We start from the raw sequence: 230,686 nt of genomic DNA, 5'->3' as shown, positions 1-230,686 counted from the left end.
GTGATATGCCGGAGGACACGAATGAAACTTTTTATGATTTGTGGGGGAGCGAGCAGAGTCCGGAAGGGTTTGTGAACAACATCGACTTTTTTATCAACGGCGAGCTGGTAAATACCAGCTGGGGATTCTCCTCCGGCGGAGAGCAGGCCCCTGACTCCCTCATTGTCACCACCTTTGAATCGGTAGAGGTACCCGACGAGTTCGATTTTTCCATGGTGGTCAGACTAGCACAGCTTAATCAGGATTATGAATTCAATATTCCGGTGAAAAAGAATACTGCGAACAGTATCGTGCTGACCCCGGCAGAGATGAAGACACACGATCAGATCCACATGAAAATCAAGCGAATTGAGCTTAGCCAAACGACGACGCGTTTGATTGTCGAGATTAAGGGTGAGCCCGGTGAAGACATTCGGGAGCTTCAGCAAAAGATTCAGGAAAAATATAAAATTTCAGGGTTCCTTAATATTGCTTTTGATCTTACCGATGAGCAGGGGCGAACCCCGGCATTTATTGGAGGCAGCAGTTCGGGTGAAGGGGATTATTTATCCTATACAACCATGTTTGAGCCGATGGAGGCCACGCCGGAAACGGTCACCGTAAAGCCGTATATCCGCTCCAGAGAAAATAAAGTATATATTCCCGAGCTTGAATTCACAGTGCCTGTACAATAGCAAATAGTCAAAAAATCTGTCGATAAAGAGCTTTTAGTATATAAAATAATAGAATAAATAGCCTGCAGGATCGAGACATTTAACTTCTCATTCCTGCAGGCTATTTATTAGCTACCACTTCGCCTTATAAAACTCATGATAAAGCTTCATCAGCGCCCTCTCCTCTATCCGCGAAACATAACTCCGGGAAGTCTCTTAAACCTTGGCAATATCCCGCTGGGTCCTCTCTCCCCTGCCGGTTCTTGGTGTCATCCAAAAAGATTCCCCCCTCAAAAATATCATTATATGTTAGGTAACCTACATTCAAAAATGCTATTTAATATGAAAAATGATAATCAAACCCTTTTTCTCCAGACCAAAAGCCTGAAATATATTAAAATTTATATTAATTATTGACTGAAAAGATTAACAGTGTTATATTCCCTAACATGAATTAATAATATACATAGAGGAAAAGGAGATTGCTAAAATGAATAAGTTAAAACGTCTGCGTAAAACTGAAAGAAATCGTTCTGGTTCCTCCCGATCTGAATATTCACCATCAAAAAATAAGCGGAGAAAAAAGCAAGTTATAGCTACTTCCATTGCGTTATCCGTAATGGCTTCGGGAGTCATTCCGTTTCAAACAGCGGATGCTTTAACTAGAGTCACTTCAGAGAGTGGCACAGTATGGGAGATTCACGATGCTTTTGCTCCCAGCTTAGACACAGGAAGCTTACGTACAGTGGGTACTACGCAAGTACAAGGCTTTGGTAATATTTTTGTAAAGGTGTCCTCCCCTTCGGCCTCACTGATGAATGGCCAAATGATGCGCGGGTTTGACTTGAAATTCGATGGCGTTAATACTTTCACTTCAACTCAGTCTGTAAATCTGGGAAATGTAACGGTTACTCGAGCGGTGTATGTAGATACAAAAACTAATAGAACGAGATTCTTTGATACATTTACTAATGTTAATACGGAAGCTGTAAAGGTCGATGTATCTTTCGGCGGCTCTTTAGGCTATGGTACAGCGGCAAATGCATCAGTAGTAAAGGCAACCTACTCAAATGACCTGGAGGTAACTACTGATGATTCATGGATTGTTGTAGACAGCAGCGCCAGAAACAATAAACCGCTTGGTATTGCGGTCGGCTCTCCTTCTCCGTTTAATAATGGCTTAACCGGTCTGGGTAATCAGCAAAAGGATCCATTCACAACACCATTAGCTAAGTCAGGAAATGATGCGAATTTCTATGGGTTCATTAATACATTAAATATTAGGCCAGGCGAGTCGAAATCCCTTGTACATTATGTACAAGTTGGAGAAGCCGGTGAAGAAGGATTGAACAACCTGGTTACTATGCTAAATGGACTTAATAGTCAGCTGGATGTAACCGGATTAACCAACGCACAAATTCGTTCCATCAGTAACTGGGATATATCTGGTATTGAGGGACTTGATACTGGTGATAGCCTGGTTACTCCAAATGCGCCTGCAGCCAAAGCATTAGTAACTTCATCCCCTTACGATGTGACGAATAAGTCCATTGCACAAATGCAGCAGGATATGATAAATGGTAAAACGACTTCTGTTCAGATTACTCAAGCGTATTTAGATAGAATCACGGCTTACGATGAAGGTCAAATGGGATTACACGCCTTCCTGCATGTATCTGAAACGGCGCTTACCCAGGCCAAAGCTGCTGACGATGCCCGGGCACAAGGCGCAAAAGGTGATCTACTGGGGATTCCAATTGCCATTAAAGATATATATGATACCAAAGATATGCCGACTACAGGCGGTACTAAGGCTCTCGAAGGCTGGCAGCCTGATTCTGACGCCTTCCAGGTTGCTAAACTAAGAGAAGCCGGAGCTGTTATTATTGGCAAGACCAATACCTCCGAGTTTGCTAATAGCGGAAGCTTTAGTGAAAGCGGCTGGATGCAGACATGGAATGCGCTATATCCCTCCAAAACCTCTTTTGGCTCCAGTGGAGGATCGGCCGTGTCTGTTGCCGCTGATTTCGCAGCAGCGGCAATGGGATCACAAACAGGGGTATCTCTTTATGCACCAGCTACCGGCGGAAGCTTAACTAACTTCCGTGGCACAGACGGTATAGCAAGTGTTACTGGTGTAATGCCGCTCACCTGGGGACAGGATTATGCAGGCCCTATTGCCAAAACAGTAACGGACCTGGCTATTCTTTTAAATGCTACAACGGGTACAGATCCAAAGGATATCTTTACAGTGACTGCCGATGCTGATAATAAGCGTCCGGCTGACTGGAAGGAATCTCTGGATTCAGCTGCATTGCAGGGCAAGAAAATCGGGTATATCCCTGCCTCCTTTGTCTCTACCTTTGCCGATGATGACACCGGACAAGCCGTAATGGATAAGTTCTCAGAGCTTGAAGCAGCCGGTGCGACAATGGTTGAAATGTCCGCACTACCATCAGCTCCTAGTCGTCCATCAGGAATTAATGGATCTACTGAAGGCTGGGCACGGTATATTGAGCTTCATGAAGACTTCCCTTACATTGATGGAGCAAGTGTACTGGCTTCAGATAAGGTGCTTATTTATAATCAAAGAGCGTACAATACTCCAACCCGTATGACTGAACAGGCTGTTCAAGACTATATCAAGTATAGAACGGACTATAAGGAAGTTATCAAACAGTGGATGGACGATAATAAAGTGGATGCTGTTGTTTACGCAGGATTTATTAGTGACGTATATAACAATGACGCAGCGGCTTCCCAATTAAGCTCTGACCGTGGAACAGGCGTACTAACGTCTACTGTCGGATTGCCTACAGTAGTAGTTCCTGTAGGGACGAATGACAGCGGATATTCTATCTCTATGCAGCTTGTTGGCAGAGCATGGGATGATGCGGAAATTCTCGGGATGGGCTATGCACTTGAGCAGCAGAGTAAAGCCAGAATCCTTACAACATTCGCTCCGGCACTTCAATACGTTTCTAACTCTACTAATCCTCCAATAGATAACGGAACAACCAACCCGGCTCCAGGTACTGGAGTAGGCACAACGACTCCGCCAGCAACAACAACGCCTACAGAAACACCAGCACCTCAGCCGGAAGTTGTCAGTTTCGCAGATACACTGAATCATTGGGCAAAGGCAAGCATTGACACGCTTATTGCCAAGGGATTACTGACGGGTTATGCCGATGGTACCTTCCGTCCGAATGCAGGTCTGACCCGTGCCGAAGCTATCAAGGTCATTGCAACTCACATGGGACTTGAAGGACAAGCAAGTAACTTTACGGATGTATCTTCAACGCATTGGGCCAATACCTTTATTGGTGCAGCTGCCGGATCTGGCTTGATGAACGGATATAGTGATGGAAGCTTCCGACCGGATGATAAGATCAGCCGCAGTGAATTAGCGGTGCTGATAACTAGAGCCTTTAAGCTAACAGGTACTGGAAATGTATCCTTCACAGATGTTCAAAAAAATGCCTGGTATTATGCTTCCATTGACGCACTAGCAGCCAATAATATTATTACAGGCTACGCAGACAATACATTCAAGCCTGAAAAAGATATTACTAGAGCAGAGTTTGCGACAATTGTTTCTAGGTTACTGGAGACTGCAAATTAATATAGGTATATTACAAATGACAGGGTACTTGATCTAGATGCAACCCTATAAACAAGAAAGGCCATTCCAAAAAGGATGGCCTTTCTTGCCGTTGCAGATTCAACAACCATTAATTACCCCACCCGTGCTGATGAGATTCTGAGTTTCTAAACTAAACTAACCAGCAGGATCGGGACATTAAGGTTTCTGTTCCAATCAGATAATTTACTTCATTATAATTTCATTAATAATTTCAGCATTTAGTCTTGCAATATCACCATCAACCATCTCCCCATGTTCCCCGTAACCTTGATACATCTTGAAACTTGACTTAGTTAACTCCCCCCATTTATTCACCTTCTTCAATTTTGTTTTGAATGCCTCTTCGTTAAGATGCTCACTGGCATTTAAAATAAAATGAATATTTGCATTTACTTCTCCACTATTAATAAGTTCATTCCAATAAGGGACAAAGGCTTCTACTTTATTTTGAACATTTTCACTAATTTGATTTACCATATAGGGTATATTTATATTTAAGCGCACAGCTTCAACTACTTCCTCAAATACGTTAAAGTCCTTTGGAGTTACACTAAGCTTTTCATCCCTCAGTTCACTGTCTAATAATATTAGATCACTCACTTCAAATCCTTGCTTTTCTAATTCCTTCGCCACCTCGAAGGCTAGATTGCCTCCTGCTGAATGTCCCATCAATATATATTTCCCTTCACTTTGAATCTTAGTGATTTGTTCAACATATTTTCTCATTCTATTTTCATCTTCAATAAAATCAAAACTATAAATAGTCAGACCCTCAGCATGTTTAGCAAAGTCGCTGTACACATATCCATATCCAAGTGTAGGAGGGAAGAGGAACATTTTTCGGGTAATTGTGCTTGACTCATTAAAGCTCGTTACCATCCGACTTTCTGAATAGTTTTTATATTTCCCAAAAATCTCTTTATTCCGTATGCATCCGGATATCTCTTTAATAGTCGGTATCGCAAAAATAATATTAAATGGTAATTCCACATTGAATTCCTTGTATAATATTCCGGCTAACATTGCGACCTTTAATGAGTTTCCTCCTAGTTCAAAGAAGTTATCGTTTATACCTACGGTTTCGAGCATTAATATATTTCCCCAAATTTCTATAAGCTTCTCTTCCACTTCATTTCTCGGTCCTTCGAATTCCGTTTCTAGCACTAGGTTGCGTTTTGGTTTTGGCAACAACTTCCTATCAATTTTCCCGTTTGATGTTAGCGGCATCTTATCCAATCTGATAAAATACGACGGTATCATATAATCCGGGAGATTTTTCAATAAATGTGCCCTCAATTCCCCTGCTGTGAATTCATTTTCTGAGACTATAAAGGAACTAAGGTACTTGACACCATGTGCATCCTCTTGGTCCAGGACTACGGCTTCTCTTATTCCTTCATAGTGCAATAAATTATTTTCGATCTCTCCAGGCTCTATTCTATATCCCCGTATTTTGACTTGATGGTCTATTCTTCCTAAACATTCAACTTTACCATCGGGTAGCCATCTTGCTAGGTCACCTGTTTTGTACATTCTAGAGCCCTCTTCAAAAGGATTCTCTACAAATTTCTCATTTGTTAGTTCTTCTCTGTTTAAGTAGCCTTCAGCCAAACCGTCACCTGATATGCACAACTCGCCTGCAACACCTATTGGCTGCATAGCTTTATGCTTATCTATTATATACATCCGTGTATTTGCTATTGGCTTGCCAATATTTATTGTTTTACTGCAGGTGAGTTCTCCTACTGATGACCATACTGTAGTTTCTGTAGGACCGTACATGTTATAGATTTTTAGATTCGGGTAATTATTGAGTTCTTTAAACAGATATGTTGGAAGGCTCTCTCCTCCCACCAATATTGCTTTTAGATAATTCAGACCTACCTTAAAGCTTTCATCTAACATTAACAATGTTAACCTTGAAGGAGTGATTTGCAATACTTCAATTCTATTCTTAATAATAATATTATTTAATTTTAAGGCATCAGTTTGATCTTCTTCACTGCCTAAAACAATCACCATTCCTTTCATCAAAGGAACTAATGTTTCAAGAGCAAAAATATCGAATGTAATTGTGGTTAAGCAAAGAATGTTTCGATATAACGATAATTCTATTTTATCACCTACACCTGCTCCAAAATTGTTTAACGCCCTATGACCTACCATAACCCCCTTCGGATTTCCGGTACTGCCTGAAGTATAAACAACATAGGCCAAATTCTCCGAAGTGCTCATAATGGGTAGATTATCCGATATATCCGAGAACATTCCTTCATCTTGAATATTTAATAACTCACCCTGAAATTTCATTTTTTTTAATAACCGTGGTTGTGTCAACAGAAATTCGGTATGACTATCCTTCAGCATGTATTCAATTCTTTCCTGCGGGTAGGCCGGGTCGATCGGCAGGTAGGCTCCTCCTGCTTTCAAAATTCCCATGATGCCTACGATCATTTCTATTGTTCTCTCCACCATAATGCCTACAATCGTATCGGTCCCTACCCCTTTGGTTCTTAACGTCCGGGCCAGCCGGTTCGCCTGCTCATTTAATTCCCGGTAGGTGAGTTGCTCCTCTTCGAAGACCACCGCGACCTGCTCCGGTGTCCGCTCTACCTGCTCCTCAAACAGCTGCTGCACGGTCTTGTCTCTCGGGTAATCCGCACAGGTATCGTTGAATTCGTAGAGCAGCTTCTGCTTTTCGGCTTCTGTCAGCATCCCGATGTCTTGCAGCCGGGTTTTCCGGTCCCCCGTGATGGCTTTCAGTATATTTACATAATGCTGTACCATTCGTTCAATCGTTTCTCTCGTGTACAGCTCCGTGCTGTACTCAAAGTCGATTTCAATCGTTTCACCCGCCTCTGCTGCCGACAGGTTTAGATCGAATTTGGCTACTTTCTGTTTCTGCCCGTAGTCCTTACATACCAGCTCTTTGAGCTCAATCTCCGCCCTATCGAAATTTTGCATCGTAAACATAACATCAAACAACGGATTTCTACTGATATCCCTTGGTATATCCAGCTGCTCTACCAATTCGTCGAACGGGTAATCCTGATTCTCATACGCTTGTAATGCACTTTCCTTGACTGACTTAAGGAATTCTTCAACGCTCAGATCTCCCAGCGGATAGTTTCTTAGCGCAAGGGTATTCACGAACATTCCGATCAGGTTCTCCAGATCGCTATGCGGTCTTCCCGCGATGGGGCTGCCCACGATAATATCTTCTTGTCCGCAGTATTTGGACAATAAGATGTTGGCTGCTGATAACAGCACCATATACATCGTGCTTCCTGTTTCTTGGGTTACACGCTTTAATCCCTGCGTGAGTTCCCGGTCCAGCTCAAACCGGACACTATCTCCCTCAAAGCTCTGCATCAGCGGTCTTGCATAGTCGGTCGGCAGGTTCAGCACAGGCACTTCACCGCTGTACCGCCCGATCCAGTATTCCTTCTGCTTCTCCATCTCTTCCGATTGTAAGAGCTTGTTCTGCCAGGCCGCATACTCTTTATATTGGATCCGCAGCGGCTCCAGCTCATCGCCTTCATAGAGCTTTGCGAATTCTTCGATTAATACGCCCATCGATACCCCATCGGAGATGATGTGGTGCATATCGAACAGCAGAAGATGTCTGTTCTCTTCCCGCTGAATTAGCCCCACCCGCAGCAACGGTGCCCGGCTCACATCAAAGGCCCTCACAAATTCTCCGATGATCTCATCTGCTTCTTGTTCTGTATCCGCCTCGTAACGCTCCAGAAGCAAGTCAACCGGATCATTTACAATTTGGACAATCTTGTCTTCTCTCATTTCAAAGGAGGTTCTCAGGGTTTCATGTCTCCGGATCAAGCTGTTGAAGGTGGCCTCTAGACGTTCTACCTCCAGCAGGCCTTCTATCGACAGCGCTCCAGACATATTGTATCCCGTGTTCTTCAGGTCAAATTGCTGCAGCAAATACATTCTCTTTTGTGCCGAAGACGCTTCATAGCTTTCCTGTTTCTCCACAGCCTCAATCGAGGCATACAGGCTCATTGTTTCCTTATTTGTAATATACTCACTGATCCCTTGGATCGTCGGTGACTTGAACAGTTCTCTAAGCGGCACTTCCACGTTGCATGTTTTATGTATTTTTGAAATGAGTACAGTCGCCTTTAAGGAATGTCCCCCGAGCTCAAAAAAGTTATCCCGGATGCCAATGCGTTCTGCCCCCAGCACTTCACTCCATATCCCGGCCAGCTTCACTTCCATTTCATTTCTCGGCGCTTCATACGCTGTTCCTGTAATCACACCGCCATCCGGCTCTGGCAGTGCCTTCCGGTCTATTTTTCCATTGGGGGTGACCGGCATTGCTTCCAGCTGGACAAAGTGGGACGGGATCATATAGTCCGGTATTCTTGTGGAGAGGTACTCATACAGGTAACCTGAAGTTATTTTTTCATCTGAAACTATATAAGCACAAAGAGAATCATAGCCTTCTGCATCCTTTTTACCAACGACAACTGCTTCTTTAACCATTTCATTTTGCAATAAATTATTTTCGATTTCTTCAACTTCAATTCTGTAACCTCTTATTTTAATTTGTGAGCCCTTACGTCCTATAAATTCAATACTTCCATCTGCTAATAATTTCCCCAAATCTCCAGTCCAATATGTTTTCCCTACATAGGGGCTATATTGAAAAGCTTCCAGGGTCCGTTCCTCATCCTTCCAATATCCAAGAGCTACATAATCGCTCACAATAACAATTTCTCCAATATTCAACGGGGATACTTCTTCTCGATTCTCATCTACCACTAAGATTTCCGTTTCCTGTACTGCTTTCCCTAAAGTTACTTTTCTAATATCCGAATCACCCGCATACATTTGCGCCGAGTTAAACGAAGATTCTGTTTGCCCGTATAAGTTCACTAACCTAGTACTTGTAAATATTTCTTGGAATGTCTCAATATCATTTAACAGAACGTTTTCCCCACCCAAAACAATGAAACGTAACGTACTGAACTTTTCTTTCTTCGTCAGTGAATTAATAAAATATCGATACACCGTTGGCACCGAGTGCCAGATTGTGATTTGTTCCAGTTCGAGCCACCTTGCAAGATCACCAATTCCTATATCATGCTTAATATTCAATGGATACAACGTTGCCCCGTTTAATAATGCTCCGAAAATGTCCATAATTGCGGCATCGTGGCTAAAAGCAGAAAATAATGTCATTCTATCATCATTAGTTATAGATAAAGTGCTTTTGTAGCATTCTATAAAATGCAGTACATTTCTATGCGTTTGAAAAATCCCTTTCGGTTTTCCGGTTGAACCAGATGTATATAAAATATATGCAATATCATCACTGCAAATTTTTCGATTAATAATTTCTGCAGAATACTCCAAATCCATTTCACACAGATTAATTATCTGTATGTCTGCCCTTGCTTCTTGGATTAGACATCTGGCCAACTCAACATTCTGATTGTTTGTGACAATGCAAGTTGTTTCAGAGTTCTCAAGCATATAAGCTAAGCGTTGTATTGGATAGCTTGGATCTAGTGGTACATATATTGATTGTGCCTTTAGAGCAGCAATGGTTCCTATAATCATATCCTTACCATGCTCAAACAAAAGAGCAACAATTTTCTTTTCTTCCAAAGCAAATGTATAGTGAATAATTTCATTTGCTACTGCATCAGCACTTTGCTTTAACACTTTATATGTAATCTCATGTTCCGAAGTTTTAATAGCTATTTGATCTGGGTTTTTCTCCACTTCCTGCTCAAATTTCGAAATTAACACACTCTCACATCCTTTTCCTTTTTTCCAAAAAGTATAAATAGTAACCACCCCATGAAAATGCTACAGTTCACGGGATGGTTACATGTTACTTAGATTTTTCTTTTAGCCTTATCTACAACATATTCTTCCAGTAACTTATTAGGATCTGCTAGCACCTTATCCAACAGCAATATATATTTTTGCATCATATATTCAATTGTTAAAGGTTCAAACAAACCCGCGAGGTAATTACACATAACTTCTATTCCATTTGCGTATTCAGTAACATACCAGACTAACTCAAATTTAGTATCTTGTACTCTTTCAATATGACTGAAACTAAAATCATTAATGTACTCCTTAGTACTCCCCCCCATATTCAACATGTTGAAAAAGGCGGATATCTTTGGATATTTAATTTTCATTTCATCTGCAATTAATTCCAAGGGATAGCTTTGATATTCTAACGCGCACAATGTGTTTTCATTTATTTTTTTCATTAATTCAATGAAGCTTTCTTTCATATCCATTTCATTCCTAAGAATGGTGGTATTTATAAAATACCCTATTACATTCTGTAAATCCGCATGTTCTCTACCAAATGTCGCAGTTCCGATTAATATATCTCTTTGTTTTGTCAGAGAAGATAAAAAGAAATTAAATGTGGTTAGCATTACCACAAAAAGACTAATACCATTTTCTTGGGCCAGTTCTTTTAATTTATCTTTTGTTGCTTCCGTAAGAATAATTCTATATCCGCTGCTCTCTTTTTTATTTTGATTATTCGCTCGATAATCTACTGGTAATTTTAGAATCGGAACTTCTCCACTTAGCTGCTTAAACCAAAATGTCTTAGCCGGCTGTGTCATTTCCTTACTTCCAATTAACTGATTCTGCCATGCCGCAAAGTCCTTATATTGTACTTTCAAAGGTTCTAGCTTATAATGTTTTCCTTGCTTATTAGCTTCATACAATAAGAAAAATTCCTTCTTTAATACTTCTAATGACCAACCGTCAGAAATTATATGATGCATGCAATAAATCAAGTCATACTCATTCTCGGTAATTTTAACTGCCTTTACATAAATGAGCGGTCCTTCATTTAGATTAAATAATCTGGTAGACATTTCTTCATATGCTCTTCTTCTTCCCTTAAATCTTTCTTCTTGGTCTAAAGTAGACAGATCTTCCGTTTCAATATTGAAATTAACCTGTTCATCAATGATCTGAACAACTTCATCAGCATCGATAAAGCGAGTTCTAAATACTTCATGTCTTTGTAGAAGAGTGTTGAATACATTTTGTATAGCGGAGAGATTCACCTCTTCAAATAATGTGAAATATTCTGACATATTATAGGCCGGACTGTTTGGTTCCAGCTGATTTAGAATCCATAACCTCTTTTGAGCGTAGGACAGTTCATAGAATCCATGCTTTGGCAAAGGTACGATCTCGTTATAAATGGAGTCTTGACTTCCACTGCTCTTAATTCTCCCAGCCAAAGATGAGATATTAGGAAGGCTATATATTTCTTTCAAAGAGAGCTTCATACCAAAGTTCTTTTGTATTAAACTAACTACTTGTACTGCTTTTAAGGAGTGGCCTCCCAGTTCAAAGAAATTATCATTAATCCCTATAATCTCGACCTCTAATACTTCTCTCCAAATATCTACAAGCTTCTCTTCTATTTCATTTCTTGGTGCTTCATACGCTGTACCTGTTGCTATACTTCCATCCGGCTCCGGTAATGTTTTTCTGTCTATTTTCCCATTAGTCGTCACTGGCATTCTTTCCAGTTGTACAAAGAAGGATGGGATCATATATTCCGGAAGTCTCTTCAATAAATACGCCCTTAGCTCTCCTATTGTTAATTCCTTCTCCGATACGATATAGGCGCAAAGATACTTATCCCCTTGCACATCCCTTCGATCCAGTACGACCGTCTCTTTAATTCCTTCATAAGTTAGGATGCTGCTTTCGATTTCGCCAAGTTCAATTCTAAATCCGCGAATTTTAACTTGATGGTCTAATCTTCCTAAATATTCTATATCTCCGTTTGAAAGAATTCTGCCCAAATCACCCGATCTGTACATTGTCTCATTTAATTTATACGGATTTTTCAGAAACTTTTCTTCGGTTAGCTCTTTTCTGTTCAAATAGCCTCTGGAAACTCCTTCTCCACCCACGCAAATTTCTCCGGCTACCCCGATTGGCTGGAGTTTTAAATGGTTATCCATTATATATGCAGCTAATGTCGGAATAGGATTGCCAATATTACTAATCCCTCGTTCCATCTCCCTAATCGTTATCTCTTTATAAGTAACATGTACAGTGGTCTCTGTTATCCCATACATATTTACTATTTTTATTTCAGGATACTTCTCAATCCATCCTTTTAAAGCCTCCGGCTTTAGCATTTCTCCACCGAATATTACATATCTCAATTTTAACTGCTTATCACTACACTTTAATTCCTGATTCATTAGTCCATAAAATGGAGTTGGTATTTGATTTAGTATGGTTACAGCCTCTTTTTTTAGTATCTTTAAAAACTCCTCTGAATCAGCCGCAGTTTCTTTAGATACTAATACAAGTTTCCCTCCATACAGCAGCGCTCCATACATTTCCCATACTGAAAAATCAAAACAAAATGAATGAAACATTGTCCAAACATCATTCGAATTAAAGTCATAGGGATTGTTATCATTAAACATTAGTCTGATAACGTTCCTATGTTCAACCATTACTCCCTTAGAATTGCCTGTTGTTCCTGAAGTATAAATAATATAGGCCAAGTCGCTCGGGGCATTTATGGGCTCCGGATTATTCGGATTTTCATTGAATGAGCTCTCATCGGCCAGATCAATCAATTCTCCCGCATACTCTATAGCTTCCGCTATAGCAGTATTGCTCAGCAGCACTTTGCTTCCACTATCCTTCAGCATGTATTCAATTCTTTCCTGCGGGTAGGACGGGTCGACCGGCAGGTAGGCTCCTCCTGCTTTCAGGATTCCCATGATGCCTACGATCATTTCTATTGATCTCTCCACCATGATGCCTACAATCGTATCTGGACCTGCACCTTTGGCTCTTAACGTTCTCGCCAGCCGGTTCGCCTGCTCATTTAATTCCCGGTAGGTGAGCTGCTCCTCTTCGAAGACCACCGCGACCTGCTCCGGTGTCCGCTCTACCTGCTCCTCAAACAGCTGCTGCACAGTCTTGTCTCTCGGGTAATCCGCACAGGTATCGTTGAATTCGTAGAGCAGCTTCTGCTTTTCGGCTTCTGTCAGTATTCCGATGTCTTGCAGCCGGGTTTTCCGGTCCCCCGTAATGGCCTTCAGTATATTTACATAATGCTGTACCATTCGTTCAATCGTTTCTCTCGTGTACAGCTCCGTGCTGTACTCAAAGTCGATTTCAATCGTTTCACCCGCCTCTGCTGCCGACAGGGTTAGATCGAATTTGGCTACTTTCTGTTTCTGCCCGTAGTCCTTACATACCAGCTCTTTGAGCTCAATCTCCGCCGTATCGAAATTTTGCATCGTAAACATAACATCAAACAACGGATTTCTACTGATATCCCTTGGTATATCCAGCTGCTCTACCAATTCGTCGAACGGGTAGTCCTGATTCTCATACGCTTGTAATGCACTTTCCTTGACTGTCTTAAGGAATTCTTCAACGCTCAGATCTCCCAGCGGATAGTTTCTTAGCGCAAGGGTATTCACAAACATTCCGATCAGGTTCTCCAGATCGCTATGCGGTCTTCCCGCGATGGGGCTGCCCACGATAATATCTTCTTGTCCGCTATATTTGGACAATAAGATGTTGGCTGCCGATAACAGCACCATATACATCGTGCTCCCTGTTTCCCGGGTTACGCGCTTTAGTCCCTGCGTGAGTTCCCGGTCCAGCTCAAACCGGATACTTTCTCCCTCAAAGCTCTGCATCAGCGGTCTTGCATAGTCGGTCGGCAGGTTCAGCACAGGCACTTCACCGCTGTACCGCCCGATCCAGTATTCCTTCTGCTTCTCCATCTCTTCCGATTGTAAGAGCTTGTTCTGCCAGGCCGCATACTCTTTATATTGAATCCGCAGCGGCTCCAGCTCATCGCCTTCATAGAGCTTTGCGAATTCTTCAATTAATACGCCCATCGATACCCCATCGGAGATGATGTGGTGTATATCGAACAGCAGAAGATGTCTGTTCTCTTCCCGCTGGATTAGCCCCACCCGCAGCAACGGTGCCCGGCTTACATCAAAGGCCCTCACAAATTCTCCGATGATCTCATCTGCTTCTTGTTCTGTATCCGCCTCGTAACGCTCCAGAAGCAAGTCAACCGGATCATTTACAATTTGGACAATCTTGTCTTCTCTCATTTCAAAGGAGGTTCTCAGGGTTTCATGTCTCCGGATCAAGCTGTTGAAGGTGGCCTCTAGGCGTTCTACCTCCAGCCGGCCTTCTATCGACAGCGCTCCGGGCAAATTGTATCCCGTGTTCTCCAGGTCAAACTGCTGCAGCACATACATTCTCTTTTGTGCCGAAGACGCTGCATAGCTTTCCTGTTTCTCCACAGCCTCAATCGAGGCATACAGGCTCACTGTTTCCTTACCTGTGACATACTCACTGATTCCTTGAATCGTCGGAGACTTGAACAGCTCTCTAAGCGGTATTTCCACATCGCATGCTTTGTGCATTCTGGAGAGAAGGACCATCGCTTTTAAGGAATGTCCTCCCAGCTCAAAGAAGTTATCCTGGATCCCCACGCGGTCTACCTCTAATACTTCGCTCCAGATCCCGGCCAGCTTCTCTTCCCTTTCATTTCTCGGCGCTTCATACGCTGTTCCTGTCGTTACTCCGCCGTCCGGTTCTGGCAAGGCTTTCCGGTCTATCTTTCCATTCGGGGTGACCGGCATTGCTTCCAGCTGGACAAAGTAGGACGGGATCATATAGTCCGGAAGTTTCTCAGATAGATAAGACCTGATTTCTCCGACGCTTACTTCATGCTCGGAGACCATATAGGCGCATAGATACTTATTCCCCTGCGCATCCTCCCGGTCCATTACGACCGTTTCATTGACGCCTTCGTAATGCAGGAGGCTGCTTTCGATCTCTCCCAGCTCGATTCGGAATCCGCGGATCTTCACCTGATAATCGGATCTGCCTAAGAATGCGATATTGCCGTCCGGCAGCCATCGTGCCAGATCCCCGGTCCGGTACATTTTTGCACCGGCTTCGAATGGATTCTCCACAAACTTTTCTGCCGTTAATTCCGGTTTATTCAGATAGCCTCTGCCTACGCCAATCCCTGAAACACATAGTTCACCCGTTACTCCAACAGGACATAATTGTCCCTGATTCAGGATATAGATTTTCATGTTCTGCACGGGCTTACCGATAGGCACGATATCCTTCTCAGAGTCGGAATCGATCACGAAATGCGTGATATCATCTGAAGCCTCTGTTGGACCATAGGCATTGACCAGTTTGATATGGTCATACAAGCTAAACCATTCTTTCGTGGCTTTTCCCTGCAGGACTTCTCCGGTCACCAGCATATATTTCAAGGAGGGCAGCTCCACGCTGGACTGCTTCATTTCATTCAGCATCGCCGACAAGTAGGTCGGAACAACCTCTAAAATGCTGATTTGATCTTCAATCACCCGCCGGATGAACGCTTGTGGGTGTAAAATCAATTCGTCCGGATAAATGACAACGTTGCCTCCCACTACAATCGAAGACAGCAATTGCCATACGGAGATATCAAAGCAATGGGAGGCGTTTTGTGCAATCACACTTGTCTCGTCAATTCCGAGATCGTGGATCTTCGCAAATAAATGATTCACCATGCCGGCCTGCTCGATCATGACACCTTTGGGTCTGCCCGTACTGCCTGATGTATAAATGACATACGCTAAATCGCTTAATTGCCCTGCCTGCTCCAAATTATCTGCCTGCTGGTCTTTTCCTACGAGGCTCGTGAACACTACGGCTTCAAGGCCAGCACCCGCGCTCAATTGCTCCCGGTACTGCTCTTTTATGATTACGATAGGGGTGGAACTATCTTCCAAAATATAATGTATTCTGTCCGCTGAATATTTCACGTCGATAGGCAGATAGGCGCCCCCGGCTTTTAGAATGCCCAGCATCGAGATTAGCATCTCCAGGGAACGCTCCATCATGATGCCTACGATCGTATCGGTCCCTACCCCTTTGGCTCTTAACGTTCTTGCCAGCCGGTTCGCCTGCTCATTTAATTCCCGGTAGGTGAGCTGTTCCTCTTCGAAGACCACCGCGATCTGCTCCGGTGTCCGCTCTACCTGCTCCTCAAACAGCTGCTGCACAGTCTTGTCTCTCGGGTAATCTGCACAGGTATCGTTGAATTCGTAGAGCAGCTTCTGCTTTTCGGCTTCTGTCAGCATCCCGATGTCTTGCAGCCGGGTTTTCCGGTCCCCCGTGATGGCTTTCAGTATATTTACATAATGCTCTATCATTCGTTCAATCGTTTCTCTCGTGTACAGCTCCGTGCTGTACTCAAAGTCGATTTCAATCGTTTCACCCGCCTCTGCTGCCGACAGGTTTAGATCGAATTTGGCTACTTTCTGTTTCTGCCCGTAGTCCTTACATACCAGCTCTTTGAGCTCAATCTCCGCCGTATCGAAATTTTGCATCGTAAACATAACATCAAACAACGGATTTCTACTGATATCCCTTGGTATATCCAGCTGCTCTACCAATTCGTCGAACGGGTAATCCTGATTCTCATACGCTTGTAATGCACTTTCCTTGACTGCCTTAAGGAATTCTTCAACGCTCAGATCTCCCAGCGGGTAGTTTCTTAGCGCAAGGGTATTCACAAACATTCCGATCAGGTTCTCCAGGTCGCTATGCGGTCTTCCCGCGATGGGGCTGCCCACGATAATATCTTCTTGTCCGCTATATTTGGACAATAAGATGTTGGCTGCCGATAACAGCACCATATACATCGTGCTTCCTGTTTCTTGGGTTACACGCTTTAGTCCCTGCGTGAGTTCCCGGTCCAGCTCAAACCGGATACTTTCTCCCTCAAAGCTCTGCATCAGCGGTCTTGCATAGTCGGTCGGCAGGTTCAGCACAGGCACTTCACCGCTGTACCGCCCGATCCAGTATTCCTTCTGCTTCTCCATCTCTTCCGATTGTAAGAGCTTGTTCTGCCAGGCCGCATACTCTTTATATTGAATCCGCAGCGGCCCCAGCTCATCGCCTTCATAGAGCTTCGCGAATTCTTCGATTAATACGCCCATCGATACCCCATCGGAGATGATGTGGTGCATATCAAACAGCAGAAGATGTCTGTTCTCTTCCCGCTGGATTAGCCCCACCCGCAGCAACGGTGCCCGGCTTACATCAAAGGCCCTCACAAATTCTCCGATGATCTCATCTGCTTCTTGTTCTGTATCCGCCTCGTAACGCTCCAGAAGCAAGTCAACCGGATCATTTACAATTTGGACAATCTTGTCTTCTCTCATTTCAAAGGAGGTTCTCAGGGTTTCATGTCTCCGGATCAAGCTGTTGAAGGTGGCCTCTAGACGTTCTACATCCAGCAGGCCTTCTACCGTCAGCGCTCCAGGCAAATTGTATCCCGTGTTCTCCAGGTCAAACTGCTGCAGCACATACATTCTCTTTTGTGCCGAAGATGCTTCATAGCTTTCCTGTTTCTCCACAGCCTCAATCGAGGCATACAGGCTCACTGTTTCCTTACCTGTGACATACTCACTGATTCCTTGAATCGTCGGAGACTTGAACAGCTCTCTAAGCGGTATTTCCACATCGCATGCTTTGTGCATTCTGGAGAGAAGGACCATCGCTTTTAAGGAATGTCCTCCCAGCTCAAAGAAGTTATCCTGGATCCCCACGCGGTCTACCTCTAATACTTCGCTCCAGATCCCGGCCAGCTTCTCTTCCCTTTCATTTCTCGGCGCTTCATATGCTGTTCCTGTCGTTACTCCGCCGTCCGGTTCTGGCAAGGCTTTCCGGTCAATTTTCCCATTCGGGGTGATCGGCATTGCTTCCAGCTGGACAAAGTAGGACGGGATCATATAGTCCGGAAGTTTCCCTGATAAATAGGTTCTAATCCCTCTGACGGTTACTTCCTTCGCAGAGACCATATAAGCGCATAGATATTTATTCCCCTGCGCATCCTCCCGATCTAGAACCACAGCCTCTTTGACTCCATCATAAGCTAATACATTTCTTTCAATCTCACCCAGCTCGATTCGGAATCCGCGGATCTTCACCTGATAATCGGCTCTGCCTAAGAATTCGATATTGCCGTCCGGCAGCCATCGTGCCAGATCCCCGGTCCGGTACATTTTTGCACCGGCTTCGAATGGATTCTCTACAAACTTTTCTGCTGTTAATTCCGGTTTATTCAGATAGCCTCTTGAAAGCCCATCTCCACTAACGCATAATTCTCCATAAAACCCTATAGGCATAAGCATATAGTTTTTATCTACTACATAAGCTTGTGAATTTGATATAGGCTTGCCAATCGGTATATTAGTCTCAGCTGTTTCCTCTATTAAATAAGTGGTTGAAAAAGTTGTATTTTCAGTTGGCCCATATCCATTTATAATTTCAAGTTCACTACATTCTCTTCTTACAAGGTTAATATACTTAGTTGACAAAACATCCCCGCCAACCAATAAACATCTCAGCTTTTTGAAGATCGTTATACTCTGTTCAGCTATTTGATTAAACAACTGAGAGGTTAACCATAAAATTGTAATATTTTCCCCGGTTACAAGCTCCTCTAAAAGTTGCGGATAAATAATAGTTTCTTTCCGACATATATGTAATTCTAATCCATTCAATAAAGCTCCCCAAACTTCAAAAGTTGAAGCATCAAATACCATGGACCCGGTTTGAAGAATTTTATCATTTTCTTTAAAAGCTATATAATTCGTATTTTTAACCAATCTAACAATATTCCGGTGTTCACACATTACCCCTTTAGGACGACCAGTCGTTCCGGATGTATAGATAACATATGCCAAATCGTTTGAATGATTAATGATATTCAGATTGTTTGATTCTGTATAAGCTATGCCCATTCCAGACAGTTCTATAGTCTCACCATCAAATACTATATTTTTATCTATCTCTTTTTCACTCAATAGCAATATACTGGAACTATCTTTCAGAATATATTCTATTCTTTCTTTCGGATAGCTTGGATCTAGCGCGAGATACGCGCCACCCGCCTTAAGAATCGCTATTATTCCCAATATCAAATCCAGAGAAGGTTGTGCCATGATTCCAACTATCGTATCTGAGACTACACCCTTGGTTCTTAATACTCTTGCAAGTGTATTTGCCTTATCGTTTAATTCCTTATAAGTTAAGTTCTCATTTTCAAATGCCACAGCTATATGATCGGGCGTTTTTTCTACTTGTTCTTCAAATAATTCATGTATCGTTTTCTCTCTTGGATACTCTTCTTTAGTGTCATTAAACTGAAGCAAAATCTTGTTTTTTTCCTCTTCTCCAATGATCTCAATATGTTCGATTAATACTGAATCATTTTCCACCACGCACTTTGCTATATTTTCAAAATGCCGGCCTATAGCTTCAATCGTTTTCAGATCATATACAGCCTCATTAAACAAGAATTCTAAATTGAGCGTACCTTCCATAAAGACGGTAATATTAAAATCATAATTTGTGCGTTCACTGGATGTTATATTTTCCACCGTAAATCCCAAAGAACCATCCTGGCTGTTACTTTTCACTTCTTTTCCCACTGGAAAGTTTTCAAAAGCAATTATATTATTAATTAATTCATTCCTCAGATTTGAAGAAGCTTGTATTTCATGTAGCGGATAATAGCTGTATTTTGTCGCCAAAATAGACTCAGTATTCAATTTCTTAAGTATATCCTTGAATTTCATAGACTCGTCACATTTCACCCTGACAGGGACAGTATTAATAAATAGCCCCACCATTGTTTCAATTCCTTCAACTTCAGGATTTCGACCTGAAACTACAGACCCATATACGACATCGCTCGTATTGTTGTATTTCTGAAGAAGTATTCCCCATATAGCCTGAACTACGGTGTATTCAGTAACCCTATTCGCCTTCGCCACTTCTTTTATTTTGGTTGTTAACTCTTCCTCTAAACTGAAGCATAGTTTGTTTAATAAGTAGCCGGAACCGTTCTTCTTACGCTTGCTACAAGGAACAATTGCATTACTATCGTAATTTTCAAGGTATTCTTTCCAATATTCCCTGGCCTCTTCTTTGTCTTGATTATTCAGCCATTTAATATAATTCAAATATGGATATACTGGCTTCAGGTTTGGTTTACTTCCTTTTTTAAGAGCATTGTAAATTGTGAAAAACTCACCGATGATGATGCCCATGCACCATCCGTCCATAAGTATATGATGATGACTTAGCATCATCATATACTCCTCTTCTTCTGTTTTTAGTACGGATATTCTCATTAAAATATCTTTGGAAAGATTAAAGCCCTTTTTCTTATCATTTTCAATTAGCGTTTCAATATACTTTTTCTTCTTCTCATTCCCCAGTTCCGTTGCATCTTCAAAATATATCTTGGCATTCCTATTCTTAAAAACGATTTGCCTTGGCTTACTTAGATTTTCATACACAAACACTGTTCTTAATATGTCATATCGCTCAATCAGTATATTGAAGCTTTTCTCAAAAACATCCACATCCAGTTGTCCATTTATGGTGAGTACATCGCTTGTAAAATATGAATCATGCTCATCATATAGCGAATGGAACAACATCCCCTCTTGCATAGATGTTAACGGGTAGATATTTTTAATATTCGGATTCATCCCCATTATTCTTCGCCTCCAAAACTACTCAAATACTCAAGTTCTTCTAGCGTTAATTCATCATCCCCAAGATCAGAGGGTGTTAGTTCTACTCCTTCCTTCAAGGCGCAGTGGTCAATTATTGTATTTAAGCTCTCTCTGTAGCCCTCTAAGATATTCTGCATTGTATGCTCAGAGTAATTACCGGTGTTAAATTCGACTGATATATTTAATTGATTCTCTATAACAATTCCCTTAAAACTCAGGCCCGGTAATATTTTATGCCCGCTAATCACTGAGTTCCCATTATTTATACTGGATATTGTAAATAGATCTGTTGGTATACTCTGATCAAATTCCCCTAAATAGTTGAAACTAATTTCAGGCCTTTGTCTAAAAATCAATCCATCTAACTGATTTTTATCTGTTAGATATTTCAGTATCCCATAGCCTAGTCCCTGATTAGGAACATGCCTTAGGTTCTCCTTAACACTTTTAATTACATAAGCTATATCCTCGGATTTTGTCATATCTAGTACTATTGGATATTGTGATGTGAACCATCCAACAGTCCTGGATATATCGACATTTTTCAAAACAGCTTCCCTTCTATCCCCTTCAAAATCTATAATTATTTTGTTTTGCTTCATATAATCTTTAATAGTTAACCCTAAAGCTGCGATCAGCAGATCGTTTGTTTCAGTATTGTACGCTGAGTTAACTTTCCGTAATAACGCATCTGTTTGTTCTGTTGAGAATACAATCTCCAATTTCCTTGTACCGGTTATTGTACTCACGCTAAATTCATATTCCTTTTGCAGTGGCTTAATTTCATCAGCCTCTATCTGCTTCCAATACACAATTTCTTTTAGGAGTCCTCGGCTTAAAGAATATTCCTTCAGCCTCTGTGCCCATTCTTGGTATGAACTAGTCTTATCGGCGAACCTGATTTCTTCACCATTAATATACTGACGATAGCCTAATGAAAAATCTTCAAGTATTATTCTCCATGACATATCATCTGCTACCAGATGGTGAATTATTACTACCATATGATCTCCATCATCTGCTTTAAACAGTCCAACCTTTAAAAGAGGACCAACATTAAGATTCATATTCGCTTGTAGCGCATTGCACTTCCTCACCATTTCTTCTTTACAGTTTTCTTTTTTTCTATAGTCAAAGATTTCAAAATCATATACTTCACCATCATTGCCCCGATTGAATTGGATTACATTTTTATGTGTCGTCTCGTAAACCATTCTTAAAGCATCATGGTGTTGAACAATCTTCTCAAAAACTGCCTTGACTATTTCTTCAGTAAACCGTTCCTTTCTGTAAAGCATTACTGATTGGTTCCAATGGTGTGCATCTACATCACTTTCTTCAAAAAACTGTGCTTGAACAGGAGTAAGGAGAACATTCCCTTCCACAGTCCCTTGATTACATACTATTTCTAAGGGTTCAACATGTTGTGCAATTTCTTTTATTATTTGATTTTTGAATATATCAATAATTTCCAATTTTAATCCATAATTATATAATCTCGATGCTATTTGTATAGCTTTTATCGAATCGCCGCCAAGCTCAAAGAAGCTATCATTTATACTTATTTGTGCTCTCTCAAGTACCTCTTCAAAAACTGAACACAGCTTCTCTTCTATCTCATTTCCCGGTGCTTCGTACTCTTTTCCTGTCATCATACTGCCATCAGGTTCTGGTAGCGCCCTTCTGTCTACTTTCCCGTTTGATGTGACCGGCATTTCGTCTAAGCTTATGAAGTAGGCTGGAATCATATACTCCGGAAGCGTCTTTAATAGATATGTTCTTAGCTCTCCTATTGATAAAGCCTGTTCCGATACTACATACGCACAAAGGTATTTATTCCCCTCTTTATCCTTACGGTCCAGAACAAGGGCTTCCCTCACGTCACCATGCGTTAATATTCTGCTTTCTATCTCTCCAAGCTCTATTCTGAATCCGCGGATCTTAACCTGATGATCTACTCGGCCCAAAAATTCTATATTCCCATCTGACAACCATCTTGCAAGGTCACCTGTACGGTACATCATTACTCCAGGCTCAACGGAGCTTTCACCAAATTTCTCTTTAACTAATTGAGGGTGATTCAAATATCCCCTGGCTACCCCATGTCCGGCTATATATAACTCTCCGGCAACACCTATCGGAAGCAGATTTCTCTCCTGATCCAAAATGTATGCTCTATAGTTTGAAATAGGTTTTCCTATAGGTATATTATTCTTATTATTAATTTCACATTTATAATAGGTTGCGCATACGGTAGTCTCGGTTGGGCCATATGTGTTATATACTTTGGCGCCACCTATTAAGTTATTAAAATACTCTGTTTTTAAAATATCCCCTCCACTTATAAAGGTGTGTATAGAGCTTAGATTGTTACTCTTATTTAACTCATTTAAAAATAAAGGAGAGCAGCTTACCATGCTAATATTATGTTTAGTAACTATATGCTCCAATTTCTGAATATCTAGGGCATCGTATTTATTGCATATAACAAATTTACCGCCAGTAAAAAGTACCGGATATACCTCGTCTACAAAACCATCAAAACAATAGGTTGCCTGCTGGAGGAAGGTATCTTCATCACTTAGATCAAATTCATCTAAAAATGCAGATATATATGCATTCAGATTCCTATGTTCAACCATTACTCCCTTAGAATTGCCTGTTGTTCCTGAAGTATAAATAATATAGGCCAAGTCGCTCGGGGCATTTATGGGCTCCGGATTATTCGGATTTTCATTGAATGAGCTCTCATCGGCCAGATCAATCAATTCTCCCGCATACTCTATAGCTTCCGCTATAGCAGTATTGCTCAGCAGCACTTTGCTTCCACTATCCTTCAGCATGTATTCAATTCTTTCCTGCGGGTAGGACGGGTCGACCGGCAGGTAGGCTCCCCCTGCTTTCAGGATTCCCATGATGCCTACGATCATTTCTATTGATCTCTCCACCATGATGCCTACAATCGTATCGGTCCCTACCCCTTTGGCTCTTAACGTTCTCGCCAGCCGGTTCGCCTTCTCATTTAATTCCCGGTAGGTGAGCTGCTCCTCTTCGAAGACCACCGCGACCTGCTCCGGTGTCCGCTCTACCTGCTCCTCAAACAGCTGCTGCACAGTCTTGTCTCTCGGGTAATCCGCACAGGTATCGTTGAATTCGTAGAGCAGCTTCTGCTTTTCGGCTTCTGTCAGTATCTCGATGTCTTGCAGCCGGGTTTTCCGGTCCCCCGTAATGGCCTTCAGTATATTTACATAATGCTGTACCATTCGTTCAATCGTTTCTCTCGTGTACAGCTCCGTGCTGTACTCAACGTCGATTTCAATCGTTTCACCCGCCTCTGCTGCCGACAGGGTTAGATCGAATTTGGCTACTTTCTGTTTCTGCCCGTAGTCCTTACATACCAGCTCTTTGAGCTCAATCTCCGCCGTATCGAAATTTTGCATCGTAAACATAACATCAAACAACGGATTTCTACTGATATCCCTTGGTATATCCAGCTGATCTACCAATTCGTCGAACGGGTAATCCTGATTCTCATACGCTTGTAATGCACTTTCCTTGACTGCCTTAAGGAATTCTTCAACGCTCAGATCTCCCAGCGGATAGTTTCTTAGCGCAAGGGTATTCACAAACATTCCGATCAGGTTCTCCAGATCGCTATGCGGTCTTCCCGCGATGGGGCTGCCCACGATAATATCTTCTTGTCCGCTATATTTGGACAATAAGATGTTGGCTGCCGATAACAGCACCATATACATCGTGCTTCCTGTTTCTTGGGTTACACGCTTTAGTCCCTGCGTGAGTTCCCGGTCCAGCTCAAACCGGATACTTTCTCCCTCAAAGCTCTGCATCAGCGGTCTTGCATAGTCGGTCGGCAGGTTCAGCACAGGCACTTCACCGCTGTACCGCCCGATCCAGTATTCCTTCTGCTTCTCCATCTCTTCCGATTGTAAGAGCTTGTTCTGCCAGGCCGCATACTCTTTATATTGGATCCGCAGCGGCTCCAGCTCATCGCCTTCATAGAGCTTTGCGAATTCTTCGATTAATACGCCCATCGATACCCCATCGGAGATGATGTGGTGCATATCGAACAGCAGAAGATGTCTGTTCTCTTCCCGCTGGATTAGCCCCACCCGCAGCAACGGTGCCCGGCTTACATCAAAGGCCCTCACAAATTCTCCGATGATCTCATCTGCTTCTTGTTCTGTATCCGCCTCATAACGCTCCAGGCTGAAGTCAACCGGGTCATTAATTATTTGGACAATCTTGTCTTCTCTCATTTCAAAGGAGGTTCTCAGGGTTTCATGTCTCCGGATCAAGCTGTTGAAGGTGGCCTCTAGGCGTTCTACCTCCAGCAGGCCTTCTATCAACAGCGCTCCAGGCATATTGTATCCTGTGTTCTCCAGGTCAAATTGCTGCAGCACATACATTCTCTTTTGTGCCGAAGACGCTTCATAGCTTTCCTGTTTCTCCACAGCCTCAATCGAGGCATACAGGCTCACTGTTTCCTTACCTGTGACATACTCACTGATTCCTTGAATCGTCGGAGACTTGAACAGCTCTCTAAGCGGTATTTCCACATCGCATGCTTTGTGCATTCTGGAGAGAAGGACCATCGCTTTTAAGGAATGTCCTCCCAGCTCAAAGAAGTTATCCTGAATCCCCACGCGGTCTACCTCTAATACTTCGCTCCAGATCTCTGTCAGCTTCTCTTCCCTTTCATTTCTCGGCGCTTCATACGCTGTTCCTGTCGTTACTCCGCCGTCCGGTTCTGGCAAGGCTTTCCGGTCTATCTTTCCATTCGGGGTGACCGGCATTGCTTCCAGCTGGACAAAGTAGGACGGGATCATATAGTCCGGAAGTTTCTCAGATAGATAAGACCTGATCTCGCCGACGCTTACTTCCTTCGCAGAGACCATATAGGCACATAGATATTTATTCCCCTGCGCATCCTCCCGGTCCAGAACGACCGTTTCGTTGACGCCTTCGTAATGCAGGAGGCTGCTTTCAATCTCTCCCAGCTCGATTCGGAATCCGCGGATCTTCACCTGATAATCGGATCTGCCTAAGAATGCGATATTGCCGTCCGGCAGCCATCGTGCCAGATCCCCGGTCCGGTACATTTTTGCACCGGCTTCGAATGGATTCTCTACAAACTTTTCTGCCGTTAATTCCGGTTTATTCAGATAGCCTCTGCCTACGCCAATCCCTGAAACACATAGTTCACCCGTTACTCCAACAGGACATAATTGTCCCTGATTCAGGATATAGATTTTCATGTTCTGCACGGGCTTACCGATAGGCACGATATCCTTCTCAGAGTCGGAATCGATCACGAAATGCGTGATATCATCTGAAGCCTCTGTTGGACCATAGGCATTGACCAGTTTGATATGGTCATACAAGCTAAACCATTCTTTTGTGGCTTTCCCCTGCAGGACCTCTCCGGTCACCAGCATATATTTCAAGGAGGGCAGCTCCACGCTGGACTGCTTCATTTCATTCAGCATCGCCGACAAGTAGGTCGGAACAACCTCTAAAATGCTGATTTGATCTTCAATCACCCGCCGGATGAACGCTTGTGGGTGTAAAATCAATTCATCCGGATAAATGACAACGTTACCTCCCACTACAATCGAAGACAGCAATTGCCATACGGAGATATCAAAGCAATGGGAGGCGTTTTGTGCAATCACACTTGTCTCGTCAATTCCGAGATCGTGGATCTTCGCAAATAAATGATTCACCATGCCGGCCTGCTCAATCATGACACCTTTGGGTCTGCCCGTACTGCCTGATGTGTAAATGACATACGCTAAATCGCTTAATTGCCCTGCCTGCTCCAAATTATCTGCCTGCTGGTCTTTTCCTACGAGGCTCGTGAACACTACGGCTTCAAGGCCAGCACCCGCGCTCAATTGCTCCCGGTACTGCTCTTTTATGATTACGATAGGGGTGGCACTATCTTCCAAAATATAATGTATTCTGTCCGCTGAATATTTCACATCGATAGGCAGATAGGCGCCCCCGGCTTTTAGAATGCCCAGCATCGAGATTAGCATCTCCAGGGAACGCTCCATCATGATGCCTACGATCGTATCGGTCCCTACCCCTTTGGCTCTTAACGTTCTCGCCAGCCGGTTCGCCTGCTCATTTAATTCCCGGTAGGTGAGCTGCTCCTCTTCGAAGACCACCGCGATCTGCTCCGGTGTCCGCTCTACCTGCTCCTCAAACAGCTGCTGCACGGTCTTGTCTCTCGGGTAATCTGCATAGGTATCGTTGAATTCGTAGAGCAGCTTCTGCTTTTCGGCTTCTGTCAGCATCCCGATCTCTTGCAGCCGGGTTTTCCGGTCCCCCGTGATGGCCTTCAGTATATTTACATAATGCTGTACCATTCGTCCAATCGTTTCTCGTGTGTATAACCTTGCGTTATATTCCAGTTGAACGATAATATTTTCTTTCATTTCACTTGTTATAAATTCCAGATCAAACTTGGCTATTTTCTGTTTCTGCCCGTAGTCCTTACATACCAGCTCTTTGAGCTCAATCTCCGCCGTATCGAAATTTTGCATCGTAAACATAACATCAAACAACGGATTTCTACTGATATCCCTTGGTATATCCAGCTGCTCTACCAATTCGTCGAACGGGTAGTCCTGATTCTCATACGCTTGTAATGCACTTTCCTTGACTGTCTTAAGGAATTCTTCAACGCTCAGATCTCCCAGCGGATAGTTTCTTAGCGCAAGGGTATTCACAAACATTCCGATTAGGTTCTCCAGATCGCTATGCGGTCTTCCCGCGATGGGGCTGCCCACGATAATATCTTCTTGTCCGCTATATTTGGACAATAAGATGTTGGCTGCCGATAACAGCACCATATACATCGTGCTCCCTGTTTCCCGGGTTACGCGCTTTAGTCCCTGCGTGAGTTCCCGGTCCAGCTCAAACCGGATACTTTCTCCCTCAAAGCTCTGCATCAGCGGTCTTGCATAGTCGGTCGGCAGGTTCAGCACAGGCACTTCACCGCTGTACCGCCCGATCCAGTATTCCTTCTGCTTCTCCATCTCTTCCGATTGTAAGAGCTTGTTCTGCCAGGCCGCATACTCTTTATATTGAATCCGCAGCGGCTCCAGCTCATCGCCTTCATAGAGCTTTGCGAATTCTTCAATTAATACGCCCATCGATACCCCATCGGAGATGATGTGGTGCATATCGAACAGCAGAAGATGTCTGTTCTCTTCCCGCTGGATTAGCCCCACCCGCAGCAACGGTGCCCGGCTTACATCAAAGGCCCTCACAAATTCTCCGATGATCTCATCTGCTTCTTGTTCTGTATCCGCCTCGTAACGCTCCAGAAGCAAGTCAACATGATCATTTATAATTTGGACAATCTTGTCTTCTCTCATTTCAAAGGAGGTTCTCAGGGTTTCATGTCTCCGGATCAAGCTGTTGAAGGTGGCCTCTAGGCGTTCTACCTCCAGCCGGCCTTCTATCGACAGCGCTCCGGGCAAATTGTATCCCGTGTTCTCCAGGTCAAACTGCTGCAGCACATACATTCTCTTTTGTGCCGAAGACGCTTCATAGCTTTCCTGTTTCTCCACAGCCTCAATCGAGGCATACAGGCTCACTGTTTCCTTACCTGTGACATACTCACTGATTCCTTGAATCGTCGGAGACTTGAACAGCTCTCTAAGCGGTATTTCCACATCGCATGCTTTGTGCATTCTGGAGAGAAGGACCATCGCTTTTAAGGAATGTCCTCCCAGCTCAAAGAAGTTATCCTGGATCCCCACGCGGTCTACCTCTAATACTTCGCTCCAGATCCCGGCCAGCTTCTCTTCCCTTTCATTTCTCGGCGCTTCATACGCTGTTCCTGTCGTTACTCCGCCGTCCGGTTCTGGCAAGGCTTTCCGGTCTATCTTTCCATTCGGGGTGACCGGCATTGCTTCCAGCTGGACAAAGTAGGACGGGATCATATAGTCCGGAAGTTTCTCAGATAGATAAGACCTGATTTCTCCGACGCTTACTTCATGCTCGGAGACCATATAGGCGCATAGATACTTATTCCCCTGCGCATCCTCCCGGTCCATTACGACCGTTTCATTGACGCCTTCGTAATGCAGGAGGCTGCTTTCGATCTCTCCCAGCTCGATTCGGAATCCGCGGATCTTCACCTGATAATCGGATCTGCCTAAGAATGCGATATTGCCGTCCGGCAGCCATCGTGCCAGATCCCCGGTCCGGTACATTTTTGCACCGGCTTCGAATGGATTCTCCACAAACTTTTCTGCCGTTAATTCCGGTTTATTCAGATAGCCTCTGCCTACGCCAATCCCTGAAACACATAGTTCACCCGTTACTCCAACAGGACATAATTGTCCCTGATTCAGGATATAGATTTTCATGTTCTGCACGGGCTTACCGATAGGCACGATATCCTTCTCAGAGTCGGAATCGATCACGAAATGCGTGATATCATCTGAAGCCTCTGTTGGACCATAGGCATTGACCAGTTTGATATGGTCATACAAGCTAAACCATTCTTTCGTGGCTTTTCCCTGCAGGACTTCTCCGGTCACCAGCATATATTTCAAGGAGGGCAGCTCCACGCTGGACTGCTTCATTTCATTCAGCATCGCCGACAAGTAGGTCGGAACAACCTCTAAAATGCTGATTTGATCTTCAATCACCCGCCGGATGAACGCTTGTGGGTGTAAAATCAATTCGTCCGGATAAATGACAACGTTGCCTCCCACTACAATCGAAGACAGCAATTGCCATACGGAGATATCAAAGCAATGGGAGGCGTTTTGTGCAATCACACTTGTCTCGTCAATTCCGAGATCGTGGATCTTCGCAAATAAATGATTCACCATGCCGGCCTGCTCGATCATGACACCTTTGGGTCTGCCCGTACTGCCTGATGTATAAATGACATACGCTAAATCGCTTAATTGCCCTGCCTGCTCCAAATTATCTGCCTGCTGGTCTTTTCCTACGAGGCTCGTGAACACTACGGCTTCAAGGCCAGCACCCGCGCTCAATTGCTCCCGGTACTGCTCTTTTATGATTACGATAGGGGTGGAACTATCTTCCAAAATATAATGTATTCTGTCCGCTGAATATTTCACGTCGATAGGCAGATAGGCGCCCCCGGCTTTTAGAATGCCCAGCATCGAGATTAGCATCTCCAGGGAACGCTCCATCATGATGCCTACGATCGTATCGGTCCCTACCCCTTTGGCTCTTAACGTTCTTGCCAGCCGGTTCGCCTGCTCATTTAATTCCCGGTAGGTGAGCTGTTTCTCTTCGAAGACCACCGCGATCTGCTCCGGTGTCCGCTCTACCTGCTCCTCAAACAGCTGCTTTACGGTCTTGTCTCTCGGGTAATCCGTGCAGGTATCGTTGAATTCGTAGAGCAGCTTCTGCTTTTCGGCTTCTGTCAGCATCCCGATCTCTTGCAGCCGGGTTTTCCGGTCCCCCGTGATGGCCTTCAGTATATTTACATAATGCTGTACCATTCGTTCAATCGTTTCTCTCGTGAATAATCTTGCGTTATATTCCAGTTGAAAGATAATGTTATCTTTCATTTCACTTGCTGAAAATTCCAGATCAAATCTAGCTACAGTATTATCCAGTTTATAATTTCCAAATTTCAAGTTTTCAAGTTCAATCTCTTTTGAATTAAAGTTTTGCATTTTAAACATAACATCGAATAATAAATTTCTGCTCATATCTCTAGTCAAATTTATATTATCCACCAATTCCTCGAATTGGTAATCTTGGTTCTCGTAGGCCTGCAATGCACTTTCCTTGACTGCTCTAAGGAATTCTTCAACGCTCAGATTTCCCCCCGGATAGTTTCTCATGGCAAGCGTATTCACAAACATTCCGATGAGATTCTCCAGGTCGCTATGCGGTCTTCCTGCTATTAGACTTCCTACTATAATATCTTCTTGTCCGCTATATTTGGACAGCAAGATGTTTACTGCCGACAACAGCACCATATACATCGTGCTTCCTGTTTCCCGGGTTACTCGCTTTAGTCCCTGCGTGAGTTCCCGGTCCAGCTCAAACCGGATACTATCTCCCTCAAAGCTCTGCATCAGCGGTCTTGCATAGTCGGTCGGCAGGTTCAGCACAGGCACTTCACCGCTGTACCGCCCAATCCAGTATTCCTTCTGCTTCTCCATCTCTTCCGATTGTAAGAGCTTGTTCTGCCAGACCGCATAATCTTTATATTGAATCCGCAGCGGCTCCAGCTCATCGCCTTCATAGAGCTTCGCGAATTCTTCAATTAATACTCCTATCGATACCCCATCGGAGATGATGTGGTGCATATCGAACAGCAGAAGATGTCTGTTCTCTTCCCGCTGGATTAGCCCCACCCGCAGTAACGGCGCCTGGCTTAAATCAAAAGCCCTGACAAATTCTCCGATGATCTCATCTGCTTCTTGTTCTGTATCCGCCTCATAACGCTCCAGGCTGAAGTCAACCGGGTCATTAATTATTTGGACAATCTTGTCTTCTCTCATTTCAAAGGAGGTTCTCAAGGTTTCATGTCTCTGGATCAAGGTGTTGAAGGTTACCTCTAAGCGCTGTACATCCAGTTGCCCTTCTACCGTCAGGGCTCCAGACATATTGTATCCCGTGTTCCTCAGGTCAAATTGTTGCAGCAAATACATTCTCTTTTGTGCCGAAGACGCTTCATAGCTTTCCTGTTTCTCCACAGCCTCAATCGAGGCATACCGGCTCACTGTTACCATATTTGTGATATACTCACTGATCCCTTTGATCGTCGGCACCATAAACATTTCTCTAAGCGATATATCCACATTGAATACTTTATGTATTTTGGAGAGAAGCACAGTTGCTTTTAAGGAATGTCCTCCCAGTTCAAAGAAGTTATCCTCGATCCCTACGCGGTCTACTCCTAATACTTCACTCCAAATCACGGCCAGCTTCTCTTCCATTTCATTTCTCGGCGCTTCATACGCTGTTCCTGTAGCTACACTTCCATCCGGCTCTGGTAAGGCCTTTCTGTCAGCCTTACCATTAGGTGTAATCGGCATTGCTTCCAGCTGTACAAAGTAGGACGGAATCATATATTCCGGGAGTTTTCCCGATAAATAGGTTCTAATTCCTCCGACAGTTACTTCATTCGCGGAGACCATATAGGCGCATAGATACTTATTCCCATATGCATCCTCCCGATCCAGAACCACAGCCTCTTTAACTCCATCATAGGTTAATATATATCTTTCAATCTCACCCAGTTCTATTCTAAATCCGCGAATTTTAACTTGATGATCCAATCTTCCAAGGTATTCAATATTTCCGTCAGGCAGCCATCTTGCTAAATCTCCAGTCCGATACATCTTTGTGCCGGCTTCAAATGGATTATCGACAAACTTTTCTGCTGTCAATTCCGGTTTATTAAGATAGCCTCTAGCTATCCCGTCCCCTGAAATACATAATTCACCGTTAACTCCTATCGGCTGGACATGAAAATTTTCATCTACGATATATAGTTTTATATTATCTATTGGTTTTCCAATGGGGATCATCTGAAGATCAGCTAAAGGGGAGCAGTCAAAATATGTAACATCTATAGTTGCCTCTGTCGGTCCATACAAATTACAAAGTTGCATTTCATAGTCATTAAATAGAATATCATTAAACCTTTTGACAAGATTTAAAGTAAGCGCTTCTCCGCTTGAGAAAACTTGTTTAATCCCTTGGACTTTTTCTTGCTTTTTTTCCTTTTCAACATAATCTAAAAATAGATTCAGCATAGAGGGTACAAAATGAAGAACTGTAATATTGTTGGATTGAATGGTCTCCGTAATTAATTTCAAATCCTTCTCCCCACCCTGAGGGAGTAAGCACACACTAGCCCCAACCAGTGACCACCAAATTAACTCCCATACGGAGACGTCAAAAATATACGTTGTTTTTTGTAAAATAACATCTTCGGGGGTTATCGGATATTTTTTTTGCATCCACAGCAACCTATTAACAAGTGAATAATGTTCAATCATTACCCCTTTAGGATTTCCGGTACTTCCCGATGTATAGATTGTGTATGCCAGATTTTTTGAAGTATTGATGTTCTCCAGGTTATTTTTACGATATGAATACGTTTTTTCATCATTCAAATTTAGTTTCAGGCCCTTGAAATCCACCTTATTCAATAGATGCTCTTGAGTAATCAAAATTCCCGTTCCGCTGTCTGCAAGCATATATTTTATTCGATCATTTGGATATCCCGGATCTATCGGCAGATAAGCTCCGCCTGCCTTTAATATCGCCATTATCCCTACTATCATTTCAAAGGATCTTTCTGTCATTATTCCCACGATCGAATCAGCTTTAACCCCGTTACCTCTTAGTACCCATGCAAGACTGTTTGCTCTTTCATTTAACTCTCTATATGTCAAATTTTCATTTTCAAATATTACTGCGATGTTGTCGGGTTTCTTCTCCACTTGAGCTTCAAATAATTCCTGAATTGTCTTAGTAAATGGATAATCCGATACAGTATCATTGAATTCGTATAAGACTTGATTTTTTTCTTCTTCAGATAATATATTTACCTTTTCTAATCTAACATTAGGTTCAGTTATTAAAGCATCTATAATTCTTTCTAAGGCCCCTCCCAATTTCCCGGCTAGACTGTCATCTAATGAAAAACTGTTATAGTTAAACTTAAATTCAATCCCGTTAAATGTAACTATCTCCAGGGACAGGTTGTAGTTTGTTTTTTCTTTAATCGAGAAATTGTCTATTGATAAAATATTTCCCTTTTTCAAGTGAACATCCAAGGGATAATTTTCAATAGTAACTATTGAGTTGAAAATTTCCTCATTAAATTTCAATCCAGTGTAATCCTTTATATCAATTAAAGGTGTGTTCTCGAATGCTTTTCGATCATTAAGAGTCGAATTCACATTTCTTATCAAGTCAATAAGCTGAGTGTCACAGTCATATTTTACTCTTAACGGTATGATGTTGATAAATAATCCAATCATATTGTCTACTGATTTAAGGCTTTCCGGTCTACCTGATACCGTTGTACCAAATAGACCTTCTTGAGAGTTACTTAATTTATTCAGTAATACTCCCCATGCCCCATATAATATCGCTGATAATAAAATCTTATTTACCTTTGCAAATTCCTTAATTGCGTTTACTTTGTTTTCACTCAATGTATATATTACTTCTTTATTAGTCCCTGCCTTTTTACAACTAAAAAAGTCCGATTTCTCATCCATATTATTCAGATAATTGGTCCAATATTGTTTTTCTTTTTCTTTATCAAGACTGTTTAAATGTTTAATAAATTCACTGAAACTTATTTTATTTTCATTTTTTACATCGCTTGACTCATATAGAGAAGTATATGTATCCATTAATTCTTTTAATATTATCCCGGTACTCCAGCCATCATACAAAATGTGATGATTGCTAATGATCATTTCATGAGTGTTCTCAGTTAACTTACACAGGTAAACCCTCAAAGTTTCATACATTATATCTATTCTATTATTTAAGTCTTCAGCTTTAATCTTTTCCAATTGCTTGTTTAGATCGAGCTCCATTGTAAGATCGGAGTAGTTAATTTTCATTTCATGCTCTTTAAGCACGATTTGAACCGGTTTTTCTATGCCTTTCCATCTAAAAATAGTCCTTAACATTTCATTCGATTTAATGACTAAGTCCCATGCTTTTTGCAGTAAATCTAAATTCAAATCACCTGAAATCTTTATACTTAACTGTTCGTGATATTGTTCACTGTTTGTATCACTAATATAATGAAACAACATTCCTTCCTGGGTGCTTGTCAGATTCATTATATTTACAATGCTATCTTTTTTAATTTTCCTGTTCATTTCATTCACTTCCTTTTAATACAAGTATTTTCATTCCAGAACTTCTCCGGCATTCAATTCGTAAGCTTTTTTAACATAATAATCTCCTATAGAAATATCAAAAATAGCCATCCCCATAGGATTAAACATAATAACATCATCTACTGCGTAATTTTCGAGGCAGTCACTACAAATCACATCTACTATAGATTTAGTCTCGTCTTTTTGTAGATTTTTTTCCAAATGCATCATTTCTATATCAGTCTTCTCTCTACATACCTCATCCCAATCGTCCACTATAATGTTGCCTTTTACATATTCATAAACATCCGTTTTAAAATCTCTTAGTGAAACATTTAATTGTAAGGAGCCTTTCTTCGGCTGGGCATCAATATAAGGTTCTTTCGACACGGTGCATGTAATAAAAATATCAGCATCCTCATAGGCTTCTTGCCAACTATTTACTACTTCAACTTTCCCGCTATAGTAAGATGGAATACTATCCACAGCAATTGGGTTTAAATCAAACAAAAATATTTTGGAAATCTTACTCCCTAATAACTCTGTTACCATCTTAAAATGATTTTGACCGATTGGCCCCCAACCTATTATCCCTACATTTATGTCTTTCAAATCTCTTACTTTGTCAAAAGCTTTAATAATAGATCCTGTTACACCTGCTGTACGAATAACACTTAGAGAGGCCGTATTAATGATTGCCTCTGGCTTTCCGGTATCTGCGTCATTTAAAATAACTACACTGTGAGCGCGAGGGACATTTTTATTTATATTATCCGGGAAACTGGCTATCCACTTTATTCCGGACTTATTGATATCCCCTCCAATAAAGGCCGGCATTGCAATAATTCTATTCTTCAAATCTCTATATCTTAAATAAGGCTTGATTGGTTGGGCAAAATCATTATTAGCTAAGGTTCTCGTTGCATATTCAATAACAGTTATAACTTCATTCCAATTCACTCCGATAGTTTTAACTGCTTTTTCGTTAATGTATATCATTTATTTTTTCCTCCAAAATCATTATTTATCACCACATTACATTACATGGATATATATCAACTATAATGAATGAATGAGTTTTTTTTCCATATATAGATATGTGAAAGCACAGCAAATTAAATAGGCACGCACTTAGCCTAGTTTACCTGCATCTAAACAATATAAAATCCCTTATTAAGAACGTCCCTAAGGATTATAACTTCAACACGTATACTTCTTCGCCTTCGTTTACTTCCCCTGTATTCTTAAACCCCAGACATTCATATACATGTTTACCTTTTGTATTCTCAGCTTCTGTAGATAAATAAATTTCCTTACAACCAAATTGAGCCTTCATCTCTTCAATAATCAGGGATAGAGCCTGCTTACCATAACCTTTCCCCTGAAACTTTCTATCAATCATAAATCTGCGAAGCTCATAAGAATTACTTTCTTCCGGAAATCCATACATTGCGAATCCTATTAATTCACTGTTAAGATCAATCGCTTTTACTATCCAGTTCGATTCGAAAAAGGATTCTACAATAGAATATGCATTAGAAGCAACAAACTCCTCATCGATCGTATGCTGATTATCCGCATTTGTCGTCAAGAGTATAACTTTTTCCCAATTGGCTTTTGTGATCTCAATAAGCTTCATCCCTTTTCCCTACCTTTACCTTATTTTTATATTTTCATTTTTTCTTTTTGTATGAATTCTGCACACCAATTGCTATCATATATCGAACTAGCATATCTATCTCCTCTATCTGCAAATAGAGTAACCACATTAGGTTTTATTTTATAGGATTTATCTTTAAAGTATTTTTTCACTGCTGCAAAAACAGCACCCGAAGAGCCGCCAGCAAAAATTTTATGTTCTAATAATAGGTTGTTACATTCCTTTACCACATCACTCTCATCAATTTCCATCACTTCGTCTATTTTGGCCAATCTCAGAATTTCAGGAACTCTACTCGAGCCGATTCCGGGTATGTATCTCTTTTGGGGCTGCCCTCCAAATATTACTGAGCCTACTATGTCTACAGCTATCACCTTTGCATTAGGATAAACATCTTTTACCTTTCTCGAAATACCAGTTATTGTCCCGCCTGAGCTAACTCCCACAAAAACATAATCAATGTTATCAACTTCATTACATATTTCCAGACCCAATGTATTATAGTATGCTGCCGCATTATATTCATTGGCATACTGATTTACCCAATACGAATTATGATTACTTTCAATTAATTCCTTTACTTTTTTTATTCTTGTTAAAAGATAAGCTCCATTCTCATCTCTTTCTGTTACCTTTATGACCTTAGTACTGAATTTTTGAATTAACATTTCATTCGTGTCAGTGATAAGGGGATCAATAACACAATAAAACTTCAGTCCCTTACTTTTACAATAAGCAGACAATGCTATCCCAAAATTCCCGGAAGATGATTCAATTATTATCGTGTTTTTATCAATAATTCCTTCCTTTTCAATTCTATTGATTATATATTGGGCCGCCCGGTCTTTAACACTTCCAGTTGGATTACTCCCTTCTAATTTACTATACAGATTTACTTTCTCTAATCCTTCTCCTTTGAGATTAATAAGTGGTGTATTTCCTACCAAACTAAAGATATTTTCGTAGATCATACCAGCATCTCCTAAGCGATTATTTTTAAATTTCCCATCTCAATTTTTATAATCTTATCCGCCAAGCTGAAGTAATGCTCATCGTGAGTTATCGCAATAATACATTTTCCAGCTTGTTTTAAATCTGGTAAAAGAATGTTATAAAAAAACATTCTGAACTCTGGATCCTGATCTGCAGCCCATTCGTCAAACAAATATATTGGCCGATCCTCTAAGTATGTAACTAATAATGCCAGCCGCTTCCTTTGCCCAGTGGATAATTTTTTCGTACTGAATTGCCCGCCTTCTATCTGAACCTTCTTATCAAGATGCAGTAAACTTAAATATCTTTTTATTTCACTGGCCTTATTCCTGTAATCAATCCCGTAAAGTTTATCGAATAAATAATAATCACCAAAAATAGCAGAAATGTTCTCACTCATCATCTTTTCTGAAACTGAACAATTATTTAAAATTATCTTTCCGTTATATGGCTTATAAAGCCCTGTAATTATTTTAGCTAGGGTTGATTTTCCACTCCCATTTCCGCCGGTAATGAAAACGATCTCCCCCGAATTAAACTCATAGCTGATCGGGCCCAGTTTGAAACTTCTTTCATCATTTCTATCATAGACATACTCTATTCCATCTAATTTCAAATTTATATTTCCATCAACATTAACCGTAGCATCATTTATTGGTTCATATTGTGAATCAGTTACTTCACCTACCTCATCTACTAAACCTCTGATTCTTTTCAGGCTTATTCGTAATTCAATAAAACTCGGAATACTATCCAGTATTCCATGTATGGGACCCGTCATGTAAAGTAATATAAAAACATAACTCGTTATGTTTACTGTCTCCAAATTTCTTAACAGCAACGGAAAAACAATAGCTATAGCACCAATGGCAACAGTAAATAACAATTCTCCTACTATAAACATATTTGCAAAGGCTAATGCGGACTGTCCTTTTTTTATTCTGTATTTATAACAACTTTTCTCCATGTCTTCTTCAAATTCATTTTTCTTTTTTTCACTTAAACTTAATTCCTTTATACCGCCTATTAAATCCTTGATGAATTTAAAAAAGATATTTTGGAGATCTCTTGACTCCTCTCCAATTCTGTTAGCATACCTCCCAACTAAATAATAAATGCTCGCAATCAGCAAAATGACTGATCCAGAGAGTAATAAAGCATATATATTAATGAAGCCTAAATAAACAAAGCAGCATACCAGTGTTACAGCACCAGTTATGCCTCCAACTAAAATATTGGCAAATCTGCTAATTGTTTCGGTATCATTATTTAGCGTTGCCTCTATCTTTCCCTCTTGTATCTCTTCAAACTTTTTATAAGGAGCCCTTAACAGACCTTTAATTACTTCCATTCGTTTTGAATAGACGATCTCATTTGTAATGTCTATCAGCTTTTTCCTGACTATTTTTTGACCATAGACATAGAGTATTATTCCGAGAATAAAGTAAACCAATAATTTCAGTTTCACATCATTTCCGCTGTCTATTGCCATATTAATAGTGAAAATCACAAGTGCATTACCAAATCCACTAGCAATACTAACTAGTACGATGATAAATAAGGACTTATCGTTATTCTTTTTAAACAAGCTTGTAAATATAGAGTATATGTAAACTAACCAAATGCTTCCATATATAAGATAAAGCGAAAGCTTCAGATTATTAGGAAGCCAGACAAAAACGAACTTCCATGAAACACCCTCATATAGAATATAAGGAAGCAGGTATATTGAATAACTTAAGCCAATCATAAAAATTAAAGAAAGACCGAATGTAATGATACTTTTTACTCTTTTTGTCTGAAGTCCCCTTTGTCTTTTAATAACTTCGATTAATCCCTTAATCAAAAAGTAGAGTGTAGATAGAATAATTAAACCTGCAGTGGCTAAAATCATAAAAGAAATTTTATCTGCGCTTCTATTCAAATCTTTTATCTCTTTGTTATAGGATTCACCTTGAATTATATGATTAATGCCTTCGCCGATCTCTCTTGTGTAATCTGAATTCATATTACTAAGCACAGCTATACCGACCTTATCCTCCGGCTTAAATAGTATGAAGGAAGAGAAGTTAGGATTATTCCCTCCGTGAGAAAGCTCTCCACCTTGTTTCTGATATACATACCAACCACCGGCATAGGATGAACCGTCTTCAAAAGGGGCAACTTCACGATTCGCTTCTTGTGATCGTTCGATTATTTCCTGGTCAAAATTAGAATCACTTTGGCTTCCCATTTGAATTTTCAGCCACTTCGCCAGATCCTCGCCGCTAGAGATAATATATCCGGCTGGTTTATTCCCTCTATATTCTGGCGCTTCATAAACTTGTGGTTTTAAAAAATTCACTTTATAACCTTTTGCCATATATTCATTAATAGCCTCATTCTTAAAAAGATGAGTATTACTTAATCCCATTGGCTCTAATACATTTTCCTCCATGTAGGACTCGTAACTGGTTCCTGTTACTTTCTCAATAATCAGTCCTAACACATCATAATTAATGGTTGCATATTGAAATTCTTCGCCGGGTTTACTATCCAGCTCAATATTCATTAAAGTTTTAATCGTTTCCTCAAGTGCATTATCCCCATCAGAAATTGGGATTCTATCAATTGTATTGAAGGGGATGCCACTCGTTTGATACAATAATTGTTCTATTGTTATTGCTGCTTCCTTACCCTTGTAAGTAACCTTCAGCCATGGTAAGTATTTTGACACTTTATCATCCAGTTTAATTTGATTGTTCTTTTGCAAATTCAGAATTCCTAATGCTGTAAAGGCTTTACTATTAGAGCCGATCTCAAATAATGTATTTGAATTGATTTCTTTTTGAAGCTCTACATCTGAGTAACCAAAGCCATTAGAATATACTGTATTTTCACCTTGGACTATCGTTATATAAACCCCAGGGATCTTACCTTTTTCCATATTTTTCTGAATTAATTTTTCTATTTTGAGTTTTTTATCGTTAGTTAAAGAGCCGACATTTTGTGTAGTAGTATCAAAAGCATAACTCTTCAAAGATGGTGCAAATAACAAAATTAAAATAGTAAGTAATACAATCAATTTCTTCACAGGCTGCATGGAATAGACTCCTCACATTTTCTAATCGAACAAAGACTCCAAATCCTCCAGTGAAAGTTCTAAAGCGTTAAAATCAGATGTTGTAAATTCTGCTTCTTGTTTACTTATGCATGTATCCAAAATCAGGTTTAATATTTTTATATAACCTTCCACAAATTCTTCAATGGTTTCATCCTTGAATCTATTCCTGCTATATTCAATAGCAATATACAAACTTTTATTTACTATCGAAGAGTTTATATCCATCAATGCTGTCAAAGAGTTATTCTTGTCACTGTCCAGTCCCATTGTAATATTCGTAAGATTAATCATTTCATTATCGATTACGTTGTCGAAATCCCCCAAAAAATTAAATCGTATACGATTATTACCTTCTTCCTCAAACCCCTTATTCTTTAATTTAATTATGCTATAGTCGAATCCTTTATTAGGTATATCCCTGAGCTGCTCCTTTAATGATTTGATGTTATCCTCTACCACGTCACTATCCACCTTAAAATAAGCGGGATACATACTTGTAAACCAGCCAATGGTTCTACTCACATCAATATAATCGTTAATCTCTTCCCTGCCATGCCTTTCAAGTTCAATTAGAACCTCTTCTTGGCTATACATTTTGTTGATAGTAAGCACTAATCCAATAATTAGAACCTCATTAAGTTCAAGCTTATAAATTTCATGAGTTTTTCTAATCAATTGATTTAAGGTTAGCTCATCTATGCATCTGCTTATCATATTAGAAGTTACTACCGTAGCTTTTGCTTCAATGTAATCTGTTTGATAATTGATTTGTTTATTTAATATTTCTTCCCAGTATTTTTCCTCTTTATTGAAATCTTTATTACTGTATTCTTTCAAAACCTTTGACCATTCTTGGAATGAATTTGTCTTCGCTGGTAGTTTAATTTCTATTTCTTCATCAAGTTGTCTCAAAATAATCACAAAATCATTAAGCAGTACTCTCCAAGACATTCCATCTACTATTAAATGATGGGCCACGAATAGTAAGCTCTCTCTGCCATCGCTTAGTTTTAAAGTAGCTATTTTAAATAACAGGCTGTTTTCAATGTCAAAATGGTTACCTAGTTCATTTATTATTTTTTCTACACTCTCATCCTGTTCCTCAAATGACATTTTTGATAAATCAAAGGACTCAACCACAGAATCATTTTTCAAGTGTTCATTATTGTAATACAGGTTATTTCTGTCATAGTTAATTCTTAAGCCATCATGATGCTCAATTAGTTTAACTGCAGCAAATCTGATTTTATTAATATCTAGTTCACCTTTGTATTCAAGCAATATATATTGATTATAATGATTTGGATTTGTGAAATTCCGGTTGAAAAACCAATCGCTAATAGGTGTATTTTCAATTGTTCCTTGACGCAGTTCCTGATTAATCACATTGTACGCCTTACTTTTTGTCATAGCTGCAGCTATCTCTTCGATCGAATCATATCTCAGTATGTCATTCACACTGATATCCAACCCAATATTCTTCAAACTTGAAGAAATCTGAATAGCTTTTATAGAGTCTCCACCAAGTTGATAATAATTATCACTCATGCTTATGACTTCTACCTTTAAAAACCTCTTTATGGCTTTCACTAGTTCTTTTTCTGCTGAAGATTCGGGCTGTATAATAAGCTGCTTTTCAGCTTTTGTTGGTTCTGGGAGCGCATTATGGTCTACTTTTCCATTAGCATTTAAGGGGATTGCATCCAAGAATATAAAATGACTTGGGAGCATATATTTAGGCAGGAATTTTTGAAGCCATTGTATTAATTCTGTAACTGGTATTTCTGTTTTCATCACTAAATAAGCATTTAATAATTTATTTCCTATTGAATCTTCTTTTAAAGCGACGACTGCATCGATCACAGACTCATTTTCAAGTAAGGTCTTTTCTATTTCACCAATCTCAATTCTATAACCTCTTATTTTTAATTGATTATCGGCTCTCCCCATATACTCAATGAATCCATTTTCAGAATATTTGGCCAAATCACCGGTTTTGTACATTTTATATCCATTAATAAATATATTCTCAATAAATTTCTCCCGAGTTAACGCTTCTCTATTTAAGTAGCCTCTTGCTACTCCATCGCCCGAAATAAATAGCTCGCCTACAAAACCTGTTGGTACTGGATTCAATTGCTGATCTAAGATATAAACCTGCACATTATCTGCTGGATAACCTATTGGGACAGCTATTCCCTCATCCTCTATCTCTTCATATTTATAGATCATACAGCCAACTACAGTTTCAGTCGGCCCATACTCGTTATATAACTCAATATCATTAGAAAACTGCTTTATTACTTCTTTCACTAAATTTATTTTCAGTTCTTCTCCGCCTACAATAAATCTCTTCAATTTTGATTTAGCATAATTCGTATCTTTTAATAGAGATAGATGTGCTGGAGTAAGTTTAATTACTGTTGTTTTATCTTCTCTTAATATTTTAAATAGAGTAAACTCTTTTTCATCATTCTCATAAATGATAATTTTATTTCCTGATACTATTGGAGCAAATATAGACGTAACTGTTAAGTCAAATGAAATTGAAGAATAGAGTGCCATAGCTTCATCTTCATCTTTTAAATACATTTTATTCGCCCACCAAATATAATTAGTTAGGCCTTGATGCTCAATCATTACTCCCTTTGGAGTGCCTGTGGAGCCTGAGGTATAAATGATATACACTAAGTCATTTAAGCTGCCAGTCATTAATAAATTTTTTTTGCAGTAACTATCTATATGTATTTCGTTTACATTCATTATTTTAGTTTCAACGTTTAGGTTATCGAGTCTAAAATTACTTAACAGCATTGTGCTCTTCGAATCCTCAAGCATGTACTTTATTCTTTCAAGGGGGTAACCAGGATCAATAGGTACATACGCAGCTCCGGCTTTTAAAACCGCCAAAATGCTAATAATAAGTTCAGTTGAATGTGTTTGCAATATTGTTACAATTGACTGCTTATTTACTCCATTATCTCTCAGGCAGTTTGCCAATTGGTTAGATTTCTCGTTGAGCTCCTTATAGGTGAGTACTTCGTCTTTAAATTCTAAAGCAACTGTATCAGGTGTTCTCAATACCTGTTCTTCAAACAATTCACATACTGTTTTCATTGGATATTGTGTATGAGTGGAATTAAAATCATATAATTTATAAGTGGTTTCTTCCTTATCAAGAAGCTTAATGGAATCAACCGTAAGGTCATTTTCACCCATCATTTGTTTAATTATGTTAGTTAAAGAGCTATACATTCTTCCGATTTGTTTATCTGAATATTCCAGTACTTTATAGTCAAAGTTAAGCGTTATACTTCCTTCATTCCATTCCTTAATGGTCAGCTGTAGTGAATAATTCTGATATCCGGAATAATACTCAATGACTTCCAAATCGTTTCCGTCCATAGACTTAACATTTTTGGAATTATAATAATTCACACACATTTTATATAAGCTGTCGTATCCTCGCTTACTCAACTGTAAATCTTGGATTAGAAGATCATATGGATACCTTTGGTGCATCAGGCAAAGCTTTAACTCCCTGTTTAGAGATTTAATTAGATCATTAATCTTCATCTCAGCATCTAAAATAAATCTAACAGGAACCGTACTTGTAAACATTCCTACTATATTTTTCTGCGTGTTTCCATTTCTATTAAAAACAGGTGTTCCTAACACCACGTCTTTTTCGTTTGTAATTTTATTCACATATATAAATAATGCTGCAATAAAAAAAGTATTCAAGGAGATCTTTTTATTATTGGCGAAGGTCATTATTCTATCTGATAAATCTTTATCTATATGAAAACATTGCCGGTTCCCTTCTGAACTATCAGAGGTTTTGTATAAAAATTCTTCCGGCAGCTCCGAAAATTTTTTTTTCCAAAAATCTTTGTTTTTTACAAATCTCTCTGAGTTCAAATAGCCTTCTTCTTCTTTAAGAACATCCAGATAAGAGGGCACATCGTCCTTAACCAAATCATCCCCACATACTATTGTCTCATATATGTGACATAACTGTTTTTCTATAAGCGATATAGACCAGCCATCTGAAATAATGTGATGTATTTTTAGTAACACACCGAATTCTTCTTCGCTAATCTTGTATATGGCAAAAAAATATAATTGTTCATCTAAGGCAAATGATTCTTTAAATATTTTTTGAGACCAATGCTCAAATCTTTCTTCAGGCTGTTCATCAATGCTAAAATCTAAAAAAGCTATATTTTCTCTTTTAAATTCTTCAACGTACTGAAAAGGCTCTGCTCCTACTTCCTTAATTCTTAATCTTAAGCTATCATTGCGCTCTATTAAGACATTAATGGTTTCTTTCATCACCTCAACATCTATAGCTTGATTAATTTTCATGCTCCCGCCGATATTATGTATCGGTAAGTTACTATTCACTTTATCTATGTACCATATTCTTTTTTGGGGATGTGTTAGCTTATAATAGATCCTCTCATCCTTATTCACGTATTATTCTCCTTCGATTAATATTTACTCTGCGCCAAGGTTGTATTAATGACTTCAATTACGCTTTCAACATCAGTATTCATGAAGAAGTGTCCTCCTTCAAAAGTAAGGATATCAAATCCTTTGAGAGCATGAATTTTCCAGGCCAATATTTCTTCAGGAGTTATGTCATCTTCTTTTCCGTTTAAAACGGATATATCACATCTTATTTGATCTTCTCTATTCACGAATGAATAATTTTCAATCATCTTATAATCGCTTCGGAGAATAGGAATAAAAAATCGAAACAACTCTTTATTATCTGCAATTTCTTTTGGGGTCCCGCCCAATCCAATAATTTCTTCCATAAATTCATCTTCATGAAGGGAGTGGATCTGTCGTTCACGCCGTTTAATATCCGGAGAATGATATCCTGAAAAAAAAATATGTTTAGGTAATCTAAGCTTTTCGCTAATGATTTTGTAATACAATTCATACGCTATAAGACTTCCCATACTATGTCCAAAAATCGCGTACTCATTGTCTGCGATCTTATCTTTAATGTGCTGAAAAATATCTTCAACGGCTTCATCTAAAGTTTCATAAGTATCCTCATTAAACCGCTTTCCCCTTGCTTTAAGTTCAATGGCTTCCATATGTATAGCCGGGCTTAAATACTTCTTCCAATTATGAAAAATAGCTTCTGAGCCACCCGCATAAGGCAAACAAAATAACAGCATTCTTCAGATCACCATCACCCAATTAAATATTGATATCTATTATTTTGAGAAACAAACTTCCTTCACACACCTTACTCACATACATATACGGATTCGGGGTAATATCTTAACTTCTGCTGTATTGATTTCAATAAAGTTCCCCAGTTATCCCCATAGGTATCGCTTTCCATAAATTCTACCGGGATTCTTATATTCAGCAGTCTTTGATTGATAGAAAATCGTGTTATTCCGGTTGGTAGTTTAATCCCTTTTGAAATCAAGTCAACTATATCTTCAAATTTAAACTTATAGAATTCTATAAGCACATTATCTCTATAGATAACACAATTATTAATCTCGCTAACTCTAGAAATATTCTCATGCTTATAATTTTTAACAACTTCATGCAATAAATTCACATATTCTATTGTACTTTTGTCGTTAGGATAATAATAAAATAAAGATTCTAACTCTGTATTTGTTATTTTGAATGCGAAATTCATATCATCTATAGCTTGGGTTGATACAAATAATTGTTCATTATTTATTTCATTGATCCATTTCTCCGCTTGGACTAGATGTGCCCACATTTGAAGATTAAGATCTTCAAACTCTATTACTTGACAAGCTATATATTTACAATCAAGTTCTTTTAAAGATAGAAAACGGTGAACTCCATCTATTAATAAATAGTTATCATTGTTTATTTTCTTTACAATAACAGGGTTAATAAGAACCTTTTCCTTTTTAATTGCTTGAAAAGTTTTTTCAAATCTGGTTATTTGAAATTCTTCGTGCATTAGAATACTTTCGACTGGAAGTAGCTTCAAACTTGTATCTAAATCAATCATATCAGTCTCCTCTTTATTACAAATTTCGCCTTTAATTCATGGTACTTCACCACAAATTTTTATCTTGCTGTTTAAATGTAATACTGGTAGAGCTAAGAGCTTACTGTTTAACAATATTGTTTAGAAATACAAATAATTAAGAATTATTAATCAATGTTGAAACGGCATTTCTAACAATACACTTGCTGCAATCAAAAAAACGGAGAAATGTACAATAAAATACTTTCCTTTATTCATAGTTCTACACTCCTTAGAAATTGTTATTTGTGAAGTATACACAATTTATCTGAATTATGATTTCTTCATAATATGGTATACTAAGGATAAATTCCAAAATAATCATTAATATTTCTTTTTTTTCTTAATAATATATAAGAATACTTATTAAGGATGGATAATATGCAGCAGACTCTGGGCAAAGTGCTATCTTATTTACGGCACAAAAGTGGACTATCTCAAAATAAGTTGGCCGAAGGTATTTGTACTCAAGCTCTTATTAGCCAAATCGAAAAAGGCTTACACATCCCCTCCATTACTATTTGTCATCAGTTGAGTCAAAAACTTAATGTTTCAATAGATTATTTAATGAATTGTGCAAGGTATCCTAATTTCGATTATATTCAAGAGCTTAATACGCAGATTAAAAAGTTTCTTCGTGAGAGAGACTATAAAGAGCTTTATTCAATTGTTTTAATTGAAAAAAACAGCCCTAATTATAAAGAACTAAACTTTAAGCAATTAATATTATGGCAAGAAGGTATATGTACTTATTATCTTTTAAAAGATTACTCTAAAAGTATAGTTATTTTAAACGAAGCACTTCATTTAATACACTCTACTGAGCACTATTCAGAACGAGAAGTTGAAATTTTAAATAGTATAGGTATTATACACGGAGAAGAAGAGGATAATAAAAGTGCCTTACAACACTTCGAAAAGGCCAATACTTACCTAAGCGCCATTTCCTATTTACAGAACCCAACTATATTTTTAAAGATTAAATATAACATTTCAAAGATACTAACAAGATTAGAAATGTTTTCAGAATCAATTACTCATTGTGATGAAGCAATAAAAGTTTGCTCAGAGCTAGAGATCTCATTTTTATTAGGTGAGCTTTATTATCAAAAGGCTTACAATTTGGAATCCATGAATGAACAAAATGAAGCATTAATTTGTTATGAAACCTCATTACAGCTATTCAAAATTCATAATAATGATGTATTAGCTCCCTTTCCTAAAGAAAAAATACAACAAATAATGCAAAATAGGGAGTTAACCTATTGAAACTTCTTGGCCTTACGAGTTATTTATCAAATGTAATTTTGAATCACAGCAAGATCTCACTGAGCTAATCGGGATGCGGATACTTTCTTCCGATACGCCACGTAACTCAATTATGCCATTCCAAGCTATTCAATATGGAATCCGATCATAAATAATTGGCACCTTGTACATGTTCCTAAAGTATGCAGCAACTGAATATGTAATCTTAAACATTTTTTTGTATGTCAGTTCAATGTTCCCTATTAGTTTTCAAGTTTTTCAGAAGTAAAAGTAATATATATCAAAAGCGACTTACCTAAGATAAGTCGCTTTCTAATTCCTGAATTATTAACAAAATTCACTTTTATATTAGTATTAAAAACTCACCGCTTCGCCTTATAAAACTCATGATACAGCTTCATCAGCGCCCTTTTCTCAATCCGCGACACATAACTCCGGCTAATGCCGAGGTCCTTCGCAATCTCTCGCTGCGTCCTTTCTTCCCCACCTGTGTCTAACCCAAACCGTCCTACTACAACTTCCTTTTCGCGCTCATCCAGAATATCGAGGTTCCGATAGATCTTACTCTTCTCAATCTTCAGATCCACCTCTTTAATCACATCATCCGTCTCCGAGCCTAGAATATCAATTAAGGTGATCTCATTGCCTTCCTTGTCCGTCCCAATCGGATCGTGGAGGGACACGTCTTTCCGTGTTTTTTTCAGCGAGCGAAGGTGCATCAATATCTCATTCTCGATACATCGGGCCGCGAATGTGGCGAGCTTAGTACCTTTGTTAGGCCGGTAGCTCTCAATGGCTTTGATCAATCCGATGGTGCCAATGGAGATCAAATCCTCCATATCCTCACCAGTATTATCGAACTTTTTGAGGTTATGGACACGATGCGATGTCATTAGTTATCAATTCGTCAGTAGGGGCAATTGCTTAATTTGTTTTAACAGCAAGGTTAATATCTCAACAGAAAACGGCCCCTTATCGAGCCGCTTTCTGTTGATATCTTATTGCATTTAACATTACTATTGTTGATTAAGGTCTTCTATTTCAGCCTTAAATCTTTCTTTAACAGTTTGTTTGAATTCATTGTGTTCAACTTCGTCGTTTTCATGATCTGGATCTAATGTTTGTATTTTCAATACATCAGAATCCAAACTAAATCTGCCGTTATTCATATTAATAATGCTATATTCACCAAATGAATTCTTTTTGAGGTATATTACGTACCTTTCGCCCTCTTTTATTTCATTATAATTCTCAATAGAATAGATCTTCGAACCAGTGTCTCCCTCAATTAGAGAAATAGGTTCAATAATATTCATTTTTTCATTCTCGACAACCGGTGAAGATGCTGGGTTTTTCAATACCTTTAGCACCTCAATCGGAGTTCTTGTATAAAAATCTTCAATTGCTTGAGGTAACTCTGCTCCCGAGGCATCCGGTTCAGCGTATTTGACAACATGTTCACGGTCATGAAAACTGATACCTGTCTCCGCTATTACAACCAGATCGGCATCATTAAACAATTGGCTTTCTTTATCGAACTTCATATAATTACCTTGAGTTACAACTGTCACTATGGTGTTCTTATCACTATTCTCCTTACTAGCATTCTCTTTCACATCATTAGTGCACGCAAAAAGAAATATCGATAATGATGCAATAAGCAAAGCAAGTTTAATATTTCTCATTTGAACCTCCTATAGTAATATTTTTAACAAGAAAAGCTTATAAAGGCCATTTGCTGTTAATCTCCCCTGAATCATAAGTCGTTATTGAAGAAGGAATAACTCTCCAACCTTGCGGCATTACTGAATTATATGCGGCAGCTGGATGAGCCATTTTAATAGTGTGCCCTGTTTCATGAGCTGCATTAAATTTTACATGATCAGCAGTATAGGCGGAACCCATTGCTCTCATCACATTATCATACATATATACAGTTGTGTAATCCCAATAATTATCTGGTAAGACTTCAGTTCCAGAGCTATTGTAAGGAACAGTTTGTCCTGCAAGACCTGCTATCGCTGTATTTCCGATATAGTAAATATCTGGACGGTCGGTTACAGAATTGAACATGGTTCTGACGATATTGACTTTTGAATTACCATTCCAATATGCTCTTCCTGCATCATAGTGACTTGTATAACCAGCACTTGCTACCGATGAATGGTAAAACGCAAGTGGTTTTGCATTATTTTTTCTTCCTCCTGCAAGATAATCTGCACTAGCTAGGTTTCCAAATAAAGATACAGCTAAAAATGTAAATGTCATCGTAAATAAATATTTCTTTGTATTATTCTTCACAGCCTTACCTCCATATTTATAATTTCTAATTGATAAGTATTTAGTTTTTATCGAATCTCAATATTCATTCAATTGAATTCAATTTGTCCTCCCTTCTATTAGTCTTCTAAAGAAACTTAAAGGCAACTACATATATATACCCAAACAATTGAATTTTGTTTCTTTTATTTTCCATTATTATTAAATTTGAATATATATCCCAAAAAAAGTGAACCTACTAAGTTTCCCAGGTAAAATGGTTTCAAGAGTAGGCAAAGCCCAATATACTACACCATTATTTGTTAATAAAATCATTTTCCTGTTTTTGAATATTGGCAAGAACCTTATTCAGGCCAGCCTTCTTCTGTTTTTTGATATAGCTATTAATTGCAGCATCAATATCATTATTTTTAATGATACCGACCAGCAGAAGTTTGCCCTCTTCTGAAATCAGCTGAGCACGTGCAGCCAGCTTGGTTTTGATATTGTCCGTTATTAGTACGAAACCTGCTACAGGAGAACAATAATGTTTGGTTACTCAACAAATGCAATTCCCTTGTCGATAGCTTTCTAAGGACGGGCAAGAGTTGGTCTCTTAAATCAGCTCTAAGGAATCCCCAATCAAACCAGTTCTGCTAAAGCGACTTCGAAGGATCATACCTGGCAGCACAGCCCACTACACCATTCTCATCCAGCGAATACGTTTAATCTTTAATGCCGTACTTGAACAAATCATAAACCTCTCTGTCAGTGGTAAGCAGATTCATAAACATAAGCATACGTTCTGGATTTGCTGCGTTTTCATTAATGCCAATCGCATTATTGATTTGAGAATCACGAATAAATTTATTCCCTGGATAAACCTCAACGGCTGTACTTTCTGCATTCGTATCAGTAAAGTTTGTTTTCTCAAAGAGCGCTCCAACCGTATTTTTCTGTGGAAAATCTTTGCGACATAAAAACGTGCTTTAATGTCTTCAATGCTGTCCGGGGGGTGGTTATTTCCTTACATACGTGTTATTGGGGGACTTCAGATCGCCCGGATTAGTCTGTGTTATTGTCCATTAGTCCAGACAATTGAGCAGCATTCAAAGTGGTCCCAGGATTGTTTACGGTAAGAGCAGGAAAATAAGTTGACTGCCGGACGAATAAGCCTGCACAGATGCTGGCCAGTAGGTCAGCTTTAACACCAAAATCAGTAAAGTAGCTAAGTAGCCCCGAACGCTATGCCTGTTTATTTCCTGTAACGTGCGCATCTTATTTCTTCTCAACAAATCCAACCTCCTGGTGTATTAAATTTCGTAAGCTACACAGATTGTAGCGATTAGAGAGGGAGTTTTGTATGCGCTTTTTTATGACTATATAGATTGAACTTAAGAATTTATGTTAAGGAAAGAGTGGTGGAGGAGAATTTTAGAACTGGAGGAGCGGTAGCGACTGCCTTTGTCTGCGGATTTCACCGCGAACAGCGGGTATGATCAAGAAATCTGCAGAAGGGCAGCGACTGGAAGTCCAAATATTCTCTGGAGTCACATGCAATCCCAAAACAGCAATATTATTAGTTCAATCTATGTAGCTGCTTATTTTTTGGACATAAGTTTTTTTATATTGAGTGGGTCAACAATAAAAAAGCAACTCATCCGCAGATAAGTTACTCTTATTGTTACTGGCACTATATCTTTTCCTCTCACCGCTTCGCCTTATAAAACTCATGATAAAGCTTCATCAGCGCCCTTTTCTCAATTCTCGAAACATAACTCCGGCTAATGCCGAGGTCTTTGGCAATCTCCCGCTGCGTCCGCTCTTCCCCGCCTGTATCAAGCCCAAACCGCCCGACCACGACTTCCTTCTCCCGTTCATCGAGAATATCGAGATTGCGGTAGATTTTGCTTTTTTCGATTTTAAGGTCAACTTCCTTAATCACATCATCCGTCTCCGACCCGAGGATATCTATCAACGTGATCTCGTTCCCCTCTTTGTCCGTCCCAATCGGGTCGTGGAGAGACACGTCTTTCCGTGTTTTTTTCAGCGAGCGGAGGTGCATCAATATCTCATTCTCGATACATCGGGCCGCAAATGTGGCGAGCTTAGTACCCTTGTTCGGACGGTAGCTCTCAATCGCTTTGATCAGCCCAATCGTACCGATGGAGATCAGATCCTCCATATCTTCTCCGGTGTTGTCGAATTTTTTGAGGTTATGGACACGATACGATGTCAAATCATCTTGTAATTTTATAATTTCTTTCTTAGAAGTCTTATTTCAAGATGCTTGTAGATGTCGCATGGGATATATTATATAGTTAAAATATGGAAAATATGGTATTGCGGATTATGACTTGGTAAAGAAGGAGTTCGGATGGAATTCCTCAGTACCAACTCAGTTCATAACTTTAGAAACTCATCAAAAAGCTAATGACTACATTCTAGGAAATCTATTATTAGGACTTTATTCTAAATCGGGCATTCAACTGTGGATCTTAAATTCATCCCTATCATCAGATTGTTTTATTGGGTTGGATGTATCTCATGAATCTGGTAGACAATCTACAGGGATTGTACAGGTCGTAGGAAAAGACGGCAGAGTATTGTCCAGCAAGGCAAATACCTCTAATGAAGCCGGTGAAAAGTGGGAGACCAAGCCAGGACTGTGTTATGTAAAAGATGATTTGACATATCATATCGCCACAAATCCTCATCCGCGTGTCGGCACAGCGCAACCGATTAAAATTATCAAGAAAAAGGGATCGCTACCGATTGACTCTGGCGAAGCTCTACATTTTGTATAACAAATAAACCTCCCGTATAATTGAGAGGTTTATTTGTTATACACTTAAAAATTAAAGCACATAAATACTTTCTTTTATGACTCAACCTTAATGCTTGACGATTAGAGCAACAGGCGGTGCCGATTGCATTCCAGAAGAATGTCGTCTTGGTAGCGGTTACGATTTCGTGTGAAGTAATGGCGACTTTGGAATGCTTTTATGCGATTGTGCCGCCGCCCCTCGACCGTGGCATTCGTTAATCTGCAACAATGGTAATTAACGATTTCCTCTTTTCAATTCCGCATTGTTTTTTGCGTCTTCCGAACCGCAGGATGGTCCATTCGTTTCCCCTGTTTCTACCAACGTTCAAAACCAGATTCGGCAATGGCAATCGTATCTCGCATATCTCAGACCCCGCGTGCCACAGTGTATCGCTTTATTTACCGTTTCTGTAATACTACTGCGAAGTCCTTCAAGCAAGTGATGACCGTGCATTTCCATGAATCCATGAAAGTGATCTTTTAGAATCTGACGAATGACTCCATGTCTCCTGCCTCTTCACGTTCATCCCCCTCCCTTCTTCTTCGGAGTTATCCACATTTTTTTGTAAAAAATGAAAAAGACAGCGCTGATCTTGCTGGCGCAGTCTTTAAGAATTATATAAACTAATTTAATGAAGTGAATGTTGTAAAAGTCTTCCTCTTATCTTCAATGTAGCTGGTGAACAAAAGTGAAATGAGGCTTAATATATTCATCATTTTTGTTTATTTGTTATTAATGAAAACAAATATATAAATAAATAAGGAGAATACAAACGCACCCAATCCGAAAAGTAATATTTACTGTAATGAAGCATACACATCATTCGCAGAATTGAGCAAAAGAATTAATAAACCAAGTAGAGCACCAATAAAAAAATATAGAAGGAAGTGTACAATGATACTGCGATTTATGATTATTTTATCTATAAATAATGAAACAGGAGTTACTAAAAATAAATAAATGCAGAGCATGAACAAAAAACCATTAAAAATTCATTCATGAATGAATAGTACAGAACGTTATCATCTGTATTATTATTTTGGCTGACCATTGTGAAAACAAGTGACAGAAGTAAAGCAGAAAATAATGAAGCCAAGAGTCTAGTCAAAGCCCGCAGTTCCTCCTTTTATAATGAAATGCTTATTTACTAATCGCTTTTACATAAAAATATAATTCTTTTGCTTTATATAATGCCGAGGTAATAGATATTACTTCACCTGAAGCTAAACTGATTTTTATCGAATATGGATCTCGGGAAATGTTCTTAATATGATTGATATTTATTATATAAGTTTTAAAACCCGATTTATATTGTAATTCAGACTTGGATAATACAACCTTCGTTGTCGGAAGATAAATCAGCAATAAGATTGCTCCAATCATAAAGGCGCCACTGACTAACACTAAATTTAAATCATCATTCCACGCTATAATAAAGCTGGCCATAACTCCAATAATCAATATTGGCGCTAAAAACATCAATGGATGAATCCTATAAATCCGAGGTTCGCTTCCTTTTTCTTCGAAACTAATGTTATTCAATTCCTCTTTCCATCTAAATAATATTCTCCAACAATTAGCACAAACTATAAAAATAGCAAGAGCAATCAAACCAACTTCAATTCTTGGCATACTCTCGCTAACCCCCTTTTAAAATTCCTAGGATTTCTTTCTACTTGTTGTTGAAAGAAACCCTCAAAATTAATAGCTTAATAAATAAGCGTTCTTAATGTGTGCTAATTATCGCATCGGCGAAAAATGCAGTCTCTCCGTTTTTGATATACGCACTTCAATATAAATCGGGTTTGGTGGAACTAATAACTCCAATGCTGTTGTTACGACTTCTCCAGCTGCTGTTCCTAACCCATCATACGCAGCATCCTTTATCTCTCCACCATTTGCTATTTCAGCAAAAAAGGCTATCGCACCACTTCCAAGCGTGTTCCAGGCTAACAGGGCAGCCCAAGCAGGAAATTCTCCACTCGGATCCATCTAAGCGGATTATTCACCACATAAATATACGGATTCTGGCTATCCGGATGATTCAGTCTCACCTTCCCAGCTGTCCTCTGTGATAAATCTTCCGACACTCGGATCATACCAGCATGCAAGGAGGTACTGCAGACGTTCTCCTTCATTCCAGTACTCCCCGGAGTAGCGGAACGGGTTCGAGTATTGACCTACTTCTTCTTTTACAGTAGGATTACCCCAAATATCATAATCGTAGGTGTTCAGGAGGGTCTGATCCTGTCTTTACAGATTGACTACATCCCCATGCCCGTTTCTGGAGGTAGTATCCACTTTCCCCATTGGTTCTTCATGCTGATTATCTGCAGTCCGCGGACACAGCGGCCTTTGAAGTTGACAGTACTTCCGGATACGCTTCCTTCTGCGATAATATTCTCTCCGTCATAGTAATAGCGGGTTGTGCCGCCATCATTTTTTTCACGCATCAGACCGTCGCCATCATACCTATAGCTAGTTGTGAAGCCGTTGCGGGTCACTTGCTTCAGCTGGTTAGCGCCATCATAGCTATATTCCATTGTATCTGTGTGCGGGCTCGAAGCGGTTGACAGCTGTATCGTCCGACTTTTACATCATATCCATACTGTTCATTACCCTCTGAACTGGAAATGATTAATAATTCCCAAGATAAGTCTACATTTTATCTCCTTGTCTTCACATTTCCTCTCTGACACCTTGCCTTCGACTTATAATAGTTGCCATAAGCCTACACTCAAAAGTATTTTTCCTAAAGATGCAATATACGTTCTCCCTACTAAATCAAAAAGCAACTCATCCGCAGACAAGTCGCTTTCCCAATGCTGTACTCATTTTAGAGAATTCCTTTTACACTGATCTTTTCATACTCTCCGCTTCACCTTATAAAACTCATGATACAGCTTCATGAGTGCTCTCTTTTCAATCCGCGACACATAACTCCGCGAGATCCCCAACTCCTTCGCAATCTCCCGCTGCGTCCGCTCTTCTCCACCGATGTCCAGGCCGAAGCGGCCGACGACCACCTCTTTTTCCCGGTCATCCAAAATATCTAGATTACGATAAATCCTGCTCTTCTCGATCTTAAGATCCACTTCCTTCACAATATCATCTGCGTCGGAGCCGAGGATATCGATCAGCGTAATCTCGTTGCCTTCCTTATCCGTCCCGATGGGATCATGCAGGGATACATCCTTTTTGGTTTTTTTAAGCGATCTCAAATGCATGAGGATTTCATTCTCGATACAGCGGGCGGCAAAAGTGGCGAGCTTCGTGCTTTTATTCGGGCGGTAGCTCTCGATGGCCTTGATCAGCCCGATAGTGCCGATGGAGATGAGGTCCTCCATGTCTTCCCCTGTATTGTGGATTTTTTGAGGTTATGGACACGATGCGATGTCAAAAAATAAACCAATTACGATCGATCCGATTCGAATTGGTTTACTTTTGCGGTTTATATAATCTGTAATTTTGGATTTTTTGTGCCCATTCAGGAAATTCATCTGAATAATATTTATTTGGCTTACGCTCTTACCACATCAAATATTACCATCAAACACGAACATTGTTGCAACTGTCTCATCGAAGCTTGCCTTTACCACTACACTGGTAATTTGTGATTCAGCTTCAAGTGTAAGGCTAAAAGATTCGATTCCACCTGATGATGAAAATGAACTTATCGTTTTGGTCTCAGTGGCTTTGTAATTCTTATCATATTCTTAGCAACAATCCTACTGATTGCCCCTAGGTATTACTATTTGCAAAAATACCGCAGACAGATTTCTTATATTGGAGAATCTGAAACAGCCCTCAGAACTTCAAAACAGCAAATTTTATGTGCAACTTCTGATGCGTAACTTTTTTTAAAAACTTGTACTTTTGGTAGGTTTACTCCCCCGCTGGAGTAAAGGGCGAATCTGCCGACGAAGGCCTTTTCCCAGTCATTCAGGATTTCCGTTTTGAATATATTGTGCCGCAAAGGAAGTGAGCTTCTTGACTTTCTTAAGGTTCCTCCATATCTTCACAATTGCTGTCGTTCTTCAGATTATTTGTATCCCGTTAAGTAAAAAATCTATTGAAAAACGCTTCAACAATTTTTTGTGATAAAGAATACCCTTCCAAGGCATAATTATCACCTAACCACTTTCTATAAAATTCTACATCATTATAGATATAGTCCTCAATAAACATTGAAGTCATTAGTTTTGAATAATTCTCCATAAAAATAGACTCTCTATTATCTTTGTGAGTAGATTGAAACTGTACCAATTGCAATTGGTCACCTTCGTAGGCCAAATGAAGTTTATAGTTAGAAAGACTGCAACAATCAGTATACATGACTTCGAAATCAATATTATCTTTCTTGCATATACCATGAGAGTTCTCAAAGATGACTTTGGCAGCCTCATTTTTATTCATTTCAATCTTATTATCACTCATCATATCACCTCTTTGTTATATCTTTATAAAATAATTATTCGACAACAAACTCCAATTCCCTTCCATTAAATTCAAATAAAAATCCTAAAAAGTAATAGATTGTATATTTTTAATGAATAAAATATAATATTATTCATAAATTCATAAAGAGAGGAGCGGCATATGCCAAAAAAATTCAGTGAAATTGAAAAAGCTCACATAAAACAAAAGCTACTTGCATCTTCGAGAAGCCTCTTTACCCGTTATGGAATTAAGAAAACTAGTGTAGAGGACTTAACAAAAGGTGCAGGCATTGCAGCAGGGACTTTCTATGCCTTTTATCAATCTAAGGAAGAACTCTTTTTCGAGCTCCTGGAAGTTGAAGAAAGTCACATAAGGACCGTTCTTTTAGAGAACGCAGCAGAGAGGTCGCTGAATAAAGAGTCTTTCAAGTTATTTTTATTGGAATCTTTCAAACTCATGTCGGAAAATCCAATCATCCACCAAATCTTATTGGCTGAACAATTTGAAGCCTTAATTCGCAAACTCCCACCCGAACGATTAGAACGTAATTACAACCATGATCAAGATATGCTGTATCCCTTTATTCAAAAGTGGCAAACAGCAGGGTTGCTCCAAAAAAGCTCTCCCGAGATCATTGTCAGTATGATTCGCTCACTCTTATTACTCTCTCTACATAAACGGGAAATTGGAGAGACGGTGTATGAGTATACACTTGAAATGCTTATATCTACCATAGCTGAAGGTCTATTCTCAGAAGAGGAGTGGATTCAATAATGATTAAAGTCCAAGAACTATCTTACACTTATCCAGGTCAAGACAGCCCTGTTTTGAAGGGACTGAATTTCGACATCAAGAAAGGAGAAATATTCGGTTTTTTAGGGCCATCAGGCGCCGGGAAAAGCACTACACAAAATATATTAATTGGCAAGCTAAAACAATATAATGGGTCGGCTGTCGTTTTAGATCAAGAAGTTAAATCGGTTGGTTCGGAATATTTTGAACGGGTCGGCGTTGCGTTTGAATTCCCGAACTTTTATAACCGTTTTACTGCTCTGGAGAATCTAAGACATTTCGGGTCACTGTACCGCAAGCGTTGTTCAGACCCCATGGAGTTACTCCAGCAAGTAGGTTTGATGAAAGCTGCACATATGAAAGTTGCAGACTTTTCAAAAGGAATGAAGATGAGACTGAATTATTGCCGTGCTGTGCAGAATAATCCCGACGTATTATTTCTGGATGAACCTACCTCTGGGCTGGATCCTACCAATGCCGATATGCTTAAAAAACTTATTAAGCAGCGTAAAGACGCTGGGACGACAATCATTCTTACCACCCATAACATGCAGGCTGCCGAGCAATTATGCGACAGAGTTGCTTTTGTCGTGGACGGCGCAATCAAGTTAATTGATTCCCCGAAGAATCTGATGCTTCGAAGCGGAGAGCGTAAACTCAGGATTGAATATCAGATGCAAGGAGTAAAGAAAACGGCAGAATTCCCTTTAACTGATATTGGAGATAACATTGAATTCCTCTCGATTATTCGTTCTAAACCAATTGTTACCATGCATTCTTTAGAAGCCACATTGGATCAAATCTTTATGGATGTCACGGGGGAAAGCCTAGTATGAGAATATGGAGACTATTCCTCTTTGATGTTCACTTCCAGTGGAAGCATGGGTTGTACTTAGTCTATCTGCTTGTTTGTATTGTTTATATTGGGGGACTTAGCTTTATTCCTGAAGCGTATTTGAAAAAGACACTGGTACTGCTTACTTTTTCAGATCCAAGCGCTCTTGGTTTGATTCTGGCAGGAGGAATACTGCTGTTGGAGAGAGATCAAGGTGTTTTTGAAAACCTTTTTGTTACACCTGTTAAAACGCTGGAGTACATTCTAGCCAAATGTTTTTCTTTAAGCTGCTTATCCCTTGCTGTTGCATTTGCTATACACCTGACTTCTGAAGGATGGCCTGTGTCTCTGGTTCAGTTTGTTCTTGCTATTGTTTTGACCTCTTCTTTTTTCACCTTAATCGGCTTAGCCGCAGCCATAAAAAGCCGTTCGATCAACAGCTTCTTACTACTGTCTCAATTATTTTCTCTGGTTTTTATATTACCTGTGTTGGGTTACTTAAATTTGTTTACAACACCTCTCTATGCTGTCCTGCCTGTTCAAGGAACGTTAATGTTATTGGAAGGCGCCTCTCATCCTCTGAATTTATCTGATTTCTTGTATGCAGTGTTCATACTGTTGATTTGGATCGGTCTAGCAGTCTGGTGGGTCTATACCCTAATAGAAGGGACTGTGAGAATACAGGACGGAGATGAAAAACATGTTTAAGTATATAACCATGCTTCGGCAAGATTCTCAAAATGCAGTAAAAGACCCTATGCTACTGCTCATTACTCTTGGTCCGCTTCTGCTCACGCTTATTGTAAAGTATGGCTACGTTCCCTTATCAGAGTGGATAGCTTCCATCTCGTCCTTCTACCTTCTTTCATACTCAAGTTTTATTACCGTTTTTCTGATGCTACTTGTTCCTCAATTAGCCGGGATAGCAGCGGGTTTATTGATCCTGGATGAGCGTGACGAACATTTGATTGAAATCTATGCAGTAACCCCCTTGATGAAAAATGGTTACCTTGCTTACCGACTGATTCTCCCAACCTCTATCAGCATAATAATGACAGTTGTTTTTCTACTATTCAGCGGTGTTTCACAGTATGAACGAGAAAATATCGCAGTACTCCTGTTGCTCGTATTGGAGACACCTATTCTTGCGATGTTCTTAGCTACATTTGCTGCTAATAAAGTAGAAGGGCTTGCTTTTTCCAAAATTATTGGACTGACTCTTCTGGGAGCGGTTTTCGCGTATTTTGTTCCTGAACCCTGGCAGCTAATAGCCGGTGTGTTCCCAACGTATTGGCCGGCCAAACTATATCTTGAAGGCATTGCCGTTAATCATTCTATATATAAAATAACCCTCTTCTTTATTGTGGGACTCCTCTTTCATCTATTGCTCTTACAGCAGATGTTTAAAGTTTTTTGGAAGAAAATAGAGCAATAAGTGTATAGATAAAAGCCGGTAACTAGGTCATCCGCCTGGTTCCGGCTTTCATAATGTGTAGCTTAACCTTGACAATTCACTCCACCCTGCTCTTTAAACTATCCGCCATTGAAATTTCAATAACTTTCTTCTTACTTAAATACTTCGACACTTCGTAAGTAACCAAAATAATTAAGAAACCAATCACTATATTCTTAAATTCAAGCTTTGTTGGAATAGCCATACTAGGAAACGCTGCTTTAAAAAATAGTTCCATCAGCTGATTAATAAGCGGGATGGATAAACAATATCCTATAATCACTACAAAAATATTACTGTTTAATATCAGTGCGCTGATTTTTTGCTTGCTATACCCTAATATTTTGAGTAATGATATGGAAGCCTTATTCTCCTCAATAATCATGGTGGTAATAACATAAATAATAATCAGGCCAATAACAAAAGAAATTAAGGCAACAACGCCAACCATGTATCGTATAGGTTTGACGAAAGTCTGGTACCCTTCGATTAGCTCACTTTTATCATTGAAAGACAACACATTGGCTTTATCAATTTCTAATTTTTCCTTAGAAATCACCTCCATAAAACTGTTTTCCGGATAATTGTTCAATGAGTTGAACATAGACAAAGGAATGTAGATGATATCTCCAGTATAGACCGTGCTGATGTAATCAATATTTAATTTAAATGTAGAGTCGTTAAGTTTATTCGTCAGCGCCACACTTTCACTTTCCTGTATATTAAGTTTTTTGGCCAAAGATGCTGTGATAACTACACTATCTTTACTTAACTCATTTCCGTCTGCATCTCTTAAAGAAAGCAGCTGGGAGCCTTTTTCAACCCCATACAGTATGAAATTATAGTTCTCCTTGTTGTTTTCAGCTTCAAAAGGAGCAAATGATAAAATTTCCGCATCTTTGGGACGATCTTGTTGCAATGAATTATAAATATAGTTGTAATTATATTTGAGAGTATTTGTATAATTGTCGTAGATCATATAATCCATAGAGTCATTTGTTGTAAAACCAAAAAGAAGCAACAAAGAAGCAAATGTGATGCTTATCATCATAATAAAAGTCCTCGTGATATTTCTGAGAATTCCACGGATCTTAAATTTTGTATTAAAGCTAAAAAAATTCAGGTTGAGTTTTTTTTCCAAGAAATTTATTTTCGTTTTATTGGCTCCCCCCTTAAGTAATGTTACCGGAGAAAGTCGCAAAGCCATCTTTACAACAAGGAAGGTGGTTGGGATTAAAAATAGAAAAGGAAGGACAAGGCTAATACATAAATAAAGATAATCTGGTTCAATGTCAATATGAGGCAAATTATATTTAAACAAAAGTAAAGATGAAATAGGTTTTGCCAAGAAAATACCGAGCGACGTACCCAAGATACTTCCGGATATCGAGAGTACAAACGAGTAACTCAGGTAGTGCCTTATGATTTCTGATTTTTTGTAACCCAAGGCATATAAAGTACCGATTTGAACATATTCTGTTCTTAACAGTCTCCACATTATTATTGCTAAAAGAGCACAAGTGAGAATCAGAATGATAACCGGAATGATTTTCCCTACTATAATAAAACTTTTTATGTTTTCATTCACATGAGTCAGTCGCATATTATCAGTCTGTTCAACCCATTTAACAATCGTTGACAAATTATTGATTTCATCTTTTACGGCCTTTATGTCGTCATCATGAACAATTAAACTATAAAAGGTTGAACTATCCGGAAAATCTTTCATGGCTTCGTTCGAAATAACTGCTATTCCAAAGGTCTCGGGATTAACAAGAATGTCTTGATCCTCTTTCACCAAGTACATAAAATCCGGTAATGTAATAAATCCGGTAATCCGATATTGCTTTCCATTAATGGTTGTATTCTCACCTATCTTCAGATTATGCTGTTTCGCATAGGATGGATCAATTACCATATCGTTTAAGTGTTCTAATGGTTCCCCTTCTAAAATCGAATACGTATCTATTTGTGATGTTTCACTAAAGATTCTCAATGTCGAATTACTATCAAAAGCAAGGTCATACGATTTTCTTGTTTCAATCGTTACATTGAACTTATCTTCCAGCTCAGAAACATTTTCTATGGGTCTTTGAACATAGAAGCTTGCGTCATCAATGGTATGCTGCTCCAGAAATGAATCCACACTGGTTCTCAGACTTCCGCTTGCAAGATTAAAACCGACAAAAAGCATACAACTAATAGTAATCAATAAAAAAGAACCTATAAAACGAGATTTATTCTCCCGGATCGTTCTAATAATTTTACGTCTGATGATCATTACCATTCAATCCTCTCTACAGGGAGAATTTCCTCTTCATTTTTAGACCTGTCTTCGATAATTTCACCACTTCGCAATCGAATAACCCGGTGAGCAATTCCTGCTATGGCTTCGTTATGAGTAATAATGAGAATAGTGGTTTTAAACTTTTGATTTACTTCAATGAGTAATTTAATAATTTCTTGTGAGGTAGCGAAATCCAAAGCTCCTGTTGGTTCATCACACAAAAGTATTTTTGGATTCTTAACCAACGCTCTAGCAATAGAAATCCTCTGTTGCTGCCCTCCGCTTAATTCACGGGGAAAGCGTTTTTTCATATCCTTCATACCTACTGCTTCAAGAACATCATCCGTATTTAAAGAATTCTTACTAATATTTGAAGCAACTTCCACATTTTCGTAGGTTGTCAAATTAGGAATCAAATTATAAAACTGGAAGACAAAGCCTACAGTGTCTCTTCTATATTCTGTAAGCTGATTATCAGTTAGTTTGTTTAAGTCCGTTTGACCTACCATAATTTCACCGGAATTAATCCGGTCTATTCCGCCTAATACGTTCAATAAAGTGGATTTTCCAGAACCCGAGGGCCCAAGGATGACTGCAATTTGACCTTCTTTAACGGTTAAAGAAACATCATTAAGGGCTTTAAAAGGTACTTCTCCTGACTCATACGTTTTTTCCACCTGTTTTAATTGAATATACATTAGATCTCCTCCGACTAGAGTGTTTTATAGGTCCTTATTTATTTTATCAACCGATCCGAAACAGTTTCTAATAATAAGTCCAGCATAGGGCTATAAGTACTTTCCTCAAAATCGTCTTTGTGTAAATTAATTAAGAAAATCGCTTGGAATAATCCAGCTATCGCTTTAGGATTAAGATCATGAAAATATTGCTTATTTTGATGAATAAATTCGTAAATAAACGAATTATCATCCAGTAAGTGGGCCTTAACCGTATCTTTGGGGAGCTTATGAAATAAATAATCCAGATCCTCTTTCCTGAAGTTCTTCATGACCGGGTTATTCTCCATTAATCTGATTGCATTCAAAAAAAATGCCTTCAATGTTTGTTTAGGTTTGTCTCCATTCTCAAAGGATAGAGAGAGTAACTGTTCACGGAATTCCTTTTGGAACCTTTCCAGAATTTCCAAATACAATTCTTCTTTTGAACTAAAGAATAAATAAAATGCCCCTTTGGAAATACCGGCAGCTCGGGTTAATCTCTCAATATTGGCTTTCTTTAATCCGTAAATAATGAACATACTCTCGCCTTGCTTCAGTAATTTCTCCCGAATAATTAAACGTTCCTTTTCAGTAAAGCCTTTTGGCATAACCTCACCCTTTTAAATGAATGTATGACTATATTTTTTTTTGAGTCACAAAGATTTTAACCCCCCCCCCTTCTAAAGTCAACCTAATTTATTCCAATTTTAATTTTTGAAGGAATAAATAACAAAGACCCCCTATTATTCAGGAGGTCTTCAATCCAATTTTATTTCCTATTGTTTTTCCCAACAATAATACTTTGCGGCAATTCATCCTCACTTGTATCTGGCGTTCCGCAGATTTGAACACTGTGAAAACCTATTTTTTTCAACTCTGCCTTCCATAATTCAGTACTGAGCAAGGGTGAATGTTTGATTCGCTTATCTTCATCCGTATAAAGCCACCACCCGCTTGTTAATCCAAAAGTCAAAGTATTGTAATCAATGACCTGGGTTAATTCATTAATTAGCACTTCACCTGAATCCTTCAATAGGCTATGAATATGTTGTAATGTGTTCCCCATAACACTAGTGGTATGAAGTACATTACTGCAGACAACAAAATCAAAACTATAAGGCTCATAGCCTTGTAATTCCGGATTCTTTTCTATATTTAAAACCCTGTAGTCAACGAATGGATAGCTACTGCCGTATTCCTTTCTGCCGTACTGAATGAAAGCTGAAGAAACATCGCTGTACACATAACGAATTTGAGCTGCGAATTCTTTAATAGAGTCAAAAATAAAGGCACTTGCACCTCCTGTTCCGGCTCCAACTTCTAAGATTTGAATGTGAGTGTGAGGATATTTATTTAGCCGCTTTCGTATAGAGTCATGTAACAATTGAGCCAACAATTGATTGTAGTAATCAGTTTGAATGTTCCCTTTGTAAACATCTGCTACATACTGCATTGAACCGTTCGGGAAAATCACATTCATATGATCGATTCTTCCCGAAAGGACATCTGAATACGCATTGGCGCAAACCTCAAGCAAAGGAATATAGGACTTTATTTCTGAATAATCCTTCATAAGAATACTTTTTATCTGGCCCATCTCATTTAGCTGTTTATTAATTGTCTTACTTTGAAGAGTTCTCGTTGTTAATATTAATCCATCCTTAATCTCTAACCATCCTTTCTGAACCATAATCCCGATCATTGCACTAAACAAACGATGGTACTCCGGAATAATATTGAGTTCCTCAAGCAATTGTTCCTTTGTGTACTTCTCTCCAGCAGATTTAAATATACCCATTGTTTTAAATGCACGAAGTAATAAAAAGTGTCCATACTCTGTTAGTTTTGTAAAAGCCGCTTGAAATCGGCCATATTCATCTATATCGAGTGGTACATGAGTAATTCCCATAAGCATCTCAATCTTCTCCGAAACGTAGGGAAGAACAGGATGATCTAACAAGCCGTTATGGTCGCTATCTACCGTAAGAATATCTAATTCTGTACTAATAATTTCTTTCCAATAGAGAGAATAATCATAATCTTTAAGAATATCTACTGCCGGCAATCCCATATTATTATCCGGCCCAACAAAACCTTTCGTCGTTTTAATAAATGTTACGTTAGAAGCATCATAAGGCTCCGGCTTGTGTACTAGATAGGTCTCCTCTGCAAAGTCTGATACAAGAAGTCCTCCTTTAATAAAATTAAAAATTTCATCTGCTTCAATCAGCTTATTTGATCTTTCTTTAGCAAGTTTTGCTAAATATGCAACTTGAAATCTTTTTGGAATTCCTTCAAGATCCTTGGATGTGATCACCAGGGAAGGATTTTGGTCAACCTTCAAAAAAGAATTGACTAAATATAACTTTAAGAAGTCAAAATCATATGTCTCATAAAATTGATCATTTACTTCTGAGGTTGTTGGATACGTATCAAGCATTACTAAATGAAGAATGACTTCCCCCTCGGATTTAAGTTTCCTTGCTATCTCCATTGCAACTAGTCCGCCAAAAGAATGGCCTCCTAAAAAGTATGGTCCCTTGGGTTGAACCAGTCTGATACATTCCAAATAGTGCAGAACCATTTCATCAAACATTCGCGGAATCGATTTCCCATCTGTTCCTTTGGCTAGAAAGGAGTACAAAGGATAATCAGGACCAAGAGCTTTGGATAAATTATTAAAAACATTGGGATAGCCAGTTGCACCATGTACCCAGAACGATATTTGCTTAGTCCCTCTCGTATTTATAGGTATGATCTCTGGCGGCAGTTTGGGTTTATTAAAGCTACTAACAGCACGTACTGCTGTATTTAGGCCCATAACTTGTGGTTTGATTCTTTCTGCAAGATAAGTGGAAAGATCTTTTATCGTTGGGTATTCGATGATTATTCCCAAGTCAATCGCTTCCCCAAATCGCTCTTGTACAATCTGTACAATCATTGAAGATAACATGGAGTCCACGCCATATTCTGATAGTTCTACATGATCCTCGATTTCATCTGGTTTAAGTTTAAGTCTATCTGCAATAATATGCCGTAGTTCCAAAGCCAGTTCTTCCTGTCCTCCTAAACTAGGAGCTTGCTCTATAGTTGCTTCCTGCGAAACAGCGATTTCTTTAACTAATGTAACAATGGTCGAGCTTGCCTTAGGAGCCCAGTAACGCTCCTTCGCAAATGGGTACACTGGAATAGGTATTCTTCGCGCGAACTCCCCGTTTGAAATCTGTATCCAATCAACAGATCCTCCATTGACCCATAGATTAGCAATAGTATTTAAGGAGAGATCAGCCGGATTCACGGTATTATTTTGATCCTCAAGAGATTGAGTTCCTTTCATGCGTTTCTTTTGACCCAGGTATAAGCCTGAACTTTGTATTTTGTTTATATAAAGTTGTAACTTATCTATTATTTCTGTCACATTTGAAGCCACAATAGCTAGTCGTACGTTCATTTCTTCACGACCTACTTGCAATGTATAGGTCAAGTCGGCCAGAAAGCCACTCTGTTCCAATGAATCTGAACGTACTTCTGAACTGTCTTCTAAGAATCTGAGCACATAATTCACCAATTGAACAATCGATGAATAGTCTCGAAGAAGGGAAGCATCAACGTTAAGGTCGTATCGTCCAGTCACACGCTGAAGTAATAGAGTTAGTTCTTCTTGCCCCACTCCATATTCCTCAAACGGCTCATCCCAATCAAGATCCTCTACTTGCACTTTAATTATCTCACTAATATGCCCGGCAATCTTTTCTCCACAAGTTTTTACAATACTATAGTTTTCATTTCTCTTCTCTTTTAGGTATTCGATGTAATTTTCAGCGTACTCTTTCAAGCTCTCCTCGCTCTTTGCAGATAAAATAAATAGTTTATCTTTTTGAAGAACTTTTTGAGCTTTTGTCTCGTAGTGAAGGCATTGAGGCGCTTCCTCCAATACAATATGAGCATTTACACCTCCAAAACCAAATGAACTTACTCCAGCCCGTAGTGGTAGTTCATTCCCTTGTTCGTTTTTAAATCTGTTCCACTCCTGTGTCCTTTGTACAATATAGAACGGAGAATGATCCAGGTTGACATAAGGATTCAATTCTTTGAAGTGCAGAAGACCAGGTAGCTTACTATGATTCATTGAGAGAATAACTTTAATAATCCCTGCTATACCAGATGCAGGTTCAAGGTGACCAATATTAGTTTTTACAGATCCTATTCCGCAAAAAGCCTCTTCTTTTAGCAGGTTCCCGTTTTTTTCCGATAAACGTTTGAAAGCTTTCTTAATTCCTTCAATTTCAGTCGGATCACCAAGTTCTGTGCCTGTGCCGTGCAATTCTATATATCCAACTGTTCTTGGATCAATTCCGGCATCTTCATAGGCAGTCATTAGCACTTCCGCTTGGGCTTCTGAATTTGGTGCGGTTAAAGACTGCGCCTTTCCACCATGATTGACAGCCGACCCTTTGAGTACAGCGTATATGTTGTCATTGTCTTCCAAAGCTTTGGATAAAGGTTTAAGTAATAACATCCCAACTCCTTCGCCTTTAACATATCCGTTAGCCTGTTTGTCAAGGGTTTTGCACCGACCTTCAGTGGACAAAATCCCCATCTTCCCTGCGCTGATCATGGCGTATGGAGCAAGAATCAGACTGATCCCTCCAGCTACGGCTATTTCACTTTCCCCGCTTCGAATCGATTGAATGGCACGATGTACAGCAACGGATGAAGAGGAGCACGCTGTATTATATGGCTCACTCGGACCGTGAAAATTCAATAAGTATGAGATACGATTCACGAGAATGGAAAGCTCATTGCCGGTTCCCATTACAGCGTTTAGTTCGCCGTCATCATGGAGAAGCTGCAGATAATCCTGAAACTGAGCCCCAATAAATAATCCTACACGATGTCCAGAGAATTCAGAGGGTTTATAACCTGCATCTTCAAAGGTATGCCAAACAGCCTGTAGAGCAAGTCTCTGCTGTGGATCCATCATTTCAGCCTCATAAGGTGATATCTGAAAGAAACGTGGATCAAACTTATCTACATGGTCAAGAAAGCCACCCCATCGGGAATGGGATTGATACGTTTCATCTTCCGAAGCCACAGCACGCCAATCCCAACGGTCAGAGGGTATTTCCGTTATTAGATCTGTTTCGGATTCTATCTGTCTCCAGAAGTGATGGAGATCGCTGGACTGAGGAAACTGCCCCGTCATGCCGATGACAGCAATCGCATCATTAGAAGTCGCATTCAAGTCATTGTTTGTCTTGTCCAACTGATCCACACTACTCCGTTCCAATAATGGGGCCGATGATTCTGGTTTGTAATCGTGAAGCATATTTTCACTTTTATAGTGGGCATGCAGTTCCCCGGCATAATCACGAACCAACGAATTTGCGAGACTTCTAAGTTTGCCTTGTTCAAAAAAGATCGAAGGTGCTATAGGTATAGCGAATTTCTGACTTAAACGATCTGCCAGGTCTTTTAATGTCACAGAGTCAAAACCAAAATCCGTAAGACTTTCATCAAGATCAATCCGCTCCGGATTCAGTTGAAGAACATCACCTACCAAATTGCGGAGCACATCAGTCACTTTAGACAGCAATTCGCCGGGAGTCCATTTAATTTCAGGGGAGTGATGCTTCACCTGATCAGGTTCAATTGTTACGACTGGAATATTTATTTCGGATTGTTTCGAATAGGCAAGTCCATTCGGTATTTCAATCCAATGCCGTTCCTTTTCAAAGGGATACAACGGCAGAGAGATCTTCTGTGGTTTTTGCACATCATAGAGCAGTTCCCACTGAATGGATACTCCAGATATCCACAAACGGGCTAACTGTTCCAAATCACGATCCGCAGTAACAGCCTCCATAAATCCCTTTACCGATTTCCCCGTATTTTGTGAAATTAACATTTCCTGTTTCAAGCTGCCCTCAAACGTATTTTGTCCGGATGTTCCGTCAGCGTACGATTGCAACAGATGACTTAATTCATCTTTGTGAGATGCGATAATAGCCACACGTTCCTGCATCGGTTCACGTCCGGATTGCAAAGTCCAGGCGATAGATGCCAGGTCCTGCTGCGGATGTGTTTGAAGGTAATCATGTAACCGTCTTGCAGCTTCCTGAAGGGCTTTTCGCTGCTTTGCCGAAAGAACAAATAAGTAAGGTGCGGGTGCATTAGAAGCTGCAGTGTCCTCTTCATTCCATTCTTCCAATATCACATGGGCATTTGAACCTCCCGCTCCAAATGAACTGATTGCCGATATACGTGAAGCCTCTGTACTCCAATCCTTCAGTTCCTGCTGAACCGTAAAGGGAGTCTGTTCGAACTGAATATTCGGGTTAAGCTTTTGTGAGTGCAGTGATGGAACGATCTTCTTGTGCTTCATTTGCAGCAGAATCTTTGTAATTCCAGCAATTCCCGCTGCAGACTCCAGATGCCCGATGTTGGATTTGACTGATCCGATCGCACAGAATTGTTTATCTTCTGTATACTGACTATAGGCTTTTTGTAGAGCTGTAATTTCAATAGGATCTCCCAGCGCTGTCCCTGTACCATGTGCTTCGATATAGCTGACTTCTCGTGGGTCAACGTTAGCATTGTTCAATGCTTCTTTGATGCAGGCGGCCTGAGCATTTGGATTTGGCACAGAAAATCCGTTGGTTTTCCCACCATGATTAAGTGCAGTTCCGCGAATCACAGCGTGGATTTGATCGCCGTCTTCCAATGCTTTTCCAAGAGGCTTTAACAGTAATGCACCAACACCTTCTCCGGGAACATACCCGTCTCCCCCCTCTCCAAAACTGCGGCAACGGCCATCCGTAGAGGCAAACTTCCCCTGGCTTAACAAGTGGTATTTATAAGGATGAATGGAGACATTAACACCTCCGGCCAACGCCGTTTCACATTCTCCAGACCTCAGGCTTCTGCAAGCTAAATGGATCGCAGTTAACGACGAAGAACACATCGTATCAACTGCCATACTTGGCCCCTTCAAATCTAAAAAGTAAGATACCCGGTTTGCAACTGAAGCATAGGATGAACTTGGAACATATCCTTCCCCCTGCATTGCATTTTCCGCTCCAAAAAGCTGATATTGTCCATACATAACACCAACATAGACACCGGTTTTACTTGATTTCAGCTGGTCTCGCGTATATCCGGCATCCTCCAGAGTATGCCAGACAACCTCCAGAAATAGGCGTTCCTGAGGATCCATAAGAGCGGCCTCACGAGGAGAGATCTGGAAGAATTTAGCATCAAATTTATCCACATCACGAATAAATCCTCCCCATTTACTGTAGCTCAAACTGCCGGGAACGCGCCAACGCTCTTCCGGGATTTCAATGACACTGTCTTTTCCCTCTTGCAAATTGTTCCAGAACTGATCTAGTGTGTCTGCCATTGGGTAACGACCACTTATTCCAATGATCGCAATGGGTTCCTGCTCCTTTTCTGTTTTATCCTCTGTTTTGAATCGTCTTTCATTGCGCATTCGCTGCTTTGAAGGTACATAAGTCTCCATGGATTGGGGGACTTCATCAGTAGCTCTTCCGGACTGACCAAACATTTCTTGCAACTTATCACCATGATATTCAATAAAATAAGTTGCTAACGAACTAAGATTCTGATATTCAAAAAATAATGTTTTTGACAGTGTCCCAAAGTTTTTTTCCAAAACCCGAGTCATATTAACAATCATAGAGGAGTCGATTCCATAGGTCTCTAGAGGTTCGTCCGGCACAATTTTAGAATCATGAATTTTCGTTTCCGTTGCCAGCACTTGAATTAAGTATTTTAATAACGTATCAGTAAGTTGTTCACTTAGCTGTTTATCACCTCCCGTAATTTTTTTCGTCACCTGTGCATGATGAATTACTCGTTTGCCCGATTTAGACCAAGGAGTTGATGCACTGCCAAGTACAATCCACTGTCCGGATGTTTGCTGTAAAATCGTATTTAGTGCTTCTAATCCTTGCTCGCGGGTAATCGGGAACAATCCGTTCTCCTTCATAAGCTGAACGCTATCCTGATCTATTTTCATTCCCCCTCCATCTATCCACAATGGCCAGTTCACTGCAAATGTTTTACCAGAGCGGCTGCCCTCCAACTCCATACCTATTCTTTTTTCACTGAACGCATCCAAAAATGCATTGGCATAAGCATAGTCACTTTGCCCTACGTTACCAACTACTGCCGATAATGAAGAGAACAGGACAAAATAATCCAGCTGTTCTTTTAATGTATATAAATCCAGCCAATGTGTTCCATGAACTTTAGCTGCTAGAACGGCCGTCATGTCTTCTTTCTTTTTATTCTTTATTAACCCGTCACATAGGACACCAGCAGTATGCAGAACACCATGAAGTGCACCATAACGCTGCTTGATCTTCAGTATCAGATCCTTGACCTCATCAGAGTCGGATATATCACATTGAACATATATCGCTTCTCCACCAGATAGATTAATATCAACTAATTTTTGTGATATTACATCAGTTACAGGAGATCGACCGGACAGGACTAGTTTGACTTGTTGACCTTGGGCAGCCATTGAACAAGCGATCATGTAACCCAGTGCTCCCATGCCACCAGTAATGAGATAGACTCCCTTTTCCCGTACAAATGGCTTAACCTCAAAAGGCTGTAAAAATATGGATTTCTGCTGTAATATGAAGCGTTCCTTGTCTTTGTAGAGGATTGAGGTGTTATTAAAATCAACTTGATTATCCTTGCGGGCACACCATTCCTGCAAACATAGCTCTTCCAATGCCATTTGACCATCTGTCTCTATGCAGGCGTATTGATAATCAGGGTGCTCCTGTCTCAAGGTGCGGATCCATCCACCGATGGCCACATCAGTCGGTTGTTTTCCTGAAGCAGGGTATACATATAAAAAACACGGAGACTTCATAGATTGCCCTCTTTTTTCCATCAACCATTGTGTTAATCTAACAACTGAGAACAGCCCTTTGTCCAGTAAGTCGGAGGTAGGCGTATCATTTGTCAATGCGGACGTTGACCAATGATGAATAATTAACGAGGGTAGAACACCCTGTTCTTCGATCCGGTCGAAGATCTCCCGGTACCCGTTATCCTTGGTTAGATCAAGTCTGTATACATCAGGTTCAATCTCTTCAAATTGATCTCCCGGCTGTATGAGTATCACACGTTTCCCTTGAAGCTTTTCTTTCAGCTTTCTAAATAAAACGTAGTCTGTATCCAGTAGTAAGACATCTCCATCAGGGAAATTTTCATTGGTCACACTAAGCTGTAAAGATTGCTTTGTCCAGACGGGACGATGATAAAATAGGCTTTCTTGATCAGGATGTGCAGAGATCGTATTATGAGCCCGAACAATCAGACCCTCCAAACGGGCAATTTCACTGCCTTCTTGGTTGATCAGGTGCAGATTATATTTAGAAATCTGTGACGAGGAACTATTCAGTTTCACAGCATAAGCATAAGAAGCAATCTCCGAAGGCTGGAATACCTTTAATTGGTCCAAAGAAAAGGGCAGGTAAGCAGTATTGTTATCCGCTCCATACATCGTTCCCATAACCGTTTGAAGCGCTCCATCTAAAATAGAATGATATAGGTGATAATCAGTCATCCGACTGCCTGGTGCTAAAGTGGATTTGAACTTAGCAAGCGCTTCATCTTTTCCTATATAAACATGTTCAATGGTCTGATATTCCGGTCCATAATCAAAGCCACTGCTCATAAACCATTTATACAGTGATTGTTCCTCCAGCACCTTGGGGCAACGAGAACAAATTTTTTGTACATCAATGTGATTAGAAATTGAAATAGATTCATTCCTCATAAGGACCCCGGAAGCATATACTACTCTTTCATTCTTCAGCGCATCATCGTCTAAGCTTGCACTCCAGATATTAAATTCAATGTCACTCTCCTTAGGGTATAAACTCACATGAACTTTAATACTGCTATTAATGACTAAAGGCTTGAACCATCCAATATGTTTAACTACAACGTAATTCTCTTGAGCAGACAATTGAACAGCTGCAAGAGCCATCTCAACATAGGCAGCAGCTGGGAGGATCGGTATGCCTTGTACTACATGATCCCTAACTAGTGGATTCTCAATGGAGAAAACCGATGTAAATGTCTGCTCCTCTAAAGTAGAAGTATTTGTGTGAACAAGCGGATGCAGGACCTGGGAAGAAAGTTCAGTGTTTTTCTTGCTATGGCCTTCAAACCAATACCGCTCTCGATCAAAGGGATAAGTTGGCATAGATAACATAGATGGACGGGTTCTTCCGAACAGCAAATCCCATTGGGGATCGTATCCGTCAACATATCCTTTTGCCAATTCCTCCATTTGAACCAATACACTTGAGTCATCTTGCTGGGATAATCCTATACTTTCCGATAGCTTTTGTATTCTCTGAAGTTCAACTGTTTTTGGCTGCTGAATGATTTTTACTGTATTGTCTATCGTAAATTGGGCCAAGTCTCTCTTTAATTCCTCCAGATTGCGCACCACATAACATGCTCGATAGGAGAAATGTTTACGACGTGCACCAAGTGAATAGCTGATATCAGAGAGGGAGAGTGAATCATCCTTTTCGTGTTCTTTTATCCATTGAAGTAAGTCTACAGCTTTCTGGTATAGCGCGAACTTTGACTTGGCCGAAAACGGGATCAAATAAAACGGCTTGATTACCTGCTCAGAGTTTCTAGAGGGGGCTTCGGATATTAATAAGTGTGCATTGGTGCCGCTAAATCCAAAGGAGCTAACTGTTGCTAATCTCGTATTGTCCGGGCTTGTCTTCCATTCTTTCGATTTTGAAAGTACGTAAAACGGACTTTTTGCCAAATCTATATGCTGATTACAATGTTTATAATTTAATGAGGGTGGTAACAGCTGATTTTTTAAGGCGAGCAAAACTTTAATTACACCTGCAATCCCTGCGGCAGCCGATGCATGCCCGATATTCGTTTTGACCGAACCGATCGGACAATATTGTTTTTTATCCGTATACTGACGATATGCATTGCTAAGCGCTTCAATCTCGATTGGATCTCCCAATTTAGTTCCAGTTCCATGAGCTTCTACGTATTGAATATCCCCTGGATTAATGCCCGTTTTACGGTATACCTCCAATTCTAACTCGGTCTGTGAAATAGTGCTGGGAGCAGTGATTCCATTTGTCTTTCCATCTTGATTGATTCCCGACCCTTTAATGACACCATAAATATGATCTCCATCACGAAGGGCAGCTGCTAAGTCTTTGAGAACAATAGCCGCGATCCCTTCGCCAGGAACAAAGCCATTCGCCGCTTCATCAAACGTGGAACATAGACCATCAGGGGATAACATTCCAGCATTACTGGCAGCAATATGAAAATAAGGGGTAGTGGAAATAAAAGCACCGCCTGCAATTGCCATTTCACATTCAGCATTCTGAATGGATTGACAAGCAAGATGCAGCGCAACGAGCGAAGAGGAACAGGCAGTGTTAACAGCGACACTAGGCCCTTTCATATTCAGGAAATAGGAAATTCTTGCCGGGAGAATTGAACTTTCAGTTCCCCATAACGATTGAGGATCCACTGCATCCGATACGTTCATCATATAATCAGAACTACCAACACCGACAAAGACAGCACATTTTTTATTGGACACGGAATCGTTGGCATAACCGGCGTCTTCAAGTGCTGACCAGCTCTCTTCCAAAAATAGGCGCTGCTGAGGATCCGTCAATTCTGCTTCTTTACCGGACATATTAAAGAAATGAGCATCAAACATATCAATTTCATCCAAAAAGCCTCCCCACTTGCTGGATGTTTTGTTCAGAGTTAGCGGATTAGGATCATAATAATCCTCCGCCTTCCAGCGTTCAGCTGGAACTTTTCGTATAGAGGATAACCCTTGGGATAAATTATCCCAGAATTTTTTTGCATCCTTTGCACCTGGGAAACGGCAGGATATCCCGATAACAGCAACTTCTTGATTGGAAGTTGATTGAGCTGCAGTGTTGTCCGGCAATAAGGGCGGTGCCAAATCATCCTCATATGTATTCAAGTTCTTGGTAATCTGCTTGGCTACATATTCTGGAATCAGCTTCTCAGCAAAACTTCCCGTTTCAGGAATAACCACAATTTTCCCTATATTTCTGCGGGACTCTAAACACTGATATGCTTGTTGAAGTTCTTGCATAGTGAATATTTGCCCGACAGTTGGACGGATTATTCCGCGGGCCAATGCTTTATACATACTTTCCAGCAAATACCTGATCCGTTCAGGCTGCTGTAAGACTAGTCGTCGCAGATCTACACTGTGGATGGTCTGGTTATGTATCAGGCGAGACAGATCCAATTTGCCCGATTGATGCAGGCCCGTCTGGGCAATTTCCATGTACCGGCCCCCAGGTGCTAACAAATCAATACCTTTTTGAATGGCATCCCCTGCAAGTGTATTGATAACGACATCAACCCCATAACCATCGGTGATATGTCGAATACGATCCGCGAAGTCCTCCTCACGATAGTTGATCAAATGTTCTACGTTCAAATTTTTTAGATATATTAATTTATCCTGACTGCCGGCTGTAACAAAACATTCAGCACCGAGCTGCTGCGCCATTTGAACAGCAATTAACCCTATACCGCCAGCTGCAGTATGAATAAGCACTTTGTCCCCCTTCTTGATTTGTGCTACTTCAAATACATGCTTCACTGTAGTGAACACAATTGGAAAGGCACAAGCCTCCTCAAATGTTACGTTTTGCGGTTTTTGGACAACTAAATGCTCCAAAGTGTTAACAACACTTTGCTGTCCTCCCATAATTGAACCCATTAAACCAATGACTTCATCGCCAGGTTGGAAAAGGCTTACTTCTGGGCCCGTTTTCATTACAACACCCGACACCTCGAATCCCGGGGTAAAAGGGTACGTGGGCATAGTCGGATATAATCCTTTTACACAAAGCAAATCGCCAAAATTCAAAGCAAATGCCTTTACTAATATCTGCACTTCTTTACCCTGTGGTTCAACCAATGTTACATTTTTGACCGGAATGTCCTGTATCGAATTTGGTTTATCTAATATGACAGCCTTGAACTCTGAGGAGTGAGTATTACTTATTTCTTGAATGATCCTATATCCTTCATTGGGTGTAATTGTGCCCTTTTCAATTAAATCCAGGATTCGTGTCAAATCATATTGGTTATTCTTCAATCGAGTCACCCTTTCTGAATTTGCTAAACCAATAAATTATTTCCCTCCCACGTAAAACCCCAAGCTGGTCGTCATTGACCATTTTCACCAATGACGACCAGTTGCCGATTTTCCCCGGGGCTCATCTCCAATTTTCAATAACTTGATTAACACTTAGACTACCTTCTGCCAGCCTTTCCAGCAATCTCAGATGATCATTCGGAACTTTCTCATTTTCATTTTCATTTTTATTTTTATTTTCACTTTCAGTTTTCTTCTGCTTTCTATTCATTAGTTCTTCACCAAATTCATTCCAAATGTGTCCCGTTAATTCCTTTAGAGTGCTGTAGTCAAACAATGCTGTAGTCCGCAACACAATACGCAATTCTTCGTTTATCTTACGGATTAAATCCACACCGGAAATGGAATCTACGCCGTATGATGAAAAAGCGCGTTCCTCATGAATATCTTCATCCCCGATACCCATAGCTTTTTGTAGATTGTCGCGAAGTATTTGTTGAATATATCCTTTAATATTTTCTTCATCCGCATCGTGAGTCACTGGATGAGCCGATTGGTTTATCAAAGTACGCTTACTTCCCAAAATCACATTCTGGCCTAATTGTTCTGCCCCGTGTGTGGATATTTCAGCAAATCCCTGATCTTCATATTGTTTTATCCAAGCACATGCCGACAATAACGGAGCATTCGGTAAACGAACTTTCTCATCTTCATACAGCCACCATCCATCAAGCAATCCAAAAGTCAGAGTTGCAAAATCATGAACCTCAGTCAGTTCATTAACGATTAATTGACCTCCTTCACGAAGTAAAGTACGGCATTGGCCAAGAGCTTTGTTAATATGACTGGTTGCATGCATAACATTTGTTGCCACTATTACATCAAACTCAGAATCCACATAGCCCTGCATGTGAATATCCTTTTCAATATCAAGTGTTTTGAAAGTGACAAAGGGGAACTCTGATTCAAATTTAGTCCGTCCGTATTGGGTAAACCCGAAAGAAATGTCAGAATATACGTATTCTATATGCGCTGCATATTTTTTGAGGCATGGAAGAACATGGGCTGTCGTTCCACCTGTCCCGGCTCCAATTTCAAGAATTTTCAATGTTCTGCCTTGCGGCAACGTGATCTTCTCCAAATGGACTACTACAGAATGTGCAACGATCTGATTGAAATAATCTGCGATTAAATTATTTTTATAGATATTTTCGACAAGAATACTTGAGCCTTTTGGAAACATGATCTCGGTAGCTGGTACTTCTCCTGTTAGGATTTCTCCGTAGTTCTGAAATAACGCCCACAGTAGTTCGAGATGCGCTTTGATGTCTGAATATTGAAGAATTAGTTCACGTTTCTTCACTTCCATCAGCTCAAAAGTCTCAAAAATAGGAATTGTATCTATCTGGTGCGTTGTTACACAATATCCGCCTTCATGTTTGATTAATCCAGAATGTTCAAGAATCTTCATCATAGCTCCAAACAAGCGTGCATACTTCGGAACGATTTTCAATTGTTTCGAAAGGGTAGCTGAATCATAACGTTCACTTGAAGTGCGGAATACTCCCATTTGGCGCAAAGCATTCAGCAACAGGCTTTTACCGAATTCTGCTAAATGATTGAAGGCTGTAATAATCTTCTCTCTTTCGGACTCTTCTAGAACTGGAAATTCATTAGGTGGTTCCAGCTGCTCCCCACCGAAGCCGGATGGTAAATTTGTTTCCACACCCAATTGATCAAGCACATGCCGGTCCGCTTTAAAGGCTAATACTTGAGCACTTTGATTGGCTATTGTACGACTGATCACATCCATGCCCTCTTGCGGGCTTATGGATTGAATGCCCATGGCGCTCAGACGCTGGTTATACGCATCCGACGACACGACACCAACAGTCCCCCAATATCCCCAATTAATAGTCAAAACAGGATAGGATGCTTGTACGTTCCACTCATGAGCAAATGCATCTTTAAAGGTACAACCAGCAGCATAGTTGCTTTGTCCCGGATTCCCGGAGAATGATTGTATAGAGGAGAAGAATAGAACAAAATCAACCAGCTCATCTGCCAAAGCTTGACGCAGAACGGCACTCCCTTTTACCTTTATATCCAGGGAAGCCCTAAAATCATTTTCTGACATATTCTCGATAATCCGATCACGCAGAACGATGGCAGAATGAACAGCGCCATGTATGGCTCCATATTTTCTTTTAATCTGATCGACTACCCGGGAGACCGAAGCCGGATCTAAAGCATCCGCCTGCATGTAATCTGCCGTCCCACCTAATGAACAGATCTCTTTGAGACCAAGATCAATCGTTTGATCCATTGGACGACGGCCAACAAGTACAACATGAGCTTGTGCAACACTGGATAGATATTTACCCAACTCCATACCTATACCGCCTGCGCCTCCAAGAATCATATAGACTCCGTTATGCCTGAAAGGAATGCTATCCGGCTTGTGCAATGAGAGCGTTTTGAGAATACACTGATAACGTTCCCCATTACGAATTGCGACAGCCTCTCCTTTGGGATGAGCAGGTTCATGAATAATTGCATTAGCAAGGTGGTGAATTTTATGCGGACTATCCTGCAGATCCTGTTGACCTGCAAGATCAATATCGATAATACTTACCTTCCATGACGGGTATTCCTTAGCCAAGGATTTGACAAATCCATGCATACTTGCCCCGTTTGGCAAATGTAGCTGATTGGAATGAACAGGCACCGTAAAATTAGTAACAACCTTTAAGATGAGTGATTCCCGATTCCCTTTAGAACTTATGTTCTTAACTAGACGGAATAGAGATAGAACACCTTCCTGCTGGCTCTGCTCCAGTGTTTCTAAACGAACAGATTGAGTATCGGGACCGATTTGAAGGCCACCTAAAAAATACACAATATCAATCTTGGGCATATCTTCCAACAATTCACTGAACACTTCTGTGTCCGTCATTCGAATTATCCAGTCCTTCGAAGATACGCGACGCGTTATTTCTCCAAAATGAACATTAATCACGTTACAGCCCTTATGCTCTGCACTCAGTGCCCTCTGCAAGCCTGAATCCAATTCTGGGCCAATGATTAGAATAGTAGGATCAGCCGGTTTTTCTTTTTCAAAAGTTGACAATTCGGACAATTTCCAATGCGGGATATATAATGAGTCTCCAATATCCGCTGGTCTGTTATTGACTTCAATCAATAAAAGCCCTCGCAAAATTAAACAAATATAGCCGGCCTCGTCTGTTACTTGCACTGTATAACTACGCTCCCCTTCTTTGAGGACATGGGCGTAAGATTTTTGTTGCAGCGGCCTGAATACCTCAATACTGTTTAATGAAAAAGGCACTACGGGTTGAACACTCGGATTAAGCCCAGCGATTGTATGCAGCGCGGCATCCAAAAATGCTGGATGAAAGCGCCCGAAAGCTTTATCCGCGGTACATGAATCTGGTAGTTCTAATTTTCCTAAAGCTTCGTTGGCTCCTCCCCATATTTCTTTTACACCACGAAAAGCCGGGCCATATTCCAGACCAATTTTCTGTAACTGATTGTATATCCCTTCGTCTTGATAGGAAGAGCAACAGCTAGTACGAATGTCTTCTATTGCTAGTTTTCCGATCTGACCAGGAGTTGACGGTACCGCATTTTTTTTGAATTCTCCCGTTGCATGAACGATTAAGTTTCCTTGCTGCTCTGAAATCATCTCGAAGAACCATGGTGAATGTTCTACAAGCCGGAGCATTAATTTAATCGGCTCATTTTGCAAGACTAACGGTCTGAGGAAGATTACATCTGCTACAGAGAAAACACGTTCGGCATCCAGATCTACAAGTGCTTGATCGGCCAAAGCAAGAAACCCACTACCGGGAAATAATTTACGTCCGGATACACGGTGATGACAGACCATATTATCCAGCGGTGTAATTAGATGAGTTGCAAGAACGTCTCCACTTTGTTTTTTTTGAAGGCTTGAATACACGACGGGTATGGAATCGGAATTAGCCTGTGTTTGCGCTTCAAACCAGCAACGTTGCAGCTGAAACGGATATGTCGGTAATGACACTCTGCGTCTGCCGCTTTGTGAGTGCAACATATGAAAGTTGATCTCTCCCCCGTTAACAAAGAGAGAAGCCATTTGCATTATTAATTCCTTATACTCGTCCAAGGACAATGATAATGATGTATCTGTTAACCGCTGCATTACTGAAGAAACTGATGGTTGATCCCTTTCATCGAGCTCTGACCTTTTTTTATTTGGATTGCCTTCAACATATCCGTCAATGTTACTGCTTCCTTCTAACCGTTCTCGCAATTTTTTGCACAAATCTTCTATATTGCGAACGATAAATCCGTGGCGTACCGAAAAATGCGAACGACCAGACTGAAGCGTATAAACGATATCTTCAAACGGCACCCTTCGTCCTTCACCCTCCAAATAAGAAAGCAATTCCCTCTCCTTCTGATGCAACACAGTATCACTTGCTGCTGAGACGGGTACAAATTCATATGGATGTCGTGTTCTGTGATTGTTTACAACCACAGGTGATTCTTGAATAACAACGTGAGCATTTGTACCACTAAATCCAAAAGAACTGATGGCCGCAAAACGAAGCTTACCTGGTTTAGGATTCCAATCAGACAAACGTCGGTTGACAAAGAAAGGTGAGTTCGTAAAATCGATGTGTTCGTTTTCTTTATCCACAAGGATCGTTGGTGCCAGCTTGCGATGTTTTAAACTAAGAAGAACTTTAATTAAGCCTGCTATTCCTGCTGCAGGAAGGGCATGTCCAATATTACTCTTAACAGAACCAATCGCACAAAAGCCTTTTTGATCGGTATACATACGAAATGCATCTGTTAAAGCAGCTATTTCAATAGGATCACCTAATTTGGTGCCTGTACCATGCGCTTCAACGTATTGTATATCCGACGGATGAATTCCAAACTGCTTGTATACATCAAGTTCAAGTGCTGTCTGGGAAGGTGCGCTTGGAGCAGTGATCCCGTTGGTTTTTCCATCTTGATTAATACCCGATCCTTTAATGACCCCGTAGATATGATCTCCTTCCGCCAGCGCAGCTTCCAGTGGTTTCAACAGCACTACACCTACCCCTTCGCTTGGGACGAATCCGTTTGCCTGATTGTCGAAGGCCTTACATTGACCATCAGGGGACAGCATGCCTGCACGGCTGGATAGTACATGCACTCTTGGGGTATTCAGAACAGATATCCCTCCGGCGAGTGCCAAATCACTTGTTCCACAACGGATGCTTTCACATGCAAGGTGTAGAGCAACCAGTGAGGATGAGCAAGCCGTATTAACAGCAATACTCGGCCCCTTGATGTTCAAGAAATACGATATTCGCGCCGGCAAAATGGACTCGTCATTCCCCATGAAGGCATAAGCACTTGGTACAACACCATGTTCTTTCATTAAATCCATGTAATCACCGGATCCGCATCCGACAAACACACCACATTTTTGATTGTCCAGAGCAGAAATGGAATATCCCGCATCTTCAATTGCACGCCATGCTTCCATTAAGAATATCCGTTGCTGAGGATCCATCATTGCCGCTTCTTTGGGCGAAATTGAAAAGAATAGAGGATCGAACTGATCCGTATTTGCGAGCTGCCCCATCCATTTGGAATAACTCTTATCCGCCTTTTGGGAATTCTCGTCATAATAATCCTGTTCATTCCAGCGCGATACGACTTTTACAGAATTCACACCTTTTGAGAGGTTGTCCCAGAATTCATGGACTGAATCGGCACCGGGAAATCTTCCTGATATTCCGATAATTGCAATATCTGCAGAACTTTCCATGCAGTCTACAGAACTCATGGTCGAAGAAGATTGTTCTTCTTCTTCTTTTATATTTAAATTTTGCGGTTCAAGTGACGGAGCAGGCTCTGAATGATTTAAAGTATCATTGATTTCTTTAGCATACTCTTTGACCAAATGACTGCTTAGCTGACGTATGGAACCATAGTTGAACAAATCAACACTGCGAAGTGAAATGCGTAATTGCTCATTAATCCGGTTGATGATTTCAATGGAAAGCACTGAATCTACACCAAAATCAATGTAGGGCATATCATGATCAAATTCATTATCGTCAATATGCAGCACAGAGGACAAAGCCTTTCGGATGACTGTTTCTGCTTGCAATCGCAGATCTTCCGCTGAGAATTGAGCTTCCAATTTCTCTTGTACAACAGTTGCCGGGGGGCCTGCTGATATCTGAACCTGCATATCTACATTCCCCTGTTTTTTTATATCAGTTTGTAAATGTGACGTTGCCCTTAATTCAACATTTTCCAAATAAACGTATACATTACCACTAAGATCACAAATTGAGACATCATACAAGTTCTCTGCCACTTTTAGGACATAAGCTAACATTTGACCCTGCGTTGATTTACGGATAGTAATATTCCGCACCGAAAACGGAACCAACGTCTGAGTAGAAGAGAATCCATCTGACATTCCTGTGATACCAGTAATTGATTGTAAAGCCGCATCAAGCAAACTTGGCGAAATATTACAACACGCCAGCTCTGATATTGCTATGTCAGGAATCCTGATTTCTGCAAGAGATTCGTCGGTATTGCCCCAAATTTCTGAAATATTTCTGAAGTAGGGTCCATACTTCATCTCTCGCTGCTCAAATTGGCTATAAACTTGTGAACCAGTGGTCAAAACTGTACAACGGGAGCGTATTTCCCCTAGAGAAAGGATAGTTGCCCCTTCCATGTATTCTTTACTGGATGACACTTCCCCCTTTGCATGAGTGACTATTTGTTCGTTTTCACCGCTACGGATATAGAATTGCTGTACACCTTGATTACTTGTGAATTCCACGCGAACAGTTAGTGTATCCTGTCGTACAATAACAGGAACCATCCAGACAATCTTGGTGATGTTAATCTTATTGCAGCCGCTTATCTGCCGGTACGATTCACACACCATTTCAATCAGAACAGCGCCTGGTAATGTATGGTATCCTTTTATTATGTGATCTTTCAGGACGTTGTCATTTGATCCGTAAGTCTTGTGATATACCAAGCCTGTATGCTCCATACTGCGGGTCACATCGATCCCATCTACAAATGGATGGTTTAGCGGAACTTCAGACGCAGCAGGGCCATGATATTCTCTACGGACAGCAGAATCGATCCAGTAACACTCCTTAGCAAAAGGATATAACGGAAGTGATATGATTTTGCGGTTGTGATGACCCGGAAATTTAATCCAATCAATATTCACGCCATTGATCCAAAGTTCAGCTAATTTATCCAGCTTACCTTTACGGGTCCAACGCTCGATTAACTCCCGACTGTCCTCATCGTCACCGAGAAGAAACGGAGTTATCTTCCCTTTTTTGACCGTTCCACGTAACCAAGGTTGTTGCTGTATACCGCTATCTTCAGTAAACGCCGTCAATTTCTCAAGCAGATCTTGCGGGTCTGTTACAACTGCCGCCCAGCGTTCCTCCATAAATTCCCTGCCCACCTGAAGGGTAAAAGCAATATCCGAAAGGCTGAAAATACTGTCGCTGCATTCAGTTGTCTTTTGTTGCAGCTGTTCCCAAATATAATTAGAAAGCTCCTCAACACTGCTATACTTGTAAAAATCGAGAACAATATGAGGTAACGCTAAAGTACCTCGTAGCATCTCCTCCAGTTTGTTGAACAAAACCTGATCGAATCCAAACTCCTGAAGCTCTTCTTGGAGTGTTATATCAGCCGATTGAACATTTATAGCGGAGGCTGCCATTTGCTGAATCTGTTTTTGTAACGTTCGTAACCCGTCATTCTCAGGAAGCGCCCTCGTAATTGGACTTTTCAAGAAGACAGCAAGATTTTGGGCTATCTGCTTCAAGCTTTCTTCATTCCTAGCAGACAAAACAATCAACTGAGGACGCGCTTCTTGTTCAGGATCTGAAGATACCAAGACCTCATTCTCCCATTCCTCCAGAATCAGGTGTGCATTTGAACCCCCTGCGCCAAAAGAGCTGAGGGAAGCCATACGTGGCAATTCTTTATCAACATTGTCCAGCTTCAAGACCGGTTTTTTCCATTCCGTTAATTCCTTCTGGACGTAAAAAGGAGTCTCTTTAAAGCTGATGTTTGGGTTCAATGTATCCGCATGCAAGGAAGGGACCAGTTGTTTGTGTTGCATCTGAAGTAATATTTTGGTTAATCCTGCAATGCCAGCCGCCGATTCCAGGTGTCCGATATTCGATTTAACGGATCCAATCGCACAATTAGGTTGCCCATTGACCGGTTTGCCAAAAGCTTTTGTCAGTCCGGAAATTTCGATAGGGTCACCCAATGAAGTTCCGGTACCATGGGCTTCAACATAGTTAATTTGCTTAGGATCTATATTTGCCTTCCTCATCGCTTCAGCAATAAGTTCGCCCTGGGCATTCGGATCAGGGACAGAGTATCCATTGGTACGTCCACCGTGATTCAATGCGCTAGCCCGGATAACCGCATGTATATGATCTCCGTCTGTAAGAGCTTTATGGAGTGGCTTTAAGAGTACTGCTCCAAGGCCCTCTCCAGGAACATACCCATCCCCCCCTTCTCCAAAAGATCTGCAGCGGCCATCTGTTGAAGAAAATTTACCTTGACTAAGCAGCACATATTTATGGGGGTGCAAGGAAAGGTTAACCCCCCCTGCTATGGCAACATCGCTTTCTCCCTGCCGGATACTCTGGCATGCCAAATGAATTGCCGTGAGTGAGGAAGAGCACATTGTATCGAGTGCAAGGGAAGGGCCACGAAAATTGAAGAAATATGAAACACGATTAGCTATGGATGCGAAAGAAGAAGAAGGAAGTTCTTTTCCCTCCAATCCCAACCCCAGCATTTGATATTGTGCATACATGACTCCGACGAACACCCCTACTTTGTCTGAAGCTAAACGTGATTTTGTATAACCAGAATCTTCTAGAGTGTGCCACACGGTTTGAAGAAATAAACGTTCTTGAGGATCCATCAGTTTTGCTTCTCGGGGTGAAATATTAAATAACAGCGGATCGAAACAATCGATCCCATCAACAAATCCTCCCCATTTACTGTAAGCAGTGCCTTTACTTAATTTATCAGGATTGTAATAAAGACTGTGATTCCAACGTTCATCCGGGATCTCGGTAATGCTGTCAAGCCCTGACTTGAGATTATCCCAGAACATTTGTAAATTGTCAGCATCGGGATAACGTCCGCTAATACCGATAATTGCAATGGCATCACTCTTATTGCCTTGAATATCCGATTCATTGAATTTTTGCGGATTTTTGTTTTTGAGTATCTCAAAGGAATTATAGCTTGGGATAATGTCCCCAAACTGTTCTAGAACCTTATTCTCATATTCCACTAACAAATATTTAGCCAGATTTTGAATATTCCGGTACTCAAAAAACAGCGTCTTTGAAAGCGGACCGAATTTCTTTTCTAAGGCCGTTGTCATATTCATGATCATCACCGAATCGACACCGTACTCTTCAAAAGCTTCTATCACTGAAATTTCGCTCTTGTGAAGTTTAATTTCTCGAGCAAGCAATTCTTTGATGAATACTTCAATTCTCGGGATCACTTCTTGATGATCGAATGAAATATCAGTCTTATTGCTGGCTAATGACGGTATTCTCGCTTCACTACCGCTTGTTAACCAAGATATTTTAACGGGATCACCTTGAACTACTACTAGTTGAGGTTCATTTATTTGCAATCCGATTTGTAAGCCGGAAAATCCGTTTTTTGTATCAAGCGGTGACAGACCAGGTAGTCGATCTTGCAGCACGGCAAGCAGTTTATTATCAATGCGCATACCACCTTCTTTCCATAAGGGCCAATTAACAGAGAGAGATTGTCCATTTCGTCTCCCTTCAAGCTCCTCGCCGGATCTCCACTTTGAATAGGAATCAAGAAAGCTGTTTGCGTATGCGTAAGAACTCTGCCCTGGATTTCCTATTTCTCCTGTTAAGGAAGAGAAGAAAACAAAAAAATCAAGGGGCTCATCTTTGGTAGCTTCATCAAGTAGTACTGAACCCCACACTTTGGGGGCAAGCACCCGTGCTATTTCATCCGGATGACTTGAAATGATCAACCCGTCACTTAGGACACCTGCAGAATGAAGAATCCCTTTGACAACTCCGTATTGTAATTTCACCTGTGTTATAAGCCTGTTCACTTCTGAACGTTTAGAAATATCGGCTTGAATATACTGAACATTCGCATTTAATACATTCAGTTCCTTTATATGTTCTTTAAGCTTAAGAGTCTCACTGGAACGTCCTGTTAATACAAGGCTTATTCCCGGATAATGAATCGCCAATTCTTTTGCGAATAACATTCCTAACCCGCCTGCTCCACCAGTAATGATGTAAGCGCCCTGATGTACGGTGTGCATAACGTTATTCTCTAAAGGTTGAATTGGAACAGGTTGAAGTTTCCGTACCAGACGTTTACCCTTTGAGAAGTGAATTACCGGAGTTCCCGACTGTTCCTTGAATAATTCAGGCAGCCATTGGCTTGTACATAGCTCCGGAGCTTCATCAACACAGATGCTTTGACATTCGAATGCAGGATGTTCTTGCATTAAGGTTTTTAACCAGCCACTGATAGCGGAGTACACCGGCTGCTCTTTCCCTAGTGAATGATACAAATATGATAGCCGCATAGAGGATTTCCATTTGGAATGTAAAATTCCTTTAACAAGTGAATGCAGGGAATAGAGGCTTTCCTGGTAACACTCATCCAGTTGATCGTTTAAGGCAAATGCGGTTTGTGACCATAAATGTATCACTGCCGATGGTTTTCTTCCTGAGTTCAGAAGCTCTTCAAATAGTTGATTATATGAATATTGTGAAGATAAAGGAATAATATAATGATTCTTATTAAGAGCTATAAATTGTTGACCTGGTTCAATTAAAATAACTTGTACGCCGGCCCCTGATCTTTGGATTTCCTTAACCAAAACATCCAATACTGCTGTCCCTCTGTCGAACAACAGGATATCACCATCTATAGACGAAAAAGAGACCACTTCGCTTGCTTCTTCTTCAATCCAGACTGGCCGCATTATAGACATCGTTTCTTCAAGATCTTCTGCGGAGTGTGATGCTTCAACATGAGCGGAAGAAAGAGCTTTTCTTATAGTGAACCTGCGGATATCCGCTACTACTAAACCTTGTTGATCTGCAAGCCGAAGATTGAAATACCGCTCCATAGGATTAGTATCTATTCCGATTTCCAAAGATTCTTCGTTTATATAGACATAATGAACCTTTGATATGTCACCTGCCAGATGAAGCTCTTCAAACCCAAAAGGCAAATAAGATCCTTCCGAGTGATGTTCTTCCATCCATCCAATAATCGCCTGAAAAGCACCGTCAAGCAACACAGGATGAATACCGAAATTCGCAGACTCTCCTGCCAGATGCTCTGGTAACACAATTTCTGCCAATGACTCACTATTCCCGTATTGAACGGATACTATGGATTGAAACGAGTCTCCGTACTCCAGTCCCTTATCAGCAAAACGTTCATAACAGGTCCCCTTGTCCAGCCTTTTATTACAACGCTTTAAAATATCAGATAGGGGAATTTTCTCTGACTTGAAAGTATCCTGAACATTACCAGCCACTTCAAGTATTCCTGCACTGTATATAATTGGTTCTTTGTGCTGTTGCCCTGACCATAGTGTGAATTTAATCCTGTTATTGTCTACCGGGTATAAACTTATTGAGATCTTTAGTTCTGTGTTTTCATCCAAAAAGGTTAAGGGAGCTCTCCACTCCACCTCTCGAATTCTATGAATCTTACGATTTAGTGCCATCTCGCAAGCAGCATGGGCAATTTCAACAACAGCTGCTCCGGGTAACAAGTAATTTCCATTAATTTTATGATCGCGAATTATCCATTCTCGGCCACTAAACAGAGTTGAATAAATCTGTTCATTAAATGTGGAGTCATTGGTACCGATAAGTGGGTGCAACCGTATTACAGTATTCAATGGTTTGTGAGACTTGTTCTTTATCGAGTTTCCAATCCAATATCGATTGCGTTTGAACGGATAGCACGGAAGAGGGATTCGACGCGGTCTATCCTCGTATAACAAATTCCAATCGGCAGGATCCGCTCCTCTAACCCATACTTGAGCCAGACTTGTAATGTTTTTCTGCTCAAGAAGAGATTGAACAAACTTACTGTAGGTATCCTCATCAAGTAAGTTGTTCTCATCCATCTGTTTACAATTACCACTGAATACTTCCTTTTCTTTTTTCGCGCCGTCAACTAACCACTCACTGAGCTTCTGTATGAGTTCTTCAGGGTGCCGGGAGATAATAGCAAGTCTTTCTTCCATTTGCTCTCGTCCAACCTGTAATGTGTATGCGATGTCTCTTAATGAATAATTCTCTTCAGAGTTACACAGATAAGTCAGTAGTCGTTGAGCGTAGGCTTGAAGCCTTTCATAATTCCGAGCAGACAATATAACCAAATGTGGTTGATAATTTATTGGTTCCTGCAGATCCTTAACTTCATCCCATTCCTCTATGACCAGATGAGCATTTGCCCCACCCGCTCCAAAGGAACTGATACCTGCTATCCGCGATCCTTTATGTTGTTCCCAAGGCGTTAAAGTACGTTGAACGGAAAGTACCGATTGAGAAAAGTCAATGTTTGGATTCAAAGCCTCTGTGTGAATTGAAGGTACCAGTTGCTTATGTTTCATCTGTAATAAGACTTTGGTCAAACCCGCGATACCGGCTGCTGACTCCAGATGTCCAATGTTCGACTTTACAGAACCGACGGCACAATTCTTTATATTTTTATCACGCTTACTCAACACTTTGTTTAAGCCTGTAATTTCAATAGGGTCGCCAAGAGACGTGCCTGTACCATGTGCTTCAATGTAACTTATTTGTTCAGGGGAGACTTGTGCCTGGTCTAATGCTTCAGAAATCACTTGTCCCTGAGCCTTAGGGTTGGGAACGGTATAACCATTGGTTTTCCCGCCATGATTCAACGCGCTTCCACGGATTAAGCCATAGATATGGTCCCGGTCAGCCATAGCTTTGGACAGAGGTTTTAGTAATACTGCACCAACGCCCTCACCCGGAACATAACCATCTCCATCTGCACCAAAGCTGCGGCAACGCCCGTCTGTTGAGGCAAATTTACCTTGTGACAGAAATAAATATTTACTGGGATGAATCGAAATGTTGACCCCGCCTGCAATAGCAAGTTCACTTTCACCTTTTCGCAAGCTATCACATGCCAGATGAATCGCTGTTAGTGAAGAAGAACACATTGTATCTAGTGCCAGGCTTGGACCTTGGAAATCAAAAATATACGACACTCGATTAGCGATTGAAGCAAATGAAGAACTTGGAGCGACGGGATGCCCTTTATGAGTCTCTTCCAAGCCAAAAAGTTGATACTGGCCGTACATTACTCCGACATATACGCCTACTTTTCTAGTATCTAGTGAACGTCTTGTATACCCTGCGTCTTCAAGCGTATGCCAGACCGTTTCTAGAAACAGGCGTTCCTGCGGATCCATTAATTCAGCTTCTTTAGGTGAGATATGAAAAAAAAGTGGATCAAATCGATCAATGTCGTCTATGAATCCTCCCCATTTAGTATATATAGTCCCATCTTTGCTTTTATCGCTGTCGAACCATTCGGCGTGATTCCACCGCTCACTGGGGATTTCTGTTATGCAATCTTTTCCTGACTTCAGATTTTCCCAAAACCTATCTAGATCATGGGCCATAGGATACCGTCCGCTCATCCCAATAACCGCAATGGGTTCGTTGGAAGTACCTTTGAAAGGCTTATTGAGTGTCTGTTCTTCATAACGACTATATCCGTTAGATTTAAAACGATTTGTCGAAATACCTGAGTTATTCTCTAATGCCTTCATTTCAATCACAGATGCAGCAGTTGGTTGGGAATAATGAGCTACATTTGAAGAAGCATGGAGAAGTAGCTTCTCCAAGTTCGCTTGATGTTCTAACAAAAAATAGTCTACCAGTTCACCAACTGTCTTATATTCAAAAAAAAGCGTTTTAGGTAAAGGTCCCAAATCGGCTTCTAACCTTCTAGTTAGGGCAACAATTAACACAGAATCAATACCATAATTCTCCATAACATCTTTACTTTTTATTCTGGAAAGGGGAACATGCAATTCATCAGAAATGATACGTTTTATGTAGGCCTGAGTCTTTTCTACTATATCAGTTGATGCATTTTTCGACCCAAAGTCCGACTGTTCACTCCCATCAAGATGTTTCAAGATTTCACCTCCCTTATGACTTAGAACGTTATCTTCTGCTCCATCCACAACGATAAACCGGTTCCCTTTATTCTGCGAAGCTGTTACAAGTGTATACTCCAATGCCTGCCATCCTTGATTGGTACCGAGTGGTACAATACCCATCCGCTTCTCCATCCAGTGTATTGTGGAGTCCGGTACTTTCATGCCCCCTTCGAGCCAGGGGGACCAGGCAATAGAAAGTGTAATTCTGGCAGCGTTAGTTCCGTCAGCGCGCTTGCTCCAATATTCAGCACAAGCATCCAGGTAACGATTCGCGAAGCTATACGCAATCTGCCCTTCATTTCCAATCCAGGAGATCATCGAAGAAAACAAAACTAAAAAATCTACTCGTTCTCCCTCAAGGGCTTGATTAATCCACTTTGTACCAAACACTTTAGCGGCCAACACTTCATTCAGCCCGGATAGCGTCATTTTGCTGAGTTTATTATCCCGAACTGTGCCAGCAGCATGGACCACACCGTTTAGACGTGTTCCCTCTGCCTTTATTTGTGCAAATAATTGATTCACTTCTTCTTGCTTAGAGACGTCAACTTGCATATAGCTTATATGTGAACCGGATTCCTGTAGTTTACGCAGCCGCTTCTTCGGCTCGCCGCTTAATTGGGAACGCCCGACTAAAAGGATACGAACATTGTTGTAATGCTTAAGTACACGTTCAGCAATCAAGAGACCAAGGCCCCCAGCACCGCCTGTTATCAGATAAAAACCGCCGTTTTTCCATAGTTGGGAGTGAACAGTTGCGGTGCTGATTTGCCTTTCTTCAAATCCCCGGACATAACGGAGCTTTTCAGAATACCGAACTTCAACAACCCCTGCTTCTTTTTCAACAGCCTCGTTATAAAGCCAATCGAAATATTCCTCATTTTCGGAAGTAATTGCAATGCTCTTGGCACATAATGAAGGATATTCTTCATGCAATGATTGAAAAAAACCAGCTATTGCTTCATTTTCAGGACCTCGTACGGCTTCATCAGGGAAGACATATAACCAGTTAATTGAATTGATTCCATAGCTTTTTTCAATTGCCTGAGCAAGCCTGGTTACAGATAGAAAACCTAGTTTTAGAGAGTGCTCAAGATCAGTTGCAGGCAAAAAAGACCAAAGATGAATGATATCTGAAATTTTAAATGCTTGTGTTTTCAGATTCTTCATTAGTTCTATATAATCGCCGTAAGAATCCGGGCAAACCGTGTAACTCCATTCAGAAATTTTCTCAAAAGTATCGCCGGGAAGAACCAATACAGCTCTCCGTCCAGCTTTTTCCATTTTTTTTCGATTATTATTGTTCTGATCAAAAATGATGATAATGTCTTGTTCTGATCCCGTGAATTTGATACTTGAACCAGAAAGGGGGACAGACTTCCAGACCGGCTGGTAGCATCGCAGCTTTCGCGCGTGTTTGTTAGTTTCTTTCAGTTGTTTAAGACACCTTAATCCTTCTGCAGCACATAATTTCCCAGCTTGTACCTGGGATAAGATTTCTGATTGATTAGCAAAATTCCCTTCCACTATGCTCACACCTCCATTATCCCTTGCAAGGCATTCTCAATTTCGGGCTGACTCCGTTCTCCCCGCTCCAGTTCCAGTAACAGCTTGAATATTTCAGAATCTGAATTCACTTTTGGACTTAGCTGAATCGTAAATGTGAGTATTCTCATCGCAAGTACGCCCTCATGATCATAAATGTATATATCAAAACGTTTATACTCTTTATCATCCTGAACTAATCTCATATGGGCAACTGCATCTTGGGGTAGTGGCCGATACAGCTTTGCCTCTCTAAAACCTGTAGGAAGATAGGAGTATCCTTCCGGTAACCTTTCCTTGTTAACGAAAGCAATCACGCCTTGTAAAGCACCATCGAGCATGGAAGGATGGAGATTGGGAAAACTATCATAACTAGGTCTTGCAGCATCAGGCAAACTCAATTGCGAATAGATCTCTCCTGATTCATGATTCTTATAAATGGCTTTTACTGAACGAAAACTTGGGCCATAGAAAAAACCTCTTTGTTCGAACAATGGGTATACTTCAGTAGAGTCTAAATATAGAGAGCCTAAGTTAGCTAATTCATTAACTGTAATTCCGGACGAATATTCCTTATCTGCGGATGAGCTGGATTCATACAAAAGAAGACCGCTACAATGTAGAATTTGCACGCCCATAGCCTTTGTAGAAATTTCAAATTCTACGTTATCCTTTTGTGGGATCAAGCGAATTTGCAGCTCAAGTGAATCTTTCACTATTACTGGTTTTATCCACCTTACATTCTGTACACTAACCACACGCCGTTCTGCGGCGAGTTCCGCAGCAGCACGACACATTTCAACATAACATGCTCCCGGAAAAACACTGTTAGAACCTACCTGATGATCTTTTAAAAAGAAGGCGGTCCTATGCAGAGTTGTAGTATAGCTTTGCTCATAAAATGTCGAGTTATTCCGATCAATTAAGGGGTGAAGCGTATCCACTTGCATTTTGTTGTGTCGAGCTTCAGACGACGGCTCTTTTCGGACCCAATATCGTTCTCCTTCAAATGGATATGCAGGCAGGGAAACTAGTTGAACATTTGCATTCCTGTACAACTCATTCCAATCCAGTTCCATACCTGTTACATAACCGTTGGCCAATTGGATCAGCAATTTCTCTTCTTCAGCTGCTGCTTCGCCATGGATAGATAATAATTTCTGCATCAACTGTTCTCCGTCAGCATGTGTTAAAGAAGCAGGTTTACTATAACTATTCAGATCTTCACGCAAACGGATGATCAATTCATCCCTACTGTTGACTACATAAGCTCTGCGCTCTTGGAAATGACTACGTCTAGCATTCAATGTATAAGCGATGTTAGACAGACGAGAAGTTCCTCCCTCTCCTTCCAACCAGTCCGCCAGTTGAATGCACTTATTGAGAAGTGCTGTCTCACTCTTTGCCGAGATTAGAATCAAATAGTTTGATTTAGGCACCTGAACGATTGGTGATTGTATTCGCGGGAAATCTTCAATGACTATATGTGCATTGGTGCCACTAAAACCAAATGAATTAATGGCCGCTCTAAGGACTTTCCCGTTACTCTCCCAATTCTGTAATTTAGTATTAACGTAAAAAGGACTATTCTCAAAATCAATGTGTTCATTTGGAGTCTTAAAGTTAAGGGAAGCAGGTAATTGCTTATAACGCATAGCCTGCAGGATTTTAATCAAACCAGTTACACCCGCAGCAGCAGCTGTGTGTCCAATATTTGTTTTGACTGAACCTATGGCGCAGAATCCATTTTCACTTGTGAATTTCCGGAATGACTGCGTCAATGCTTCAACTTCAATGGGATCACCAAGTTTCGTTCCGGTTCCGTGAGCCTCAATGTAACTAATTGTTCTGGGATCCAGTTTATATTCTTGATACAGCGCTGACTGTACCTCCATTTGAGCCCGAACGCTGGGCGCTGTGATTCCATTTGTTTTGCCATCCTGGTTGATTTTTGTACCTTTTATTACGCCATAAATTTGATCGCGATCCCGAATTGCCGCTTCCAGCGGCTTAAGTACAACAGCTCCAACAGCCTCGCCCGGAACAAATCCATCAGCGCTGTTGTCAAACGTGCTGCACTGCCCACGGGGGGATAACATTCCTCCACTGGATGCCACTTTGAGAAATCCTGGAGTAGTGTATATAAATACTCCCCCTGCAACAGCTAATTCGCATTCACCATACCGAAGACTTTGGCAAGCTAAATGAATGGCTGTAAGCGATGAGGAACATGCAGTGTCTACAGCAACTGCGGGTCCCTTGAAATTCAAATGGTATGAGATACGTGACGCTAGAATTGAACTTTCATTCCCCCAAAAAGATTGAGCTTCTGTATGCATACCGTATTCATGCATTTTATTAATATAGTCCCCTTTTGCCACTCCTACAAAGACACCACAATTCATACGATCGCTACTTTCAATTGCATATCCGGAATCCTCGAGCGCACGCCAGCTTTCCTCAAGAAACAATCTTTGCTGCGGGTCCATCTGCTCGGCTTCAAGCCCAGATATTTGAAAAAAAAGGGAGTCAAAACAGTCAACATTTTGCATAAACCCGCCCCAATTATTGTTTGTTTTATTCCATTTCTGATGGTCCGGGTCATAATGCTCACGGTTGTCCCAGCGTTCAAACGGAATTTCGACAATTGAGTTTTTCTCATTTACTAAGTTACTCCAAAGTTCCGTAATATTATTTGCATCTGCAAATCGACCCGACATGCCTACAACAGCGATATCAGGAGTATTAATACCGGATGATATCACCTTCTCCTCTAAAGCATGAACAGGTGGAGTGAACAAAGACTGAGTAAGATCTATGAAAGTATCTGCCGGACGACCTGGCTTTAGTGAAATATTCTCCACATCAGGCATTCTGACGATAACTCGACCAATCGTCTTGCGATTTTGTTTATACGAGTATGCTTCATGAAGATCAGCAAAAGGAAAAATTTTGGCGATATAAGGCTTAACCAAACCTTGTTCAAGAAACGCCGCCATTTTATCTAAATATGAAATACGGTGTTCCGGATGATTGGTTATGAACTTCTTCACATTAAAAGAGAAAAAACTTTGATTATCTACTAGATGAGAAAAATCCAGTCCACCAGAGGTCTGTAGGCCAAATACCGCAATTTCTACATATCGTCCTTCTGGAGCAAGAATATTCAAGCCTTGTTGAATGGCTTCGCCGGCTACGGTATTAATAACAACGTCTACTCCGCGACCATTGGTTTGTTCAAGCACTGAATGTACAACATTCTGTTGTAAATAATTTATGACATGGTTAACCCCCATATTACGAAGCCTATCCAGCTTTTCCTCGTTACTGGCCGATGCATATATTTCTGCACCGGCCAGTTTAGCCAGTTGTACGGCAATTTGCCCGTTAGTACCGGCAGCAGAAGAAATAAATACACGCTCGCCCGGCTTTAATCCCGCTTTTTCTAAGGCCATGTACATGGAGAGAAAGGCTGCTGGTATACCGCACGCTTCTTCATGTGTTAGATGAAGCGGTTTACGAACTACCAAACTTTCATCCGTGATGACGAGTGCACCTTGTCCTCCACACTCTAAACGCATTACTCCGATGACTTCGTCACCGACTTCTACACGCGTTACTCCGGGACCGACTTTCCGAACAACACCAGATACTTCTACTCCAGGAGTGAACGGATATTCCGGCATCATCGGATAAAGTCCCTTGATAAGCAGGAAATCCGAGAAATTAACCGGGAATGCCTTTACCAGAATTTGAACCTCACCGGCTTGTGGTTCCCTGTCTTCTTGTGCTTGTATCCTTAATTCATCTGGATGACTCGGACGCTCCAGCACAACTGCCTGAAACGGGGAAAGATGATTGGAACGGGGGATTTTCATCTCTCTTTCAATTTTATGAATTAGCTTTTCCCCATCCTGTTCAGAAATAATCCCTGATTGAATCATTTTTTTGATCTTGAGTTTTGCGGAAGTGCTTATCATGAAGAACCTCCCAATAGATTACTAATTTCATCAATGGACAACTCGTTTGATTCCAATTTATCCAGCAGATCTAACACATAATCTTCTCTGTTTATTTTTCCTGATCTTTGGTTACGTCCGCCATGCTCTTCAAAAATATATCCTGCCAGAGCATTTACGTTTGAATAGTCAAAAATAGTAAGAGTCTTCAATGAGAGTTGGAATGTTTCATTGATCATATTAATCAACTCCACACCAACAATGGAATCTACACCGAATTCAGAGAAGGTTCTTTTCCGGTCGATACTTGAAGGTTCAGTCCCCAGTGAAACAGCTAACTGATTGATAAGAACATCAGCTACAGCTTCAGATGTAAGCTTCAGGGAGTCAGTCTGCGGGTCTTCCAGGCCCTCTGTGAACGATGTACGCCCCACTAGAGACTGAACGTTAATAGAATTTTCAGTTTCAACTGCTGCGGCCGACTCTTGAACAATAGTCTTCTGTAATTCCTCATACAGAAACCTTGAAAGACTTATAATATTTGAGTATTCAAAAATGATCAGTGTACGTAAACGAACGGTAAACTCATCATTGAGTGCATTAATGAATTCAACTCCAATTATTGAATCCACTCCGTAGCTGGAAAAAGAACTGGAAGGACGAATTTCCGAGATATCCGTTCCAAGCAGACGCGATAGAATAACTGAAAGCTTTTGCTGAATCTCAAACTCAGAATAAATATTACCTTTAACAAGGAGTTTCGGCATCTCTGCAACTCCTGGATTTCTATCCTTTAAGTTTCTTGCAGTCATTACTTGCTGGGGCTGATGTTCCAGCGTTGTCTTTCCTAACACTGTAAAGCTATCAAAGTTCAGATCATTTAATACCTGCTTCCACATATTTGAATGAAGGAGGGGGGAGCCAGGTAATCTTATCGGTTGATCTTTGTAAAGCCACCAGCCTTTTAATAATCCAAAAGTAAGCGTATGGAAGGTCTGTACTTCTGTCACTTCATTCAGAATTAGCAACCCGTTTGGCTTCATCAGCTTTTTGGTATGTGAAAGAGCTTTGCTTATATCACTTGTAGCATGCATAACGTTAGCTGCCAGTATAATATCAAATTGATCCCGTTCATATCCTTGAGGCTCAGGCTCATTGTTGATACTGAGCGTTTGAAAACTCATAAATGGGTACTGTGTCCCAAAGCGACGGCTACCGTACTGTGTGAACCCTTTTGAGATATCACTGTAGACGTAATGAATGTGGGGTGCATAAGCTTTTATAGCATTCAGCACAATTTCGCTTGTACCCCCTGTACCTGCACCAATTTCAAGAATATTCACAGTATCTTTAAAACCTTTTTGAGATTGATTTAGCAGATAATCTAGGACAGAGTTAGCAACGAGACGATTACATTCATCAACATAATAGCTGCCTTTATAAATGCCTTCTACCAAATCCATAGAAGAACCAGGGAAGATTATTTCCGTTGCAAGTGTATTCCCTTTAATCACTGTATCCAAGTTATCCATACATACTTTTAGTAATCGAAGATGAGGCCGGATCTGTGAATAGGTTCGCTCCAACTCTATGCTTGTTGTCTCCAGGATAAGTAACGATTGCTTAATCGGCCATTCTTCCACACGCCTGGTCGAAACATAATTCAAACCGTTATATGAAAGAAATCCGGCGTGCTCCAATCTGCTCAACATCGCTTGCAGAAGCCGTTCGTAGTCAGAAGTTATGCCCCATTGATCCTTCATCCGTTCCAAATTAACATGTTCACCTGCTGCTCGAAGCAGTCCCTTCTCCTGAAATTTCTGCAATAATAATGAGTTTGCATATGATTCCAGCTCAACAAATGCTTGAATACCGTCCGTATTCTCCGATGAAAGAATACCTCCTTGCAAATCATCAATAAATGCCTCGCTTGCTTTAAGTGCAAGCATGCGTTTTGCTCGATTAAACAAAATGCAGTTCATAGCAGTTATGCCTTCTTCAGTCCCAATCGCATAAATCCCTTGTGTACTGAGGCGATCCCGATAATCTTCAGTTGCAACCCCGCCAACCTCCCCCCAATATCCCCAGTTCATTGTATAAACTGGATATGTTTCTTGCTGATCTATAAACCGGGCATAAGCATCCATAAATGTACTTGCTGCTGAATAATTGCTCTGACCCCGGCTGCCGGTAAAAGATTGGGCAGAGGAGAAAAATATCATAAAATCCAGATTCTCATTACGGAACGTCTGATGCAAGACTATACTCCCTTCTACCTTTGGGGTTAAGACCGCACGAAATGCACTTTCATCCATCCGTTCAAGAATTCTATCTCTTAATACCATCGCTGCATGAAAGACTCCGTTAATTTTGCCGAAGCGATCAATTGCTGACATCTTCACCCTTTTCATGTCAGCTATATTGGAGACATCTGCAGATTCATACATAACAGTGCCACCCAGAGAGTTAATTCTAGCAATTTCGCATTTTTGAATATCATTCAATTCGCTGCGTCCTACGAGGATTACTTTCCCCTTCACAGTTTTTGCCAAGTATCGGCTTATGGCAAGACCTATTCCTCCGGCACCCCCGATGATCAGATAAACTCCATTTGGCTCAAAGGGCGATTGGGTTGCCATTGGTAAGTTCGATTTTTGAAATCCTTGAACGAAACGATTTCCGTTACGAATTACAATAAATTCTCCACTTGGATGTGATGGTTCTTCGAATATTGCTGTCACCTGATTGCTGACCGGTTCCTCTACACATACATCCATACAGCGGATAGCTAGCTGCGGATATTCCTTGGCTACTGACATTACAAGGCCATGAAGGCCTGCACCAAAAGGCTGAATCTTTTCTTCGGGATGGATATTCACTACATTATTAGTAACAACATACATATCCATGTTCTTATGAATCCAATCACATTCGCTCAACCCTTTAAACATATTAAACAGTGGAAGAATGATCTGTTTGGTTTCAAGTGTAAGGTCGATTTCCTCTAGAACAGCTTCTTGCTGTATAGCTGCAAGGTAACAGACGATAGATGCCATTGGTATCTGCGTAAGACAATTCCTCCATGAAGCCATGTCATCTCCCTGTACAATCCATTTTCTATCATTTATTCGGGTAGTCTGCTGACCGAGCTCTATTTCATAAATGTCTCCTGATTGTAGAATGCCGCGAACCTCATCAGACCATGTTTCCAGTCCAGGTTTTGTTACCAAAAGTATCGTTTGTCCATTCCCATGAGCTATCTCTTTCTTTTGAGAAGATAGTAATACTTTTGGTTTCCAAACAACTTCATATAAGAAATCATTTATTGGAATAGTCTTATCTGACTTAACACCTAGATGTTTAATTACCACGTGATTCAGAGCAACACAAATTTGACCATTACTGTTCACTAATGAAACATCATATGAATCGTTTCCTAAACGTTGCGTATGGACATAACACATCTCAGATAAAGGTGCATACCATTCCACCTTGCCTACTGAAAATGGAACTGTCACACTTGCAGCATTCTTCTCATCAGCTAAAATCATCCCTGCGATTGTCTGGAGGGCACTGTCCATTAGTGTAGGCTGAAATAAAAGGGTACCCCTTTCATAAGAATAGCTTTGGGGTAATTGAATCTTTGCAATGCTTTCTGCTCCAGACACCCAAAGATCACTGACTCCCTGAAAGTATGGACCGTATTGTAGTCCACGCTCCCGTAACAAGGCATAAAACTCGTTTTGGGGGTAGTTTTTATCACTAAGAGAGATCATTTCTTGAATTTTTTTTCCTTGAAACTGAGCCGTGACATGCTCTTGCTTAGACACATACCCAGATACATATTTAACTGAGCCAGCCATTGTACTTTGCTGTAAAGAGAAACGGTAGCGTCCTTTTCCTTCCTCAGAGAGGATGAATTGAAGATCACTTATATCCTCCACAGTTAACGGCTGCAACCAAGTTACTTCTTCCAGGACTGGAATACTGTCAGGAATAATTATGCTTAGAGCGGAACGGGCCATCTCAAAAATCCCAACCCCCGGAAAAATAGATTTCCCGCCGACTACATGATCCTGAAATATGGGATCACTAGCTTTCAGTTGGAAATAGAAGGTGAGTCCGTTCTGCAAACTAGATGTAAGATCAAGTTTAGCCTCCAGAGGATTTGCAGGAATTTGGGTAGAGCGTATCAGATTAGCAGATCCCGGCTGTTTTGCTTCAACTGCCCGAAACCAGAAGCGTTCCTTAGAAAAAGGATAAGTTGGAAGCGAAATCCTTCTTGGCTTGAAATCGGGATACAGGATAGACCAGTCTATAGATATGCCGGACACCCAAAGTTGAGCTAGCTTACTCCAGTTACGTTCTTCGATTAACACTTCTAAAAACTGACGCCCTTCTCTTCCCTCAAGTATAAGATGGATCCCCTTGAAGCTGTCTCCCTCACTTACTCCGGTAAAGAGAGACTCTGAGCTCTCATCACCTTCTAAATATTGAGATAACTTCTCAGCCAAATCATCATATCCGTTGACAACAATTGCTAAACGCTCTTCCATCTCCTCCCTGCCAACCTGCAACGTATACAATAAGTCATGTATGGATCCTTTATATAAATTACCGGATGGATCAGACTTTATCATGGGAATCTGGGCAGCCATCAAATCTAACGTGGAGTAGTCCCTCAGATGGGAATGGTCCCAGTTCACTTTGTATCGACTGTTGATTCGCGCCAGCAAGGAAGAAAAATGAATAGGTTCGAAGCCATATTCGCTGAGGGGCTCATCACAGAGAATTTCGATTTCTTCCAGATCCATTTCCTCAGATATCATCTTTATCAGCTCACTGCGCACAACATTGGTAGAGCATGTGGTTAGCTGTTTCTTTGACGAGTGTAGAGTCTCTTCAACATGCGCAAGCATTTTGCTTACATATTCTCGCAAACGCCCTTTATTTCTTGCGGATAACACAAAAATCCCGGGGCCCTTAACCTCATCATCTTGTTGTCCAATCTCCTGATATTCTTCTAACAGCACATGAGCATTGACGCCCCCGAATCCGAAAGAGCTGACACCAGCTCTTCTAGGCATTGTACGATTATGTGAATCCTTAAGAGCTTTCCAATGACATGTTTCATTAACTAAATAGAACGGACTATCCTCCAGTTGCAGATAAGGATTAATTTCTTGCATATGCAGACTTGCTGGAAGAGTTTTGTATTTCATTGCAAGTAAGATTTTAAACAGTCCTGATATTCCTGCCGCTGGCTCCAAGTGACCTATATTGGTCTTCACAGAACCAATGCCGCAATACGCTTTCTTGGGCAAGACGATGTTTTGGCGTTTGGCGATTTCTTTGAATGCCCGCTTTAGACCATTTACCTCTATGGGGTCTCCTAAACTTGTTCCCGTGCCATGAGCCTCTATATATGTGACAGACGTTGGATCGATCTCCGATTCTTCAAAAGCATCTATAATAAGTTGAGCCTGGGCATGAGGATTAGGGGTGGTCAGAGTACTGACTTTGCCCCCATGGTTTACTGAAGTCCCACGAATGACCGCATATATATGGTCACCCGCCGCCTCTGCTTCGCGGAGTGGTTTTAGTAGAATCGCTCCCACACCTTCAGCACGCACATATCCATTCGCGCTTTGATCGAAGGTTTTGCAGCGGCCTTCAGAATTCAGCATGCCAGCTTTAGCAAACGAAATATAGATTGTCGGTGACAATAATGCATTGACGCCTGCAACAATAGCTGTCTGACAACTGCCGTTCCATAATCCCTCTACAGCTTGCCTAACAGCAACAAGCGAACTAGAACATGCGGTATCGATAGGAAAACTAGGCCCATTTAAGTTAAGAAGATAAGAAATACGGTTTACTAAAATGGAATGAAAGTTTCCGGTAGTAGTGTAAGCTTGTATATCACCACCGTTTTCTTTTAATAATTCCATATAATCATTCGTGGAAGCCCCAACATAAAGTCCGGTTTTGAGCTTTGACAAGTCCGATACCTTATATCCTGCATCTTCAATTGTCTTCCAGACGGTTTCAAGGAGAATCCGTTGCTGCGGATCCATGATTTCAGCCTCGCGTGGTGAGATACCGAAGAATTTGGCATCAAACTTGTCGATATCGGGAATAAACCCCCCCCATTTACTATTCGTCTTGTTACCTTTTTGGGGATCTCCCAGGTACTCTTTATAATCCCAGCGATCAGCCGGAACCTCTGTGATCAGATCTGATCCGTCAATAAGATGTTTCCAGAATTGAGAGAGATCCTCCGATTGCGGGAGTACACCATGCATACCTATGATTGCGATCGGTTCTTTGGTTGTGGCGTGGCCAGCACTCCCTTTGACTTCGACTTTGCTTTCCGCTTCACCGGGTGGTGAAGGCACTGGAGCCTGAACACGCGGTTCTGGAGCTGTCGAAGCGTTAGTTTCCTTATGCTTACTGAATAATGAGATTAGGTTATCTGCAAATTCCTCTGTTATATATCCAATAAAATCTGATATTGTGGAGTATTCAAAAAAGTCAGCCGGTGTGACTTTAATATTGAATGCTTTGTTTATGGTGTTGGCGAATTCAACAAAACGCACGGAATCAAAACCATAGGAAGATAATTCTCTTCCCGACTGAATGCGATTAGCTGGAATTTTGAGCAATTGCGAAACCATTTGAGTCACACTTTGTTCCAATTCTTGAATCCAGGCAGAATTCCCAATCGATTGTCGTGATCCTTCAACCACATCACTTTGTTCGTATTCAACAACGTGCTCAGATTTCATTATCTGCAAGATGTCATTCGTTATCAAAGGATTGCCTTCCATCACCATTAGTTGGGCTCCCTCAAAGTTCAGACTTTTTTCAAATGTCTTCAGGCCAGTGGAGGTAGACATTGGTTTCATGCCGAATTGACGCAACAATTGTTCTTCTGTCTGTTCGTCAACACGCATTCCTCCCGCCCGCCACAACGGCCAGTTCAATGACAGTGTTTTTCCTTTCCGCTCTCCACCCAAACGTTTTTTTTCACGCCATTCGGAAAATGTATCCAAAAAATGATTAGCGAACGCGTAGTCTGTCTGTCCGTAGTTCCCCAACACAGCTGAACTTGAGGAGAATAAAATGAAATAGTCCAAATCTTCTTGCGACATGGCTTCATCCAACCAAACCGCGCCAAAGAGCTTTGGTGCAATCACCTCTTGGATCATTGCTGCCGTCTTACGGTAATAATAGGTATCCCGAATAACACCCGCACCATGCAGTACACCATGAATACGGCCAAACCGCCGCTTCACTTCACTGACGAGTTGAAATACTTCATTGCGGTCAGAGATATCGGCAGCCAAATAATGCAGATTAACTCCTCGTGAGCGTAATTGATTCATTAATAAATGGTTATCTTCATTTTCCGGAGTTCGCCCTGTCAGAATAATTGTAGTATCTTTAGCTTGTGCGCTTAGTTCTTCAGCAAATAGACGCCCCAGACCACCCAGTCCCCCTGTTAGAAGATATACTCCATTGGGGCGTATTCCTGGAAATTCAGAAGTGAAAGAGGACGCATTATTGAATTCAACAGTTTTAAACCGTTGTATCAAGCGTTGTCCATTTGCATATTTGATCTTGGTTCCTGCTTTTTCTTTAAATCTGCATTCTGATTCCAACACATTAATAATATTGACTTCCTTGCTTACTGCTAGCGTACATCCATGGATGCGCGGATTCTCTAAATGTAGAGTTTTCATGAGTCCACTGAGTGCTGCATAAACAGGCTCAATTCCATTTTTGTCCTCATGGTAAAGATATAAATAGCGAATCTCTTCTTTCATCTTCTGTTTGGTTATATATTGCATTAGATAAATAACAGAATAGACTGATTTATCCAACTGCTTTTGTATTCTAATCCCATCGGCTGCTAAATCCGGCTCTCCCCAATCATATATAATGAGGCTCGGGACCCACGGAATATAATCCAACAGCCTTCCATAATCCTCAGGATTCTGGGGATTTATGCGAAAATGTTGAGCACCCGCCTGATCAAAACAGTTCCCTGGTGTGACAAGGATACAAGTCCGTTGTTTCTGAATTGCATGTCCAAGCACCTCATTTCGACTGAATAATAACCAGTTTCCAAGTTCTGAAGGCGGCAGATGTTTTGTTGTTAGTTCTTCCTGTACCCACATTGGTTCATAGTAAGTAATATCAGAAGAATGTGCAATTTCAGGTTCTTTGACAAGAAATTCATCAGGCTTCACAGGTCTGGCTAAAAATCCCTTGACAGTTACCAATACTTGACCTGCCTCATCAAGCAAATTCACATCAAATCTAGACATAGCATGCTGACGGCCTGACTTCGACTTCGCAAGTTTGGTATGGGAATATAATTTTTGTGATAAAGGACGATACAGTGAAATTTCTGAAATTGTATATGGTAAATGAATCATAGGTTCTTCTCCACGCATTCTGGCAGCTGGAGGGACCTGAAGTGCTCCGTCCATTAGTACGGGCTGGAGAGTATAAGGATTGAATTCATTAAGCAAACGCTGAGGTAATTCAACTAACGCGATCGCTTCCTCTTCCCCTATTGCGAGATGGTCAATGGTTTGGAAGCTTTCTAAGAGATTCAGTTCGATTAGATGCAAGTGGCGGTATACTTCTCTTTTATTCAGAAAATTAATATTGCACCGGTTCTTAATTTCCTGAATATCGACTGCTGGAGGTGCTTCAACAGGAGCGTCCACAACTTCAATTTCTCCCTGTCCATGTGTAACTTTTTCACCCGCTTTATTAAACGTGTAAATAATATAATTCAGTGTCCCACCTTCTTCTTGGAGCGATATCCAAAGCTGAATGGGGGATTCCTCAATTATTATGGGGCTCATAAACACAATTTGTTTTATTTTGGAGACGATTCCCCTTCCGAGTTTCTCACAGGCTTCCCGTGCCATTTCCACATATGCTACTCCTGGAAGGATCTTTCTCTTTCCCACATAATGATCGGATATAAAGTGTTCATTCCCAACAAGAGTGGTTGAAAACGTCCAGTTCATTATCTCCGCTTTCGAATATGTGGCCTCTTCCAGTAATGCTAAATTAAATACTGCCTTGTATTCATTAAAAGAACATGGATGATTTGATACCGAATCGGTTTCAGGAATCCAATATCGTTCTCGAGCAAATGGATACGTTGGGAGAGAGACTCTGCAGGGTAATCGATCACCAATAAGCTGCTTCCAATCGAAACGCCCTCCCTTTATCCATTTTTCAGCAATATTAATTAAATCTGCTTCATCCCGCTTGTTTAGTAATTCTAATTTCACATTATTGGCTTTTGATGATAAGACCTCACCTGTAAAGAGTAAATCTATCACTTTTTTTTCATATGGATTTATGAACTCTTCTAACTTGTGCACCAGCTCTTCCCTGCTTCGAATGATTACAGCAAGACGATGTTCCAAAGCTTTACGGCCAATTTGAAGAGTGTATGCGACATCACTAACATTCAAAGAATGCTTCTTCATATGTTCTAACAATTGTGATGCATACACCTTTAAACGTTCTTCTGTTGATGCAGATAATACAACCAGGCAAGGATCCTCTTTTTCTTCAAAGGTTGCTGAGGTATTACAGGAAGAAGGTTCCAAATATTCTTCTATAAGAACGTGAGCATTCGCCCCTCCGGCCCCAAAGGAACTAATTCCCGCCCTAAGCGGACCTTGGTCCGGTTTCCATTCAGTAAGTTCACGCTGAACGAAAAAAGGAGTGTCACCGAATGAAATATTAGGATTTAACTGTTCCGCATGAAGTGACGGAACCAATTGACGATGCTTCATCTGCAGCAATATCTTGGTTAACCCTGCGATTCCTGCGGCCGCTTCTAAATGTCCGATGTTGCTCTTGATAGAGCCAATGGCACAGGAGTTTTTCTCAGCTTTTTTCCCATAGACCTTCGCAAGTCCAGCTACTTCGATAGGGTCACCTAGTACTGTACCTGTCCCATGTGCTTCAATGTAAGAAATTGATCCTGGATTTACCTTTGCTTTTGTAAGAGCCGCAGACACAAGATTAGCCTGTGCATTTGGATTTGGCACTGTATATCCGTTAGTTCTGCCACCATGATTAATGGATGTCGCTTTAATCACTCCATAAATGCGGTCCCCATCCTGGACAGCTTCCGGTAATGGTTTGAGGAGAATAGCCCCCGCTCCTTCACCAGGTACAAATCCGTCGCTTGCAGCCCCAAAACTATGACATTTTCCCGAGGGAGACAGCATACGCATTTGGCTTAACCATACATATTTAGATGGATGCAAATATAGGTTTATTCCTCCTACCAATGCTACTGAGCACTCTCTTCTTAGAACGCTCTCACAAGCGAGATGAATCGCAGTAAGAGATGCTGAACATGCTGTATCAACAGTCATACTGGGACCATAAAAATTCAATAGATATGAAATCCGATTGGAGATGGACCAAGGGAGCGACGTAGGAATTACCGTTTCTCCATCCGGCTTAGTCATTTTCCATAGTTCTGGTCCCCACAACGAGTAAGAAAAAGTCGTTGCTCCCACAAAAACGCCGACATCAGCTCTTCCCTTACGATCGATAGTCGCACGAAGTTCTTCTGGTGTGTACCCGGCATCTTCTAACGTTGCCCAGGCTGTCTCAAGAAATAAACGCTCCTGAGGATCGATCGTCTCCGCTTCGGCGGGTGAGATCCCAAAAAAGAGAGGATCAAATTTGTCCACATCAGTCAAAAAAGCTCCCCATTTGGAATAAGACTTTCCTTCAGCAGATTTTGAAGGATCCGGGTCATAGTACTGACGCCAATCCCACCGTTCCTTTGGAATTTCGGTGACCATATCACGCCCTTGGCATAACAATTCCCAGAATGAATCTAAATGATCAGCACCAGGATATCGACCGCTCACTCCAATAATTGCAATATCGTTTGTTTGTTCAGCTTGTTCTTGAAGAACTGCTGTGTTAGAGTAGTTTCTTGCCACTTCCTCTGTGGCGTTCTCCACCTTTGCATGGTTCAACTGCTGCTCAAGAGCTTTGTTAATGAGGATGCGGCTGAATTTTTCCTGGTGACTATCCGCTAAATACCTTGATAAACTGTCGATATTGTCATATTCAAATAAGAGTGTCTTTGGAAGCGATCCGACGGTAAGTTCAAGTTGTCGATTAAATTCGTGTATAACGAACGAGTCTACTCCATAAGCTTCGAATCGGATATCTCCACGCAGTTCTTCTAAGGGAAGATCTAGTTTGTCAGCCAAAATCGCTTTTATAAAGTTCCCGATTTCTTGAAACAATCTGTTATCCTGTTTAGTGTCCATGCCCGGATCCCCTCTTTTATCCGTTTCTGCGCTACAACTTTTCTTCTGTTCTATGTCCAAATCAATTACGTTTCTAGCTGGTTCCAGCCGAAAAAACTTTCGATCGAACTCATACTTCGGCAGAGCGGTTTTTTGATACGAATTTTGCGGATATACTTGAGTCCAATCAATGTCAACGCCGTATACCCATAAGCCTGCTAAGATTTCCTCAAGTGAATGTTGAATGTTCACAATCGACTTACAGACGATAATCTGTTCTTGAATGGAAGAACCGGCCTCTTCTTTTAAGTAGCCTATCTGTAATACTGAATGACTTTGGTGAATTTGAGGAGTTATCCCTGACTCCGCCTCTCTTAGCCATCGGTTGATATCCGGCACCTCAGTCAGGCTACTGTTTCTCTCTTGCATCAGCTTTAATTGTTTTCCGGCTAACAAAGACTGCCGGGATTGCAGCTGGATGACAGCTTCATCCCAGTTAGGCTCATCACATAGAATTAGAGTGACTGCTGTCTCTTTGGGGAGAATCTCTTCTGCGATTAATGTCACTAGTTCTTCAGTTTGAGTATATTCCTGGTACCCGGATACTTGCAGACTCCATTTGCGGTTAACCTTGCGTAGAGCGAATTGTATAATAATGTACATTAGCCTCTGCTCTTTATCTGAGAGCTGATCACTGTATAAAAGTTCACTCACCAATCTTCTCTGCTGCTTTAGAATGGTATCCCATTCAAGCAGAAAATTGATAAATGTGTGTTGTGATTCAAAAAGCACGCGAGCCTTTGCCATGACATCAGGATAATCAATGGGCACACAAGAAAGTCCTTCTTGGAAAAGCATTTGCACATATTCAGCGTCTATACGATACGGCTGAAACGATTCACCATTAACAGGATTGAGAAAAGTAAGACTAGGGCGGACTAGAGTCTCCGCTGATACCGGGAATTTATCACTGAGCATCATTGCCAATTGAAGCTCAGACATCATGCCACTTATAACCAAACTGATATAAAGTCCATTTCCTTCCCCTGTTATCAGATCTACTTTCAACCCTGACTTCTGCAATTTCAGAATCCATTTGCACCCGACCAAGGCTGAAAAGACAAAATTATATTTTTCCGGCCAAGGGTGCATCTGAAACCGCCGCCATAATGCATGTCCACCAACAGAATTTAGTAATTCTTTTAGTTGTTTCTTCTCGGTATCCCATCCATTCAGATCATGATATCCGCAAAAAATGATTTGTCCTATCTTAAGTGCCCACGGCTTTGGATTATTTTTAGTGGCAGTTTGTGCTGCAACCTTCAAGAAAGACGCTAATTCATCCTTATTCCTTACCCACTTGCAGTTTCTAAGTGAGTAGTGTTGGCGGCCCAGCAATTGGGTCCGGCAGATGTTAGTTAACGATGTGGTTTCATACTCTTCACTTGCAACAAAGGTTTCCCACTTGGCCACCTGTCGCTTTAATCCGTCCTCATTAGAAGCAGAAATGGTGAACAGCTCAGGCATATTATCAATAACCTTAACATTTAAGCCGGGCATTTCGATATATTCCTCAAGAATCAAGTGTGAGTTCACCCCTCCGAAACCGAAGGAACTTACACTTGCCCGTAGGGGATCAGATGGTGCTTGCCTTGTCCAATTTGTCAGTTTCTGCACTGGCACGAATGGTGTCCGGCTAAAATTGATCAGGGGGTTGATGTGCTGAAGGTTCAGCATCCCGGGAATTAAGCCATGTCTCATCATCTGCAGCACCTTGATAACACTGGCAATACCTGCTGCAGCTTCAAGATGACCAATATTCGTCTTGACAGAACCAATGCTGCAGTAGCCGATTTTCTCTGAGTACGCTCTTACCGCCTGACTTGCAGCTTCAATTTCAATCGGATCACCAAGTGAGGTTCCCGTACCATGAGCTTCCCAGTATGTAACCGTTTCAGGACTTATCTCCGCATCCCGATAAGCGGCCAGAATTACTTCTTTCTGTGCTTTTACACATGGAGCAGTTATAGATAACCCCCGTCCCCCGTGATTGACACCAGAGCCTTTTATGAGACCGTAGATATGATTGCCTTCACGAAGAGCTGCGTCAAGAGGCTGAAGAAGCAATACCCCAACTCCTTCACCGGGAACATATCCGTCAGCTTCTTTGTCAAATGTCTTACACTGACCTGTTGGACTAAGCATCCTTGACTTTGAGAATGAGATGTATTTCCATGGATGCAGGTTTAGATTTACACCTCCGGCAATTGCATATCTGCATTCTCCGTTTTGCAGTGCCTTCTTAGCTTCATGGATGGCTACAAGAGATGAAGCACAGGCAGCATTAATTACTGAACTAATACCAGTCAATCCAAGTACATACGAAAGACGATTTGCTAACATCCCCTCATAGTTACCAAGGCTGGCATAGCTGTCAACATCATATTCCGGTCCCGTAATTTTCTGCCGGTAGTCTCCTGTCATAACACCTACATAAATTGAAGTTTTATTCATCTTTAATGCGCTCAAGGAAATACCGCTATCCTCAATACAGTGCCACGTTTCCTCTAAAAGCAGCCGCTGCTGGGGATCCATATTTTTGGCTTCACGAGGTGATATGCTAAAGAAGGCATTATCGAAATATTCCGCTCGATCGATAATGCCGCACCATTTACTTATGCTTTTATTATTGGCTTCAATTTGAGGCGAATAATATTGGTTTATATTCCAACGCTCACGGGGGATTTCTTTAATAGAATTCACGCCCGCAACAAGATTGTTCCAATATGAATTATAATCTTCTGCTCCGGGAAAACGACCCGCCATCCCTACGATTGCTATTTCTTTTGCCATATCAGTCCCCCCCTGCTATTACCTGCTGTACTGAAGTGAATTCCAACAATCGCTCAGACAACAAGTTAGCCGTTTCGTTCATTAAATGTATGCCTATTTCATCAACATGTCTGTTTCTCCATGATTCAAGGAGGCCACCCTTTACCCATTGATTAAATGCTCCAAGGGCTGGACCACAATGAACCTGGAAATCAACCTTGTGTTCCGTTTCTCCGCTCATTGCTATTCGAGTGGAATATGCAAAGTACCACTTAAAGATTAAGGCCATCTTATGTTTTGGATTTTGTTCTGCCTTCTCAATCTCTTCATGTGTATGATAAGCCTTCACTTCCTGGTAAACCTCTTCGAAACTGCGTTTAAAATAGCGATTTTGTAATTGAAGCTGCAGTTTTTCATCTAGATCTTCAATGGAATCATGATGACGATAAATATCATATAATTTATTGGCTCGAGCGGGAAAAAACAGCCCTTTTTTCAAAACTTGCACTTTAGCACCGATTTCAAACATATCACCGGCCGGAGCTGAATCAGTATCTTGTACATTCATCTGATTCAGCAGATCCTTAACCACATCACTTGTGCCTGCTTCTACTGTGCATTGATTAATGGAACCCGTTAGTATGAAATCCGCTCCCATCATAAACATTGAAGCCGCGGCCCCTGGTGTGCCGATACCACCAGCGGCCCCAATCCGAATGTTTTTGGAATAATTATATTCATTCATTAAGTCGTCCCTCAGACGCTGTATAGATGGAAATAAAGTTAGCGCAACGGCATGGTCCGTATGACCGCCTGAGTCTGCTTCAACACAGATATCGTCAGCCATTGGCAGATTCCGCAACAATGCAGCTTCTTCCCAGGATATTTTCTGTTCAGCCAGTAATTTATCGACCAGCTGCTCTGGAGCCGGCCTCATAAATGCTTCTGCCACCTCTGGACGAGAAACTTTTGCTATAAGCTTACGAGGAACCAAAACTTCACCGTTCTCCAGACGGCGTAACCCCTTTGCTCTATACAAGATTAATGCTGGAGTTATACTCATAAAGGCAGAGGCTTCCATAAAACGAATGCCGTGTTTCATATATAAATTCACTGTGTCTTCTTCAAATGACGAATTGGAAGGGTTGTGCACGATATTCATGCCGAAAGGTTCCCCTGATCGCAATTCATTTTGAATGTACCGGATTGCCTGTTCTACACGTTCCAAACCCAGACCTCCCGAACCAAAAAATCCGAGCAAGCCATTTTTGCCAAGCCGTACTATCATTTGTTCTGAAGAAATCCCTTTATACATAGATCCGGTTATGTATGCCAGCTTTACCCCATACTCCTTAAGGAATGATGGGTCACCTAAAGCTTCGGCTTGAATCATGTGTCTCATGATCTTTTTGGGAGTACCCGAAGTAGATGAATTGTCATTGTTATATGATTTTTCATGTTCTGGAGCATATATTGGTAATGGCTCTTTATCTAAAATGATCGGCGTAGCTTCTTTTTTTATTTTTTCTACAAGTTTGGTCAGCACCAGACTCGGCCCTATCTCAATAATCTGCGGATCGTTCATCCCCAGTAAAACTCTGACTGATTCGGTCCATTTCACAGGATTCGTTAGTTGTTCGCCTAATAAGTCTCTGATTGTTCCGGAATTATAATAACGTGCTGTAACATTAGAAATTACGGGGATTTGTGGTTCGCTTAAAGGTTTTGACTTAAGAAAAATTTCAAACTCCGTCCGAGCTTCTGACATATAACGAGAGTGAAATGCGCCGCTGACTCTTAGTGGCAATACTAACTCTGCGTTTGCTTTTTCAAATAGTTGTTGAACTAGCTCCATGTCTTGTTTTGGACCTGCCAAAACGATTTGCGTTGGCGCATTCAAGTTCGCAATGTCAATTGAACCCAGATTATGATTATGTAAAATATCATTGACTTGTTCTTCCGTTAAACCAACAATCGCGGTCATCCCACCACCCATCATACGGCTCATTAATTGACCACGTTTTTGGACCAGTTGAAGACCTGTCTCAAAGTCAAAAACTCCAGCTGCCAACAGTGCATTATATTCCCCCAAGCTATGGCCTGCCACAAGATCAGGATATCTACCGGTTTCACGTATAGTTTTTTCATAATGCAATGCATTAACCACATAAAGAGCTGGCTGTGTGTACTCTGTCTGATTCAATTGCCGGGCCGGATCCTCTAAACATAAAGTACGAATAGAGTAACCAAGAATCCTGTCCGCACTTGCCACCTTTTCAGGAAAAAAGTCGAACAGGTCTGCCCCCATTCCTACTTTTTGTGCACCTTGTCCAGGGAAAATATATGCTAGCATAGGCTTTTGTATCTCCTCTCGTTGTTTATTTAAGATTTGTTCGAGTTGAAGATCATCATGATGGAAAGGGGTCATAATACGATGACAAACAGATAATGAGGGTAGGGAAATCAGTTTATTAACAAAACCTGCGAGTGTTCCTGCGGGTCCCACGTCTATATAATTGCAGGAATAGTAAGCTTCGAGCTCTTTGATGGTTTTTTCAAACTGGATAGGCTTACGTACAGCATCCCAAAAGTGTTCCGGTGTGATAACCGGTAATTCACCGCCACTCTCGCATGAATAGAAAAGGATGTCTGCGCTATGAATAGGTAGTTTCTTCAGGAACGACAGGAATTTTTGTTGAATCACATCCATTTTGGATGAGTGAAAAGAATAGTTTATAGGCAATAACTGATGCATAATCCGCCTTGAGTCCAGTTCCATCTCTATTTGTTCAATTGTTGATTTATCTCCCGTAACAACGAAATGATCATCGAAATGCACCGCTGCCAGTTCACTATTCGCAAAAATGTTCTGTCCCTCATAGAAGAAGCATGAATTAGTGAAAACCGCTAGCATTCTGCCATTACTACAGAAGGATTCTGTTAGTTGAGCCATTGTAACCAATGTCTTTAGGGCATCATCACGCTCTAATACTCCTGCTGATACTGCAGCAGCGTATTCCCCCATGCTGGCACCAACAACCACATCCGGGATAATTCCACTCTGCCTAAGTGTATACTGAAGAGCGTGCTCAACCATAAATATAGCGGGGTGCGTTTCAAGCAGTCTTTCAAATGGTTCGGAAATTTGATCATTATTATATAGTTTGTCAACTACAGAAAAGCCCGTCATTGTCTTCACAATGTTATCCATCTCCAGCATAGAATGCTGAAATATTTTATTTTTTCTGAATAAAGACTCACCCATACGCCGATAATGCGAGCCCTGACCAGAGAATAAGAAGGTAGTTAGCCTAGTCAAATTCATAACCTCCGCAGTGGCTTTTATTGAAAACGAAAGATTCCCTTTTGACCTTTACGAGTACGAAACTGAACAAAGTGTTCTTTTGTTTCTAGCAAAAAATAAATGTTATTCTCCAACAAATAAGATAATGGATAGCCGGGAGACTTTCCAAAAGAATGTCCGGGATATATCTGTACTGTCTGATCAACATTTTGTTTTATTTTCTGTATGCTGTTATATAGTCTTCCAGCCGCTCCTGTTTGCGCTTCGGCAATCCCGCATCCTTCGATAAATACAGTGTCTCCTGTGAAAAGACAATCCTCTAAAAGGTAACACATGCTGCCCTCCGAATGTCCTGGTGTTAACAAGCATCTAATCAAAGTTTGCCCTAAATAAAAAGACTGGTTATCTTCTAATAGAACCTGGTTGCTGCAATTATAGCCAGAGCTTTCAGCTTCTTCTCGCGACAAATATACTCTAGGATAGTAACGTCTCTCCAACTCAGGAACAAGGTTCACGTGATCAAAATGGGTATGGGTCAGTAAAACAGCCGCAACCGAAGCGTTGATTTGTAATAATCGCTGCTCAATTTTGTCCAACTCCCAGGCAGGATCCACTATGGCCGTCATACGGGTTACTTTATCGATAATGATGTAACAGAAATTCTTAAAAATCCCATGTTCAACTTTTAGTGTATGTACATCATAAGTGGCAGTAATTGAGATCCCCACCTTAGAAGAGATGTTGTTTCAACGAACTTTTATTGGGAATAACAATTGAACAAATCACTGAATTATGAATAAAAAATGTAACCGCTTTGTATTGCGGAAAATGTGTAAAGCTGCTAATAAAGTAGCCGGAAAGATATGCGATGTTGTTGATTTCATATAAAGCAAAGGATGTCATTAGTCCTGTCATGAGTACTTTGGATAATGCCTCTTTGGCTGTCCATAATAAACCAAGTATTTCATTAGTTTGCCGTGGATAAGCTTTCAGCCAGGATAGATCGAGAGAAGTCATTTGGGTTCTGATTGCTTCTGTCTTCTCCTTGTCTTGAAACCTGTCCATCATCTCAATATCAATAGCCATAGGATGTTGTTCTGGAAATGCAATTGCCGCTGCATACGACCCGCTATGAGAAATACTCACTTTTAAATTTTGAATATTAGGATTAACCACCACAGGAAAATGGAAGATGCCTTCAGAAATCCAGATTTCATCCAAAAACCCAGCTAAATCATTTACTGCTTTCATGATGGCTTTTTTTGCTGCGTATCTGCCCATAATGTAAGACTCACGCCTTACAGGAAATTGATAAGCCTCAAACCGTTTCCGCTCCTCAAAATGCCAAATAGGGTATTCCTCTAACATTTGTATATCTTCGAAATGGCCAACGTAAATGCTGGAAGTAAACTCAGCATCCTCTCTTTCCATTAACAGAAAATCAGACATAAGGGTTCGCACGAAATACGTCATGCCTTGTCATCTAGATCAAATGTCCTTGCTTCCACTTTTTCATTCAATAATCAACACTTCCTCAAATAAGTTCAACTGACAGCAGTCTTTTAAATATTCTTCAAAAATTAAAAGTATATTTTGTTGTGAATTACAATCGCCAACTTGCTTTCAACTTACTAATATGGAACTATATATTATATATTACATAAATAGTATCAGGTAATTTTATACATTTCAATGAACTTATTTTCGATTATATCAATTTAATCCATTTTTTTCATTCTACATGGAAATGATAGTTATAGAAATTAATATACTTTTCAACCATTTCATATTTCATTATACATATTTATCTATTTTGTTACATATATAGTATTATAATAGACGCTATGTTACAATCACAGGGATTATTGTTAAATTTTATATTTCCTCGTCGAAAGGAATGATATTTGTGGAAGACCGTCATTTATTTACATCCGAGTCTGTGACCGAAGGTCACCCGGATAAGATGTGCGATCAAATCTCAGATGCTATACTTGATGCAATTCTGATACAGGACCCAAATGCAAGGGTAGCCTGTGAAACAGCGACATCTACAGGTCTCTTACTGGTGACCGGTGAGATTACAACCTCGGCCATGATCGACTATCCGCAAATTGTTCGCAGTGCTATTCGCGATATTGGCTATACACGGGCAAAACTCGGTTTTGATTGTGATAGCAGCGCAGTACTGATAGCTATAAATCAACAATCCCCCGATATAGCTATGGGAGTAGATGTTTCCTTGGAAGCTAAGGAAGGACGAATGGAAGAGGATGAACTGGAGATGATCGGGGCAGGTGACCAGGGTCTTATGTTCGGTTTTGCCTGCAACGAAACCCCGGAATTCATGCCGATGCCCATCATGCTGGCACATAAACTTGCCAGAAGACTAACTGAATTGCGCAAGACCAAGACGCTTTCTTATTTACGTCCTGATGCCAAAACACAGGTTACAGTTGAATATGAGCAAGACAAGCCGGTTCGCATCGATACGGTTGTAATATCAACCCAACATGACCCGAACGTTACATTGGAGCAAATCAGACAGGATATGATACGCTTTGTTATTGAGCATTCCATCCCTTCGGAATATCTGGATGAATCCACCAATATTTTCATCAACCCGACAGGCAGATTCGTTATCGGAGGTCCGCAAGGTGACGCCGGTCTAACCGGACGTAAAATTATTGTCGATACTTATGGCGGTTATGCAAGACACGGCGGCGGAGCTTTCTCCGGGAAGGATCCGACCAAAGTGGACCGCTCCGGAGCTTATGCCGCAAGGTATGTCGCCAAGAACATCGTTGCCGCCGGCCTGGCCGACAAATGCGAAATTCAAATTGCCTACGCAATCGGTGTGGCAAAGCCTGTATCAATCATGATAAATACTTACGGAACCGGAAAAATTCCCGATTATGAAATCGTCGAGTTGATCAAGGGTCTCTTTGATCTTCGCCCGGCAGGCATTATTAAAATGCTGGATCTTCGCAAACCAATCTATCGTAGAACAGCTGCATACGGACATTTTGGCAGGAATGACTTGGATGTGCCATGGGAACGTATAGACAAAGTTGAAGCTCTGCAAATTGCAGCCGAAACAATACTTTCCAGAGTCCAAATCGCTTCAGCTAACGCTTAGCATGTTACTTTATCAGTAGAGAATCGGCACAGATGTTACAATATGTAGTATTTTAGCGCTGCTGCCGATCCTCCGTTAATTGAAAATGCAGACTCTATAATTCTTTGTTTGTCATCCTAATGTCCTCAATGAATAACTACATGTCAAACAGCAACAACTTATCCTCAGATAAGTTGCTCTTTCTTCTTTGTCTGTCAAAATCCGGTCGTACAGGAATATGTCTTTACGGGTTTCTTCAATTACCGGGGGTGCATCATTCTCGATACATCTGGCAGCATCCGTGGCGAGCTTCATACCTCCCCTGTAAAGTGACTTTTGATCACAACTTAAGAGTTATGCTATCTTGGGCGGAAGGTTTATTGACCCCATGATAAAAACAATCTTAATGATGTATTCTACTGCGAGGGTAGCAGAGGACAGCCAGGACTCGGTAGATACGATGCGTTCCTTCTATGATTATTGGATTATCACGAATAGTGGAAATAAGTAACCACTTTTCGGTGCGGTCCCTACCCCTAAGCTATTTTTGATAATCGCTTATTCGAAGTATTCTTCAGAACACTACTTAACAATTTGCTCCCTTCCCTTCTCATGGATCTTTATGAGTTGGTTCAACACAAAAATTCGCTGAACTATATCTTCTGTAAGAAGAAGTTGTTTCTTAAAATAATTAATTTGCTTCTGATTTGCTCCCTGATGCGTTTCGTTCTTTTCGTATATATGGAGCAGTTGAACATGAAGATCAAATATTTCTTTGTATGTTGCCATAATAAAGTCCCCTAATTGCAATGCATGTGATTTCTAAATTCCACTTCTAAAAAACAAAAGCAACTCATCCGTAGACAAGTCGCTAAGTAAAGGACCTTTTATTAACGAATATTACTCTTTAAATCGGTTACCGCTTCGCCTTATAAAACTCATGATACAACTTCATCAGCGCCCTTTTCTCAATCCGCGATACATAACTGCGGCTGATTCCTAGCTCCTTAGCAATCTCCCGCTGTGTCCGCTCCTCCCCGCCGGTGTCCAGGCCGAAGCGGCCAACCACCACTTCCTTCTCCCGGTCATCCAGAATATCCAGATTACGATATATCTTGCTTTTCTCGATCTTCAGATCCACTTCTTTGACAATATCATCTGCGTCGGAACCGAGGATATCGATCAGTGTAATCTCGTTGCCTTCCTTGTCCGTCCCGATAGGATCATGCAGGGATACATCCTTTTTGGTCTTTTTAAGCGATCTCAAATGCATGAGGATTTCATTCTCGATACAACGGGCGGCAAAAGTGGCGAGCTTCGTGCCTTTATTCGGGCGGTAGCTCTCGATGGCTTTGATCAGCCCGATGGTGCCGATGGAGATCAGGTCCTCCATGTCCTCCCCTGTATTGTCGAATTTTTTGAGGTTGTGGACACGATGCGATGTAAGATCATCTTGTTTTCTTAGAAGTCTTATTCCAAGATGCTTGTAGATGACGCATGGGATATATTGTATAGTTAAAATATGCCATATAGATATTGCGGTATAGGACAATAGGGAGAGTGAACAGAACAGATTATGAATACACCACTAACACACTACGTACTTACAGAATGGGAATCAGACACTAATACAGATACTCTAGATATTCATTTTTATACGCTACCAGTGCGTAATGTATTTGAACAGCATAAAGAAAACGGAAATGCTTGTTTTGATCTTAGAAAATTGAACAGATCGCTCATTATCGATTTTTATGATCAATATATTGCAAGCTGGCAACCCATTGAAAATTGGGGTGAATACACATTCATTCAGCATGAATACCGCCCAATTAATCCCAGCATCTTAGCAGAAAGAGCTATACTAGAACGATTACTTTTAAGAACTATAGAAAGCGTTCAACCTAAAAAAGAAATTGCTGCTGGGAGTCGGAAATTCACCTGGTTAAAAGCTGAAAAAGTCGTAGAAAATATTTCAATACACAGGGTTATACAATGTGATGTTAATGTAGATTACACGGGTAAAATTACCGTTGGTTTTGATTTAAATCATAGCTATCGTACATATGAATCGGTATATGATCTAATGAAATCAAATGCAATTTTTAAAGGCGATCGAGTAATTGATATATATAACAATCTGCATTATGAGTTTGTGGAGATCTCCAATTCTACAATCAATGATTCAATTCCAGAACTTAATCAATCTGTTGTTAATTATTTTTCTAAAGAACGAAAGCAAGCTTGGAAAGTTGATAAACTTGAACAGAGTATGCCTGTTGTCTATCTAAAAGCGTTTAATGGATCTCGCATTGCTTACGCACCAGCTATGCTACAAAAAGAACTTACTTTCGAGTCGCTTCCTTCTAATGTAATGCGTCAAACATCAGAAATTTTTAAACAAAACGCAAATCAAAAAATTAAGACATTGCTGGATGAAATACAAAAAATATTAGCACGCACTGATAAAATTAAATTTAATAGACAAAAGCTCCTAGTCCAACAAGCTGGGTATGAAATATTAGAGTTGTCAAATCCTAATCTTCAATTCGGAAAAAATGTTACTCAAACACAGCTTAAATATGGACTTGATAAGGGCGGTGTAATAGCCTCAAGACCTTTATCAATAAATTTACTTGTTTACCCGGAATTGATAGATTCAAAACTCGATGTGATAACTGAATTTAATGATAAATTACAAGCGCTATCCCATAAATGGGGTGTACCATTATCAATCTTAAAAAAATCAGGAGAATATCGGAACAAACCAATAGATTTCACAAATCCACACCAACTTGCCATCCTACTGAAGGAGCTTACAAAAAATTCGTTTAAAGAGTTGACTCTTGTAATAATCCCAGAGAATATTTCAGGCATGTGGTATGATTCGGTAAAGAAAGAATTCGGAGGAAATTCTTCAGTACCAACTCAGTTCATAACTATAGAAACTCTTCAAAAAGCTAATGATTACATTCTAGGCAATTTATTGTTAGGACTTTATTCTAAATCCGGCATTCAACCCTGGATCTTAAATTCATCTCTATCATCTGATTGTTTTATTGGGTTGGATGTATCTCATGAAGCTGGTAGACACTCTACAGGGATTGTACAGGTCGTAGGAAAGGACGGCAGAGTATTGTCTAGCAAGGCAAATACCTCTAATGAGGCCGGTGAAAAAATCCGTCATGAAACTATGTGTCAAATTGTATATTCAGCGATAGACCAATATCTGCAACATTACAATGAAAGACCAAAGCATATTACTTTTCACCGGGATGGTTTTTGTAGAGAAGATTTAAATAGTCTAAACGAAGTAATGAATAGTTTGGGTGTACAATATGACATGGTTGAGATCATCAAGAAAACGAATCGCCGCATGGCTCTAACTGTCGGTAAGCAAGGTTGGGAGACCAAGCCAGGGCTGTGTTATCTTAAAGATGAGTCGGCATATCTTATCGCCACAAATCCTCATCCACGTGTCGGCACAGCACAACCGATTAAAATTATCAAGAAAAAGGGATCGCTACCGATCGAAGCAATAATTCAAGATATTTATCATCTTTCTTTCATGCACATCGGTTCATTATTAAAATGTCGCCTACCTATTACTACGTATTATGCCGATTTAAGCTCTACATTCTTCAACAGGCAATGGCTCCCGATCGACTCTGGCGAGTCTCTACATTTTGTATAGCAAATAAACCTCCCGCATACTTGGGAGGTTTATTTTTTTACACTTAAAAATTAAGTTATATGGCATATTCCAAAAAATTTATTTTACAAGAATAGTTTTATTAAAACGACCGCATTAATGTATATACCTCTTTTTTATTTCCAAAGAAACAGCGGACACAGTTTCCGGTAAATGTAAATGACGTTCTATTAAAAAAGCACTGTCTATCCTCCATCCGGAGAAGCAATGCTTTTTCATTTTAAATACGTATTAAGCTTACGATTCCTTTTTCGCTAGATAATACTTTGACAGTACAAGTATGGATTCGTTGTGCAAAAGCTTTCGGTGTTCCTCACTAGTCTCAGTAAAAAAACTGGATAAAAAACATTTATACACCAAAAATGCACACATCCCTACAATTAGGTAATAGGCGGAATTTGCTATAGTGGCATTCGACCGAAGAACATCCCCTGCAAACGCAAGCAGAACCGATATCCAAACGATCCAACTCAGCAACCTGAACACGCCCATAAGCGAGCGATGAAGAATAGTTTTAGCCAGCATCAACTGCAAATTTGATCTATCAGAAGAATTGGAACTTAGTATATTTGCCCATCGGTAATAAACAATCCATTTGTTCTTGCCGACCACGGAAGTCCAGTCTACTTTCATTTGCGATTGCAGCTCTTCATTGATGAATGTAACCAGCTTTATATTTTCCTTGTTCACATCACTAAAGTCCTGTTCATTCTGTTGATCCTTGCTCCCAAACTTCTGCGTTTCGAAAAAAACAATTCCGGTAATATAACAAACGATAATAACTAAAACAAGAATAAAAGCTTCACGAGAAACAATAGCCTGGACAAAAGGGTAAGATGTGTCTGCCAGCAGCATTGGTTTGTTCGAAAGCTTGTTCACAAGAGTTTGTAAGCTGTCCATAGGAAGAAGCAGACCTGTTGTCAGCCAGAGGAAAAGCCAGAACGTAACACCCGGTATAAATATCCCAATAAAATCAAAAAGGTAATTCAGTACTTTCTCCACAGTGTGCAGACTCTCCTTCTTTGCTATTTCACTGCTAACAATAATACGGATCTTTTAATGCCTCAATTGTCATATTCAGAATACGCAAATATTGTGCCCGGCTCCGGGTCCCTCTGATGAAGGATGTCTCCATGCCTGACCTTCTAAGCTTCTCAATCCAATCGAGGGCAGCCTCCCTTCCAATGCCTTGCTGCAGCATCCCATAATACATGTATACCAATTCATTACTGACATTCGTGTTGAAGACCATAGGGTCATCAGAGTTTATATTCACTATAATATTAGATAAATCCCGATTCTCAGCGGACTGAACTTTGAACAGCTGATTGCCAAACAGCGAGTCTATTTCTCCGATTGCTTCGTTGGAGGAGGGATTCACCTCAATAACAATGCCGCTTAAGGAAATTTTGTGAACCAGATAATCTTGCATATCTTTAATCATCATCTTCTCGATTGCATTCATATCCACATAAATGGGTTCATTCATTTTAGTTAAAGTGCTTTCCTGGTGATAGCATAAAAACAGATGATTTTCAGGGTTTTCCTTTTTAAAGTTAGCCTTTTGTACTTCGTCTTTTATTCTCTTGAAGCGCCTTTTGTATGTTTTAAAAAGAGAGGATATGCGAAGATTACCAGCAGAAACGTTGCCGCTAAAAATACAGTCTGCCATTTCATCAATCTGTTTCTCCAAATAAACCAATGTTTCTGTCCGTAGCTGGGTTGTACTGCTGTATACTCCCCATATCCATAATAAATTGTCGAGATATTCACCACGGGGCATAATGACGATCGGATTTCTTCGAACCCACTCCTCAATATCCACTCCCAGTGCGATTCCATGCCCTAGCCGATCCCCGGCATGCAGTTTACAGTAATCAATGACCTCATCCATACGTCTCAAACCCGAATTCAAGTGGCGGAATTCTTCGCCTGCATGAAACGTGAAGAATAAGCTTTGTCTAGGCAGAACGTTCCCTTCCGGGTCAACAATCCTCAATGAGTCATACTGACTATCCCGTGCTTCCTCAAATACAGGCGCAAATACTTGAACAGGCGTATAGTTCTCTACACTCGCCGCGTCCAGCCCAACAATAAAATTTGTGGCCATCGGGACAGTTTTACGAAGCTGTTGTAACATCTGCACTTGTTTAATGTAAGTTTCTTGATGCTCACCGAAATAAAGCTTCTTTAGTGTATGGTCACGCGCTTCATCAAACCACGAGCTGTCCTTATCCACATTATCCGGCCGTTTGATTAAATGATACACAATGCCCAACAATGGAAATTCCGAATTTGGATCATCCTTCACCTTAAAATCATCAACAAGAATTTGTCTATACGATTCTAGGATATGAAGCAGTTTCGTCCTGTTCTTAGTTTCGCTATCCATGATTGAAATCCGGAGTTCGATCTTCTGCAAATATCTGTTTTGAAACAGTGACCGCAGCATAATCGTGTAATAAGCTTGATCTGCTTTTACTCCATCTGTAGCCCGGCCAAAATAACCTCTAAAGAAATCCAAGCCATGCAGAACTGAAGGCTGTGTGACTTGCTGATAAAATTCATTCTTTATAGAGATGTACATAAAGAACAGACGGAAGAATTGTTCATAATGACTCGAAGAACCAACCTTATCCTCCAGCTTGCGCTTGTAGGCCATCACTTGGTGCAGAAAGATATTTTCTCCGTAAGTCTTAATATATTGAAATTGCGGAAAAATCCAGTCTATAAAATCAGGATACTTCTCCTTCGCTCCCCCCAAAAAAGCAATCTCTACACGCTCGATGGCTTCCTGGAGTTGGTCCAATCGAGCAAACCGGCTGTCTTTATTCTCATATAGATCAAGCAACAGTTTACACGTTTCAGGCTCACCTTCAAAGCTGTCTTTGATCCATTCATACATGGATTGAGAATAACCGGCGTAAGTGTCTTTTAAATACAGAGACATCACCAACCGCAGCAGCCGTGCAGTCCATATGTATTCATGCACCTGTGGGGAGGCAGCAAAATGAGTCGTTGTAAATTTCCTGAAATATTCCGACGGATATAACCCGTTCATCAATCTTTGCCACAGAATTGAGAAGTTGAATGCAGCTGAAGCATGCACGTGATTCTCCGCCACTCCTCTGGCAAGGATGTCGTCTAGCGGTGCGTCCGCAAGATTGATGTGCTGGTAAAATTCGTGAAGCTGTATAGGATCGTGAATGTTATTCCTGGAGTGGTGCACAGCGACCAGCAGATCTACCGGAATAAATCGGCTAAAAGCATGAAAAAAGAGCACTTTGTCCTGCCCCTTGAACTTCTCCATAAAATCAATGAACTTCCACTGCTTATCCTTATTCGCGTCATTTTTCCAATACTTGAAGATGACATCTCCGTCACGATAAGACAATAACGCATTTGAGAACTCTTCTAATATATAAAAATAATGCTGGTACAACATTTTCTCGATAAAATACACTCTGATTTCTTCTGAATTTGCCGATTTGAAGCCGCATCGTTCAGCCTCTTTCTCACTGCAAAACATGGGGTAAAACTTTTGCAGCATGAGATTGATTTCATCCAAACTATTTGGCTCGGTCTTACTAAGAATCTCTGCATACAGCTTGCTGCGAATGCCGCTGTGCGCATTCTCCCGCTTTTTCTTGGCCAGACTTCCAGTTCCCGTATAATCCAAAGCCTGCACAAGATCCTGCTGACCATAAAACTTAAGATTCTGAATGGGAAACAATGAGATGTTGATTAGAAGGTTAATTTTGGAAATCATTCGGCTTCACCGCGGGATTCCGGTTGTTCTTCTGCCTCATCTAAGTTAAAACCAAACTCACTGAGTTCGATCTCGGTTTGGACTTTGATATAGTTAAAGGCCTCATCCAGTTTTGCTCTAATGCCAGCCTTCGCATTCTCATAAACTTGATCATCTGAAAATGTTTGTGTACCAGCATAATATTGATAATATAAATTCAAAATGAGCTTATCATTACCGGTAAAAAATGAATTCATATTCTCCTCAGAAGTATTCTGATTACGTTCAGCTATAATCGAGGAGTATCGCAAAGAATTATACAAATTTCTAGCTTCACTTCGTCCATACCATGCACGGTTATTTGTTGCTAGTTTTAGCAGGCTTTGCATTACTTTTATATAATTCTCGAAATTAATATAGATGCGATTATCATATCGATAAAGATATTCAAATACAATGTATTTGCATTTATTGTAAATAGTGTTTCCATCACCAGAATATCCATCTCCAAATTCTTTATATGCCTCGCTTAATGGTACAGTCATATCAATCTGCACCGTAATATTTGATTCCTTAAGCTTACTAAATATGTATTTTCCGAATATATTCATCCTATTATTAATAGTTTGGGTTACACTCTTAGACAATTTGGTTCCTGGATTCTCAGATAACCTTTTAGCAGTAGATACCAATGCTTTTGCCAAAATGTTATTTTGATCTTTTGTTATAACAGTTATACTACTATTCAAATCACCATGCGTACTTCCAGTAGAGTCCTCATGTTGCATTTCTCTAATGAGGGTTAGGCTATTGATAAATAACATCCTCTTAATTTCGTCATCACTTATACTATCTTGAGTTTTCTGAAAGTTGAAATTTCGCAGCACTTCTTCAAATACACGCTCTGTTACTTCATACTCTGGAGGTATGTTGCACAGATCATGTAAAATATTGAGTGCTTTATTGACTTCGTCATTTTTTTCATTCTGAGCTTTGTAATAAAGTGGCCTAAATACGGAAGGGTACTGTTCTTGCAATTGGGCTATACACTCCACTACAAACCGATCTCTTCCCCTTCTGTTATTATTACTCGTGTACTCGTACTCGTAATAGTATGGATCATATGCAGATTTCGAAAGGTACTCTATCATGAACATTGCCTCAGGTACATCTGTATGTAACACTAAGGCGCGCATCAGATGGTATAATCTATGTCTATAATAATAAACATCATCTTTACTCCCTTTATTTCCTCCAATGAAATCCTCAAACAATTTGTCTTTAAACGCTGTAAACGTCCCCACTTCATATCTCACATTAGGCAATAATTCCTTGGCAATTTCTGCAACTATAAATATTTGTAAACTTAAGTCTGCTTTATCTTTATTTTCATCCTCATACTTGTTCCAAGCGGAGTAATTTATATTAGTAGAGTTCTCATCACTCCCCCACTGCAAAAATTGCTCAAACAGCCATTGCTGATGCTTAAGCAATTTCGTATTGGAAAGAATCAGCGTGTCTACAAAGACTTTGACAGATTCGAATAAAACTGTCTTGTTATTCTCAATGTCACTTAACAGTTGCACCAAATTATAATAGGCATGCACAAGCCCGCGCGGTCTCTCATCAAATACGATATAGTTTTTCTTTAACGGTAAGTAGCGATCACGTTCATTTTTACTATTTGGGTTCACATAGTTGAATATTGACCGTTCCCCCATCAACTGAGCCATTCGATCCAGCAATCTATACTGACCAAATGAAAAGTACGGAATCGTTTCCGTATTCCAATTCACCAGCTGATGTCTTCTGGCTGATGGAATGACTTTTTTTAAATATTCATGTGCCAGCTCCGACTTGCGCCTTATAATTGTAAGTAGCTCTCCTTGATCAGTACTCTTTCCTTTGTAAGGATGATCCAGTGACTTTAATGAATCATACGCATTTAAGCCGACTTGTTGTAAGGGCTCGTCCGCAAGCAATGCCAACGTCAGTGATTCTAACAATATATCGTAGTCTCCCGACAGAACTGTAACCAAATTGGGATGATCCGTATTTTGCAATAACGCCTCCATCAACTCCCTTGTTTTGGAGGTCTGGAGGTCAATATCATCAATAAAGATAAAGATTAATATTGGTTCATTTGGATTGTCCAATGCTTGCTTCACGCGAATAATTTCATCGATCAGCTCATAGAACTTCTTCTTGAAGGCAATGTCCGGACTGAGCACACGGGATGAGTTTTTTACATAAACAGCCAGGTCCTCGTAATGCTGGGTAAGGATATTCCGATATTGATTCTCGGTATATAAGTGATATTCAATCGTATCATTGATCAGCTGTTTCAGCTTATTATTGGGCTTGTATATTCCCGCATTATAGTAATCGGCTAAATTATCGATTAGATGTTTCCTTTCATCACACTTCAAATCTCTCTTTTTTAAGTCTTCCAGCAAATTTTCTCCTGTTTCTTTTAAAAAACCGACAATCGATCCGACGATCTTCGTATTTTCACCAAAATTATCTGGTTCGATCAAGGGCAGCAGGATACTGGATTTACTGTCCATTTTGCTTCTCAATGTATATAGGGCGGACGATTTCCCAGCGCCTCTAGGACCAAATATGCCAATAGTATTAATGTAGACCTGCTTTCCAGTATTTTGGTCTCTATTGCTGCATTCCAACCGCTTCACTTTTTCTCTTATTTCGCTGATCTGACTTAACATGATGTCATAGGTCGGCATGATTTTAGGAATCTGATCTCCCAGGGCTCTTGCTCCCAGAATCACTTCTTCTTGCTGCATAGGTTCCATCCTCCACGTTTAAACTTTTATGTATTGTTTGTTCTGCACCATCTACTGATATATATGTGTAGACATTTATAACTCCATATAAATACATATTTCTACATCAATCCCCCAAACCCTTCCAAACGTTGATTGGATCAATAAAAAATGAGTGGCTTTAATCTTAACTTTACCAAACCACTGTGGCTTGCAAGCTTTTTAATTTTGCTGGCATCTAACTGAACAAATATTATCGAAGATTTGCATAAGGAGGTATTTAACATGCTTCTCATCATCCAGCAGGTGAGTAAGCAATATAAGGAGGGTTAATAGGCGTTGCAGGATATCAGCCTGCTGCTCAACCGGAAATTGAAGAAATCCGTTTTATATACAAACAAGGCTGTCTAAAGACAGCCCCATACTCTCACCGCTTCGCCTTATAAAACTCATGATAAAGCTTCATCAGTGCCCTCTTCTCTATTCTTGAAACATAACTCCGAGAAATCCCCAGCTCCTTCGCAATCTCCCGCTGCGTTCGCTCTTCCCCGCCGGTATCGAGGCCAAAGCGGCCGACGACTACCTCTTTCTCACGGTCATCCAATATATCCAGATTACGATATATCTTACTCTTCTCGATCTTCAGATCCACTTCTTTGACAATATCATCTGCGTCGGAACCGAGGATATCGATCAGTGTAATCTCGTTGCCTTCCTTGTCCGTCCCGATAGGATCATGCAGGGATACATCCTTTTTGGTCTTTTTAAGCGATCTCAAATGCATGAGGATTTCATTCTCGATACAACGGGCGGCAAAAGTGGCGAGCTTCGTGCCTTTATTCGGGCGGTAGCTCTCGATGGCTTTGATCAGCCCGATGGTGCCGATGGAGATCAGGTCCTCCATGTCCTCCCCTGTATTGTCGAATTTTTTGACTATATGGGCAACAAGCCGCAGGTTATGTTCAATTAACAGATTTCTAGCCTTGGCATCTCCCTCAGCCATCATGCCTAAGTATTTGCTTTCATCCTGCTCGGAGAGTGGTTGTGGAAAAGCGTTGTTTCTTACATACGACACCAGCAGCGTTAACTCTTTAATCAGCAGCGCGATTGTACTTATGATCCCTGGCAACTTGGCGACACCTCCCGCACATGTACAATGAAACCGGTCTATGATGAGAACTACGGGTTCATGGTCCTTTTATTGTATGTGGGTTAGTGCCCAGAAGTGCATGTACGGGTGAAATAGGTACGGGCCTGCCCGCTCCTCATTCCTCAGCCTCTCAGCTCAGATCCTCCCGCAGCTTATACCGGACCGCAAGGAAGCCAAATATAAGAATAACAATCACCGCAACCGCAGCCGTATGGATAACGTCATTTATATTATTGAAGTCTTTTACCCGGACAATGGTGTTAATGAGCAGATACTGCGACAGATGTAGGCCGTTAACCAGAGCTTCCAGTGCAGACAAGGCCATCCCAACCACATTCAGTGCCAGGACGAATCCGGCGGTTAGACTGATCAGCACATTTTTGACGACCATAACGATATAAAGGATAAGAATGGAGAACGCCCAGTGCAGCATGAATTGGCTGAGCAGCAGCTTAATCAGGTACATAAGATCACCAAGACTGGTATTGTCAAAAAACAGCGATCTTCCGATCCAGTCTGCAACGAGCATGGTAAGGAACAGCATAGCGACAAACGCTGCGAGAACCAGTATTTTTGAACAGACAGAGTGGACTCTGGCTCTGTGCATCGGGATGTAATTTTTATGGAAGCCTGAATTGAATTCGCTTGTGTAGAAAAAAATGCTGAACACCGCAATGTAAATCAGCATCCACGATGGCGGCTGCGAAATAGTGTATTGGATGAAATCACTCTCATTCAGGCTGCTGACGGAAACACCGCCTTTTTCCATCTCCTGAGCGTATTGCTTTGTCATAAAGATCCCGAAGATTTGGAAGCCACAGAATACCAGAAGCAGCAGATACATGATTTTATTGCGCCGGAACCGGTAGAAATCCATTTTGAGAATATTAAGCATGAAGTTCACCCGCTCTTTCCGTCCGTTCCAGGAAGTATTGCTCCAGGCTCTGCTTGTGCCTCGCTATCGAATCCACCATAACTCCATGCTCAACCAGCACCTGCGTAATCCGGCGGATTTGCATATCCGTGTCATATACATACAAAGTCCGGCCGTCAATCACCTTATATTTCGTGATCTGCAGCTCACGCTCCAGAATAGGAATCGCCGCCTCTGCTGCTTCCACACTGAGCTCAATCCGCTCCTCGCACTTATGCTGCAGGTCCTCTCTGGAGATCACCTCGACAATTTCACCCTGATGAATGATGGCATACTTGGTCGCTATTTTGGATAACTCCTCCAGAATGTGGCTGGAAATAAGGATCGTTAGCCCCTTTTGGTTAAGCTCCAGAATCAGCTGCCGGATCTCCATAATACCCTGCGGATCAAGACCGTTAATCGGCTCATCCAGGATCAGTACATCCGGGTTACCGAGCAGAGCGACTGCGATACCCAGACGTTGCTTCATTCCCATGGAATAGCCTTTAACTTTGGTCGTATTATTACTGTCCAGACCCACCAGCTGCAGTAATTCCTCTATTCTGGCTTTACTGTCCTTGAGGCCGTAGGCTATAGCCAGCAGCTTCAGATTTTCGTAGCCCGAAGTATTCGGGTAAAGTCCGGGGTTCTCGATCAGCACACCCATCCGCTCAAAAAAAGACTGCTCCCCGGCCGCCGCACGGTTGAAAAAATGTAGCTCCCCCGAGGTAGGATACACCAGTCCGGAGATCATCTTCAGCAGGGTCGATTTGCCTGCACCGTTTTTACCGATGATCCCGACAATTTCGCCCCTGTATATTTTGAGCCCGGCATTCAGCACGGCTGCTTTTGATTTATACCTTTTGGTAAGTCCGCAGCATTCAATTATACAATCAGTCATGGCCCGCACCTCCTTACAACCAGGTTAACAGGATGAAACTAAGATATCGCCAATAAAAGGTTAAGAAATGTCAAAGCCGCTTATTTACTCAGCCGGAAGCCTATTCCCCAGATCGTATCGATATAAGCTTCACTGTCGTACGGTTTGATTTTGCTGCGGATGTTGCTGATGTGCACGGTTATTGTTTTGTCCTCGCCCATATACAGCTCATCCCAGGCCAGCTCATAGAGATCCTGCTTCGTGAACACCCGGTCCGGGTTCTTCACCAGCAGCTCAACAATCCGGTACTCCTGCCTGGTCAGATTAAGCGCCGTTCCGTGAACGTTCACACTGTATGTGTCTGTGTCCAGCAGCAGATTTTTATGCCGGAAAGTCTTAACCGGTTCACCGGCGTTATTTCTCTGAATATGAACATGAATGCGGGCAATCAGCTCCTCGAGCTCAAAGGGCTTGGTCACATAATCGTCGGCCCCCAGTGCGAACAGGTTCAGCTTATGATCCAGCCCGTCCTTGGCCGAGAGGATAATCACCGGAACTCCGGACTTAAGCTCCTTCCGCAGATAATGCATGAACTGCTCTCCAGATAACCCGGGGAGCATCAGGTCAAGCACAATAAGGTGGTACTCCTGAGCAGCCAGGTTCATTTTCCCCTCACTGCCCGAATACGCCTGCGTGCACTCAAAGCCTGCTGATGCAAGGCCGTCACGGATGATCCCGTTAATATGCCAATCATCCTCAACGATCAGAATCCGCCTGCCGCTTCCGTTACCGCACATGTGTACGCTCCTTTACTGTTTTTTTGAATTCAACACTGATGCTAAAGGTATGCTCTGTGCATACAGCCTCTGTATGTCCGTCCAGCTTGCCCATCAGCGCTTTCACAATAGAGAGGCCAAGCCCGGAAGAGTGAACGGTACGGGAAGGATCTTCTTTATAGAAACGGGTAAAAATCTGTTCGACATTAACCCGGCTGCCCTCCTTCAGCTGATTGGTGAAGCGTATGCATACCGTATCTTCTTTTTCCTCACAAGCAACGGTAAACGGCCCTTCCCCATGCTTGAGATAATTACTGATGATATTTGCAAAAATCCGCTCTGCGGCACTGATATCCCCCATTACAGGTACGGCCAGCTCCGGGAGCTTTAGTTCAGGTTCACATCCAGCCCTTGAAAAATCATCAATGAAGGTGAACAGGTTCCGCTTCAGCAGTCCAACAATGTCAAAGGATTCGAGCTCAAAGACATACTCCGGATTTTGAAGCTTGGTATATAAAAACAGCTCATCTACCAGCTTGATAATCTGCTCTATTCTCGACTTGGCCTGTGAAATGTACTGATCCTTGTCCTGCTGATCTTGTGAACGCTGCGCTAATTGCAGATAGCCGCCCAGTGCCGTAAGCGGAGTTCTGATATCATGCGACAGACTGGTGATGGTGGCATTCATCTCTTCATTTTTACGGCTGAACTGCTGATCGACCGCCCGCTGACGGTCTAGCAGGGCATTGCATTCACGAACCAGATGGCTGATTTCCCGCGGCTTTAATTGGGTTGTAATAAACTTGAATGAATGGTGCTCCATAATAAACGACAGCTGGCTGCCGATATTCCTGACCTGGCTTTTATAATGCAGGATATACACGGTCTGGACTATCACTAACAATATGAGTAATACCAGAATGATAAGGATAGGATCACTTCCTTTCATGACTTAGTGCTCCATGATCGACTCACTGATGTAATATAGAAGCTTCACCCGTGCATACCATTCTTCAAGTTCACCTTGGATGCCCGATTTATTGAGCTCCTGATACATCAATCCGTCCGCTTCCATGTAACCCACCTCAGCTAACCCGCAGCTTTTTTGTACAATTAGCGGCCATTCGGCATCCGTCATCTTTGATTTGGATGTTTCAGATAAATGTAACAGCATTTCTCTGTTCATGGCACAGGAGCCTGCGCAAATATCTGCATAACGGTCAAACTTCATCGAGAACATTTTGTTCGTTAACGACTCTGTTTCTTTCCAGTCGGCAGGATGTGAATCAAAGGCTGCTTCTGTCCGTCCCAGTATCAAATAGCTGTATTTCATTAATTCTCCATGTACTTCCGGTATCTCCTCAGGGTACATTGACATCCAGGTAATGAGCCTGTCTAAATCACAGTAATGATAGTACTCATGACTGAACGGCCGCATTTGTCTAAGTATACTCCTCCGGGCTTCGGCCACTCCCTTTTTCTCCACAATAAACACTTCGAAATGATGGACTTTAAGAAGCTCTATCAGAGCCGCGGAGGTTAACGCACTAACAGCTATGTATTTATATTTAAAAACCTTTGAAATTGCTGCTGCAGCTTCTTTCAGTGGTTCTATCATCAAACCGGCCGGATCATGAACTATGGTTATTAAGGCAACATCCTTGGCTTCCATTATCAGGGCCTCCTGCTAGCTTTGCTCATTTTACTTTTTATAGTAGCACAAAATCCCCGCCAGACCTCCACTACTGTGGAGATCCGCCGGGGATTTTTCATTAATAGCTCTATTCAGTTAGTCCTAAACTCTAATCTTAACGGAACTTGCCTGCGTCGATCGCAGCCTGCTTCTCGTCAAGGATTTCCTGGTAGCCTGCGTTCAGGAAGGTTTCCTTGGCTTCAGCATAGACTGCGTCGAACTCAGCTTCAGGAGCCAGTACAGTCTTCACGTACAGATCCTGGAACAGGGAGTTCAGATCCGCTTTATACTCGTTAACTTTTTCAAGAACAGTGGTGAACATAGCGTCCGGTGTACGGAATTCAGCAGCTTCGTTATAGTATTTCACCATATCTTCAGCCAGATACTCATAACCGGCTGGTGACCAGTTACGCATGTTGGATTTCAGTGTCTTCTCGGCATCCGGATATTGAGCGATTTCAGTTACAAGTGCCCAGTAGTCTTTGTTGTTGTTCTGTGCCAATACGGATTCGCCTTTGAAATCAGGGTTCTTCACTGCAATGCCTTCTGCATCAAGTGTGTAGTTTTCGCCTTCTACCCCGTTCTGGAACTTGAACAGGTTCTCCGGCTGGCTCAGCCATTCCAGGTACATCCAGACTGCGGCGCGTTCTTCAGCAGAGGTTTCATAGTTGATCCCCATGATGAAGCCAAACGGCCAGTATGCGCGTTGCTGAGGCTTATTGCCTTCAGGTACCAATGCATAAGTAGGGATTACAGCGAATTCTGCTTCCGGATTGTTAGCCAAAGTAGCTGCGAAAACGTCAGCGTTATTAGTCAGATAGGTTGCATAAGTACCTGTCTTGCCGGCAACAAATTCAGCTTTAACCTTGTTATCGTCGCTGCGGAGATAGAACTCTTTATCAATCAGGCCATTGTTGTACTGATAGTTCATGTTGCGCAGGAAACGCTCAGTATCTGCAGTAGTGAAGTCAGCCACACTCAGATCGGAGTACAGTGCACGGTATTCCTTATCAACCGGCCATTCGCGGAACGCGTAGCTGTAGTTGAAGCTGTTCTGGATCAGGTTGCCGGCAGTCACGCCAAGTCCGGCTTCTTTCCATTTTACCAGCATTTCATTGTACTTCTCGAGGGAAGTCAGGTCTTCCACCTTCATGCCAACCTTCTCCACCCAGTCCTTACGGATCATGTTGACGAAGTTGTCCGCTTCCGGACGTGCCGCGAAGAAGAAGATGTTCTGATCGTCCACTGTGCCGTACTGTTGAATGGTTTCACCCATGTTAGTCCAGTAAGTAGGGGCATAATTTTCTATTTCTTCATAATTAAGCGGCTGCATAACATCCTCGCCGTAATAAGTCAGCGCCTGCGGCATATCGTAGTGGAAAAGAATGTCCGGGGCTTTGTGTGACGCCAGCAGCTGCTCGTAATCGGTTACTTCACTGCTGCGGGTAATCGGAACATAGTTGACCTCGATGTTGTATTTGTCACCAAACTCGGATTGTACCCAGCGGGTATAGTAGTTATCGGTTACATTCCAACCTTCGAACGCACGTTCATAGACCGGGATATCGATGGTTACCTTTTCCTTAAAGCCCTGAGAATAATCAGCGAATTCGCCCTCAGCCAGGTTATTCGCAGGCGCATTGCTGCTTCCTGCACTGTTGTTGTTGTTTCCGGAGCAACCGGCCAGCATGCCGGCTGTCATGACGGATGCCATCATTAAGGATACAAAACCCTTTTTGTTCATTGTAATACCCCCATTTTGAATTTTCGGACTGTATAACTGCTGCTTGCGGATTTTACAACTACTCTTTGACTGCGCCAAGCATCGTACCTTGAACGAAGTATTTCTGGACAAACGGATAGACGCAGAGAATAGGTAAAGTAGCAAAGACTACGACCGACGCTTTAAGAACTTCCGGATTACTGAGTGTTACTGTAGTTGCTTCCAGCTGGAAGCTCTCGCTGGCCTGGATGACCAGATAGTACAGCTTGAGCTGCAGCGGCCGCAGATCAGTGGCGTGCTTGATATAGAACAGAGCGTCCTGATAGGCGTTCCAGCGGCCAACTGCGTAGAAGAGCGACAGTGTAGCGATAATTGGCTTGGAGAGCGGAATCACAATGCTCCAGAGAATCCGGAAATGTCCGGCGCCGTCAATGCGCGCAGATTCTTCCAGACTCACCGGAATACTGCTTGTCAGTGACGTCTTCATAATCAGCAGGTTAAACGCACTAAAGGATAGCGGCAGAACCAGTGACCAGATCGTATCCATCAGACCCAGATTGTTGATGTTCATGTAATCCGGGATAATCCCTCCACTGAAATACATCGTGAACAGGAAGAAGAAGGTGATGACCCGGCTGCCCTTAAATTGGGCTCTGGACAGCGGATAAGCTGCGCAGATGGTCAGAACCATTCCCAGCACGGTGAACATGACGGTTACGATAACCGAAATGTACAAGGAGCGGAGGATACTCGCATCAGCAAAAATTTTGCTGTATGCCGCAAGAGTGAAGCCCTTTGGCCACAAAAATACTTGATTGGCAATGACATAAGAGTCAGCGCTCATGGACTTTGATACCACATGCAGGAACGGTAATAAACAGGCTAGTGAGGCTACAATAATAACGAACTTAATCAGAATATCCCAGATGTCAAAACGACCTTTGCTTGGTGCGGCAGGATTGCCGGTTGATGCGCTCATCGGGTTCTCTCCTTTCTATAAAATACCGTCTTCGCCGAGTTTTTTGGCAATGCGGTCAGCCGTAATGACCAGAATGATTCCGATTACGGACTGGAATAATCCAACCGCTGTCGCCCGGCTGAAGTTACCGGATTCGATCCCCCAACGATACACCAGCACCGGTATGGTCGTTGTGAACTCTGTAGTGGCTTTATTCTGCAGCGACCAGATCCGCTCGAACGAGCCTTCCATGACTTTACCCAAGCTCATGATCAGCAGCGTTACAATGGTTGCACGGATCGAAGGAATGGTAATATTCCATACCTTTCTCCAGCGTCCGGCTCCATCGACCGTTGCCGCTTCATACATTTCCGGGTTAATGCCGCTGATTGCAGCCAGATAAATAATCGTTCCCCAGCCCATGCTCTGCCATACCCCGATGGCCAGATAACTGATCAGCCAGTTCGTATCCTCCTGAAGGAAAGGTACTCGGTTACCGCCCATCATTTCAATCAGATTGTTGACGACACCGCCGCCTTCACTAAGCAGCTGATACGCAATTGCCCCGATAATAACCCAGGACAGGAAGTGAGGCAGATACAGCAGGGTTTGGTTCACGCGTTTGAATTTTACACTTTTGACTTCATTCAGCATCAGGGCCAGAATAATCGGCATTGTGAAGCTGAATATGAGATCAAGAATGTTGAGCAGCAGCGTATTACGGATAGCTTTTGTGAAATCAGGCTTGGAGAAAATATCCTGGAATATCTGGAAGCCTACCCACTCACTGCCCCAGAAGCCTCTTGCGATCTTATAATCCTTAAAAGCGATTACAAGCCCGGCCATCGGGAAGTATTTGAATACGATTACAAAAGCCAGCGGAATCGCTACCAGCAGATATAGCTGCCAGTCACGCTTGAGGAACCCGAAGCGCTCATTCTTTCTTAGTAGAGCATTTTGATTTGTCTTTGAAGCGTTTGCAACTTTCAAAATCTCACCTCCTACACCATTTCATCTCTGTGCCAGTTGCCTAACCGGCCTCGAGATCTATGCTAGCCCGATTGTCCGCTTTTGAAAACAATGAGTAATGCTGCTCTCCATCAAAACTGATAGAATCGCGGTTTTAAAGGGCTTTCAGGAAGGTGAATGATCATTTTTGATAGCTAAAAACGTTTTCATTAACTTCTGTTTCCTATAAAAAAACGGCCGGGAGCCGTCTCCTAGGAGCCCTTGCTCTTGGCCGTTTTGTAGCTGCTTGGCGGCATCCCCTCATACTTGCGGAAAAACCGGTTAAAGCTCTGGACATTATAGTAGCCGACCTCTGCGGCAACCTGCTTAATCGTCAGATCCGTATCGAGCAGCAGCTCTTTGGCTTTATCGATCCGCAGCTGATTCAGATAATCGATCATGCTTTTTCCGGTCAGCTCATATACGATCTTGCGCATGTACGAGTAGCTGATTCCGAATTCAGTGCTCATATCCTTCAGCACAATTTCTTCCTTGTAATGATCCTTCAGGTATTGGATGACCCGTTCCCCGTGATTGGTCTCTGCCGGGCCGCGGTCCAGGTTCTGAACAATCTCTTGGAAAAATGTATGCAGATACTCCTCCAGCTCATCCAGTGTATCCATCGCAGCAAGCACACTGTAAATATCGCCTTTGCCCATAACCGTTCTTCCGGTGCTGATATGATTCTCACGCAGATGCTTAATCGTCGCACCGATCAGCTGATGATAGATAAACATAATATTATCGTAGGAAATATGCTGTTCGGCGCTAATCAGACCACGGATGTTGTCCAGCTCCTTGAAAATCCCCTCCAGATCGCCGGCATCCAGAAAGTTGAGAATCCGCCGCTCACTGTTTTCGGAGTCAATATATTTGCGGCCGTGCTCATCTTCCTCCTGCCAGTACATGATGCTTCCGGCACCCTTGATGATCCGCTGTTTAATTAATTCCATCGCTTCGAATAGCCGCTCGGCCACCATTTCAGGTGCATCCGCCACACCGCTGACTGCAATGGTGACAGTATGCGTCAGCAGTTCAAGCGATTCATCCCGGATGGTCTCCAGCGCCTGACGGATCGAATCATTGCTGCAGCCATGCTCCTCCTGGGCAAAGTTAAGCACAACAACAATACTGCCGTCGGTATGATAGACGGAGTGGGCCACAACCCCTTCAGGAAACAGACTCTCGTACTTTGTATTGAGCAAGTAGCGGTGGTAGCTGCGGGTCTCCACATTGGTATTGCCGACATATACTCTGTAGCGGTCAATCGAGACTACAACAACTCTGTAACACGCCTCGGGAAATACCTCCGTAAGCCGAGGCGGTATCTCTCCGCGCAAAAGACGGTGAACCGCAAAGCTGCGGGTATCCTCTTCGCGCTCCTGCAGCAGCCGGAACAGGCCCTCTTCCTCCTCCTGCATCCGCTTAAAGGCCATGTCCAGGAAAGCAAGCTCATTCCTGTTGGCAACCTCCAGATCGCTTTTGGAGCGTATAGTCCGCACCAGCTGTCTGAGCGGCCTTGACAGCCAGGTTGCGAGAACGACAGCCAGGACGGTTCCCAGCACAATAATGGCTCCGGTAAGCAAAATAATATTACCCTGCATGTCACGCGATTCTGCCATCAGCTTATCCATCGAACTCCAGCTAACATTCCACCAGCCGGATAATGCCGAGCGGCTCCATGCATAGACCATCCGGTTGCCTTCCAGATCGCGGAATGCATAACCTTCACTGGAATCCTGATTCAGAATCTCCTGTACAAAAGGCAGCTCAAGGCCATCGGTAAGCAGCAGCGACTTGTTACTGTGTGAGATCACTTTTCCGTCCGCTCCCAGCAGCAGGGAACTGCCGTCCTCCACCTCAGTTGTATTCAGATATTTACCGATCTGGCTCTCCTTCATGTTGACAACGATCAGTCCGCTTGTCGGAGAGGATAGTCGGTTGAGCGGATAGACATATGACACAACATGTTCACCCGAAGCAAGCTGGCGCGGGACCCATACCCCGCTTATTCCTCTGTGATCTTCAAGAGCTTCCGTTGTCCAGTCCATCGGCTCGTAACGTTCCAGTGTTGTGATAGCGTTATCAGTAGAGATGACATAATCAGAATCCGCCAGATAAAAGTAGGAGGAACTCACCCCGTCTACACGGCGGTTCAAGTTCAGCAGCTCATTCAGTACGGACTTAGCCTTGGTGTAATTAGCATAGCTGGCGTTCACTTCATTATAGGTTTCAAAACCGCGGATCGGTTCAAATACATTAGCTGCAGCCAGACGCGCCGTGTCCTGGGCCAGATTGGCCAGGGCATTCTCGTTCAGCTTACGGTTGGCATTCAGCCCGGCTAATGCAGATTCTCCGATGGCCGCTTCTGAGTTCTCTATAATCTGTGCCCCGCTATACCACGTCAGGATGGCTGTCGGTATGGCCATGATGCAGAATAGAATCACTGCCAGCTGTAGCATCATCGGTATCTTCTTCATTGCATGTCCCCCTATTAACTCTGTAAACGTTATCAAATCAAATAGAGAAGCCCCGCATGCAATGGGCTTCTCTGCTAATAATCTTATAAATTACGGAGAGTAACGGATTGCATGTGTTGTATTTATGTATGTAGATTCTTTTTTTATGATAACATAAAATCTGCTATCCAGTCCTGTCATTTACTATTAATTGTCGAACTTTGCTGGCTGTTCACAAGAATGATGCTTTTATCGGGCTTGTGATTGCATAAAAAAAGCCACCTCACTGGAACGTCTTAAAGGACAGGCCCTCCGTAAAAATGCATCATTGTCTGCAGCTCGGGACTGGGCAGGGGACGACTGCTGTATCACAAGCTCAGCAAGCTGACCGGTTCCCGGCTGGAAGTGCTCTTATAACCTGAGTATGGCAAGGCTTGCCGGAAGCCATTTTCCAGCTTGCATAGACCTGCATATAAGGAGCGGTGCGACAGCACTGCTCCTTTTAATTTTGACAACCCTATCAGCTATTGGTAATCTTTATTTTAGAAGAGATTAAATCAAAAGATTATTTTCTAAAAAAAACGAGCAAATTCCTGGAGGAAACAACATGACGCAATGGATTACAGAATTCATCCTGTTCTTCAAAGATTTGTCGTATGCCGGTATCGTCATTGCCCTGTCCTTTGAATTTGTGCCTGCTGAACTCGTGCTTCCGCTTGCGGGTTACTGGGTTTACCTGGGGGACATGAAGCTGGTTTTAACGATTCTGGCAGGCACACTTGGAGGAACCTTTGGTCCTCTTACGTTGTATGCGATCGGCCGGTTTGGCGGGAGACCTTTTATTGAGAAATACGGCAAGTATATCTTCATCCGCCCCCATCATTTAGTGGCATCCGACCGTTTTTTTGAAAAATACGGCAGCGGCGTTGCTTTTTACGGGCGCTTTATACCCGGGGTCAGAACATTAATCTCCGTCCCTTGCGGTATGGCTAAAATGAATGTGTTAAAATTCAGTGTGTATACTTTTTTAGCAATGCTTCCTATCACTTCACTGTACGTTTATCTGGGCTATAAGCTGGGCTCACAATGGGAGCATGTGGACGAAATCATCAAGCCGTACATCCTTCCGGCGGCAGCTGTATTTATTCTGGGCTTCGGATTCTATGTGCTGATGAAACGGTTTAGAAGCAGACAGGCTTAAGAACATCAACATTGTAGACAACAGGAGGAATACATGGAAAACATAGTAACCTGGCTAAAATATCTGCTGCTTGGGATCGTACAGGGAGTGACGGAGCCGATTCCCGTCTCTTCGAGCGGGCACCTGATTATCGTGCAGCGCCTGCTTGGCATGCAGCAGAACGGGCTGTCGTTTGAAATATTGACCAACACTGCTTCACTTATTGCTATCATGTTTATTTTCCGTAATGACATCAGAGCGTTAATCACAGGCGCGTACCGTTTTCTGCAGACACGCCGTGCAGAGTATAAGGCAGACTTCATGTTCTGTCTTTACATTATTATTGGTACGATCCCGGCTGCCGTTGCTGCAGTGCTGTTCAAAGATACGATAGAGCGGATATTCACTTCAGTACATACCGTCTCCATCAGCCTACTGGTTACAGGGGTTGCCCTGTGGCTGATCCGCAATCTCCGGGGGCAAAAGAGAGACGGAAATCTTACCGTAAGAGATGCGCTTATTGTCGGTCTGGCTCAGGCGGTAGCGCTGATTCCCGGCATCAGCCGCTCCGGCTCGACGGTTATCGCCTCCATTGCAGTCGGCATGAAGCAGGAAACCGCGCTGAAATTTTCCTTTATGCTTTACATTCCGATCAGCATCGGCGGCCTGATTCTGGGAGCGTCCGACATTGCAAATGATCCAAACCGGGCTCAGCTGGCCATTCCCTACATCATAGCTTTCCTTACAACGCTTGTAGCTACCTATTATGCCATGCGCTGGTTTATCGGCATTATGGCCAAAGGTAATCTGATCTATTTTTCATACTACTGCTTTGCGGTCGGCACGCTTTTACTAATTTTTCTCTAAGGGGAAAGGTGAACGTTAATGGTCAACAAACCAATCCGGTTCGGCATTATCGGCAGCGGCTGGCGGGCGGAGATGTATCTCAGGCTGGCTCACCTGCTGCCGCAGCAGTTTCAGGTTAGCGGTGCCCTGATCCGTAATACCGCTAAATACGAGCAGCAGATCGCTAAACATAAGCTTACTGTATGTAGTTCGGTGGAGCAGCTTGCGGCTGAGAGTGATTTTGTGGTACTGGCGGTGTCCAAATCTGCTGCTGCTTCTCTGCTGATGGAGCTGGCGGCTTTGAACATACCCGTGCTGGCCGAAACACCTACCGCCTCTACTCCGGCTGAATATGAGCTGCTGCGTCCTCTTGCCATGAGCAGCCCGTTAATTCAGGTGGCCGAGCAATATCCGCTGCTCCCGCATCATCAGGCGCGAACTGCCTATATCAAGGCTGGCGAGCTGGGCCAGATCGGCCATGTTCAAGTCTCTGTGGCACATGGTTATCACGGCATCAGCCTGATCCGTAGGTGGCTCTCCGTCACAGGCACTGCCTGTGAAATTACAGCCCGCCGGGTAGAGCTGCCGATTATGGACTTTTCCTACCGGGGGCGTGCAGCAGAGGACAGCGTAAAGACGGAGCAGCAGGATATTGCGATCATGGTCTTCCCTTCCGGCCAGAGCGCCGTGCTGGACTTCACCCGCTCCCAGTATTTCTCCCCGCTGCGCTCGAACCGTGTGCTTATCCGCGGATCGCACGGGGAAATCCGCGATAATGAAATTATCCGCCGGCTGGGGACGGAAGAAACAGAGTATCTTCATATAATGCGGGTTCAAGGCGGACAGGAGGGCAGTCTGGACAGTCTGGGCCTGCATGAGCTGCGGGCAGGACAGCGCAGGCTGTTCCGCAACCCGTTTGCCGCCGTTCCTCTCTCCGATGAAGAGATCGGAATAGGACAGGCGCTGCTTAATATGGCTGACTATGTGAATACCGGTGTTTCCTCCTATGCCCTGGCAGATGCGTTAACAGATGTGAAGCTGGCGTTTGCAGTCGATGAGGCTATTGCATCGGGAAGTACGGTTACTGTACAGAATGAGCTTGTGGCGGATAAGTAAAGAACGGAACGTTTATTGGACTGGACTCCGGTGAGCAATAAGCTGCCGATAGGGCCGGCTGGGCCGGCTATGCCGAAATGAAGGGCATTTTTGCCTTTCATTTCGGCTTTTTGGCGGTTTGGGCCGAAATCAGAGGCATTTTTGCCCTTCATTTCGGCTGTTTGGCCGGCTGGGCCGAAATCAAAGGCATTTTTGCCCTTCATTTCGGCTGTTTGGCGGTCTGGGGCGAAATCAGAGGCATTTTTGCCCTTCATTTCGGCTGTTTGGCGGTCTGGGCCGAAATCAAGGGCATTTTTGCCTTTCATTTCGGCTGTTTGGCCGGCTGGGCCGAAATCAAGGGCATTTTTGCCCTCCATTTCGGCTCTTGGGCGGTCTGGGCCGAAATCAAAGGCATTTTTGCCTTTCATTTCGGCTGTTTGGCGGTTTGGGCCGAAATCAGAGGCATTTTTGCCCTTCATTTCGGCTGTTTGGCGGTCTGGGCCGAAATCAAGGGCATTTTTGCCCTTCATTTCGGCTGTTTGGCCGGCTGGGCCGAAATCAGAGGCATTTTTGCCTTTCATTTCGGCTTTTTGGCGGTCTGGGCCGAAATCAAAGGCATTTTTGCCCTTCATTTCGGCTGTTTGGCGGTCTGGGCCGAAATCAAAGGCATTTTTGCCCTTCATTTCGGCTTTTTGGCGGTCTGGGCCGGCTGGGTCGAAATCAAAGGCATTTTTGCCCTTCATTTCGGCTTTTTGGCCGGTTGGGCCGAAATCAGAGGCATTTTTGCCTTTCATTTCGCTTAGGTTCCGCCGGCAACGAAAAGCCCATGAGAAGGTTACACAACCACTCTCATGGGCTTTAAACTTTCCTATCTATAAATCCCGATTGCTCAAAGTAACACTACAACTCCAGTCAGCCCAGCACTAGCTCCAGCACACTGAAGCCGGTAGGCCGGAGTATGGACAACGCTGCTGTGCGGGCAGAACCATCTTTAGTTCCACTGGTACTGCCGGCACTATCCGGCAGTACCATATGCACCGTCTGTACCTCTCCCGGTGCCAGATCAGGAAGCTGCTGCCGGATCACCTCACCGCCAGCTAAAGCTAACGACAAGCTGTATCCTCTCACCGTATAGCTCGGAATATCATTGCGGCATGCAAGCGTCAGCTCAAGTCCGCCGCCCTTCCATACCGGCTCTCCTGCGAGCACAAGCGGAGATGATTCTTCACGCAGGGCGGCATAGGACGGCTTCACCCGGTTGTACAGATCCACAGAACCATGGACTCTTTGCCGCAGCCGCCCTTCCCCTTCCTCACCCATCTGTGTGCGGTAATCGTTCAGGCTGAAATAGATCAGCGCCGCAAACGCCGGATAACGCCGGTAAATCGCTGTTTTTTCCCGCAAAATACTTGTTCTTCTGGCATCCCCGCCCTCAAAGGCCGGTTCGCACAATCCATATTCCGCAACAACAAGCGGCTTGTCCGGATGATCCGCAATGATCTGACGGATGACCTCATCCTCATCCAGATCACCATGCCAGGTGCCGATATAGTCGTTCCACATCAGCATATCTCCTGCTCCCGTAGCATCGGATGCCGGCTGAAGCTGCAGTGTATTGCTTACATAGTTTACTAACCGGGTTGAATCAAGCTGCAGAAACTCCTCTTTAAGCTGCTCCATATATTGGTTAGTTACCGCAGATTGACCGTCCAGCTCGTTGCCCATTCCCCAGGCGAAGATACACGGGTGATGCGAGTGGCTTGCGATCATTTCTTTGGCTTGGCTTAAGGCAAGCAGGCGGGTGTCCTTCCCCGGTTCAGCCGGCTGCTGCCAGTGCGGAATCTCCTCCTGGACCAGGAGGCCGTTACGGTCACACCAGTCCAGCAGCTCATTGCCCTGCTGCCAGTGGAAGCGGGTGATAATGCAATTGGCTTCTTTAAGTCTGACGAGCATGGCCGTAAGGTCTTCAAGCCGCTCTGCCATACCCGTCTCCGGGTGCGAGCCTGGCATCCACTCCACGCCCATCAGCCGCACCGGTTCCCGGTTAAGCAGCAGCTGATGACCCTCCACCACAATCTCGCGGAAGCCAAAGGAGCGGACAACCCGGTCCTGAATCTCTCCGCCAGTAGTCAGCACAACCTCAAGCTCATACAGATGCGGATGGTCAAAATGCCATAGCTGCACTTCATCCAGCCCGATCTCAGCAAAGCTCCAGGTCAAGGCTCCAGCCGCAATCTCCTCCGTCCCCTGCCAGATCCGGGCTTCATTCCGGTAAACCGCAATCTCCGCATGGACGGCAGCAGCCGGCGGCTCACACAGCTTAATTTCAGCAGCTACCGTACTGCCTGTATGCTTGCCATCACTGTTGAAGCTGACCTTAGGTTCTACCCGCAGCTGTCCTACGGCCGTGTTGCCCGTAACTACCAGCATTACCGGCCGGATCAGCCCGCCGTCATCTGCCCAGTCAAAGCTGTTGCTCACGGGCAGCGCCGTATCACTGTTCCGGTTATCCACTCTGATTACCAGTTTATTTTCTCCGGCAAGAAGGTAAGGAGTAATATCCGCCTCAAACGGCGTATAGCCGGAATTATAATGGCTCCCGGCCAATGTGCCGTTAACCCAGATATCCGTATCCCGGTAGGCTCCCTCGAAGAAAAGCCGGACCCGGCGGCCTGTCCATTCCTCCGGAGCCTCCAGCAGCTGTTCATACCAGCCTGCGCCGCGGTATTCCTCGAGGCCCTCCTGCACATTCCAGGTATGGGGAACTGTAACTGCCGAAGGGGACGGCAGGCCTTTAGCCTGCCAGCCTTCCCGTTCACCTTGGTTCTGAGGATCGGGCTGGAACATCCAGCCCGTATCCAGTTTTGCTCTATATCGCCCGCTGCTAATCAAAGTAACCGCAACCCTTCATATGAGATCTGGTGCTTCAAATCGTCCAATTACTCCGCTGCTTCCCCGCACAACCGGCGGTGGATAATGGCCCCCTGATGGTTAGGCTCCATTTCCACTGCCGTATCAAGCTCTCCCGCCGCTTCTGCGGTCCGGCCGAGTCCAAGCAGTCCCAGACCGCGCATATACCGGCAGTGAATAACGTTGCGGCGGTTCAGATTATCTTCAAACACCAGGAAGTCCGGCAGGGATACCGCAAAGTAGTCGATTTTGATCTCGTCAAAAATATGCTTCTCCGCGTAATCGATCAGCTTGTTGAACCGCCGCTTCGCTTCCTTCTCATTGCCAAGCTTGGTCCAGGCCAGTCCCTGATAGAAAATCATTTCCGGCGGCTGGTCGTTATAGAACATCGCGCTTGTCGGTTCCTCCAGCCCCTGTGAAGCGGTCATGTAGCTCTCCTTAGCTTCCTGCTGCTTCTGCAGACCTTCATAAGCCAGCCCTATATAATAGTAGATATTATTTTCCTGCGCCCCTTCAAGCTTGCCTTCGCCCAGATTCAGCGGATAAACCAGTGCCTGCTGAAGGTGGGCCAGCGCTTCCTCCTGGCGGCCTTCCTTAAGCAATTGTTTGCCAAGCTCGGTATGGGCAAATTTATATTGTCCGGTTACCTTGCCTTCTCCGCCTTCCCAAGGGTGGAAATTACGGGAGCCCAGTGCTGCCAGGGCCTCATCGTAACGCCCCAGATTATTCAGCAGCGTAACATATTCTACAAACAGATCATCCCGCTGCTCTACCTGGCTGCGCTTAGCTTCAAGAATATCCAGCCGCTCCTGTGCAGGTACAGCCAGCTTCTTGCGCAGCTGATCCAGCTCGAACAGAATACGCACATCCTCCGGTGAGCAGGCATAGGCTTGCTCCAGCGATTCCATGGCTGCCTGCGGATTCCCCTGTTTGTTGAAATAGGCAAGACCAAGATTGCGGTGTACGGTTGCAAAGTCTCCGCGCAGCTCACGCGAACGCTCCCAGCCGGCAATCGCTTCTTCCGGACGTTTTTTATCATAATAGAAGTTACCGAGATAATAGTGGGCCTTGTCATCTTCCGGGTTGGCGCGGACGGCGCTTTCCAGCAGACCCAGCTCGAACAGGGTGTTCGGGAAGCAGTAGGTCGGGTCGGCAGACTGTCCGGCACGGCGCTGCACCTCAGCCAGATCAGAGCGGCCGGCAAGTGCATACAGCTCACCCAGCGCATAATGCACCATCGGATACACCGTTCCTTCAGCCGGAACCATTCTCAAACCGGCTGCTATAGCTTCCTCCAGCAGACCGCAGCCCATGTAATCGGCAATCAGGTTCAGATAGTTATGTGCGTCATCGCGCATCAGCAGCTTCAGTCCTGCCAAAGCCTCTTCAGCAGCGGCTGCATCACCAAGTGCGGCAAGTGCCAGGGCCTGCTCATTATAGGCGCCGAAGTCAGCAACATCGAGTCCTGTTGTCTCCTGTGCAAAAGCCAGTGCCTGCTCATACCGGCCAAGCTTGCGCAGCATAGCCGCTTTCAGATTACGGGCCTTGTAGTTGCGTGAATTGCGGACCAGTGAGCGCTCAGCCAGATCAAGAGCTTCAGCATATTCACCCTTGCAGCTTGCGATCTGGGCAAGTGAGAAGTAGCCGGCATCCTGCCAGGCAGCAGACCAGACCGCTTTGTGGAATGCGTTAAAGGCTTCATCTAACCGGTTCTGGCCGCGCAGTGCCACTCCCAGCTGGTAGTAAGCTTCACTGTCGTAAGGGTTCGGATTTCTCCAGGTCAGCCGTTCAATTGCTGTACGGAAATAAGCTTCACTCTCACTGTACAGGCCACGGCGCAGCAGCAGCGTGCCGTTAGCCACATTCAGGCGGATATCGCCTCTATCGCGCTTTAAGCCTTCCAGGTAATAATCCTCCGGCTCAAAGGTGGCGTGCCGGTATTGCTCCAGATGCAGGCCAGCCAGATACAGCTCTTCAGTGGAGCGCAGCTCATGCGGCTCAGCGAGCGGCTTGGCGGCATCCGGGACCTGCTCAATGTCAGGGCGCTTCGGCTGATAAGCAATCAGAAGTCTGCCTCCAGGAGCTGTGACAGTCAGCTTCAGATCATGCTCCTGCTCACCCGCATCCAGCGTTACACTTTCTTTAAAAGCATCCTCATCCTTCGGAGACAGCTGCACCGTACGATCGATATATGTCCGGCTTGCTCCCTTCAGCACAATCGTGGCCTGCTCCAGCAGCGAGGTTGCATACGCCTGAACCACAGCCTGGCCGGATGCAGCATCCACCTCGAGATTAACCGCTGCTTCGATCGAAGCATTTTTAACAACGCCAATATTTTTGTACGGCATAAAATACTGCGTGAACGTCTTCTCCTCATATGGCTGCAGCCAGGTGAAGTCAGGCTGGTTATCTGTATACACACCGGTCATAAGCTCAATATACGGGCCGTCCTCATCGGTCAGCTGGCGGTCCCAGGCCTGGCCGAACTCACCGTTGCCCCAGGTCCACTGCTTTTTGCCGGGCGAGATATGATGATTCGCTACATGCAGCAGGCCGGCCTGGACACCGTGGTCATAGCCGCCTACGAAATTATAATCCGATTTGTAAGCCATATAAGAGGTTGGTACAGGAATGTTCTTGTAGCGGGAAATATCGACCCCTTCCGAATAGTCCTGTTTATAATACGTTCCGGTAGCAATCGGGAAGCGGGATACGTCCCGTTTGCCATGATCGAACACGGCGGTAACGTCCGGAGGGAATACAGACTGTGTGTGGTCGTTGACCGCCACTGCCGGATTAGCCCACCACAGGAAGGTCTGCGGCTCCGCCGTCCGGTTATACAGCTGGGCGTTAATCTCCAGGTAGGCTTTGCCGGGATACAGCTTGAACTCGGCAGTTACCTTGGTGCCGTACATCCGGTCAATTTCGCTTACCCAGACGGAGGCGCTTCCATCCTCTGATTGCCCAAACCGGTATTCTACCGGGCCAAAGGTGTTCGGACGGTGATGCTGCGGCCAGTTGAATTCAATTCCGCCGGAAATCCACGGCCCGGCCAGACCCACCAGCGCAGGCTTGATTACCCGGTTGTAATAGACAAAATCATAGTTGTTGGTTTTATCCAGTGCACGGTAGATCCGGCCGCCGATTTCCGGCATAATCTCGATCCGCACATATTCATTTTCGAGAATAACCAGCTTGTAGTTTTTATCGGCTTTCACATCCGAGATGGACTCAATTACGGGATGAGGATACACGCGGCCGGTGCTTCCCTGATACACCCGTTTCTCCAGGAACATCGGATTCGGATCTGCCTTTCCCGCCTCATACGTAGGAATGAGCACCTCTGATTCCCATACCTGCACCTGTCCAGCCGCTGCCCGACTTTCTCCGGGCGTGTGAGCATTTATTGTTTGATTCATGTCTGCATTAGCCTCCCTTGCTTTTATAGTTCTACTTTAGCCTCCGGCAGCGAAGGTTCCAATTGACGAAATGCGGGAAGTGATGGATTATATTCATATCCGGACAAGTAGAAACGGCTACGCCGTCCTAAACAGGACGGTATCCGTTTCTGCGAGAAATATAAGGATCATTTATAACGCAAAACATACAAATACTTATATTTAATACAAAATAAGGAGGCTTACAAATGGCCGGCCGCATGATGCAAAAGCGTGAAGGCTTCACCGAGGAGAAGCTGTACGTTCTCCCTGATTATTGGATGAAGGAGCTGGAGCAGGAAGCTCTGACTTCAGAGCTCTATGTAACGGATATCGGATATTTTCCACATGCGCAATACCACTTCCGGGAACGCCCTGAGGGGGCGCCGGCGCATATCTTTATTTTTTGTGAATCGGGCGAGGGCTGGGTTGAACTTAGGTCCGGGGAACGGATGACTGTGCGGGAGGGTGAACTGGTTATTATTCCGCCGGATACCCCCCACCGCTACGGGGCCGGAGCCGGGAATCCCTGGAGCATCTACTGGTTCCACTTCAAAGGAAACCATGCCGCCCGGCTAGTCAGCCTGTTCGGTCTGTCTGCCGGGCCGCTTCCCCTTTCCCCCAGCGGAATTGCAAGATTCACCGAATGGTTCCAGCCTGCCTATGAGCTTCTAGCCGAACGGACGTATTCGCTGACCTCACATGTTCATGTAGCCCAGACCACCCGGCAGCTGCTGTCCGGCATCGGGCTTAACACCAGCAAGTCGGCGCAGGAGAAGAAACGGGAGCATTATCTGGAGCAGGCGATAAAATACATGAACCAGCACATGGAGGAATCCATCCGGCTGACGGAGCTGGCCCGGCATGTCGGCCTGTCCCAGCAGCACCTGATCCACCTGTTCAATCTGGAGACAGGGGTCCCCCCGATTGAGTACTTTCTGCGGCTCAAGATTCAGCGGGCCGGCCAGCTGCTCGACCTTACGGAGCTCAGCATCAAGGAGGTCAGCTCGGCTGTCGGGATCAGCGACCCTTACTATTTTTCCAGACTGTTCAAAAAAATGTCCGGCTTCTCGCCCTCCCGCTACCGCAGCATCCCGAAGGGCTGAGCCTTTACTGCTAGATGGTTCCCCTTTATTAGCACAGATACCGGACAACAGACAAGGGCCCTGCCGTTAAACCGGCAGAGCCCTCTTGTTCAATAGACTATTTAACATCCTTGCCGGTAAACAGCGACACTCTCGCTTTAACCAGCTCCGTATATTCCTTCTCCATCTTCTCGGCGCCGGCCTTGTTCAGCTCGGCAATGAAGTCATCGTAGATTTTATCAAATTTAGCCGGACTGGAGAGAATGGCTTCCGGAATCCGTTTTTGGACAATATCCTGTGTCTTCTGGTAGATTACCTGATAGTCTCCGTCCGTCGGTACAGGCATATTGTAGAGTGCACCCCACTCTTTTACCGGGAATTCGTCTTCAGCAGGGAACAGGTCCTTCCAGGTGGTTGCCTTATACGCAGCCAGGGACTCTTTCTCCGCATCCGAATATTCGGCAAGAATCTGTTCCGGGAAGTTGGTGGTATAGTAATTATCCGTAGAATCCTTCACGCCGTCTCCGTAACGGACTCCAAAGATAGAATACAAGCCAACGCCTGTATTTTTGGCAAAATTCCCCGCATCATTAACCTTCTGATCGAGAATTTCGGCAGGCATCACCCGTTTTCCGTTCTCCATATTGTAGGTTTTGCCTTCGATCCCCCAGTTTCTCAGCACCTGGCCTTCCTCCGAGGACATCCAGTCCAGGAACTTGATCGCGCGGACCGGATCTTTACATGCAGTAGTGATGCTGATACCGTAGCCGTCTACTCCCACAGCCTGCATCGCATGATCCTTGTATTCCTCACTCAGGGTAACCGGGAAATGCGCGTAAGTATACTCGTCTTTGCCGGCAGACTTCAAGGCATTCTCCGCATCCTGGTACTCCCACTCAACCGAGCTGAGACCAAGCACGCGGCCGCTGGAGATTTTCGCTTTATACTGGTCATCCTTTTGCACAAAAGAGTCCTTGTCGAGCAGCCCCTCATTGTACATGTGGTTCAGCCAGCGGAAATACTCCTTTTCCTCCGGTTTTTTATAGTGCAGCATCGTCTCATACGTCTCCGGATTCACAAAATACTCCCCGTCATTGGCCCCGCCAGTCGTAATATCCCCCTGGTTGGTTACGGTAATCATGATCTTCCAGCCGTCGGCATTCAGCGTCATCGGGATTGTCGGCTGACCGTCTGTCGTCGGATGCTTGGCATAATATTCTTTGAGCACATTCTCAAAATCCTTGACTGTTCTCACTTCCGGATAGCCCAGTTCCTTAAGTACCCTGTGCTGAATCTGGAAGCCGTTGGTCGCATCAAATTTCTGTTCGCCTACGCCGACATTCGTCGGAATCGAGTAAATCGCTTCGTTGTCCTTGCTGTATTTCATGCGGTTCATGTTGCCTTCCATGACTTTTTTGATGTTAGGCGCATGCTTATCGATCAGATCGGTCAGATCAATCAGGGCTTCGGCATCCACCAGCTTGCCAATTTCCCCCTTGGCGAAAATAATATCCGGGTACTCGCCGCTTGCGGCCATCATGGAAATCCGGTCCTGTCCGCCTCCTCCGCCCACATCAAATTCCGCCTGCAGGGTAACCCCGGTCTTCGCTATAATTTCTTTGCCTACATCGTCCTGCATGTTATTCCAGTTCGGGCTGGCATCTGCTCCAAAAAACGTGAAGGTCACCGGCTCCGTACCATTACCGCTGTTCCCGTTCGTATTATCCGTAGCATTGTTCCCGGAATTGCTGCAGCCGGCCAGCAGTAAGCCTGCCAGCAGTGCTGCCCCCAGCTTTTTCGATACATTATGATTCATCTGGTAAATCCCCCTTTAGCTCTAATCTGATGCATAAGCTTCTTGAATGCGGTTGCAAACATCATCGCCTATCCGCGTTGCTCTTGGTGATGCTCTCATTTTACTCCGCGCTCTTGGCCGGATACCTTGATTTTCAGGTCATAAAATAGCATTATATAGACACGAATGCTGTATTTTCCGGGAGGTCCCCTTGTGAGTAATGTCTATCTGAACTGGTTCACTACAGATGAGCAATTCCCGTTCTTTATCCAATACGGCGGTCATGCGGAGGACATGTCTCTCCATAAGCATGCCGACTTCTCCGAGCTGGTTATCGTGCTTAACGGACACGCCACCCATGTCGTCAATGATGAGGAATCCTTTATCAAAAAAGGCAACGTCTTCGTCATCAGCGGCGGCACTCCGCATGCTTACAAGGCACCGTACGATTTTAAAATCTGCAACATTATGTATAAGGCCGAGATGCTGAAATCCGCAGGACCGGACCTCAGAACCCTGAACGGCTATCAGGCGCTGTTTGTGCTGGAGCCGTTTTACCGCAGCATCAACGGGTTTAATAGCAAGCTGAATCTGCCGATCGCCAGCCTTGAGCATGTCTCCGCCTTCATCGCTGCGATGATCAAAGAATACGAGGAGAAGCAGCAGGGCTACCAGACGATGCTCGCCTCACGCTTCATGGAGCTGGTGGTGTATCTGTCCAGGCACTATGAGAATCAGGAGGCCGGGACGGATAACAGCCTGATGCACCTCGCCAGCGCCATCTCCTACATCGAGGATCATTATTGTGAGCAGATTACACTGGAGGATATCGCCGCGCAGTCGCGGATTTCAGTCAGGCATCTGAACCGGATCTTCCGGGCTTACTACCAGACGACTCCGATCGCCTACATCCAGCGCCTGCGGCTGGAGCTGGCCTGCACGCTGCTCCGCGGGAGCAGGCATTCCATCACGGAGATTTCCTATATGTGCGGCTTCAATGACAGCAATTATCTGACCCGCCAATTCAAAAAAGCCTACGGCATGTCGCCGAAGGCTTATCGGGGGAATTCTTGAATTAACGCGGAGCAACTTCGAATAAGCGCCGAGCCGAAGAAAGGGTGAAGTAGAATGCAGTTCAAGCTGTATACGGATGTGCATGATTTTTACAAGGATACCTATGATGTACTGATGCGTCATGAAGCGCAAAATTTGATTCCTCTTGGCAATATCATCATGGGGCATGAAGCAAAAGACAAGACAGACTGGCGTGACCCTGTAAACTGGCTTATGGCAACGATTTCGGATGACAAGGGCATACAGCTTACCGCCATAATGACGCCGCCGCACAATATTACGCTTTATGCAACAGATAACAACATTAATCCGGAAGCTGTAAGCTGTCTGATTGACGGGCTGAAAGACCGTGAAGTTCCAGGTGTGACAACCGAAAAAACGCTGGCTGAAACTTTTTCCAAAGAATATACCTTACGCAAGGGAATAACCTTCAAAACAACAATGAGCCAACGTATCTATGAACTTACAGCAGTAAACCCGGACATCCAAAAGCATGGAACCGTTCGATTGCTTGATAAAAAGGATATTCACTTTTTCCCGTACTGGGCGGAAGCATTCTATGCAGCGGGGAATTATGGCACAACAGAAATGTCCATCCCGCAAGAGGCAGCCCCTTACCTTTACCGGATCGAATCGAAAAAAATCTATATTTTAGAGGACAACGGGATACCCGTTTCTATGGCGGGATTTACAAGGGTAATGCAGACGGCTATTGGTGTGGCCTTTGTATATACCCCTCCATATGAGCGCGGGAAGGGTTACGCTACTTCAATTGTGGCGCAGATAAGCCAGCTTGCATTGGATAAAGGATTTACCAAGTGCGTCTTATATACAGACCTGGCAAATCCCACATCTAATAGCATCTATCAAAAGATTGGCTATATGCCCGTTTGTGATTCGCTCCAGTTACAATTTGAATAGTTTAATGTAATGCTACCGGCTGTCCTGCTGCTCTGAGGGCTCATAATCAAACCAGTCAAAAGCTGCCGGAGCGGATTGCCCCTCTGCGGAACCGGCCGCATACATGGCAACAAATACGCCGGTAAAGCCTCCTGCAACCTCTGTACTGAGCAGATGCGTCTCGCCCCAGCCAAGGTCTATCGTGCTGCCTTGCGCTGTCTGCAGTGAAGCAGCTATTTTCTTAGGGAAAGCTTCGACCTTCAGTTCAACGGAACCCTCCGGACAATCCCAGGTTTGTTCTGTCTGCAGGGACCCGATGGTTTTACGGAAAACTACCTTTTTGCGGCCCTCTACTAGGGTTACGGCGAGATCATAATGATGCTTTTCGTTCATGAAGACCGTTAATCCGGCTTCCTCCCCCTCATGCTCCGGCTCATACTCCATCGCCGCCGCAATGCTGCAGGAGAAATGGCTGAGTCTGCGGCCGACAAAAGCCGGGGCACCGGCATTGCTCAGGCCGGTCTTATGCCCGTGCAGCACAAGATTACCTGGCCGCTCCTCCAGGGACCAGCTGCCTTCCAGTGGATTGCGCAAAAAGCTCCAGTCAAAGCCCAGCTGTTTCTCGTTGAAATCGTCTCTGACCGGAGATTCCGGCCAGGGAGTCTGAGGCAGCTCCGGCGCTTCCATCTGCGGATCAACATGTGTATCGCGGCCGAATACCGGCCAGCCCTCTTCTGTCCAGGTGACAGGAGCCAGATAAACCTCCCGCCCCAGATGATGCGCCTTCGGATAGGCAACCGGCCTGATGCCAAGGCATACCGCCCACCAGCTGCCGTCTTGTGCCTCGATCAGATCAGCGTGTCCGGCAGCCTGGATGCTGCTGTCCATACTCCGGTTAGTCAGCACCGGATTGTGCGGACAGGGCTCAAACGGCCCGTATGGCTGCCGGCTTCTCGCAATCGTCTCCATATGCCCGTATTCGGTGCCGCCTTCTGCGATCATGAGATAATACCAGCCGTCGATCTTGTACAGATGCGGGGCTTCCGGGTGAGCACCGCCGGTTCCCTTCCAGATATACCGGCTTTCCGTCAGCATCTCTCCTGTTTCAATATCAATCTCACACTGGTAGATAGCATGGCCCTCAGTCCCGTTACACGACGACTGGAAGTATACGCGGCCATCATTGTCGAACAATAGGGAAGGGTCGATGCCGCCCTGCTTGACCGGAATAGGGGCTGACCACGGCCCTTCCGGATTTCTTGTTTTGACGTAGAAATTGCCGGTCCCGCTGACGTTGGTAGTAACCATATAAAACCAGCCGTCATGGTAACGGATTGTCGGGGCATAAATACCGCCCGAGCTCCACGCATTCGCCAGCGGCAGCTGCTCAGGAGTGGTCAGGCAATGGCCAATCTGCCGCCAATGGACCAGGTCCTTACTATGAAAAATCGGTACCCCCGGAAAATATTCAAAGGTACTGGTAACCAAATAATAGTTGTCATTAACCCGGCATATGCTGGGATCGGGATGGAACCCGGGGATTACGGGGTTGCTGTATTGCATCGGCTGCACTCCTGTCCATTTGCTTGTTATTGTGTTTTTATTGTAACGGTCGCCGGCGGCTTGAAACCTTAAGTTTCAAGTCATCAATTAGGAGGATACGGACATCCGGCTTACAGACAAATCCCGTTCTGGAATGAAATCGCAGCATATATAGCTCCCTCTTTTTCAGCGGCTCCCCCGCCTTTTTCCCGTGCAAAAAGCACAAGACCCGCTAAGACACTGGTTCTTGTGCTTTATTGTGGCGCTATAAGGGGTAACTGTTATTCTCCGGCAGGGTAAGGATCGATTGTCTGAATAGTACCGTCCTCGTTATATTTCAGCTCCGTATATTTCACGCAGCGCTTGTGGTTCACACCTTCCGACAAAGAGCTGTCATGATAGAACAGGTACCATTTATCCTCAAACTGGACGATGGAATGGTGTGTAGTCCAGCCGATTACCGGGGTAAGGATGGTGCCTTTAAAAGTGAACGGTCCAAGCGGGCTGCGGCTGATGCCGTACACCAGCTTATGCGTCGAGCCTGTCGAGTAGGACAGGTAGTAATAGCCGTTATATTTGTGAACCCATGGTCCTTCAAAATATCTCCGCTCCTCGTCACCGGCAGTAATCGGATTACCCTCCTCGTCGATGATCGAAATCTCCTGCAGCTCGTCTGCAAAAGAGAGCATATCCTCGCTTAGCTTAGCTACGCGCGGCCCGATTGCCGGCTGGTCTGCAGGCGGCCCGTCGGTCTGCTCCGGCTGGAAGGTGCCGGTCTGCCATTTCTCCAGCTGGCCTCCCCACAGTCCGCCGAAGTAAATGTAGGCCTGATCATCCTCGTCCACCAGCACAGCAGGGTCAATGCTGTAGCTGCCTTGAATGTAATCTGGCTCAGCCTTGAACGGACCGGCCGGAGTCGGCGAGGTGGCTACGCCAATTCTGAAAATTCCGCCCTTATCGCGTGCCGGAAAGTACAGATAATACTGGTTGTTCTTGTACGCCGCATCCGGTGCCCACATCTGGGCCGAAGCCCATGGCACGTCCTTCAGGTGAAGCGCTTCGCCATGGTCCACAGCAGGAGAATCGAAGTTGTCCAGCGACAGCACATGATAATCCTCCATCTTATACTGGTCGCCGTTATCATTATCCGGACCGTCGTGATCGAGGTCGTGTGACGGATAGATGTAGATTTTATTTTCAAACACATGGGCGGACGGATCAGCGGTAAAAATATGGGTGACGAGCGGTTGATTAGGTTTAACACTGCTCATGATTATGGACTCCTTTTGGATTGTAGTTTGGCTTTAAGCCAGGAGATACTTTTATTAGGGCTTGTCAGACCCGCTACTTGCGGCCAAGCCGGTTTCTTTGCAGCCGGTCAGGGTTATTCTGGAGTTACATTGTTACTGTTTGCGTCAACAGGCGGAATATCTCATCACATTGTTGCTAGCGCTTACAACAGATACTTCATGACCACTTCATTTTACTCTTCTCGGTTGCCCTGTCCTATACAGAAACTAAAGAACTTACCACCAAAAATTATGGATAATGAACGGATGCGCTAAAAAAGTTCGTAAACCGGCCGCAGCCGTCTGCTCCACCCCGCCTCTGTCAAAAAAGATCTGCCTGCAGCCCCAAGGAGCTGCAGAGTAGATCTTCAATAGCCTATAGTATCTAGCTAATGTAGCCCTTAATCAGCCCCAGCGGCAGCGGTCTTGGCTGTTCGCAGCTGGTGGCGAGTTCTACGTAACGCTTCGTATCCGAGCTGGTGTGGAAGGCGTGCATGATCTCCAGCACATGGTTGGCCAGCTCGCCGCCTGCCCGCGGACGGTTGCCGCTCGTGATGCAGTCCGCAATGTCGGCTACTCCGATCCCCCGGCTGTTGCCGGCGTAATTATGCACCAGCGGGATTTCCATGAAGCCCGCGCCGCCCGCCGGCTTAAGCAGAACAGGCCCGCCGAAGGTATTGGGATCGGGAACAATCAGCGTTCCCCGGGTGCCGTAGATTTCGATGCGGGGCAGCGTGCTGTCCCATACGTCGAAGCTTGTAATCATAGTGGCTACGGCACCGCTGGTAAACTGCACTGTACCGGCAACATGTGTCGGCACCTCGACATCAATCTGCTTGCCGAATTTTTTCTCGCTGGTAATGGTTCGCTGCGCAAAGGAAGTCTTGGTCATGCCCGCCACCGTTGCAGCAGGACCCAGCAGCGATACGAGCGCTGTCAGATAATAAGGTCCCATATCAAACATCGGCCCGCCGCCTGCCTGGTAGTAGAATTCCGGGTTCGGATGCCAGCTCTCATGTCCGTGGCAGACCATGAATGCCGAAGCAGCCACAGGCTCGCCGATAAATCCGTCGTCAATCAACTTGCGGCAGGTCTGAATTCCCGCACCCAGGAAGGTGTCGGGGGCACAGCCGAGCATCAGCCCTTTTTCCGCAGCCAGCTCCACCAGCTCCTGACCGTGCGCAAGCGCAAGCGACAGCGGCTTCTCGACATAGACATGCTTGCCGGACAGCAGCGCCTGCTTGCATACGTCAAAATGTCCTTTCGGCGTAGTCAGATTAACCACAATCTGAATCTCCGGTGAAGCAAGCAGTTCCTCCGTGGACCATACATTCGGCACACCGTATTTCTCGGCAGCTTCCACGGCCCGTTCCCTGAATACATCGGCGCAGGCATAAACCTCTGTATTGACGAACAGTTTGGTCAGATTCTCAAAATAAATTCCGCTGATATTCCCGCAGCCGACAATCCCGATTTTTACCTTATCCAAAAGAATCCCACCTGTTCATTGTTAAGTTGCATATAAATTGAACTTGCTGTTTCCTATTTCAGATTAGTCGTGACTCCTTAATATCGTATTCTAGTTCAATTGATATAGTTGGTTTTCCGCAGTTATCTCGCCGCCCACACAAATCCTCTGCGCATCAGTTCCTTCGCTTCCGGAATGTCGAAGATATCCGCGTGATGTCCCAGCGAGTTATAGAATACGCGGCCTTCGCCCCATTTCTTGGTGTACACAACCGGCACGGTAATTACGCCATTGGCGGAATGCGGGCCTTCGCTGATTGGAAACGTTGTGGTTGCCAGCACATTAATGCACGGATCTACATGCAGGTAATACTGCTCCGATTTTACTTTAAAATCCTTAATTCCCTCGATAAGCAGACTGGAGCTGGACTGCACCATGTTGATCACATAATCCACCCCGTCGTTGAACGGATGGGCTACCCATTGCGATCCGGTCATAAATTGCCATTCGACGCTGTTGCGGAAGGAATCGCACATCCCGCCGTGACAGCCCGCCAGCCCTACACCTGAAGCTACTGCCTTCAGCACAGGCTGCAGCTGCTCGTTGCTGATCTCGCCCATGGTCCAGATCGGTACGATGAGACTGAGGCCGAGCAGCTTTTCCTCATCCTTGAAGCTGTCCAGTGTGTCGGAAATTTCAACCTCGAAGCCCTCAGCCTCCAGCAATCCGCCAAAAATCTCCGATACCTGCACCGGCTCGTGACCGTCCCAGCCGCCTCTTACGATAAGTGCTTTTTTAGCCATGTTTATATGCTCCTTTACTGTTCCAGTTATTGTTGTACAGATTGAACCCGGGTTACAGGCCTCCTGCTTATTTCAGCTCCCGGCTGCCCCTGTTGCTCTTCCTTAGCTTTTTCAAATTCGATTCCTACTGCTCTCTTGTTCCACTCCATTGTAATGCAAGCGCTCTCGGACGGCTCGTCATTTTCATTGTCTGTATGGTCATTTTTTGCTATTATCTAATAAAATCTACCGGCAGCACCTATCCGCGTGCCTGCTTTCAAAGGAGCAATGTATGAAGGCTTTTCACGAAAACCGGATGTATCCTTCCCATTTACCTTTCAGCTCCTGGCAGGTGAGCAATATTAATTTCCTGGCTCATTGGCATACGGATCTTGAGTTTGTATATGTACGTGAGGGGTCCATCCGGATGGGCATCAATCTGGAGAGCCGTGTGCTTCATAAGGGAGATATGGCTTTTTGCAGCAGCGGAGACATTCATTATTACGACAGCACTGGCCGGGAATCGGTCATTCAGCTGATTATCTTTAACCCGCAGCTGATCGCAAGCCCCGCCGGCTGGCCGAAGGATGTGCGGCTGACTGACCCTTTTATTTGCACAGGCGGCCAGGATCAGTCAGACATTGAAGCCTCAGGGATGGCCGACATCCCCAGACTTATGCTTCAGCTAGAACATGAACTTTATAATAAGCTGCCTCATTACGAGCAGGTCATTACCGGCCAGCTGAATGAGCTCTGCGGACTGCTGCTGCGTCACCTCCCCTCTGAGCCCGCCGACCAGAAAAAAGACATGCGGCGGATGAGCAGCATGAAGGTGATGCAGAACGTACTGGATTACCTGGAAGACAATTTTGCGGAGGTCATTACTTTGGAGGATGCAGCAAGACAGGCGGAGATGAGTCTCTTCTACTTCTCAAGGTTCTTCAAAAGCACCACCGGCATGAGCTACATCTCTTACCTGAATCACATCCGGGTCAACAAAGCCGAAGAGATGCTGCTCAGCAGCGACAAGCCGATCATCGACATCGCGCTCGACTGCGGGTTTACAAATGTGCGGACCTTTAACCGGGTATTCAAACAGTTCAGAAACAGTACACCGTCAAGTTACCGGTAAAGCTGCCTCGCGGAGCGTCCCTTAGGGTATGAAATACTGCATAGCACCATGCCATGCCGGGTCTGGAACTCCATACCGCACCGCTCGTCCCCATGCCAGACATGGAACAACGTACCCGCCTCACGCCGGACAAACACAGCTGCTCAACACGCCACCGTCGCTGCCTGCCCCAAACATCATCAAGCTCCCCCGCCGAACCTCTAGTTGGATTTTCGTCACTTAATTCCACTAATTTCTCCGTTTTCCCAATCACTAGTTGGATAATCGTCACTTATTTTAGGCCGAATCCCACATTCAGAGCGAAAACAGCAGATTTAAGTGACGTTTTTCCATTTAATGTCCTCAGGCAAGCAACTTTTCCGGAATTAGGTAGCGAATTTCCACTTAGTTGCTCAGCACAACCCGAAACTCCACACTCCCACCTCCGCAGACTCCTGTTTTTATAAAAAATAAGCCGCCCAGCCAGTCATCACCATGACCAGCCAGACAGCTCCTTTACCTTTACCTTCCCCTTCACTTTTACCTTACCCGCACTTTCCCTTTACCTATTCCCCTTTGCCACATAACTCACGTAGTCGCCCGCTGCACCAGGCAATACTGCAGCTTCTGCTGCGGCTCGCCCGTACCGGTCAATTTGTCCAGCAGCAGGTGAAAAGCATTTTTCGCCTGGTCGGCGATCGGATTATATATGGATGTAATCCCCAGCGTATGGGCAAGCTCTGTATTGTCGAAGCCGACGACGGCCAGATCCTCCGGCACCCGCAGCTGCTGGCGGCGCGCCTCGCTCACGATGCCTGCGGCCACCAGATCGTTGGCGCAGAGAACGGCATCCGGCCGCTGCAGCGGATCCTCCACCGCAAGCATCTCCTTGACCAGCTCCTCGCCCTGCCGGATGGAATGGATGCCGGTTCGGGACCACTGCGGCAGCTCCGCCAGCCCGTGCTTACGGGCGGCATCCTCATAAGCTTTAATCCGGCCCAGCGTATTGATGCTGCTCGGCCTGCCGTAAGCATTGGCAATGCGCGTATGCCCCCGGCTGATCACATGCTCAAGACCCAGCATATACCCGTCATACTGGTTCATCGCCACCGATGCAATCTGCGGAAGCTCCATCCGCTGCCAGGAGACAATCGGCCCGTATTTGCAGTAGCTGCCCAGCAGCGCAAGATCGTTGACACAGGTGCTGATGACGAGCGCATCCACTCTTTTTCTGCGCATATCCTCAAACGCCTGCAGCTCTTTTTTCGGATCACCGCTTGAGGTATAGATAATGGTCTGATAGCCGTACTGGCTGGCCGTCTCCACGAAGCTGTTCAGGAACGGCAGCATCACCTCATTGATGCCTTCCGTCACCATCCCGATCTGCAGCGTCTGCCCCTTGGACAGGGAGATGGCGTTGCCGTTGGGCACATAGTCCAGCTCCTCCATAATCGCCAGAATCTTGTCACGGGTCGGCTGGCTTACATGGCGGGACTGGTTCAGTACTCTTGATACGGTGGCTTTGGAAAATCCCGACAATTTGGCGATTTGCTCAAGATTCGACATAGCTCTCTCCTTATTTTCACAAAAAAGTTCTTGACATGTAACGCGTTTCAACATTTAGCATGCAGGTATAGGACATATTAATAGCTTACCATAACTCTCACTACAACTATAAAAGGCGGGATTTAAATGACTGTAAAATTTCCTGAAAACTTCCTGTGGGGCGGCGCAGTAGCAGCCAATCAGCTGGAAGGCGCATATAATGAAGACGGCAAAGGCCTGTCCACCCAGGATGTGGCTCCGCAAGGCATCAAAGGACCGATTACCGAAGCGCCTACCGAAGATAACATGAAGCTGGTCGGCATCGACTTCTATCACCGTTACAAGGAAGACATCAAGCTGTTTGCCGAAATGGGCTTTAAGGTGTTCCGTACCTCTATTGCCTGGACGCGTATTTTCCCGAACGGGGACGAGCTGGAGCCTAACGAAAAAGGCCTGCAGTTCTACGACGATCTGTTCGACGAATGCCATAAATACGGAATCGAGCCGCTGGTGACCATCTCCCACTATGAGACACCGCTGCACCTGTCCAAGCAATATAACGGCTGGGTTAACCGTGATCTGGTAGGCTTCTACGAGCGTTATGCCAGAACACTGTTCACACGCTACAAGGGCAAAGTGAAGTACTGGCTGACTTTTAACGAGATCAACTCCATTCTGCACGAACCGTTCATGAGCGGCGGGATTTACACTCCTAAAGACCAGCTGAGCAAGCAGGATCTGTATCAGGCCATCCATCATGAGCTGGTAGCCAGTGCAACGGCTGTCAAAGTCGGACACGAAATCGATCCCGAGGCCCAAATCGGCTGCATGATCCTCAGTATGCCTACTTACCCGCTGACTCCGAACCCGGATGACGTGATCGCAGCAATGAAGTCCGAGCATATGAACTACTTCTTCGGCGATGTGCATGCGCGCGGCGTATATCCTGGCTATATGAAACGCTACTTCCGTGAAAATGGCATCGAGATTCATATGGAGCCGGAAGATGCAGAAATCCTGAAACACACGGTAGACTTTATCTCCTTCAGCTACTATGTAAGTATCTGCGAAACAGGCGATGACAACAACCGTAAGCAGACGGAAGGCAACCTGTTCAGCGGTGCAGCCAACCCGTACCTGGAAGCAAGTGAATGGGGCTGGCAGATTGACCCGCAGGGTCTGCGTTATGTGCTGAACATGTTCTACGACCGCTACCAGAAGCCGCTGTTCATCGTTGAAAATGGACTTGGCGCGAAGGACGTGCTGATTACAGGCGAAGACGGCGTGCCGACAGTTAACGATGATTACCGGATTAAATATTTGAACGACCACCTGGTTCAGGTAGGCGAAGCGCTGGAGGACGGCGTTGAGATTATGGGTTACACCGCATGGGGCTGTATCGACCTGGTCAGCGCATCGACGGCAGAGCTCAGCAAACGTTACGGCTTCATTTATGTAGACCGCCACGATGACAACACAGGTACGCTGGAGCGTTACCGCAAGAAATCCTTCCACTGGTATAAGGATGTTATTGCTACTGATGGCCAGAGCCTGAAGTAACAGCAACGTTCACCTGTACAAAAAAACCGTAAGCTCTCCATCATCCGGAGGCTTGCGGTTTTTTGTTACTTTATTAAAAGCCGACTACACCGGCATTCCATTCTGCAGCTCCATCATCTTGCGGATCGTCAGCAGCACGCCGTTCTCTTCGTTCGACTTCGTAATGAAGCTGGCGGATTGCTTCGTATTCTCGCAGGCGTTGCTCATGGCAAAGCTGTATTTGGCCGCGGCCATCAGCTCAATATCATTTTCCCCGTCACCAAAAGACATAGTCTCTTCCTTGGTAACTCCGAGCATCTCCTGCAGTCTTCTGACCGTCTCTCCCTTATGGGTACCGCGGGCTGTAATGTCCACCCATCTCGGTTCAGAATCAACGATATAAATCTGCCCAAGCAGGCTTTCTTCAATATGCTGTCTGATCAGCGCACTCCGGCCGGCGGCATCAAAAACGGTAAGCTTAATGAACTCCCCTGTCACATCGGCAAAAGAATCCGTTCTGCTCAGGTTCGCATACGAATGCCGCACCAGATTGAAGGCCTCCTCCGAAAGCCTGCTGCTGACAAAAGCGCCCTCACTCGTGCAGGCAATCAGAATCAGATCATCGGCAAACGCTTCAATCGCTGCAATAGCCTGCATCGCCACTGAGTGCTTCAGCGTAAACTCCTTTACCAGCACCCCGTCCCGCTTGATGCGTGCGGCGCTGTCCCCCAGAATCCATATGCCTTGCCCGCGCCCGCGAAACAGCTCCTCTACCCGCTCACACTGCTTGCCCGTGCAGGCCGCAAAAGCAATATTGTTTCTCTGCATCTCCCCGTACACCTCATCGAACAGGGCCGCATCAAAGGTTCCGCTATCATTCAAAAAAGTCCCGTCCATATCGGTAACAACCAGCTTCAGCATCTCTATTCCCCCTTAAATTAAACAGTGTCATGATGACTGATTTCAGTGTAAATGCTGGGACGCGTTTCATGTCAACTATGCAGATAAAGGGTAATGAACGGTAATCGGACGGTCACCAACCCGCCGTCACCCGTAAAAAAAGGAAGATTTTGCCGCATTACCTATAGTAAAATGGATACATTAATAAGTAGCACATTATTCGGATCATTCACTAAAGCCAATGGGGGAGCTTATGGAGCACTTTAAAGAGCGTCTGAGGTCCATAAAGGAACAGCAGGATGCACTGTCTGCTGAATACCGTGATCTGGTCAAAGCCTATGAGGGCAGCGATCTGGTTAACGAAAATGAGCTGCTCAAAAGAAAAGCGGCGGCTGTCGAGCAGGCCCTGGCCGAAGCTGAGGCACAGCAGGTCAGGCTGAAGCAGGAGAATGCCGAGCTGCGCACAGCGCTGACCGAGCAGATTCTGGATGAGAAGCTGGGCATCCTCAAGCTGTCCCGGCAGAAGCTGCATACGTATTTTGCCGGGCAGAGCGCAGGCCAGCATAACCGGCTGACCGCGTTCGAGGTGCGGACCCGGCAGCGGATCGCCGAAATGTACCGCACGACAGAGCGGCTGCTCAGCAGTGACCGCGAGCAGATGCGCAGAATGCTGGATGAGCTGTCTGCCAGGCTGAGCGAAGGCATTCACCGCCAGCGCGAAGCTTTGCGGGCGGCCGAGCAGCCGCTGGCAGCAGAGATGGACAGCCGGCTGGATGACTTCGCTGCAGAGGGAATCAGCGAGGAGACCATTCAGCGGCGGCGCCGGCAGAACCGGATCGAGATGAAGATCGGGCTGAACTGGATCAACTGGCTGGGGATCCTCCTGCTGATTCTGGCTGTCGGTGCAGGCTTCAAGTACACCTACTCCAACTGGTTCAGCGGCTATATGAAGGGCAGCGCTTTTTTCCTGCTTGGCGCGCTGATGCTTGGCGGCGGGGAATGGCTGTTCCTCAGAGGCCGTGGCACCTTTGCGCTCGGATTGCTGGGCGGCGGGATTTCCGTGCTGTACGGCTCTGTATTTTACAGTTATTTTCTGCTGGAGATTATCGGCATTTACACCGGGCTGGGCCTGTCCGTGCTCATTACGCTTACTGCGGTGCTGCTGTCGCTCCGTTATGAGTCCAGAACGATCTGCTCGCTGGGGCTGGTCGGGGGTTATCTTCCGCTCTTTTCCTATATAGGCGCGTTTGGACTGGAAGGAACTGCCGTTTATGTGGCCATGGGTTATCTGTTCCTGCTGAATCTGCTGATCCTGATGATCTCGCTGCGCAAGCGGTGGGTCGTGGTCAATTACATCAGCTTTTTGTTCAACACACCTTCGATGCTGCTGCTAATTATCTTATCGGACAGTCACGGCATCAGCATGTTCTATTCTGTCCTGACCTTTGCCATGTATCTGGGTATGACGCTGTGGTATCCGTTCAAGTTCCGGACCAAGCTGTCCTGGTGGGACTTCGCGCTGCTTGCCTGCAACACACTGACCAGCTGTCTGGTTCTGTACGTGCTGTTCATTAATGCCGGCCTCGGTGCATACAAAGGTGCACTTGCCCTGGCCTTCTGCCTGATGTACCTCGGTCTCGGACAGCTGCTGGAGAAGCGGATGGCCCAGGAAAAAGAGAGCATGGTGCTCTTCTATTCCACTGCACTCACCTTCGCCGTCCTGATGATCCCGTTCCAGTTCGGTGCTGTGTGGTGGTCGATCGGCTGGCTGATCGAAGCGGTTGTGCTGACGGTATACGGCCATTTACAGCGCGTTAAGGCTGTAGAGCGGACCGGCTGGGGGATTCTCCTGCTGTCGCTGGGCATTTTCTTCTGCATCGATGTGCTGGTACAGTCGTCGTCCGTCGATCCGCTGATTCTCTACGACAATTCATATTTTGCGCTAAAATACACCTTTATCACGGCAGGGCTGCTGATCGTCGCCTTTCTCTATGCGATTCGGCATACCGACCGTGAGGTTGTCCTGACCAGCACTCCTGCCGATATTCGAATGGGAATCTGGTTCAAATATGCGGCCGTGGCGAACCTGTATGCCTATCTCATATATGAAGCCATGCATCTATACGATCTGTATGTGCCGGAGGATTTCACCCGGGCTTCGTTCTACAGGCTGCTGCTGGCGGCACTGCTGACGCTGGGACTCGCTTATGCGCTCCCGCGGATCAAAGTCCTGTACGATAACGTGATCGGTTATATGGTTTATTTCCTGTATGCGGTCGGTTATGTTATCGCAGTGGGACTCACCTTCGGCCAGCATACCCTGCAAGCTGACTTCCGTGATAATACAGCCGCCGATTACATCGCCTTCGGGCTGCTGCTGCTGTTCAATGTGTTCGTCTGGCTGAACGGCGGGCGGCTCCTGAAGGTACTGCTCAGACGGGAGTACAACAACGCCGAGCTGTATCCAGTCATCATGGGCATTTATCTGCTGGCTGTCGTTACCGCCTTCCTTGGCGTACAGCTGCGGCAGACGGACGGCGGGCTCGTGTACAGCATCACTTATCTGCTGCTGGCGGTGCTGTTCATCATGTTCGGCTTCCGCCGCCGGTATGTGTATATCCGGCGTTTTGGACTCGGCCTGACGCTGCTGGCTACCGGCAAGCTGCTGCTCTATGATCTTCTGCTACTCGGAACCGGCAGCAAAATCATTGCCTATTTCAGCTTCGGTCTCTGTCTGCTGGGCATCTCTTATCTTTACCAGCGGGTATCGGCCAGAATGGAGGAAGCTTATGCGCAGACACAACCGGAGCAACCAGAGCAGTCAGAACAGGATGCGAATCAAGAGTAGTGCCGCGCTCCTGCTGCTGGGCGTGCTCAGCCCGTTCGCACTGTTCTCCGGGCAGCCTCTGTCTGCCTCGGCTGGCGGAGTTACCGGCGTGAGTGATGCGCATCCGGAATGGAAGTACTCCAAGGTAATTGTGCTTCCGGGACAGACTCCCTACACGGAGCTGTACCTTGATCCGGAAGTATATGCAGGCGCTGCGGATAATCTGGGCGACCTGCGGATCGTGGACAATACCGGTACCTTTATTCCTTTTTATAAGGAGAGCAGCGAAGAATTATCGGAGGAACAGCTTATAAGCTACCCCGCAACGCTGATTCACAGCGCCAAAAAGGACGCCAACACTCTGTTCGATTACAAGGTAACCCCCCTGGCTGAGAATGTTGACATTCTGGGCAACCGGCTGGAGTTCGGGCTGCCGGACGTAAACTTCCTGCTTCACACACAGCTGCTCGGCAGCTATGACGGAGTGGCCTGGGAGCCTTTAGCGGACGGAGATCTATATAATGTAAACGGTCGTGTGCAGAGCAGCATTGACCTGGGCGCGAGCTATAAATACGGTTATTACCGGCTGATTGCCGAGAACAACGCGGCCAATCTGACTTTCCCTTCCCTTACCCTGCTGCGAAGCACAAGGGTGACGCATACGGATGCCTTCAGGCAGCAGCAGGATGCCGTTTACGAACTTCAGCAAAAGGACCGGCAGACGGAAATCACCATTCAGAATCCGGACCGGCTGAACATCTCCGGGCTGCAGCTGGAGATCGGCGGCATCGGCAGCTTTACCCGCCGGTTCGAGCTTTATGACGGTGAAGGCAGGCTGCTTCCCGCAACAGGCAGCGGGGAATTATACCGGCTGGACTTTAAGGATACCGAAATTGCCTCCACAATCATCATCCCGGCCAGTTCTTCGTCTGCCTCCACGCTGCGGATCGTCATTTATAACCAGGATGATGCTCCGCTGCCGGTTGAAGGCCTGAAGCTTGAATATCTGCTGGACCGGCTTGTTTTTGCGACTGAAGGCGAACAGCCGCTGCGGCTGCTCTACGGCAACGCGGAAGCTGCGGCGCCGCAATATGATATTGTTAACTTTAAGGATTACATTGCGGGTGAAGGCAAAATGCTGGCCGGTCTCGGGGCGGCAGAGCTCCGCCAGGCACCGGAAACGGAGCCCCCGCAGACCAGCTGGTTCCAGGGCCGGACCGGGTTCAACATCGTGATTATTGCCGTGTCTCTGCTGCTGGTTGTCTTTCTGGCCCGGAAATTGGGACGGAAGTAGACTCATGCCGGTGCATTCATCAACAGCACAAAAAGATACCTCAGGGCATATCCCCGCAGGTATCTTTTTCGTGTCCAATGATTCCTTACTTACGCTTTACCAATTGCCAAAGCTCCATTCCGGGAGAAACCGGCACTTCCATATGATCATCCGCATAAAGCTCAGCAGCCAAAATGTCCGTCATGGTATATTCCGAACCCGGCAGCCATGTGCTGTAAAGATAATCATAAGCACCTTCCAATGCGGAATTGGTGAGTGTGTCCTTGTCAACGGCCTGAAAGGCCACCCGTGCGTACAATCCTGCAGCAAGGGTAAAGCTCCGCATGTCTCCCGGGATTTCATTCAAGCCTGTAACCTGCATGCCCATCATGTAGGTTCCTGAGCTCATATCCTGTTCGCATTCACATACCAGTCCAAAGCAGGTGGAAGGTACCGCCTGATGCGGTATCCGTTCGGTCACGTCGTTACCATAGAAATTGCTGATCAGCTGCTCAATAATCCGCTGCTTTTCCTCATAATTGTTGTAGGGCACCTTTGCAGCACAGCCAATAATATAGAGCGGGTCCTTCTGTTCCAATACATCCACTTTGTATGCTGTTGAAATTTCCATCGGCTTAAACAGCTCCCTTCCGTTGCTTATTCTTGTTTGGAGAGCGAGAAGTTCCTGCTCGATGACAGATAGGAGGCGTCCCTCCGATCGGACTGCTGTCAGACGCGCTTGAACGGACCGGGTCCACAACCAGGGCTCAGCATCCAAAAGCATACGAATGTCTTCAAGGGAAAAGCGCAGTCTCCGAAGATATTGAATACGCTTCATCCGCTCACGCTGCCCGTCTTCATAGAAGGCATAACCATTCTCAGGATCAATGCCCGCCGGCTCCAGAAGTCCGATGTCCCTGTAGTACCTTAGCGTTTTTTTGGATACCTGAAGCATTCCTGCAAACTGCCCGATTGTGTAACCCATTGTTCTCACCTCTGACTAAAGCTTAATGCGTTCCCCAAGGGCACAGTCAATAGCCGGTTGCTCGCATTGCCTGAATAATTCTTGCCACACAAGAATCCGTGCTCTCGGCAAAAGTATCCACCTCAACATCATACACTTCTTCCTTATGGACGAACGCCAGCTGTCCCAGCGCCTGTCCGATTCGCCGGTCTCCCCGTTCCCGTTCTCTGCGCGCAAGCTCTTCCGGCGGACAATGGACACCGACCCGCAGCAACGGATACCCAGCCAGGCTTTCCGCAAAATCTGCTCTGGTGCATTCATCATGAATCACATGATCCAGCACGAGATTAACCCCTTTATCCGCAAACACCGCAACCATGCGGTGATAGAAATACTCGGTGGCGACCGGAATCAGCCGGTTATTCTGCCGGTCCTCCATCTGCTCAATTACAAGATCGAAATCATCCACACTGAAATGAAAATAATCCGGCAGACGCTCTACGATTTCCTTTGCGAGTGTTGTTTTACCGGAGCTTGAGACTCCATTTAACATAATGATGTTTCCTCTTTTCAAGCCTGCCCCTCCTAAATCTTCCTGGCAATAATATGTGTAAAAATAGCAATGTCCCTGTACGGGCTCTGCCTGCCGACCGCAAGCTCCAGCTGCACCATCCGGTTATGCCAGTCCTCATTCTGCTTCACTTCATTGTCAGTAATGTATCCGTATAGGTTATGTATGCCAAAATACTCTTCAATCTCATAGCCCGCGCTGCTCAGCCACTCCGCCAGCTGCTCATAAGAATAAACTGTAATGTCCGTTTTAATGATTCCGCTGTACTCCTGACTGTTGCCGATGGCGGCCATTGCGCTGTCCGGGTCCTTGTTCAGAATAGCCTTCTTCATTACCTTGGCCGCCGGATTATGGGCAATCAGCGACAGGTACCCGCCAGCCTGCTGGCAACCGCCAATCCGCCCGAGAAACCGCTGCGGATCTTGCGTATATTCAAGAATATTGTGGCAAAAGCTCCATCCGAACGTCCCCAGTCTGCCGGCCGCCTGCTCAAACGAATCATTTATGTAGCGGACATCCGGCCCGTTCTTAGCTGCGATAGCAACCATTTCCTGCGTCGGCTCCACCCCGGTAACCAGCTGGCCTCTCCTGCTATACTCATTGCTTGATATGCCAAAGCCGCTGCCGATATCCAGTATAGACTGGGCTTCACCGGTCAGAAACTGGTCAATCTGTTCCCAGGCTGTCAGGTAAAACAATCTTCCCCACGGCATCCGGGTGTATTGTAAATAGGCTTCGATTGATGCTGAAAAGGCGGCTGTTGTGTTCACTCGCTTCATCCTCTGCTATCGTTATTGGCAACTCTGCTCTGAATTGCAAATTTCACCCACAGTAAACAATATAATATAGAACCGGTTAACACGGATGCCTAATTGATCACCTTCAAGCATAGATCCGGCAGCTCCAAAAGAAACAGCCCAAGCCATAAGCTTGAGCTGTACATATTTCCTAAACCCTATATTACAGTGTTACGGCTCCCGCGGAGCCTCAAATGTATGCCCGCAGTTTGGACAAAACCGCGCGTCCGCCGGCACAGTGCTGTTGCAGCCCTTGCATATTTTCACATCGCCTAGTGCGGAGATCTGCTCCTGGTTGGCTTCAATTTCGGCTTTCAGCGCAAGGATACGGCTCACGTTTACCGCATAAGCCTCCGCCTGCAACGGCGAGCCCTGGAGAGTAGCTTCAAACAGCATTTTGCCCATGCTCTGATACTGCTTGTCGATTTCACTCTGCTTGCCGCTGTTCTGCAATTTGAGACGGTTTACCTCAACGACTGTCTTGGCTTTGTTGCCGGCCTCGGTCACACCTGCCTTGAACTTATCAAAAAAACTCACTTGGCACCCCTCATTTCCTGAAAATGTCGTTTGCCCGTAAAATTCGTCAGGAAGCGCAGCTTCCCTGCTATGTTTATTCATCAAAACCCAATGATAGCCCTGACAACCCTCCGCGCTACAGCATACATATTCATTGTATAAATCAATCTACCCTTCCTTCATCATAACGAATCTATACAACTTTTAATATTTTTATCCTATTGCTGGACTGCATCTGGAAGATAAATTATAGTAGTCTAAGGAATAATCTGTAAAAAGGACGTTGGCCTGCTGATGCTGACTGCACTAATCACCGCTGTACTTATAGCATTCTCATTTAAAATCGTTGAACTGCTCATTGGACTATTCAGCAAGCATCATATACGTTTCGCCGTTTATTACTGGGGAGCTCTGCTTATTGCCGTGAGTCTGTTCATCAAGGACAATTTTGTCTACAGCCTGCCGCATGATTTTCTTGCCGTACTGCCGCTGTGTCTCATTATTCAGCTCATCAACGGACTGATAGCCAGACGCTCCGGCTATTCGCCCAGAGGCCGCTTCAACACCATTAATTTTATTATCACCTATCCTGTACTTGAGGAGATTGCCTTCCGGGGGCTGGCGCTGCCCGTGCTTGCACATAATGAAACCTTTGGCGCCTTATCCGGACTGGAGCTTGGATATGGCCTGATTCCGCAGCTCAGCCTGGCGGTGATTATTACGGCCGTTCTGTTCGCTGTCTCCCACCTGCAGTACTATAAGCTCAATGCCGAAAGCATCCGGTTCATGGCGTTTGCGCTGAGCGGCGGACTGTTCTTCGGGCTTGTCACACAGGAGACAGAGTCTATACTGTTAACCATTTTAATGCATATATCCTTTAACGCTTCCGCGGCACTATATTCTTATAACAAGAGAAAGCTGGCTAAATAAGTAGAAACGGCCATGCCGTCCTTCAGAGAAGGCGGTAACCGTTTCTGCGAGAAATATAAGGATTATTTATAGCGTCAAACATACAAATTCTTATATTTTAAAAAAAGAGTACCGCTCATCACCTACAGAGCCAGTGCCTCTTCTGTAATTCGTCTGATATCCACCGGAGACAGCGTCTCCTCGTTCACCATATCCGGCAGGATCTCTGCCAGGAAATATTCCACGCATTTCAGGTCAATGTTCTTGATCTTGATCAGCGCATTGCGGTACATGACCACAAATTCCTTCTCCGTATTGCCCCGCTGCATCTCCGCAAACGCCTCATACACCTGGTCCATTTTATCCGCAACCTCGAGAATCAGCCCCTCCAGCGACTCATCCTTGCCCTCACGCAGCTGCTGGACGAAGATGCTTTTGAACTCCTCCGGAATATGCTCCTCAATAAAGTTATGGATCATCCCTTCCTCAACCTGCTGGATCAGCGACCGCAGCTGCAGCGAGGAATGCTTGACCGGCGTTTTGATGTCCCCGATAAAAATCTCTCCATAATCATGGCTGCTCGTTATCTCGTAAAGCTTTTTCCAGTCGATCACCGCACCGTTTTTTTCTTCAATATCGGCCAGCGTTTTGGCATACTGCACAACCTTCCAGGAATGGGCGGCTACGCTATGCTCCTCAAACTTGAACTTACCCGGACAGCGGATAATCCGTTCCAGCTCATTCAGTGAGCGAAAATACTTATGAATCCCCATGGCCAGTCCTCCTTCTTCTTCAAAGTCTTAACCGGAAAGTGAGTTCATCTCTTAGAGATGGGGAGGTAGAGCTATCTACAGTATAGGCCGGGAATGTTAAGCGTAAATATAACCGGATGGCTTCTTATGTTAAAAGAGTACCTTTTGCCCGGCTGGCCTGACCAGGTCCGGCCCCGTCTTTTTGCGGACCCCATCCCCGTCTTAGGTCTGGATTCAAAAACAGTCCCGGGGCCGTTTTGCGCAGCTTCAAATCGCCGTACAATTAACACATAGATAACGGATATTGAGAAGAGGCCTTCGGGTGTATCCATAACATGAGAGGAAGATTATTAATGAGAAAATTGTACCGCTCCACTACTGACAAGATGTTTACAGGTTTATGCGGAGGGCTGGCGCGCCACTTTAATCTGGATACCACCCTCGTAAGACTGCTCGTCGCAGCCGCTGCATTCTTCAGCTTCGGTACCGTCCTGTTCATCTACATTATCGCCAGCATCCTTATTCCAAAAGACACTTACACCAGCTTTACAGACAGCTTCGATCACTATTAATCGCAAATGATATATTGGCCCGGCTTTAAGAAAACATCCAAAATTAAAATTTGAAGGAGAAATGAACATGAGCAGCATATTTGAACGTATTACAACCCTTACCAAGGCAGCTATTCACGAAGGATTGAACAAGCTGGAGGACCCGGTACTGCTGACCGGCCAATATCTGCGTGACCTCGATGACAAAATCAGCAGCGCCGAAAGCAAGCAGCGTGAGCTGAAGGTTACCGCAAGCGTACTGGAACGCCGCAAGGCCGAGTATCTTGTACAAGCGGACAGCAGCGAAGCTGCCGCAGTCCAGGCAATGAGCGAAGGCAATGAGCCGGCAGCCAGAGCCGCTGTAACAGCCAAGCTGCGTTATCTCGAAAGTATTCAGGAGACAGAAGCCATTCTGGACGAAACCCTGCAGGCCTTGGCCGCTCTGGAAGTTAATCTGCAGAATGCCAAAGCAGAACACGCCCGGCTGAAGGCCAAACGGGCAGAGCTGGCCGAACGCGCCCGCAAAGCTGAGGCAAGTAAACGGGCCGCGCAAAACAGCGCAGCTTCCCACACAGGAGCACCCGTATACGGTCACGTAATCAACGCCGGCGCCGCCTCCCGCGGCTTCGAGCGGATGGAAGACAAGATCAACGAATGGGAAGCACAGGCAGGGCAGCATGCACAGACTGCCGCTCCCGCCATTGACCCTGCACTGCAGGGCGCAGTGGAAGCCGAAATGGCCCGCCTGCGCAGCAAGCAGACGGACAGCGGTAAATAAGTCTGATTAACCAAGCATTCTATTTCAGGTAAATAAGCAGCGATCCCCGCGTTATCCGGGGATCGCTGCTTAGTGTTGCAGATAGATAGGCAACTGCCATATCGGTGAACGTTACGAACCTTACAAGAACATTAGCATCCTGCTGTAACAGACACAGGGGGCGTTATTTTGCGATAATCCCAGATTTTTGCTGGTTAACGGACTCAGATGACGCTATCTGGTGTTTTCGACTGCAATCATCAGCATTTCACCCCTGTTAAGGTCACTGGAGTCCGTTACGTTTCCGCGGCGCACGTAAATCCGGAAATAACGTCTGCTCAGTCCGTTACACACACCACATCCCAAATTACTGTTTACTTTATCACCCGGAGGCTACTCTGCTTGTAACTCTCTACCCTTTTCTTTGCTCCTCCAACTCCCCACCTCTTCCCCGGCCTAATTACTCTACTTCTGAGCTTTCTTCATTTCTTCAGCCTTCTTCCTTTTTCTATCTCTCCACAGCTCCAAATTCTCTACTATTCTGCCCTCCTCACTTTCCCAGCCTTATATTTGCACAAAACGTACATTGTCAGCACATTGACCAGCAATCCTCGTCCGCACCTTTTTATCTATCCATACACAATATCAAAAAGGAGACCCCCACAGCCGCTTACCCGGCTCCCGGAATCCCCTTTCCATTACACATTCCATTCAACTGTGCTCCATTACAAGCCGCCCCCATAACCGTACACCGTGGATCAGCACGTCTTCGTCAATGTTGAACTGGGGCTGATGGATCGCATGCGTGATACCCTCAGCCTTATTCCCGCAGCCGATGAAGGCAAACGCGCCGGGCACCCGGTCAAGATACCAGCCGAAATCCTCCCCGGCGAGGCTGGGCTGATTCAGCAGTATGGCCTGCTCCTCACCCAGCACTCCACGCGCTGCCCGAAGCATCCGCTCTACCGCCGCAGCGTCGTTAATGACGGCGATGCCCTCGCGCAGCTCCAGGCTGAAGTCACCGCCGTAAGCTGCGGCTGCTGCAGAGGCATGGCGGCGCAGCCCCTCGGTGATTGCGGCCACCGCTGTCTTCGAGAAGGCCCGGAATGTTCCGGTCAGCTCGCTGTGTTCAGCGATCACATTAACTGCCGTACCGGCTCTAACTGTACCGAAGGCCAGCACTGCCGCTTCCTGCGGATCAATCTGATTGGCCATAAGACCATTAACGCCGGCTATGAACTGCGCAGCCATCTGGATCGCATCCGCTGCCTTATGCGGTGCACTGTGGTGTCCGGCTGTGCCGCGGAGCTCTACCTTGAAATGACTGGAGGCTGCCATTGCATAATGCGGATGAATGCCCAGCATACCTGCCGGAAGCTCCGGCATCACATGCAGCGCATAGGCGTAATCGGCTTCCTCCAGAATGCCGGCCTCAATCATATCGCGCCCGCCGGAGAGCAGCCTTCCGTCCAGCGGACTCTTAACCGCGCCTTCCTCGGCAGGCTGAAAGACGAATATCACGGTGCCGGCCAGCTGTTCCCGGAAGGCAGCCAGCGTTCTGGCCGCCCCCAGCAGCATTGCCGTATGGGCATCATGACCGCAGGCATGCATGATGCCCGCATTCACTGACTTATAGGGCAGCTCATTCTGCTCCTGTATCGGGAGTGCATCCATATCAGCCCGGAGCAGAATGACCGGTCCGCTGCCCGTATGCCCCTGCAGCGTACCAACGACGCCCATCCCGAAATGCCTTCCGACATTCCGCTGCACGGTAAGTCCCCATTCCTCCAGAAGCCCGGCGACAATTCCGGCGGTACGGGCAACATCGTACAGCAGCTCCGGATGAGCATGAAGGTCACGGCGGATAGCCGTGACCTTCTCCTTTAATTCACCAGCATAGCTCATCATAGCTGCCAGATCCGGTATCTCATTATCCATTTTAACCATGCGGCTTGTAACCCGCCGTCAAATCTGTCCCGCCGGCTGTGAAGCCTTGGCGTAGCGGTTCTCCGGCACCGGAATACCCAAATTGCCGCGCAGGGTATCGCTCTCGTATTCCGTACGGAACAGTCCGCGTTCCTGCAGAATCGGCACGACCCGGTCCACGAATTCCTCCAGGCCGTTCGGCACCGCCGCTGCAATCATAAATCCGTCAGCGCCGCCGGATTCGAACCAGTGCTGCACCTGATCGGCCACCTGCTCCGGTGTGCCGATGAAGCTGCTGCGCGGGGTTGCCGACTGCAAAGCTACCTGACGCAGCGTCAGGCCGCGCTCCTTCGCATCCTTCTTAATTTTGTCCGTGCCGCTCTGGAAGCTGTTGCGTCCCAGATCGCCGACATCCGGGAACGGCTCATCCAGCGGGTACTGCGAGAAGTCATGATGCTCGAAGAATCTGCCCAGATAATTCAGCGCATTTTCGATGGTTACAAGTCCGGCTACCTCCTGGTATTTGCTTTCTGCTTCCTCCGGCGTATCGCCGATAATAGGGGCAATGCCCGGGAAAATCAGCACTTCGTCCGGGTTGCGGCCGAATGAAGCGATCCGCGCCTTAACATCACTGTAGAACGCCTGCGCATCTTCCAGCGTCTCATGTCCGGTGAAGATTGCGTCCGCTTCCTTGGAAGCATAGTTTTTACCGACCTCGGATGAGCCTGCCTGGAACACTACCGGCTGGCCTTGCTTCGAGCGGGCAATGTTCAGCGGTCCCTTCACGGAGAAGAACTCTCCCTGATGGTCCAGCGTATGCATTTTTTGCGGATCGAAGAAGATACCTGCTTCCTTGTCACGGACAAAAGCATCATCCTCCCAGGAATCCCACAATCCGCGTGTTACCTGCAGATACTCCTCGGCGATGCGGTAGCGTTTGCCGTGATCGGGATGCTCCTTCTTGCTGTAATTGGCAGCAGAGCCCTCCAGCGGTGAAGTCACCACATTCCAGCCGGCCCGGCCGCCGCTGATCACATCCAGCGAACCGAACTGGCGCGCCACGGTAAAGGGTTCACTATAGGAGGTAGATAACGTGCCGACCAGACCAATGTTAGTGCTGACACCGGCCAGTGCACTGAGCAGCGTCAGCGGCTCGAACCGGTTCAGGAAATGCGGAATCGATTTCTCGTTAATATACAGGCCGTCTGCGATGAAGATCAGATCCAGCTTGCCTTCCTCCGCTTTTTTCACCCACTCTTTGTATAACTCAAAGTTCACGCTTGCGTCCGGCTTGGCATCCGGGTGACGCCACATCGAGGTGCTGCCGCCCACCCCGTGCAGCAGTGCGCCCAGCTTCAGTTGTTTTGGTTTGGCCATGATCGTTCCTCCTCAAAGTTTTGATAGCATTTGCTTCATTGAAATTCTTCGCAAAACTCACTTCGGAAGCATACGCTTAGTTTTGATAGCATTTGCTTCATTGAAATTCTTCGCAAAACTTGCTTCGGAAGCATATGCTTAGTTTTGAATAGCATTTGCTACACTGAAATTTCTTCGTCAAAACTTGCTTCGGAAGCATACACTTAGTTTTGATAGCATTGGCTACACTGAAATTTCTTCGCAAAACTTGCTTCGAAAGCATACGCTTAGTTTTGATAGCATTTGCTTCATTGAATTTCTTCGTCAAAACTTGCTTCGGAAGCATACGCTTAGTTTTGGTAGCATCTGCTTCATTGAAATTCTTCGCAAAACTTGCTTCGAAAGCATTAGCTTAGTTTTGATAGCATCTTCCTCATTGAATTTCATTTTGCAGACGTTGGCTGAACGGATTAAGTGGAAAATTGCTAACTAATTCTTAGAATGACTGTAGGAATGAGGATGCTAATTGGATAAACAACACTTAATTTTGCTGTTTTGTAACCTAAAGGTGGTTTCGAGCCAAATTAAGTGCCGAATTCACAACTATTCATTAGAAATCAAGAGAAATAGAAGAAATAAGCAGCAAAAATCCAACAATCACGAATAGCGATGAAGCCGCTGCCGCTACGGCGGTTGGAAATTTTATTACGGATCCACCGTCCGCGAAAAATTTTTAAAAAAACACTGTTTCGCCTGCCACGAAAGCTTAGACTAAGCCTCACTGCACCAATGCTGCAGCCGCCGCTCCCTGCTTAATCCGCTCAATCTGGGCCAGATGGTTCTGCACATGGGCAATGAAGCCGCGGACGATGTCGCTGATTTTGACCGTATCGCCCTTAAAACTAATTCCGCTCAGCTCCCAGTCCTCAGCCGGCAGGCGGCTAAGCAGCAAACTGTTATAGTGCAGCAGACTGCGGAACAGCTCCAGATTATCGGCCGCGTTGCCGTCATTCGCATACTGGCCGCTGACCCAGGCATCCTGATTGAAGGCCGGCAGCTGCGCCGTCGTGCCCGCAAGGATATCACGGATACGGAACGATACCACAATGCTGTGATCAGCCAGATGAGCCAGCACCTCAGTAACACTCCAGATCCCCGGACCCGCCTTCCATTTCAGCTGCTCCTCCGTTAATCCGTCTGTAGCCTGCACCAGCTGCTGGTGTGTGTTCAAGTAGTCTTCGAGTTGTGTGCTGCTCATGTGATCCCCTCCAAGGTAAGTTCTGCCTGCGGATAGTCAGGCGGTGGCAAAGCGTGATAAGGCAAAAGGACTGATATTATGGCCGGTAGCACCACTGATTGCCAAGTCCGCTAGAATTTCTCCAACCACACTGGAAAATTTAAACCCGTGCCCCGAGAAGCCGCCTGCAATTAATACATTTGAATGAAGCGGATGGCGGTCGATGATAAAATCCTCATCCGGTGTATGCTCATATTTGCAGACGGAGCCTTTCAGCAGCCGTCCGGCAGCGCCGGGCATGTAAGCCTCCAACACGCGGCGGAGGTCGCCTTCATCGCTCTCTTCACTGCCGAATGGCCTGAACAGTTCGCCCGGCTTCCATTCCTGGCCGGTATCATGCCGGCCGATCTTCAGGCCGGCGCCGCCGATGCTCGGAAAGCCGTAGTAGCCGCCTTCCTCCGATCCCAATGTGAAGCCGGGAAAACTTCCGGCAGCATAATCAGGGCTGCTCTCAAACCAGCCAACTACCTTGCGCACCGCCTGGATCGGCAGCTGCACAAACGGCGCCAGTCCGCTGAACCAGGCTCCGGCGCTAAGGATTGCACTTGCCCCGTGAACATCGCCGACGGCTGTATGAACCGTGACGCTGCCTTCGCGGGCCGTCACGTTCAGCACCGGCGTATCTGTCAGCAGCTCCGCCCCGTGCGCCAGAGCCAGCTCTCGGTAGGCGGTGATACAGCGCTCGCTGTACAGATATCCGGCCTCAGGCTCATACATCGCCGTAAAGGATTCCGGCAGCGTAAGCCCCGGCCAGCGCCGACGGATTTCTGCGGCCTCCAGCAGCTCGGCCTGTACCCCGCGCTGCTGCGCTTCAGCCAATCGTCCGCCGAAGGAATACACCTTGCGGTCTGCAAGGTTAAGCACGCCCGAGCGGACCAGCAGCTCTGAACCGCTGAGCTGCTCCACTTCCTGCCACAGCGTATCCGCCCGCAGAGCCAGGCCGATATAGGCAGGATCTCCGCTGTAAGCGTGGCGGATCAGCCGGGTATCCCCGTGATGGCTGCCCTCCGTGTGCGGCGGATCAAAAGCATCGACCAGCAGCACCTTTACTCCGCGCCGGGCCAGCTCATAGCCGGCACTCATGCCCATCGAGCCTGCGCCGACAACAATGACATCGTAATTCTTGTGTTCTGTTATATTCATGCACCTCCGCCGGAGGCGTAGTACGCTATTGAACGCACAGCCATATCTGCAAGGAACCTTGCAGCCACCGGCAGCGCCTGCTCATCCAGATTGAACGCCGGATGATGCCATTCCCGGCTGCCGCTGGTGCCGACGAATACGAACAGTCCGGGCACCTCGCGCTGGTAGAAGGCAAAATCCTCACCCGCCGGAGAAGGCACCGGCTTCACTGCCTGATAACCAAGCGCTTCAGCGGCTTCCACCCCAAGTGCAGCGAGCGCCTCGTCATTGATTACCGGAGGCGGCCCTTCAATCCAGCGGACCTTAGCCGTCGCGCCCAGGGCTGCGGCCACTCCGGAAGCCACCTGCGCGAAGCGGTCCAGCACATCCCGGCGTACCGCTTCATCGAAGGTGCGGATGGTGCCTTCCAGCACGGCCTTTTCCGGAATCACATTCCAGGAGTTGCCGCTGTGGAGCTGCGTTACGCTGACAACCGCGCTGTGCAGCGGGCTGACATTGCGGCTGACGACGGACTGCAGGGCAGTCACGATATGTGCCGCTGCCACGATCGGATCAATAGCCGCTTCAGGTACAGCCGCGTGTGAGCCGCTGCCTTTGACGGTAGCGGCGAACCCGTCCGCGGCAGCCATCAGCGGGCCGCCGGTAATGCCGATCGTGCCGACCGGCAGGTCGGGCTTGTTGTGCAGCCCGATTACGGCGCGCACCTCCTGCAGCGCCCCGCTGGCAATCACCCGCTGCGCGCCCTGCGCTTTCTCCTCTGCAGGCTGGAACAGCAGGCGCACCGTTCCCGGCAGCCGCTCCTCCTGCTGCTTTAACAGATAGGCGGCGCCGAGCAGTGCCGCCGTATGAAAATCATGCCCGCAGGCGTGCATTTTGCCGGGGAACAGAGACGCGTACTCAGCACCCGTCTCCTCTTGAACCGGCAGGGCATCAATGTCGGCCCGCAGGGCGATAACCGGACCTGGCCTGCCGCTTCCGATCTCTGCGATTACGCCAGTTTCCAGGCCGTAATCCAGAACCCGGATTCCGGCCTGCGTAAGCTGAGAAGTAATATATTTGGTAGTCTCATATTCTTCATTGGACAGCTCCGGGTGCCGGTGCAGATGACGGCGGATACCGGTTAATTGTTCTCCAAGCGCTTCCGCGCTCAGCTCTGCAGCTTTGCTTGTCATATGCAGACTCCCTTCCTTATGCAATTTCCTTTAAGCTTTTAAATCCCCTCGCTTTATACTCAACGTCTTACACGCTTTACGCATTATAAGCCTAAGCTTTAGCCTTACGCCTTACAGCCATGCGCCCTAAGCCTCCGCCGGAACCTCAGCCAGCGCCTCGCTCAGCAATTCGAACGAGCGGAGCCGCTTATCAAAAGGCTGGATATTCGTTGTCACGATAAACTCATCGACACCGGATGCCTCAGATAGCGCCAGCAGCTGCTCACGGACAGATTCCTTGGTCCCCTTGGTAATCTCGGGCTCCCGCTCCTCGATGGTATAAGCTTCCTTAGCTTGGCGGGTGAATTCCTCCGCCTGCTCCCGGGTAGCCACCGTCAACGTCTTGCCGCTCTCAAGCGTAATCCGGATCAGCTTGTGCGCGCCTGCCAGCTCCTTCGCCTCTTCCTCTGTGTCCGCAGCGATCAGCGAGAGCGCAATAATCGCCTGCGGCGCTTTGCCCTCCGCAGCAGCAAACCCGCTGCGGTAAGCACGGATCGCTTCCAGCGCTACAGCCTGATCGCCGTTAATGAACAGCGAGAACACGTATGGCAGTCCTAGCTCAGCAGCTATCTCTGCACTGCTTACACTTGCACCGAGCACATACAGCTCAGGTGCCGTAACAGGCAGCGGCCCTGCCTTAAGCCCGGCCAGCGGATGGTCTTCCCCGAGCCGGTTATGTACATACTGCTCGAGCTCGACGATTTTGTCCGTAAGCGTGTCTGAATCCGTTCTCCCCTTCTGCAGCGCCTGTGTGCTGCGCGGCAGACCGCCCGGTGCACGTCCTACACCAAGGTCCACCCGGCCCGGAGCCAGCGATGCCAGCACATTAAAATTCTCAGCCACCTTGTAAGGGCTGTAATGCTGCAGCATAATGCCGCCGGAGCCGATCCGGATCGTTTCGGTCTTAGCGAGCAGGTGCGAGATCAGCACCTCCGGGGAAGACCCGGCTACCTGCTCGGAATCATGATGCTCGGAGACCCAGAAGCGGCGGAAGCCCAGCTTTTCGGACAGCTGCGCCAGCTTGACCGTATGACGGAACGCCTCCTCCGCCGTTTCTCCCGGATAGATCGGGCTTTGATCCAGTACGCTGATAATAATAGCCATGCTTTTGCCTCCTATATGGAATAGTTCAGTTCAGGTGTGATCCGCTTCAGGAACTGCTTCGTTCTTTCCTCACGGGGATGGTTAAACAGCTCAGTAGGAGTTCCCTCCTCAACAATAACGCCGCCGTCCATAAAGACCACATGATTGGCCACATCGCGGGCGAAGCCCATCTCATGCGTCACCACGATCATTGTGATGCCTTCCTTGGCGATTTTGCGGATAACGGCCAGCACTTCACCGACCAGCTCCGGGTCCAGCGCCGATGTCGGCTCGTCGAACAGAATGACCTCCGGCTCCAGCGCCAGCGCCCGGGCAATGCCCACCCGCTGCTGCTGGCCCCCGGACAGCTGGCTCGGATAGGCATCCAGCTTACTGCCGAGGCCGACCTTTTCAAGCAGGGCAATGCTCCGCTTCCGCGCTTCGTCCTTTGACAGCTTTTTGACGATGAGCAAGCCTTCCATCACGTTCTCCAGCGCGGTTTTGTGGCGGAACAGATTGTACTGCTGGAACACCATCGCCGTCTTTTGGCGGAGCTGATAAATCTCCTGTTTGCGGGCATGCCTGCAGTCCACCTTGAAATCACCGATGGCGATCTCGCCGCTGCCCGGCTTCTCCAGATAGTTCACACAGCGCAAAAGCGTTGTTTTGCCGGAGCCGCTTGGGCCGAGAATGACCACTACCTCACCTTTGGTTACCGTTAAATCTATATTGTTCAGCACCTGATGACGGCCGAATGATTTTGAAATTTGCGACAGCCTGATCATGCCACTCCCCCCCGGTTATACAGATTAATCCGTCTTTCAATCACCGATGTTGCGCGCTCAATCAGGAACGTAAGCCCCCAGAAGATCAGCGCCGCCGCCAGATAAGCCTCAAAAAACTTCCAGTTCGTCGAAGCCACAATCTGCGCCTTGGCATTGATATCCACCACCGACACGGTAAAAGCGAGCGTTGACCCGTGCAGCATCCCGATGACGGAATTCGACAGGTTAGGCAGGCTAGCCGCCAGCGCCTGGGGAAAAACAATCCGCCGCAGCGCCTGCGGTGTAGTCATTCCAATGGAATGAGCCGCCTCCAGCTGACCGCGGTCCACCGCGAGCAGGCCGGATCGGACCACTTCAGACATATAGGCTCCCGCTGTAATCGAGAATGAAATGTACGCGAAGCCGATCATCGGAATCGATACCGACCGGAAGCCCCAGCCGAAATGCTCTGCCAGACCGTCAATCAGCACGGGAAGCCCGAAATAAATCAGCAGCAGATGCGTCAGCATCGGCGTTCCGCGGATAAAGGTGACGTAACCGACAGCCAGCGGATAGAGCACCGGAACCCGGTAGATTCTTATCAACGCCACCGCTACTCCAATGAGGAATCCCGCCAGTACAGATACAACAGTGATGTAAAGGGTCGTTGGAATTGCACCCAGGATCTGCACGAAGGCAGTCCAGATAAACGACGGGTCCAGCTTCATAATCCGGCGCCTCCTTTACCCGGTCCCAGCTCTGCAATGATGCGGCGGTAGGACCAGCTCTTGTTGATTTTGAATGCTTTTCGCTCCGGACCGGTCCGTTTCTCATGCCGCAGCAGCCGGCGTTCCGCCACAAGCAGCAGCTTCTCAATCGTAAAGCTGATCACCAGATAGATCAGGGCAAGTGCAATATACGTTTCAATAAAATGCTGCGTCAAGGTACCAAGCGTCTGCGCTTTCCCCGTCATCTCCATCACTCCGAGCGTAAAGGCCAGGGACGTATCCTTCAGCAGCGCAATCACCAGGTTGGAGAAAACCGGAACGGCAATCCCCAGCGCTTGCGGCAGCACGATCCGTCTGAATGCCTGAAACGCCGTCATCCCGGTCGCATAAGCCGCTTCCACCTGCCCTTTATCCACCGCCTGCACAGCCGCTCTGATCATCTCGGACATATAAGCCCCGGTATGCAAACCGTAGGTCAGAATAACGAAGACCAGCACCGGCGTCCGCGTCATATCCACATTCACCAGCTTGAGAATTTCCGGCAGGCCGTAATAGAACAGGAAGAGCTGAATCAGTATCGGCGTGCCCCGGAAAAAGGAGATATAGACTTCAGAGCAGGTCTTCAGCACCGGAATTTTATAAAGTCTCGGCAAAGCTACCAGAAAGCCGACAATAATCCCTGCCAGCAGCGAGCCGCCGACAATCAGCAGCGTAGTGCCCAGCGTACCAAACAGCTTGGGTAAAAAGGAAAACACATAACTGATATCAAACGGCGCGCCCATGCGCTCCCTCCCTTCCCCGGTTCACCGGTCTCCTCACTGCGCCGAATCCGCAGTAACGTCAGCACCCAGCCATTCTGTGCTCAGCTTGCCGAGCGTACCGTCTGTCTTCAGCTCCTTAATGGCACCGTCGATGGCATCCGACAGCTTCTGGGAATCGGCATCATCCTTGCGGAACACATAGAGAATGTCTGCGGAGGACAGTTCGGGACCGGTAGCCTTCAACTGGTTCTGCGGGTCAACGATCGGGAGGACAAAATCGGCAGCCAGTGTAGCATCCACACGGCCGGTAGTAATCTGTGCGGCTGTATCGTTGGCCGTTCCGCTTTGATAGACGATATTAATCGCATCCGCATTCTCTTTATTGTAGTTTTCAAGGATCTGCGCCTGTGCGCTTGTCGCGCCGACCAGTACCTTTTTACCTTTCAGATCATCCAGTGTCTGGATCGAATCATTATCTTTTGCTACGACAATACGGTTTCTCCAGTGGGCATAAGCTTCTTTGTTAAACGAGTATTTCAGCTCCCGCTCGGGATTTTTCTCCATAACATGGGCAACCAGGTCGATCTTTTTGGTTTCCAGGCTCAGCAGCAGGTTGCTGAAATCCATCGTCTGAAAATCAAATTCGTACTCCGGCAGCTTGTTATCAATTTCCTTGAGCAGCTCCACATCAAAGCCGGTCAGTTTGCCGTTCTCATCAATAAAGCATACCTGCGGGAATCCGGTACCCGTTCCCACAATGATCTTTGTTACCTTAGCCGCTGTATCCGCCGGTGCTGCTGCTTCAGCTACCTTGTTGCCTGTGCTGCCTGCGCTGTTTCCGCCTGCATTGTTGCTGTTATTTCCGCAGCCGGCGATCGCCAGCGTTAATACCGATGCAAATAAGAGCGAAATGGACTTTTTCATGTTTCTATCCCCTTTGAATGGATTGTGGTTTATTTATAAGTGTCTTTTTCAGCAGATACATAATGCCGTCGCCGTTCTGCGGATCAAGCTCCACGAAGCGCTCATATCCCCGGCGTTCATACATTTCAACCAGCCATGGATGCTTTTTCGCTGTGGCCAGCGTAACCTCAGGTGAGCCGAGCTTGCCGAGGATAATGTGCTCCTCTACCCAGTCCAGCAGCTTACCGCCATAGCCCTTGTTGCTGTAATCCGGGTGGGTGGCAAACCATTTTACAAAAGGCAGCGGGCTGAACTTGCGGATCTCCTCTTCATTCGAGAGGGTGATGGTAGCCACAACGGCTCCATCCACTTCAAGCACATAACACTCATTCGCAGTGATGTTGTCTTCAATCAGCGCCAGATCAGCGTTCGCCGCAGGCCAGTGCAGCCCGAGCTCGCGGATCAGCTGATAGGCACGGTATGTAACATCCAGCAGCTGCTCTGCATCCTTCAGCTCTGCCAGCCGGTAAACCTCACTCATCGCAAGCCCTCCATTCTTCCGGTTTATTAATTTTATAATCCCTATCGATTTAGTCGTGATTATATGCAATTAACTTTATCACTGCATGTGACCATGCGCTAATAGAGTTTTTTAATACATCTATACAATTAGTCGATTATCGACTTTACCCGGGGCTGCTTCCAGCAGCGTTTCAATAAACTCCGCATTCTCCCCGTTCAGGGAGATCAGGCTGGTCCGCAGGGAAATCCCCTCCGTCTCCGCGATATCCACCCGGATCAGCGTTCCTGCCGCCACTTCCTCCTGCACGCTCAGCGCCGGCAAAAAGCAGATACCCGCCTGCTTCAGCACCAGCTTTTTCGCCGTCTCCAGATTGTCCACGTGGTATTCAATATTCGGCGGCTGCTCCATGCTCTCGAATACGCGGTGCAGCCGCATCCAGTCCAGGGAGCCGCATTCGAAAAACACCAGCGTCTCAAAGCGGATATCCTGCAGCGTTGCGCGGCCGCTTGCGGCCAGCCGGTGTCCCGCATCCACATACAGCGAAATGGGATCCTCGCAGAACGGATACGTCTGAATCGCCGGGTTAACCACTTTGCGGATAAAAGCAAGATCGATTTCCTTAGCCTTCAGCTTATCGATCAGGACATCAGTCGAAGCCGTTGTCAGCTTGATCGTAATATGCGGATATTTCCGTTTCAGCCGGTGCAGCAGCTGCGGCATCAGATAGTTGGACACCGATACGGTGCTGCCGATCCGCAGTTCATTCGGAATATGGCCTTTGGCCTGAAGCTGATGCTTGCCGCTCTGATAGACCTGGAGAATCTGCTGGGCGTACGGCAGAAACTGTTTGCCTTTATCCGTAAGATGAACCTGCTTGCCCAGGCGGTCGAACACCCGGCAATCCAGCTCCCGCTCCAGCGATTGAATACGGGCCGTTACCGTCGGCTGCGAAATATACAGCACCTCGGCCGCTTTATTGAAGCTTCCATAATGGTTGATGTAGACAAACGCCTCAATATTATCAATATTCACTCCAAGCCCTCCCTGAAAAGCTTTATAATTTTAACTATTCCGATGAATTAACAATGATTTATAACCGTGCTTACCTATAGATTTTGTATATATATTAGTTACGCCTCATTTTTTTGTCAACATCTTTGCACTGTGCATCTGCCTGTTTTCCATTAAATTAATCACAAATATAGATAGAACTTTTCTATCCATTTATCGGAAAGTTTAAATCCCTCTTATGTCGCTATGAATTATCAGGTATAATAACAGCAATCAAATGACCGAATCCGCAGGATGAAGGGGGTTTATTGAATATGTCCAAAGAAATTATTATCCGTGACGCATCAGACAGCGACCGGGAAGCCATTGCGGGCGTGTTGCTGGATGCTTACAGCCAATACTCCGCTTATTTGCCCGAGGCTTTCTGGCTGGAGTACCGTAACTCCATCCTTGATTCTGTTCACGGAGATGCACCGGCTGCACGGATCGTCGCCGAGACTGACCAGCAGATTGCCGGCAGCATGCTGCTGTTCACCTCGTCGGAGGCCGCCTACGGCAGGCCCGAGCTTGGCATCCATGCCCCTGTGCTGCGCCTGCTTGCAGTTTCTACTGCCGCCCGCGGCCGCGGAATTGCCACGCTCCTGATTGGGGAAGCCGTTCGCAGATCCCGTGAATGGGGCGCAGCATCCCTTCATCTGCACACCTCCGACATGATGGCCTCTGCCATCAAGCTGTATGAGCATCTGGGCTTCAAGCGGGCCTATGAGACCGACATTATGAACGGCGAAACGCTGGTTAAAGGCTACCGGCTGGATCTGCTGTCCGACCCTGCATATGACGCTAACCTGCCGCTATCTGCGACCGGGTTCTGAGCAATCTGCGCTGCCGCGCGAATGTGTACGCTGCGGGTTGACCGGCCTTGTCCGGCCGGGGACCACGGCTTACAGCCGCCTTTCCACGCAATATGCGCCAGTCCCGCTTAGACCAAACCACATACTACTCGCCAACTCACGAGCTCTTACCGGGCCGACTGTCCGCGCAGTATCGCACTGCAGTTTAACATGCAAACAGGCCAGCCCCCGGGGCTGGCCTGTTTCACATATTGCTTTTGCAGCGTGTTAAGGTTGTAATATCCGTTTGTCCTTTGCAGCCTTGAGCCATTGCGGAAATTCATTCAGCAGCCGGTCGTACAGCTCCTCATCCGACACCTCTTCAATCCGGTCCAAATGCACAAAATCCGCATTATCCACGACCCGCCCCGTCATGTTATCCAGTCCTTCCAGCACTTCAAAATCGGAGTTCCCGATCCCGACAAACTGCCAGAAGATCGGCTGGACGGCTGCATTCTTAATGATTTTTTTCGTAGCTCTCACGACACCTCCGTCATTGATAAAAATAATAAAGACCGGAGTCTTATCCTTCTTCTCTTCCTTGGTATATTTGCGGATCACATCCTCCATGACGGGAGGCTCATTATTAAATCCAAACTTATGAATAGACCGGTTATTCAGAATATGCCGTTTGACGTAATCCCCGAAGTCCCGCTCCGTTACTGACTCCATCCGGCTGAACTCGTTATCATACACCCAGACATCCAGCACACCGTTGTCATCAAATTTGCTGGCCACAGCGAGAATCCGCTCAACCACTTCCTGCACCACGCCTCTCGCATACAGATTCCTCATGGAGCCGCTGATATCCAGAACAATGCCTACTCTGGCCGTTACGCCGGTCAGCTGCTTCTTTTCGAGGGTGAACTGGACGATTTTTTTACGCAGGTCGATCTTAGACAGAACAGGTGGATTTATAGCCTGTGCCGATGCTGCTGCAGATGATGCTGCCGCTGCCTGCGGGACAGACGGGTTAGCCGGAGCAGGTGTAAATGGCGGGACGGATGGATGGTTAGAAGCTGCTGCTGGCGTTTGTGCAGACAGGCTGGCGGATGCGGAGGCTGGTGCAGACAGCTTGTCCGGCGCCGCCGTATTATTAGCCCCTTTAACAGCCGCTTCCGCTGCAGCCGCAACCTCTGCGGACCCGGAGGATTCGACTTCTAATCCATAGTTCACACAAAACGCGGCCAGCCCGCCGTTAAACCCGCTGCCCACAGCGCTGAATTTCCACTCACCATTATGCCGGTATAACTCGCCTACTACTATCGCTGTTTCCTGCACTAAATCGGAGCCGTAATCAAAACGGTGCAGCTCCTCGCCGCTCTGCCGGTCCAGCAGCCTGACGTAGAGGGCGGACACATCCTTCATCCGGTGGTTCAGCTGCTCACCTTCGTAGATGGTTAGTGTCAGCGCGATCCGGGCAACTTTTTGTGAGAGACGGGGCAGCAAGACGGTAATGCTTTCCTTATCGCCATTTCCCGTAGCTGCGTGGCTGACGGCACCATCCTGAGATACCGGGTTTCCATAAAAAATAAAATCCTCATCCCGCTCACACTTCCCCTGCTCAGACAACAAAAATGCGGCGGCATCAATCCCCATCTCGGCATTCGCGGCCGTCCATCCAAAAGATAATATAAGCTCGTTCAGGTTCCTGCCCTTGGTCACATCCGTTTTTTGGCCTTTTAACAGCTGCATTCGTTCATCTCCTTAGCCTATTGGTATTTTCCAAATATTCATAGTTTAGGAATATCATACTCTCCGGGTTTTGTAAATTCAGCAGATTGTATTTACTCTTTCACTACTTTAATATTAAGGATACATATGATAGATAAGGGGCTTTACCAATGAATTTTACTTCGATTGACTTTGAGACCGCGAACGCGAGCCGCTCCAGCGCCTGCTCCCTGGGACTTGTCCAGGTTAGAGACGGTATAATAACGGCCGAGCATGTATGGCTGATCGATCCGCGCCAGCGGTTTGACGGCATGAATATTGCGATCCACGGCATTACCCCCTCCATGGTTCAGGGACAGCCTACCTTTGAGGAGCTTTGGAGCACGGTGGAGCCGCTGCTGCAGGACGAAATCGTCGTGGCCCATAATGCCGCGTTTGATATGAGCGTTTTGCGCTACTGCCTGGACGCTTCGGGGAACCGCTACCCTGATTTTCAATATTTATGCACATACTTACTCGGCAAAAAAATGCTCGATGAGCTGCCGTCCCATAAACTAAATGTCATCTCCCAGCATTTCGGCATCAGCCTGAAGCACCACGATGCACTCGACGACGCCCGTGCCGCAGCGCTGATTCTGCTGAAGCTGATGGAGCAGGATCAGAAGTTCGAGCCGCTGCTGCTGGCAGACAATCAGGGCTACACCGCCGGAAAAATGTTCGCAGGCGGCTACACCCCGTTCAAATCGCCGCCCAAAAAGACGCCGCGAAAGAAGCAGCCGCCCAAGGCACCTGCCTTACCGCCATCTTCTCCGTCTGCTAAGCCTTACTTTTGATCTGGGAGTGCCGGGCTGGCGGGCCGCTGCTATTCAGGCGGCCCGCCTCACTTTGCGTGGGCATTAGTGGAACCTGCACACTTTCTGCACGTGGCAATAACGGGATTTTTCTTATTGCTGCCAATTCCCTCTCGCCACACGCCATTAGTGGGATTTCTCCCCTTATTGCCGCCGATCCGCCTCACACGAGCGGAATCAAAGGCATTTTTGCCCTTCATTCGCTCATTCCGCCTCATACGAGCGGAATCAGAGGCATTTTTGCCCTTGTCCAATCCTCACGACAAAAAGCAGGCTCTCCCGAATCCGGGTGAGCCTGCTTCTTGATTCGGCTGCACGCCGGGGCTACCATCACACCTTATAGCCTGCTTACAGCTTCAGCCGGTACACCGCCTTATTCTCCAGCCCTCTGATAAATGGAGTCCATTCCTCAGTTTCCGGCGTGGTATCGAGCGCGTCCTCCACCATCTGCAGCTTGGCATCCATCGCATCAATATGATGCAGGGCGACCGCCTCGGCTGTCTGCGGCTGAACCGGACTGCCCCACTCGCCTAAATTGTGATGTGACAATACAAGATGCTGAAGCGCCAGCACCTTTTCCGACTCCAGATCAATACCTGTACGGATCGCCGCTTCGGTAATCCAGTTTGAAGCCATCGAGATATGGCCGATCAGCTTGCCCTGTACACTGTAATCCGAGACGATTCCGAAGCTTGAAATCATCTCTTCCGGTTTGGCGATATCATGCAGAATAATCCCTGCCCGCATGAGGTCAGGATTCAGGAACGGCCGCTGCTTGCACAGGAAATCTCCGATTTCGAGCATACGTACCATATGATAGGCCAGTCCGGCATAATAGGCATGATGATGGGTTTTGGCCGCCGGATAATGCATCAGCTTTTCCTCAACCTTACCGACACAAAAAGCAACGAGCGCCGAGATTTCTGCATCGCGGATACTGGACATCGCCCCTTTAATCGTATGCAGCAGGTCCACCGGACGGATCGGGGCCGAACGGATAAACTCAGTCAGCGATACACCATCTGATTCCTCAGCAAGCCGCATCTTGGTAATCTTGACCTGCAGCTTTTCCCGGTAGGTGTGGGCAATCCCGCGCACCTTCACCAGCGACATCGGAAAAAAGGTTTCTTTATCAGCTGTACTTACATCCCAAAATTTGGCGGACAGCTGCCCGCTGGAGTCACCGAGTACAATATCGAAATAATCCTTTGGAGGAGTACCGTTGGTTTGTTTGATTGCCAGCTCTCTAAGGAGATAAAAGCCTGTAAATTCATCCTGTGGAGATAGTTGCTTGATAAGTGTCATGTTGGAGCCTCCCGTTACTAACAGGCACACACCTGCTGTGTATAGTAAACTTTGTACATTGACTGCGAAATCCCTTTAAATACTATACGAATTTCCATATGAAATATGCCGCAGTTATAATAAGTCTACTATAATATAACCGATTAATACACTAAAAGGGGCTGCCCCCCGCCATTTGCACGGCTGAGGACAACCCCTTGCTAATACTCATTAATACTTACTTGCCTGCTGTTTCCAGAGCCGCTTTGATAGCTTCTACAGCTTTGGCAGAAACAGCTTTTTCAGCATCGTTGGCGCCGAATGCAGCTGCTTTGTAACCATACTTGTGCAGGCTGTTGCCGGTCGAAGTGGACTCAATTTCACTCTTCACCGCGAGTTGAGCGGCTGTCAGGTATTCAGGAGTCTTAACTTTTCCATTAGCATCCAGGTAATATACAAGCATTGCTACAGGAACATTGTTCTTTACAGTAACCATAACGTTTACGGATTTGTCAGTGCTTGCACCGATGAAAATACCGTTGAAGTAAGCTGCTTTGTGCGCTTCTTCAACTTCAGCTTTACCGTATGCTCTGTCTACTGCTGCTTTCAGTGCGTTGCTGCTGCTGGTTGCGCCGGATACGGCATCAACCTCTTGCACGCCTTCTCTTGTACCGGCAGCAAGGAAGCTTGCTGTCAGCTGCGGGATCGCTTTTTGCACTTCTGCATAAGCGGCCTTGCCCAGGTCTACCATGTTCATACCTACGCGGGACAGGACTACGTTTACGATTTTGCCGTTACGCAGGGTAACGTCAGCTTTGTTCGTACCTTTATCATAAGCGTCACCGTATGCGGTGAATGTGCCGTCTTTGTACTCGCCTTGTACTTTAGAAGCATTATCCAGAGCGTCAGCCAGAGCTGCTCTTGCTGCTGCAGTCAGTGCTTCCTGGCCTGTAACATCGGCAAGTGCTACACCCTTATCAAGCAGGCCTGCTTTCAGCTGATCAACCAGCGTCTTTTGTTCTGCAGTCAGTTTGGCGTCAGCAATCAGCTTGCCGTCCGTGCCAAACAGGCTCAGTGTCAGACCGGTTACTTTATCAGCTTCAATATCAGCCAGCAGCATGATTTTGGACTGGTTATCCACACCTGCAAATTTACCGTCAAAATATTGTCCTTCAGTCGGAACCTTCAGCGCTTTTTCGAATGCTCTTTCTACAGCCTGGTTCCAGCCGTGGCTGCTTTCGGTAGCGCCGGAAATACCGTCAACCTTCTCATCATAATTAGCGATATAAGATCCGTTTGCCAGCAGTTTGGCAGTCATCGGAGCATTTGCTTTTACCACTTCAGCATAAGCAGTTGCGCCTCTGTCAATCAGGTTGGTGCCAAGTCTGTACAGCTTCACATCTACAAGCTTGCCGTTGCGGATAATAACATCGGCTCTTTCTACGCCTACGCTTCTTGCAGTACCGTAGGAGGAGTAGAATCCGTCAATATAAGCGGATGTGTTGTTGATTGCAGCGTTCTGCTCTGCATCCCAGAATGCGTTGATCGCAGCTCTGGATTCCGCTTCGAAGCCTGGAACCGCCTGTGCGGAGGAACCTTTAGCCAGCAGTGCAGGAGTGATTGCGGCGATTGCAGCAGTCTGCTCTGCAGTGTAGTTCTTTTCGTCTACAAAATCACCAGCGGCAGTCAGAGGGTACAGCTTAACAGCAGTAAGGCTGTTCTCATCAAAGGTTGCAAATACAGCGTATTTGCCTTCAGGGTCGATACCCATGTGGTCACCTGCAAAATATGTTGCATCAGCAGGTTGTACTTTAAGCGCTCTTTCAAACGCTCTGTCAACAGACAGCTTCCAGCCGTTGCTGGTGCGGGTTGCGCCGGATACAGCGTCAACTGCTGCTGCGCCGTCTCTTGTTTTGCCGAGCAGCTTATCCTTCATCAGGCCGTAAGCAACCCATACGCCGCTGTAGTTATCACGGACATTACGGTCGATGAGCTTAGGGCTGGTTCTCATCAGCTCGATATCGGTAATCTTTCCGTCTTTAATGGTAACCTTAGCACCTTCAGTGCCTTTGGAGTATGCATTGCCGTAAGCAACATAAACTCCGTCTTTATATACGTTTTCTTTAACCGTTACAGGCTTCGCAGTTGCAACCGGTTTGGCTGTTGCTTTAGCAGTTGCTGCCGGTTTAGCAGTAGCTGCAGGCTTAGCAGTAGCTTTGGCAGTAGCAGCAGGCTTAGCAGTTGCCGCCGGCTTGGCTGTTGCCTTTGGTGTTGCCGCAGGCTTAGCTGTTGCTTTCGGCGTCGGTTTAGCGGTTGGTTTGGCTGTTGCCTTAGGTGTTGGCTTGGCTGTTGGTTTAGCGGCTGGTTTGGCTGTAGCTGCCGGCGCTTCCTCCGAAGCGGCCGAAACGGCATCAACAGTCAGCTTCAGAGCCGGTGCGTTAATAGTGTAAGCGAATGGCGCAAGCAGCAGGGCTGCGCTGATAGTCAAAGAAAATAATTTTTTCAATGCGTACTCTCCTTTACCAAATCCCCAGTAGTATATAGCTCTTCAAAACAATCCTCCTGCCGGTCTTCTCCTGTCCTTTCTTACGAAGAACAACCTGTTTCTTCATAAGAAAACATCCCCCCTCTCCCGTTCGTGCATGACCCGTTACCTCTCTCTTGAGAAGCTGCTTTTTCTTTTTTTTTTACTATTACTGGTGCATAAGGTGAAAAAAATCACATAAAAGGTGAATTAATTCACATAAATTTTCAAAACCTCAGCGAGGTAATTTCTGGCTTGATGGTAACAAATCCCGGCTTCTTTTCTCTGTATATAAAATCACACACCCTATAAGAAACATCACTATTTGTATTTAACAGGAAAAAAATATTTTCGAAAACTCTCAATTTCTCCCATTTACTCCGTCTTATGAGAACACTGTGATTTTACGTATTGTGCAGTCTGCAAAATCTATGATATTTTTAAACGATGTCATGTTTAGGAAAGGAGCATTTCCGGCAATGAAGCAGCCGCTTATCGGGGTCATTCTCGCCCAAATCGGAACACCTGATGCCCCAACCGCCAAGGCTGTCCGCCCTTATCTTCGCAGATTTCTGTCGGACCGCCGGATCATTGATTATCCGCCTATGCTCTGGCAGCCTCTGCTTCGCGGGATTATTCTGCGTGTTCGTCCGCGCAAGTCCGCAGCGCTCTATAGTGCTGTCTGGCATAAGGATGGCTCCCCTCTGCTCCTGCACTCGCTGGCTCAGCAGAACCGCCTGCAGGAACTGCTCGGCAGTAGTTTCCGGGTCGAGCTCGGGCTTGCCTACAGCCAGCCGGGCATGGAACAGGCCATGGCCTCACTCGAAGCCGCCGGCGTGCAGCGGATTATTGTCGTACCTTTATTTCCGCAGTATTCATCCACCACCACCGCTTCTGTCTATGACGCCGCCTGCTTCGCTGCTCTCGGCAGAAACAGCGCCTCAGGCCCGGTAACCAAACGCTTCGTACCCGCCCTGCGGTTTATTGATACATATTATGATGCACCCGGATACATCTCCGCCATGAAGCAGCACCTGCTCCACCACTTACAGGCATTAACCGCTAAGCCCGATTTCGCCGTGCTCTCCTTTCACGGTATTCCCAGCCGATATGCGGAGACAGGCGATCCTTATCCGGAGCAGTGCCATGAAACCGCCCGGCTGCTCGCAGAAGCCATGAACTGGGAACCGGGAAGCTGGCAGATCAGCTTCCAGTCACGGTTTGGCCGGGAGGAATGGGTCGGCCCCTCTACTGAGGAAGTGCTGAAGAGCCTGGCCGGGCGGGGAGTGCGCAGGCCAATGATTTTCTCGCCTGGCCTGGTGACCGACTGTCTGGAAACACTGCATGAGCTGGCTGTCGAAGGACGGGATTTTTATGTTTCAGGCGGAGGGGCCGCAGAGCATTTCCTGGCTGTACCGTGCCTGAACGATAGTGCGGAATGGCTGGATTTCCTGGCCGGACTGGTCAATGACAATGCCCGGGGCTGGCTGCCGGCGGCTGTTGAGCCGCCGAAGCCTGAGAAACACACCTGAATCCGGATCCCTCACCAAACACCTTTACATCGGAAGCTAAAATTAGACCCTTTTAATGTAAAAAAACCGCTGCCTCCGTCAATACAGCACGGAGCAGCGGTTGTTCGTTATGCGGGCATTCTTGATGCCTATGCAGTCAATTGTTTGTACTTGGCAGTCAGTTCCTCAAACCACACTTTATCCTGCAGGGACAAGGCGAAGTCAATCAGCTCGGCAATCTCGGACGGCTGCAGGTCAGGAGTATCATTGAAGCTTACCTCTGCTGATGCAGTCGCAGCGCCCTCCGCCCCTTCCGCAAAATCATAAGAGAATCTGAGCTTGATGTCACTTTCCATAAATTCGTTGCGGAGGAAATACAGCACCTCGCACATCAGGACCGGTCTGACATGATTTTCGAACACACAATCCATCACCTTAGCCCAGTATTGCTGGTTGCTGAGATGCAGCTTATCATTGGTTAGCAGATATTGCTCACCCTGAAAATCGTTAACAAATCTGAGCTCAAGCGGCTCCATTTTGAAGATGCCGGCAATCTGCTTCATTGTGATATTCACAATGTCCTGTGTTCCTAATCTGATCATCTCATACACCCCGTTCCATATATTTAAACTTTCTACAGCTTGTCTGGTAGTCGGCAATTGGAAAACAATTATAATTAATTTAAAAGTATTATCGTCCATTTCTACAGGATTGTTAATGTTTTTCATTAAATTCGACAAAAAAATGTTTCAAATTGTGATGAATTGGTTAATATTCTTCCCTTTATGACAGAACTGTAACCATTTAAGCTTTTTTTGGCAGGGAAATCGCCCCTCTGTGAGGAAAAATTGCAATAAAGAGTGAGGGGGCGACAGTAATGAACACTATTCAGCTTAAGGATTTTTTTACAACATTTAATGAAAATACTCCCGGGATCGGTGTAATCGCCAACTTTAACGGAAAAACAGTCTACCAGGACACGCTCGGCCTGGCCAATTGCGAGCACAGGATACCTATACAGCCTGACAGCATATTTAACCTAGCCTCTGTCTCCAAGCAGTTTACCGGAATGGCGATTCTCCAGCTTATGGAACAGGGGGAACTAGACGCCAAGGATAAGCTGACCCGGTTCGTACCAGAGCTCCGGCATTATGCCGTTGAAGTGAGCATCTATGAGCTGGTTCACCATACAGCAGGATTAACAGACTACAATGATCTTTTGTGGCAAAAAGCGCGCCAGAATGCCCTGCACTCCAACAACGCCGAGGTGCTCAGCTTACTTACACAGCAGGAGCAGCTCCGCTTCACTCCGGGCAGTACATTTGAATATTCCAACTCCAACTATGTGCTGCTGGCGCTGATTATTGAGCGGATAACAGGCTTGTCTTTGCGGGACTATCTGAGGAAATATATATTTGGGATCATCGGGATGGAGAACTCCACGGTTTTTAATGAAGAGCAGCCAGTTGTCCCTAACCGCGCTTACGGATATGAACAAAACGGAGAGAACTGGAAGTGTAATTACACAGACACGTTTGCCACCGGCGCGGCTAATGTCTTGTCTTCCTTAGAGGATCTGAAAAAGTGGGATGATGCTCTTTACAGCAATCAGCTGCTGGGTGAGGAGGCTAAACGCGCTATTTTTACTCCTGGTCTGGATTCATCCGGCAAGCCGTTAACCGAATTCTGGGGAGGCTACAGCTACGGCTGGATGATTCAGGAACGCTGCGGCGCCAAAACGATATGGCATACAGGCGGAGATGCAGGCTTCCGGAGTATTATTGTAAGATTCTATGAACAGCAATTCAGTGTAATTCTGCTCTGTAATTCAGCCAGCTTGGACTGGTCAGAGACTTATGCGTTTATTGAACGTTTGTATGCTGAGTTTCGTTAGGCAGGAATCTGAAGATAACAGCTGCCAGGTCACCTTATCCTCTCAGTTCAGGGCTAAACCGAAAAGAAAATCACCACGCAGGTTATCTTAGTGGAAAATCGCCACTTAATTCTCTGCGGGACCCCTTTTTCAGGAAACTAAGTGGAAAAATGCACCCTATTTTCACCCAAATCCCCTCCAACGCTCTAACTGGCCTGAAATAGATGGCGTTTTTCCACCTATTGGTCGCAGACAACGTAAAAAGCCGAAATTAAGCAGCGAAAATCCACTTACATTTAGCTATAAAAAAAGGCCTCCAGACCGGAAACCGGCTGAAGGCCTTTTCTATACGATGGAGTTATTGCTGCAGACAGCCGGTTAGCAGAACAGCGGCACCAGTTGGATGCCGTCTTCCGGCGAGATCCGTACCAGACCCTTGTCGGAAATCCGCAGGGTCGGGATAACGGCAAGCGCCAGCAGGGACAATGTCATAAAGGCATAATTTAGCGTGCAGCCTGCACCATACAGCGCCGTGCTGATTGCCGCAGACTGGGCCGCTGCCACTTCAAACGGCTCTGCTGACATCAGGCCGGCGATCGCCAGCGGGAATAGAGTGGTATCTGATTCCGTAATGACAGCTACGCCGCCCTGGGCTTCGGCAACAGCAGCTGCCGCTTTTGCCATCAGGACATCGCTATTTCCGATCACCAGCACGTTGTGGCTGTCATGGGCAACCGTCATTGCTATCGCCGCAGGCTCATGGAAGCCGATCCCTTCTACTACACCTACCGATTTGTTGCCGGTTCCCTTGTGCCGCTCGAACACAGCGATTTTGCAAAGGCCGCTGCCGACCTGCAGCTCCCCGTTCTCCACTGGCAGCTGAACGATCAGCTCTTCCGTCTCCACATGGTTCTCGATCACCTTGATAACACGGGTAGCCAGGCTGCCGGACTCCACTGGGGCATGAATGATGAAATCCTCCGGCGCCGGAAGCTGCTGCAGATGAACCGAGGCACGCACTTCCTCAGGATAGGTATAGACCGGCAGTTCAGCCGTCATAATCCCATTTTCAGCGACCACCACACCTGCTGCGATAGTCGTTACTACATGCACATCAGCCAGATTGCCGTCCAGCAAAATAATATCGGCACAGGAGCCCGGCGTGATCGAACCGATGTCACGGGCCACCCCGAAGCGTTCAGCGGTATTAATCGTTGCCATCTGGAAGGCGGTCACCGGCTTTACGCCCTGGGAAATTGCATGGCGCACCACGAAATCCATATGCCCTTCATCGCGCAGCGACTCCGAGCTCCGGTCATCGGTAACCAGCATCATCCGGCGCGGGTCCAGCCCGTGCTCCGTGTGGGCGGTGATCGTCTTCGCTACATCATGCCAGGCAGAGCCGCGGCGCATTTTGGCGTACATGCCCAGCCGCACACGTTCAATCACATCCTCAGCCGTTACACATTCATGATCTCCTGTTACGCCGGCTGCAGCATAAACCGGAAGCCTCCAGTCACTGGAGGGCCAGGTGAAATGTCCGTCAACATACCGTCCGGCACGCAGCGTCGCCTGGATTTCTCCGATCATTTTGTCATCGCCGTATACAACGCCCGGGAAATTCATCACTTCACCGAGAGCAATCACATCCTCCCCCCAGGTAAAAGCTTCCGCTACCTCAGCCGGTCCCAGCGAGGCGCCGGTGGTTTCAAACTCGGCACCTGCCGATGGTACACAGGAGGCCACCTGCATATAGGCTGCCAGCGGTGTGCCGCGCATTTCATCCAGCATCAGCTTAATACCCTTTAGCCCGAATACATTGGCAATTTCATGGGCATCAAAAAATCCGCCTGTCGTTCCCAGAGGCAGCACCGCCCGGGCAAACTCCGTAACGGTCAGCTGTGTACTTTCGATATGGCAGTGTCCGTCAAGCAATCCGGGTGCGATATATTTGCCGGCCGCATCAATAATCTGTGTCTCTTCTCCAATGGTATGTGAAACATCCTTACCTACATAAGCGATGCGTCCCCCCTGGACCGCGACAGACATCCCTTCCAGTATTTCTCCGGAAACCACATTGACCAGCTTCCCTCCAGTAATAACCAGGGATGCCTTCTGATCACCGCGGGCCGTAGCCACCAGCTCAGGCACACAATCCGCCAAGGGCTTTCTTTTGAATGACATGACTTCCACTCCCTCCGTATTTTAATAAAAACGGCTCTGCCGCCCCTCGCGGGGCGCAAGCCGTTTCCTGGGTAAAGCCGGGACAGCAGGCCGTCCGCAAGCTTCTCTAAACACCATTTCTCCAGTTGCCGTTCAGACGATTATCTACCTTTTTGTTCATACACGTCAAGTGCCGCCTGGACACTAAGGCCGGGAGATAGAGCATGGCCATGCCGCAAAAGGATTGCTTCAAGCGCCCCGAGCACGCGCAGCACATTATTTTCACGGCAGCTGAAGCCCATCGTACCGATACGCCATATTTTTCCCTTAAGCGGACCGAATGAGCTGGCGATCTCAATGCCGAAATGATCAAGCAGCATCGTACGCACCGACTCCCCGTCTATCCCCTCCGGAATCAGCACGCAGGCCACCACCGTCAGCTTGCAATCCGGATCGCCGTATAGTGTAAGCCCCATTGCTTGAAGTCCGGCTACCAGCGCCTGTTCATGCAGAGCATGCCTCGCATGGCGCGCCTCAAGTCCTTCCTCAAGCACCAGCCGCAATCCTTCACGCAAAGCATAGAGCATCGACGTCATCTCTGTATGGTGGTTCAGCCGCTGGGGACTCCAGTAATCCTGAAGCATTCCCAGATCAAAATAATTACTGCGCACAGGCGGCAGTTCCCCTGCCTCAAATCCGCCTGTTCTAAGCCCGCGTTCGACCTGCTTGCGCTTCAGCAGCTTGGCTTCTGCCCGTTCATTATACGTAACCGGAGCCATTCCCGAAGGAATCGACAGGCATTTCTGCGTCCCGCCGATGACGGCATCGAGCATCCATTCATCCGTCTCAACAGGCACGCCGCCGATGGTAGCCACAGCATCCACAATCAGCAGTACATCCTGTTCCCGGCAGGCCCGCCCGATTTCAGCCAGCGGCTGCATCCGTCCCGTAGACGTTTCACCGTGAACAATGGCCACTACATCCGGCTTGAAGCTGCGGACCGCAGAGATCACTTCCTCCGGAGCAAACACGCTGCCCCATTCTTTCTCTATCGTATACACCTCAGCTCCGCACCGTTCCGCAATCTCATGCAGCAGATGGCCGAACCGGCCAAAAATCGGAATAAGCACCCGGTCGCCCGGCGCAATCAGACTGACCATGACAGCTTCAATGCCGGAACGGGAAGTACCGTCAACCGGAAAAGCCCATTTATTGCCCGTCTTAAACAGCCCGCGCAGCATTTCCATCGTTTCATTCATAATATCCGTAAACTCGGGATCAAACTGGCCCAGCACCGGAAAAGACATAGCCCGCAGCACCCGCGGATCAACCTCTACCGGCCCTGGAGTCATAATACACCGCAAGGACGGCGACAAATCTTCGTACCGCTTCATGCAAACCTCTCCCTCTGATGTTCAGCTTTCTTTATAGGCCAGCTCATATAATACTGCCGTAAGCAGGTTCAGTCCGGCAGCCAGCTCATCCGGTGAAGAATACTCCTCCGGAGCGTGGCTGATCCCCGCCCGGCTCGGCACAAAGATCATGGCCGTGGGGCAAACGGGAGCAAAGAGCTGGGCATCATGGCCTGCTCCGCTTACCATATTGCGGAAGCTTCTTCCCTGCTGGCGTGCTAGATGCTCAAGTTGTTGATTTAATCCCGTATCCATCGGCGCAGGAGATGTAGCCAGAGTAGCCGTATACTGCAGGGTAAGCCCCCGCTTCCTGGCAATCTCTTCGAACGCAGCCAGCAGCATGGAACAAAAATGCTCCAGCGCATCAGCTTCACTATGCCTTATATCAAGTGTAAACTCCACCTCGCCGGGAATTACATTGGGCGTGCCCGGCGCCGCTTCCAGCTTCCCGCAAGTGGCTACCAGCGGATCACCCGCAGCCGCCGCCGCCTGCTCCATTGCCAGAAGCATCTCCGCAGTACCTGCAAGCGCATCGCGTCGCAGTCGCATCGGGGTTGTGCCGGCATGGTTTGTACTGCCGGCAACCTTTACACTATACCGCCGCTGTCCGACGATCGCCTCAACGATCCCGATCTCCAGTGCTGCCTGCTCCAGCACAATGCCCTGCTCGATATGCAGTTCAACAAATGCGCCAATATCCTCTCTGAGAGGAGTCCGCCCAGCCGCATAGTCAGCGACGGCTGCAGTCCCGCAGTCTTCGGGCCTGCGCCCCAATCCGCAGCCCTCCATTGCTGAAGCGATCGTCACTCCTGCAGAGTCAGCACACTGCTGCGCCTCACTTCCGTCATACAGCCCGGTAACATTGCCCGAGCCCCAATACGCGAGCGGAAAGCGGCTGCCTTCCTCCTCACAGAAGGCCACGGCCTCCACTGTCCGCAGCGGCTGGCCGAAGTTCTGCCTCAAGTAGTGAAGCGCAGTAACAGCGGCAGCAATCCCGTAGGCACCGTCATATTTTCCACCATTCAGCACGGTATCGATATGTGAGCCCGTTAAGATAACTTTTGCGGCCGGCAGCGAGCCTGTAAACCTTCCATAGACATTCCCCACGCCGTCCGTCCTGACCTCCATGCCAAGCGCCGCCATTCTCTCCTGCAGAAAACGCTGCGCCAGCAGCCATTCCGGGGTGTAGAGCAGCCGGGATACACCCGGTCCTGGAGCACTGAAGGCCGCTAGCTCCTCCAGCAGCTCCATCATCTGAAGCGCCGGGGCTTTAATCGCTGGCGCGCTCATCGGGAAAACTGCCCTTCGTTGACGCGCAGCCATTCCCCGCCGTCTTCGATCAGCAGCCCGTCTTCTGCGGTATACACTACCGTCCCGCGACTTATCGTTGCCGTTACTTTGCAGGATAAAGTCATGCCGGTATAAGGGCTGTGCTTATGGCGGTACAGGAGATCTTCTGCCTTCAAGGTATAGGAATGGTTCGGGTCCAGCAGGACCAGATCGGCATCCAGCCCCGGCTTAATGGACCCTTTGCGGCGGTCCAGCCCGAACCTCCGGGCCGGCTGCTCGGCCAGCAGCGCCGCCATCTGAGTAACCGGCAGGCCCCGCAGGTTCACCCCTTCATGGAACATCAGCTCCAGGCTGCTCTGCGCCCCGGAGATGCCGCCCCAGGCTTCAAAGAAGCTAAGTCCGGGATCAAGCTTCAGTTCAGGCGGACAGGGGGAATGGTCGGAGGCGATTAGATCAACCCGCCCTTCTGCCAGCACCTGCCACAGCTTCCCCTGCTCCTCCGGGCTGCGCAGCGGCGGTGCGCATTTGGCCAGTGCGCCCAGATCCTCCAGACTGTCCTCATTCAGAACCAGGTAATGCGGGCAGGTCTCCGCCGAAACATCAAGCCCGCGGAGCTTTGCTTCATGAATCATATCAATAGCCGCTGCCGTGCTTATATGCACAAAGTGCAGCCGGCAGCCTGTGAGCTCACTGTACAGCAGCGCTCTCGCCACCGCCTCAAGCTCGGCCTCTGCCGGACGGGCAGCGGCGAAATCCCGCGCGCCGGTCCGGCCGCTCCGTACCGCATCAGAAGACAGCGTTGCCGTAATGGCCTCGCTCTCCGCATGCAGCGCCAGAATGCCGCCGAAGGCGGCAATCCGCTGCATCCCCTGATACAGGGTGTCATCATCGACCTCGCGGAACCGGCCTTCCCCTTCACCGCCGGGATTGGAGATGAATGCCTTGAAGCCGGTAACTCCGGCTGCCGCCAGCTCCTCCAGTTCCTCCAGATTGCCCGGGACCAGACCTCCCCACAGGACATAATCGACGGCAGAATTCCCTGCTGCCGCTTCAGCCTTGAGCTGCAGCGCAGCCAGATCTACCGTAGGGGGATTGCCGTTAAGCGGCATATCCGCATAGCAGGTGCAGCCTCCGGCAGCCAGGGCCGCCGAGCCGCTGCGGAAGCCTTCCCAGTGTCCAAATGCCGGTTCATTAAAGTGGACATGCATATCGATCATGCCGGGCAGCACATACAGCCCCTGCGCATCAATAATCCGGGTGTCCGGGAGAACCGGCAGATCCCGGCCAAGTGCAGCTATTTTTCCGTCCTTTACAGCAACATCCAGCTTGACTACTTCTCCGGGAAGCACAACCTCCCCGTTCCTGATGATGAGCTCATATGATTCCTTCATGGTCCGGCCACCTCCGCCATCGGTCTATTTATTGTGTCAGCTTCCCCGGTACGTGCTGTACCCTCCGGGTGCTACAAGCAGCGGAACATGATAATGCTCTGCAGTATTCGTGATATTAAATTTCAGCGGAATCTGTTCGAGAAAAAGCACCCCGGAGTCCGCACCCGCTTCTCCGGCGCCAGCCGCCTGTTCAATGCTACGGAAATAATCCCCGGCCATAAACAGCAGCTCATAGCTGCCGGGGGTAAGCTCCGCCCCGGTCAGCAGAGGGGCATCAAGCCGCCCGTCGCTGTTCGTCACCGCCTCGCGCAGCAGCTCTCCCGCCCCGCCGTCAAGCTTCCAGAGCTGGAGCGCCATCCCCGCTGCAGGACCGCCCTTTGCCAGGTCCAGCACATGCGTAGTCAGCCGCCCGCTCATGGTGCGGACCCTTCAGGCTGCGGCAGCAGATCATGCAGCCGGAAGCCGGTGATCCGGCCGATTTGATACAAGGCCTGCTCCCGCTCCTGTTCCAGCGGATAATGCACCCGCTCGGAAATCGCCACAATAATGTCATCCTTGTTTTTGCCGCGGACTGCAAGAATAAACGGAAAGCCGAACTTCTCTGTGTAAGCCGCATTTAACCCTGTAAGCAATTCGAATTCTTCCGGCGTCAGCCGGTCAAGCCCCGCTCCCTGCTGCTCCGCCGCCGAATACGGGGTAACCTGCAGCCTTGTAGCCAGATCCGGGTGGGATCTCAGCAGCTCTGTAACCTGACTGTCAGGCGCGCTTCGCGCTGTCTGCAGCATAGCACGATGCAGCTCATCGACAGAATGAAACGGAATCTGCTGATAAGTCCCCTCTGCCACCCAAGGTGAATGTTCAAAAATCCCTCCTAGCGCCGCTACAAACTGTTCCCGGCTCATGCCGTTAATTTGCTCTAATGTTAATGCACCTGTCTCTGCACTCATACTTCCGCCCCGCTCTCTGTAGTCTCACTAACTGTGCAATGATATTCCTCACAATGCTTCAAGGGTAAAAAAAGTCCATTTACTGTATTCAACCGGTCAGAAGTTCGAACGACAATAAATGGATTTTAATGATTATAACAGATAATCAGGCAAAGCTTCTTTGGTTAGAACCGCTGTTCGCGGATGTAAGGTGTCCCCAGAGACTCCGGAGTGCCCGAAGGCTTGTTGCGGTTACGGTAGCCGAGATACATCAGTACCAGGATGGTTACTACATAAGGAATCATTTTAAGGAAGTAGGACGGTATCACGCTGCCAAGCAGCTGGATGCGGAATCCGAGTGAGTCCAGCGCACCGAAGAAGTAGGCGCAGAAAAGCGCACGCAGCGGATTCCATCTGGCAAAGATGACGAGTCCGACGGCAATCCAGCCGCGGCCGGCCGTCAGGCCTTCATTCCAGGTCGGCGCATAGGCCAGCACCATGTCTGCCCCGGCAAGCCCTATCAGCGCAGCACCGGCAGTAACATAGCTGTAGCGGATCAGCTGCACCCGGATGCCCATTACATCCGCTGTCGCCGGGTTATCCCCGACGGCCCGCAGATGCAGCCCCCAGGAGGTATGATGAATCAGCAGATGCAGCACCAGCACCAGCACCAGGCTGAACCAGGTCAAATAATCCAGCCGTCCAAAAATATCCCCGATCACCGGGATTCCCTGAAGCCAGGTTAGATTCAGCTTGGGTGAAGTTCCCGGCAGGGGCAGGCCGCTGATGGACTTGCCGAGATACGCGCTGAGTCCGCTGCCGAACAGCGTCATCGCCAGCCCCGACATCGTCTGATTTGCCCTCAGTGTCACGCATAGGAACGAATGCACCATGCCAAGCACCGCTGTCACGGCTATAGCTGCAAGTAAGGCCAGCAGCAGATTGCCGCTGCGGATGTACACGATACAGGTGGTCACCGCCCCCATCAGCATCAGCCCTTCCGCACCCAGCTGGATGATGCCCGCCCGCTCATTCAGGATACCGCCAAGCGTGGCCAGCAGCAGCGGGGTTCCGGCGGAAATGGCTGCTATCAATAACTGTGTAGTGAAATCCATAGTCTAACTCCCTTCTTTCTAAGGCGCCGCCTAAGCGCTCCGGCGTATGCGGAAACGGTGAATCATATCGCCGGCAATCAGGAAGAACAGGATCGAGCCCTGCAGCATTTCTGAAATGGACGAAGGCAATCCGATGGTTTGCACGCTGTAGCCGCCGACAATCAGGCCGCCGAACAGGACGGAGGTAACGATCAGGCCGAGCGGATTCAGCTTGGCAAGCCAGGCGACGATGATCGCGGTGTAGCCGTAGCCGGGAGAGATACCCTGCATCAGCTTATGGGTTACCCCGGAGACCTCAGCCATGCCGGCAATACCCGCCAGCCCTCCGCTGATCAGCATCACGATGATAATATGCTTCTTGATATGAATACCTGCATAACGCGCAGCCGTCGGATTGGCTCCAATCAGCCGCAGCTCATAGCCCCAGCGGGTAAATTTGACCATCAGGAAGTAGATAAATACAGCGACCAGTCCAAAGATCAGACCGATATGTAATCTTGTCGATCCCAGAACCGGCAGGGACTGTGCAGCCGTAAACATCGGCGAGCCCGGAAAATTGAAGCCCGCAGGATCTTTCCACGGACCAAACACCACATAGTCGAGTGCCAGCAGCGCGACATAATTCAGCATCAGCGAGGTAATCAGCTCATTTACCCCGAAGTGTGTGCGCGGGATGGCAGTCATCAGGCCCCAAAGCGCACCTGCAGCCGTACCAAAAATCAGCATCAGCGTAATGGCCCAGAAGGACGGCAGATCAGGAAAATAAATCGTTACCGCCGTTGCAGCCATCGCGCCGACGGTAAGCTGCCCTTCTGCTCCGATATTCCATACGGAAATCCGGTAGGCTACAGCGATACCGAGGCCGCACAGCAGCAGCGGAATTGCTTTTACCATCGTCTCCGTGAAGCCGTAGGAGGTGCCAAAGGCACCGCGGAACATTTTCTCATAGACTGTCACCGGGTTCATCCCGTTTGCAGCGATAAAGACCGCACACAGCAGCAGCGCCAGAATTACGGACAGAACCGGAGACCACCACGGAGAGCGGGTACGGCTTGAATCGTATTCCAGCCGCAGCCGGAAAGGTTTGCCGGACTTGGCCGGAAGCGGCTCCAGAACCGCCGCCGTATTGCCTGTATTTTTTGGACTCATACCGCACTGCCCTCCCTGTGCCGGATTCCGGCCATCATCAGACCAATCTGTTCCCTGTCGGCATGCTCATGATCGCTTTCACCGATGATTGCGCCGTTATATATAACCAGAATCCGGTCCGACAACTGCAGAAGCTCATCCAGATCCTCTGAGATCAGCAGCACGCCGCTGCCGGAGCTCCGCAGCTCCATCAGCAGCTCATGTACACCCGCAGTAGCTCCCACATCAAGCCCTTGTGTAGGGTGAACGGCAACCATCAGCTTTGGCTTATGGCTGACCTCACGGGCAAACAGCAGTTTCTGCTGATTCCCGCCGGACAACTGCTGCACCGGAGTATCGAGTTCGGGCGTCTTAACGTCAAAACGCTGCACCAGCTCCTGTGACCACAGACGGTTCTTTGCCGCCTTCAGAATACCAAATTTGGAGTGTTCCTCCGTTCGGTAGGATTTGAAGAGCAGATTATCAACCGAACCCAGCCGGCCGGCCAGACCGCTCTTCATACGGTTCTCCGGCACATGGGAAATCCCCGCATCAATGGCACCGCGGACCGAGGCTGTTTTTACCCGGCTACCATCAAAAATAATCTCCCCGTTCTTCCAGGTTCTAAGACCCGTAAGCACCTCTGCCAGCTCCTTCTGCCCGTTGCCCGCAACCCCTGCAACGCCGACAATCTCACCCTCACACACAGTGAGCGACAAGCCGTCGAGCGCCTTGCGGCCGTGATCGGCCGAGACATCCAGACGGTTGACAACAAGCAGCGGCTCTCCCTGGGTGGCTTCCCGCTCCTGGCGGCTGATCGTGACCTCCCTGCCTACCATCAGGCGGGCCAGCTCCAGCTCATCTGTCTGCGCTGTAGCCAGCGTGGCAATCATTTTGCCTTTGCGCATGACGGAGATCCGGTCAGAGGAAGCCATAACTTCCTTCATCTTGTGAGTAGTCATAATAACCGTCTTGCCCGCCTGCTTCATTACACGCAGCGTTTCAAACAACTGCTCCGCTTCCCCCGGCGTTAGCACGGAAGTCGGCTCATCCAGAATGATGATATCCGCCCCCCTGTACAGCGTCTTGACGATCTCCACACGCTGCTGTTCACCGACGGACAGCTGCCAGATTGGCCGGTTTACCGGAAATTTCAGCCCGAACCGCTCTCCCAGCGCTTCAATCTCCTCATGCTTCTGCCTGATCCACTTGCTCCCCCGCCAGAAAGACGACTTTTCGCCAAGCACGATATTTTCCGCTGCCGTGAGCGTCTGCACGAGTCTGAAATTCTGAAACACCATCCCGACCCCCAAAAGCGCCGCATCCTTAGGGGAGCGGATTCTGGCAGGCTTGCCGTGAATCAGAATTTCGCCTTCATCCGCCCGGTATACACCTGACAGCATGCTCATGACTGTGCTCTTACCTGCTCCGTTCTCACCAAGCAGCGCGTGAACCTCACCCGCGTTTGCCGAAAAATCGACTTGATCGCTTGCCGTTACAGAACCGAATCTCTTCACAATCCCCCGCATTTCAACCGAATGGTCCTGCATAATGGGATGCTCCTTCCTTATAGTTGTAGTACGGGTGGGGAAGGTTCCATTCATCCGGAACCCGCCCCACCCATAGGAACATGAAGTATGATATTAAAGTTAAGCTATTATTGCGGGATTGTGCCCTCTACGCCTTTGACAAGCCAGTTCATGCCCAGAACTTCTTCAAGCGTAAGCTTCTGGCCTTCCTGAACCTTGACGTTGCCCTGGTTATCGGAGATCGGGCCGGTGAATACATCCATTTCGCCGCTGATGATCTTGGCCTTTGCTTCCTCTACCAGTGCCTTCACATCATCAGGAACCTTGTTGCCGAACGGTGCCAGCTCAACCATGCCGTCTGCCATATCCCCGGAATACTGCTCGCTCTTCCACGTTCCGTCCATTACCGACTGGACAGCCTTCACGTAGTAAGGACCCCAATTCCAGACCGGGTTGGTCAGGTAATTATCCGGCGCATACTTGCTCATATCCGAGTCGTTACCGCCTGCATAAGCTCCGCGTTCAGCAGCTGCCTGAAGGGTAGCCGGGGAATCCTGATAGGCCAGCAGGACATCAGCGCCTTTATCCAGCAGACTGATTGCCGCCTGGCGTTCTGTTGCCGGGTCATACCAGGTGTTGGTCCAGACCACATCTACCTTGATATCCGGATTAACGCTTTGTGCACCGAGTGTAAAAGCATTCAGATTATAAATAACTTCGCTGATCGGAAACGCGCCTACATAACCGAGATGATTTTTGGTAGTCATTTTTCCGGCGGCGATACCTGTGAGATAACTCGCCTGATAGTTCTTGCCGAAGTAAGTGCCCATATTCTCAGCTGTCTTATAGCCGGAAGCATGGAGGAATTTCACGTTGGGGAATTTATTAGCTACATTGAGGGTGAAGTCCATATATCCGAAGCTTGTGGTGAATACGATGTCGTGGGATTGTGCCAGTTCAGTAATGATGCGCTCTGCATCGGCACTTTCCGGAACGTTTTCAACGAAGTCCGCTTTGATGCCGAGCTCTTTTTCCATGTACAGACGGCCCTGGTCATGCTGATACGTGTAACCGCCGTCGCCCGGAGGCCCGATGTAGACAAAAGCAACCGTCGGCTTCTCTGCTGCCGGCTCCGTTGTTGCCGGTGCCTCTGTTGCAGTCCCTGCATTCGCCGCAGCCGGCGCCTCCGTTGCAGCCGCGTTAGAAGAAGCAGCGTTGTTGTTTCCTCCGCAGCCCGCCAGCACTACTGCAAGCAGGAACATAAGCATTAAGCTTACCGTAAATCCCTGACCCCTTTTTTTCATAATTCTCCTCCTCCAGGATATCTCTCTTAATGGCTGAAACCATTAATGTATCTCTACTATACTGAGACAGAGCGTTTACGTAAATTTACATAACATACGTTTGTGCTATATAATAAGAACTTTACAGGTTTTTGTGCTTAATGCACTAAACTGAAGCGAATTATACTTAAAATATGTGATACTTACTTACATTTGACTGGATAATCGTCTTTCAATGTCAGCTTTTCCCGCGAATACTCCATGCTTTATGGGCTTCATAATTATCAAACCGGGGATCAGCATCCGAAAAGAAACCTGCAGAATCAGTCTGCAGAACAGCCCCTTTGTACTCAGAGGACCGCAAAATCCCCGCAGCCCCTTCTTCTCCTTCCAATCCCTGCAATACCGTGAACATCTTTCTGGAAAACAGAGCCGGCGGCATCGCCAGCCCTTCATGGGTCCCGGCCACATAATCAAGCTGCGGATTCCGCATATACATGTCCTTCAGCCGGTTTACAAGCGAAGTTGTAACAGAAGTCTGACCGGCAAGCGCCACCACTACAGCATCAGGCTGCAGCGGCAGAATAGCATTCAGTCCGCAGCGCAGGGAAAACGACAGCCCCAGGTGAGCGGTCAGGCAGGTTTCAGTCCTTCTCGGGCTCTGCTCAGCGGCAGGCGGCAGCCATTCCAGATTGTCATCTGCCCGGACAACCACGACCAGCGGATCAAGGGTGCAGCGTTCAAGCTCACTGACCACCACACTTTCCGGTGTGACCTCCGAAGACAGCTTTGGCGATGCTTTGGGTACTCCCGCCCGTCTGCTATGCCCTGCCGCCAGGTAAATACCGGCTACTCTCATTGTTTCCGCTCCTTTCGGCGGCGCCCGGCGCCTGCCCTTTTTGATTTTGTTTGGTTGTACAGCAGTTTCCAAGATGCCGCTTAGCTTTGTGTCCGGCAAAAACGCCTGCAGGATTATTCACGTTCCAGCATTTTGCGGAACACAAACACCAGTTTAAGCCTCATCAGATCATTGATCTTTTTAAAATCGACATCCAGCAGCTCACTGAGCTTCTCAATGCGGTAAGTGGCCGTATTGCGGTGGATGAACAGCTTTTTGGCTGTTTCGTTGACATGACCGTCATTCTCCAGATAAACCTCCAGCGTATGGAGCATCTCCTTGACATACTCCGGCTCCCGGCTGAGCAGTCCGCGAAGATTGCCGGTAATGTATTTCTTCATTGACTCTTCCGGAATCTGGCCGAGCAGAAGATTCAGCTCAAGCTGCCGGTAATGCACTACATTCCCGAATGCCCCCCAGTGCTGGGACATGGCCATACATTCTCTGACCTCGGCAAAAGCTTCTTTAAGTCCCTCCGGCTTCACTTTGACCGCACTAGCCGCAGCCCGCGGATAATATCCTGTATCAAGCTTCAGGTTATCAAAGCACTCATAAATCAGCTCACGGAACTGCCCGGCACTCAGCCCGTTTGCCTGAAACAGTGACACCAGCCCCTCATCCATCAGAACATGAACGGCATTTAATTCCCGCAGGGCAGGATGCTCAGCATATTCCTCCTTCAGCCGGAGCAGCTCCCGCTGCCGTTCATCCCCACTCGCTGCCGTTTCTGTCAGCAGCACCTGAAAAGGTGAATGCAGCAGCTTCACTCCCAGCCTCAGAGCAGCCTGAGACAGCTCACTGCAGGACAGCCCGCCGCTCAGGCAGCGCCGCAGCAGCCCGCTGAACTCCCTGTGCTCAGCCAGCTCGAAATAATCCTCATACCCCGAATGAATATGAAATGAAATCAGTTCAGCCCCCTGGATAAACAGGCTCTCTTCCACAGGCAGCAGAAGCGGGTCAATCTGACAGTATAAAAGATAGCCTGAGCACTTCTCCCCCTGCATTAGCGGAAGCCGCAGACCGGTTCTGTCTCCGATCCGGAAGCGCTGGCTGCGGTTCTGCCAAGGCCAGCCTTCCAGCAGCTGGCGGCTTGCATATTCAGAGTTGTTGTAGACTACGTCCCCCCTGCTGCTTACAACCGCAAGCTTATAACCGATCACCTCAGAGACGGATTCAAACAGCGGACCGCTGCGTCCCGAACGCAGCGCGAAGCGCATCAGCTTGCGCTGCTTCTCCATAATTTCCTGGAGCATGCTCGTGCTGCGCGACAGTTCGGCACGGAACAGCCCGTTCATCTGGTCGGAGAACGTAAACTGGAACGGCAGCTCAATCAGCGGAAAGTTCAGCGTCTCCGCTTCGGCAATCAGCTCCTCAGGCACGGTATCCCAGAAGCGGCCCAGCTTGATGCCGAGCGCCGACGAGCCCCGCCGGTTCAGCGTCTGCAGCAGCGCAGAGGCATCCTCCAGACTGTCCTTGATCAGATAAGCGGTCGTTAACAGCATTTCCCCCTCTTTTATCCAGTCCGAGATATCCGGCGCATCCATAACATTGATTGACTTCACAATTCTGTGCTTGCCCCTGGCTCCTGCGATAAGCTTGGCTTCGGATAAAGGATAAATGGACAACGCTTCTTCGACGGTAAGATGCATGCCACCCCTCCTTAAGTAAATATGTTTAATTAACCATCGTTCTTTATGTTACTTTATGTAACATTATAGATAAAATAACCCCTATTGGAAAGATAAAAGTAAAAATTTCAATGCACTATGTTAGGTAAAATGACGTATTTCACATAATCTTAAAGATTGGGAGTGGGGATAATGAAGCGACTAGCCCCAGTGACACAAAGAGTATGCGGCTGTTAAGGAAGAAGGCGCCAGAAATATTCCTGCTGCGCTCTTTTAATGAGTGAGCCATGCGGGGAGGTTTCCTTGCAATATGGACGATGCATAATCTCTACTTTGGCATAGCCTCTACTTTGGTGTGAAAATAGAATCTATTGGTTGATGGTTGTTGGGCGCTTGGGTGATTGTTTGATGGATAGTTAGCTTTATGCTTGGCGCTGTTACTTGGTAATAAGTGTTTTGGATTATGGGTGGGTGCGTGGGGTGGGTGCGTGGGGTGGGTGCGTGGGTGCGTGGGGTGCGTGGGGTGGGTGCGTGGGTGCGTGGGTGCGTGGGTGCGTGGGTGCGTGGGTGCGTGGGTGCGTGGGTGCGTGGGTGCGTGGGTGCGTGGGTGCGTGGGTGCGTGGGTGCGTGGGTGCGTGGGTGCGTGGGTGCGTGGGTGCGTGGGTGCGTGGGTGCGTGGGTGCGTGGGTGCGTGGGTGCGTGGGTGCGTGGGTGCGTGGGTGCGTGGGTGCGTGGGTGCGTGGGTGCGTGGGTGCGTGGGTGCGTGGGTGCGTGGGTGCGTGGGTGCGTGGGTGCGTGGGTGCGTGGGTGCGTGGGTGCGTGGGTGCGTGGGTGCGTGGGTGCGTGGGGTGCGTGGGGTGCGTGGGGTGCGTGGGGTGCGTGGGGTGCGTGGGGTGCGTGGGGTGGCTTAGTAACTTTAACTGATTGTCTGGCGCATCATTGCTACATTTAGTATTTCCTGAGCGTCCCCAATATTTAGTTGGATTTTAGCAGCTTATTTTTACCCTTATTCTATTTTTCAAAGCATTAGTTGGAATATCAACACTTATTTCTGCTCCCTACTCCCCATTCGGGATGAAACTGCAAAATTAAGTGTTGTTTTTCCCACTAGTCTTCCCGTTTCGGTAATTTGGCGGAGAATTAGATGACGAAATTCCACTTAGTTCAGTCAGCGATCAGTGGCGGTACCTCGCAGAATCATTCACATGCAGGCAACTGTCACTGTCTACTGAGTCAGAACCCGGGTAGACTCCGGGCCTGACCGTATTCCCCAAAGTGCCGGATAAGAAACAGCTTGCACAGCTTGTTATCCACCTCAACGCCAGGCCCCCAGCACCCACGAGAGCAAGCGGAGATCCTGCCCGTGGCCGCCGATGACAGACAGCCCCAGCGGCAGGCCGTCCGGTCCCTCCAACGGCAGGGTGATCTGCGGCAGGCCGGCAAGCCCGGCAATGCAGCTAAGCATCATAGCGCCGCTGCGGTTGCGTTCCAGCTGCTGCAGATCCCCGCCCACCAGCGGAGCCGGCCCGGGAACGGTCGGGATGACCAGGCAGCGGTCCTCCCCGAGCAGCTGCCGCAGCCTGCCGGCAATCTCACTGCGCAGCGCGGCTGCCCGGCTATGGTCTTGTCCGGCGATGCTTGCCGCCCAAGAGAACCGGGCCGCGATATCCGGCCCGAACTCCGGCTGCTCCAGCCTGATCCACGCGCCATGAGTCGTCCAGATCTCTGCAGCCTGCAGCTCCCTGAACAGATCCATCCAGCTTATCAGGCCTTCAGCTGAAACAACATTTTCTACCGTCTCATCTGCAGCGGCCTGCAGCCGTCCAACTTCCCGCCTCAGGCAGGCAGCACTTGACGGCTCAGCCAGCGCCCAGCAGTCCGCAGGGAGATAGAGTCTGCTCATTCTGCCTCCGGCCGGAGCAGTACCTGAACCAGAAACGGATCTGGATCCAGACAGAGACAGATTTTCTCCGCCAGCGTTCGTTACATCTGCCTGCTCAGGTGCCCTCTCACCCGTATCAAGCAACACCCTTCCCACACGCTCCAGCAGCTCCAGGCTGTCCGCCATCCAGCCCACCGTATCAAAACCCGGTGCCAGCGGAATAACGCCCTCCATCGCCACGGCTCCATGGGTAGGACGGAAGCCGTACACGCCGCAGTAAGCAGAGGGGACACGGACCGAACCTCCGGTATCCGTTCCAAGTGCGAAATCCACGGCGCCGGAGGCCACCGCCACGGCTGACCCGCTGGATGAACCGCCGGGAATCCGTCCGGCTCCGCGCGGGTTAACCGGCGTGCCATAATGAACGTTTTCGCCACCCAGGCTGTACATCAGCTCATCCGTATGCGCTGCGCCGCTTAGGGAGGCCCCCGCCTCCAGCAGTTTAGCAACAGCCGCCGCATGTGCCTCAGAAGGTCCGTGGCTGCGCAGCCAGGCGGGATTTCCGGCGGAAGAGCTGTGGCCGGTTACTGCGAACACATCCTTTACTGCAAACCGGAGGCCTTTCAATCCCCCTTGCCGGGAGCCGTTCACCTCCAGCTCTGGAGCAATAAATGCACCATAATTATTATTTAGAATCATCTCTTCCACTCCCTTCCTGTCCGTTACCATCCGATGGCTGCCCCGTCACACCGCGGATCGGTTCCGCCGCTGCGGAGGCCTCCGCTGTCTATTCCAATAACATGGGCATGGCCCATAATGCCGTCAAAAGCTGCCGCCGGCCGCACCAGATGCCCGGCACCGGCCAGCGCATCCAGCACCTGCTGCCCGGCGCGCTGCTCCACCTTCAGCTCCTGGGTCGGCTCTCCCCAGGTTCTGCCCCACACGAACCTTGGGGCACTCACTGCCTCCAGCGGATTCATGCCGTAATGCAGCAGCCTCGTCAGCAGCAGCGTCTGCGTCTGCGGCTGCCCTTCCCCGCCTTGTGTCCCGTACAGATAGGCGGGCCTTCCGTCCCGGCACGCCATCGCCGGCATCAGGGTATGGAATGTACGCTTGTGCGGCTCCAGTGTATTGATATGCCCCGGGTCCAGCGAGAAGAAAGAACCTCGGTTCTGCAGCAGAATACCTGTATCCCCGGCAACAACCCCAGAGCCGAATTCGAAATAGAGACTCTGAATGAACGATACCGCATTGCCTTCACTGTCCACTACCGCCGCATAAGCCGTATCCCTTCCGACCGGCTTACTTCCAATCGCCGCCGCACGGCTCATGGAGATGGAGGAAGCCAGCTGCTGCGCATATCCTTTATCCAGCAGCCGGTCCAGCGGAACCGGATGGTGAAGCGGATCCGTCAGCACCTGATCCCGGTCACGGAAGCTCAGCTTCAGCGCCTCCACCAGCAGGTGGTAATATTCATAGGAGCCATGCTCGATGCCGCTGAAATCAAAACGCTCCAATATATTAAGCGCCATCAGGGCTGCAAAGCCCTGCGAGTTCGGCGGCGCCTGATAGATGCTGTAGCCGTGATATTCGGTCGAGACGGGCTCAGCCCACTCCCCCTGATGACCGGCAAAATCCTCGCGGGTAAGATACCCGCCCGCAGCCCGCATATAATCGCTTATGTCCTGCGCAATCTGCCCCTTATAGAAGGCGTCGCGCCCGCCCGACGCCAGAGCACGCAGCGTACTTGCCAGCTGCGGCTGCACAAACCTCGACCCGGCAGCCGGCACCGCCCCGCCGGGCAGGTACACCGCCGCTGCGCCGGGACTCAGCGCGGCTCCGGCAAGCACGCTGCCCCCGTGCTGGTCCGGGGACAGCGGGAACCCCGCGGAGGCGTGGCTGATCGCCGGCTCCAGCACCTCCGCGAAGGCCAGGCGGCCGTATTCGCCCTGGACCGCCGCCCAGCTGTCCGCCATTCCGGGCACCGTAATGGCGCTGCGCACCCCGCGCCGGGGAATCGCAGCTTCCCCGGCATACAGGTCCCGGCGGACGCCATAGCCGGACCGTCCGCTGCCGTTATAGGCCCGAACGCGCCTTTCGCCCGCGCTGTACGTGAGCCAAAAGGCGTCGCCGCCCAGCCCCGTCATGTGCGGGTACACCACGGCCAGCGCCGCGCTGACCGCCACCGCCGCATCAAAAGCGTTGCCGCCTTTGTGCAGGATTTCCGCACCTGCGGCGGAAGCCAGGTAATGGGGGCTGACCACCATTGTTTTTGCACCGGTTACCGGCTGTTTCGTCATGCGCCATCCCCCTCTGCAGTTCGCTTAAAGTTACCGTCATTTAACCGTACAGCAAATTCCCCTGTCAATGCACTAAGAGCAAACTCAAATTCAGGACACTTCTTTTTGTATACGGTGCACAAAGATTCGGGCAAACCGCGTTAACCAGGTAGTTGACCGGCAACGGCTGGTATAGAATGTTCCAAAACCATGTTCCGTTTCAGCTGCTGCATAAATGTACTAACTTGCTGAAGTCCGGCTGTCCTGCATACATCTTTAGGAGGGATCCTGTGAAAAAAGCCAAAAATGATTATGTACAGCTTGCCGTTGCCATGTGCAGAACAGGCATCCTTGGCTACGGCGGAGGGCCTTCTGTCATTCCGCTGATCCGTCATGATGCCGTAACCCGGTACAACTGGCTGAGCGACGATGAATTCGGGGAGACCCTGGCCATCGCCAACGCCCTTCCCGGCCCGATCGCCACCAAAATGGCAGCCTATCTCGGGTACAAGCTGAAGGGAGTCCGCGGAGCCTTCCTCTCCGTTCTCGCCCACATTTTACCCAGCTGCATTGCGATGATCGCCCTGCTCTCTGCCGTCAATTACTTAAGCGGCTCCCGGACAGTAGCTGGTATGATTGCCGCAGTTTCGCCTGTGATCGCGGTTATGCTCGGGATGATGGCTTATGAGTTTGCCCAAAAGGCGTTTAAAGGACTGGGGAAATGGATCGGGGCTGCTTTTCTGCTGCTGGCCCTGTTGCTGCTGGAGGTACTGCATGTGCATCCGGCCATCGTCATCGTGCTTTTTCTGGGCTATGGAACCGTTCACTACCGGATACTCGCCAAAATGCACAGCAAGGGGGGAAGTGTATAAATGGAATGGCTTGAGCTGATTTACGGCTTTTTTATGGCGAATCTGCTGGGCTACGGCGGCGGCCCCTCCTCCATCCCGCTGATGTATGAGGAAATTGTCCCGCATTTCGGCTGGCTTACCGATGAGCAGTTCTCGAATATGCTGGCGCTTGGCAACGCGTTGCCAGGCCCGATTGCTACCAAAATTGCCGCTTACGTAGGTTACAATGTGTTCGGCTGGGCAGGTGTCGTCCTTGCTATTCTGGCTACAGTCCTTCCTTCGGCCGCCGCCCTGATCATCCTGCTCCGGATCATGCAGAAATACAAGCAGTCGCCTGTCGTTAAAGGCATGACGCTGCTTGTGCAGCCAGTTATTGCGGTTATGATGACTGTCCTCACGATTAAAATGGCCCAAGGCCCGGCAGAAGCCATCGGGATCTGGCAGACGCTAATCATCGCCGCTGTTGCTTTTTCCGCCATGAAGTGGCTGAAGCTGCATCCCGCGGTGGTAATCGTTGCCGCCTTTGCCTATGGAGCGTTCGTACTCCCTTATACCATCTGACATTGCCGCACAGAGATTATTTCAGGATATACTGCGACAGCACCGCCTGAACCTCATAAATATTGACCGATTTATTGAACGTCTTCTTTAGCGGCAGGCTACTGCCCGATACATACAGACACAGTTCCGCATCCAGATCGAAATGACCCGCCGTTTCCACGGAATAATGGGAGATGCTTTTATAGGGGATCGAATGATATTGTATTTTCTTACCGGTCACACCTTGTTTATCGATGAGAATCAGCCGCTTATCGGTAAAAATAAACATATCCCGGATCAGTTTGTACGCCCGCTCGATCCTCTCACCCGGAGCCAGAATCCGTGCATATTCGCGCTGTACATCAGCAAGCGCCACCTGGGTGGCATTCCCCAGAAGACCGTCAAAAATCGTCATATCCCCGCCTCTTTCCTCAGAAAGGTTTCCGGGCGCCGCCGCGCCCTTTTACATCCTACTTGTGCTGCCGAAGATATATGATTGCAGTGATCGGGCTTTTTTCGCTTGCATCTTCCAGCAATATTGGTTAAACTAACCTTAAATTTGTAAAAAGGAGGTGTGGGGAAATGGATCACAATGTGACTAATAGTGTTAATAGCCGGCTGATTACGATCATGTCTGGCATCGTTCATGTAAATGCCAACAACGGGAGAAGTCTGTCCATTTACAAGAACTCAATAACACTACACAATTGTGAAATGCCTTTCCAGCCACACTTCAACGGATAAGCTATACTGCCGGAGAATGTTCAGGGCCGCGGGGAAATTTCCTCGCGGTTTTTTTGTGTCCATTTTCGCCCCTCTATCCGGGAGAACAGCGGCTGCAGGCATTATATAAAGGAGAATACCTATGATTATCTCATGCCAAAATGTCCAGAAATACCACGGTGCCCAGCTTGTTCTGAGTGATATTACGTTCGATATCCGCCAGGGAGAAAAAATCGGCCTGATCGGCCGCAACGGCTGCGGCAAAACCACCCTGTTCCGCCTGCTGAGCGGAGAAGAACGCCCGGACCAGGGGCAGATTTCCATCCGCCGGGGCAGTATTGTCGGCCTGCTCGCACAGATTCAGGAGGCCGGGACCCGGGACACCGTCTATACCGTGCTCCAGCGCAGCTTCGCTGAGCCTCTCGCCTGGCAGAGCCGCCTGCGGGAGCTGGAGCAGCAGATGTCCGGACTGGACGCCGGGACGGATGAGGCCGCCTGGAACAGGCTGCTCAAGGAATACGGTGTCCTGCAGGAGAAGTTTGAGGCGGCCGGCGGATATGAAATCGACGCCTCCATCCAGCGTGTCGCCTCCGGACTCGGCATCGCCGCATCTCAATACGACCGCGAGTTCGCTTCTCTCTCAGGCGGCGAGAAAACCAAGGTCGGCCTGGCGGAGCTGCTGCTGCGCCGTCCGGATGTACTGCTGCTCGATGAGCCGACCAACCATCTGGATATGGGGGCCATCGAATGGCTGGAGCAATACCTCCTGGCCTATGAGGGCACCGTGCTCGCGATCTCTCATGACCGCTATTTCCTGGATGCCGTAGTCAAAAAGGTAGTCGAGATCGAGGATGGCGAAGCCATCACCTATCACACCAACTACAGCGGCTATCAGGTGGAGAAGGAAGCACGGCTGCTTCAGCAGTTCGCCGACTATCAGGAGCAGCAAAAAAAGATTAAGCAGATGCAGGAAAGCATCAAGCGCCTGATTGAATGGGGCAACCGCTCGAATCCGCCTAACCCTTCCTTCCACCGCCGGGCTGCTTCGATGCAGAAGGCGCTGGACCGGATGGTCAAGATCAAACGGCCGGTTCTGGAGCGCAAAGCGATGGATCTGCAGCTGCAGCAGGAGGACCGGACCGGCAACCAGGCTGTCATCCTCGACCGGATCAGCAAAAGCTACGGCAGCCGCCCCCTCTTCACCGGCGCCAGCGACATTCTGAGATACGGCGAAACGGCCGCGCTGATCGGCGGCAACGGTGCCGGCAAAAGCACGCTGCTGCGGATGATTCTCGGCCAGGAGACGCCGGACAGCGGAAGTTGTACGCTCGGCTCGCGGGCGGCCGTCGGATATCTGGCCCAGGAGGCTGTGCCCGAGGACGGCAAGCTGTCCGTGCTCCGCTACTTCCGCGAGGAAGCGGGGATGGAAGAGGGCGAAGCCCGCGGGCAGCTTGCCCGCTTCCTCTTCTACGGCAGCGATGTGTTCAAGACCATCGCCAATCTGTCGGGGGGAGAATGGACGCGGCTGCGCTTTGCGGTGCTGATGCACCGCCGGCCGAACCTGCTCATCCTGGATGAGCCGACCAACCATCTGGATATCGATTCCCGCGAAGCGCTGGAAGAAGCCTTGGAAGAATTCCCGGGGACCGTGCTGGCTGTATCCCATGACCGTTATTTCATCAACCGCTGCTTCGGCAAGCTGTGGGCGATCGAGAATGGCCGCTTCCGCGCCTTTAACGGCAACTATGAGTATTACAAGGAGAAGCAGGCTCAGGCGGAACAGGCTGCTGCCGCCGCTTCCAGCACACCGTCAGGTAACGGAAGTATGCCTGCCGGCAAGGGCGGGCTCCAATATCATGCACAAGCCCCGGCAAACGGTACAGCTTCCTCCCGTAAACAGCGCTCAGCTGCAGCCTGGGAGCAGGACATTGCCGCTGCCGAGGAGCGGCTCGGCCGGATCGATGCCGACATGCTGGCTCCCGGCATCGCCAGTGATGCAGTAAAGCTGGCTGAGCTGCAGCATACCCGTGACACAGCACAATCGGAGCTGGATGAGTTATACGCAGCCTGGATGGAAGAAACGGAGCAGTGAGTCCCCCGGGCAATATTTGCCCGTTACAACAATAAAAAGACAAGGGTGATAATAATGACTCAAAACACAGCAATATCTGAATATTGGAAAGCTTACGTAGAGGAACATCCGGAGGCGGCAGATCAATTTGACAGCGCCTGGGCCTTCGGTGACAATCCGCGGCTGGCGGATGAGCTGCTCGGACTCGTGCTGCAGGGAATCAAAACAGGGACCGCTTCTAATGAGGCCTTGTTTGAAATTCAAGAGCAGAAGCCTCCGTTTATTGGCGGATATTCGGTTCTGCTAGACGGTGAAGGTAATCCGCGGGCCATTATTGAAACGATAAAGGTAGAGACTGTCCCCTTCAACGAAGTGACCGCTGAGTTCGCCTACTCCGAGGGTGAGGATGACCGGTCCCTGGAGTCGTGGCGTTATGAGCACGAGGTCTATTTCACAAGAGAGTTCAAGCGTTACGGCATGTCCTTCGATCCGGCGATGAAGGTCGTGTGTGAGAACTTCCGTGTAGTGCATGTGAAGCAGCTCCCTTAACCGGAAGCCTAAAAGGCTGGCCCCTTCTCCAGAGGGCCAGCCTTGTTTTATAACAGTCATGCAGCAGTAATTCTGCCCAAACCAAAAAGGCCGCTTCTTTGTCACAAAGAAACAGCCTTTAACCATATAAATTTATTTAGTACAGCTTTTAGTCAGCGATGTGCTTACCGCCATATCCCCATGATCCAGCCGAATACCGAGATCCATAAGGGAATGCTGATCAGGACGCCCCATACAAGCCCGGTAGCAATATTGCCTTCGGCAGGACGTACTTTGCTCTCCTGCGTAAGCGGAAGTCTTAACTCTTCTTGTTCCATTGCGATCCCCTCCTAAAATATCTTATCGTCACAGTAGAGGAAAAAATGTAGACCGCCTGGCCTAAAAAGATAGAATTTCCGCAACTAATTTTTAGATACAAAGGCTCAGCGGTTTGTTTTGTAACTGCTTTCATAATAATTATTAACCAAATTTTGTCTAATAAAACTTATAAAAGCCGGTGTATTTTATTATATGCAGCAGATTAGTCCAATATGACTGGTTTTTGGGGATTTTTGAGGAATTCAAAGAGCGTTCTAATCTGCTTCTCTGTGTTACGTTCCTGGGATAGCTCGGGAAGTTCATTTTCCGCAAAAAAGCCTACTCCATCCGTCTCTACGCCTTCGGCTGCTTCTCCGCCTGTAATCCGGCACAGAATAAAAAATTTGTAGACATGATACGGCTCCGGCGGATGATCATGGAACTTTTTGTCCAGTACCGCCAGCAGCCGCAACGCCTCCGCCTGATACCCCGACTCTTCAGCAATCTCCTTAACCGCTACTTCACTCGGCGACAGCCCGACATCCCCCCAGCCTCCGGGTAACGCCCAGTTCCCGTCCAGCTTTTCGCGGACCAGCAGAATCTTGTTGTCCTGGAAAATAACCCCGCGGATATCCACCTTTGGCGTGCAATAGCCCTCATCCCCGGCAAAAGCAAGCCGGATCTTCTCCTTGCTCTCATAGGTATAGTTCGCCAGAATATCCACACTCAGCTCACGCAGCGCCTGGTAACGTTCAATATCATAGACATCCTTCGCGTATGTAAGCCCGGTCTGGGCAATGGCCTGGATTTCTTTGGCCCATGTTAACCATTTCTCTTCCAATGCTCGTACCTCCACTCCAAGGATAATATAATATGGTGAGCTGCCTTTACACGCACAGCATCAAATGGCGGGAAAAGGCGCCCTTGCGGGCCACACAGCGGTCGATAATCTCAAATCCGGCCTTGCTGATCATCTCATCCATCGCCTCTATCGCTACTACGACAACCCGGTCAGCAATTCTGCGGGCGTTGACGAGAATCTCAAACTGCTCCTCCGGCGTAATGCTGGAGTACAGATTATAGGGCATGTCCACAATCGCTGCCTCGTAATGCTCCGTGATGTCTGCGATATCCCCTAAAGTGACCGGGGCATCAAATCCGAAGTGGGCAATGTTGGTCCGCGCCCCCTGGGCAATGAACGGATTGATGTCCCGGCCGACGATATCGATTCCCATGGACAGCGCTTCGATCATGACCGTTCCGATGCCGCAGCAGGGATCAATGGCCCGGATACCGGCCGGATCGGGTACAGCCATGTTGACTGCGGCGCGGGCTACACGTGTGCTGAGGGCAATGGAATAGCTGCGCGGCTTCTTGATCTGGCGGAACCAGGTCGCATTGTTCTTATGGTAGGCTCCGAAATACCAGCGGCCGCCCAACGTCACGATGCCGTATACCAGCTCCGGATGATTCACATCCGCTTCCCCTTCGATACGCAGGCCGATTTCCCGCTCGATCACCCTGCGTTCATTGTATTCTATTTTACGCTCGGGCGGCAGATCGTTGGTCTTCACAAAAATGACCTTGAACGTCTTTCCGTTCAGTTCAACCTGCTCCGTCTGGTCATAAATCTCCGGCAGGCTGTCGCCTGTGTACATAACCTCGATCATTTCCTTGATGAACGGGCTGCGGCTGGGCTCTATCCTGATTCCGCTCCCGAAAATCCCCGGCGGGATGTCCTTCCCGAACAGGCAGCGCAGCTCCATTCCGCATAAATCCTGCTCGTCACCCGAGCACGCATACGTATAAATATAAGCAGGATCTGCTTCCTGCCGGTTTAATTGTCTTTCCTGCTCCTTGCCTGGTTCCATGTTCACTGGCACTGTCACTTCCGCTCCTGTCTGCTCATGAGTCAGTTAAGTCTAGCACGGTTATGGGGCGTAATCAATAACTGCAAGTCTGCTTTGATTCCGGGAGCTTCTCCAGTATAATGGAGGCATTACACTGCCAAACCAGCCGGTGGTCAATTAACGGCCCGGTTTGAGGTTTTGAGCTTTACCTGACGGTTATGCGCAGCGAAACTCCAAGGAGGTACATATCCCTTATGTCCTATGAACAATATTTTCAGGCTGAGCGTGAAGCCCAGCTGGACGACCTGAAGCAATGGCTGTCCATTCCGAGTATTTCCGCCCTTTCTGTACACAAGGAGGACGTTCAATCCGCCGCTATCTGGCTGACTGAAACCCTGAAGCGCGCCGGACTGGAAAACATCGAAATCCATCCTACAGCAGGACATCCGGTCGTTTATGCCGATTACCTGCACGCTCCGGGAAAACCGACTATTCTGGTTTACGGCCACTATGATGTCCAGCCGGTTGATCCGCTGAATCTGTGGACCACCCCTCCGTTTGAGCCGCAGATTCGTGACGGCAAGCTGTATGCGCGCGGAGCAACGGACGATAAGGGCCAGGTGTTCATGCACATCAAGGCCATTGAGGCCATTCTCAAGCAGGAAGGCACTCTGCCAGTCAACATCAAGCTTTGCATCGAAGGCGAAGAAGAAATCGGCAGCGTGAATCTGCCCCCGTTCCTGGAAGCCAATCAGGACAAGCTGGCGGCGGATGCCGTGCTCGTATCGGATACCGCCCTGCTCGAGCGCGGACGCCCGGCGATCTGCACCGGACTGCGCGGCTTATGCTCCATGGAAGTCAGCGTTCATACTGCTTCCACCGACCTCCACTCCGGCTCGTACGGCGGCGGAGTACCTAATGCACTGCATGCCATTGTGTCCCTGCTCAGCTCATTGCACGATGACCAGGGCCGCGTAGCTGTGGAAGGCTTCTATCAGGGCGTGCCTGAGCTATCTGCTGCTCTGCGTGAGGAGTTCGCCAAGCAGGGCGTAAACGAGGAGAAGATCAGAGAATCCCTCGGTCTTGAGCAGTTGTACGGAGAAGACGGCTACAGCTTCGTTGAACGGGTCGGTGCCCGTCCGACCCTTGAGCTTAACGGTGTCTACGGCGGATTCCAGGGTGAAGGCGGCAAGACCGTCATTCCTAAGGAAGCCCATGCCAAAATCACCTGCCGTCTCGTCGGTGACCAGGACCCGCAGCATATCCTTGACGCTGTGGAAGCCCATCTGAAGGCCAACATCCAGAAGGGCGCTACCGTAAAAGTGAAGCAGATGGAAAAAGCACGTGCGTTCAACATTGATCCGTCCGATCCGATTCTGCAGACCGCAGCGGATGCTTTTGGCAAAGTCTACGGTACACGCGCCCTCTTCACCAAGGATGGCGGTTCGATCCCGATCATGGAGAGCTTCTCCCGCATCCTGAAGGCACCGGTTGTGCTGATGGGCTTTGGCCTGGATGACGAAAATCTGCACGCTCCGGATGAGCATTTTAACCTGGAGAACTTTGATAAAGGCCTGCTGACCATTGTCGAGTTCCTTAAAACCGTCTAATCCCGGTTAAACACAATAAAAGCCAGGGCCTCCGCACAACACGGGGACCCTGGCTTCTTTTTTACAGAACTACAGTATAAAAGCCTTGGAGATGATGACCAGCAGAATAAACAGGACCAGAATTGCAGTCGCAGAAGTCATTCCGCCGAAGCCTCCGCCATAACCAGCAACGTTCTCGCTCATGGATTCTTACCTCCTTTGCAAGTGGGTACAGCTTAAAATATGCCTGCAGGCTGTATATTGACTGGGTTCACAGATAAAAGCACCCTATTTCAGGCTTTACTGAATGAATCATTCTACCGGAGACGCAAAAAAACCCTTGCTGCGCAAGAGTTCGTGAATGTAATATTGGAGCGGGTGATGGGAATCGAACCCACGCTATTAGCTTGGAAGGCTAAAGTTCTACCATTGAACTACACCCGCGTAAATACAATGAAGACAAAGAGTATTGTATCATCCCACAGAATAAAACGCAACCCTATGGCTATTGTATTTTACATTTGTACCGGTATACCAAGCAGAGGCTTCAGGAAGGCCGCTTCAAATTCTGCCGCTTTGATCGGCTTGCTGAACAGATACCCCTGGGCTTCATGACAATGCTGCTGGCGCAAAAAGTGCAGCTGGTCCTTGTTCTCCACGCCTTCTGCCGTAACCTTCAGCTTCAGGTGATGAGCCATTGATGTAATTGTAGAAACAATAGCCGCATTATTGCTGTCCTCCATTACATCGGAGACAAAGGAACGGTCAATCTTCAGCCGGTCTATCGGCATGTTCTTCAGATAATGCAGCGAGCTGTACCCTGTGCCGAAGTCATCTATGCTGATGAAAACTCCCAGCCGCTTCAGGCGGTTAAGCTGGTCGAAGGCAGTCTCCTTGTCCAGGGTCATGCTCTCCGTGATCTCCAGATCGACATAGCACGGATCAAGTCCGATCTCCTGCAGAAGGGCGTCTATTTTGCCGGCGAGGTTCGGCTGCAGAAATTGGCGCATGGACAGGTTAACGGATACGCAGATGTGCCGGTATCCCGCCAGTTGCCATTCCCTGTTCTGCTGGCAGGCTGTCCGCAGCACCCAGTCGCCGATCGGAACGATCAGCCCGCTCTCTTCGGCAATCGGGATAAACTCGACGGGCGAGACAATCCCCCGTTTGGGATGCTCCCAGCGCAGCAGTGCCTCCATGCCGACAATTTCTTCTGTTTCGAGCTTTACCTGAGGCTGATAGACAAGATAGAATTCATTCCGCTCCAGCGCCCGGCGCAGATCATTTTCCAGCTTCAGCCGTTCTTTGGCCTTCATCTGCATGGACGGGATATAACGCCGGATTTCCACATTCTGCTCTTTGGCATTATGCACTGCCGTATCCGCATTCTGAATCAGCTGCTCTGCTGTATTTCCGTCTCCGGGATAAATGCTCATCCCCAGGCTTAACGAAATATGATACTCTCCGGATTCGAGCTGAACGGGTGTTTCAAACAGCTGCAGCAGCTTGGATGCGCGGACCAGGCAGCTTTCCACCCCTGTCCGTTCTGTCATCAGGAACGCAAACTCATCCGCCCCCATGCTGAACAGCTCCTCATGCAATTTTACCTCACTCTGAATACGCTGGGCCACGAGCTGCAGCAGAAGATCACCGGCATTATGACCAAGGGAGTCATTGATATTTTTGAAATGGTTGATGTTCATGATGGCCACCGCCGAGAAACCGCCATTCCCTTTTGCTTTTACACTATGGGCCATCATTTCTTCCACACGCTGCATCAGCCGCCGCCGGTTGGGCAGGCCTGTCAGATCATCATGATAAGCCAGATAGTTAATTCTTGCTTCAGCCTGCTGGTTTTCATGAAACGGTTCTTCAATCGTCAGCCGGTAAACCCCGGTCAGCATCAGATAATAGGCGACCCCGCTGCTAAGCATGCCAAAGAGATTATCCATCTCCCCCACACTGAGCAGATTCATGAAGAATACCTGGGCCAGCGCAAAAAAGATTAAAGCACGGATAATAATGAGCATTGAAGCGGATTTTTCAATTCTGCCCGGATATACGATCATTCCCACGCTAAGCAGATAGATAAACAGAACCGCCATATCTACCAGATGCTTGACCGTACCAAGCCATGAGGAAGCCTGTAATTCCGGTGCAAGGACATCACTGAATACCAGCACCAGCAGTGAGAGAGCGATAACGACAAGGGACACAGTAAGTACTTTTTTCTTGCCTCTTACAGATACCGGCTCGTCTTCCTTGCTAAATATAAACAGGATGCCTAGGGCGCTGGCCAGACGCGAGAAGGTAAGCAGCCAGAGGGACTGGTCCAGACTGATGATCGAGGAGATTGCCGGTATACCCACAAAGCTCAATGTGTGTAAAAAATCAAAGGTGCACACCCCTAAAAACAAAGCGGAGATGTACAGTCTGGATTTGGATAGTGTATCGGAGAAAAACAGGCTGCCTTGGGCAAAAATCGCAAAACCGAATGCTATATTGCAGCAGCCTATTATAAGATAGAGCGCCAGCATTACATCCTGGTTCTCAATCTGGCTAAGCGGAGTACGGAAAATCTGAATCAGAAGGAACAGCACCGCCCCTAAAACTGCTGCCTGAATTGTCTTTCTCTCTTCTTGTCTCATAAGTCCCTCGCGTCTGAAAAATGATATCTATGATTAGTATGGATAATGTATTCAAGCCCTTCTATAAATATCGGCTTTAAAGTCCCGTAAAGTTACATTCCCCCCATACAATATAAAAGAAAAAGCACTGCCCCCGATTAGAGGTCAGTGCTTCAGCCCAGATAAAAGCTATTTATCCCCGAAAGTAACCTCAGGTGTTGTCAGCTTATCATAAAAGTCAACAGCCTTATCCTTGTCTTCCGATGCCCGCAGCGCCATCGCCGACCGCGGATGCTCGTCCAGGGTACCCGTAATCATGTAAGGAATGATATACCCCCACTCTTCCTTTTCGCGGAGCGGAATCATCAGCTGCTCAATAATATTAAGCACCGGGCGCAGCGTATATTTCGTGTTCTTCAGGTGGGTAACCAGCAGTTCGGTCGGGCAGTTGCCCGCGGCACGCCCCATTCCGTAACAGGATGCATCCAGCAGTTCTACTCCGAGCTCTGAAGCAATAAGAGTATTGGAGAAGGCCAGCTGCAGGTTGTTATGAGTATGCACGCCCAGTCGTTTGTTTGGAAGGTGGGTTTTGAACTTGTCCACCAGGTATTTAATGTCATTGTGATCCAGGCTGCCGTATGAATCTACAATGTATACCACGTCTACAACGCTGTCGCGGATCATGTCAAAGGCTTCCAGAAGCTCATTCTCCATTACATTGGACAAAGCCATAATGTTAATGGTCGTTTCATATCCGCGGTCATGGAAAATCTGCACCAGCTGCAGCGCCTTGTCCACATCCTTGCTGTAGCAGGCCACACGGATCAGATCCAGCATGCTCTCGCTGCGCGGCAGAATATCATTTTCATCGACCCGGCCGATATCAACCAGCGCCGACAGTTTGGTATTGCCCTTTTGAGGAATAACCTTGCGCAGAAAATCATCATTCAGGAACCGCCAAGGTCCGGCGCTTTCCGCCCCCTTTAGCAGCTTAGGGGAATTTTTATAGCCGATTTCCATATATTCAACACCAGCCTCGTTCAGACCGGCATACAATTTTTGTACAAACTCGACGCTAAAATCCCAGTTATTAACAAGTCCTCCGTCACGGATGGTACAATCGACAATTTTACTCTGATTATTCTTCACAATTTGTTCTCCCTTCAGCGTATCCTTCATTATTTCCGCCAGCATAAGCTTACTATGCAATCATTATCGTACAATCATACTTTAATGAAGAATAAAATGTAAAGATTATTCTGCTATCTTCCATATCTGTTTTCAGTCCGAACGACCGTGATTAAAATCATGGACAGAACCCGGACAAAATGCTACATTACAAGAAATTAATGAGATTGATTATCAGTCTCTTTTGGAGGGATTATTAATGGCCTCTACATCCTGCTCTTTACTTCGCTTACAACCGGGCTCGACAGGTTCCATTTATAGAATTGAAGGTATGAATCCCATTCTGCGGCGGCGTCTTGCAGATCTTGGGGTGTCTGAAGGCGTTATGATCTCCCTGAAAGGTAAAGGACCCTTCATGGGCCCTATCACACTGGAGTGTAACGGACAGCTGTTTGCCATTCGCCGGAAGGAAGCTTCCCGGATAGAGGTGAGCGTATCATGAGCTCAGTCGCTCTTGTAGGCAACCCTAATACCGGTAAAACCTCGCTTTTTAACACGCTGACCTCCTCTTACGAATATGTCGGGAACTGGGCGGGTGTAACCGTAGAGAAAAAAGTCGGCAGCCTGAAGAACGGCGCCGGCAAGCTGATCGATCTGCCCGGAATATACTCCCTTCATCCGCTCTCCCGTGATGAGGGCGTGGCTGCGCAGTATTTAATCGAGGAATCTCCGGAAGCCTTGGTTAACATCGTCGATGCTTCACAGCTGGAGCGCAATCTGCTCCTCACCCTGCAGCTCCTTGAGTATGGAAAGCCCACAGTGCTGGGCCTCAATATGATTGACGTTGCCAAAGCACGCGGTATTCAGGTCAGCCCTGAAATTCTGCAGAAGCAGCTGGGCATTCCAGTCCTTCCGCTCATCGCCAGAACCGGCAAAGGCAGCGGTGAGGTGCTTACTGTCCTGAAGGAAACCTCCAGCATTCCGCCGGTAAGCTTCCGGCTTGATTACGGGGAGCTTGTTGAGCAGGCCATCCAGGCTATCGAGCATGAGCTGCAGCAGACCGACGGCTTGCCGAACCACCGCTGGATTGCTCTTCAGCTGATGGAGCAGAACCCGGTAGTCCTGGAGCTGCTGCGCAAACGCTTTGATACCGGACGCCTGCTCGGCATCTGCGATGCTGTGCAGAGCGAGCTGCAAAGCCAGAAGCTGGCCCTGACGCTGCCGCAATGGATCCGTTCAACCCGCAAGGAATATATTCATTCCCTATGCCTTGAAGCAATGGATACTACTGCCCGGAAACCGCATACTCTGACGGAAAGACTGGACTCCATTCTTACTCACCGTTATTTTGGCCTTCCTTTGTTCCTTGTATTTATGTATGTCATGTTCAAGGCCACCTTTGACTGGGTCGGCGGCCCCCTGTCCGATCTGGTTGACGGCTTCATTGCCGGCCCGCTCAGTGATGGTGCCAACTCTCTGCTCCAGAGCATTGGGGCTTCAGAATTCACCCATGCGCTGATTGTGGACGGTATTATCGGCGGTGTGGGCGGCGTACTTGTATTCGTTCCGCAGATCTTTATCCTGTTCCTGATGATTTCCTTCCTGGAAGACTCGGGATACATGGCCCGTGTGTGTCTGCTCATGGACAGTACCATGGAACGGATGGGACTGAACGGAAAGGCCTTTATTCCCTTTATTATCGGCTTCGGCTGCAATGTTCCGGCGATAATGGCTGCGCGCAGCATCGAACAGCCTAAAGACCGGATGCTGACAACCCTGCTGATGCCGCTGATGTCCTGCTCTGCCCGGCTGCCGGTTTATCTGCTGTTTGCAGCTGTATTCTTCCCGGCCCAGCAAGCTACCGCAGTCCTGGCAATGTATGTGATGGGCGTTGTCTTTGCTCTGATTTTGTGCAAGCTGTTCTCGAAGCACTTGTTCAAGAATGAGTCTTCCGTATTTATCATTGAACTGCCTCCTTACCGCATGCCGCAGCTGAAGACACTCGGCCGCAGCACCTGGGAGAAAGGAAAGGGGTTCCTGCGCAAAGCGGGAACGATCATTCTGGCAGGCTCAGTCATTATCTGGCTGATGTCTTATGCAGGTCCAACCGGCTTCAATGTGGATATGGATCACAGCTTCCTGGCCAAATTCGGCGGGCTGATTGCACCGGTCCTGCAGCCGCTCGGCTTCGGAACCTGGCAGGCCGGATCGACGCTGGTTCCGGGCTTCCTGGCCAAAGAGGTGGTTGTATCCACGATGAATATCATTTACCACACTCCGGATAACGCCGGGCTGGAAAATCAGATTGCACAGGTGTTTACACCGCTTAGCTCCATCAGCTTCATGGCCTTTATCCTGCTTTATATCCCTTGTCTGGCTACTGTAGGTGTAATCAAGAAGGAGACAGCGTCCTGGAAGTGGACTTTCTTTTCTATGGGCTATTCACTGGCGCTGGCGTATCTGGTGTCGCTCATTATTTTTCAAGGCGGACGGTTACTCGGATGGTCGTAAAGACCTGGGATGGTCATGAAGAAAGCGGGGAATAATTAATGATAGTCAATATTGTGATCGTAGCTGCGGTTTTCGGTTATTCCGGGTGGATGATCTACCGTCATGTGCAGAAAGGCAAGCAAGGGGCCTGTGCGGGCTGTGACAAGAGCAAGAGCTGCTCGGCAGCTTCGCTGGATTCGCCTTTTTCCTGCAGCTCAGGGGCGGCTGACGGCAAGCTGTAGGGCTGCCAACTTCATACAGCAGGTTTAAACACTTTGGTATCGGGGTATGTTTGTTATAAGCAATTGCAGCTAGACCACTACCTAAGGAGGAATAACTATGAATACGAAAAAAACGTTATTTACTACCGCAGCATTGGGAGCAGTATATTT

Annotated in this window: 132 protein-coding genes, 1 tRNA gene and 4 pseudogenes (2 of these 137 running past the window's edge); 37 read left to right on the top strand and 100 right to left on the bottom strand. The window is 46.0% G+C overall.

What is annotated here, in order from left to right:
- Positions 1-674, top strand: the 3' portion of a protein-coding gene (locus AC4G46_RS07585) for a DUF4179 domain-containing protein (protein WP_491127385.1). 427 nt of this gene lie to the left of the window's left edge; the window shows 674 of its 1,101 coding nt (coding positions 428-1,101); its start codon lies off the left edge, out of view; its stop codon occupies positions 672-674.
- A 111-nt stretch (positions 675-785) separates the two neighbouring features.
- Here AC4G46_RS07585 and AC4G46_RS07580 read toward each other — a convergent pair.
- A pseudogene (locus tag AC4G46_RS07580) lies at positions 786-911 on the bottom strand (sigma factor-like helix-turn-helix DNA-binding protein); the annotation flags it as partial.
- A gap of 232 nt (positions 912-1,143) precedes the next feature.
- Here AC4G46_RS07580 and AC4G46_RS07575 point away from each other — a divergent pair.
- Positions 1,144-4,278, top strand: coding sequence for an amidase family protein (locus tag AC4G46_RS07575; protein ID WP_491127384.1), 3,135 nt, complete (start codon positions 1,144-1,146; stop codon positions 4,276-4,278).
- Between the two features lie 204 nt (positions 4,279-4,482).
- Here the strand turns inward: AC4G46_RS07575 and AC4G46_RS07570 are convergent, their stop codons facing one another.
- The 10 genes from AC4G46_RS07570 to AC4G46_RS07525 form a co-directional block, all read right to left on the bottom strand.
- A complete protein-coding gene (locus AC4G46_RS07570; RefSeq protein ID WP_491127383.1) occupies positions 4,483-10,077 on the bottom strand; it encodes an amino acid adenylation domain-containing protein in 5,595 nt (1,864 codons plus the stop codon).
- Positions 10,078-10,166: 89 nt separating this feature from the next.
- Positions 10,167-20,912, bottom strand: a complete 10,746-nt coding sequence (locus tag AC4G46_RS07565) for a non-ribosomal peptide synthetase (protein ID WP_491127382.1) — start codon at positions 20,910-20,912, stop codon at positions 10,167-10,169.
- Complete coding sequence (locus AC4G46_RS07560) at positions 20,912-34,825, bottom strand: amino acid adenylation domain-containing protein (RefSeq protein WP_491127381.1); 13,914 nt, start codon at positions 34,823-34,825, stop codon at positions 20,912-20,914. Before AC4G46_RS07560 ends, AC4G46_RS07565 begins: the two co-directional genes overlap by 1 nt.
- Before the next feature lie 30 nt (positions 34,826-34,855).
- The gene (locus AC4G46_RS07555; protein ID WP_491127380.1) at positions 34,856-35,824 is read right to left on the bottom strand and encodes a 2,3-diaminopropionate biosynthesis protein SbnB; all 969 of its coding nucleotides are present in this window, start codon (positions 35,822-35,824) and stop codon (positions 34,856-34,858) included.
- Between the two features lie 193 nt (positions 35,825-36,017).
- Complete coding sequence (locus tag AC4G46_RS07550) at positions 36,018-36,464, bottom strand: GNAT family N-acetyltransferase (protein ID WP_491127379.1); 447 nt, start codon at positions 36,462-36,464, stop codon at positions 36,018-36,020.
- Positions 36,465-36,490: 26 nt separating this feature from the next.
- Positions 36,491-37,456: a 2,3-diaminopropionate biosynthesis protein SbnA gene (sbnA, locus tag AC4G46_RS07545; protein WP_491127378.1), complete on the bottom strand. Its 966-nt coding sequence runs from the start codon at positions 37,454-37,456 to the stop codon at positions 36,491-36,493.
- 11 nt (positions 37,457-37,467) lie between these two features.
- On the bottom strand, positions 37,468-40,560 hold the full coding sequence (locus tag AC4G46_RS07540) for a cyclic peptide export ABC transporter (RefSeq protein ID WP_491127377.1): 3,093 nt from the start codon (positions 40,558-40,560) through the stop codon (positions 37,468-37,470).
- 21 nt (positions 40,561-40,581) lie between these two features.
- Positions 40,582-45,057, bottom strand: a complete 4,476-nt coding sequence (locus AC4G46_RS07535; protein WP_491127376.1) for an amino acid adenylation domain-containing protein — start codon at positions 45,055-45,057, stop codon at positions 40,582-40,584.
- Between the two features lie 17 nt (positions 45,058-45,074).
- Positions 45,075-45,761 (bottom strand): thioesterase II family protein, encoded by a 687-nt coding sequence (locus tag AC4G46_RS07530; protein WP_491127375.1) that lies wholly within the window; start codon positions 45,759-45,761, stop codon positions 45,075-45,077.
- Between the two features lie 86 nt (positions 45,762-45,847).
- A complete protein-coding gene (locus AC4G46_RS07525) occupies positions 45,848-46,606 on the bottom strand; it encodes a ParB N-terminal domain-containing protein (RefSeq protein WP_491127374.1) in 759 nt (252 codons plus the stop codon).
- Positions 46,607-47,005: 399 nt separating this feature from the next.
- Here AC4G46_RS07525 and AC4G46_RS07520 point away from each other — a divergent pair, with 399 nt between their 5' ends.
- A complete protein-coding gene (locus tag AC4G46_RS07520) occupies positions 47,006-47,893 on the top strand; it encodes a helix-turn-helix domain-containing protein (RefSeq protein ID WP_491127373.1) in 888 nt (295 codons plus the stop codon).
- A gap of 362 nt (positions 47,894-48,255) precedes the next feature.
- Here the strand turns inward: AC4G46_RS07520 and sigK (AC4G46_RS07515) are convergent, their stop codons facing one another.
- From sigK (AC4G46_RS07515) to sigK (AC4G46_RS07495), 5 genes and pseudogenes are all read right to left on the bottom strand, one after another.
- The gene (gene sigK, locus AC4G46_RS07515; protein ID WP_491127372.1) at positions 48,256-48,786 is read right to left on the bottom strand and encodes an RNA polymerase sporulation sigma factor SigK; all 531 of its coding nucleotides are present in this window, start codon (positions 48,784-48,786) and stop codon (positions 48,256-48,258) included.
- 123 nt (positions 48,787-48,909) lie between these two features.
- Entirely contained in the window at positions 48,910-49,578 is a 669-nt protein-coding gene (locus AC4G46_RS07510) for a hypothetical protein (protein WP_491127371.1), read from the bottom strand.
- A gap of 37 nt (positions 49,579-49,615) precedes the next feature.
- Positions 49,616-50,194, bottom strand: a complete 579-nt coding sequence (locus tag AC4G46_RS07505) for a hypothetical protein (RefSeq protein WP_491127370.1) — start codon at positions 50,192-50,194, stop codon at positions 49,616-49,618.
- Between the two features lie 274 nt (positions 50,195-50,468).
- Positions 50,469-50,678: pseudogene (locus tag AC4G46_RS07500) on the bottom strand (DUF3502 domain-containing protein); the annotation flags it as partial.
- A 1,182-nt stretch (positions 50,679-51,860) separates the two neighbouring features.
- Entirely contained in the window at positions 51,861-52,412 is a 552-nt protein-coding gene (gene sigK / locus AC4G46_RS07495) for an RNA polymerase sporulation sigma factor SigK (protein WP_491128813.1), read from the bottom strand.
- Positions 52,413-52,509: 97 nt separating this feature from the next.
- Here sigK (AC4G46_RS07495) and AC4G46_RS07490 point away from each other — a divergent pair, with 97 nt between their 5' ends.
- The gene (locus tag AC4G46_RS07490) at positions 52,510-52,959 is read left to right on the top strand and encodes a Piwi domain-containing protein (RefSeq protein ID WP_491127369.1); all 450 of its coding nucleotides are present in this window, start codon (positions 52,510-52,512) and stop codon (positions 52,957-52,959) included.
- A 101-nt stretch (positions 52,960-53,060) separates the two neighbouring features.
- Here AC4G46_RS07490 and AC4G46_RS07485 read toward each other — a convergent pair.
- From AC4G46_RS07485 to AC4G46_RS07455, 7 genes and pseudogenes are all read right to left on the bottom strand, one after another.
- A pseudogene (locus AC4G46_RS07485) lies at positions 53,061-53,321 on the bottom strand (transposase); the annotation flags it as partial.
- Between the two features lie 799 nt (positions 53,322-54,120).
- A complete protein-coding gene (locus AC4G46_RS07480; protein ID WP_491127368.1) occupies positions 54,121-54,612 on the bottom strand; it encodes a hypothetical protein in 492 nt (163 codons plus the stop codon).
- A gap of 108 nt (positions 54,613-54,720) precedes the next feature.
- Complete coding sequence (locus tag AC4G46_RS07475) at positions 54,721-54,972, bottom strand: hypothetical protein (protein ID WP_491127367.1); 252 nt, start codon at positions 54,970-54,972, stop codon at positions 54,721-54,723.
- A 39-nt stretch (positions 54,973-55,011) separates the two neighbouring features.
- Positions 55,012-55,194, bottom strand: a complete 183-nt coding sequence (locus AC4G46_RS07470; RefSeq protein ID WP_491128812.1) for an RHS repeat-associated core domain-containing protein — start codon at positions 55,192-55,194, stop codon at positions 55,012-55,014.
- A 50-nt stretch (positions 55,195-55,244) separates the two neighbouring features.
- The gene (locus AC4G46_RS07465; protein ID WP_491127366.1) at positions 55,245-55,523 is read right to left on the bottom strand and encodes a hypothetical protein; all 279 of its coding nucleotides are present in this window, start codon (positions 55,521-55,523) and stop codon (positions 55,245-55,247) included.
- Positions 55,524-55,844: 321 nt separating this feature from the next.
- Positions 55,845-56,354 (bottom strand): annotated as a pseudogene (gene sigK / locus AC4G46_RS07460) (RNA polymerase sporulation sigma factor SigK); the annotation flags it as partial.
- 682 nt (positions 56,355-57,036) lie between these two features.
- Entirely contained in the window at positions 57,037-57,417 is a 381-nt protein-coding gene (locus tag AC4G46_RS07455; RefSeq protein WP_491127365.1) for a hypothetical protein, read from the bottom strand.
- 162 nt (positions 57,418-57,579) lie between these two features.
- On the opposite strand from AC4G46_RS07455, the gene AC4G46_RS07450 reads away from it, so the two are divergent.
- Genes AC4G46_RS07450 through AC4G46_RS07435 form a run of 4 tightly spaced genes read left to right on the top strand, consistent with a single transcriptional unit; the run spans position 57,580 to position 60,482 of the window.
- Positions 57,580-58,194, top strand: coding sequence for a TetR/AcrR family transcriptional regulator (locus tag AC4G46_RS07450; protein WP_491127364.1), 615 nt, complete (start codon positions 57,580-57,582; stop codon positions 58,192-58,194).
- On the top strand, positions 58,194-59,048 hold the full coding sequence (locus AC4G46_RS07445; protein WP_491127363.1) for an ABC transporter ATP-binding protein: 855 nt from the start codon (positions 58,194-58,196) through the stop codon (positions 59,046-59,048). The genes AC4G46_RS07450 and AC4G46_RS07445 overlap by 1 nt, the downstream gene beginning before the upstream one ends.
- Positions 59,045-59,755 (top strand): fluoroquinolone export ABC transporter permease subunit, encoded by a 711-nt coding sequence (locus AC4G46_RS07440; RefSeq protein WP_491127362.1) that lies wholly within the window; start codon positions 59,045-59,047, stop codon positions 59,753-59,755. The genes AC4G46_RS07445 and AC4G46_RS07440 overlap by 4 nt, the downstream gene beginning before the upstream one ends.
- Positions 59,748-60,482 (top strand): Rv2686c family ABC transporter permease subunit, encoded by a 735-nt coding sequence (locus AC4G46_RS07435; protein ID WP_491127361.1) that lies wholly within the window; start codon positions 59,748-59,750, stop codon positions 60,480-60,482. The genes AC4G46_RS07440 and AC4G46_RS07435 overlap by 8 nt, the downstream gene beginning before the upstream one ends.
- Before the next feature lie 76 nt (positions 60,483-60,558).
- Here the strand turns inward: AC4G46_RS07435 and AC4G46_RS07430 are convergent, their stop codons facing one another.
- The 10 genes from AC4G46_RS07430 to AC4G46_RS07385 all read right to left on the bottom strand — a co-directional run bounded on the left by AC4G46_RS07430 (position 60,559) and on the right by AC4G46_RS07385 (position 115,458).
- Positions 60,559-62,781 carry an ABC transporter permease gene (locus tag AC4G46_RS07430; RefSeq protein ID WP_491127360.1) on the bottom strand — a complete coding sequence of 741 codons (2,223 nt, stop codon included), beginning with the start codon at positions 62,779-62,781 and terminating at the stop codon, positions 60,559-60,561.
- Positions 62,781-63,485 (bottom strand): ABC transporter ATP-binding protein, encoded by a 705-nt coding sequence (locus tag AC4G46_RS07425; RefSeq protein ID WP_491127359.1) that lies wholly within the window; start codon positions 63,483-63,485, stop codon positions 62,781-62,783. Before AC4G46_RS07425 ends, AC4G46_RS07430 begins: the two co-directional genes overlap by 1 nt.
- 38 nt (positions 63,486-63,523) lie before the next feature.
- Complete coding sequence (locus AC4G46_RS07420; RefSeq protein ID WP_491127358.1) at positions 63,524-64,114, bottom strand: TetR/AcrR family transcriptional regulator; 591 nt, start codon at positions 64,112-64,114, stop codon at positions 63,524-63,526.
- A 161-nt stretch (positions 64,115-64,275) separates the two neighbouring features.
- Positions 64,276-76,710, bottom strand: coding sequence for an SDR family NAD(P)-dependent oxidoreductase (locus AC4G46_RS07415; RefSeq protein WP_491127357.1), 12,435 nt, complete (start codon positions 76,708-76,710; stop codon positions 64,276-64,278).
- 121 nt (positions 76,711-76,831) lie between these two features.
- The gene (locus AC4G46_RS07410) at positions 76,832-92,575 is read right to left on the bottom strand and encodes an SDR family NAD(P)-dependent oxidoreductase (protein ID WP_491127356.1); all 15,744 of its coding nucleotides are present in this window, start codon (positions 92,573-92,575) and stop codon (positions 76,832-76,834) included.
- A gap of 5 nt (positions 92,576-92,580) precedes the next feature.
- Positions 92,581-96,573, bottom strand: coding sequence for a beta-ketoacyl synthase N-terminal-like domain-containing protein (locus AC4G46_RS07405; RefSeq protein WP_491127355.1), 3,993 nt, complete (start codon positions 96,571-96,573; stop codon positions 92,581-92,583).
- Positions 96,570-110,726, bottom strand: coding sequence for an SDR family NAD(P)-dependent oxidoreductase (locus AC4G46_RS07400; protein WP_491127354.1), 14,157 nt, complete (start codon positions 110,724-110,726; stop codon positions 96,570-96,572). The genes AC4G46_RS07405 and AC4G46_RS07400 overlap by 4 nt, the downstream gene beginning before the upstream one ends.
- 1 nt (position 110,727) lies before the next feature.
- Positions 110,728-114,030 (bottom strand): ACP S-malonyltransferase, encoded by a 3,303-nt coding sequence (fabD, locus tag AC4G46_RS07395; protein ID WP_491127353.1) that lies wholly within the window; start codon positions 114,028-114,030, stop codon positions 110,728-110,730.
- A 17-nt stretch (positions 114,031-114,047) separates the two neighbouring features.
- Positions 114,048-114,725, bottom strand: coding sequence for an MBL fold metallo-hydrolase (locus AC4G46_RS07390; protein WP_491128811.1), 678 nt, complete (start codon positions 114,723-114,725; stop codon positions 114,048-114,050).
- A gap of 13 nt (positions 114,726-114,738) precedes the next feature.
- A complete protein-coding gene (locus tag AC4G46_RS07385; protein WP_491127352.1) occupies positions 114,739-115,458 on the bottom strand; it encodes a 4'-phosphopantetheinyl transferase family protein in 720 nt (239 codons plus the stop codon).
- Positions 115,459-115,906: 448 nt separating this feature from the next.
- Here AC4G46_RS07385 and metK point away from each other — a divergent pair, with 448 nt between their 5' ends.
- Positions 115,907-117,145 carry a methionine adenosyltransferase gene (metK, locus tag AC4G46_RS07380; RefSeq protein WP_491127351.1) on the top strand — a complete coding sequence of 413 codons (1,239 nt, stop codon included), beginning with the start codon at positions 115,907-115,909 and terminating at the stop codon, positions 117,143-117,145.
- A gap of 561 nt (positions 117,146-117,706) precedes the next feature.
- On the opposite strand, the gene AC4G46_RS07375 is transcribed toward metK, so the two are convergent.
- Positions 117,707-117,913 carry a hypothetical protein gene (locus AC4G46_RS07375; protein ID WP_491127350.1) on the bottom strand — a complete coding sequence of 69 codons (207 nt, stop codon included), beginning with the start codon at positions 117,911-117,913 and terminating at the stop codon, positions 117,707-117,709.
- 127 nt (positions 117,914-118,040) lie between these two features.
- Entirely contained in the window at positions 118,041-118,598 is a 558-nt protein-coding gene (gene sigK, locus AC4G46_RS07370) for an RNA polymerase sporulation sigma factor SigK (RefSeq protein WP_491128810.1), read from the bottom strand.
- A gap of 102 nt (positions 118,599-118,700) precedes the next feature.
- Here sigK (AC4G46_RS07370) and AC4G46_RS07365 point away from each other — a divergent pair, with 102 nt between their 5' ends.
- Entirely contained in the window at positions 118,701-120,818 is a 2,118-nt protein-coding gene (locus AC4G46_RS07365) for a Piwi domain-containing protein (protein WP_491127349.1), read from the top strand.
- A gap of 255 nt (positions 120,819-121,073) precedes the next feature.
- Here AC4G46_RS07365 and AC4G46_RS07360 read toward each other — a convergent pair whose 3' ends face one another.
- The 13 genes from AC4G46_RS07360 to AC4G46_RS07300 all read right to left on the bottom strand — a co-directional run bounded on the left by AC4G46_RS07360 (position 121,074) and on the right by AC4G46_RS07300 (position 138,948).
- The gene (locus AC4G46_RS07360) at positions 121,074-121,838 is read right to left on the bottom strand and encodes a hypothetical protein (RefSeq protein WP_491127348.1); all 765 of its coding nucleotides are present in this window, start codon (positions 121,836-121,838) and stop codon (positions 121,074-121,076) included.
- A 34-nt stretch (positions 121,839-121,872) separates the two neighbouring features.
- Positions 121,873-124,605: a hypothetical protein gene (locus tag AC4G46_RS07355; protein WP_491127347.1), complete on the bottom strand. Its 2,733-nt coding sequence runs from the start codon at positions 124,603-124,605 to the stop codon at positions 121,873-121,875.
- Positions 124,602-127,388 carry a P-loop NTPase fold protein gene (locus AC4G46_RS07350; protein ID WP_491127346.1) on the bottom strand — a complete coding sequence of 929 codons (2,787 nt, stop codon included), beginning with the start codon at positions 127,386-127,388 and terminating at the stop codon, positions 124,602-124,604. The genes AC4G46_RS07355 and AC4G46_RS07350 overlap by 4 nt, the downstream gene beginning before the upstream one ends.
- Positions 127,389-127,794: 406 nt before the next feature.
- Positions 127,795-128,496, bottom strand: coding sequence for an RNA polymerase sporulation sigma factor SigK (gene sigK / locus AC4G46_RS07345; protein ID WP_054939435.1), 702 nt, complete (start codon positions 128,494-128,496; stop codon positions 127,795-127,797).
- A gap of 151 nt (positions 128,497-128,647) precedes the next feature.
- Complete coding sequence (locus AC4G46_RS07340) at positions 128,648-129,412, bottom strand: ABC transporter permease (protein ID WP_491127345.1); 765 nt, start codon at positions 129,410-129,412, stop codon at positions 128,648-128,650.
- On the bottom strand, positions 129,405-130,331 hold the full coding sequence (locus AC4G46_RS07335) for an ABC transporter ATP-binding protein (protein WP_491127344.1): 927 nt from the start codon (positions 130,329-130,331) through the stop codon (positions 129,405-129,407). The genes AC4G46_RS07340 and AC4G46_RS07335 overlap by 8 nt, the downstream gene beginning before the upstream one ends.
- An 80-nt stretch (positions 130,332-130,411) precedes the next feature.
- Positions 130,412-131,107, bottom strand: coding sequence for a response regulator transcription factor (locus tag AC4G46_RS07330; RefSeq protein ID WP_491127343.1), 696 nt, complete (start codon positions 131,105-131,107; stop codon positions 130,412-130,414).
- Positions 131,097-131,969 (bottom strand): sensor histidine kinase, encoded by an 873-nt coding sequence (locus tag AC4G46_RS07325; RefSeq protein WP_491127342.1) that lies wholly within the window; start codon positions 131,967-131,969, stop codon positions 131,097-131,099. Before AC4G46_RS07325 ends, AC4G46_RS07330 begins: the two co-directional genes overlap by 11 nt.
- A gap of 69 nt (positions 131,970-132,038) precedes the next feature.
- Positions 132,039-132,758, bottom strand: a complete 720-nt coding sequence (locus tag AC4G46_RS07320) for a hypothetical protein (RefSeq protein WP_491127341.1) — start codon at positions 132,756-132,758, stop codon at positions 132,039-132,041.
- A 136-nt stretch (positions 132,759-132,894) separates the two neighbouring features.
- The gene (locus AC4G46_RS07315; protein WP_491127340.1) at positions 132,895-134,523 is read right to left on the bottom strand and encodes a type 2 periplasmic-binding domain-containing protein; all 1,629 of its coding nucleotides are present in this window, start codon (positions 134,521-134,523) and stop codon (positions 132,895-132,897) included.
- 58 nt (positions 134,524-134,581) lie between these two features.
- Positions 134,582-135,481 (bottom strand): carbohydrate ABC transporter permease, encoded by a 900-nt coding sequence (locus tag AC4G46_RS07310; protein ID WP_491127339.1) that lies wholly within the window; start codon positions 135,479-135,481, stop codon positions 134,582-134,584.
- 15 nt (positions 135,482-135,496) lie between these two features.
- Positions 135,497-136,450, bottom strand: a complete 954-nt coding sequence (locus AC4G46_RS07305) for an ABC transporter permease (protein WP_491127338.1) — start codon at positions 136,448-136,450, stop codon at positions 135,497-135,499.
- 230 nt (positions 136,451-136,680) lie between these two features.
- Complete coding sequence (locus AC4G46_RS07300) at positions 136,681-138,948, bottom strand: helix-turn-helix domain-containing protein (RefSeq protein ID WP_491127337.1); 2,268 nt, start codon at positions 138,946-138,948, stop codon at positions 136,681-136,683.
- Positions 138,949-139,534: 586 nt separating this feature from the next.
- On the opposite strand from AC4G46_RS07300, the gene AC4G46_RS07295 reads away from it, so the two are divergent.
- The 4 genes from AC4G46_RS07295 to AC4G46_RS07280 all read left to right on the top strand — a co-directional run bounded on the left by AC4G46_RS07295 (position 139,535) and on the right by AC4G46_RS07280 (position 142,851).
- The gene (locus tag AC4G46_RS07295; protein WP_491127336.1) at positions 139,535-140,128 is read left to right on the top strand and encodes a DedA family protein; all 594 of its coding nucleotides are present in this window, start codon (positions 139,535-139,537) and stop codon (positions 140,126-140,128) included.
- Positions 140,129-140,161: 33 nt separating this feature from the next.
- Positions 140,162-140,974, top strand: coding sequence for an undecaprenyl-diphosphate phosphatase (locus AC4G46_RS07290; RefSeq protein ID WP_491127335.1), 813 nt, complete (start codon positions 140,162-140,164; stop codon positions 140,972-140,974).
- Between the two features lie 18 nt (positions 140,975-140,992).
- Positions 140,993-142,069 carry a Gfo/Idh/MocA family protein gene (locus tag AC4G46_RS07285; RefSeq protein ID WP_491127334.1) on the top strand — a complete coding sequence of 359 codons (1,077 nt, stop codon included), beginning with the start codon at positions 140,993-140,995 and terminating at the stop codon, positions 142,067-142,069.
- 77 nt (positions 142,070-142,146) lie between these two features.
- The gene (locus AC4G46_RS07280) at positions 142,147-142,851 is read left to right on the top strand and encodes a hypothetical protein (protein WP_491127333.1); all 705 of its coding nucleotides are present in this window, start codon (positions 142,147-142,149) and stop codon (positions 142,849-142,851) included.
- 109 nt (positions 142,852-142,960) lie between these two features.
- Here AC4G46_RS07280 and AC4G46_RS07275 read toward each other — a convergent pair whose 3' ends face one another.
- Positions 142,961-144,940 (bottom strand): glycoside hydrolase family 2 protein, encoded by a 1,980-nt coding sequence (locus tag AC4G46_RS07275; protein ID WP_491127332.1) that lies wholly within the window; start codon positions 144,938-144,940, stop codon positions 142,961-142,963.
- Between the two features lie 47 nt (positions 144,941-144,987).
- The gene (locus AC4G46_RS07270) at positions 144,988-148,377 is read right to left on the bottom strand and encodes a DUF5107 domain-containing protein (RefSeq protein WP_491127331.1); all 3,390 of its coding nucleotides are present in this window, start codon (positions 148,375-148,377) and stop codon (positions 144,988-144,990) included.
- 227 nt (positions 148,378-148,604) lie between these two features.
- Between AC4G46_RS07270 and AC4G46_RS07265 the strand changes: the two genes are divergently transcribed.
- Positions 148,605-149,501: a helix-turn-helix domain-containing protein gene (locus tag AC4G46_RS07265; RefSeq protein ID WP_491127330.1), complete on the top strand. Its 897-nt coding sequence runs from the start codon at positions 148,605-148,607 to the stop codon at positions 149,499-149,501.
- A 97-nt stretch (positions 149,502-149,598) separates the two neighbouring features.
- Here the strand turns inward: AC4G46_RS07265 and AC4G46_RS07260 are convergent, their stop codons facing one another.
- Positions 149,599-151,296, bottom strand: coding sequence for an ABC transporter substrate-binding protein (locus tag AC4G46_RS07260; protein WP_491127329.1), 1,698 nt, complete (start codon positions 151,294-151,296; stop codon positions 149,599-149,601).
- A gap of 192 nt (positions 151,297-151,488) precedes the next feature.
- Between AC4G46_RS07260 and AC4G46_RS07255 the strand changes: the two genes are divergently transcribed.
- Together AC4G46_RS07255 and AC4G46_RS07250 are read left to right on the top strand one after the other, a co-directional pair.
- Positions 151,489-152,349, top strand: coding sequence for an AraC family transcriptional regulator (locus AC4G46_RS07255; protein WP_491127328.1), 861 nt, complete (start codon positions 151,489-151,491; stop codon positions 152,347-152,349).
- Positions 152,350-152,403: 54 nt separating this feature from the next.
- Positions 152,404-153,270 (top strand): GNAT family N-acetyltransferase, encoded by an 867-nt coding sequence (locus AC4G46_RS07250; RefSeq protein WP_491127327.1) that lies wholly within the window; start codon positions 152,404-152,406, stop codon positions 153,268-153,270.
- Positions 153,271-153,282: 12 nt separating this feature from the next.
- Here the strand turns inward: AC4G46_RS07250 and AC4G46_RS07245 are convergent, their stop codons facing one another.
- The 4 genes from AC4G46_RS07245 to AC4G46_RS07230 all read right to left on the bottom strand — a co-directional run bounded on the left by AC4G46_RS07245 (position 153,283) and on the right by AC4G46_RS07230 (position 158,351).
- The gene (locus AC4G46_RS07245) at positions 153,283-154,812 is read right to left on the bottom strand and encodes a glycoside hydrolase family 43 protein (RefSeq protein ID WP_491127326.1); all 1,530 of its coding nucleotides are present in this window, start codon (positions 154,810-154,812) and stop codon (positions 153,283-153,285) included.
- Between the two features lie 260 nt (positions 154,813-155,072).
- Positions 155,073-156,062 (bottom strand): glycoside hydrolase family 43 protein, encoded by a 990-nt coding sequence (locus tag AC4G46_RS07240; protein WP_491127325.1) that lies wholly within the window; start codon positions 156,060-156,062, stop codon positions 155,073-155,075.
- 403 nt (positions 156,063-156,465) lie between these two features.
- Complete coding sequence (locus AC4G46_RS07235; protein WP_491127324.1) at positions 156,466-157,569, bottom strand: Gfo/Idh/MocA family protein; 1,104 nt, start codon at positions 157,567-157,569, stop codon at positions 156,466-156,468.
- A gap of 122 nt (positions 157,570-157,691) precedes the next feature.
- Positions 157,692-158,351 carry a ThuA domain-containing protein gene (locus AC4G46_RS07230; RefSeq protein WP_491127323.1) on the bottom strand — a complete coding sequence of 220 codons (660 nt, stop codon included), beginning with the start codon at positions 158,349-158,351 and terminating at the stop codon, positions 157,692-157,694.
- A gap of 331 nt (positions 158,352-158,682) precedes the next feature.
- On the opposite strand from AC4G46_RS07230, the gene AC4G46_RS07225 reads away from it, so the two are divergent.
- Positions 158,683-159,462, top strand: coding sequence for a helix-turn-helix transcriptional regulator (locus tag AC4G46_RS07225; RefSeq protein WP_491127322.1), 780 nt, complete (start codon positions 158,683-158,685; stop codon positions 159,460-159,462).
- Between the two features lie 567 nt (positions 159,463-160,029).
- Here the strand turns inward: AC4G46_RS07225 and AC4G46_RS07220 are convergent.
- Positions 160,030-161,007, bottom strand: coding sequence for a LacI family DNA-binding transcriptional regulator (locus AC4G46_RS07220; protein ID WP_491127321.1), 978 nt, complete (start codon positions 161,005-161,007; stop codon positions 160,030-160,032).
- Positions 161,008-161,133: 126 nt separating this feature from the next.
- Here AC4G46_RS07220 and AC4G46_RS07215 point away from each other — a divergent pair, with 126 nt between their 5' ends.
- Positions 161,134-162,546 carry a glycoside hydrolase family 1 protein gene (locus tag AC4G46_RS07215; RefSeq protein WP_491127320.1) on the top strand — a complete coding sequence of 471 codons (1,413 nt, stop codon included), beginning with the start codon at positions 161,134-161,136 and terminating at the stop codon, positions 162,544-162,546.
- 84 nt (positions 162,547-162,630) lie between these two features.
- On the opposite strand, the gene AC4G46_RS07210 is transcribed toward AC4G46_RS07215, so the two are convergent.
- Positions 162,631-163,446 (bottom strand): HAD-IIB family hydrolase, encoded by an 816-nt coding sequence (locus AC4G46_RS07210; protein WP_491127319.1) that lies wholly within the window; start codon positions 163,444-163,446, stop codon positions 162,631-162,633.
- A 232-nt stretch (positions 163,447-163,678) separates the two neighbouring features.
- Between AC4G46_RS07210 and AC4G46_RS07205 the strand changes: the two genes are divergently transcribed.
- A complete protein-coding gene (locus AC4G46_RS07205; RefSeq protein ID WP_491127318.1) occupies positions 163,679-166,273 on the top strand; it encodes a DUF2339 domain-containing protein in 2,595 nt (864 codons plus the stop codon).
- Positions 166,215-167,546 carry a DUF3999 family protein gene (locus tag AC4G46_RS07200; RefSeq protein WP_491127317.1) on the top strand — a complete coding sequence of 444 codons (1,332 nt, stop codon included), beginning with the start codon at positions 166,215-166,217 and terminating at the stop codon, positions 167,544-167,546. The genes AC4G46_RS07205 and AC4G46_RS07200 overlap by 59 nt, the downstream gene beginning before the upstream one ends.
- An 85-nt stretch (positions 167,547-167,631) precedes the next feature.
- Here the strand turns inward: AC4G46_RS07200 and AC4G46_RS07195 are convergent, their stop codons facing one another.
- From AC4G46_RS07195 to AC4G46_RS07180, 4 genes are all read right to left on the bottom strand, one after another.
- The gene (locus AC4G46_RS07195; protein ID WP_491128809.1) at positions 167,632-168,510 is read right to left on the bottom strand and encodes a MerR family transcriptional regulator; all 879 of its coding nucleotides are present in this window, start codon (positions 168,508-168,510) and stop codon (positions 167,632-167,634) included.
- Between the two features lie 46 nt (positions 168,511-168,556).
- Positions 168,557-169,063 (bottom strand): phosphotransferase-like protein, encoded by a 507-nt coding sequence (locus AC4G46_RS07190; protein ID WP_491127316.1) that lies wholly within the window; start codon positions 169,061-169,063, stop codon positions 168,557-168,559.
- Positions 169,064-169,074: 11 nt separating this feature from the next.
- A complete protein-coding gene (locus tag AC4G46_RS07185) occupies positions 169,075-169,830 on the bottom strand; it encodes a methyltransferase domain-containing protein (protein ID WP_491127315.1) in 756 nt (251 codons plus the stop codon).
- A gap of 198 nt (positions 169,831-170,028) precedes the next feature.
- Complete coding sequence (locus AC4G46_RS07180; RefSeq protein WP_491127314.1) at positions 170,029-170,394, bottom strand: zinc ribbon domain-containing protein; 366 nt, start codon at positions 170,392-170,394, stop codon at positions 170,029-170,031.
- 273 nt (positions 170,395-170,667) lie between these two features.
- On the opposite strand from AC4G46_RS07180, the gene AC4G46_RS07175 reads away from it, so the two are divergent.
- Positions 170,668-171,303 (top strand): CPBP family intramembrane glutamic endopeptidase, encoded by a 636-nt coding sequence (locus tag AC4G46_RS07175; RefSeq protein ID WP_491127313.1) that lies wholly within the window; start codon positions 170,668-170,670, stop codon positions 171,301-171,303.
- A gap of 122 nt (positions 171,304-171,425) precedes the next feature.
- Here the strand turns inward: AC4G46_RS07175 and AC4G46_RS07170 are convergent, their stop codons facing one another.
- The gene (locus tag AC4G46_RS07170; RefSeq protein WP_039870832.1) at positions 171,426-172,055 is read right to left on the bottom strand and encodes a YfbR-like 5'-deoxynucleotidase; all 630 of its coding nucleotides are present in this window, start codon (positions 172,053-172,055) and stop codon (positions 171,426-171,428) included.
- Between the two features lie 332 nt (positions 172,056-172,387).
- Between AC4G46_RS07170 and AC4G46_RS07165 the strand changes: the two genes are divergently transcribed.
- Complete coding sequence (locus AC4G46_RS07165; protein WP_491127312.1) at positions 172,388-172,606, top strand: PspC domain-containing protein; 219 nt, start codon at positions 172,388-172,390, stop codon at positions 172,604-172,606.
- A 67-nt stretch (positions 172,607-172,673) separates the two neighbouring features.
- Entirely contained in the window at positions 172,674-173,363 is a 690-nt protein-coding gene (locus AC4G46_RS07160; protein WP_491127311.1) for a PspA/IM30 family protein, read from the top strand.
- 690 nt (positions 173,364-174,053) lie between these two features.
- Here AC4G46_RS07160 and AC4G46_RS07155 read toward each other — a convergent pair.
- The 12 genes from AC4G46_RS07155 to AC4G46_RS07100 form a co-directional block, all read right to left on the bottom strand.
- Positions 174,054-175,280, bottom strand: coding sequence for a M20 metallopeptidase family protein (locus AC4G46_RS07155; RefSeq protein ID WP_491127310.1), 1,227 nt, complete (start codon positions 175,278-175,280; stop codon positions 174,054-174,056).
- Between the two features lie 27 nt (positions 175,281-175,307).
- The gene (locus tag AC4G46_RS07150) at positions 175,308-176,645 is read right to left on the bottom strand and encodes an LLM class flavin-dependent oxidoreductase (protein WP_491127309.1); all 1,338 of its coding nucleotides are present in this window, start codon (positions 176,643-176,645) and stop codon (positions 175,308-175,310) included.
- Positions 176,646-177,402: 757 nt separating this feature from the next.
- Positions 177,403-177,882 carry a DinB family protein gene (locus tag AC4G46_RS07145; RefSeq protein WP_491127308.1) on the bottom strand — a complete coding sequence of 160 codons (480 nt, stop codon included), beginning with the start codon at positions 177,880-177,882 and terminating at the stop codon, positions 177,403-177,405.
- Between the two features lie 36 nt (positions 177,883-177,918).
- Entirely contained in the window at positions 177,919-179,064 is a 1,146-nt protein-coding gene (gene solA / locus AC4G46_RS07140) for an N-methyl-L-tryptophan oxidase (RefSeq protein WP_491127307.1), read from the bottom strand.
- Entirely contained in the window at positions 179,061-180,236 is a 1,176-nt protein-coding gene (locus AC4G46_RS07135; protein ID WP_491127306.1) for an amidohydrolase, read from the bottom strand. Before AC4G46_RS07135 ends, solA begins: the two co-directional genes overlap by 4 nt.
- 126 nt (positions 180,237-180,362) lie before the next feature.
- Positions 180,363-181,379 carry an LLM class flavin-dependent oxidoreductase gene (locus AC4G46_RS07130; protein ID WP_491127305.1) on the bottom strand — a complete coding sequence of 339 codons (1,017 nt, stop codon included), beginning with the start codon at positions 181,377-181,379 and terminating at the stop codon, positions 180,363-180,365.
- An 11-nt stretch (positions 181,380-181,390) separates the two neighbouring features.
- Positions 181,391-182,143 carry an amino acid ABC transporter ATP-binding protein gene (locus AC4G46_RS07125; RefSeq protein WP_491127304.1) on the bottom strand — a complete coding sequence of 251 codons (753 nt, stop codon included), beginning with the start codon at positions 182,141-182,143 and terminating at the stop codon, positions 181,391-181,393.
- Positions 182,140-182,850 carry an amino acid ABC transporter permease gene (locus tag AC4G46_RS07120; RefSeq protein WP_491127303.1) on the bottom strand — a complete coding sequence of 237 codons (711 nt, stop codon included), beginning with the start codon at positions 182,848-182,850 and terminating at the stop codon, positions 182,140-182,142. Before AC4G46_RS07120 ends, AC4G46_RS07125 begins: the two co-directional genes overlap by 4 nt.
- Complete coding sequence (locus tag AC4G46_RS07115) at positions 182,847-183,632, bottom strand: amino acid ABC transporter permease (RefSeq protein ID WP_491127302.1); 786 nt, start codon at positions 183,630-183,632, stop codon at positions 182,847-182,849. The genes AC4G46_RS07120 and AC4G46_RS07115 overlap by 4 nt, the downstream gene beginning before the upstream one ends.
- A gap of 33 nt (positions 183,633-183,665) precedes the next feature.
- Complete coding sequence (locus AC4G46_RS07110) at positions 183,666-184,535, bottom strand: transporter substrate-binding domain-containing protein (RefSeq protein ID WP_491127301.1); 870 nt, start codon at positions 184,533-184,535, stop codon at positions 183,666-183,668.
- 4 nt (positions 184,536-184,539) lie between these two features.
- The gene (locus AC4G46_RS07105) at positions 184,540-185,055 is read right to left on the bottom strand and encodes a GNAT family N-acetyltransferase (protein WP_491127300.1); all 516 of its coding nucleotides are present in this window, start codon (positions 185,053-185,055) and stop codon (positions 184,540-184,542) included.
- A 120-nt stretch (positions 185,056-185,175) separates the two neighbouring features.
- The gene (locus tag AC4G46_RS07100) at positions 185,176-186,069 is read right to left on the bottom strand and encodes a LysR family transcriptional regulator (protein ID WP_491127299.1); all 894 of its coding nucleotides are present in this window, start codon (positions 186,067-186,069) and stop codon (positions 185,176-185,178) included.
- Between the two features lie 287 nt (positions 186,070-186,356).
- Here AC4G46_RS07100 and AC4G46_RS07095 point away from each other — a divergent pair, with 287 nt between their 5' ends.
- Positions 186,357-186,920 carry a GNAT family N-acetyltransferase gene (locus AC4G46_RS07095; RefSeq protein ID WP_491127298.1) on the top strand — a complete coding sequence of 188 codons (564 nt, stop codon included), beginning with the start codon at positions 186,357-186,359 and terminating at the stop codon, positions 186,918-186,920.
- A gap of 246 nt (positions 186,921-187,166) precedes the next feature.
- On the opposite strand, the gene AC4G46_RS07090 is transcribed toward AC4G46_RS07095, so the two are convergent.
- Positions 187,167-188,633, bottom strand: coding sequence for a VWA domain-containing protein (locus tag AC4G46_RS07090; RefSeq protein ID WP_491127297.1), 1,467 nt, complete (start codon positions 188,631-188,633; stop codon positions 187,167-187,169).
- Between the two features lie 149 nt (positions 188,634-188,782).
- Between AC4G46_RS07090 and AC4G46_RS07085 the strand changes: the two genes are divergently transcribed.
- Positions 188,783-189,445: a 3'-5' exonuclease gene (locus tag AC4G46_RS07085; RefSeq protein WP_491127296.1), complete on the top strand. Its 663-nt coding sequence runs from the start codon at positions 188,783-188,785 to the stop codon at positions 189,443-189,445.
- Positions 189,446-189,811: 366 nt separating this feature from the next.
- Here AC4G46_RS07085 and AC4G46_RS07080 read toward each other — a convergent pair whose 3' ends face one another.
- A complete protein-coding gene (locus AC4G46_RS07080; protein WP_491127295.1) occupies positions 189,812-190,768 on the bottom strand; it encodes a 3'-5' exoribonuclease YhaM family protein in 957 nt (318 codons plus the stop codon).
- 217 nt (positions 190,769-190,985) lie between these two features.
- The gene (locus AC4G46_RS07075) at positions 190,986-193,253 is read right to left on the bottom strand and encodes an FMN-binding protein (RefSeq protein WP_491127294.1); all 2,268 of its coding nucleotides are present in this window, start codon (positions 193,251-193,253) and stop codon (positions 190,986-190,988) included.
- Between the two features lie 470 nt (positions 193,254-193,723).
- On the opposite strand from AC4G46_RS07075, the gene hemH reads away from it, so the two are divergent.
- Positions 193,724-194,803, top strand: a complete 1,080-nt coding sequence (hemH, locus tag AC4G46_RS07070; protein ID WP_491127293.1) for a ferrochelatase — start codon at positions 193,724-193,726, stop codon at positions 194,801-194,803.
- 128 nt (positions 194,804-194,931) lie between these two features.
- Here the strand turns inward: hemH and AC4G46_RS07065 are convergent, their stop codons facing one another.
- A complete protein-coding gene (locus tag AC4G46_RS07065; protein WP_090719209.1) occupies positions 194,932-195,384 on the bottom strand; it encodes a hypothetical protein in 453 nt (150 codons plus the stop codon).
- Between the two features lie 275 nt (positions 195,385-195,659).
- Here AC4G46_RS07065 and AC4G46_RS07060 point away from each other — a divergent pair, with 275 nt between their 5' ends.
- A complete protein-coding gene (locus AC4G46_RS07060; RefSeq protein ID WP_491127292.1) occupies positions 195,660-196,676 on the top strand; it encodes a serine hydrolase domain-containing protein in 1,017 nt (338 codons plus the stop codon).
- Between the two features lie 357 nt (positions 196,677-197,033).
- Here AC4G46_RS07060 and AC4G46_RS07055 read toward each other — a convergent pair whose 3' ends face one another.
- The 14 genes from AC4G46_RS07055 to ggt form a co-directional block, all read right to left on the bottom strand.
- A complete protein-coding gene (locus AC4G46_RS07055) occupies positions 197,034-198,839 on the bottom strand; it encodes an adenine deaminase (RefSeq protein ID WP_491127291.1) in 1,806 nt (601 codons plus the stop codon).
- 140 nt (positions 198,840-198,979) lie between these two features.
- Complete coding sequence (locus AC4G46_RS07050) at positions 198,980-200,212, bottom strand: pyridoxal-phosphate-dependent aminotransferase family protein (protein ID WP_491127290.1); 1,233 nt, start codon at positions 200,210-200,212, stop codon at positions 198,980-198,982.
- 21 nt (positions 200,213-200,233) lie between these two features.
- Positions 200,234-201,520 (bottom strand): Zn-dependent hydrolase, encoded by a 1,287-nt coding sequence (locus AC4G46_RS07045; RefSeq protein ID WP_491127289.1) that lies wholly within the window; start codon positions 201,518-201,520, stop codon positions 200,234-200,236.
- Entirely contained in the window at positions 201,517-202,911 is a 1,395-nt protein-coding gene (locus AC4G46_RS07040; protein ID WP_491127288.1) for an allantoinase, read from the bottom strand. The genes AC4G46_RS07045 and AC4G46_RS07040 overlap by 4 nt, the downstream gene beginning before the upstream one ends.
- 36 nt (positions 202,912-202,947) lie before the next feature.
- The gene (gene uraH, locus AC4G46_RS07035; protein WP_491127287.1) at positions 202,948-203,328 is read right to left on the bottom strand and encodes a hydroxyisourate hydrolase; all 381 of its coding nucleotides are present in this window, start codon (positions 203,326-203,328) and stop codon (positions 202,948-202,950) included.
- Positions 203,325-203,858: a 2-oxo-4-hydroxy-4-carboxy-5-ureidoimidazoline decarboxylase gene (gene uraD, locus AC4G46_RS07030; protein ID WP_491127286.1), complete on the bottom strand. Its 534-nt coding sequence runs from the start codon at positions 203,856-203,858 to the stop codon at positions 203,325-203,327. Before uraD ends, uraH begins: the two co-directional genes overlap by 4 nt.
- 164 nt (positions 203,859-204,022) lie before the next feature.
- On the bottom strand, positions 204,023-204,952 hold the full coding sequence (locus AC4G46_RS07025) for an ABC transporter permease (RefSeq protein ID WP_491127285.1): 930 nt from the start codon (positions 204,950-204,952) through the stop codon (positions 204,023-204,025).
- 30 nt (positions 204,953-204,982) lie between these two features.
- Positions 204,983-206,101, bottom strand: a complete 1,119-nt coding sequence (locus AC4G46_RS07020; protein WP_491127284.1) for an ABC transporter permease — start codon at positions 206,099-206,101, stop codon at positions 204,983-204,985.
- The gene (locus tag AC4G46_RS07015) at positions 206,098-207,630 is read right to left on the bottom strand and encodes an ABC transporter ATP-binding protein (protein ID WP_491127283.1); all 1,533 of its coding nucleotides are present in this window, start codon (positions 207,628-207,630) and stop codon (positions 206,098-206,100) included. The genes AC4G46_RS07020 and AC4G46_RS07015 overlap by 4 nt, the downstream gene beginning before the upstream one ends.
- Before the next feature lie 107 nt (positions 207,631-207,737).
- Positions 207,738-208,913 carry a BMP family ABC transporter substrate-binding protein gene (locus AC4G46_RS07010; RefSeq protein ID WP_491127282.1) on the bottom strand — a complete coding sequence of 392 codons (1,176 nt, stop codon included), beginning with the start codon at positions 208,911-208,913 and terminating at the stop codon, positions 207,738-207,740.
- Between the two features lie 217 nt (positions 208,914-209,130).
- Positions 209,131-209,751, bottom strand: coding sequence for an NTP transferase domain-containing protein (locus AC4G46_RS07005; protein WP_491127281.1), 621 nt, complete (start codon positions 209,749-209,751; stop codon positions 209,131-209,133).
- Between the two features lie 113 nt (positions 209,752-209,864).
- Entirely contained in the window at positions 209,865-211,439 is a 1,575-nt protein-coding gene (locus AC4G46_RS07000; protein ID WP_491127280.1) for a PucR family transcriptional regulator, read from the bottom strand.
- Between the two features lie 1,294 nt (positions 211,440-212,733).
- Positions 212,734-213,999: an amidase family protein gene (locus AC4G46_RS06995; RefSeq protein WP_491127279.1), complete on the bottom strand. Its 1,266-nt coding sequence runs from the start codon at positions 213,997-213,999 to the stop codon at positions 212,734-212,736.
- Between the two features lie 23 nt (positions 214,000-214,022).
- A complete protein-coding gene (gene ggt, locus AC4G46_RS06990) occupies positions 214,023-215,600 on the bottom strand; it encodes a gamma-glutamyltransferase (protein WP_491127278.1) in 1,578 nt (525 codons plus the stop codon).
- A 269-nt stretch (positions 215,601-215,869) separates the two neighbouring features.
- Between ggt and chrB the strand changes: the two genes are divergently transcribed.
- Both chrB and chrA read left to right on the top strand, forming a co-directional pair.
- A complete protein-coding gene (chrB, locus tag AC4G46_RS06985) occupies positions 215,870-216,451 on the top strand; it encodes a chromate efflux transporter ChrB (RefSeq protein ID WP_491127277.1) in 582 nt (193 codons plus the stop codon).
- Entirely contained in the window at positions 216,452-216,991 is a 540-nt protein-coding gene (chrA, locus tag AC4G46_RS06980; RefSeq protein WP_491127276.1) for a chromate efflux transporter ChrA, read from the top strand. It begins immediately after the preceding gene.
- Between the two features lie 16 nt (positions 216,992-217,007).
- Here chrA and AC4G46_RS06975 read toward each other — a convergent pair whose 3' ends face one another.
- On the bottom strand, positions 217,008-217,385 hold the full coding sequence (locus AC4G46_RS06975; RefSeq protein ID WP_491127275.1) for a PH domain-containing protein: 378 nt from the start codon (positions 217,383-217,385) through the stop codon (positions 217,008-217,010).
- 450 nt (positions 217,386-217,835) lie between these two features.
- Between AC4G46_RS06975 and abc-f the strand changes: the two genes are divergently transcribed.
- Positions 217,836-219,785, top strand: coding sequence for a ribosomal protection-like ABC-F family protein (gene abc-f, locus AC4G46_RS06970; protein WP_491127274.1), 1,950 nt, complete (start codon positions 217,836-217,838; stop codon positions 219,783-219,785).
- A 54-nt stretch (positions 219,786-219,839) separates the two neighbouring features.
- A complete protein-coding gene (locus AC4G46_RS06965) occupies positions 219,840-220,313 on the top strand; it encodes an ASCH domain-containing protein (protein ID WP_491127273.1) in 474 nt (157 codons plus the stop codon).
- Between the two features lie 164 nt (positions 220,314-220,477).
- On the opposite strand, the gene AC4G46_RS06960 is transcribed toward AC4G46_RS06965, so the two are convergent.
- The 3 genes from AC4G46_RS06960 to AC4G46_RS06950 all read right to left on the bottom strand — a co-directional run bounded on the left by AC4G46_RS06960 (position 220,478) and on the right by AC4G46_RS06950 (position 222,481).
- Positions 220,478-220,630 carry a hypothetical protein gene (locus tag AC4G46_RS06960; protein ID WP_157889922.1) on the bottom strand — a complete coding sequence of 51 codons (153 nt, stop codon included), beginning with the start codon at positions 220,628-220,630 and terminating at the stop codon, positions 220,478-220,480.
- Positions 220,631-220,833: 203 nt separating this feature from the next.
- Positions 220,834-221,451 (bottom strand): NUDIX hydrolase, encoded by a 618-nt coding sequence (locus AC4G46_RS06955; protein ID WP_491127272.1) that lies wholly within the window; start codon positions 221,449-221,451, stop codon positions 220,834-220,836.
- A gap of 46 nt (positions 221,452-221,497) precedes the next feature.
- Positions 221,498-222,481 (bottom strand): TRM11 family SAM-dependent methyltransferase, encoded by a 984-nt coding sequence (locus AC4G46_RS06950; RefSeq protein WP_491128808.1) that lies wholly within the window; start codon positions 222,479-222,481, stop codon positions 221,498-221,500.
- A gap of 233 nt (positions 222,482-222,714) precedes the next feature.
- On the opposite strand from AC4G46_RS06950, the gene AC4G46_RS06945 reads away from it, so the two are divergent.
- Entirely contained in the window at positions 222,715-224,070 is a 1,356-nt protein-coding gene (locus AC4G46_RS06945) for a dipeptidase (RefSeq protein WP_491127271.1), read from the top strand.
- A 69-nt stretch (positions 224,071-224,139) separates the two neighbouring features.
- Here AC4G46_RS06945 and AC4G46_RS06940 read toward each other — a convergent pair whose 3' ends face one another.
- From AC4G46_RS06940 to AC4G46_RS06925, 4 genes are all read right to left on the bottom strand, one after another.
- Positions 224,140-224,253, bottom strand: coding sequence for a YjcZ family sporulation protein (locus tag AC4G46_RS06940; protein ID WP_491127270.1), 114 nt, complete (start codon positions 224,251-224,253; stop codon positions 224,140-224,142).
- Positions 224,254-224,419: 166 nt separating this feature from the next.
- Positions 224,420-224,493, bottom strand: a tRNA-Gly gene (locus AC4G46_RS06935).
- 71 nt (positions 224,494-224,564) lie between these two features.
- The gene (locus AC4G46_RS06930; protein ID WP_491127269.1) at positions 224,565-226,697 is read right to left on the bottom strand and encodes a putative bifunctional diguanylate cyclase/phosphodiesterase; all 2,133 of its coding nucleotides are present in this window, start codon (positions 226,695-226,697) and stop codon (positions 224,565-224,567) included.
- Positions 226,698-226,865: 168 nt separating this feature from the next.
- Positions 226,866-227,855, bottom strand: a complete 990-nt coding sequence (locus tag AC4G46_RS06925) for an aldolase catalytic domain-containing protein (protein ID WP_491127268.1) — start codon at positions 227,853-227,855, stop codon at positions 226,866-226,868.
- Positions 227,856-228,063: 208 nt separating this feature from the next.
- Between AC4G46_RS06925 and AC4G46_RS06920 the strand changes: the two genes are divergently transcribed.
- The 4 genes from AC4G46_RS06920 to AC4G46_RS06905 all read left to right on the top strand — a co-directional run.
- Positions 228,064-228,306 (top strand): FeoA family protein, encoded by a 243-nt coding sequence (locus AC4G46_RS06920; protein WP_491127267.1) that lies wholly within the window; start codon positions 228,064-228,066, stop codon positions 228,304-228,306.
- Positions 228,303-230,315: a ferrous iron transport protein B gene (gene feoB, locus AC4G46_RS06915; protein WP_491127266.1), complete on the top strand. Its 2,013-nt coding sequence runs from the start codon at positions 228,303-228,305 to the stop codon at positions 230,313-230,315. The genes AC4G46_RS06920 and feoB overlap by 4 nt, the downstream gene beginning before the upstream one ends.
- 38 nt (positions 230,316-230,353) lie before the next feature.
- Positions 230,354-230,536 (top strand): FeoB-associated Cys-rich membrane protein, encoded by a 183-nt coding sequence (locus tag AC4G46_RS06910; protein ID WP_068721137.1) that lies wholly within the window; start codon positions 230,354-230,356, stop codon positions 230,534-230,536.
- Between the two features lie 97 nt (positions 230,537-230,633).
- Positions 230,634-230,686: the 5' end (the start) of a hypothetical protein gene (locus AC4G46_RS06905; protein ID WP_167360763.1), read on the top strand. The gene runs 85 nt beyond the window's last position; 53 of the gene's 138 nt are visible here — the first part of the coding sequence; it begins with the start codon at positions 230,634-230,636; its stop codon lies off the right edge, out of view.

It is taken from the genome of Paenibacillus sp. fava2 (assembly GCF_058313675.1).
This window is presented reverse-complemented; position numbering and strand designations above follow the sequence as displayed.

Excerpts from the sequence above, each read along its gene's own strand:
- AC4G46_RS07210 (WP_491127319.1), bottom strand. The coding sequence starts at position 163,446 with ATGCTGAAGCTGGTTGTTACCGATATGGACGGGACTTTTTTGAATGAT.
- AC4G46_RS07565 (WP_491127382.1), bottom strand. The coding sequence starts at position 20,912 with ATGGGGATGAATCCGAATATTAAAAATATCTACCCGTTAACATCTATG.
- AC4G46_RS06930 (WP_491127269.1), bottom strand. The coding sequence starts at position 226,697 with ATGAGACAAGAAGAGAGAAAGACAATTCAGGCAGCAGTTTTAGGGGCG.
- AC4G46_RS07050 (WP_491127290.1), bottom strand. The coding sequence starts at position 200,212 with ATGAAGCGGTACGAAGATTTGTCGCCGTCCTTGCGGTGTATTATGACT.
- AC4G46_RS07540 (WP_491127377.1), bottom strand. The coding sequence starts at position 40,560 with ATGCAGCCTGTGAAGAAATTGATTGTATTACTTACTATTTTAATTTTG.
- AC4G46_RS07260 (WP_491127329.1), bottom strand. The coding sequence starts at position 151,296 with ATGAATCATAATGTATCGAAAAAGCTGGGGGCAGCACTGCTGGCAGGC.
- AC4G46_RS07480 (WP_491127368.1), bottom strand. The coding sequence starts at position 54,612 with ATGCCAAGAATTGAAGTTGGTTTGATTGCTCTTGCTATTTTTATAGTT.
- AC4G46_RS07385 (WP_491127352.1), bottom strand. The coding sequence starts at position 115,458 with ATGTCTGATTTTCTGTTAATGGAAAGAGAGGATGCTGAGTTTACTTCC.
- metK (WP_491127351.1), top strand. The coding sequence starts at position 115,907 with ATGATATTTGTGGAAGACCGTCATTTATTTACATCCGAGTCTGTGACC.
- AC4G46_RS07220 (WP_491127321.1), bottom strand. The coding sequence starts at position 161,007 with ATGTCGAATCTTGAGCAAATCGCCAAATTGTCGGGATTTTCCAAAGCC.
- AC4G46_RS07560 (WP_491127381.1), bottom strand. The coding sequence starts at position 34,825 with ATGAACAGGAAAATTAAAAAAGATAGCATTGTAAATATAATGAATCTG.
- AC4G46_RS07170 (WP_039870832.1), bottom strand. The coding sequence starts at position 172,055 with ATGGGGATTCATAAGTATTTTCGCTCACTGAATGAGCTGGAACGGATT.
- AC4G46_RS06995 (WP_491127279.1), bottom strand. The coding sequence starts at position 213,999 with ATGATTCTAAATAATAATTATGGTGCATTTATTGCTCCAGAGCTGGAG.
- AC4G46_RS07000 (WP_491127280.1), bottom strand. The coding sequence starts at position 211,439 with ATGCATCTTACCGTCGAAGAAGCGTTGTCCATTTATCCTTTATCCGAA.
- AC4G46_RS07555 (WP_491127380.1), bottom strand. The coding sequence starts at position 35,824 with ATGATATACATTAACGAAAAAGCAGTTAAAACTATCGGAGTGAATTGG.
- AC4G46_RS07300 (WP_491127337.1), bottom strand. The coding sequence starts at position 138,948 with ATGAAGAAGATACCGATGATGCTACAGCTGGCAGTGATTCTATTCTGC.
- AC4G46_RS07110 (WP_491127301.1), bottom strand. The coding sequence starts at position 184,535 with ATGAAAAAGTCCATTTCGCTCTTATTTGCATCGGTATTAACGCTGGCG.
- AC4G46_RS07125 (WP_491127304.1), bottom strand. The coding sequence starts at position 182,143 with ATGATCAGGCTGTCGCAAATTTCAAAATCATTCGGCCGTCATCAGGTG.
- AC4G46_RS06950 (WP_491128808.1), bottom strand. The coding sequence starts at position 222,481 with ATGGAACCAGGCAAGGAGCAGGAAAGACAATTAAACCGGCAGGAAGCA.
- AC4G46_RS07120 (WP_491127303.1), bottom strand. The coding sequence starts at position 182,850 with ATGAAGCTGGACCCGTCGTTTATCTGGACTGCCTTCGTGCAGATCCTG.
- AC4G46_RS07105 (WP_491127300.1), bottom strand. The coding sequence starts at position 185,055 with ATGAGTGAGGTTTACCGGCTGGCAGAGCTGAAGGATGCAGAGCAGCTG.
- AC4G46_RS07330 (WP_491127343.1), bottom strand. The coding sequence starts at position 131,107 with ATGTGCGGTAACGGAAGCGGCAGGCGGATTCTGATCGTTGAGGATGAT.
- AC4G46_RS07280 (WP_491127333.1), top strand. The coding sequence starts at position 142,147 with ATGAAGGGCATTTTTGCCTTTCATTTCGGCTTTTTGGCGGTTTGGGCC.
- AC4G46_RS07285 (WP_491127334.1), top strand. The coding sequence starts at position 140,993 with ATGGTCAACAAACCAATCCGGTTCGGCATTATCGGCAGCGGCTGGCGG.
- AC4G46_RS07025 (WP_491127285.1), bottom strand. The coding sequence starts at position 204,952 with ATGGATTTCACTACACAGTTATTGATAGCAGCCATTTCCGCCGGAACC.
- AC4G46_RS07405 (WP_491127355.1), bottom strand. The coding sequence starts at position 96,573 with ATGATAAGCACTTCCGCAAAACTCAAGATCAAAAAAATGATTCAATCA.
- AC4G46_RS07440 (WP_491127362.1), top strand. The coding sequence starts at position 59,045 with ATGAGAATATGGAGACTATTCCTCTTTGATGTTCACTTCCAGTGGAAG.
- AC4G46_RS06920 (WP_491127267.1), top strand. The coding sequence starts at position 228,064 with ATGGCCTCTACATCCTGCTCTTTACTTCGCTTACAACCGGGCTCGACA.
- AC4G46_RS07195 (WP_491128809.1), bottom strand. The coding sequence starts at position 168,510 with ATGGGTTACACAATCGGGCAGTTTGCAGGAATGCTTCAGGTATCCAAA.
- AC4G46_RS07435 (WP_491127361.1), top strand. The coding sequence starts at position 59,748 with ATGTTTAAGTATATAACCATGCTTCGGCAAGATTCTCAAAATGCAGTA.
- AC4G46_RS06940 (WP_491127270.1), bottom strand. The coding sequence starts at position 224,253 with ATGAGCGAGAACGTTGCTGGTTATGGCGGAGGCTTCGGCGGAATGACT.
- AC4G46_RS07525 (WP_491127374.1), bottom strand. The coding sequence starts at position 46,606 with ATGATTGATTTAGATACAAGTTTGAAGCTACTTCCAGTCGAAAGTATT.
- AC4G46_RS07315 (WP_491127340.1), bottom strand. The coding sequence starts at position 134,523 with ATGAACAAAAAGGGTTTTGTATCCTTAATGATGGCATCCGTCATGACA.
- AC4G46_RS07155 (WP_491127310.1), bottom strand. The coding sequence starts at position 175,280 with ATGGATAATGAGATACCGGATCTGGCAGCTATGATGAGCTATGCTGGT.
- AC4G46_RS07010 (WP_491127282.1), bottom strand. The coding sequence starts at position 208,913 with ATGAAAAAAAGGGGTCAGGGATTTACGGTAAGCTTAATGCTTATGTTC.
- AC4G46_RS07245 (WP_491127326.1), bottom strand. The coding sequence starts at position 154,812 with ATGCAATACAGCAACCCCGTAATCCCCGGGTTCCATCCCGATCCCAGC.
- AC4G46_RS07130 (WP_491127305.1), bottom strand. The coding sequence starts at position 181,379 with ATGGCTATTATTATCAGCGTACTGGATCAAAGCCCGATCTATCCGGGA.
- AC4G46_RS07425 (WP_491127359.1), bottom strand. The coding sequence starts at position 63,485 with ATGTATATTCAATTAAAACAGGTGGAAAAAACGTATGAGTCAGGAGAA.
- AC4G46_RS07250 (WP_491127327.1), top strand. The coding sequence starts at position 152,404 with ATGCAGTTCAAGCTGTATACGGATGTGCATGATTTTTACAAGGATACC.
- AC4G46_RS07165 (WP_491127312.1), top strand. The coding sequence starts at position 172,388 with ATGAGAAAATTGTACCGCTCCACTACTGACAAGATGTTTACAGGTTTA.
- AC4G46_RS07420 (WP_491127358.1), bottom strand. The coding sequence starts at position 64,114 with ATGCCAAAAGGCTTTACTGAAAAGGAACGTTTAATTATTCGGGAGAAA.
- sbnA (WP_491127378.1), bottom strand. The coding sequence starts at position 37,456 with ATGATCTACGAAAATATCTTTAGTTTGGTAGGAAATACACCACTTATT.
- AC4G46_RS07215 (WP_491127320.1), top strand. The coding sequence starts at position 161,134 with ATGACTGTAAAATTTCCTGAAAACTTCCTGTGGGGCGGCGCAGTAGCA.
- AC4G46_RS07355 (WP_491127347.1), bottom strand. The coding sequence starts at position 124,605 with ATGATTTCCAAAATTAACCTTCTAATCAACATCTCATTGTTTCCCATT.
- AC4G46_RS07020 (WP_491127284.1), bottom strand. The coding sequence starts at position 206,101 with ATGAGTCCAAAAAATACAGGCAATACGGCGGCGGTTCTGGAGCCGCTT.
- AC4G46_RS07060 (WP_491127292.1), top strand. The coding sequence starts at position 195,660 with ATGAACACTATTCAGCTTAAGGATTTTTTTACAACATTTAATGAAAAT.
- ggt (WP_491127278.1), bottom strand. The coding sequence starts at position 215,600 with ATGACGAAACAGCCGGTAACCGGTGCAAAAACAATGGTGGTCAGCCCC.
- uraD (WP_491127286.1), bottom strand. The coding sequence starts at position 203,858 with ATGAGTGCAGAGACAGGTGCATTAACATTAGAGCAAATTAACGGCATG.
- AC4G46_RS06965 (WP_491127273.1), top strand. The coding sequence starts at position 219,840 with ATGACTCAAAACACAGCAATATCTGAATATTGGAAAGCTTACGTAGAG.
- AC4G46_RS07240 (WP_491127325.1), bottom strand. The coding sequence starts at position 156,062 with ATGAGCAGTGTTAAACCTAATCAACCGCTCGTCACCCATATTTTTACC.
- AC4G46_RS07135 (WP_491127306.1), bottom strand. The coding sequence starts at position 180,236 with ATGACAAGCAAAGCTGCAGAGCTGAGCGCGGAAGCGCTTGGAGAACAA.
- feoB (WP_491127266.1), top strand. The coding sequence starts at position 228,303 with ATGAGCTCAGTCGCTCTTGTAGGCAACCCTAATACCGGTAAAACCTCG.
- fabD (WP_491127353.1), bottom strand. The coding sequence starts at position 114,030 with ATGAATTTGACTAGGCTAACTACCTTCTTATTCTCTGGTCAGGGCTCG.
- AC4G46_RS07045 (WP_491127289.1), bottom strand. The coding sequence starts at position 201,520 with ATGAGCGCGCCAGCGATTAAAGCCCCGGCGCTTCAGATGATGGAGCTG.
- hemH (WP_491127293.1), top strand. The coding sequence starts at position 193,724 with ATGTTTAGGAAAGGAGCATTTCCGGCAATGAAGCAGCCGCTTATCGGG.
- AC4G46_RS07445 (WP_491127363.1), top strand. The coding sequence starts at position 58,194 with ATGATTAAAGTCCAAGAACTATCTTACACTTATCCAGGTCAAGACAGC.
- chrA (WP_491127276.1), top strand. The coding sequence starts at position 216,452 with ATGGAATGGCTTGAGCTGATTTACGGCTTTTTTATGGCGAATCTGCTG.
- AC4G46_RS07150 (WP_491127309.1), bottom strand. The coding sequence starts at position 176,645 with ATGGCCAAACCAAAACAACTGAAGCTGGGCGCACTGCTGCACGGGGTG.
- AC4G46_RS06945 (WP_491127271.1), top strand. The coding sequence starts at position 222,715 with ATGTCCTATGAACAATATTTTCAGGCTGAGCGTGAAGCCCAGCTGGAC.
- AC4G46_RS07115 (WP_491127302.1), bottom strand. The coding sequence starts at position 183,632 with ATGGGCGCGCCGTTTGATATCAGTTATGTGTTTTCCTTTTTACCCAAG.
- AC4G46_RS07340 (WP_491127345.1), bottom strand. The coding sequence starts at position 129,412 with ATGCTTAATATTCTCAAAATGGATTTCTACCGGTTCCGGCGCAATAAA.
- AC4G46_RS07575 (WP_491127384.1), top strand. The coding sequence starts at position 1,144 with ATGAATAAGTTAAAACGTCTGCGTAAAACTGAAAGAAATCGTTCTGGT.
- AC4G46_RS07175 (WP_491127313.1), top strand. The coding sequence starts at position 170,668 with ATGCTGACTGCACTAATCACCGCTGTACTTATAGCATTCTCATTTAAA.
- AC4G46_RS07145 (WP_491127308.1), bottom strand. The coding sequence starts at position 177,882 with ATGAGCAGCACACAACTCGAAGACTACTTGAACACACACCAGCAGCTG.
- AC4G46_RS06960 (WP_157889922.1), bottom strand. The coding sequence starts at position 220,630 with ATGGAACAAGAAGAGTTAAGACTTCCGCTTACGCAGGAGAGCAAAGTA.
- AC4G46_RS07510 (WP_491127371.1), bottom strand. The coding sequence starts at position 49,578 with ATGAGAAATATTAAACTTGCTTTGCTTATTGCATCATTATCGATATTT.
- AC4G46_RS07265 (WP_491127330.1), top strand. The coding sequence starts at position 148,605 with ATGGCCGGCCGCATGATGCAAAAGCGTGAAGGCTTCACCGAGGAGAAG.
- AC4G46_RS06925 (WP_491127268.1), bottom strand. The coding sequence starts at position 227,855 with ATGAAGGATACGCTGAAGGGAGAACAAATTGTGAAGAATAATCAGAGT.
- AC4G46_RS07290 (WP_491127335.1), top strand. The coding sequence starts at position 140,162 with ATGGAAAACATAGTAACCTGGCTAAAATATCTGCTGCTTGGGATCGTA.
- abc-f (WP_491127274.1), top strand. The coding sequence starts at position 217,836 with ATGATTATCTCATGCCAAAATGTCCAGAAATACCACGGTGCCCAGCTT.
- AC4G46_RS07295 (WP_491127336.1), top strand. The coding sequence starts at position 139,535 with ATGACGCAATGGATTACAGAATTCATCCTGTTCTTCAAAGATTTGTCG.
- AC4G46_RS06975 (WP_491127275.1), bottom strand. The coding sequence starts at position 217,385 with ATGACGATTTTTGACGGTCTTCTGGGGAATGCCACCCAGGTGGCGCTT.
- AC4G46_RS07085 (WP_491127296.1), top strand. The coding sequence starts at position 188,783 with ATGAATTTTACTTCGATTGACTTTGAGACCGCGAACGCGAGCCGCTCC.
- AC4G46_RS07350 (WP_491127346.1), bottom strand. The coding sequence starts at position 127,388 with ATGCAGCAAGAAGAAGTGATTCTGGGAGCAAGAGCCCTGGGAGATCAG.
- AC4G46_RS07310 (WP_491127339.1), bottom strand. The coding sequence starts at position 135,481 with ATGAGCGCATCAACCGGCAATCCTGCCGCACCAAGCAAAGGTCGTTTT.
- AC4G46_RS07335 (WP_491127344.1), bottom strand. The coding sequence starts at position 130,331 with ATGACTGATTGTATAATTGAATGCTGCGGACTTACCAAAAGGTATAAA.
- AC4G46_RS07065 (WP_090719209.1), bottom strand. The coding sequence starts at position 195,384 with ATGATCAGATTAGGAACACAGGACATTGTGAATATCACAATGAAGCAG.
- AC4G46_RS07160 (WP_491127311.1), top strand. The coding sequence starts at position 172,674 with ATGAGCAGCATATTTGAACGTATTACAACCCTTACCAAGGCAGCTATT.
- AC4G46_RS07455 (WP_491127365.1), bottom strand. The coding sequence starts at position 57,417 with ATGAGTGATAATAAGATTGAAATGAATAAAAATGAGGCTGCCAAAGTC.
- AC4G46_RS07320 (WP_491127341.1), bottom strand. The coding sequence starts at position 132,758 with ATGGAAGCCAAGGATGTTGCCTTAATAACCATAGTTCATGATCCGGCC.
- AC4G46_RS07230 (WP_491127323.1), bottom strand. The coding sequence starts at position 158,351 with ATGGCTAAAAAAGCACTTATCGTAAGAGGCGGCTGGGACGGTCACGAG.
- AC4G46_RS07205 (WP_491127318.1), top strand. The coding sequence starts at position 163,679 with ATGGAGCACTTTAAAGAGCGTCTGAGGTCCATAAAGGAACAGCAGGAT.
- AC4G46_RS07375 (WP_491127350.1), bottom strand. The coding sequence starts at position 117,913 with ATGGCAACATACAAAGAAATATTTGATCTTCATGTTCAACTGCTCCAT.
- AC4G46_RS07015 (WP_491127283.1), bottom strand. The coding sequence starts at position 207,630 with ATGCAGGACCATTCGGTTGAAATGCGGGGGATTGTGAAGAGATTCGGT.
- AC4G46_RS07465 (WP_491127366.1), bottom strand. The coding sequence starts at position 55,523 with ATGGAATATAGCTATGATGGCGCTAACCAGCTGAAGCAAGTGACCCGC.
- AC4G46_RS07005 (WP_491127281.1), bottom strand. The coding sequence starts at position 209,751 with ATGAGAGTAGCCGGTATTTACCTGGCGGCAGGGCATAGCAGACGGGCG.
- AC4G46_RS07055 (WP_491127291.1), bottom strand. The coding sequence starts at position 198,839 with ATGTCATTCAAAAGAAAGCCCTTGGCGGATTGTGTGCCTGAGCTGGTG.
- AC4G46_RS07080 (WP_491127295.1), bottom strand. The coding sequence starts at position 190,768 with ATGACACTTATCAAGCAACTATCTCCACAGGATGAATTTACAGGCTTT.
- AC4G46_RS07400 (WP_491127354.1), bottom strand. The coding sequence starts at position 110,726 with ATGGCAAAAGAAATAGCAATCGTAGGGATGGCGGGTCGTTTTCCCGGA.
- AC4G46_RS07040 (WP_491127288.1), bottom strand. The coding sequence starts at position 202,911 with ATGAAGGAATCATATGAGCTCATCATCAGGAACGGGGAGGTTGTGCTT.
- AC4G46_RS07475 (WP_491127367.1), bottom strand. The coding sequence starts at position 54,972 with ATGGATCCGAGTGGAGAATTTCCTGCTTGGGCTGCCCTGTTAGCCTGG.
- AC4G46_RS07090 (WP_491127297.1), bottom strand. The coding sequence starts at position 188,633 with ATGCAGCTGTTAAAAGGCCAAAAAACGGATGTGACCAAGGGCAGGAAC.
- solA (WP_491127307.1), bottom strand. The coding sequence starts at position 179,064 with ATGAATATAACAGAACACAAGAATTACGATGTCATTGTTGTCGGCGCA.
- uraH (WP_491127287.1), bottom strand. The coding sequence starts at position 203,328 with ATGAGCGGGCGGCTGACTACGCATGTGCTGGACCTGGCAAAGGGCGGT.
- AC4G46_RS07365 (WP_491127349.1), top strand. The coding sequence starts at position 118,701 with ATGAATACACCACTAACACACTACGTACTTACAGAATGGGAATCAGAC.
- AC4G46_RS07270 (WP_491127331.1), bottom strand. The coding sequence starts at position 148,377 with ATGAATCAAACAATAAATGCTCACACGCCCGGAGAAAGTCGGGCAGCG.
- AC4G46_RS07430 (WP_491127360.1), bottom strand. The coding sequence starts at position 62,781 with ATGATCATCAGACGTAAAATTATTAGAACGATCCGGGAGAATAAATCT.
- AC4G46_RS06910 (WP_068721137.1), top strand. The coding sequence starts at position 230,354 with ATGATAGTCAATATTGTGATCGTAGCTGCGGTTTTCGGTTATTCCGGG.
- AC4G46_RS07520 (WP_491127373.1), top strand. The coding sequence starts at position 47,006 with ATGCAGCAGACTCTGGGCAAAGTGCTATCTTATTTACGGCACAAAAGT.
- AC4G46_RS07550 (WP_491127379.1), bottom strand. The coding sequence starts at position 36,464 with ATGAAGCTTATTGAGATCACAAAAGCCAATTGGGAAAAAGTTATACTC.
- sigK (WP_491127372.1), bottom strand. The coding sequence starts at position 48,786 with ATGACATCGCATCGTGTCCATAACCTCAAAAAGTTCGATAATACTGGT.
- AC4G46_RS07450 (WP_491127364.1), top strand. The coding sequence starts at position 57,580 with ATGCCAAAAAAATTCAGTGAAATTGAAAAAGCTCACATAAAACAAAAG.
- AC4G46_RS07200 (WP_491127317.1), top strand. The coding sequence starts at position 166,215 with ATGCGCAGACACAACCGGAGCAACCAGAGCAGTCAGAACAGGATGCGA.